This window comes from Nonomuraea sp. NPDC048882, from assembly GCF_040649755.1.
Classification (GTDB): domain Bacteria; phylum Actinomycetota; class Actinomycetes; order Streptosporangiales; family Streptosporangiaceae; genus Nonomuraea; species Nonomuraea maheshkhaliensis.
The window spans coordinates 113,091-343,776 of record NZ_JBEZGB010000006.1 but is presented as its reverse complement, the minus strand read 5'-3'; the positions used below and the strand labels follow the sequence as shown (position 1 = coordinate 343,776).

At 71.5% G+C, this 230,686-nt stretch carries 195 protein-coding genes, 1 other RNA gene and 1 pseudogene (2 of these 197 only partly in view); 121 read left to right on the top strand and 76 right to left on the bottom strand.

Annotated features, from left to right (window positions below; all coding sequences use genetic code 11):
* The 6 genes from AB0C27_RS23405 to AB0C27_RS23380 all read left to right on the top strand — a co-directional run.
* On the top strand, positions 1-68 hold the end of the coding sequence (locus AB0C27_RS23405) for a CDP-alcohol phosphatidyltransferase family protein (RefSeq protein WP_357847274.1). It extends 1,390 nt beyond the left edge of the window; the window shows 68 of its 1,458 coding nt (coding positions 1,391-1,458); its start codon lies off the left edge, out of view; its stop codon occupies positions 66-68.
* Complete coding sequence (locus tag AB0C27_RS23400; protein WP_357847271.1) at positions 65-688, top strand: DUF5941 domain-containing protein; 624 nt, start codon at positions 65-67, stop codon at positions 686-688. The genes AB0C27_RS23405 and AB0C27_RS23400 overlap by 4 nt, the downstream gene beginning before the upstream one ends.
* A 121-nt stretch (positions 689-809) precedes the next feature.
* Positions 810-1,544 carry a phosphocholine cytidylyltransferase family protein gene (locus AB0C27_RS23395; RefSeq protein ID WP_357847268.1) on the top strand — a complete coding sequence of 245 codons (735 nt, stop codon included), beginning with the start codon at positions 810-812 and terminating at the stop codon, positions 1,542-1,544.
* A gap of 28 nt (positions 1,545-1,572) precedes the next feature.
* Positions 1,573-2,613, top strand: coding sequence for an iron-containing alcohol dehydrogenase family protein (locus AB0C27_RS23390; RefSeq protein WP_357847876.1), 1,041 nt, complete (start codon positions 1,573-1,575; stop codon positions 2,611-2,613).
* Positions 2,591-3,358, top strand: coding sequence for a CDP-alcohol phosphatidyltransferase family protein (locus AB0C27_RS23385; protein WP_357847265.1), 768 nt, complete (start codon positions 2,591-2,593; stop codon positions 3,356-3,358). Before AB0C27_RS23390 ends, AB0C27_RS23385 begins: the two co-directional genes overlap by 23 nt.
* Positions 3,359-3,541: 183 nt before the next feature.
* Entirely contained in the window at positions 3,542-4,426 is an 885-nt protein-coding gene (locus AB0C27_RS23380) for a glycosyltransferase (RefSeq protein WP_346102448.1), read from the top strand.
* Between the two features lie 18 nt (positions 4,427-4,444).
* Here the strand turns inward: AB0C27_RS23380 and AB0C27_RS23375 are convergent, their stop codons facing one another.
* The 5 genes from AB0C27_RS23375 to AB0C27_RS23355 form a co-directional block, all read right to left on the bottom strand.
* The gene (locus AB0C27_RS23375) at positions 4,445-5,122 is read right to left on the bottom strand and encodes an acetoacetate decarboxylase family protein (protein WP_357847262.1); all 678 of its coding nucleotides are present in this window, start codon (positions 5,120-5,122) and stop codon (positions 4,445-4,447) included.
* 124 nt (positions 5,123-5,246) lie between these two features.
* A complete protein-coding gene (locus AB0C27_RS23370) occupies positions 5,247-6,209 on the bottom strand; it encodes a glycosyltransferase (RefSeq protein ID WP_357847259.1) in 963 nt (320 codons plus the stop codon).
* A gap of 56 nt (positions 6,210-6,265) precedes the next feature.
* The gene (locus AB0C27_RS23365) at positions 6,266-7,543 is read right to left on the bottom strand and encodes an acyltransferase family protein (protein ID WP_357847256.1); all 1,278 of its coding nucleotides are present in this window, start codon (positions 7,541-7,543) and stop codon (positions 6,266-6,268) included.
* A gap of 176 nt (positions 7,544-7,719) precedes the next feature.
* Positions 7,720-9,375 (bottom strand): LCP family protein, encoded by a 1,656-nt coding sequence (locus AB0C27_RS23360; protein ID WP_357847253.1) that lies wholly within the window; start codon positions 9,373-9,375, stop codon positions 7,720-7,722.
* A gap of 218 nt (positions 9,376-9,593) precedes the next feature.
* Positions 9,594-11,048 (bottom strand): hypothetical protein, encoded by a 1,455-nt coding sequence (locus AB0C27_RS23355; protein WP_357847250.1) that lies wholly within the window; start codon positions 11,046-11,048, stop codon positions 9,594-9,596.
* A 282-nt stretch (positions 11,049-11,330) separates the two neighbouring features.
* On the opposite strand from AB0C27_RS23355, the gene AB0C27_RS23350 reads away from it, so the two are divergent.
* From AB0C27_RS23350 to AB0C27_RS23340, 3 genes are all read left to right on the top strand, one after another.
* Complete coding sequence (locus AB0C27_RS23350) at positions 11,331-13,442, top strand: glycosyltransferase family 39 protein (protein WP_357847247.1); 2,112 nt, start codon at positions 11,331-11,333, stop codon at positions 13,440-13,442.
* A gap of 95 nt (positions 13,443-13,537) precedes the next feature.
* Entirely contained in the window at positions 13,538-14,467 is a 930-nt protein-coding gene (locus tag AB0C27_RS23345; RefSeq protein WP_357847244.1) for a glycosyltransferase family 2 protein, read from the top strand.
* A 2-nt stretch (positions 14,468-14,469) separates the two neighbouring features.
* Entirely contained in the window at positions 14,470-15,531 is a 1,062-nt protein-coding gene (locus AB0C27_RS23340) for a glycosyltransferase family 4 protein (RefSeq protein WP_357847241.1), read from the top strand.
* On the opposite strand, the gene AB0C27_RS23335 is transcribed toward AB0C27_RS23340, so the two are convergent.
* Genes AB0C27_RS23335 through AB0C27_RS23325 form a run of 3 tightly spaced genes read right to left on the bottom strand, consistent with a single transcriptional unit; the run spans position 15,432 to position 18,566 of the window.
* Entirely contained in the window at positions 15,432-16,391 is a 960-nt protein-coding gene (locus tag AB0C27_RS23335) for a lysylphosphatidylglycerol synthase transmembrane domain-containing protein (protein WP_357847238.1), read from the bottom strand. The two genes, AB0C27_RS23340 and AB0C27_RS23335, sit on opposite strands and share 100 nt — an antisense overlap.
* Before the next feature lie 9 nt (positions 16,392-16,400).
* Complete coding sequence (locus AB0C27_RS23330) at positions 16,401-17,477, bottom strand: hypothetical protein (RefSeq protein ID WP_357847235.1); 1,077 nt, start codon at positions 17,475-17,477, stop codon at positions 16,401-16,403.
* A gap of 6 nt (positions 17,478-17,483) precedes the next feature.
* Complete coding sequence (locus tag AB0C27_RS23325) at positions 17,484-18,566, bottom strand: SPFH domain-containing protein (RefSeq protein ID WP_357847231.1); 1,083 nt, start codon at positions 18,564-18,566, stop codon at positions 17,484-17,486.
* Between the two features lie 103 nt (positions 18,567-18,669).
* On the opposite strand from AB0C27_RS23325, the gene AB0C27_RS23320 reads away from it, so the two are divergent.
* The 7 genes from AB0C27_RS23320 to AB0C27_RS23290 all read left to right on the top strand — a co-directional run bounded on the left by AB0C27_RS23320 (position 18,670) and on the right by AB0C27_RS23290 (position 28,167).
* A complete protein-coding gene (locus AB0C27_RS23320; protein ID WP_357847228.1) occupies positions 18,670-19,497 on the top strand; it encodes a class I SAM-dependent methyltransferase in 828 nt (275 codons plus the stop codon).
* On the top strand, positions 19,494-20,405 hold the full coding sequence (locus AB0C27_RS23315; RefSeq protein WP_357847224.1) for a lysylphosphatidylglycerol synthase domain-containing protein: 912 nt from the start codon (positions 19,494-19,496) through the stop codon (positions 20,403-20,405). Before AB0C27_RS23320 ends, AB0C27_RS23315 begins: the two co-directional genes overlap by 4 nt.
* 93 nt (positions 20,406-20,498) lie before the next feature.
* Positions 20,499-21,614, top strand: a complete 1,116-nt coding sequence (locus AB0C27_RS23310) for a glycosyltransferase family 1 protein (protein ID WP_357847221.1) — start codon at positions 20,499-20,501, stop codon at positions 21,612-21,614.
* Between the two features lie 20 nt (positions 21,615-21,634).
* Entirely contained in the window at positions 21,635-22,726 is a 1,092-nt protein-coding gene (locus AB0C27_RS23305; RefSeq protein ID WP_357847218.1) for an NDP-sugar synthase, read from the top strand.
* Positions 22,727-22,832: 106 nt separating this feature from the next.
* Positions 22,833-23,726, top strand: a complete 894-nt coding sequence (locus AB0C27_RS23300) for a DNA-3-methyladenine glycosylase 2 family protein (protein WP_357847875.1) — start codon at positions 22,833-22,835, stop codon at positions 23,724-23,726.
* Between the two features lie 63 nt (positions 23,727-23,789).
* A complete protein-coding gene (locus AB0C27_RS23295; RefSeq protein WP_357847215.1) occupies positions 23,790-26,336 on the top strand; it encodes a bifunctional FO biosynthesis protein CofGH in 2,547 nt (848 codons plus the stop codon).
* Between the two features lie 82 nt (positions 26,337-26,418).
* The gene (locus AB0C27_RS23290) at positions 26,419-28,167 is read left to right on the top strand and encodes a substrate-binding and VWA domain-containing protein (protein ID WP_357847212.1); all 1,749 of its coding nucleotides are present in this window, start codon (positions 26,419-26,421) and stop codon (positions 28,165-28,167) included.
* A 71-nt stretch (positions 28,168-28,238) separates the two neighbouring features.
* Here AB0C27_RS23290 and AB0C27_RS23285 read toward each other — a convergent pair whose 3' ends face one another.
* The 3 genes from AB0C27_RS23285 to cofD form a co-directional block, all read right to left on the bottom strand.
* Positions 28,239-28,976: a lytic polysaccharide monooxygenase gene (locus tag AB0C27_RS23285; protein WP_357847209.1), complete on the bottom strand. Its 738-nt coding sequence runs from the start codon at positions 28,974-28,976 to the stop codon at positions 28,239-28,241.
* A gap of 155 nt (positions 28,977-29,131) precedes the next feature.
* Positions 29,132-30,670, bottom strand: coding sequence for a coenzyme F420-0:L-glutamate ligase (locus tag AB0C27_RS23280; RefSeq protein WP_357847206.1), 1,539 nt, complete (start codon positions 30,668-30,670; stop codon positions 29,132-29,134).
* Positions 30,667-31,605: a 2-phospho-L-lactate transferase gene (gene cofD, locus AB0C27_RS23275; RefSeq protein WP_357847203.1), complete on the bottom strand. Its 939-nt coding sequence runs from the start codon at positions 31,603-31,605 to the stop codon at positions 30,667-30,669. Before cofD ends, AB0C27_RS23280 begins: the two co-directional genes overlap by 4 nt.
* Positions 31,606-31,787: 182 nt before the next feature.
* Here cofD and AB0C27_RS23270 point away from each other — a divergent pair, with 182 nt between their 5' ends.
* The 4 genes from AB0C27_RS23270 to AB0C27_RS23255 all read left to right on the top strand — a co-directional run bounded on the left by AB0C27_RS23270 (position 31,788) and on the right by AB0C27_RS23255 (position 39,036).
* Positions 31,788-33,974: a hypothetical protein gene (locus AB0C27_RS23270; protein ID WP_357847200.1), complete on the top strand. Its 2,187-nt coding sequence runs from the start codon at positions 31,788-31,790 to the stop codon at positions 33,972-33,974.
* Between the two features lie 318 nt (positions 33,975-34,292).
* On the top strand, positions 34,293-34,553 hold the full coding sequence (locus AB0C27_RS23265) for a WhiB family transcriptional regulator (protein WP_020546325.1): 261 nt from the start codon (positions 34,293-34,295) through the stop codon (positions 34,551-34,553).
* 191 nt (positions 34,554-34,744) lie between these two features.
* The gene (locus AB0C27_RS23260; protein WP_357847197.1) at positions 34,745-37,678 is read left to right on the top strand and encodes a glycosyltransferase family 2 protein; all 2,934 of its coding nucleotides are present in this window, start codon (positions 34,745-34,747) and stop codon (positions 37,676-37,678) included.
* Positions 37,679-37,731: 53 nt separating this feature from the next.
* The gene (locus AB0C27_RS23255; protein ID WP_357847194.1) at positions 37,732-39,036 is read left to right on the top strand and encodes a DUF5719 family protein; all 1,305 of its coding nucleotides are present in this window, start codon (positions 37,732-37,734) and stop codon (positions 39,034-39,036) included.
* A gap of 86 nt (positions 39,037-39,122) precedes the next feature.
* On the opposite strand, the gene AB0C27_RS23250 is transcribed toward AB0C27_RS23255, so the two are convergent.
* Positions 39,123-39,572: a metallopeptidase family protein gene (locus AB0C27_RS23250; protein ID WP_346102633.1), complete on the bottom strand. Its 450-nt coding sequence runs from the start codon at positions 39,570-39,572 to the stop codon at positions 39,123-39,125.
* Positions 39,573-39,840: 268 nt separating this feature from the next.
* Between AB0C27_RS23250 and AB0C27_RS23245 the strand changes: the two genes are divergently transcribed.
* From AB0C27_RS23245 to AB0C27_RS23225, 5 genes are read left to right on the top strand one after another with little or no spacing between them, the layout of a single operon-like run.
* A complete protein-coding gene (locus AB0C27_RS23245) occupies positions 39,841-40,209 on the top strand; it encodes a DUF3499 domain-containing protein (protein WP_357847191.1) in 369 nt (122 codons plus the stop codon).
* Positions 40,210-40,252: 43 nt separating this feature from the next.
* A complete protein-coding gene (locus AB0C27_RS23240; RefSeq protein ID WP_357847188.1) occupies positions 40,253-41,602 on the top strand; it encodes a phosphomannomutase/phosphoglucomutase in 1,350 nt (449 codons plus the stop codon).
* Positions 41,599-41,766 (top strand): Trm112 family protein, encoded by a 168-nt coding sequence (locus AB0C27_RS23235; protein WP_106236648.1) that lies wholly within the window; start codon positions 41,599-41,601, stop codon positions 41,764-41,766. The genes AB0C27_RS23240 and AB0C27_RS23235 overlap by 4 nt, the downstream gene beginning before the upstream one ends.
* Positions 41,763-42,869 carry an SIS domain-containing protein gene (locus AB0C27_RS23230; RefSeq protein WP_357847183.1) on the top strand — a complete coding sequence of 369 codons (1,107 nt, stop codon included), beginning with the start codon at positions 41,763-41,765 and terminating at the stop codon, positions 42,867-42,869. Before AB0C27_RS23235 ends, AB0C27_RS23230 begins: the two co-directional genes overlap by 4 nt.
* A 49-nt stretch (positions 42,870-42,918) precedes the next feature.
* A complete protein-coding gene (locus AB0C27_RS23225) occupies positions 42,919-43,857 on the top strand; it encodes a cation diffusion facilitator family transporter (RefSeq protein ID WP_357847180.1) in 939 nt (312 codons plus the stop codon).
* A gap of 88 nt (positions 43,858-43,945) precedes the next feature.
* On the opposite strand, the gene AB0C27_RS23220 is transcribed toward AB0C27_RS23225, so the two are convergent.
* Positions 43,946-44,278, bottom strand: a complete 333-nt coding sequence (locus AB0C27_RS23220; protein ID WP_106236653.1) for a MerR family DNA-binding transcriptional regulator — start codon at positions 44,276-44,278, stop codon at positions 43,946-43,948.
* 115 nt (positions 44,279-44,393) lie between these two features.
* Between AB0C27_RS23220 and ahcY the strand changes: the two genes are divergently transcribed.
* Positions 44,394-45,821, top strand: a complete 1,428-nt coding sequence (ahcY, locus tag AB0C27_RS23215; RefSeq protein WP_357847177.1) for an adenosylhomocysteinase — start codon at positions 44,394-44,396, stop codon at positions 45,819-45,821.
* A 187-nt stretch (positions 45,822-46,008) separates the two neighbouring features.
* Entirely contained in the window at positions 46,009-47,244 is a 1,236-nt protein-coding gene (locus AB0C27_RS23210; protein ID WP_357847174.1) for an adenosylhomocysteinase, read from the top strand.
* 86 nt (positions 47,245-47,330) lie between these two features.
* Here AB0C27_RS23210 and AB0C27_RS23205 read toward each other — a convergent pair whose 3' ends face one another.
* A complete protein-coding gene (locus AB0C27_RS23205; protein ID WP_357847171.1) occupies positions 47,331-47,756 on the bottom strand; it encodes a peptidase inhibitor family I36 protein in 426 nt (141 codons plus the stop codon).
* A gap of 154 nt (positions 47,757-47,910) precedes the next feature.
* Complete coding sequence (locus tag AB0C27_RS23200; RefSeq protein ID WP_357847168.1) at positions 47,911-48,546, bottom strand: DUF305 domain-containing protein; 636 nt, start codon at positions 48,544-48,546, stop codon at positions 47,911-47,913.
* A 165-nt stretch (positions 48,547-48,711) separates the two neighbouring features.
* Here AB0C27_RS23200 and AB0C27_RS23195 point away from each other — a divergent pair, with 165 nt between their 5' ends.
* Positions 48,712-50,145 (top strand): hypothetical protein, encoded by a 1,434-nt coding sequence (locus tag AB0C27_RS23195; RefSeq protein ID WP_357847165.1) that lies wholly within the window; start codon positions 48,712-48,714, stop codon positions 50,143-50,145.
* Between the two features lie 94 nt (positions 50,146-50,239).
* Positions 50,240-51,640 carry a hypothetical protein gene (locus AB0C27_RS23190; protein WP_357847162.1) on the top strand — a complete coding sequence of 467 codons (1,401 nt, stop codon included), beginning with the start codon at positions 50,240-50,242 and terminating at the stop codon, positions 51,638-51,640.
* A gap of 30 nt (positions 51,641-51,670) precedes the next feature.
* Here the strand turns inward: AB0C27_RS23190 and AB0C27_RS23185 are convergent, their stop codons facing one another.
* A complete protein-coding gene (locus AB0C27_RS23185; protein ID WP_357847159.1) occupies positions 51,671-52,657 on the bottom strand; it encodes an RDD family protein in 987 nt (328 codons plus the stop codon).
* 51 nt (positions 52,658-52,708) lie between these two features.
* Between AB0C27_RS23185 and AB0C27_RS23180 the strand changes: the two genes are divergently transcribed.
* Positions 52,709-53,704 (top strand): stage II sporulation protein M, encoded by a 996-nt coding sequence (locus AB0C27_RS23180; RefSeq protein WP_357847156.1) that lies wholly within the window; start codon positions 52,709-52,711, stop codon positions 53,702-53,704.
* A 7-nt stretch (positions 53,705-53,711) separates the two neighbouring features.
* On the opposite strand, the gene AB0C27_RS23175 is transcribed toward AB0C27_RS23180, so the two are convergent.
* The 5 genes from AB0C27_RS23175 to AB0C27_RS23155 all read right to left on the bottom strand — a co-directional run bounded on the left by AB0C27_RS23175 (position 53,712) and on the right by AB0C27_RS23155 (position 59,486).
* Positions 53,712-55,082, bottom strand: coding sequence for a DUF58 domain-containing protein (locus AB0C27_RS23175; protein ID WP_357847153.1), 1,371 nt, complete (start codon positions 55,080-55,082; stop codon positions 53,712-53,714).
* Positions 55,083-55,170: 88 nt separating this feature from the next.
* Positions 55,171-56,151 carry a MoxR family ATPase gene (locus AB0C27_RS23170; protein WP_357847150.1) on the bottom strand — a complete coding sequence of 327 codons (981 nt, stop codon included), beginning with the start codon at positions 56,149-56,151 and terminating at the stop codon, positions 55,171-55,173.
* Positions 56,141-57,388 (bottom strand): DUF4350 domain-containing protein, encoded by a 1,248-nt coding sequence (locus AB0C27_RS23165; protein ID WP_357847147.1) that lies wholly within the window; start codon positions 57,386-57,388, stop codon positions 56,141-56,143. Before AB0C27_RS23165 ends, AB0C27_RS23170 begins: the two co-directional genes overlap by 11 nt.
* The gene (locus AB0C27_RS23160; protein ID WP_357847144.1) at positions 57,385-58,134 is read right to left on the bottom strand and encodes a DUF4129 domain-containing protein; all 750 of its coding nucleotides are present in this window, start codon (positions 58,132-58,134) and stop codon (positions 57,385-57,387) included. The genes AB0C27_RS23165 and AB0C27_RS23160 overlap by 4 nt, the downstream gene beginning before the upstream one ends.
* Positions 58,131-59,486, bottom strand: coding sequence for a glycerophosphoryl diester phosphodiesterase membrane domain-containing protein (locus AB0C27_RS23155; RefSeq protein ID WP_357847141.1), 1,356 nt, complete (start codon positions 59,484-59,486; stop codon positions 58,131-58,133). The genes AB0C27_RS23160 and AB0C27_RS23155 overlap by 4 nt, the downstream gene beginning before the upstream one ends.
* Before the next feature lie 269 nt (positions 59,487-59,755).
* Between AB0C27_RS23155 and mtrA the strand changes: the two genes are divergently transcribed.
* From mtrA to AB0C27_RS23125, 6 genes are all read left to right on the top strand, one after another.
* Positions 59,756-60,433 (top strand): MtrAB system response regulator MtrA, encoded by a 678-nt coding sequence (gene mtrA, locus AB0C27_RS23150; protein ID WP_106236674.1) that lies wholly within the window; start codon positions 59,756-59,758, stop codon positions 60,431-60,433.
* A gap of 18 nt (positions 60,434-60,451) precedes the next feature.
* A complete protein-coding gene (gene mtrB, locus AB0C27_RS23145) occupies positions 60,452-62,230 on the top strand; it encodes an MtrAB system histidine kinase MtrB (protein ID WP_357847136.1) in 1,779 nt (592 codons plus the stop codon).
* Entirely contained in the window at positions 62,217-63,950 is a 1,734-nt protein-coding gene (locus tag AB0C27_RS23140) for an LpqB family beta-propeller domain-containing protein (RefSeq protein ID WP_357847133.1), read from the top strand. The genes mtrB and AB0C27_RS23140 overlap by 14 nt, the downstream gene beginning before the upstream one ends.
* A gap of 62 nt (positions 63,951-64,012) precedes the next feature.
* Positions 64,013-64,732 (top strand): phosphoribosyltransferase family protein, encoded by a 720-nt coding sequence (locus tag AB0C27_RS23135; protein WP_357847129.1) that lies wholly within the window; start codon positions 64,013-64,015, stop codon positions 64,730-64,732.
* Between the two features lie 603 nt (positions 64,733-65,335).
* A complete protein-coding gene (raiA, locus tag AB0C27_RS23130; RefSeq protein ID WP_357847126.1) occupies positions 65,336-66,004 on the top strand; it encodes a ribosome-associated translation inhibitor RaiA in 669 nt (222 codons plus the stop codon).
* 204 nt (positions 66,005-66,208) lie between these two features.
* A complete protein-coding gene (locus AB0C27_RS23125) occupies positions 66,209-66,907 on the top strand; it encodes a response regulator transcription factor (protein ID WP_357847123.1) in 699 nt (232 codons plus the stop codon).
* Between the two features lie 763 nt (positions 66,908-67,670).
* On the opposite strand, the gene AB0C27_RS23120 is transcribed toward AB0C27_RS23125, so the two are convergent.
* Both AB0C27_RS23120 and AB0C27_RS23115 read right to left on the bottom strand, forming a co-directional pair.
* Positions 67,671-69,038, bottom strand: coding sequence for a crosslink repair DNA glycosylase YcaQ family protein (locus AB0C27_RS23120; RefSeq protein ID WP_357847120.1), 1,368 nt, complete (start codon positions 69,036-69,038; stop codon positions 67,671-67,673).
* 851 nt (positions 69,039-69,889) lie between these two features.
* Positions 69,890-70,150, bottom strand: a complete 261-nt coding sequence (locus AB0C27_RS23115) for an HGxxPAAW family protein (RefSeq protein ID WP_346102535.1) — start codon at positions 70,148-70,150, stop codon at positions 69,890-69,892.
* Between the two features lie 223 nt (positions 70,151-70,373).
* Between AB0C27_RS23115 and secA the strand changes: the two genes are divergently transcribed.
* Positions 70,374-73,163, top strand: coding sequence for a preprotein translocase subunit SecA (secA, locus tag AB0C27_RS23110; RefSeq protein ID WP_357847116.1), 2,790 nt, complete (start codon positions 70,374-70,376; stop codon positions 73,161-73,163).
* A gap of 121 nt (positions 73,164-73,284) precedes the next feature.
* Here secA and AB0C27_RS23105 read toward each other — a convergent pair whose 3' ends face one another.
* The 4 genes from AB0C27_RS23105 to AB0C27_RS23090 form a co-directional block, all read right to left on the bottom strand.
* Positions 73,285-73,713, bottom strand: coding sequence for an Rv3235 family protein (locus AB0C27_RS23105; RefSeq protein WP_346102539.1), 429 nt, complete (start codon positions 73,711-73,713; stop codon positions 73,285-73,287).
* Positions 73,714-73,935: 222 nt separating this feature from the next.
* Complete coding sequence (locus AB0C27_RS23100; protein WP_357847111.1) at positions 73,936-75,258, bottom strand: PTS transporter subunit EIIC; 1,323 nt, start codon at positions 75,256-75,258, stop codon at positions 73,936-73,938.
* Positions 75,259-75,449: 191 nt separating this feature from the next.
* Positions 75,450-76,766, bottom strand: a complete 1,317-nt coding sequence (locus tag AB0C27_RS23095; RefSeq protein WP_357847108.1) for a PTS transporter subunit EIIC — start codon at positions 76,764-76,766, stop codon at positions 75,450-75,452.
* Positions 76,767-76,900: 134 nt separating this feature from the next.
* Complete coding sequence (locus AB0C27_RS23090) at positions 76,901-77,641, bottom strand: GntR family transcriptional regulator (protein ID WP_106236687.1); 741 nt, start codon at positions 77,639-77,641, stop codon at positions 76,901-76,903.
* Between the two features lie 123 nt (positions 77,642-77,764).
* Here AB0C27_RS23090 and AB0C27_RS23085 point away from each other — a divergent pair, with 123 nt between their 5' ends.
* The 6 genes from AB0C27_RS23085 (at position 77,765) to nagZ (ending at position 83,075) form a co-directional block, all read left to right on the top strand.
* Positions 77,765-78,799 carry an SIS domain-containing protein gene (locus AB0C27_RS23085; protein WP_357847104.1) on the top strand — a complete coding sequence of 345 codons (1,035 nt, stop codon included), beginning with the start codon at positions 77,765-77,767 and terminating at the stop codon, positions 78,797-78,799.
* Between the two features lie 38 nt (positions 78,800-78,837).
* Positions 78,838-79,074, top strand: coding sequence for a PTS glucose/sucrose transporter subunit IIB (locus tag AB0C27_RS23080; protein ID WP_326630334.1), 237 nt, complete (start codon positions 78,838-78,840; stop codon positions 79,072-79,074).
* Positions 79,075-79,085: 11 nt separating this feature from the next.
* On the top strand, positions 79,086-79,532 hold the full coding sequence (locus AB0C27_RS23075) for a PTS glucose transporter subunit IIA (RefSeq protein WP_106236692.1): 447 nt from the start codon (positions 79,086-79,088) through the stop codon (positions 79,530-79,532).
* 193 nt (positions 79,533-79,725) lie between these two features.
* Positions 79,726-79,986 (top strand): HPr family phosphocarrier protein, encoded by a 261-nt coding sequence (locus AB0C27_RS23070; RefSeq protein WP_357847100.1) that lies wholly within the window; start codon positions 79,726-79,728, stop codon positions 79,984-79,986.
* Entirely contained in the window at positions 79,983-81,662 is a 1,680-nt protein-coding gene (gene ptsP, locus AB0C27_RS23065) for a phosphoenolpyruvate--protein phosphotransferase (RefSeq protein ID WP_357847097.1), read from the top strand. The genes AB0C27_RS23070 and ptsP overlap by 4 nt, the downstream gene beginning before the upstream one ends.
* A 108-nt stretch (positions 81,663-81,770) precedes the next feature.
* Positions 81,771-83,075 (top strand): beta-N-acetylhexosaminidase, encoded by a 1,305-nt coding sequence (gene nagZ / locus AB0C27_RS23060; protein WP_357847094.1) that lies wholly within the window; start codon positions 81,771-81,773, stop codon positions 83,073-83,075.
* A gap of 113 nt (positions 83,076-83,188) precedes the next feature.
* Here nagZ and AB0C27_RS23055 read toward each other — a convergent pair whose 3' ends face one another.
* Positions 83,189-83,983, bottom strand: a complete 795-nt coding sequence (locus AB0C27_RS23055) for a F0F1 ATP synthase subunit A (protein WP_357847091.1) — start codon at positions 83,981-83,983, stop codon at positions 83,189-83,191.
* A 142-nt stretch (positions 83,984-84,125) separates the two neighbouring features.
* On the opposite strand from AB0C27_RS23055, the gene AB0C27_RS23050 reads away from it, so the two are divergent.
* The 5 genes from AB0C27_RS23050 to AB0C27_RS23030 all read left to right on the top strand — a co-directional run bounded on the left by AB0C27_RS23050 (position 84,126) and on the right by AB0C27_RS23030 (position 87,453).
* Positions 84,126-84,782 (top strand): HAD family phosphatase, encoded by a 657-nt coding sequence (locus AB0C27_RS23050; RefSeq protein ID WP_357847088.1) that lies wholly within the window; start codon positions 84,126-84,128, stop codon positions 84,780-84,782.
* An 85-nt stretch (positions 84,783-84,867) separates the two neighbouring features.
* Positions 84,868-85,377, top strand: coding sequence for a hypothetical protein (locus tag AB0C27_RS23045; protein ID WP_357847085.1), 510 nt, complete (start codon positions 84,868-84,870; stop codon positions 85,375-85,377).
* Between the two features lie 136 nt (positions 85,378-85,513).
* Positions 85,514-85,921, top strand: a complete 408-nt coding sequence (locus AB0C27_RS23040) for a DUF2690 domain-containing protein (RefSeq protein WP_357847082.1) — start codon at positions 85,514-85,516, stop codon at positions 85,919-85,921.
* Positions 85,922-86,028: 107 nt separating this feature from the next.
* Positions 86,029-86,655, top strand: a complete 627-nt coding sequence (locus AB0C27_RS23035; protein ID WP_357847079.1) for an HAD hydrolase-like protein — start codon at positions 86,029-86,031, stop codon at positions 86,653-86,655.
* A 90-nt stretch (positions 86,656-86,745) separates the two neighbouring features.
* Complete coding sequence (locus tag AB0C27_RS23030; protein WP_357847076.1) at positions 86,746-87,453, top strand: haloacid dehalogenase-like hydrolase; 708 nt, start codon at positions 86,746-86,748, stop codon at positions 87,451-87,453.
* A gap of 67 nt (positions 87,454-87,520) precedes the next feature.
* Here the strand turns inward: AB0C27_RS23030 and AB0C27_RS23025 are convergent, their stop codons facing one another.
* A complete protein-coding gene (locus AB0C27_RS23025; protein ID WP_357847073.1) occupies positions 87,521-89,131 on the bottom strand; it encodes a penicillin-binding transpeptidase domain-containing protein in 1,611 nt (536 codons plus the stop codon).
* An 87-nt stretch (positions 89,132-89,218) separates the two neighbouring features.
* Between AB0C27_RS23025 and AB0C27_RS23020 the strand changes: the two genes are divergently transcribed.
* From AB0C27_RS23020 to AB0C27_RS23010, 3 genes are read left to right on the top strand one after another with little or no spacing between them, the layout of a single operon-like run.
* Complete coding sequence (locus tag AB0C27_RS23020) at positions 89,219-90,136, top strand: LysR substrate-binding domain-containing protein (protein ID WP_346102567.1); 918 nt, start codon at positions 89,219-89,221, stop codon at positions 90,134-90,136.
* Positions 90,133-90,990, top strand: coding sequence for a serine hydrolase (locus AB0C27_RS23015; protein WP_357847070.1), 858 nt, complete (start codon positions 90,133-90,135; stop codon positions 90,988-90,990). Before AB0C27_RS23020 ends, AB0C27_RS23015 begins: the two co-directional genes overlap by 4 nt.
* Before the next feature lie 58 nt (positions 90,991-91,048).
* Positions 91,049-93,010, top strand: coding sequence for an acetoacetate--CoA ligase (locus AB0C27_RS23010; RefSeq protein WP_357847068.1), 1,962 nt, complete (start codon positions 91,049-91,051; stop codon positions 93,008-93,010).
* A gap of 58 nt (positions 93,011-93,068) precedes the next feature.
* Here AB0C27_RS23010 and AB0C27_RS23005 read toward each other — a convergent pair whose 3' ends face one another.
* On the bottom strand, positions 93,069-94,733 hold the full coding sequence (locus AB0C27_RS23005) for a zinc-binding dehydrogenase (RefSeq protein ID WP_357847066.1): 1,665 nt from the start codon (positions 94,731-94,733) through the stop codon (positions 93,069-93,071).
* 124 nt (positions 94,734-94,857) lie between these two features.
* Here AB0C27_RS23005 and AB0C27_RS23000 point away from each other — a divergent pair, with 124 nt between their 5' ends.
* Together AB0C27_RS23000 and AB0C27_RS22995 are read left to right on the top strand one after the other, a co-directional pair.
* A complete protein-coding gene (locus AB0C27_RS23000) occupies positions 94,858-95,796 on the top strand; it encodes an AraC family transcriptional regulator (RefSeq protein ID WP_357847064.1) in 939 nt (312 codons plus the stop codon).
* 761 nt (positions 95,797-96,557) lie between these two features.
* Positions 96,558-97,241, top strand: a complete 684-nt coding sequence (locus tag AB0C27_RS22995; RefSeq protein WP_357847062.1) for a L,D-transpeptidase family protein — start codon at positions 96,558-96,560, stop codon at positions 97,239-97,241.
* On the opposite strand, the gene AB0C27_RS22990 is transcribed toward AB0C27_RS22995, so the two are convergent.
* The 5 genes from AB0C27_RS22990 to AB0C27_RS22970 form a co-directional block, all read right to left on the bottom strand.
* The gene (locus AB0C27_RS22990; RefSeq protein WP_357847060.1) at positions 97,234-97,959 is read right to left on the bottom strand and encodes a hypothetical protein; all 726 of its coding nucleotides are present in this window, start codon (positions 97,957-97,959) and stop codon (positions 97,234-97,236) included. The genes AB0C27_RS22995 and AB0C27_RS22990 overlap by 8 nt on opposite strands.
* Before the next feature lie 110 nt (positions 97,960-98,069).
* Positions 98,070-99,698 carry an NADH-ubiquinone oxidoreductase-F iron-sulfur binding region domain-containing protein gene (locus AB0C27_RS22985; RefSeq protein WP_357847058.1) on the bottom strand — a complete coding sequence of 543 codons (1,629 nt, stop codon included), beginning with the start codon at positions 99,696-99,698 and terminating at the stop codon, positions 98,070-98,072.
* 34 nt (positions 99,699-99,732) lie between these two features.
* Positions 99,733-100,569, bottom strand: a complete 837-nt coding sequence (locus AB0C27_RS22980) for a ferric reductase-like transmembrane domain-containing protein (RefSeq protein ID WP_357847056.1) — start codon at positions 100,567-100,569, stop codon at positions 99,733-99,735.
* Positions 100,570-100,641: 72 nt separating this feature from the next.
* Positions 100,642-102,204 carry a DUF1996 domain-containing protein gene (locus AB0C27_RS22975; RefSeq protein WP_357847054.1) on the bottom strand — a complete coding sequence of 521 codons (1,563 nt, stop codon included), beginning with the start codon at positions 102,202-102,204 and terminating at the stop codon, positions 100,642-100,644.
* On the bottom strand, positions 102,201-102,845 hold the full coding sequence (locus AB0C27_RS22970; protein ID WP_357847052.1) for a DUF4142 domain-containing protein: 645 nt from the start codon (positions 102,843-102,845) through the stop codon (positions 102,201-102,203). The genes AB0C27_RS22975 and AB0C27_RS22970 overlap by 4 nt, the downstream gene beginning before the upstream one ends.
* A 108-nt stretch (positions 102,846-102,953) precedes the next feature.
* Here AB0C27_RS22970 and AB0C27_RS22965 point away from each other — a divergent pair, with 108 nt between their 5' ends.
* The 4 genes from AB0C27_RS22965 to AB0C27_RS22950 all read left to right on the top strand — a co-directional run bounded on the left by AB0C27_RS22965 (position 102,954) and on the right by AB0C27_RS22950 (position 108,986).
* Positions 102,954-103,508: a sigma-70 family RNA polymerase sigma factor gene (locus AB0C27_RS22965; protein WP_245955696.1), complete on the top strand. Its 555-nt coding sequence runs from the start codon at positions 102,954-102,956 to the stop codon at positions 103,506-103,508.
* Complete coding sequence (locus tag AB0C27_RS22960; RefSeq protein WP_326630293.1) at positions 103,508-103,708, top strand: zf-HC2 domain-containing protein; 201 nt, start codon at positions 103,508-103,510, stop codon at positions 103,706-103,708. Before AB0C27_RS22965 ends, AB0C27_RS22960 begins: the two co-directional genes overlap by 1 nt.
* A gap of 83 nt (positions 103,709-103,791) precedes the next feature.
* The gene (locus AB0C27_RS22955; protein WP_357847050.1) at positions 103,792-104,073 is read left to right on the top strand and encodes a hypothetical protein; all 282 of its coding nucleotides are present in this window, start codon (positions 103,792-103,794) and stop codon (positions 104,071-104,073) included.
* Positions 104,074-104,111: 38 nt separating this feature from the next.
* Positions 104,112-108,986 carry an NAD-glutamate dehydrogenase gene (locus tag AB0C27_RS22950; RefSeq protein ID WP_357847048.1) on the top strand — a complete coding sequence of 1,625 codons (4,875 nt, stop codon included), beginning with the start codon at positions 104,112-104,114 and terminating at the stop codon, positions 108,984-108,986.
* A gap of 255 nt (positions 108,987-109,241) precedes the next feature.
* Here AB0C27_RS22950 and AB0C27_RS22945 read toward each other — a convergent pair whose 3' ends face one another.
* Positions 109,242-110,261 (bottom strand): hypothetical protein, encoded by a 1,020-nt coding sequence (locus AB0C27_RS22945; RefSeq protein ID WP_357847045.1) that lies wholly within the window; start codon positions 110,259-110,261, stop codon positions 109,242-109,244.
* 47 nt (positions 110,262-110,308) lie between these two features.
* Between AB0C27_RS22945 and prfB the strand changes: the two genes are divergently transcribed.
* Positions 110,309-111,424, top strand: a complete 1,116-nt coding sequence (gene prfB, locus AB0C27_RS22940) for a peptide chain release factor 2 (protein WP_357847043.1) — start codon at positions 110,309-110,311, stop codon at positions 111,422-111,424.
* On the opposite strand, the gene AB0C27_RS22935 is transcribed toward prfB, so the two are convergent.
* The gene (locus tag AB0C27_RS22935) at positions 111,410-111,601 is read right to left on the bottom strand and encodes a hypothetical protein (RefSeq protein WP_357847041.1); all 192 of its coding nucleotides are present in this window, start codon (positions 111,599-111,601) and stop codon (positions 111,410-111,412) included. The genes prfB and AB0C27_RS22935 overlap by 15 nt on opposite strands.
* 201 nt (positions 111,602-111,802) lie before the next feature.
* On the opposite strand from AB0C27_RS22935, the gene ftsE reads away from it, so the two are divergent.
* From ftsE to AB0C27_RS22860, 15 genes and pseudogenes are all read left to right on the top strand, one after another.
* Entirely contained in the window at positions 111,803-112,492 is a 690-nt protein-coding gene (gene ftsE / locus AB0C27_RS22930; protein WP_091079803.1) for a cell division ATP-binding protein FtsE, read from the top strand.
* 20 nt (positions 112,493-112,512) lie between these two features.
* Positions 112,513-113,421 carry a permease-like cell division protein FtsX gene (gene ftsX, locus AB0C27_RS22925; protein ID WP_357847039.1) on the top strand — a complete coding sequence of 303 codons (909 nt, stop codon included), beginning with the start codon at positions 112,513-112,515 and terminating at the stop codon, positions 113,419-113,421.
* 47 nt (positions 113,422-113,468) lie between these two features.
* Positions 113,469-113,936 carry an SsrA-binding protein SmpB gene (gene smpB, locus AB0C27_RS22920; RefSeq protein ID WP_106236735.1) on the top strand — a complete coding sequence of 156 codons (468 nt, stop codon included), beginning with the start codon at positions 113,469-113,471 and terminating at the stop codon, positions 113,934-113,936.
* Between the two features lie 19 nt (positions 113,937-113,955).
* The gene (locus tag AB0C27_RS22915) at positions 113,956-115,812 is read left to right on the top strand and encodes a penicillin-binding transpeptidase domain-containing protein (RefSeq protein ID WP_357847036.1); all 1,857 of its coding nucleotides are present in this window, start codon (positions 113,956-113,958) and stop codon (positions 115,810-115,812) included.
* Positions 115,813-116,111: 299 nt separating this feature from the next.
* Positions 116,112-116,495: a transfer-messenger RNA gene (ssrA, locus tag AB0C27_RS22910) on the top strand.
* Positions 116,496-116,692: 197 nt separating this feature from the next.
* Positions 116,693-116,920 (top strand): thioviridamide family RiPP peptide, encoded by a 228-nt coding sequence (gene tvaA / locus AB0C27_RS22905; RefSeq protein ID WP_357847034.1) that lies wholly within the window; start codon positions 116,693-116,695, stop codon positions 116,918-116,920.
* A 132-nt stretch (positions 116,921-117,052) separates the two neighbouring features.
* Complete coding sequence (locus AB0C27_RS22900) at positions 117,053-118,018, top strand: phosphotransferase (protein ID WP_357847032.1); 966 nt, start codon at positions 117,053-117,055, stop codon at positions 118,016-118,018.
* Positions 118,015-119,049, top strand: coding sequence for a T3SS effector HopA1 family protein (locus tag AB0C27_RS22895; protein WP_357847030.1), 1,035 nt, complete (start codon positions 118,015-118,017; stop codon positions 119,047-119,049). Before AB0C27_RS22900 ends, AB0C27_RS22895 begins: the two co-directional genes overlap by 4 nt.
* Positions 119,050-119,054: 5 nt before the next feature.
* On the top strand, positions 119,055-120,062 hold the full coding sequence (locus AB0C27_RS22890; protein ID WP_357847873.1) for a phosphotransferase: 1,008 nt from the start codon (positions 119,055-119,057) through the stop codon (positions 120,060-120,062).
* Complete coding sequence (locus AB0C27_RS22885) at positions 120,059-120,859, top strand: flavoprotein (protein ID WP_357847028.1); 801 nt, start codon at positions 120,059-120,061, stop codon at positions 120,857-120,859. Before AB0C27_RS22890 ends, AB0C27_RS22885 begins: the two co-directional genes overlap by 4 nt.
* Positions 120,856-122,088, top strand: coding sequence for a 50S ribosomal protein L11 methyltransferase (locus AB0C27_RS22880; protein ID WP_357847026.1), 1,233 nt, complete (start codon positions 120,856-120,858; stop codon positions 122,086-122,088). The genes AB0C27_RS22885 and AB0C27_RS22880 overlap by 4 nt, the downstream gene beginning before the upstream one ends.
* Positions 122,088-123,437 (top strand): YcaO-like family protein, encoded by a 1,350-nt coding sequence (locus tag AB0C27_RS22875; RefSeq protein ID WP_357847024.1) that lies wholly within the window; start codon positions 122,088-122,090, stop codon positions 123,435-123,437. The genes AB0C27_RS22880 and AB0C27_RS22875 overlap by 1 nt, the downstream gene beginning before the upstream one ends.
* A gap of 71 nt (positions 123,438-123,508) precedes the next feature.
* Complete coding sequence (locus AB0C27_RS22870; protein WP_357847022.1) at positions 123,509-124,156, top strand: TfuA-like protein; 648 nt, start codon at positions 123,509-123,511, stop codon at positions 124,154-124,156.
* Positions 124,153-125,016: a phytanoyl-CoA dioxygenase family protein gene (locus AB0C27_RS22865; protein WP_357847020.1), complete on the top strand. Its 864-nt coding sequence runs from the start codon at positions 124,153-124,155 to the stop codon at positions 125,014-125,016. Before AB0C27_RS22870 ends, AB0C27_RS22865 begins: the two co-directional genes overlap by 4 nt.
* Before the next feature lie 80 nt (positions 125,017-125,096).
* Positions 125,097-125,744 (top strand): annotated as a pseudogene (locus tag AB0C27_RS22860) (C1 family peptidase); the annotation flags it as partial.
* Positions 125,745-125,909: 165 nt separating this feature from the next.
* Here the strand turns inward: AB0C27_RS22860 and AB0C27_RS22855 are convergent.
* Entirely contained in the window at positions 125,910-126,839 is a 930-nt protein-coding gene (locus tag AB0C27_RS22855) for an AfsR/SARP family transcriptional regulator (protein ID WP_357847018.1), read from the bottom strand.
* 284 nt (positions 126,840-127,123) lie between these two features.
* Between AB0C27_RS22855 and AB0C27_RS22850 the strand changes: the two genes are divergently transcribed.
* Together AB0C27_RS22850 and AB0C27_RS22845 are read left to right on the top strand one after the other, a co-directional pair.
* A complete protein-coding gene (locus tag AB0C27_RS22850; RefSeq protein WP_357847015.1) occupies positions 127,124-128,020 on the top strand; it encodes a hypothetical protein in 897 nt (298 codons plus the stop codon).
* The gene (locus AB0C27_RS22845) at positions 128,017-128,631 is read left to right on the top strand and encodes a hypothetical protein (protein ID WP_357847013.1); all 615 of its coding nucleotides are present in this window, start codon (positions 128,017-128,019) and stop codon (positions 128,629-128,631) included. Before AB0C27_RS22850 ends, AB0C27_RS22845 begins: the two co-directional genes overlap by 4 nt.
* Before the next feature lie 41 nt (positions 128,632-128,672).
* On the opposite strand, the gene AB0C27_RS22840 is transcribed toward AB0C27_RS22845, so the two are convergent.
* A complete protein-coding gene (locus AB0C27_RS22840; protein ID WP_357847011.1) occupies positions 128,673-129,083 on the bottom strand; it encodes a hypothetical protein in 411 nt (136 codons plus the stop codon).
* A 99-nt stretch (positions 129,084-129,182) separates the two neighbouring features.
* Between AB0C27_RS22840 and AB0C27_RS22835 the strand changes: the two genes are divergently transcribed.
* The 5 genes from AB0C27_RS22835 to AB0C27_RS22815 all read left to right on the top strand — a co-directional run bounded on the left by AB0C27_RS22835 (position 129,183) and on the right by AB0C27_RS22815 (position 136,477).
* Positions 129,183-130,151 (top strand): GlxA family transcriptional regulator, encoded by a 969-nt coding sequence (locus tag AB0C27_RS22835; RefSeq protein ID WP_357847009.1) that lies wholly within the window; start codon positions 129,183-129,185, stop codon positions 130,149-130,151.
* 39 nt (positions 130,152-130,190) lie between these two features.
* Entirely contained in the window at positions 130,191-132,137 is a 1,947-nt protein-coding gene (locus AB0C27_RS22830) for a serine/threonine-protein kinase (protein WP_357847007.1), read from the top strand.
* Positions 132,134-135,268 carry a BTAD domain-containing putative transcriptional regulator gene (locus AB0C27_RS22825; protein WP_357847005.1) on the top strand — a complete coding sequence of 1,045 codons (3,135 nt, stop codon included), beginning with the start codon at positions 132,134-132,136 and terminating at the stop codon, positions 135,266-135,268. The genes AB0C27_RS22830 and AB0C27_RS22825 overlap by 4 nt, the downstream gene beginning before the upstream one ends.
* 74 nt (positions 135,269-135,342) lie before the next feature.
* Positions 135,343-135,951 carry a hypothetical protein gene (locus AB0C27_RS22820; RefSeq protein ID WP_357847003.1) on the top strand — a complete coding sequence of 203 codons (609 nt, stop codon included), beginning with the start codon at positions 135,343-135,345 and terminating at the stop codon, positions 135,949-135,951.
* A complete protein-coding gene (locus AB0C27_RS22815) occupies positions 135,935-136,477 on the top strand; it encodes an OmpA family protein (protein WP_357847001.1) in 543 nt (180 codons plus the stop codon). The genes AB0C27_RS22820 and AB0C27_RS22815 overlap by 17 nt, the downstream gene beginning before the upstream one ends.
* Positions 136,478-136,520: 43 nt before the next feature.
* On the opposite strand, the gene AB0C27_RS22810 is transcribed toward AB0C27_RS22815, so the two are convergent.
* The 3 genes from AB0C27_RS22810 to AB0C27_RS22800 form a co-directional block, all read right to left on the bottom strand.
* Positions 136,521-137,594, bottom strand: a complete 1,074-nt coding sequence (locus tag AB0C27_RS22810) for a trypsin-like peptidase domain-containing protein (RefSeq protein WP_357846999.1) — start codon at positions 137,592-137,594, stop codon at positions 136,521-136,523.
* 18 nt (positions 137,595-137,612) lie between these two features.
* The gene (locus AB0C27_RS22805) at positions 137,613-139,043 is read right to left on the bottom strand and encodes an AMP-binding protein (RefSeq protein ID WP_357846997.1); all 1,431 of its coding nucleotides are present in this window, start codon (positions 139,041-139,043) and stop codon (positions 137,613-137,615) included.
* A 109-nt stretch (positions 139,044-139,152) separates the two neighbouring features.
* Positions 139,153-139,509: a hypothetical protein gene (locus AB0C27_RS22800; RefSeq protein ID WP_357846995.1), complete on the bottom strand. Its 357-nt coding sequence runs from the start codon at positions 139,507-139,509 to the stop codon at positions 139,153-139,155.
* A 253-nt stretch (positions 139,510-139,762) separates the two neighbouring features.
* On the opposite strand from AB0C27_RS22800, the gene AB0C27_RS22795 reads away from it, so the two are divergent.
* Positions 139,763-140,629 carry a hypothetical protein gene (locus tag AB0C27_RS22795; RefSeq protein ID WP_357846993.1) on the top strand — a complete coding sequence of 289 codons (867 nt, stop codon included), beginning with the start codon at positions 139,763-139,765 and terminating at the stop codon, positions 140,627-140,629.
* 74 nt (positions 140,630-140,703) lie between these two features.
* Entirely contained in the window at positions 140,704-142,941 is a 2,238-nt protein-coding gene (locus AB0C27_RS22790; RefSeq protein ID WP_357846991.1) for an acyl-CoA dehydrogenase, read from the top strand.
* 49 nt (positions 142,942-142,990) lie between these two features.
* Here AB0C27_RS22790 and AB0C27_RS22785 read toward each other — a convergent pair whose 3' ends face one another.
* Complete coding sequence (locus tag AB0C27_RS22785) at positions 142,991-144,883, bottom strand: hypothetical protein (protein ID WP_357846989.1); 1,893 nt, start codon at positions 144,881-144,883, stop codon at positions 142,991-142,993.
* Positions 144,884-144,992: 109 nt separating this feature from the next.
* Here AB0C27_RS22785 and AB0C27_RS22780 point away from each other — a divergent pair, with 109 nt between their 5' ends.
* The 5 genes from AB0C27_RS22780 to AB0C27_RS22760 all read left to right on the top strand — a co-directional run bounded on the left by AB0C27_RS22780 (position 144,993) and on the right by AB0C27_RS22760 (position 153,099).
* Positions 144,993-146,684: a hypothetical protein gene (locus AB0C27_RS22780; protein ID WP_357846987.1), complete on the top strand. Its 1,692-nt coding sequence runs from the start codon at positions 144,993-144,995 to the stop codon at positions 146,682-146,684.
* 127 nt (positions 146,685-146,811) lie between these two features.
* Positions 146,812-146,946: a hypothetical protein gene (locus tag AB0C27_RS22775; RefSeq protein ID WP_281262581.1), complete on the top strand. Its 135-nt coding sequence runs from the start codon at positions 146,812-146,814 to the stop codon at positions 146,944-146,946.
* Positions 146,947-146,957: 11 nt separating this feature from the next.
* Complete coding sequence (locus AB0C27_RS22770; protein ID WP_357846984.1) at positions 146,958-147,761, top strand: glycosyltransferase; 804 nt, start codon at positions 146,958-146,960, stop codon at positions 147,759-147,761.
* Complete coding sequence (locus AB0C27_RS22765) at positions 147,758-148,969, top strand: glycosyltransferase family 4 protein (protein ID WP_357846982.1); 1,212 nt, start codon at positions 147,758-147,760, stop codon at positions 148,967-148,969. Before AB0C27_RS22770 ends, AB0C27_RS22765 begins: the two co-directional genes overlap by 4 nt.
* Positions 148,966-153,099, top strand: a complete 4,134-nt coding sequence (locus AB0C27_RS22760; protein ID WP_357846980.1) for an alpha-(1->3)-arabinofuranosyltransferase family protein — start codon at positions 148,966-148,968, stop codon at positions 153,097-153,099. Before AB0C27_RS22765 ends, AB0C27_RS22760 begins: the two co-directional genes overlap by 4 nt.
* Here AB0C27_RS22760 and AB0C27_RS22755 read toward each other — a convergent pair.
* Entirely contained in the window at positions 153,026-154,171 is a 1,146-nt protein-coding gene (locus AB0C27_RS22755) for an acyltransferase (protein WP_357846978.1), read from the bottom strand. The two genes, AB0C27_RS22760 and AB0C27_RS22755, sit on opposite strands and share 74 nt — an antisense overlap.
* Before the next feature lie 167 nt (positions 154,172-154,338).
* Between AB0C27_RS22755 and AB0C27_RS22750 the strand changes: the two genes are divergently transcribed.
* Together AB0C27_RS22750 and AB0C27_RS22745 are read left to right on the top strand one after the other, a co-directional pair.
* Positions 154,339-155,262, top strand: a complete 924-nt coding sequence (locus AB0C27_RS22750) for a DUF3068 domain-containing protein (RefSeq protein ID WP_357846976.1) — start codon at positions 154,339-154,341, stop codon at positions 155,260-155,262.
* A gap of 162 nt (positions 155,263-155,424) precedes the next feature.
* Positions 155,425-156,531 (top strand): nitronate monooxygenase family protein, encoded by a 1,107-nt coding sequence (locus AB0C27_RS22745; protein WP_357846974.1) that lies wholly within the window; start codon positions 155,425-155,427, stop codon positions 156,529-156,531.
* Between the two features lie 9 nt (positions 156,532-156,540).
* Here the strand turns inward: AB0C27_RS22745 and AB0C27_RS22740 are convergent, their stop codons facing one another.
* A complete protein-coding gene (locus tag AB0C27_RS22740; protein ID WP_357846972.1) occupies positions 156,541-157,350 on the bottom strand; it encodes a crotonase/enoyl-CoA hydratase family protein in 810 nt (269 codons plus the stop codon).
* 228 nt (positions 157,351-157,578) lie between these two features.
* Here AB0C27_RS22740 and AB0C27_RS22735 point away from each other — a divergent pair, with 228 nt between their 5' ends.
* From AB0C27_RS22735 to AB0C27_RS22715, 5 genes are read left to right on the top strand one after another with little or no spacing between them, the layout of a single operon-like run.
* Positions 157,579-159,126, top strand: a complete 1,548-nt coding sequence (locus AB0C27_RS22735; protein WP_357846970.1) for an acyl-CoA synthetase — start codon at positions 157,579-157,581, stop codon at positions 159,124-159,126.
* On the top strand, positions 159,116-160,015 hold the full coding sequence (locus AB0C27_RS22730; protein ID WP_357846968.1) for an OB-fold domain-containing protein: 900 nt from the start codon (positions 159,116-159,118) through the stop codon (positions 160,013-160,015). The genes AB0C27_RS22735 and AB0C27_RS22730 overlap by 11 nt, the downstream gene beginning before the upstream one ends.
* Positions 160,012-161,031, top strand: coding sequence for a thiolase domain-containing protein (locus AB0C27_RS22725; RefSeq protein ID WP_357846966.1), 1,020 nt, complete (start codon positions 160,012-160,014; stop codon positions 161,029-161,031). The genes AB0C27_RS22730 and AB0C27_RS22725 overlap by 4 nt, the downstream gene beginning before the upstream one ends.
* Positions 161,032-161,033: 2 nt before the next feature.
* Positions 161,034-162,182 (top strand): thiolase domain-containing protein, encoded by a 1,149-nt coding sequence (locus tag AB0C27_RS22720; protein WP_357847871.1) that lies wholly within the window; start codon positions 161,034-161,036, stop codon positions 162,180-162,182.
* Positions 162,182-163,792 (top strand): acyl-CoA synthetase, encoded by a 1,611-nt coding sequence (locus AB0C27_RS22715; protein ID WP_357846964.1) that lies wholly within the window; start codon positions 162,182-162,184, stop codon positions 163,790-163,792. The genes AB0C27_RS22720 and AB0C27_RS22715 overlap by 1 nt, the downstream gene beginning before the upstream one ends.
* A gap of 135 nt (positions 163,793-163,927) precedes the next feature.
* Here AB0C27_RS22715 and AB0C27_RS22710 read toward each other — a convergent pair whose 3' ends face one another.
* From AB0C27_RS22710 to AB0C27_RS22700, 3 genes are all read right to left on the bottom strand, one after another.
* Entirely contained in the window at positions 163,928-170,881 is a 6,954-nt protein-coding gene (locus AB0C27_RS22710) for a hypothetical protein (RefSeq protein WP_357846962.1), read from the bottom strand.
* A gap of 108 nt (positions 170,882-170,989) precedes the next feature.
* Positions 170,990-171,616: a LysE family translocator gene (locus tag AB0C27_RS22705; protein WP_357846960.1), complete on the bottom strand. Its 627-nt coding sequence runs from the start codon at positions 171,614-171,616 to the stop codon at positions 170,990-170,992.
* Between the two features lie 21 nt (positions 171,617-171,637).
* A complete protein-coding gene (locus tag AB0C27_RS22700) occupies positions 171,638-172,498 on the bottom strand; it encodes a LysR family transcriptional regulator (RefSeq protein ID WP_357846958.1) in 861 nt (286 codons plus the stop codon).
* A gap of 110 nt (positions 172,499-172,608) precedes the next feature.
* Here AB0C27_RS22700 and AB0C27_RS22695 point away from each other — a divergent pair, with 110 nt between their 5' ends.
* The 3 genes from AB0C27_RS22695 to AB0C27_RS22685 all read left to right on the top strand — a co-directional run bounded on the left by AB0C27_RS22695 (position 172,609) and on the right by AB0C27_RS22685 (position 174,185).
* Complete coding sequence (locus tag AB0C27_RS22695) at positions 172,609-173,136, top strand: cysteine dioxygenase family protein (protein ID WP_357846956.1); 528 nt, start codon at positions 172,609-172,611, stop codon at positions 173,134-173,136.
* A 197-nt stretch (positions 173,137-173,333) separates the two neighbouring features.
* On the top strand, positions 173,334-173,921 hold the full coding sequence (locus AB0C27_RS22690; protein WP_357846954.1) for a helix-turn-helix domain-containing protein: 588 nt from the start codon (positions 173,334-173,336) through the stop codon (positions 173,919-173,921).
* A 57-nt stretch (positions 173,922-173,978) separates the two neighbouring features.
* Positions 173,979-174,185 carry a hypothetical protein gene (locus AB0C27_RS22685; protein WP_357846952.1) on the top strand — a complete coding sequence of 69 codons (207 nt, stop codon included), beginning with the start codon at positions 173,979-173,981 and terminating at the stop codon, positions 174,183-174,185.
* 23 nt (positions 174,186-174,208) lie between these two features.
* Here AB0C27_RS22685 and AB0C27_RS22680 read toward each other — a convergent pair whose 3' ends face one another.
* Complete coding sequence (locus AB0C27_RS22680) at positions 174,209-174,616, bottom strand: ester cyclase (protein WP_357846950.1); 408 nt, start codon at positions 174,614-174,616, stop codon at positions 174,209-174,211.
* Between the two features lie 90 nt (positions 174,617-174,706).
* On the opposite strand from AB0C27_RS22680, the gene AB0C27_RS22675 reads away from it, so the two are divergent.
* On the top strand, positions 174,707-175,234 hold the full coding sequence (locus tag AB0C27_RS22675; protein WP_357846948.1) for a helix-turn-helix domain-containing protein: 528 nt from the start codon (positions 174,707-174,709) through the stop codon (positions 175,232-175,234).
* Between the two features lie 61 nt (positions 175,235-175,295).
* Here AB0C27_RS22675 and AB0C27_RS22670 read toward each other — a convergent pair whose 3' ends face one another.
* Together AB0C27_RS22670 and AB0C27_RS22665 are read right to left on the bottom strand one after the other, a co-directional pair.
* A complete protein-coding gene (locus AB0C27_RS22670) occupies positions 175,296-175,979 on the bottom strand; it encodes an NAD(P)H-binding protein (protein WP_357846945.1) in 684 nt (227 codons plus the stop codon).
* A gap of 380 nt (positions 175,980-176,359) precedes the next feature.
* Complete coding sequence (locus AB0C27_RS22665; RefSeq protein WP_357846943.1) at positions 176,360-177,715, bottom strand: dipeptidase; 1,356 nt, start codon at positions 177,713-177,715, stop codon at positions 176,360-176,362.
* 272 nt (positions 177,716-177,987) lie between these two features.
* Here AB0C27_RS22665 and AB0C27_RS22660 point away from each other — a divergent pair, with 272 nt between their 5' ends.
* Together AB0C27_RS22660 and ald are read left to right on the top strand one after the other, a co-directional pair.
* Positions 177,988-179,370, top strand: coding sequence for an aspartate aminotransferase family protein (locus AB0C27_RS22660; RefSeq protein WP_346110478.1), 1,383 nt, complete (start codon positions 177,988-177,990; stop codon positions 179,368-179,370).
* 88 nt (positions 179,371-179,458) lie between these two features.
* Complete coding sequence (gene ald / locus AB0C27_RS22655; RefSeq protein ID WP_357846941.1) at positions 179,459-180,568, top strand: alanine dehydrogenase; 1,110 nt, start codon at positions 179,459-179,461, stop codon at positions 180,566-180,568.
* Between the two features lie 67 nt (positions 180,569-180,635).
* Here the strand turns inward: ald and AB0C27_RS22650 are convergent, their stop codons facing one another.
* The 8 genes from AB0C27_RS22650 to AB0C27_RS22615 form a co-directional block, all read right to left on the bottom strand.
* Positions 180,636-182,021 (bottom strand): tetratricopeptide repeat protein, encoded by a 1,386-nt coding sequence (locus AB0C27_RS22650; protein WP_357846939.1) that lies wholly within the window; start codon positions 182,019-182,021, stop codon positions 180,636-180,638.
* A 53-nt stretch (positions 182,022-182,074) separates the two neighbouring features.
* Positions 182,075-182,962, bottom strand: a complete 888-nt coding sequence (locus AB0C27_RS22645; RefSeq protein WP_357847869.1) for a sulfite exporter TauE/SafE family protein — start codon at positions 182,960-182,962, stop codon at positions 182,075-182,077.
* A 20-nt stretch (positions 182,963-182,982) separates the two neighbouring features.
* On the bottom strand, positions 182,983-183,183 hold the full coding sequence (locus AB0C27_RS22640; RefSeq protein WP_346110475.1) for a hypothetical protein: 201 nt from the start codon (positions 183,181-183,183) through the stop codon (positions 182,983-182,985).
* A gap of 162 nt (positions 183,184-183,345) precedes the next feature.
* Positions 183,346-183,639 carry an SHOCT domain-containing protein gene (locus tag AB0C27_RS22635; protein WP_357846937.1) on the bottom strand — a complete coding sequence of 98 codons (294 nt, stop codon included), beginning with the start codon at positions 183,637-183,639 and terminating at the stop codon, positions 183,346-183,348.
* A 206-nt stretch (positions 183,640-183,845) separates the two neighbouring features.
* Positions 183,846-184,217 (bottom strand): VOC family protein, encoded by a 372-nt coding sequence (locus AB0C27_RS22630; RefSeq protein ID WP_357846935.1) that lies wholly within the window; start codon positions 184,215-184,217, stop codon positions 183,846-183,848.
* Positions 184,201-184,965 carry a class I SAM-dependent methyltransferase gene (locus tag AB0C27_RS22625; RefSeq protein ID WP_357846933.1) on the bottom strand — a complete coding sequence of 255 codons (765 nt, stop codon included), beginning with the start codon at positions 184,963-184,965 and terminating at the stop codon, positions 184,201-184,203. The genes AB0C27_RS22630 and AB0C27_RS22625 overlap by 17 nt, the downstream gene beginning before the upstream one ends.
* 46 nt (positions 184,966-185,011) lie before the next feature.
* Positions 185,012-185,467, bottom strand: coding sequence for a Clp protease N-terminal domain-containing protein (locus AB0C27_RS22620; RefSeq protein ID WP_357846931.1), 456 nt, complete (start codon positions 185,465-185,467; stop codon positions 185,012-185,014).
* A 10-nt stretch (positions 185,468-185,477) separates the two neighbouring features.
* Positions 185,478-185,681 (bottom strand): hypothetical protein, encoded by a 204-nt coding sequence (locus AB0C27_RS22615; protein ID WP_181307187.1) that lies wholly within the window; start codon positions 185,679-185,681, stop codon positions 185,478-185,480.
* 51 nt (positions 185,682-185,732) lie between these two features.
* On the opposite strand from AB0C27_RS22615, the gene AB0C27_RS22610 reads away from it, so the two are divergent.
* Positions 185,733-187,208 carry an FAD-dependent monooxygenase gene (locus AB0C27_RS22610; protein WP_357846929.1) on the top strand — a complete coding sequence of 492 codons (1,476 nt, stop codon included), beginning with the start codon at positions 185,733-185,735 and terminating at the stop codon, positions 187,206-187,208.
* A gap of 106 nt (positions 187,209-187,314) precedes the next feature.
* Here the strand turns inward: AB0C27_RS22610 and AB0C27_RS22605 are convergent, their stop codons facing one another.
* Both AB0C27_RS22605 and AB0C27_RS22600 read right to left on the bottom strand, forming a co-directional pair.
* Positions 187,315-187,962, bottom strand: a complete 648-nt coding sequence (locus AB0C27_RS22605; protein WP_357846927.1) for a response regulator transcription factor — start codon at positions 187,960-187,962, stop codon at positions 187,315-187,317.
* Positions 187,959-189,071, bottom strand: coding sequence for a sensor histidine kinase (locus AB0C27_RS22600; RefSeq protein ID WP_357846925.1), 1,113 nt, complete (start codon positions 189,069-189,071; stop codon positions 187,959-187,961). Before AB0C27_RS22600 ends, AB0C27_RS22605 begins: the two co-directional genes overlap by 4 nt.
* Positions 189,072-189,166: 95 nt before the next feature.
* Between AB0C27_RS22600 and AB0C27_RS22595 the strand changes: the two genes are divergently transcribed.
* Positions 189,167-190,912: a gamma-glutamyltransferase family protein gene (locus AB0C27_RS22595; RefSeq protein ID WP_357846923.1), complete on the top strand. Its 1,746-nt coding sequence runs from the start codon at positions 189,167-189,169 to the stop codon at positions 190,910-190,912.
* Here AB0C27_RS22595 and AB0C27_RS22590 read toward each other — a convergent pair.
* Positions 190,902-192,356, bottom strand: a complete 1,455-nt coding sequence (locus AB0C27_RS22590) for an NAD(P)/FAD-dependent oxidoreductase (RefSeq protein WP_357846921.1) — start codon at positions 192,354-192,356, stop codon at positions 190,902-190,904. The genes AB0C27_RS22595 and AB0C27_RS22590 overlap by 11 nt on opposite strands.
* 174 nt (positions 192,357-192,530) lie before the next feature.
* A complete protein-coding gene (locus tag AB0C27_RS22585) occupies positions 192,531-192,704 on the bottom strand; it encodes a hypothetical protein (protein WP_346110465.1) in 174 nt (57 codons plus the stop codon).
* Positions 192,705-192,809: 105 nt separating this feature from the next.
* Here AB0C27_RS22585 and AB0C27_RS22580 point away from each other — a divergent pair, with 105 nt between their 5' ends.
* A complete protein-coding gene (locus AB0C27_RS22580; RefSeq protein WP_357846918.1) occupies positions 192,810-193,595 on the top strand; it encodes an SURF1 family protein in 786 nt (261 codons plus the stop codon).
* Positions 193,596-193,597: 2 nt separating this feature from the next.
* Complete coding sequence (locus AB0C27_RS22575; RefSeq protein WP_357846917.1) at positions 193,598-193,909, top strand: DUF3817 domain-containing protein; 312 nt, start codon at positions 193,598-193,600, stop codon at positions 193,907-193,909.
* A 35-nt stretch (positions 193,910-193,944) separates the two neighbouring features.
* On the opposite strand, the gene AB0C27_RS22570 is transcribed toward AB0C27_RS22575, so the two are convergent.
* From AB0C27_RS22570 to AB0C27_RS22560, 3 genes are all read right to left on the bottom strand, one after another.
* Positions 193,945-194,136 (bottom strand): hypothetical protein, encoded by a 192-nt coding sequence (locus tag AB0C27_RS22570; RefSeq protein WP_346110462.1) that lies wholly within the window; start codon positions 194,134-194,136, stop codon positions 193,945-193,947.
* Positions 194,137-194,259: 123 nt separating this feature from the next.
* A complete protein-coding gene (locus tag AB0C27_RS22565) occupies positions 194,260-195,351 on the bottom strand; it encodes a protein kinase (RefSeq protein ID WP_357846914.1) in 1,092 nt (363 codons plus the stop codon).
* Between the two features lie 52 nt (positions 195,352-195,403).
* Positions 195,404-196,258 carry an arylamine N-acetyltransferase gene (locus tag AB0C27_RS22560; protein ID WP_357846912.1) on the bottom strand — a complete coding sequence of 285 codons (855 nt, stop codon included), beginning with the start codon at positions 196,256-196,258 and terminating at the stop codon, positions 195,404-195,406.
* Positions 196,259-196,331: 73 nt separating this feature from the next.
* Here AB0C27_RS22560 and AB0C27_RS22555 point away from each other — a divergent pair, with 73 nt between their 5' ends.
* From AB0C27_RS22555 to AB0C27_RS22530, 6 genes are read left to right on the top strand one after another with little or no spacing between them, the layout of a single operon-like run.
* Complete coding sequence (locus AB0C27_RS22555) at positions 196,332-197,015, top strand: response regulator transcription factor (protein WP_357846910.1); 684 nt, start codon at positions 196,332-196,334, stop codon at positions 197,013-197,015.
* Positions 197,012-200,257: a DUF4153 domain-containing protein gene (locus tag AB0C27_RS22550; RefSeq protein ID WP_357846908.1), complete on the top strand. Its 3,246-nt coding sequence runs from the start codon at positions 197,012-197,014 to the stop codon at positions 200,255-200,257. The genes AB0C27_RS22555 and AB0C27_RS22550 overlap by 4 nt, the downstream gene beginning before the upstream one ends.
* A gap of 8 nt (positions 200,258-200,265) precedes the next feature.
* Positions 200,266-201,876, top strand: a complete 1,611-nt coding sequence (locus tag AB0C27_RS22545) for an amidohydrolase family protein (protein ID WP_357846906.1) — start codon at positions 200,266-200,268, stop codon at positions 201,874-201,876.
* 46 nt (positions 201,877-201,922) lie between these two features.
* Positions 201,923-202,999 (top strand): alanine racemase, encoded by a 1,077-nt coding sequence (locus AB0C27_RS22540; protein WP_346114331.1) that lies wholly within the window; start codon positions 201,923-201,925, stop codon positions 202,997-202,999.
* Positions 203,000-203,008: 9 nt separating this feature from the next.
* On the top strand, positions 203,009-203,389 hold the full coding sequence (locus AB0C27_RS22535) for a Rid family detoxifying hydrolase (RefSeq protein WP_106236840.1): 381 nt from the start codon (positions 203,009-203,011) through the stop codon (positions 203,387-203,389).
* A gap of 9 nt (positions 203,390-203,398) precedes the next feature.
* On the top strand, positions 203,399-204,595 hold the full coding sequence (locus tag AB0C27_RS22530) for a hypothetical protein (RefSeq protein WP_357846904.1): 1,197 nt from the start codon (positions 203,399-203,401) through the stop codon (positions 204,593-204,595).
* A gap of 90 nt (positions 204,596-204,685) precedes the next feature.
* Here AB0C27_RS22530 and AB0C27_RS22525 read toward each other — a convergent pair whose 3' ends face one another.
* Together AB0C27_RS22525 and AB0C27_RS22520 are read right to left on the bottom strand one after the other, a co-directional pair.
* The gene (locus tag AB0C27_RS22525) at positions 204,686-205,234 is read right to left on the bottom strand and encodes a TetR/AcrR family transcriptional regulator (RefSeq protein WP_357846902.1); all 549 of its coding nucleotides are present in this window, start codon (positions 205,232-205,234) and stop codon (positions 204,686-204,688) included.
* A gap of 5 nt (positions 205,235-205,239) precedes the next feature.
* Positions 205,240-205,854 (bottom strand): LysE family translocator, encoded by a 615-nt coding sequence (locus AB0C27_RS22520; RefSeq protein ID WP_357846900.1) that lies wholly within the window; start codon positions 205,852-205,854, stop codon positions 205,240-205,242.
* Between the two features lie 102 nt (positions 205,855-205,956).
* Between AB0C27_RS22520 and AB0C27_RS22515 the strand changes: the two genes are divergently transcribed.
* On the top strand, positions 205,957-208,710 hold the full coding sequence (locus tag AB0C27_RS22515) for an AAA family ATPase (RefSeq protein WP_357846898.1): 2,754 nt from the start codon (positions 205,957-205,959) through the stop codon (positions 208,708-208,710).
* Positions 208,711-209,101: 391 nt separating this feature from the next.
* Here the strand turns inward: AB0C27_RS22515 and AB0C27_RS22510 are convergent, their stop codons facing one another.
* Both AB0C27_RS22510 and AB0C27_RS22505 read right to left on the bottom strand, forming a co-directional pair.
* Entirely contained in the window at positions 209,102-209,848 is a 747-nt protein-coding gene (locus tag AB0C27_RS22510; protein WP_357846896.1) for an ABC transporter substrate-binding protein, read from the bottom strand.
* 130 nt (positions 209,849-209,978) lie between these two features.
* Positions 209,979-210,851 (bottom strand): hypothetical protein, encoded by an 873-nt coding sequence (locus AB0C27_RS22505; protein ID WP_357846894.1) that lies wholly within the window; start codon positions 210,849-210,851, stop codon positions 209,979-209,981.
* 882 nt (positions 210,852-211,733) lie between these two features.
* On the opposite strand from AB0C27_RS22505, the gene AB0C27_RS22500 reads away from it, so the two are divergent.
* A complete protein-coding gene (locus AB0C27_RS22500; protein WP_357846892.1) occupies positions 211,734-212,885 on the top strand; it encodes a DUF418 domain-containing protein in 1,152 nt (383 codons plus the stop codon).
* Between the two features lie 390 nt (positions 212,886-213,275).
* Here the strand turns inward: AB0C27_RS22500 and AB0C27_RS22495 are convergent, their stop codons facing one another.
* Positions 213,276-214,172, bottom strand: a complete 897-nt coding sequence (locus tag AB0C27_RS22495; RefSeq protein ID WP_357846890.1) for an alpha/beta hydrolase — start codon at positions 214,170-214,172, stop codon at positions 213,276-213,278.
* A 348-nt stretch (positions 214,173-214,520) separates the two neighbouring features.
* On the opposite strand from AB0C27_RS22495, the gene AB0C27_RS22490 reads away from it, so the two are divergent.
* Positions 214,521-215,498 (top strand): threo-3-hydroxy-L-aspartate ammonia-lyase, encoded by a 978-nt coding sequence (locus AB0C27_RS22490; RefSeq protein ID WP_357846888.1) that lies wholly within the window; start codon positions 214,521-214,523, stop codon positions 215,496-215,498.
* A 224-nt stretch (positions 215,499-215,722) separates the two neighbouring features.
* Positions 215,723-216,985 (top strand): MFS transporter, encoded by a 1,263-nt coding sequence (locus tag AB0C27_RS22485; protein WP_357846886.1) that lies wholly within the window; start codon positions 215,723-215,725, stop codon positions 216,983-216,985.
* Here the strand turns inward: AB0C27_RS22485 and AB0C27_RS22480 are convergent.
* On the bottom strand, positions 216,980-219,328 hold the full coding sequence (locus AB0C27_RS22480) for a LuxR C-terminal-related transcriptional regulator (RefSeq protein ID WP_357846884.1): 2,349 nt from the start codon (positions 219,326-219,328) through the stop codon (positions 216,980-216,982). The two genes, AB0C27_RS22485 and AB0C27_RS22480, sit on opposite strands and share 6 nt — an antisense overlap.
* 100 nt (positions 219,329-219,428) lie before the next feature.
* Between AB0C27_RS22480 and AB0C27_RS22475 the strand changes: the two genes are divergently transcribed.
* From AB0C27_RS22475 to AB0C27_RS22450, 6 genes are all read left to right on the top strand, one after another.
* Complete coding sequence (locus AB0C27_RS22475) at positions 219,429-220,406, top strand: NAD(P)-dependent alcohol dehydrogenase (RefSeq protein WP_357846882.1); 978 nt, start codon at positions 219,429-219,431, stop codon at positions 220,404-220,406.
* Between the two features lie 73 nt (positions 220,407-220,479).
* Positions 220,480-220,926: a MarR family transcriptional regulator gene (locus AB0C27_RS22470; RefSeq protein ID WP_357846880.1), complete on the top strand. Its 447-nt coding sequence runs from the start codon at positions 220,480-220,482 to the stop codon at positions 220,924-220,926.
* Positions 220,923-222,329: an MFS transporter gene (locus AB0C27_RS22465; protein WP_357846878.1), complete on the top strand. Its 1,407-nt coding sequence runs from the start codon at positions 220,923-220,925 to the stop codon at positions 222,327-222,329. The genes AB0C27_RS22470 and AB0C27_RS22465 overlap by 4 nt, the downstream gene beginning before the upstream one ends.
* Positions 222,330-222,446: 117 nt before the next feature.
* Positions 222,447-223,220, top strand: coding sequence for a carotenoid biosynthesis protein (locus AB0C27_RS22460; RefSeq protein ID WP_357846876.1), 774 nt, complete (start codon positions 222,447-222,449; stop codon positions 223,218-223,220).
* Positions 223,208-224,695 (top strand): phytoene desaturase family protein, encoded by a 1,488-nt coding sequence (gene crtI / locus AB0C27_RS22455; protein ID WP_357846874.1) that lies wholly within the window; start codon positions 223,208-223,210, stop codon positions 224,693-224,695. The genes AB0C27_RS22460 and crtI (AB0C27_RS22455) overlap by 13 nt, the downstream gene beginning before the upstream one ends.
* Before the next feature lie 119 nt (positions 224,696-224,814).
* Complete coding sequence (locus tag AB0C27_RS22450; RefSeq protein WP_357846872.1) at positions 224,815-225,882, top strand: glycosyltransferase family 2 protein; 1,068 nt, start codon at positions 224,815-224,817, stop codon at positions 225,880-225,882.
* Here the strand turns inward: AB0C27_RS22450 and AB0C27_RS22445 are convergent.
* On the bottom strand, positions 225,842-226,414 hold the full coding sequence (locus AB0C27_RS22445; protein WP_357846870.1) for a glycerol-3-phosphate acyltransferase: 573 nt from the start codon (positions 226,412-226,414) through the stop codon (positions 225,842-225,844). The two genes, AB0C27_RS22450 and AB0C27_RS22445, sit on opposite strands and share 41 nt — an antisense overlap.
* Here AB0C27_RS22445 and AB0C27_RS22440 point away from each other — a divergent pair.
* On the top strand, positions 226,404-227,267 hold the full coding sequence (locus AB0C27_RS22440; protein WP_357846868.1) for a spheroidene monooxygenase: 864 nt from the start codon (positions 226,404-226,406) through the stop codon (positions 227,265-227,267). The genes AB0C27_RS22445 and AB0C27_RS22440 overlap by 11 nt on opposite strands.
* 8 nt (positions 227,268-227,275) lie before the next feature.
* Here the strand turns inward: AB0C27_RS22440 and AB0C27_RS22435 are convergent, their stop codons facing one another.
* From AB0C27_RS22435 to crtI (AB0C27_RS22425), 3 genes are all read right to left on the bottom strand, one after another.
* On the bottom strand, positions 227,276-228,214 hold the full coding sequence (locus tag AB0C27_RS22435; protein WP_357846866.1) for a phosphate acyltransferase PlsX: 939 nt from the start codon (positions 228,212-228,214) through the stop codon (positions 227,276-227,278).
* 98 nt (positions 228,215-228,312) lie between these two features.
* Positions 228,313-229,212, bottom strand: coding sequence for a phytoene/squalene synthase family protein (locus AB0C27_RS22430; RefSeq protein ID WP_357846864.1), 900 nt, complete (start codon positions 229,210-229,212; stop codon positions 228,313-228,315).
* Positions 229,213-229,273: 61 nt separating this feature from the next.
* Positions 229,274-230,686: the 3' portion of a phytoene desaturase family protein gene (crtI, locus tag AB0C27_RS22425; RefSeq protein WP_357846862.1), read on the bottom strand. The gene runs 30 nt beyond the window's last position; 1,413 of the gene's 1,443 nt are visible here — the last part of the coding sequence; its start codon lies beyond the right edge, outside the window; it ends in the stop codon at positions 229,274-229,276.

The following is a 230,686-nucleotide window of genomic DNA, read 5'->3' as shown; positions in this document are numbered from 1 at the left end:
TGCTCTGCTGGGGCGGCGTCGCGGCCCTCTATCAGCTCGCCGGACGGATCGCGAGGTCGGCACGATGACGACGGTTCACCTGACCCCCGTACCCAACAGCGCCGTCGTCGCCTACCGCGACGACGGGCCGCTCTCGCGCGCCATGGGCCTGCTCGTGGCCGGGCAGCTCCCGCCGCTCCCTCCGGTCATCGCCGGCACGTTCGTCACGGGCATGCTGCTGCTGATCGGCGTGGCCGGCTCCGACGGGCTGGCCGTCTTCGCGCCCGCCGTGACGCTGCTGCTGGCCGGGCCGGGCAGCACCCACCCGCACGACGGCCGCTTCGACTGGCTCGTGCCGCCGATCCTGCGCCTCGTCGAGTACGCCTTCATCGCCGCGGTCGGCTTCGCCCACCGGCTGAACCCCGTACTGATCTTCCTTCTGCTCGGCGCGCTCGCCTTCCACCATTACGATCTGGTCTACCGGCTGCGCCAGCGCGTCTACCCGCCGCCGTGGCTGGCCGCCCTCGGGCTCGGCTGGGACGGGCGGATGATGGTGGTCTCGCTGACCGCCCTGTCAGGGTGGCTGACCGGCGGCTATGTGGTGCTCGCGGTCTATCTGTGGGCCCTGTTCGGCTGGGAGAGCCTGACCTGCTGGCTCGCCGCCCCGGTGTCCGGGGCCGAAACGGCCGATACGGGAACGCAAGACTAACGCCGGATTACCCGCACGGGGTCCAAAGACGAATACTCTTTGGGCCTATGGTGGGACGCTCGCGGACGTCCGCGTAACGCTCCGCGAATCCGAACAGACCTGCTCGACTGAGGAGTGCACGTTGCTGGGAATGGTTCTGGCCGCTGGAGCCGGACGACGCCTGCGGCCGTACACCGACACGCTGCCCAAGGCGCTCGTGCCGGTCGACGGCGAAACCACGATCATGGACATCTCGCTGCGCAATCTCGCCGAGGTGGGCCTGCGGGAGGTCGTGGTCGTCGTCGGTTACGCGGCCCAGGCCGTACACGAGCGTAAGGACGCCCTGGAGGAGCGGCACGGCGTCAAGCTCACCCTCGTGCACAACGACAAGGCCGAGGAGTGGAACAACGCCTACTCCCTGTGGTGCGCCCGCGACTACTTCGCCCAGGGCGTGCTCCTGGTCAACGGCGACACCGTGCACCCGGTCTCGGTCGAGAAGACGCTGCTGTCGGCCCCCGAGACGAGCGACGTCCTGCTCGCCGTCGACGACGTCAAGAAGCTGGCCGACGAGGAGATGAAGGTGACGCTCTCGCCCGAGGGCTCGCTGCGCCGCATCACCAAGCTGATGGACCCGGCCGAGGCCTACGGCGAGTACATCGGGGCCACCCTGATCAGGCCCGGCGCGGCCGACCGGCTGGCCGACGCGCTCAAGACCACGTTCGAGCGCGACCCCCAGCTCTACTACGAGGACGGCTACCAGGAGATGGTCGACCGCGGCGAGACCATCAACGCCGCGCCCATCGGCGAGGTCGACTGGGTCGAGGTGGACAACCACGACGACCTGGCCAAGGCCCGCACCATAGCCGTTCGCTACTGAGGGAGCGCGCATGCCGCTTCTCGCGAGGATGTTGCCGGCGCCGCTGACGATGGACGTCAGGCGGGGCGCGGTGGCTGAGCTCGGCGCGCTGCTCGCCGACAGCCGCGTGGCCACCTCCGGCCGGGTGGCCGTGGCCGTCGGCCGCGGCCAGGGCGACCACATCGAGAGCCTGATCGCGCCCACGCTGGGCGAGGCCGAGGTGTTCCGGGTGGCCGACGGGTCGGTCGACGCGGCCGTCTCGCTCGGCGCCGACCTGCGCAAGGGCGCCTACGAGGTCGTGGTGGGCGTCGGCGGTGGCAAGACGATCGACGCCACCAAATACGCCGCGTCGCTGGCCGGCATCCCGATGGTGGCCGTGGCCACCAACCTGTCCCACGACGGCATCTGCTCGCCCACGGCCTCCCTGATCTACGAGGGCGGCAAGGGCACGTTCGGCGTGCCGATGCCGCTGGCCATCCTGGTCGACCTCGACTTCGTGCACAACGCGCCCCAGGCGCTGGTGCGCGCGGGCGTGGGCGACGTGGTCAGCAACCTGTCGGCCATCGAGGACTGGCAGCTCGGCAACGTCGAGCGCGGCGAGCCCATCGACGGGCTGGCCTGCTCGATGTCGCGCACCGCCGCCGAGGCGCTCATCGGGCGCACCGACTCCATCGAGTCCGACGCGTTCCTGACCGTGCTGGCCGAATCGCTGATCCTGTCCGGCATGTCGATGGTCGTGGCCGGCTCGTCCCGGCCCGCGAGCGGCGGAGACCATGAGATCCTTCATGCTGTGGATCAGCTCTTTCCCGGCACCTCCAACCACGGCGAGCTCGCCGGGATCGGTGCCGCCTTCTGCTTCTTCCTCAGGGAGGACGACGCCCGCGTCAAGCAGGTCGTCGGCTGCCTGCGCAAGCACGAGCTGCCCGTCGTCCCCGGTGACATCGGGCTGAGCGCCGAGCAGTTCGCCGAGGTCGTGGCGCTGGCCCCGGCCACCCGTCCCGGCCGTTACACGATCCTGGAGCACCTGCGCATGCAGGACTCCGAGATCCGCGATCGGGTGGGGGACTATGTCCGGGCCTTCGGTAGCTGAGCTCCGGCAGGTGGCGCAGCCTCCCGGCCACCTGGAGCGCAGGAACGGCGAACACTGGGCCGGCGTCCTCTACATGCGCCGCCTGTCCATCTACGTGACCTGGATGATGACCAAGACCTCGGTCACGCCCAACCAGCTCACCTGGATCATGACGGTCGCGGGCGTGGCGGCCGGGTTCGTGCTGGCGCTGCCGGGGCTGTGGGCGGCCGTGCTCGCCGCCCTGCTGATCCAGGTCTACCTGCTGCTCGACTGCTCGGACGGCGAGCTGGCCCGCTGGACGGGCAAGACCTCGTTGGCCGGCGTCTACCTCGACCGGGTCGGCGCCTACTTCGCCGAGGCGGCCGTGCTGGCCGGGCTGGGCTGGCGCGCCTCCGAGGTGCTGCCCGACTGGTACACCGTGTTCGGCTTCGCCGCCGCGCTCGGCGCCATCCTGATCAAGGCGGAGAGCGACCTGGTGGAGGTGGCCAGAGCCAAGGGCGGGCTGGGCGCCGCGACCGAGGCGGCGGCGGTGCAGTTCAGGTCGGGGCTGCTGGGGCTGGGCCGGCGGGTGCTGGCGGCGACGCGGTTCCACCGCATCATGCAGCCCATCGAGCTGTCCCTGCTCGCGCTGGCGACCGCGGTCATCGACGTGTTCGCGGGGAATCTCACCGCCACCCGCGTGCTCGTCGTGGCCTGCCTGCTGGCCGCGGCGGTGCAGACCGTCCTGCATCTGATCAGCATCATGGCATCGAGAAGACTTGCTTGATCTCTGTCGGAACCGGAGGCGCCCCTCGTCCGTCGTATTGATCGGACGTCCGCCGTTCGGTGGGGGTTCACTGCCGGTTCCGATACGCTTAGCTTCACCATCCAGACCATGCAAACCCAGCAGACTCGGTGATCATGAAAGAATGCTCCGCTCGTGCTCTCAACGCGTCAGGACGATGATTCGTTGAAGATCTCGTGCGTCATCCTCACCATGGGCAACCGGGTCGCGGAGCTGAACCGGGCGGTCGAGTCCGCGCTCAACCAGGTCGACGGCGACGTCGAAGTGGTGATCGTGGGCAACGGCGCCGACGTGCCCGCGGTGTCGGCGACGCCACCCGAGGGGTCGGCCGCGGTCGTGAAAACGATCCGGCTCGACCAGAACACGGGCATTCCCGCCGGCCGTAACCGCGGTGTGGAGGAGTGCTCGGGAGACGTCGTGCTCTTTCTCGACGACGACGGCTGGTACGCCAGCCAGAAGGTCGTCGCGCACGTGCGCGACCGTTTCGCCACCGAGCCCGACCTGGCGGTGATCTCCTTCCGGATCATGGATCCTGACGGCGGCATCGGCCAGCGCCGCCACGTCCCGCGGCTGCGTTCGGGCGACCCGCAGCGCTCCTCGCCGGTGACCACCTTCCTGGGCGGCGCGTCGGCGATCAGACGTTCGGCCTTCCTCCAGGTGGGCGGTCTTCCCGAGCGGTTCTTCTACGCTCACGAGGAGACCGACCTGGCCTGGCGGCTGCTGGGCGAGGGCTACCGGATCGAGTACGACGCCGAGACGGTGATGTACCACCCCCAGGTGCCCCCGACCCGACACGCCGAGTTCCACCGGCTCAACGCGCGCAACCGGGTCTGGCTGGCCCGGCGCAACCTGCCGTGGCCGCTGGCGCTGCTCTACCTGACCAACTGGGTCGTGCTGACCGTCATCCGCGAGCGCGGCGCCTCCGCGGCGCTCAAGGCGTGGTTCGCCGGCTTCTTCGAGGGCCTGCGCACGCCCGCCGGCGAGCGCCGGCCGATGGCGTGGCGGACCGCGTGGCGCATGGTCAAGCTCGGCCGCCCGCCGATCGTCTGAGCCCCGCCGCCCGCGGGGTCAGGTCGTGGTCGCGTCCTCGAACGCCATCGAGGCGTGGGTCACGGTGGTGCTGAACATCGCCCGCTTGGGCAGCCCCAGCTCGCTCAGCTCCTTGGCGATGGGGTGGTTGCCCAGGCGGATCAGCGCGCCGCCGGGGCGGATCTTCGCGCCGCGGGCGCGTACGGACCAGGGGACGCGCCGGGTGACGCCGTCGCGGTGCGTGTAGGCGTCGAGCGGCGCCATGGCGCCGCCGGCCGGCACGGGCAGGCCCGGCTTGACCAGCATGTCGAGCACGAGCCGGCCGTCCTTGCGCAGAATGCACCTCTTGTACGGCGAGGCCAGCCGCAACTCGATGTCGGCCAGCTCCTTGGGAAAGCCCCACAACGTCCGCCCGGCCTCGAGCGTGAACCGCTGGTCCACCGGCAGCCAGTGCACGAAGATCCCGGCCTGGCGCAGGTCCCGGAGCCCCGTGGGGCCCGACCGCCCGGGCGGTCGGACCAGGAAGGCCATGCCGAACTCGTGGTAGGCGTCGAGATCACCGTCGCGGTAGTCCACGAACACGAGCACGCAGACGGCCTTGCCGGGCAGGACCTCGGCCACGTCTAGGCCGGAGTACGCGATCACCGCCCTGGCGGCGTCGGCACGCACCGGGTAGAAGGCGCTGCACACCTCGGCGTCCCTCACCCGCACAGGCATGCCCACCGTCCGGCCTTGGATCAGATGCGATGCCATGGACCCAGTACATCAACCGGCGGCCCGTGTGGCCATTCCCGGCCCGGTGTCGTCCAGGTGCGATGTCCGTGGACCGCGGAGGCAGTGGTCACACGGCGAGGGCGTGCGTCGGGATCCCGGCCCAGGACTCGGCGCGGCGGACGAAGGCGGCGGCGTGGTCCGGCCAGTGGTGGCGCAGCCGCGCCCGCGCGTGCCCCAGCGTGCCCAGCTCGGCCCGGCGCGCCGGGTCCTCCTTCAGGTCCAGTACGGCGTTCAGCACCGCGTCCACGTTCAGCGGCACCACCAGCCCGCAGCCGGCCTCCTCGACCAGAGAGGCGCCCTGCGGGGTGGTGATCACGGGCAGCCCCCGGCCCATGTAGTCCATGATCTTGGTGGGCAGCGCCCTGACCGTGTCGTCGGCCAGGGACAGACCGGCCAGCGCGCCCTCGGCCATGCGCAGGGCGTGGCGGTTGGGCACGTACCCGAACCAGTCGAGCAGCCCGACCCGCTGCGCGTCCCGCAGCAGCGGCCGCACCTCGCGGGCCGCACCGCCGATCAGGTCCAGCCTGATGCCGTGCGGGATCAGCCGCTCGGCCAGCCCGATCAACTCGGTCACGCCGCGTTCCGTGGACAGGCGGCCGAGGTGGACGACCCTGGTGTCACCCGGTGGCGGCGGGCTCGCGGCCACCAGGGTCGCCTCGGGGACCTCGGCGGGCGTGATCAGCCGGTGCCGCCGCCCGGCGCGGGCCAGCTGCCTGGGGGTGACCTGCTCGCGAACGTCCCAGACGACCGGAGGACGGCGGTGGGGCAGCGCGCGCAGAAGCCGGTGGTCGTGCACGAGCAGCAGGTCCGCGTCTCGCACGCCGCGTCTGAGCGCGCTGCGGGCGCGGCCGTAGGAAGCCTGGCGCGGCACGTCCACCGCGGTCAGCCCCATGGCGGGGGTCACGTTGAAATAGCTGAAAGGAGCGACGTAGGTCACCTCGTGGCCCGCGTCGAGCAGCGCCCTGATCTGCCGGTGCATGATCCGGGCGTCCTCGGGATGATGGACGGTGGTGGCGACACATGCGCGCATGTGTCGATGCTCCGCGCCTCCCAGGTCGGAGGCGTTAATGCGGAAGGAACGGTCGCTTAACTTCGGGAGGGACGGCGATAGAGCCAGACCAGCCGGGGCTCAAGCACCCACTTGAAGACCGTACGGGTCTCCGGCAGGCACAGGATGATGGCCAGCGCGAAGCAGCTTGTGCTGATCGCCAGCACGCCCAGCGGCCCGTGCAGCCACGGGAGCTCCAGCCAGCCCATCTCCTTGGCGATCAGCACCGGGATGCCGTGGAGCAGGTAGCAGTAGAGCGTGCGGGTGCCGAGGTCGGTGTACCAGGTCTCGCGCCTGGGCACCAGCGCCAGCACGGCGAAGCACATGGCCAGCGCGCACACGAGCAGCCCGATGCGCACCCCGAGGCCCATGTACCAGGACAGGTCGAGGTCCTGGTAGCTGTTCTTGTAGTAGAACGGGCTGAGCTTGGCCATGGGCGCGATGTAGATCGCCACCCCCGCCGCGCAGAGCACGGTGACGACCGAGACGATCTTGATCCAGCGGCGGTTGAGCAGCTCGAAGTGCTCGGGCTGCAGGACCAGGCCGATGACGAAGAACGGCAGCAGGCCGAAGAAGCGGTCCATGCTGAAGTCGCCGGAGATCTGGGAGAACCCGGCGAACAGGTAGATCGCGATGGCCACCGGCACCGGGTATTTCATCCGCTTCCACACCGGGGTGGACAGGCGCCAGAACAGCAGCGCCAGCAGATACCAGTTGAGCCACGCCGGGTCGATGATGGTCAGGCTCCACTTCTGCCCGAGGGAGAAGCGCAGCGCCGCGTAGCCGACCTCGACGATCACGTAGGGGACGAGGAACGTGTCGACCAGTTTGTTGGTCTTCGCGTTGGAGTTCCAGAAGTTGCGCGACAGATAACCGCTGATCACCACGAACAGCGGCATGTGGAAGACGTAGATGAAGATGTAGAGCGCCCTGGCCGAGTCGGCGGCCAGGGTCGGCACCAGCGAGTGGCCGATCGGCACCAGCGCGATCAGGATGAACTTGACGTTGTCGAGGAACGGATCGCGCTTGCGCGGCTTCGGCTGCTCGGGCTGGGGACGCGGCTCCGGCCGCTCCTGACGCTTCGCGCCGGACTCCGCGGCCTGGACCTGGGCGGGGGCCTGGGTGGGGGCTTTCGCCTGCACCGGGGGCACCGCCGCCTGCGGCGCGGTGCGCTCGCCCGGGGCGACTCCGTGGGGGTCGGTGGCCTCGCTCCAGAAGGTCTCCTCGGGAAGCGGCCACCGGGCCCCCGTGTCTGCGGGGCCCTCCTCTGGGCTCCGCGGGGGCGTGACCGGTCGGGAGGATCTGGTCTCAGACACTAGGGGAGTCGCTCAGCTTCGCTCGGGTCCGGGGAACACGACGGCAACACGACCAGGAACACCCTTGCGGCTCCGTGTCGCGCTGCGTCGCCGACCCGAAACAGACTATCCCGCACTCGTGGGTCCTGTCTCACGCAGCGGCCCAGATCGTCCCGTTACACAGGGAACTTTGAGGCTCAGGTGCAGACGTTCTTCTGCTCGGAGGCGGTGATGGTGCTGTTGTTGACGCTGTCGGGCAGCTTGGTCACCTTGACCGACTCGAAGTCCTCGCCGACCACCAGCTGGATCACCGGGGTGCCCTTCTTCGGGCCGGCTCCCGCCGTGGTGGCGGGGTTCGCGGTGGTGTACGGCTGCGCGTTGGTCGCCGCCACCTTGCCCGAGGCGGCCTGAGGCTTGGGCAGCACCGATGCGCCCAGCGCGACGGCGTGGTCGGCCGCCGTCTCGATCGTCTTGGCGTAGTGGATCTCACTCTTCGGCAGGCTCACGCCGCCCGGCGCCTCGAAGTTGCCCAGTCCGACGACGTTGAAGCCCTGCTTGGCCAGTTCGTCGGCGACCTCGCGGGCCTTGCCCACGGTCTTGGTGCCGTTGAGCACCTGGACCTTCACCTGCTCGGGCTTGATCGCGACCTTGGGCTTGGCGCTCGCGGTGGCGGTCGGCGCGGGGACGGGCTCGGTGTCGGTCTTGATCGAGGTGAACAGCTCGGTGGCGTCCGGCTCCTTCCAGACCACCCGGTTCGGATCGTCGGGGGCGGGACCCCAGGGCACCGTGGTGAACTTGACGCCGCCGGCGGTCATCTCCTTGGCGCTCATCGCGATCTGGATGAGCTGCTCGGTGTCGTTGGCCAGCTCGGGGTCCATGGTGACCGAGCCGGCCGCCGCCGCGATGAAGTCTCTGAGCCGGCCCACGTCGGTGAGCAGGTCGCTGCTGGTCGCCTTGGCCACGACCTTGCTCAGGAAGATCTGCTGCCGCTTGATGCGCTGGATGTCGCTGCCGTCGCCGTATTTGCGCAGGCGTACGTAGCCCAGCGCCTTCTCGCCGTTGAGCAGGCTCTTGCCGGCCGGCAGCACCAGTTTGGAGGCCCTGTCGTTGACGCCCGACTTCAGGCAGATCTCTATGCCGCCGAGCGCGTCCACGATGTTCTTGAAGCCGCTGAAGTCGACCTCGACGAAGTGGTTGACCCGGATGCCGGTCAGCGTCTCGATGGTGGAGATCGTGCAGGCGATGCCGCCCGAGTTGTACGCCGAGTTGATCATGTCCCGGCGCGGCGCCATCTCCTGCTTGGTGGCCTCGTTCTTGCACCTGGGGATCTGTACCAGGGAGTCGCGCGGGAAGCTGATCAGCCGCGCCTTGTCCCGGCCGGGGGAGATGTGCATGAGGATGATCGTGTCGGTGCGCTTGCCGCCGGCGTCGGCCGTGCGGGCCAGCTGCTGGCCGTAGCGCGCGTTGCCCTTGCCCGCCCGGGTGTCGGAGCCGACGAGCAGCACGTTGAGCGCGCCCGTGTCGGGAGGGCGGGGGTTGATGATGTCTTCCTTGACGCTCTTCTCGTTGATGTTGCCGAAGGCGTCGCGGTAGAGGGTGTACGCCGTCAGCGTGCCCGCGACCATCACCGAGGTCAGGCCGATGCTGACCCAGGCCAGCACGCGCATCTTGGTCTGGCCGTTGCCCGAGCCGCCCGAGCGGTGCCCGTGTGAGGGCCGCGGGTCCGGCGGCGGCGGGGGTGGCGGCGCGGCGGCGGCCGCCCGGCGGGCCATCCGGCTGCCCGGCTGCGTCGGCGCACCTCGGCGATCGTGCACGGGATCGACTACCGGCGGCACGCCTCTGTAGTCACTCATACGCCCCCTAGCCTCACTCCTTGCGCCGCCGGCTTGGTCGCTCCGCGCCACGAGACTAGGTCACGTACGGCGTGCCACGTGCCCGATCGTGCGGAACGGCCCGTGACCCGGGTGTGATGTTTCCGCGGCACAGCATACTCAGAGCCGGACATTGGGTGGAATATCATCGCCAAACTCTTTCCTGCCACCGATCCGTCCTCGGTCGTCAGGCTCGGTGGTCAGGCCCGAGGCTTCGACTTGATGCTCAGGGCGGCCGCCAGGCAGGCCAGGGGCACGGCCGGCAGCACGTACCGGTAGTCGAACTCGGCCGCCGCGGCCGGAGTGACCAGCAGCACCACGGCCACCGACCAGGACACCGCCCAGGCGGGCGGCCCCGCCGGCTTCGCGCCGGGACGCCTGCTCCGGCGCCGGCGGACGATCGCCGCGACCGGCGACACCAGCAGGATCCCCAGGAGCACCGGGCCGGGCAGCCGCACCAGACTCTGGTAGGCCCGCAGCCATCCGGCGTAGGGCTCGACGATCTCCGTACCGATCGCACCCTGCTCGTAGAGCTTGGCATACTCGGCGCCGACCTGCGCGGGATAGCGCCCTGGCGGTCCGGGAGGGGTCACCGGGAACTGGTAGTAGGCGTAGATCTCGGGATCGGGGTAGACCGGGCGATCCCAGGTGAACGTGCGGCCCAGCTCGGTCAGCACCGAGGCGGCGTAGTCGAGCGGCTGGCTGGTGATCGCCAGCGTCGCGAACCTGGCCGCCAGGTCGTCGTTCTCCTTCGTGAACGTGATGCCCGGCCGCAGGACGAGCGGGGAGTCCTTGGCCCAGATGTACTCCTGCGACGGGGGCCGCCGCTCCGGCGGGCGCGGGTCGCACAGGACCGCCAGGTCGGGCGGGGGGTCCATCTTGGCGCAGTCGGCGAAGGACATCGCGCGCGCGTACAGGAAGACGCCGTTCGCGCCGATCAGGCCGGTTCGCTGATAGGTGGCGTGGAACCAGGCGCCGTACGCGATGATCGGCACCAGCGCGGCGGCCAGCAGCACGGCGGCCGGCCTGAACCGCCGGCGCAGCACGAACCAGGCGGCCACCACCACGATGAGCGGCTGGCCGACGGTCCTGGTGAGCGTGGCGGCGGCCAGCAGCAGCCCGATCGCCACCACGGTGGCGGTCGTCGGGGCGGCCATCCGGGCGGGCCACCGTGTCGTGCACAGCGCCACGGCGGTGACGACCAGGAACATGAACAGCGTGTCGGAGACGAGCAGGTGCTCCAGCTCGATCTGGTACGCGTCCAGCAGCACCGGCACGGTCGCCAGTGTCCTGGCCCAGCGCGGGGCCCTGCGTGCCGCCCGGTAGATCAGCACGGCGGCGGCCAGGCCGAGCAGGTGCTGCACCACCGTGACGGCGGCGAAGGCGTGCAGCGGCTCAAGGAGCTTGAGGAACATCGAGTAGCCGGCCGGGCGCACCAGGTCGGGGCGGGGTCTGAAGACCGTGACGACGTAGGTGTAGGTGTCGGGGAACCACAGGGCGGGCCGGTAGCCCAGCATGGCCAGCGCGCGCAGGGCGGCGCCGAGGGCGAGCACCGCCAGGAACCAGCCGTGCCGCCGCGCCCAGGGCTTCGGGTCGCGCGGCAGGCGGTGGCCGCGGCCGGTCTTCGCGGGCTCGGCGTCACGAGCCTCCGACATCACCCGCACGTTCCTCCCGCTCCTCCGGCGCGTCGCCTGACCACAGGGCCACGTGGCCCGCTGACCGCGTCGCCGCACAGCTCGCCGGCCGCGTCGCCGCATGACCTCGCGAACCGCCGGCCGCGTGGTCCGTACGCTACCCGGGATCGGGGTGGACTCGTGCCGCCTGAGCGGCCCGTGCGGCGGGCGCGCACGGTTCCACCTGGGGGTTCGCGGGGTGGGGGCAAGATCGGCGGGTGCCGTGCGCACGGGGTGTGCCGGGTTGGATACGCTCGCTCAGCCATGGAAGTCGATCGACCCGGCCGGGTGCTCGCCACGCTGTCCGTACTGCCCGCACTGGCCGTGGCGGGCTGGCTGCTCGCGGGCCTGCCGCTGCTGCTGCTCGGCCGGTTCACGCCGCCGCTCGCCGCGCTGCTCGGCGTGCCCGCGGCGGCGCTGCTGTGCTGGGCGGGCACACGAGGGCTCGGCCGCCGCGCGGAAGCGCGCGGGCCGGGCGGCGCGAACGACGGGGACACATCGCGGCCGGGTGGCGCGAAGGGCGGGGACGCGTCGCGGCCGGGTGGTGCCACGGCCGGGGAGGCCGGGTCGGCGGCCACCTGGTGGCAGGTGGGCGGGGTCGCGGCGGTGGCCGTGGCGTCCGGGGCGTTCAACGCGATCATGCACAGCGAGCAGCTCGCCGTCAGGCGCGACCCGGCCACCTACGCCCAGTACGCCGCCTGGATCGCCGGCCACGGCTCCCTGCCCATCCCCACCCAGGCCGAGGCGTTCGGCGGCCCCGACCCGGAGTTGATCTTCAAAAGCGTCGGCTTGTACGCCGAGAACGGCGCCGTGGTGCCGCAGTTCATGCCGGGCCCGCCGCTGCTGTTCGCGATCGGGAACTGGCTCGGGACGCCGTTCCTGATCCCGGCCGTGCTGGGCGCGCTGGCCGTGCTGACGCTGGCCGGGGTGGTGGCACGGCTGTCGGGAGCGCGCTGGGCGGTGCTCGCGGCGCTCTCGTTCGCCGTGAGCCTGCCGATCCTCTACACCTCTCGCACCACGTTCAGCGAGATCCCGTCGCTGATCCTGCTGTTCGGCGGACTGGCGCTGACCTACGACGCGCTCGCCCGCCCGGCCTGGTGGAAGGGGTTGCCGGCCGGGCTGGTGTTCGGGCTGGCGGTGCTGGTCAGGGTGGACGGGCTGCGCGACGTGCTGCCGGTGCTGGCGTTCGCGGGGCTGCTGATCGCGATGCGGCGGCGCGGCAGGCCGCAGGGGGCGGTGGGGCCTGCGCTGCTGGCGGGGCTGATCGCCGGGGCCGGGATCGGGATGCTGGCGGCGTACGTACTGGCTCGTCCTTATCTTTCCTACCTGTCCGGGTCGGTGCGGCCGCTGCTGCTCATCTGCGCGGGCGTGCTCGTGCTGATCACGGCCGGCACGGCCGCCGCGCCGGCGCTGGCCAGGATCCGGCTGCCGTCGTGGGCGCCGCCGGCGGGCGCGGGGCTGGTGCTGCTGCTGATGGCGCTCCTGTACGCCCGCCCCTGGTTTCAGACCGTGACCCGGGCGCCGGCCAACCCCGACGACGTGCGCACGTTCGAGATGATCCAGCAGATCCAGCGCGCGAACGGCATGCCGCTCGACGGCACCCGCCTGTACTTCGAGAACTCCCTGCACTGGGTCATCTGGTACCTCGGCGCCCCCGTCGTCCTGCTGGCCACGCTCGGCGCCGCGCTCCTCGTGCGCAAGCTGCTGCGCGACGGCGCGCCGTTCGAGTGGCTGCTGCCGCTCGCGATCGTGGGCTGGACGACCGTCACGACGCTGCTGCGCCCCGAGATCACCCCCGACCATCCGTGGGCCGCGCGCCGCCTGGTCCCGATCGTCATCCCCGGGCTGATCCTGCTGGCCACGTACGGGCTGGCCCGGCTGCACGTCCTGGCGGACCGGCATGGGCCGCTGGTGCGCAAGTGGGGGGCGGTGCTGACTGTGGCGCTCGTGCTCGTGCCGCCGGCCGTGACCTCGATCGGCACCGCGTTCACCCCGGTCGAGCGGGGCGAGGCGGCGGCGGTCGAGGCGATGTGCGCGCGGATCCCGCGCGACGCCTCCGTGCTGATCGTGGAGCGGGTCACCGCCGACCGGTTCACCCAGGTCGTCCGCGGCATGTGCGGCCTGCCCGCGGCGCAGGTGTCCAGGCCGGACCAGGGCCAGACCGCGCCGCCCGAGCAGGTGCGCAGGCTGGCCGGGCGGGTGCGGGCGGCGGGGCGCGTGCCGGTCGTGCTCGGGGCCGAGCAGGGCCAGGTCTCCCCGTACGGGACCGCCACGCAGATCCTCGGCTTGGTCACCCGCCAGGACGAACGCTCACTCGTGGACGCCCCGAACGCCACGTGGTCCCTGCGGATGAACGTGTGGATGGCCGTCGCCTGATCGTATGGTCCAGACTGGAAGCTGTCCCGAATCAGGAGCTCCCGGTAGGCCGATGTGGACTCGCCTTTCGGCTGGGCAGAGTAACCTCGACCCCCGTGAGCACGCTTGAGACCCCCAAGAGTGGAATTGCCGTGGAAGAAGCGCCGTACGTCACGATCGTCCTGCCCTGCTACAACGAGCAGGATCACGTCATCGACGAGGTGGAGCGCATCACCAAGGCGATGGACTCGAGCGGCTACACCTACGAGCTGGTCGCCGTGGACGACTGCTCGACCGACGACACGCTGGCCAAGCTGAAGCAGGCCGCGCCCGACTACCCCCACCTGCGCATCCGCGCCTTCCACCGCAACGGCGGCGCCGGCACCGTGCGGCGCATCGGCTCGCAGGAGGCCAAGGGCGAGATCGTCGTCTGGACCGACGCCGACATGTCCTACGCCAACGAGCGCATCCCCGAGCTGGTGCAGATCCTGGAGAAGGACGCCGCCATCGACATGGTCGTCGGGGCGCGCACCAGCGAGGAGGGCTCGCACAAGCTGCTGCGCGTGCCCGCCAAGTTCGTGATCCGCAAGGTGGCGGAGATGCTGGCCGGGCAGAAGATCCCCGACCTCAACTCCGGGCTGCGCGCCTTCCGCAAGTCGGTGGCCAAGCCCTACCTGCGGCTGCTGCCGCCCGGGTTCTCCTGCGTCACCACGATCACGCTGTCGTTCCTGTCGAACCAGCACGACGTCTACTACCTGCCGACCGAATACGCCAAGCGGGCCGGCAAGTCGAAGTTCAGCTTCGTCTCCGACGCCTACCGCTACATCCTCCAGGTGCTGCGGATGATCATGTACTTCAACCCGCTCAAGGTGCTCATGCCGCCGGCGTTGTGGCTGGTGGGCATCGGGTTCGTGAAGGGCGTCTGGGACATGGTCCAGCACCCGTTCTACTTCCCGGCCAACACCGTGATGATCTTCCTGTCGGGCATGCTCATCGGGTCCGTGGCGCTGCTGGCCGACCTGATCGTGCGCTCGCGGGGAGAGTGACGTTGCGGATCGCGATCGTCGGCCCGACATATCCGTACAAGGGGGGCGGGGCGCAGCACACGACCGAGCTGGCGCACCGCCTCGCCGCACTGGGCCACGACGTGGTGATCGAGTCGTGGCGGGCGCAATACCCGTCCTTCCTCTATCCGGGGCAGCAGACGATCTCCGCGCCCGAGGGCACACCGTACGAGAAGACCGCGCGCCGGCTCGACTGGCGGCGGCCCGACGGCTGGGTGGCGGCCGGGCGGCGGCTGCGCTCGGCCGACCTGCTGGTGCTGGCGGTGCTGAGCCCGGTGCAGGTGCCCGCGTACCTGGGCATTCTCCTCGGGATCGGGCGCAGGACCAGGACGATCGCGCTCTGCCACAACGTGCTGCCGCACGAGCGCAAGCCGTACGACCGGCCGCTGATGACGGCCCTGCTCAAGCGGGTCGACGCCGTGCTGACCCACTCCGAGCAGCAGGCGGCACTGGCCAGAGGGCTCACCGGAAGTCCGGTCGAGGTGGCCGCGCTGCCGCCGCACCTTCCTTCCACGACCGGTGAGCGGTCGGCCGAGGTGCACCGGCGGCTGCTCTTCTTCGGCATCGTGCGGCCGTACAAGGGGCTCGACCTGCTGCTGCGGGCGCTGCCCGAGGGGATAGGGCTGACCGTCGCGGGCGAGTTCTGGGGCGGGCTCGACGAGACGAAGGCGCTGATCGCCGAGCTGGGCCTGGGCGAGCGGGTGGAGCTGCGGCCCGGCTACGTGGCGGCCGGCGACGTGCCGAAGCTGTTCGCCGCGGCCGACGCGCTCGTGCTGCCCTACCGCAACGCCACGGCCAGCCAGAACGTCTGGCTCGCGCACGAGCACGGCGTGCCGGTGATCGCCACCCGGGTGGGGGCGCTGGCCGACCACGTCACCGACGGCGTCGACGGGCTGCTGGTCGAGCCGGGCGACGTGGACGCGCTGCGCGCGGCCATCGAGCGGTTCTACGCCTCAGGCGAGCCCGAGAGGTTGCGGTCGGGGGTCAAGGCGGTCGATCCCGAGCCGTTCTGGTCGGCGTACGCCGGGGCGCTGCTCGGCGCCTGACGGCCCAGCAGGAACGCGATGCCCGCGGCCGCCGCGTCGGCCAGCGTGAACGCCAGCCGCGACACGATCGCCACCGCCAGCGCGGCCGGCGTGCCGATGACCGGGCCGAGCACGAGCACCAGCGCGCCCTCCCTGACCCCGACGCCGGCCGGGACCACGACCGTGAGGATGCCGGTCGCCCAGGCGAACGCGTACGCGCCGGTCGCGACGAGGTAGAGGTCGGTGCTGCCCGCGACCAGCCAGATGTGCACGCCGTAGACGAACCAGCCGAGGGCCGTCCACGCCACCGCGACCACCACCGTGCGGCCCGGCAGCACGCTCTCCAGCGGCTCCTTCCGCGCGACGCGCAACGCCAGGTTGAGGCCCCAGGTGAGCACCTTCGGATGCAGGCACACGATGATCGCCGGCACGAGCAGCACCAGGTACCAGGCTTCGCGCACCGCCTCCAGCCGGCCCAGCGTGGCCGCGGCGATCGAGATCGCCACCCCCAGGTTGATCACCAGGCCGAGCGAGATCGTGGCGAACGTGCGCCGCGGCGGGCTCCCGTGGTCGCGGCCGAGGTCCATCATCGCCGCGTACGCCCACACCGCCCCCGGGATGTACTTCCCGAGCTGCCCCACGAACATGATCCGCCCGGCGATCCGCACCGGCACCCGCGTGCCGAGCCCCGCCAGGATCTCCCGCCAGGCCAGCAGCATGAAGAACTGGCCGAGCAGCACCGCCGCGAAGGCCCCGAGCACCGCCCACGGCGACATCGCGGCCAGGGCCGTGGTCGTGTCGTCCCAGTTGGCGGCCAGCCCGTAGCCGAGGAAACCCAGCGCGACCAGGGCGAGCACGATGCGCAGCAGGCGGCGGAGCATTGGCTCAGGTTACGCGTGGTTCACCAGGTATAGCCAGACGGCCACGGCGACGATCAGCACGACGGCGGCCACGGCCATCGAGATCTTGACCACGCTGTACGGCCGGTCGCCCTGCACCTCCCCGTTCGCCCCGTTGATCAGCACCTGGTACGTCTTGCCGGCGAACAGGTAGTTGCCCGCCCACACCGGCAGCAGCACCAGCTTGAACGTGACGCCGGAGTAGGTCGTGCGCACCGACGACACCTGCTGCACGTCCCCGCCGATGTCGCGGCGGCAGTCGGCGTGGATGACCTCGGCCATGAGCTGCTTGGCCTGCTCGAAGCCGGTCTGCGGCTCGTAGTCGTAGCGCAGAGTGTGGTGCCCGGCGAGATAGGCGGGGTCGTAGGGGAGCGCGTACCCCAGCGGCCAGGGCTGCAGCGCGGTCAGCCGCTCGGGCGGGACCCGGCCGGTCGCCACGGTCAGCACGTCGTCGAACCCGCGCGCCACCCGGCCCGCCGCCGGACGCCAGCGGGTGCGCCGCTGCCGGCGGGTGCGCCGGTTGCCGTTCGAGTCGGTGTAGCTGGAGCTCACGTAGTAGTGCTCGCCACGCCTGCCGGTGTAGTCGGAGACCGTCTGGGTGTCGAACGTCCAGTGCGGCAAGTACGTGCTCTTCATCGTCTCCGCCTCGCTGACCTTCTTGAGGCGGCTCGGGGCGAACCAGCGGCTCTTGACCCAGACGCGCAGTGCGTTCCGCGCGCCTGCCCGGTCCAGAGCGAACGGGAGCACCGCCTCGGGGGCGATCTGGTCGTCGTGCACCGGATCGGCCACCAGATTGGTGCCGCAGAACTGGCAGGCCCGCGACAGCGCGTCGCTGTCCGTACGGGCGCCGCAGCCCGGGCAGCTGTACTGGTGCCTGGCCAGGGAACGGACGCGCGGCTTGGCCATGAAGGCGTCGAAGGAGAACTCGCGTACCGGCCTGGCGGGCGAGGCGATGCGCTGCTCGGCGCCGCAGTACGGGCAGCGCAGGACGGCGGTGCCGGGAGCGAACGCCACGCTCGCGCCGCAGCCCTGGCAGGGGCGGGCGGGGGTCTGGGCGGGTGAGGTCATGGTGGATCAGGAGGGTGGGAGCGGGGGCGGGGTGTCGTGCAGGAGGGCGGCGAGTTCGGGCACGTCGCGGGCCGGAACCCACTGGGACATCCCGGTCTTCCACACCAGGCTCTCCGGCGTGAGCCCGTTGCCGGGCAGCTCCGCCGCGCCGAACGGCCCTCGTTGTGCACCGTTCACCCCGATGAACCAGCGTACGTTCCCGGGCAACGGTGGCGGCCCGTCAGAAGGCTGGGACGGCTGGGTTTTCTGGGGGGCCAGGGACTCGGCCATCTGCCGGCCGGCGGCGATGCCCATGCCCAGCCCCATGCCCTCCGCCGCCCCGCCCGCGTTCTCCAGCGCGTTCGCCGCCTGGAACCTCGCGTAGTCGCCCAGATCGCCCACGATCTCCATCTGCGACCGCTTGTCCAGCGCCCGCTCCACCTCCTCGGGCAGCGAGATGTTCTCGATCGTGAACGTGGGGACGGCCAGCCCCACGCCGGCCAGGTCGGCGGTCAGCGCCGTCGCCAGCCGCCGTCCCATCTCGTGCTGGTCGGCGGCCAGGTCGAGCAGGGGCACGCCGGCGCTCGCGAGGGCGGGCGCGAGCCGGCCCACGACGAGCTGGCGCAGGTAGCCCTCCACCTCCTCGGTACGGAACTGCGGATCGGTCCCCGCCAGCTCGCGCAACAGCGCCGGGGCGTCGGTCACCCTGGCCGCGTACGAGCCGAACGCCCGCAGCCGCACCGGCCCGAACTCGGGGTCGCGCACGATGACCGGGTTCTGCGTCCCCCACTTGAAGTCGGCGAACTGGCGGGTGCTGACGAAGTACACCTCGGCCTTGAACGGCGAGTGGAAGCCGTGTTTCCAGCCCTTGAGCGTGGACAGGACCGGCAGGTTCCGCGTCTCCAGCGTGTAGGTCCCCGGCGCGAACGCGTCCGCGATCCGGCCCTCGTTGACGAAGACGGCGGTCTGCGACTCGCGCACGATCAGCCGGGCGCCCATCTTGATCTCGTTGTCGTGGCGCGGAAAACGCCAGACGAGGGTGTCGCGGGTGTCGTCGAGCCACTCGACGATGTCGATGAATTCGCCGCGGATCTTGTCGAACAGCGCCACTTCGCCCCCGTCCGTGCTGGTTTCGCCGGTCGGCCACCGTACCAAAGGCGTTTGACGTCGGAGTGGCGTCGAGGTCGGGTGGAGGTCGGTACGGTGGGGAACCGTGGTGAAGCAACGGGTCGCGCAGCTCGAATACTCAGAGTTCCAGTCCGCCATGCTCGACGAGGCGAAGCGCAGGCGGAAGGCGGCGAAGATCATCGCGGTGCTGGAACACTTCCACGGGCCGCTCAGCGGGCTGACCGTGGGCGACGTGGGCTGCTCCGCCGGGTTCATCGCCGACGAGCTGGCGGGCGCGGGGGCCGGCCACACCCTGGGCATCGACATCGACGTGCCGGGGCTGCGCAAGGCGGCCGACCGGTTCGGTGAGCGGGTGGCGTTCGTCTGCGGCGACGGCACGGCGCTGCCGTTCCCCGACGGCTCGATCGACGTGCTGGTGTTCAACCACATCTACGAGCACGTGGTCGACCCCGACGCCGTGGTGGCCGAGATGCACCGGGTGCTGTCCGACGACGGGGCGCTCTACCTGGGTCTCGGCAACCGGCTCGGGATCATGGAGCCCCACTACAAGCTGCCGTTCCTGTCCTACCTGCCGCCCGGCCTGGCCGACCGCTACGTGCGCGCCTTCGGGCGGGCCGACCACTACTACGAGCGGTTCAGGACGCGGCGCGGGCTGCGCAGGATGCTGCGGGCCTTCCACGTGTGGGACTACACGTTCCCGGTGCTCGCCACGCCCACGCAGTTCGCCGGGGGAGAGCTGTTTCCCGGGATGCCGGGGAAGGTGGTCAAGGCGGTGCTGTCGCGGGCCCCGCGCGGGGTGCTCAAACTGCTGCTGCCGGTGGTGCCGACGTACCTGTGGGTGGCGACAAAGACGCCGCGCCGGCCGGTGGGCGCGACGCTGCCGCAGCCGCCCGAACTGGTCCGCCCGCTGTGAGCGTCGAAGAAGACACGACGGTGGAGCCCGTGCCGCGCCGCCGGTCCATGGGTCGCCGGCTGGTCAGATACGGCTTTCTGGCGGTCGCGCTCGGCTTCGGCACGTGGGCGGTGGCCCGGCAGTGGGACGACGTGGTGGCCGGGTTCTCCCGGCTGACCCCGGCCGCGCTGGCGGGCGCGCTGGTGGCGGTGGTCGCCGCGCTGCTCGGGGCCATGCTCACCTGGCGCACCCTGCTGGCCGACCTGGGCTCGCCGCTGCCTCCCAGGCCCGCGGCCAAGGTGTTCTTCGTCGGCCAGCTCGGCAAATACATCCCGGGCACGATCTGGCCCGTGCTCGCCCAGATGGAGATGGGCCGCGACCTCGGCGTGCCCCGCGCGCGCAGCGCGGCGGCGTTCTTCCTGATGATGCCCATCCAGCTGGCCACCGGCCTGCTGGTCACGCTGGTCACGCTCGGCTGGGACCGCTACGGCTGGCTGCTGCTGTTCATCCCGCTGCTGCTGGTCCTGCTCGAACCCAAGGTGATCAACGCCGTCATCGGGTACGCCCTGCGCCGGCTCAAGCGCGAGCCCCTCGAACGGCCGCTGACCAGGCGCGGCATGCTCACGGCGCTGGGCTGGGCGTTGACCGGCTGGATCGCCTACGGTGTGCACCTCTACTTCGTCGCCCCCCAGGGCGGCCTCGTCTTCGCGATCGGAGCCTTCGCCCTGTCGTGGTGCCTGGGCATCCTGACCTTCGTGATCCCGGCGGGGGCGGGGGTCAGGGAGCTGGCCATGGTGGCGATCCTGGCGCCCCACCTCGATCAGGGCGCCGCCATCGCGGTGGCGCTTTCGTCAAGGATCGTCATCATCGTGGGGGATCTGATCTGTGCCGGACTGGCGGGAATCGCGGCGCGTCGCGACTCGGTGTGATTTGGCCCACGATTTAGGGGAGGCTGGTCATAAGGTGAACTTCAGAGGGGGACGACCAGTCCCACGTTGATCTTGAGGGGAGAAGATCTTCGTATGCCTCGAGTGCTCGTCGACGCGGTAGCGGTCCCCGCGGACCGCGGCGCGTTGATCAGATACGTTGACGGGCTGGTGGCCGCGCTCGACCGGGCCGGCGCCGACATCGCGGTGGTCTGCCAGCGGGCCGAAGCGGAACGCTACAGACGCCTCGCACCTTCGGCCCAGGTGATCCCCGGGCCGGTCTCGATCACCAACAGAGCCGCCAGGCTGGCCTGGGAGCAGAGCGGACTGCCCCTTCTCGCCCGCCAGGCCGGCGCCGACGTGATCCACGCCCCCTACTACTCCATTCCGCTCAGCGCGGGCCTGCCGACCGTCGTGACGGTGCACGACACGACGTGGTTCACCGAGCCCGACCAGCTCAGCCCGCGCGCCTCGTTCTTCCGCTCGGCCACCCGCACCGCCGTCCGCCACGCCAGGCGGGTGATCGTGCCGTCCAAGGCGACGAGGGACGAGCTCATCCGGGTACTGTCCGCCGACCCCACCCGCATCGACGTCGCCTACCACGGCGTCGACCTGACCCAGTTCCACCCGCCGACGGGCGAGGAGATCCGCAGGTCCGCCATGAGGTGCGGGCTGCACGACCAGCCGTACGTGGCCTTCCTCGGCGCCCTCGACCCGCGCAAGAACGTGCCCAACCTCATCAGGGGCTTCGCCGCCGCCGTCAAGCGGCTGGACGAGCCGCCGGCGCTGGTGCTCGGCGGAGGCGTGCACGAGGACGACGTGGACGCCGCCTGCCGGGAGGTGGAGGCCACCGTCAGGGTGATCAGGCCGGGCTACCTGCGCGCGCCCGACCTGCCCGGGTTCCTCGGCGGGGCGCTCGTGGTCGCCTTCCCCTCGCGTGGCGAGGGGTTCGGGCTGCCGGTCCTTGAGGCCATGGCCTGCGGCGCGCCGGTCCTGACGACACACCGCAGCTCGCTGCCCGAGGTGGGCGGCGACGCGGTCGCCTACACCGAGCCGGACGCCGACAGCATCGCCACGGCGCTCGGCGAGTTGCTGGCATCTCCCCAGCGCAGGCACCAGTTGCGGGAGGCGGGCCTGGCCCGATCCCGCGAATTCACCTGGGACGCCAGCGCCGAGGCGCATCTCAGCTCCTACCAACGCGCGATCGAATAGTTCGGTAACCTCACGGAGTGATGGAGAGCTCTTTGCCAGACCTCGAGGCGATCCTCCTGGTCGGGGGGCAGGGCACGCGCCTGCGTCCGCTGACACTGGGCACGCCGAAGCCGCTGCTGCCCACCGCCGGGGTGCCGTTCCTGGCGCACCAACTCGCCCGGGCGCGATCTTTCGGCGTACGCCGGATCGTGTTCGCGACGTCGTACAAGGCGGCCATGTTCGAGCCCGCCTTCGGCGACGGGGCGGCGTTCGGGCTCTCGCTGGAATACATGACGGAAGAGACGCCGCTGGGCACGGGCGGAGCCATCCGCAACGCCGGCGAGGCGCTCGACGCGGGCCCCGACGACCCCGTCCTCATCCTCAACGGCGACATCCTCTCCGGTCACGACATCGGCGCGCAGGTGCGCCTGCACCGTGACAGGCAGGCCGCTGTAACGCTCCATTTGACAGAGGTCGACGATCCCTCTCGCTTCGGCTGCGTGCCGACCGACGAGGCGGGGCGGGTGACGGCGTTCCTGGAGAAGACGCCCAACCCGGTGACCAACCGGATCAACGCCGGCTGCTACGTCTTCACCCGCTCGGTGATCGACTCGATCCCGCGCGACGAGGTCGTGTCGGTCGAGCGCGAGACGTTTCCCGGGCTGATCGAGTCGGATCAGCTCATCATGGGCTACGCCGACCGCACCTACTGGCTCGACGTCGGCACGCCGAGCGCCTACGTGCAGGGTTCGCGTGACCTGGTGCTGGGCCGGCTGGCCTCGCCCGCGCTGCCCGGCCCGACCGGCGAATACCTGGCGCTCGACGGCGCCAGGATCTCGCCCGAGGCCAAGATCCAGGACGGCACGGCGGTCGGCGCGCGCGTGGTCGTCGAGGCGGGGGCGACGGTGGCCGGGTCGGTGCTCAGCGACGACTGCGTCGTGGAGACCGGGGCCCGGGTGACCGACTCCGTCGTGGGGCAGCGGGCGCGCATCTGCGCGGGCACGGTGGTGCGCGACGCGGTGATCGGCGACGACGCCGTCGTGGGGCCCGGCAACGAGCTGCAGCACGGCGTACGCGTCTGGCCGGGCATCGAGCTGCCCGAGCGGGCCCTGCGTTACTCCAGCGACGTCTGACCCCCTTGTCTCGGCCGCGGCCCTGCTTGTGCTTGGGGCGCAGGCTGTTCGCCGCGCGCTGAGCCCGGCCTGAGCAGGTGAGGGGCAGGGGCAGACTGGTGGGGTGATGGAGCGCAGGTGGGTGCCCGCGGGGCCGCTGGACGTGGGGCTGACGCTGATGCCCCACCGGCGTGGCGGCGGCGACCCCACCTGGCGCCGTGAGAGCGGTGGCGTCGTGTGGCGCACCTCCAGGACCCCCGACGGCCCCTGCACGCTCAGGGTGAGCGTCAAGGCCGGGTGCGTGCACGGGCAGGCGTGGGGGCCGGGCGCGGTCTGGGCTCTGGAGACCCTGCCGGCGCTGCTGGGCGCCGATGACGACGTCGCCGGGTTCAGCGTCGAGCACGACGTGCTGGCCGAGGCGGTCAGGAGGAATCCTGGGCTGCGGATCGGGCGTACGGGGCGGGTGATGGAGGCCCTCGTGCCGGCGGTGCTGGAGCAGAAGGTCGTCGGGCGGGAGGCGTGGCGGGCCTGGCGGTGGCTGCTCGGCCGCTACGGCGAGCCTGCTCCCGGGCCCGCGCCCGAGGGCATGCGGGTCGTGCCGGAGAGCGACGTGTGGCGGCAGATCCCGAGCTGGCACTGGCACCAGGCGGGCGCCGAGGCCGTACGCGCCAGGACCATCGCGGGCGCCGCCTGGCACGCCGCCAAGCTGGAGGCCGCCGCCACCAGCGAGGAACTCGACAGGCTGCTGCGCGCGCTGCCCGGGATCGGGGTGTGGACCTCGGCCGAGGTGCGCCAGCGCGCCTTCGGCGACCCCGACGCCGTCAGCGTCGGTGACTTCCATCTGGCCAAGCTGGTCGGTTACGCCCTGACCGGGGAGAAGACCGATGATTCCGGGATGATGCGGCTGCTTGAGCCGTACACCGGGCATCGGCACCGCGCCACGGTCCTGGTCTGGCTCAGCGGCGTGCGCCCGCCGGCGCGGGGGCCCCGGATGCCGGTCCGCGACTACCGCGCGTTCTGAGCCCGGTGTGGTGAGCCGACCCTGGGTGCGTACGGCGAACTCAGGCGGACGTACTGTGCCTCTATGAGTTCTGACTCCGCGCTCCGCCGCGCCCTCGCCCGCGCCAGGGACGGCAAGACCCTCGACGTCACCGAGGCGACCGTCCTCCTGCACGCCCGGGACGAGCACCTCGATACGCTTCTCGACCACGCCTCCCGCGTGCGCGACGCCGGGCTGCGTGCCGCCGGGCGCGAGGGGGTCATCACCTACAGCAGGAAGGTGTTCATCCCGTTGACCCGGCTCTGCCGGGACCGTTGTGGATACTGCACTTTTGCCACGGCTCCGCACAAGCTGCCCGCGCCGTTCCTGAGCCCGGACGAGGTGCTGGAGATCGCCCGCCAGGGGGCGGCGATGGGGTGCAAGGAGGCGCTGTTCACGCTGGGGGACCGGCCGGAGGACCGCTGGCACCAGGCGAGGGAGTGGCTCGACGCGCACGGCTATGACGACACGTTGTCCTATGTGCGCGCGATGGCGATCAGGGTGCTGGAGGAGACCGGGCTGCTGCCGCACCTCAACCCGGGGGTGCTGAGCTGGCGGGACCTGCAGCGGCTCAAGCCGGTCGCGCCGTCGATGGGGATGATGCTGGAGACGACGTCGCGGCGGCTGTTCGAGGAGAAGGGGCAGGCCCACTACGGCTCGCCGGACAAGGATCCCGCCGTGCGGCTGCGCGTGCTGGAGGACGCGGGACGGACGAACGTGCCGTTCACCACCGGGATCCTCATCGGCATCGGCGAGACCGTCGAGGACCGGGCCGAGTCGATCTTCGCGATCCGGCGGGTGGCCAGGGAGTACGGCGGCATCCAGGAAGTCATCGTGCAGAACTTCCGCGCCAAGCCCGACACCGCCATGCGCGGCCTGCCGGACGCCGACCTCCAGGAGCTGGCCGCCACGATCGCCGTCGCGCGGCTGGTCCTAGGCCCCCGCGTACGGCTGCAGGCGCCGCCCAACCTGGTGGACTCCGAGTACGAGCTGATGATCAGAGCCGGGATCGACGACTGGGGCGGCGTGTCCCCGCTCACCCCCGACCACGTCAACCCGGAACGGCCGTGGCCGCAGATCGACGACCTCGCGGATCGTACGGCCGGCGCCGGCTTCCAGCTCCGCGAGCGTTTGACGATCTATCCGGAATACGTGCAGGCGGGGGAGCCCTGGCTCGACCCCCGCCTGTTCGCCCACGTCGCCGCGCTCGCCGACCCGGCCACCGGGCTGGCCCGCGAGGACGCCGTGCTCGAAGGCCGGCCCTGGCAGGAGCCCGACGGCGGATTCACCGCGTCCGGCCGGGTCGATCTGCACGTCGAGGTCGACACCACCGGCCGCACCGCCGACCGCAGGGACGACTTCGACCACGTCTACGGCGACTGGGACGCCCTCCGCGACCGCCTCCCCTCGCCCGCCGCCGCGTTCTCTGGTGAGGTGCGGCAGGCGCTGGCCAGGGCCGCCGCCGATCCCGCCGGGCTGACGGACGCGGAGGCCGTGGCGCTGCTGAGCGCCGACGGCGAGGAGCTGGACGAGCTGGCCGCCATCGCCGACGCCCTGCGCGCGGAGGCGGCCGGCGACGCGGTCACCTACGTCGTCAACCGGAACATCAACTTCACCAACGTCTGCTACACCGGCTGCCGCTTCTGCGCCTTCGCCCAGCGCAGGACCGACGCCGACGCCTACACGCTCAGCCTCGACCAGGTCGCCGACCGCGCGGAGGAGGCGTGGGCGGCCGGCGCCACCGAGGTGTGCATGCAGGGCGGCATCCACCCCGACCTGCCCGGCACCGCGTACTTCGAGATCGCCAAGGCGGTCAAGGCCAGGACGCCCGGCATGCACGTGCACGCGTTCTCCCCGATGGAGGTGATCAACGGAGCGAGCCGGACGAACCTGTCCATCCGCGACTGGCTGGAGGCCGCCAAGGAGGCCGGCGTGGACTCCCTGCCGGGGACGGCGGCCGAGATCCTCGACGACGACGTGCGCTGGGTGCTGACCAAGGGCAAGCTGCCCGCCAAGGAGTGGGTCGAGGTCATCACCACCGCGCACCAGGTCGGCCTGCCCACCACCGCCACCATGATGTACGGGCACGTCGACAACCACCTGCACTGGGTCAGGCACATCAAGCTCATCAGGCGGCTGCAGGAGCAGACCGGCGGGTTCTCGGAGTTCGTGCTGCTGCCGTTCGTGCACACCAGCGCCCCCATCTACCTGGCGGGCGTGGCCAGGCCGGGCCCGACCGCGCGGGAGAACCGGGCCGTGCACGCGCTGGCCAGGATCCTGCTGCACGGCGCGATCGGGAACATCCAGTGCTCCTGGGTCAAGCTCCAGGACGACCTGTGCCGCCAGGTGCTCACGGGCGGCGTCAACGATCTCGGCGGCACCCTGATGGAGGAGACGATCAGCCGGATGGCGGGGTCGGAGAACGGCTCGTACAAGACGATCAGCGAGCTGCGCGAGATGGTCGCGGTCACCGGCAGGCCGGCCAGGCAGCGCACCACCGAGTACGGCGTCCCGAGCGAGGAGCGGCTGGCGGCCTCGGCGGCCAGCGACGGCGTCTGCCAGAGCGTCAGAAGGGTGCTCCCGCTGGCCTAGTTGTAACATGTTCTAACAAGCACTTGCGTCCGCCCAGTGAGTCGCTGGGAGAATCGTCACTCCCCTGGGAGAGAGGTTCACCGTGCGGTTGGGTCGACACCGCGCCGCGCTGCCCCCCGAGCAGCGGCGGAGGAAGGCACTCCAGCGCGGCATCCTGGCCGGGCTGTCCGCCGTGGCCATCGTCGCGGCCGGCCTGGTCGTGATCTTCGGCAGCGGCGGCGTGCTGTGCACCACACGAGAGCCTGTTCTGGTCGACGTGGCCGCAGCGGTGGACGTGGCTCCTGCCGTGATGGAGGCGGCGAGCCGGTTCAACGGGACGAAGACGGCCGTGGGTGGCCGGTGCGTGCTGGTCCAGGTGACCGAGCAGCCGCCGGCCACCGTCCTGCGCACGCTGATCGGCGACCGGGCCGGCGTGCTGAGCGAGCGGCCCGACGGCTGGATCGCCGACTCCTCCGCCTGGATCAGGCTGGCCCGCCAGCAGGGCGCGAGCGCGCTGCCCGCGGGGGAGAGCGTGGTGGCCACCTCGCCGCTGGTGTTCGCCACCCGGTCGTCGCTGGCCCAGCGCTTCTCCGTGGGGCGGACCGAGATGAACTGGCGGATGGTCTTCCCCTCGACCGTGCGCGGGCGGCTGACGCCCAACGCGGACGAACCGGACGTCGTACGCGTGCCCGACCCGTCGCTGGCCGGGGCCGGCATCGCGACCGTGGCCGCCGCGCGGGACGTCGTCGGGAAGGGGCCCGAGGCGGACAAGGCGCTGACCGCGTTCGTTCGGTGGGCGCAGGCGGGCTCGGCGCCCGACTACCGCAGCATGCTGGCCGCGGTGGACGACCGTACGTTCTGGCAGCGCCCGGTCGTGATCGTGCCCGAGCAGTCCGTGTGGCAGCACAACCTGCGGCCCTCCGCCGATCCGGTCGTGGCCCTGCATCCGCGCGAGGGCACGATCAACCTCGACTATCCGTACGTCGTCACCGCCACCGATCCCTCCGTCGCCGAGGCGTCGAGCGTCTTCGCGGGCTGGCTGAAGGGCGCGCAGGCGCAGGAGATCGTGCGCAGGGCGGGGTTCAGGTCGGGCGACGGCGCCCAAGGGCCGATCTCGCCCGGCCCGCAGATCCCCACGGAGGCGCCCAGGACCAGGGCCTCGGTGTCGCCGCAGGACATCGACGACGCGCTGCTGGCCTGGAGCAGGCTGGCCCCGCCGACCAACATCCTCGTGCTGGCCGACACCTCCAAGCACATGGCCGAGCCGTTGAACGGCACCACGCGGGTCAGCGTGGCGCTGGCGGCGGCCAAGATCGGGTTGCAGCTCTTCCCCGCTTCCACGCACATGGGTCTGTGGGAGTTCGCCGACAAGGTCGGGCGCATCAAGGGGTATCAGGAACGCGTGGCCCTCGGCCCGATCAGCGAGCCCGACAGCGGGCAGGTCATCCGCAAGAGCCGCCTGGACGAGCTGACCAGCACGATCGCCGCCCATCCCAAGCTCGCCAGCTCCCTGTACGACGCCATCCACAGCGGCTTTCGCGAGGTCAGCGAGGAGTACCGGGAGGAGATGAACAACGCGCTCCTGGTGATCACGGCCGGCCGGGACGACGGCAAGGGCGTGAACCTGCGCCAGTTGCTCGACCAGTTGCGGCGTGAGTGGAACCCGGACAAGCCCGTACAGATCATCGTCATCGCGTTCGGCAAGGACGTGGACCGGGCGGCCCTGTCGCAGATCACGGCCGCCACGAACGGCTCACTGCACGAGGCCCAGGAGCCCGGCGAGATCATCGACGTGTTCCTCGCCGCCCTGGCCCGCCGCCTCTGCCATCCGACCTGCAAACCCACCACCTGACCGCCCGCCCCAGGGAGAACGTGGACCGGCCGCCCAGGGGAGTCCTGGGCGGCCGGGCCGGGTCGGAGTGACTACACGCGCTGCCAGAGCGCCGGCACGTTCGGCGGCTCCCAGCCGGCGAGGGCGGTGTGCGCCTGGACGCACCGGTAGCTGACGCCGTTGTAGGTCACGGTGCTACCGACGCTGTACGCGGTGCCCGCCCGCCAGGTGCCGGAAGGCGTCGTCGGGGGAGGCGTCGGCGTCGGCGTCGGGGTGGGAGTGGGCGTCGGCGGGGGCGTCGGGGTGGGGTTGCCGCCACCGCCGCCGAAGTTCAGGTCGATGCAGGAGTAGAAGGCGTTGGTGGTGTCGGAGATGTTCCAGATGGCGAGCACCTTCTGCCGGCCCGAGTAGCCGGAGAAGTTGACCGGGTGCGAGACCGTCGCCGGCGGCTGCTGGTTGTTGCCGGAGAAGCTGGCCACCCTGGTGTTGCCGATGTAGTACTCGAAGTTCGAGGTGGCGTGCCTGGCGGTGAACGTCCAGGTGAAGGTCACGGTGCTGCCCACCGACGCGGCGGGCCACGGCTTGCTCTCGTCGCTGAGCTGGGCGAACTGGCCGAGGTTGGCGTGGCAGTTGCGCAGGCCCTTGGGGCCTTCCACGCTCTGCGGCTCGTAGACGATGTTGCCGCAGCCGGAGACCTTGCCCTGGTGGCAGTTGGCCTGGCGACTGGGCGGCGTGAGCACGTACCCGTGCGCGAACGCGGGCGTGGTGTTGAACACCGTGGTGGCGACCGCGATCACCGCCACGGCGAGTACTGAGAGAGTCCTTCGCATGAAGTGGCTCCTTTACATGGGGGGTGACCCCTAATGTAAAGGAAACTTTCCTAACGGTAAACTCGACTTGACCGCTGTCCGGACCGCCGTCAACGCGTCAGGACGAAGCCGTCACCGCGTGACGGATGAAGCCGTCACGTGTGCGGAAGAAGTCGTCATCGCGTCAGGATGAAGTCGCCGGGATCGCGCGGCGCCCGGTCGCGCGGCGGCGCGGCGGCGTGCCCGACGGCCACGCAGCCCATCGGGTCCCACGACTCGGGCAGGTCGAGCACCTCGCGCACCACGGGCCGGCAGAACATCGTGGACGACACCCACGCCGAGCCCAGCCCCTCGACGGCGAGCTGCACCAGGAAGTTCTCCACCCCGGCGCCGGTCGCCACGATGAACATCTCCCGCTCGGAGGCGTTGCGCCGCTCGTCCCTGTAGGTGTGGGACCCCTCCATCACCAGGCACGGCACCACCAGATAGGGCGCGTTACGCAGCACGTCGCCCCGTCTGACCCGCTTGGCGATCGACTGCTCGGTGAACCCGTCGCCGCGCAGGTCGGCGATCCACGCCTCGCGCATCGCGTCGAGCAGCTTCGTCCGCGTCTGCGGCGACTCCAGCAGCACGAACCGCCACGGCGTCGTGTGGTGCGGCGCCGGCGCCGCGATGCCCGCCGCGACCGCCCTGCGCACCGCCTCGGGATCGACGGGCCGGTCGGAGAACTCCCTGATCGTACGGCGGGCGAACACCACGTCACGCGACCCGAACCGGAACAGATCATCGTCGGCCGGCCGCACCAGCGGCCTGACCCCGGGACCGTCGTCCTCGGTCACCAGGTGGGACAGCCCGCGCACGATCGCCACCGGGACCCCGGCGAGCTTGCCCTTGACCAGCTCGGCGGCGCTCGCGATCTCGTCGGCCAGGGCTGTGACCGTGGCGCTGAGCTGGTTGCCGTAGGTGTCGGAGGTGCCGCGGTAGTCGTCGAGCGGGCGGAGGCCGGCCACCCCGATGGCCACGTCGGTGAGCCCGTTACGCCACGGCCGTCCGAACGTGTCGGACACGATCACCCCGACCCGCACCCCACCGCGCCCGCCATCGTGCCCGCCATCGTGCCCACCGTCGCGCCCGCTGTCGTGGTTGCCGTCGCGTCCATCGTCGCGCCCGTCGCCGGGCTCGCTGTCGCTCCCGCCGTCGCGCCCGCTGAGCCCTGCCCTGATGCGGCGGGCCGAGGCGTCGGAGTCTTCGGGCAGGAGCAGGACGGTGCCGGGCTCAGTGTTGGAGGCGTCGACGCCGGCGGCGGCCATGACGAAGCCGTGGCGGGTCTGGGAGATGACGGTGTCGCCGCGCCTGGCGACCACCCGCTCGGTCTCCTCCTCGATCGCCCGGGTGCGGTCGGGCGCGTGGCGCACCCGGCCCTCGGCCTTGCTCACGATCTTGGAGGTGATCACCACGATGTCGCCGTCACGCAGCCCGGCTCCGGCCAGCAGCGCCGCCACGTCGTCACCCGGCCGGACCTCGCCGATCCCGGTCACCGCGATCACCTCGACCCGCTCGGGCACCACCGAGCCGTCGTGCGGCGGGGCGGCGGGGCCGCCCTGCGGCAGGGACACGGCAGGAGCATCGTGCGGCGGGGTCGAGGCAGGGTCGCCCTGCGGCCGGGTCGCGGCAGGGGTGGCGGGCGTCGGGGCGCCGGGTGAAGGGGTGGTCATCGGGCGAGCTCCAGAGCGAGGTCGAGGGCGGTGCGGGCGATGGCGGCGGTGGCCTCGGCGTCGTGCATGAGGATCGGCCTGGCGACCACCCGCACGCCGTCGAGCGCGACCCCGGCGTCCTCCTCGGCCACCAGCCAGCCGTCGATCAGCTCGGAGCCGTACAGATCGAGCACCGCCTGCGCGGTCGTCTCGACCCCGATGGCGGTCAGGCAGGCGTCGGCCATGCCCCTGACCGGCGCGCCGCCGATGATCGGCGAGACGCCGACGACGGTCTTGGGCAGCAGCGCCTCGCGGATGCCGGGAATCTGGAGGATCGTGCCGATGCTGACCACCGGGTTGGACGGCGGCAGGACGACCACGTCGGCCTGCTCGATGGCCTCAAGGACCCCCGGGGCCGGCTTCGCGGTGTCGGCCCCCACCAGCGCGAACGACTGCGCGGGAACGGAGGCGCGCAGTCGCACCCACCACTCCTGGAAGTGGATCGCGCGCTTGCCGCGCTCGTCCTCGATCACGACGTGGGTCTCGCAGCGGTCGTCGCTCATCGGCAGCAGCCGCACGCCCGGCTGCCAGCGCGCGCAGAGCGCCTGCGTGATCTGCGAGAGCGGGTAGCCCGCCTCCAGCATCTGCGAGCGCACGATGTGGGTGGCGAAGTCGCGGTCGCCCAGCCCGAACCACTGCGGCTCGACGCCGTACGCGGCCAGTTCCTCCTTGACGACGTGGGACTCCTTGGCCCGGCCCCAGCCCTGCTCCTCGTCGATGCCGTTGCCCAGGGTGTACATCACGGTGTCGAGGTCGGGGCAGACCCGCAGGCCGAACAGGGTGATGTCGTCACCCGTGTTGCCGATGACAGTGATCGAGGAGTCAGGCGCGGTGGCGCGCAGGCCGCGCAGGAAGCGGGCGCCGCCGATGCCGCCGGCGAGTGACACGATGTGCATGCGCCCCAGTCTTTCACCGGGCTCCGACAACCCTTCCGGGGGACCGGTTTTCGCCTTTTTGTCGGCGGCGTACGTCCTGGTACTGCATGAATTGAGATGGAAGAGGTTGCTGGGACTCCCGGCAGGTGGGTCGGTGATGTGGCAAACTCCCTTCGGGCTAAAGGGTCCCGATGGGGGTAGTTGTGAGCAAACTTGACGTCGCTCGGCTGAAGGAGCCGGCCGCCTGGATCATGCTCGTCACCGGGTTGATGCAGGTCGTGCTGGCGATCGGCCACATCCTGATCGGGTCGACCGCGTCGTCGTCGTTCATGGAACGCGCGGCGGGGAACTTTTCGAGCGTGACCAGCCCGGTCGTGACGGCGCTGCTGCTCGGCGCCGTGCTGCTGGTGACGAAGGTGGGCGAGCCGTCGGCCAAGGCCAAGCCGATCACGTACGGCGCCGCCGCCGGACTGTTGCTGGCCTCGGTGTTCGGCATGCTCGCGCTGCTGCTCGGCCTGTTCTCCGGCCTCGGCGCCCGCTCCACCATCGAGTACGTGCTCCTCGGCGTGCCCACGCTCGCTCTGACCGCCATCGCGCTGGTCTACCTGCTGCCGCAGGTGATGCCTGAGCGGCCGGCGGCCCAGGTCTACCACGGCCAGTTCGGCGCTCAGCCCGGCTTCTTCGCCGGCCAGCCCCAGCAGTTCGGCCAGGGCGAGCAGCCCCAGCCCGGTTACGGCCAGCCCGGCTACCCGCAGCAGCCCCCCTCGGGCCAGCAGCCCTTCGGCCAGGACCAGCCCGGCCAGCCCGGCTACGGCCAGGACCAGGCGGCGGGCGGCTTCGCCCAGCAGCCCGGTCAGCAGGGCTTCGGCCAGGAGCAGGGTCCAGGCCAGCAGGGTCCAGGCCAGCAGGGTCCAGGCGGTCCTGGTCAGCAGGGCCCCGGCGGTCAGCCCGGTTTCGGCGGCCCGCAGGACCAGCAGCAGGCCCCGTACGGCCAGCAGCCCATGTCGGGCCAGCAGCCCGGTCAGCCCGGCTTCGGTCAGGACCAGGCCGCCGCTCTCGGCGGTCCCCAGGACCAGCAGGCCCCTTACGGTCAGCAGCCGATGTCCGGGCAGCAGGGGTTCGGCGAGCAGGGCCCCGGCCAGCAGGGTCCCGGTCAGCCCGGTTTCGGCGGTCCCCAGGACCAGCAGCAGGCCCCGTACGGCCAGCAGCCCATGTCGGGCCAGCAGCCCGGCTACGGCCAGCAGCCGCCGTCCACCCCCGGCTACGCGCAGCAGCCCCCCTCCACCCCCGGCTACGCGCCCCAGCCGCTCTCAGCCCCCGCGTACGACCAGCAGCAGCCGTCCGCCCCCGGATACGACCAGACGCCCGGCGGATACGGCCAGCAGCCCCCCTCGACGCCCGGCTACGGCCAGCAGCCCCCGAGCTTCGGCGGGCAGCCCGAGCCGCAGACCAACCCGCAGCAGCCATACCCGCAGATCAGGGGCGCGCTGCCGGCCGCGCCCTCCGACCAGCAGCAGCCCGAGCCGTCCTTCCCGCCGCAGGGTTTCGGCCAGGGTTACGCCTCCGTCGACACGTCCCCGGCGGGCCAGGACTACAGCACGCCGCCGGCCGGGGAGTACACCCCCGCCCCGTACGTGCCCGCCGATAGCCAGCCGAACATCTACGGCCAGCCGAGCCCGAACCCGTACGCGCCCGCCGCGAACGACCAGGCCAATTCCTTCGCCCCGCCCGCCGACCAGCAGCAGGCGAACCCGTACGCGCCTCCGTCCGACAACGCGTACACGCCGGGCGAGACCGCCCCCAACACCTCGTTCCCGCCGGCCGAGCCGCAGCAGCAGTCGTACTTCGGCCAGAGCGCGTTCGACCACCAGCAGCAGCAGCAACAGCAGGGCGGCCAGCCGTTCACCGGCTACTCGGGCGCCGAGTTCGCCACCCCGTCCGCCTACCAGGAGCCCGACCCGCCGGTCGACCCGCGCTCGCAGCAGCTTCTCGACGCCTACCACCAGGCGGAGACGTACCAGTCGAACGCCGGCCAGCCGAATGCGGGCCAGCCGAACGCGGGCACCCAGCCGGAGCTGCGCGTGCCCGACTACGGCCAGGGCGGCGGCCAGTACGGCGGCGACCCGTTCGGCCACCCGCAGCAGGAGCTCCTGCGACAGGTCCAGGAGCAGAACGGCGGGTACGAGCCCCAGCAGGGCCAGTACCGGCCCACCCACCAGGCTCCGCAGGCCGCCGCCGCCCAGCCGGGATGGCCGGACCAGGGCGAGTCCACGATGCGGCTCGACCCGGCGGCGTTCGGCGGCAACGCCTTCGGCGGCGACCAGCGCCGCCCCGGTGACGACCCGATCGACCCGACGGCCATATACACCCCCAACGAACCCCGCAGGTAACGGACCGGCAATGGACGGCTAGAGAGAAGGTGGGCCATGGGCGGGCGTGTTTCCCGCCCTGGTACGGTTCCGACCGCAGACAGCGTTGAACGAGCCAGGCCGACGCCATGCGTGCGAGGCGCCGGCCGGGTGCGAACATCACATGCCGAGCACACCGGGGCGAGATCTGGTCTTTCCCCGGATAGCTGCATGCCGCTTGACGTCACGCACGGCACGCGCGTGTAATTACAACCATGTTGTTACGCCTTCCTGTGGGTGGGTAATAAGGAAGGCGTCCATGGGGGGCTCCATTGCGGGCGGGCGGCAGGGAGGTGTGCAGTGACCGATCCGGTCATCGCACAGGATCAGCTTGACGCTGAAGAACTCGGCTGGCAGGAGCGCGCGTTGTGCGCGCAGACTGATCCGGAGGCGTTCTTCCCGGAGAAAGGCGGCTCCACCCGAGAGGCCAAGAAGGTCTGCCGATCGTGTGAGGTCCGTGCCGAGTGCCTGGAATACGCACTCGAGCACGATGAGCGGTTCGGCATCTGGGGTGGGTTGTCCGAGCGGGAGCGCAGACGGATCAAGCGTCAGGCCGTTTAGGCCGAATGAGAGATCCGGTGCGGGCCGCCGCTGCGGCGTGGGTCGCGGACGGCAGTCCGACCTGCGGTTTCTTATCGTTATATAGGGGGGAAGGGGTCACGCGGTCCGCCGTGTGACCCTTTTCGCATCTCCTGACAGCCGCGCACCTGTATGGTGGGGCCGCTGATCATCCCCCCAGGAGTCACCCACCCATGGCACGTCCCTACGTCACCGTGATCGTCGTCGCCCATGACGGCGCGCGCTGGCTCGGGGAGACGCTGCGCGCCCTGATCAACCAGAGCCGCAGACCGGACCGCGTGGCCGGCGTCGACAACAGCAGCAGGGACGGTTCGGCCGACCTGCTGGCCCAGACGCTCGGGCGCGGCAACCTGATCTCCCTGCCCCGCTCCACCGGTTTCGGCGAGTCGGTTGCCACGGCGCTGGAGAAACTTCCGTCCGCCGGACGGGACGAATGGATCTGGCTGCTGCACGACGACTGCGCCCCCGACAGGCGCGCGCTGGAGCTGCTGCTCACCGCGGCCGAGCAGGATCCCAAGGCCGCCGTGCTCGGCCCGAAGTTACGCGACTGGCTCGACCGCAGGCGGCTGCTGGAGATCGGCGTCACCGTGGGCCGTACGGGACGCAGGGACACGGGGCTGGAGCCGCACGAGTTCGACCAGGGGCAGCACGACGGCACCCGCGAGGTGCTGTCGGTGTCCACGGCGGGGATGCTGATCAGGCGCGACGTGTGGGAGAAGGCCGGCGGCCTCGACCCGTTCTTCCCGATCTTCCGTGACGACCTCGACCTGTGCTGGCGGGTGCGCAACGCCGGGCACAAGGTGCTGATCGTGACGTCCGCGGTGGCCTGGCACGCCGAGGCGGCGGCCCGCAGGCGCCGGCGCATCACGGTCAGCGGCGACCATCCGCGCCGCCTCGACCGGCGCAACGCGATCTTCGTGGTCATGGCGAACCTGCCGTTCCGCGCGATGTTGTGGGCGCTGCTGCGGAACGTGATCAGTTCCATCGTGCGCACGGTGCTGTTCATCGTGAGCAAACAGCCGGCGAACGCGCTGGACGAAGTCGTGGCCATCTGCTCGATCCTCGTGCATCCGTTCCGGCTGCTGCGGGCGCGCCGGGCCCGCCGTCACGGCCGCAAGAGGGGATATATACGCATAAAGCGGCTTATGACCCCTCGGGGTGCGGCCTACCGGCGCCTCACCGACATGGTGCAGAGCTTCCTGGCCGGCGAGGCGCCCGTCGACTCCGCCGGCCGGCATCACCACTCCACAGCCCACCCAACCGGCGCCTCGGGCGAGGAGCAGGACGTCGTCCCGCCGCCCGACACCGGCGCCTTCCAGCGCTTCATCGGCCGGCCCGGCGTCATCCTCATGTTCGCGCTGACCGTCGTCTCACTGATCGCCGAACGCTCGCTCCTCGGCGGCGAACGGCTCGGCGGCGGCGCCCTCGTGCCGGTGACCGGCGGCGCGAGCGACCTGTGGGCCTTCTACACCGAGGGCTACCACGACGTCGGGTTCGGCTCCACCGCCTGGGCGCCGCCGTACGTGGCCGTGCTGGCCGCCCTGTCCACGCTCGCGCTCGGCAAGACCTGGGTGGCCGTGTCGGTGCTGCTGCTGGGCTCGGTGCCGCTGGCCGGGGTCACGGCGTACCTGGCCACGCGGCACATCGTCCCCGCGGTGCCGGCCCGGGCCTGGGCGGCGGGGACGTACGCGCTGCTGCCCGTCGGCACCGGGGCCATCGCGGCGGGGCGGGTGGGGACGGCGGTGGTGTTCGTCCTCGTCCCCGTGTACGCCTGGCTCTGCGCCCGGCTGCTGTCCGCCGAGCCGCGACCGGCCAGGCGGGCCGCGTGGGGTCTTGGCCTGCTGCTGGCCGTGGGGACGGCGTTCGTGCCCCTCGTCTACCCGCTCTTCGCGGTCCTCGGCGTGCTCGGCGCGGTGGCCTTCGGCGGCGTCCGCGGCCGGTCGCGTTCCGCCGGCCGGGATGACGCGCCGGGCGGCGCGCGAGGTGGTGTGCAGGGCGGCGCGCGAGGTGATGCGCAGGGTGGCGTGCGGAGTGACCTGCGAGACGGTGTGCGGGGCGGGGTCGCCGGGTCGATGGGCATCGCGCTCGCCGTGCCGCCGCTGCTCCTGCTGCCCTGGCTCATGGACCTGCTGGGCGAACCCTGGCGACTGCTCCTTGAGGCAGGCTTGCACGATCCGGCCCTGGTGGACCCGTCGTTGCCCACCGCGTCCCTGCTGGCGATCAGCCCGGGCGGGCCGGGGTTGCCGCCGTTCTGGGTGAGCGCGGGGCTGGTGGCGGCGGCGCTGGCCGCGCTGCTCATGCGCCGCCAGCGCACGATCGTCGCCGTCGGCTGGGGCATCGCGCTCTACGGCGTGCTGGCGGGCGTCCTGGTCAGCCGGATCACCGTCGAAGGCGCGCGGGCCTGGCCAGGGGTGCCGCTGGCGTTCGCGGGCGCGGGGCTGGTGGTGCTGGTCGGGTTGACCGCCCACCGGCTGACCGAGCTGCGCGCGGGTGGCGGGCTGCGGCGGCTGGGGGCGACGGCGGTGGTGGCGGTGGCGTTCAGCACGCCGCTGCTGGCCGCCGGGTACTGGATGGCCGGTGGCGTACGGGGGCCGCTGCTCGGCGACGCGCCCGACGTGATGCCGGCGCTGGCCGCCGCCCGTACCACGCAGGGGGAACGGACCCTGGTGATCAAGGGCTCCGCGTTCACGGTGCTGCACGGGCGCATCCCGCTGATCGGCGAGGCGGAGCTGCCGGCCGACCCCCAGGCCCGCGCCCGGGTGGGCGCGGCGGCGGAAGGGCTGGTCGGGGGCCGCGGCGGCGACGCGGCCACGCTGGCTCAGCAGGGCATCGGCATGGTGGCGCTGGCGCCTCCGGTCTCCTTCGAGCTGGCCAGGACCCTCGACTCGCAGCCGTCGTTGCAGCGCCTGAGCCTGTCGGAGTCGGGCGGCCTGTGGCGGCTGGCGGAGCCGGTCACCCGCGTGCCCGCCCAGCCGGTGAGCGTCATGCACGTGCCGCTGCTGTGGGCGCAGGGGGCGTTCCTGCTGGTGGTGCTGCTGATGGCGGCACCAGGCCGGCAGCGACAGGAGACGGCGGAGCCCGCCGGCGTGGCACTGGCGGGCGCCTGATGCCGGGCAAACGTGGCACAGGCGGGCGTGTGCGGGCGGGCGGAGGTGGCGCGATGAGGGCCTTCGTGGAGCACAGGGTCGGGCTGCTGGTGCTGGTCGTCGTGTCTTTGACCGCCCTGTACGGCGTCGCGTACGTCACCACCCCCGCCCCGATCCCGCCCCCGCCCTCGGCCCCGAGGAAGGTGTCCGTGGAGTCGGTCACCGCGGTCTGCCCGGGGGCGAAGGGCGAGCGGACCGGCGTCTACCTGCCGGGAACGGTGAACGGCGAGACCATGGAGGACGCGAAGCCGTTCGTGACCAAGGGCCCCGCCGGTCTTGAGGCCGGCTACCTCACCCGCGTCACGAAGGGCGCGGGCCGCGGCCTGGCGGGCGTCCGCTGCACGGAGCCGTCCGCCGCCACCTGGCTGGTCGGGCCGGGCCCCGCGAACGCCGACGTACGCCTGCACCTCACGAACGCCGACAAGGCCCCCGCGCTGGCGGACGTGCAGGTCTACGCGGCGGAGGGCCCGATCTCGGGTGACGCGGGCGTCGGGCTGGAGATCGCGCCGGGCGAGCACAGGGAGATCGACCTCAAGACGCTGGCCCCGTCCGCCGACATCATGGCCCTGAGCGTCACCACCGTCTTCGGCCGCGTGGCCGTGGCCGCCAGGACCACGCTGGAGACGGGCGGCGTGGACTGGCTCCCACCTGCGGCGCCGCCGGCCACGCGCGTGGTCGTGCCCGGCATCCCCGGGGGCGGCGGCCTGCGCCGCCTGCTCGTCGCCGCGCCCGGCGAAGAGGACGCGACCGTGCAGGTCAGGGCGGTGAGCGAGGACGCCGAGTTCGCGATGCGCGGCAAGGAGTCGCTGGACGTGCCGGCCGGCGGCGTGGTCGCCCTCGACGTCACCACCGGCATCGCCGGCAGCGCGTCCGCCCTCGTCCTGACCTCGTCCGCGCCGGTCGTGGCCGGGCTGATGATCACCGGCACGGGCGCGCGTTCGGACGTCGCCTTCACGGCGGGGACGCCGTCCCTGGAACTGGGCAGCGCTGTGGCCCGCAACGGCGCCGGCTCGGAACTCCTCCTCACCGCCGTCAGCGGCCCCGGCTCGGTGCGGGTCCAGGTGGTGCAGGGGGAGGGGGCGGAGCAGGCGCCGTTCGACGTGGAGGTGGCGGCGGGACGGACGTGGGCGGTGAAGCTCAAGGCCAAGGGGGACTTCGCGGTCGTGGTCACGCCGGTGTCGGGGGAGGTCTACGGCGGGCGGGTGGTGCGCGAACGCCTGAAGTCGGGCGTCCTGCTGACGGCGCAGCCGCTGGCTCCCGCACGAATGTGGACGATGCTCCGACCGCTGACGGACACCCCCCGCGTGGTGCTCCCCTGAGCACAGGGACTCAGGCGGGACACGCCCCGCGCGCCGCCGTCCTGAGCGCCGGCCCTCGGCGGGCCGCTCCCTTGAGCACCGGGCGTTCAGCGGCGGTCGTCGTAGCCCGGGTCGACCGTCTCGGGGGCCAGGCCCAGCAGCGTGGCGACCTGTTCCACCACCGTGTCGTGGACCATCGCCCCCAGCGTGTCACGATCACGCGCCCTGGCCTCCAGCGGCCGCCGGTAGATCACGACGGACGCGGGCGACTGCCCGGCCGCGGCGTCGGCCCGGCCGAACGGGATCGGGTCGGAGCCGAGCCGGGGCCCGTCGCCCAGCTCGCTCAGCGGCGGCACCTCCTCCACCGCGAACTCCACCGCCGCGAGCTGTTTCTCCCAGCGCGGCCTGAGCCGGTCGACCGCGTCGAGCACCAGGTCGTCGAAGCGTTCGCTGCGCGACTTCGCGATGGGGACATGGGAGGGAGCGAGCGGGCCGCGCAGGCCGCGACCATGGCGATCGCGCCGTCTGGGCCCGCGCTTCTGAGTCACGTCAGCCAGTGTACGGGGCGCGTCCCCCGCGCACCGGGAGCACGTACGGGTTACGCCCGGGCGGCTCCGATGCGGGTTCTTGGCCAAGGAAGGGGAGGCAGGAGAGGTTGCTCATGAGGGGAGGTGGGGAAGCCGGGGAGGGAAGTGCGGGGGAAGGGGCGTTTTCTTCGGGGCATGTGGGTGGAAAACCTGCGACAGGTGTCCGAATTGTGGCGACACGCTCGTTAAGAGCGCTCAGGTAGTGGCGCCTCGCACTCTTACCAGATACGGTCCCTCCGTGAGCCCCGTCCGCCGCTGTTCCCGCACCGCCTGCAGCCAGCCTGCCGTCTTCACGCTCACGTACGTGTACGCCGACTCGACCGCTGTTCTGGGCCCCCTGGCGACGTACGCGGAGCCACATTGTTATGACCTGTGCGCCGAACATGCCGAGCGGCTGACCGCTCCCCGCGGCTGGGAGGTGGTACGGCTGCCGACGGACGGCGCCTCGCCCAGTTCCGACGACCTCGAAGCGCTGGCCAACGCGGTCAGGGAGGCCGCGCGGCCGACGCCGTCAAGCGGCGGTGAGCCGGTCGGTCAGGGCGTCGAGGTCGGCCGTCGCGGGCACCTGCGCGTTCTGAGATCGGCCCAGCAGCACCGTGACCGGTAGGCTCCCTGTGTAAGGCGGAACCGACCTAGGGCGGAGCTGGAGAGTGGGCGACCTCGCCAAGATCTTCAAAGCGTACGACGTTCGCGGAGTGGTGCCCGACGAGCTGGACGAGCCGGCCGCCGAGGCCGTGGGCGCGGCGTTCGTCGAGGTGACGGGTGCCGGATCGATCGTGGTCGCGCACGACATGCGCGAGTCGTCACCCCCGCTGGCCGAGGCGTTCATCCGCGGCGCCCGTTCGCGTGGCGCCGACGTCGTGCACGCCGGGCTGGGCTCGACCGACCTGCTCTACTACGCCAGCGGCAGCCTCGGGCTGCCCGGCGTGATGTTCACCGCCAGCCACAACCCGGCCCGCTACAACGGCATGAAGATGTGCCGGTCGGGCGCGGTGCCGATCGGCGGCGACACGGGCCTGGCCGAGATCCGCGACCGGGCGGCCGAGCTGGTCGGGGCCACGTTCGCGCCGGGCGGCTCGGTGATCGGCAAAGACCTGCTGACGGGCTACGCCGACCATCTGCGCACGCTGGTCGACCTGCGCGGCATCAGGCCGCTGAAGGTCGTCGTCGACGCGGGCAACGGCATGGGCGGCCACACCGTGCCGGCGGTGTTCGACGGGCTGCCGATCGAGCTGACCCCGCTCTACTTCGAGCTCGACGGGAGCTTCCCCAACCACGAGGCCAATCCGCTGGAGCCGCAGAACCTGGTGGATCTGCAGCGCGCGGTGGTCGAGCAGGGCGCCGACCTGGGGCTGGCCTTCGACGGCGACGCCGACCGGTGCTGGGTGATCGACGAGCGCGGCGAGTCGGTCTCGCCCTCGGTGATCACGGCGCTGGTGGCGGCGCGCGAGCTGGCCAAGCATCCAGGGGCGACGATCATTCACAATCTGATCACGTCGCTCGGCGTGCCGGAGATCGTGCGCGAGCACGGCGGCGTCCCGGTGCGCACGCGGGTCGGACACTCGTTCATCAAGGCCGAGATGGCGCGCACCGGCGCCGTCTTCGGCGGCGAGCACTCCGCCCACTACTACTTCAGGGATTTCTGGTACGCCGACTCCGGCCTGCTGGCCGCGATGCACGTGCTGGCCGCGCTGGGCGAGCAGGACAGCCCGCTGTCGGAGGTGGTCGGGGCCTACTCGCGCTACCACGCCTCGGGCGAGGTCAACAGCGCGGTGTCCGACCAGGCGGAGGCGCTGAGGCGGGTGCGTGAGGAGTTCGCGGGGCGCGGGGAGTTCGACGAGCTCGACGGGCTGACCGTGACCGGCTCCGGCTGGTGGTTCAACCTGCGCGCCTCCAACACCGAGCCGCTGCTCAGGCTCAACGCCGAGGCGGCCGACGAGACGAAGATGACGGCGATCAGGGACGAGGTCCTCGCCATTGTGGGAAAGGTGTCAGAGTGAAGATCGACGACTGGCTGCTGGAGATCCTGGCCTGCCCGGCGTGCAAGGCGCCGCTGCGTGCCGAGACCGAGGCGGAAGAGCTGGCCTGCACCGGATGCGGGCTGATCTACCCGGTCAGGGATGACATCCCGGTTCTGCTCGTCGACGAGGCCAGGAAGCCGTGACCTGGGAGCCGGAGCGGCTCGACGACCAGCGTCATCTCAGCGAGGGCGATCCCTCGGGCATGCTGCCGGCGGTGGCCGGCGCGGCGGCCCACGTACGCACCGGCTATCGCAGCGCCGTCGAGGCCCGCGTCGACCGCCTGGCCGGCCAGGGGCGTCCCCGCGCCATCGTGGTCGCGGGCATGGGCGGCTCCGGCATCGCCGGCGACATGCTGGCGGCGGTGGCGGGCAACGGCGCCCCGCTGCCGATCGTGACCCTGCGCTCCTACCAGCTCCCCGGCTGGGTGGGCGCGACCGACCTGGTCATCGCCGTCTCCGGCTCGGGCGACACCGAGGAGACGCTGTCCGTCGCCACCCAGGCCGTGCGGCGCGGCTGCACGCTGCTCGGCGTGGGCGCTCCGGGTTCGCCGCTTGAGGCCATCGCCACCCAGGCGTCGGCCGTCTACGTCCCGGTGCCGGTCAGCGGCCAGTCCAGGGCCAACCTGTGGCTGCTGGCCGTGCCGCTGATCGTGGCCGCGGCCGAGCTGCGGCTGGTGACGGCGGAGCCCGAGCTGTTCGAACGGGTGGCCGCGGCGCTTGAGGACATGGCGAACCGGTGCCGGCCGGCCAGCGAGTCGTTCATCAACCCGGGCAAGTCGCTGGCCATGGACCTGGCCGAGTCCGTACCGATGATCTGGGGCTCGTCGCCGTCCGCGGCCGTCGCGGCGCACCGGCTGGCCGGCCAGCTCCACGCGAACGCGAAATATCCCGCGATGCACGGCGAGCTGCCCGAGGCCGGCCATCTCCAGGTCGCGGCCCTCGACGGGCCGGTGGCCGAGCGCGACATCTTCGCCGACGTCTCCGGGCGCACGCTGCGGCTGGTGATCCTGCGCGACGTCGAGGAGCATCCCCAGGTGACGCGGCGGCGCGAGGCGTCGCTCAGGCTGGCGCGCGAGCGCGGGGTGCCGGTCACCGAGCTCGTGGCCGAGGGCGTGCACCCGCTGGAGCGGATGGCCACGCTCATCGGGCTCGGTGATTACGCCAGCACCTACCTGGCACTGGGTTATGCCATCGATCCCACCGCTGTGTCGGCGATCACTGAACTCAAGGCCCGAATTTCGCAATAGGATCCCCTATCAGGCCTTTGTAGTTGATCTTTATGAGTGGAGCAGATCGGTGAGCGCGAGCGGCGGAACCAAAGCGATCATTGCGGCATTGTCCGCGAACTTGGCCATCGCCGTGGCCAAGTTCGTGGCCGCGTTCTTCACCGGATCCTCCTCGATGCTGGCGGAGGGCATCCACTCGGTCGCCGACTCGGGCAACCAGGTGTTGCTGCTGGTCGGCGGTAAGAGAGCGGCCAGGGCCAGCACCAAGGAGCATCCGTTCGGATACGGGCGCGAGCGTTACTTCTACGCCTTCGTGGTGGCCGTCGTGCTGTTCACGATCGGCGCCGCGTTCTCGATTTACGAGGGCGTGCACAAGCTCTCCGATCCGCACCCGGTGGACGCGCCGCTCTGGGCGTTCGGCGTGCTGATCTTCGCGATCATCGCCGAGGCGTTCTCGTTCCGTACGGCGATCAAGGAATCGAACGCCGTGCGCGGCAAGCAGTCCTGGGTCGCCTTCATCCGCCGCTCCAAGTCGCCCGAACTGCCCGTCATCGTGCTCGAAGACCTGGGCGCGCTGCTCGGCCTGGTCTTCGCCCTGTTCGGCGTGACGATGGCGGTCGTCACCGGCGACGGGCGCTGGGACGGCGTCGGCACCCTGATGATCGGCGTGCTGCTGGCCGTGATCGCGATCGTGCTGGCCGTCGAGATGAAGTCGCTGCTCGTCGGCGAGGGCGCCGCGCCGGAGATGGAGACCCGCATCCGCGCCGCCCTGGAGGGCGCGCCCGAGGTGGCGCGGGTCATCCACATGCGCACGCTGCATCTGGGGCCCGAAGAGCTGCTGGTGGCGGCGAAGATCGCGGTCGAGCACAACGACACGGCGGCGGAGGTCGCCCACGGCATCGACGAGGCGGAGCGCCGCATCAGGGACGCCGTGCCGATCGCCCGCGTGATCTACCTGGAGCCCGACCTCGACCGTCAGAGCTCCAGCAACGCCTCCACCTCCGCCTGACCTCATCCGAAGCCTGAGCCCATCTGAAGAGCCTCGGCCTGATCGGGCCGAGGCTCCTGGCGGGTCCGCACCCCGCCTCGCGGCCTGCTCAGCGGTGGCGGAGCAGGCGCAGGGCCTTCTCCTTCTCGAAGTCCAGCGCCCTGCGCGGCACCTGGATGCGCCCGATGCGCACCCCCAGGTCGCGTACGGCCGCCGCCACCGCCGGGTCGCTCAGCACCCGCAGCGCGAACGCCAGCTCGGCCGGCGAGACGTCGAACCGCTTCTCCAGCTCCACTCCCTGGGCCACGGCGGACAGCTCGTCCGGCCCGAACCGGCGATGGGCCCCTTGCTCCCGCACCGGCGGCAACAGGCCGAGAGCCTCCCGGTATCGGAGCATTCGGGGGGACATGCCGAGTCGCTTGGCCGCTTCCGTGATGCGCATTCTTACATTCTTACGTCAGATTCCGGCCGCCGGGGGTGCGACCGCGTACGAGGGCCGCCTAAACTCGTCGGCGACAACATCAGTGACTAACATCAGTGACGCGAGGGGAAACCCGATGGACTTCAAGGTCGCCGACCTTTCACTTGCCGACTTCGGCCGCAAGGAGATCCGGCTCGCCGAGCACGAGATGCCCGGCCTCATGGCGGTCCGCAAGGAATACGCGGCCTCCCAGCCCCTCCGCGGCGCGAAGATCATGGGCTCCCTGCACATGACCATCCAGACCGCCGTCCTCATCGAGACGCTGGTGGCGCTCGGCGCCGAGGTGCGCTGGGTGAGCTGCAACATCTTCTCCACCCAGGACCACGCCGCCGCCGCCGTCGTCGTCGGCCCCGACGGCACCGCCGACGACCCGAAGGGCGTGCCCGTCTTCGCCTGGAAGGGCGAGACGCTGGAGGAGTACTGGTGGTGCACCGAGCAGGCGCTGACCTGGCCTGACGGCGACGCCCCCAACATGATCCTCGACGACGGCGGCGACGCCACGCTGCTGGTGCACAAGGGCGCCGAGTACGAGAAGGCCGGCGCCGTGCCGCCCGCGACCGCCGACGACCCGGAGGAGTGGCACGTCATCATCGACCTGCTCACCCGCACGGTCGGCGCCGACAAGCGGTGGACCAGGATCGCCGAGAGCATCAAGGGCGTCACCGAGGAGACCACGACCGGCGTGCACCGTCTCTACGAGATGCACAAGAACGGCCAGCTCCTCTTCCCGGCGATCAACGTCAACGACTCGGTCACCAAGTCGAAGTTCGACAACAAGTACGGCTGCCGCCACTCCGTCATCGACGGCCTCAACCGCGCCACCGACGTGCTGATCGGCGGCAAGGTGGCCGTGGTCTGCGGTTACGGCGATGTCGGCAAGGGCTGCGCCGACGCGCTGCGCGGCCAGGGCGCCCGCGTCATCGTCACCGAGATCGACCCGATCTGCGCGCTCCAGGCGGCCATGGACGGCTTCCAGGTGACCACGCTGGAGGAGGTCGTCGGCATCGCCGACATCTTCGTCACCGCCACCGGCAACTTCAACATCATCACCGCCGCGCACATGGCGCAGATGAAGCACCAGGCGATCGTCTCCAACATCGGCCACTTCGACAACGAGATCGACATGGCCGGCCTGGCCAAGCTGCCCGGCATCGTCAGGAACACGATCAAGCCGCAGGTCGACGAGTGGGTCTTCGCCGACGGCCACTCGATCATCGTGCTGGCCGAGGGCCGCCTGATGAACCTGGGCTGCGCGACCGGCCACCCCAGCTTCGTCATGTCCAACTCGTTCACCAACCAGGTGATCGCCCAGATCGAGCTGTTCACGAAGACGGCCGAATACCCGCTCGGCGTCTACACGCTGCCCAAGCACCTGGACGAGAAGGTGGCCCGCCTGCACCTCGACGCCCTGGGCGTCAAGCTCACCGAGCTGACCAAGGAGCAGGCCTCCTACATCGGCGTCCACATCGAGGGCCCCTACAAGTCCGACCACTACCGGTACTAGATCTTCCTCAGAGATAGCTCCGGGAGATCGTCTCTCGGAGCTATCCGTTTTTTCATCTTTTACGGCGGGCCAGGTTACCCGCACGCGCCGACGCCACCTCCGTCCGTCATGGCCGGTCGTGAAGGCTCACGGGCCGGGCGCCGTGACGACGCGTAATCTTGGCCGTGTTCTTCGGTGGGGGCTGGCCATGGATCTCAGTGCGAGCGGTGAGCGGCAGATCTCCTGGGCTGCCCGGTCGATGCCGGTGTTGACCGCGATCGGTGAGCGGTTCTCCCTCGAACGCCCGCTTGACGGGCTGAGGATAGCCGCGTGCCTGCACGTGACCGCGGAGACGGCCGTGCTGATGGGGGCACTGAAGGCGGGAGGCGCGCAGATCGCGCTGGCCGCGTCCAACCCGCTGTCCACGCAGGACGACGTCGCCGAGGCGTTGCGGAGCTACGGGATCGCGGTGCACGCGCGGGCCGGGGTGGATCGGGCGGCCTACTACCGGCACATCCACCAGGCGCTCGACCTCGCGCCCGACCTCGTGCTCGACGACGGGTGCGACCTGGTCAACATCCTGCACACCGAGCGCACCGACCTGCTCGAAGGCGTGAGCGGCGGCTGCGAGGAGACCACGACCGGGATCATCCGGCTGCGGCAGATGGCCGCCGAGGACGCGCTGCGCTTCCCCGTGGTGGCCGTCAACGACACCCGCACCAAGCGCATGTTCGACAACCGCTACGGCACCGGCCAGTCCACGCTCGACGGCATCATGCGGGCCACCAACACCATGCTGGCGGGCCGAACCGTGGTGGTGGCCGGGTTCGGCTTCTGCGGGCGGGGGGTGGCCGAGCGGGCGAAGGGCTTCGGCGCCCGGGTGATCGTGACCGAGATCGACGCGGTCAAGGCGCTCGACGCCACCCTGCAAGGCTACGAAGTGCGGCCGATGGCGCAGGCCGCGCTGATCGGCGACCTGTTCGTCACCGTGACGGGCAACCGCGACGTGATCAGGGCCGAGCACCTGGCCGCGATGAAGGACGGCGCGATCCTGGCCAACGCGGGGCACTTCGACGTGGAGATCGACGTGCGGGCGCTGGACGAGCTGGCCTCCGAGGTGCACCGGGGCGTGCGCCCCAACACCGACGAATACGTCATGCCCGACGGCCGCCGCCTCTTGCTGCTGGCCGAGGGCCGCCTGGTCAACCTCACCGCCGCCGAGGGGCATCCGGCGGCCGTCATGGACATGTCGTTCTCCGCCCAGGCCCTGGCCGTGGCCTGGCTGGCCGGTGAGCGGGCCGGGCTCGCGCCGGGGGTGTACGACGTGCCGGAGGAGATCGACCATGAGGTGGCCAGGCTCAAGCTGGCCGCGGCCGGCATCGGCATCGACGTGCTCAACCCTGAGCAGGAGGACTACCTGCATTCGTGGCGCGTCGGCTCGTGAACGCGGGCGCCGGCCCTCTCCCGAGCCGGCCTGCCGTTGACGCCGGCGTCCGCGGCAGGGGGCTGCCGCGGACGCCGCGCCCGGCCCTACCAGACGACCCGGTCGACGGTGTCGTTCAGCAGGACCGGCTCCTCCAGGTGCTGGCCGGGGAACAGCGGGCGGGTGCGGCCGCTCTGCTCGTCGATCAGCACAGCGACGCCTGCCGTGCGGTTCACCCAGGACGAGACGTTGTCGGCGGCGGTGGGGCCGCCGTGCCCGGGCATGGGCAGCCAGCGCAGGTCGATGGCGTAGCCGGCGCCGATCCCGTACGCCGGGCCGGAGAAGCCGTAGTCGCGGTAGAGGCACAGCGTGCCGGGCGGACACGGCTCGCCGTCGCCGAGCTGGATCACGCCCGGAGGCAGCGGCGCGGCGGCGGCGGGCGGCGCGGCGGGCAGGGCGGTGACGCCGGCGAGGGCCACGGTGGCGGCGGTGACGGTCAGGGCGCGGGCGAGTGCGGTGCTCAGGGACGGCAAGATGCCTCCTCGGGAGGGCGGTTCGATGCTGACGCCCCACACTCTCGTACACGAACAGCGACGAGATAACTACTCAGAGTGATGTATTGCCGTGGCTCTCAGGTGACGGACGACCCACCGCCATGACCTGCGGAAACGTTGTAGGCTCCGGGCTTCACGGCGCCCGCTGCAGCTCCTGCATGCGGCGGATCTCCGCCGCCTGGGTGACGCTGACGTCGCTCGCCAGTTCCTCGATCCGGATGTGCTTCCCGCCGCCCAGCACCTGCTCGGACATCTTGATCGCCCCGAGGTGGTGGTTGATCATGAGCTGCAGGAACATCTGGTCGAAGTCCTGGCCCGTGGCCGCCTTGAGCGCCTCCATCTGCTCCGGCGTGGCCATTCCCGGCATGCCCTCGTGCGCCGCGTGATGCTCGGGCACCTTCTGCTCCTGCTCCCGCAGCCACGAGGTCATGAACTGGATCTCCGGGCCCTGCGCGGCCTTGATGCGGTCGGCCAGGCTCTTGAGCTTCGCGGACTCGGCGCGGCTGGGGGCCAGTAGGGCCATGTCCATGGCCTGCCGGTGGTGCACGATCATGTCCTGGACGTACGTGATGTCCGCCGCGTTGGGCGTCTCGGAGGGTACGGCGGTGGCGGCCTCGCTCGGGGAGAGCGTTCTGGCCTGCTCGCCCGGACGGCCCGGCGCGATCACGGGGGCGGTCGAGCCGGCCCGTGGAGCCTGGGGCGCCGTACTGGAGGTGCAGCCGGTGAGGACGACGAGCAGGCTCGCGAACACGATGAGCGCAGCGCGCACCCAACCTCCTGACTGACTCGGTTCAGAATGCGCACTCTAGGTGATAAGCCCGCCGAAGAAAAGAGGGCGAACCGTGACAAAAATTGACACGTTGGACGCTGGTCACGGAAGCGAAGAAAGGTGAGGATTGCCTAGATTTATGCTCCCTTTATCGGAGGTTCCCGCGTGTTCACCCCCCGCAGGGCTCTCATCCTGCTCGCGGCGCTCGTCGCGATGTCCGGCGTCATCGCGCCGGCGCAGGCTGCGGACATCCCGGCTCCCGGCGAGATCGTCATGAGCCCGAACATCAAGCACGTCACCAATGTGCCCAAACCCGAGGCTCTGGCCGACATCCACACGGACATGGCCTTCCAGGGCGACTACGCCTACGTGGGCAACTACTACGGCTTCTCGATCTACGACATCAGGAACCCCAAGCGAACGTCCCTGGTCAGCTCGGTGGTCTGCCCCGGCGGCCAGATGGACGTGTCGGTGTACGGCAACCTGCTGTTCGGGTCCGTCGACTCCTCGCGCAACAACGACTCGTGCAGCAGCACTGGGCAGAGCGCCACGATCAAGGAATCGTGGGAGGGCATCCGCATCTTCGACGTCTCGAACAAGGCCAACCCGACGTACGTCAAGGCGGTCGAGACGAACTGCGGCTCGCACACGCACACGCTCGTGCCCGACCGCAGGCGGCAGAACGTCTACATCTACATCTCCTCCTACAGCCCGAGCGCCACGTACCCGGACTGCCAGCCGCCGCACGACCTCATCACCATCGTGAAGGTCCCGCTGCGCAACCCGGCGGCGGCCTCGGTCATCGCCACGCCGAACCTCTTCCCCGACGGCGGCTTCCCCGGCGTGCCGGGCCAGTACCCCGACGGCAAGTCGGCCACCACAGGCTGCCACGACATCACGGCCTACCCGGAGAAGGGCATCGCCGCGGGCGCCTGCATGGGTGAGGGCGTGCTGCTCGACATCCGCAACCCCGAGCAGCCCAGGGTCACCGCCACCGTCCGGGACGAGACGAACTTCGCCTTCTGGCACTCGGCGACGTTCAACAACGAAGGCACGAAGGTCATCTTCACCGACGAGCTCGGCGGCGGCACCAGGGCCACCTGCAACGAGGCCATCGGGTCCGTCAAGGGCGCGAACGCCTACTACGACCTGGTCAACGGGCAGTTCGTGTTCAAGGGCTACTTCAAGATCCCGCGGCACCAGGCCGACACCGAGAACTGCGTGGCCCACAACGGCTCGCTGATCCCGGTCAAGGGCCGCGACATCATGGTGCAGGCGTGGTACCAGGGCGGCATCTCGGTGGTCGACTTCACCGACTCCGCGCACCCGCAGGAGATCGCCTACTTCGAGCGCGGCCCCGACAACACCGCGCCGGCGCTCAGCGGCGGCTTCTGGTCCGCCTACTACTACAACGGCTACATCTACGGCTCCGACTTCAACCTCGGCCTCGATGTGCTGAAGCTCAACGACTGGCGTACGAACAAGGCCAACGGCGTCAAGATGCGCTCGCTGAACGCGCAGACGCAGGAGTCGTACCCCGAACGAGGCCACGGCCACGGTGACGGCCACGGTGACGGTCACGACGGCGGCCACCACTGACAGACCCCAGCGGCGGGGGCGCCCGGAAGGAGCCCTCGCCGCTCAGGCTTTTCCCGCCACAGTTCCCGAGTAATGCAATCAAGGAGGCTCCCGAGTGTTCCCATTTCGCCGCTCGATCGTCGTGGCGGCGGCGGCCACAGCGTTAGCGCTGGCGGGCATGCCCGCGTCGGCCGCCGACATCCCGCCCCCCGACGCCGTGGTCACCAGCCCGAACGTGACCCACGTGCTGAACATCCCCAAGCCGGCCCCGATCGCCGCCACCATCAACACCGACATCGCCTTCCAGGGCGACTACGCCTACGTCGGCAACTACGGCGGCTTCTCGATCTACGACATCAGGAACCCCAAGCGGGCCAGGGCCGTCAGCTCGGTCGTCTGCCCCGGCTCCCAGATGGACGTCAGCGTCTACGGCAACCTGCTGTTCACCGCCGTCGACTCCTCGCGCAACAACGACTCGTGCAGCAGCACCGGGCAGAGCGCCACGATCAAGGAATCGTGGGAGGGCGTCCGTATCTTCGACGTCTCCGACAAGGCGAACCCGCGCTACATCAAGTCCGTCGAGACCAACTGCGGCTCCCACACCCTGACCCTGGTGCCGGGCAAGGGCCGCGACAAGAACAAGAACGTCTACCTCTACGTCTCGTCGTACCTGCCGCAGGCGGACTTCCCCGACTGCCAGCCGCCGCACGACAAGATCTCGATCATCAAGGTGCCGCTGCGGAACCCGACCGCGGCCGCGGTTGCCTCCACCCCGATCGTCTTCCCCGACGGCGGCAACGAGACCCAGCCGGGCCTGCTGATTCCGACCACCGGCTGCCACGACATCACCGTCTACGCCGAGAAGGACATCGCGGCGGGCGCGTGCATGGGTGACGGCGTGCTGTTCGACATCCGCGACCGGCTGAACCCGAGGGTCACGGCCAGGACCACGGACCCGAACTTCGCGTTCTGGCACTCGGCCACGTTCACGAACGACGCCAGGAAGGTCGTCTTCACCGACGAGCTCGGCGGCGGCGGAGCGGCCACCTGCAACGAGGCGACGGGGCCGAACCGCGGCGCGGACGCGATCTACGAGATCGTCCGCGGCAAGCTCGTGTTCAAGAGCTACTTCAAGATCCCGCGCTACCAGGCCGACAGCGAGAACTGCGTCGCGCACAACGGCTCCCTGATCCCGGTCAAGGGCCGCGACATCATGGTTCAGGCCTGGTACATGGGCGGGCTGTCGATCTGGGACTTCACCGACGCCTCGCGGCCGAGGGAGATCGGCTACTTCGAGCGCGGTCCCCGCTCGGACGGCAGCGGCGGCGGCATCTGGTCCGCCTACTACTACAACGGTTACATCTACGGCGCCGACTTCAACGAGGGGCTCGACGTCATCAAGATCGACGACCGGCTCACCGACGGCGCCAGGCACGTTCGTACCGACAGGTTGAACGTCCAGACGCAGGAGTCGTTCCCCGGCGGTGGCCACGGTGGTGGGCACGGCGGCTGGTGAGGTGACCGCTCGTCCGCCCTCTGACCGCGCTCACTGAGGCGGTGCGAACCCGCCCGGAGTCGCCCTCGGCGGCTCCGGTGCGGGTGCGGGCGACGCCGGCTGCGGCGGGGGATACCCGGCAGGCGGCCCCTGCGGCGAAGGCGCCTGAGGCCCGTACGGCCCGGAGGGCGGCGCATACGGCCCGGAGGGCGGCGCATACGGCCCTGGCCCGTACGGCCCGGAAGGCGCGTACGGCCCTGGAGGAGGGCTCTGGGGCGGTGGGGCGGTGCCCATCCGCTGGGCGAAGCGCACCTGCTCCCTGCGCCGCCGCTCGGCGAGCACGGCGCTCAGGTACGCGTGCGGCGGCACCCCGGCGGGCGCGGACGGCGAGACGAACGCCGCCACCTGGGTCGCGATCCGCACCCCCATCTCGTGCTGGACCTGCGGCGACAGCTGGTGCCATCGCGCCAGGTACTGTCTGGCGGCCTGCGCGGCGTCGTCCGGCAACTGGGAGAGCTCCAGCGAGGTCGCCCAGTGGGCCAGGTCCGGCGGCATCGCGATGAGCTGGCCCGACTCGCGCGGCGCCCGGTCGGAGATCACGATGGTGCCGGCGAACACGTCGCCGAGCCGCTTGCCCCGCTGCGAGACCAGCGACGCGATCAGCGCGGGCGCTCCGGCCAGCAGCCAGAACTCCAGCATCCCGGCCAGCCCGCGGAACAACGCCTGACGGAAGCGCACGGGACTGCCGTCGTCGCCGACCACCCGCAGCCCGAGCGCCAGCTTGCCGAGGCTGCGCCCCCTGGACAGGGTCTCGAAGATCACCGGATAGCCGACCAGGACCAGCACCGTCAGCAGGATCATGACGGCGGCGTACATGGCGAAGTCGGTGACCCCCGCGAACGCACCTAAGATCGCGTTGATCGCGACCAGGATGACGAACTGCGTGGCCAGATCGATGATGATCGCCAGCGCGCGGGAGGGCATCTGGGCCACCCGCACCTCGACGACGACCGCGTCGCCGGTCACAACCTCTGACATATGTGGAGCCTAACGGCTCTGCCCCCGTGATTGAGCGGCCAGAATGTTCGGGTGGACATCGATGCGTTCGTCACAGCACACCGCCCCGTGTGGGATCGGCTCGACCACCTGGTCAAGAACCGGTCCTCGCTGACCGGCGACGAGGTGGACGAACTGGTCGAGCTCTACCAGCGGGTGTCCACGCATCTGTCCATCGTCCGCTCCGCCGAGCAGGACCCGATGGTGGTCGGCCGGCTGTCCGCGCTGGTGGCCAGGGCCAGGTCCGCGGTCACCGGGGCCCACACCCCGGCCTGGCGGGAGCTGGCGCGCTTCTTCACGGTGTCGTTCCCCGTGGTGGCCTACCGGGCGCGGTGGTGGTGGCTGGCCAGCGCGCTGGCCTTCCTCGCGGTCGCGTTCGCGATGGGCGCGTGGGTGGCGGCCAACCCCGACGTCCAGGCGACGATCGCCAGCCCCGACGAGATCACCCAGCTGGTCAACGAGGACTTCGCCGACTACTACTCCGAGCACCCGGCCGCCTCCTTCGCCAACCGCGTCTGGATCAACAACACCTGGGTCTCGGCCCAGATGATCATGTACTCGGTGGTGCTCGGGCTGCCGATCCCGTTCGCGCTCTACTCCAACGCCGCGAACGTCGCCGTCTCCGGCGGGCTGATGGCCTCCAGGGACAAGCTCGACATCTTCTTCGGCCTGATCCTGCCGCACGGGCTCCTGGAGCTGACCGCCGTCTTCCTGGCCGCCGCCGTGGGCCTGCGTCTCGGCTGGACGGTCATCGACCCAGGCCCCCGCAGGCGTGTCGAGGCGCTGGCGGAGAACGGCCGGGCGGTGATGAGCGTGGCGCTGGGGCTGGTCGTGGTGCTGTTCGTGTCGGGGCTGATCGAGGCGTTCGTGACCCCGTCGGGGCTGCCCACGTGGGCGCGCGTGGGCATCGGGGTGCTCGCCGAGGCGGTCTTCCTCACGTACGTGATCGTCTTCGGGCGGCGAGCGCTGCGGCAGAACGAGACCGGCGACATCGAACGCGCCCCCGACGTCGCCCCATCAGCCGGATAGGGCCGGGTCAGAGGCGGCCGGCCGCCTTGAGCGCCAGGTAGGCGTCCGCCAGCGCCGGCGCGATCTCCTCCGGCGGCGCGTCCACGACCTCCACGCCGTGCCGCCGCAGCCTGGCCGTGATCCGCCTGCGCCCGAGCTGCGCCTGCTCGGCCGCCGCCGCGTCGTACACCTCCTCGACCGACCCCCTGCGGCCCGCCATGGCCGCCACCCGCGGATCGGACACGCCGGCCACCAGCACCAGGTGCCGCGAGGACAGCTGCGCCAGCACCGGCATGAGCCCCTCGTCCATGGCCGCCGAGTTGAGGTCGGTGAGCAGCACGACCAGGCAGCGCCGCTTGGCCCGCGACAGGATGGCCGCCACCATGCCCTGCGCGTCGGCCTCGATCAGCTCCGCCTCGATCGGCGCCATCGCGTTGACCAGCATCGACAGCAGCTCGGTGCGTGACGCGCCGCTCAGCCAGGCGCGCACGGCGCGGTCGTAGGCGAGGAAGTCGACCTGGTCGCCGGCCCTGGCCGCCAGCGCGGCCAGCAGCAGCGCCGCGTCCATCGACCAGTCCAGGCGCGGCCAGCCGGGCGCGGGCCGGGAATCGGGGGGCGCGAGCAGGCCGGTGTTCGCCTCCGTCCCCGCCATGGGGACGGGCGCGTCGCCCACCCGGCCCGCCGAGGTGCGGCCGGTGTCGAGCACGATCAGCACGCGGCGGTCGCGTTCGGGGCGCCAGGTGCGCACGACGACGTCGTGGCGGCGCGCGGTGGCCCGCCAGTCGATCGAGCGCACGTCGTCGCCCACGACGTACTCGCGCAGCGAGTCGAACTCGGTGCCCTGCCCGCGCACCAGCGCCGGATGTTGCCCGTCGAGCTCGCGCAGCCTGGCCAGCCTGGACGGCAGGTGCTTGCGCGACAGGAACGGCGGCAGCACCCGTACCGTCCACGGGGCCCGGTGGCTGCCCTGGCGCGCGGCCAGGCCCAGCGGCCCGACGGAGCGCACGGTCACGGCCACGGACGAGCGGTCGCCGCGCCTGGTCGGGGTGAGCGTCACGACGATCCTGCGGCGCTCGCCGCTCAGCACGTCCAGCTCGGCCTCACGTGGCGTGGCGCCCGCCGACGGCGGCCAGGCGTCCCTGAGCAGGCCGCGTACGCGCCGCTTGCCCGGGTTCTCGACCACCAGCTCCACCGTCGCCTGGCCGCCCAGCCTGACCAGGGTCTCGCCTGAGCGGTGCAGCCGCAGCGGGCGCACGGCCCCGGCGAACGCCAGATCGACCACGATCCCCGAGGCCAGCAGCAGGCACACCCCGGCCAGCGCGGCGCCGGGACGCGGCGCGAACAGCACCACGACGATCCCGGCCAGCGCGATCAGCCCGGTACGTCCGGTCAGCGCCATCGGCCCCACCCGCCCTGTCGGCCCGCCCGCTCGGTCAGCTCGTTCGCGGGCATCAGCGGCACCAGTCCATTCGGCTCGTCCCCAGGCATCAGCGCGGGACCGGGACCGAGGCGAGGATGCCGTCGAGCAGGCCGTCGGCGGTCGCCCCCTCCAGCTCGGCCTCGGGCCGCAACTGCACCCGGTGCCGCAGCGCCGGCCTGGCCAGCGCCTTCACGTCGTCGGGCGTCACGTACGGCCGCCCGGACAGCCACGCCCACGCCCGCGCCGCGGCCAGCAGCGCCGTGGCGCCGCGCGGCGAGACGCCGAGCTGCAGCGAAGGGGAGCTCCTGGTCGCGCGGGCCACGTCCACGACGTAGCCGAGCACCTCGGGCGCCACCCGCACCTGCGCGACCGCCTCCCGCCCCGCCGCCAGGTCGGCGGCCGTGGCCACGGCCTTGACCTCCGACAGGTCGCGCGGGTCGAAGCCGAGCGCGTGCCGCTCCAGCACCGAGATCTCCTGCTCGCGCGGCGGCAGCGGCACCGTCAGCTTGACCAGGAAACGGTCGAGCTGGGCCTCGGGCAGCTGGTAGGTGCCCTCGTACTCGACCGGGTTCTGCGTCGCGCACACCATGAACGGGTTCGGCAGGAGCCTGGCCGTGCCCTCCACGCTGACCTGCCGCTCCTCCATCGCCTCCAGGAGCGCCGCCTGCGTCTTCGGCGGGGTGCGGTTGATCTCGTCGGCGAGCAGCAGGTTCGTGAACACCGGCCCCTCGCGGAACTCGAACTCCGCCGTGCGCGTGTCGTAGATCAGCGACCCCGTCACGTCGCCCGGCATCAGGTCGGGCGTGAACTGCACCCGCTTGAAGTCCAGGGACAGCGCCGCCGCCAGCGTCCGCACCATCAGCGTCTTGGCCACGCCAGGCACGCCTTCGAGCAGCACGTGCCCTCCGCACAGCAGCCCGATGACCAGCCCCGTCACCACCGCGTCCTGGCCGACCACGGCCTTGGACACCTCGGCCCGCAGCGCGCCCAGCGCCTCTCTGGCCGAGTCGCCCGAGGCCGTCACCCGGTATGCATCCTCAGAGTTCACTCAACTGCCTTTCGATGAGGTCGAGATATCCGGCCAGCGCGACGAGCCCCGCGTCGTCGGGCGGGGGCGGGCCGTAGAGCGCGGCGCCGACCTGGTGGGCGTCCTGTCCGGTACGGGCGGCGATGGCCGCGACGACCTCGTGCTGCCCGGCGTTCGACCCGAGCCCGAGCCTGGGCGCGAGCCGGTCGATCGTGCCCGCCCGCAGCGACGCGGCCGCCCGGCCCCTGGCCCGCCTGGCCCGGTAGAGCCGGCCACGGCCCTCGACGGTCTCGGCCGCCCTGACGACGACGGGCAGCTTCTCCGTCACCACGGGCCCGAGCCGCCTGCCCCGCCAGAACGCGGCGACGGCCACGGCGATGATCGCCATGTAGACGGCCCAGCGGATGCTCTCCGGCATCAGGTCTTCCATCGACTTGCCGCCCTCGCCGGGCAGGTCCACGGCGGGCGGGGTGGCCGGGCGTACCAGCCACAGGACGCTCTTGCCCGTCTGGAACAGGTTGATCGCCAGCGCCGCGTTGCCGTCCTCGGCCAGGCGCTGGTTGCTCATGAAGCTCCCGTCGGCGACCACCGTGGTGAAGCCGGCGTCGCGCTGGAAGCGGACGAGGAGATGCCCGTCCTCGACAGGGAAGCAGCCGATCGTGCCGGTGGGGCCGTTCATCGCGAGCCCTCCGATGTGCACGCTGCCGGCCGCCGCGGCGGCCGGCAGGCCGCATTCGGGCTCGCGGGAACGGGCGCGGTTGTCGCCCGGCTCGACCCGCACCCCCGGAGCCAGCACCTCCAGGTACGGCAGCGGGCCGACGACGAGGCGGTCACCCGGGATCCTGGCCAGGCGCTCCTCGTCGAAGTACGTGATGTCGGTGACGACCAGCAGCTTGTCTCCGGCGGCGGCCTTCTCCTCCGCCGCCTCCATCGAGTCGACCCGCTCGATGGGGACGCCCCGGTCGCGCAGGATCTCGGCCAGGGCCCTGGAGCCGGCCAGGGAGGTGTCGCCGGGGTCGAGCGGACGGGACTCGCCGCGGCTGGGGCTGAGCAGGACGCCGATCACGGCGATGAGCACGACCAGCACGCCGAGCAGCACGATCAGGCGGCCGGAGCGCCAGACGGAGCGGGCGGTGGGGGAGGTCGAGGAGGAGCCCCGCCCGTCCGCACCTGGCGGCGGGGCCGGCGGCGTCGGCGCGGTCGCGGGGCCGGCCGGAGGCGGTGCTCCGGCGTCGGCAGGACGCGCGAAGATGCTCATCCCGCCCCGCCCCCCGTCCCACCGGCCGCGGGCGTGGAGCCCCCGCCGGGTCCGCTTGCGGGGCTTTCGCCCGTGGAGCCTCCGCCGGACCCGCCCGCGAGGCTTTCGCCCGTGGCGTGTCCGAGCTGGGCGCCCGCTGTCGCGAGCGGGGCCGGGCGGGCCTGGCGCAGGCGGTCGTCGAGGCTCGCCATCCGCTCGTACGCCTCCCGCGTCCCCAAGACCCCGCCATACGTCACGTCGTCGAACGACCGGGCGGCCGCCGCCAGTTCCCCGGCGAAGCCGGGCAGCGACCACGCCGCCTCGTTGGCGAGTTCGTGGGCCGTGCGCCCCGGCATGCCGTCCACGATCGCCCGCTCCTCCAGGTCGCGGGCGATGGCCCTGAGCCGCTCCTGGACCGCCTCCGTCCAGGCGCCCTCGGCGGCCAGCCGCTCGGCCGCCCGCCGGTGGTCGGCCGCGTTCATCGTCCGGCCGCCGAACAGCCCGCTCGTGCCGGGCGCCCGCTGCCGGGCGGTCCTGCGCAGCCGCCAGGTGATCAGCGTCATCACCCCGAGCAGGATCGCCACGATCAGCGCCGCGGCGATGATCCCGCCCGCCGAGCCGCCCCCGCCGACCGCGTCGACGAGGTCACCGAGGAACTGCGTCACCCGCCGGTGGATCAGGTCGAACAGCGATTCGTGCTCGTAGCCGGGATCGAGGAGCTCCCGCGCGGCCCTGCCCGCGGCCTCCCCCCTGTCGACCGGGTTCACGACCCGGCGGAGTTGGACGGGTGCCAGAGCTCGTCGGCCGAGGCGTGCACCCAGCCCTGGCGCTGCTGCTCGATGGCGGCCGTCTGCAGCACGAGGTCGAACGCCTCACTGCGCATGCGCCGGTCGGCGTACAGCAGGCCGGAGACGCCGGCCTCGAACGGGTAGGTGAACATCGACCCGAGCGTGGCGCCGATCGTGATCAGCACCGCGGAGACCACGGTCGTGGCCGCCGAGCCCGCGCCGAACATGCCGAACATGGTGCCGGCCAGCGTGAACGGCACCGTCAGGATGCTCGCCACCAGGCCCACGAGCAGGGACGTGAGCAGCAGGATGCCGAAGCACCGCCAGAAGTCGCCGCTGACCAGGTGCCACGAGCGGCGCATGGCGTCGAGCGGCCCCCTGCCCTCCAGCACCACGGCGGGGGAGGCAAGGGCGAAGCGGGTCCTGAAGTACAGGTAGTAGGCGAGGTAGACGATGACGAACAGGATCGACACCAGGGCGATCCAGCCGGCGTCCGAGCTGGAGGCGTTGGCCGCGAGCGCCACGATGAGCCCGACGAAGACGATCAGCGGCACCAGCATGATGACGGCCATCAGGCCCACCACGCCGAACAACGCGGGCACCCGGCCCTTGACCAGCCGCCACGCCTCGCCGGCGGTGATGTTGCCGCCGAAGACGGCCCGGCCGAGTATGCGGGTCAGCACGCCGGTCAGCAGCGTCACCACGACGAACTGGATGGCGTACGAGATGATCGAGCCGATGTATTGCCCGGCGACGCCGTAGATGGTGGTGAGCTCGCTCTCGGCGGTGCTCACGCTGCCGGGGTCGGACAGTATGCCGCTCATGGAGTTGAGCACGAACACCTGGCCGATGGCCAGCGGCACGGCGGCGAGCAGGGCGGCCACGGCCGACAGCCCGAGCACGGCCTTGGGATTGGACCGGATCAGCTTGATCGTGCCGTCGAGGATGTCGCCGAGGCCGAGCGGGCGCAGCGGGATGATCCCCGGGCGCAGGGCCGGCGCATGGGGGCCGTAGCCGGGGGCCGGATGCGGGCCCCAGCCCTGCGGGGGCTGCTGGTGCGGCTGGTTCGGCTGGTTCGGATAGTTCGGCTGGTTCGGTTGGTTCGATTGGTTCGGTTGGGGCGGATGCGGCGGATACGGTGTCTGGGGTCCGAGCGCGTCGGGCCGCTGTTGCTGCGGCGTGTCCCCGTACGGCTGCCCGTAGGGCACCTGCTGCTGCGGCTGAGCGCTGGGCGCGGTCCACGGCGAGGCCGGCGGGGCGCTGTAGGGCGGGGGCTGTTCGGCCGACCAGCCTGATGGCGTCTCGGGCGTGGGACCGTGACCGTCTGACATATCCCAATCCTGGCACGCTGGGCGGGGCATTGGTGTCGCGGGAAGGATTCGCGATGTCATCTTGACGGCATTCACCGACGAATCCGGGCAAGGTTCGCGTCCGGGGATGGCCGAAAGTCGCTGTGTTACCGCAGACTGAGATTGCGGTCGCGGGGGCGGACCTAAAATTCGCCTTTTGCACGGCTCAGGTCACACTCATGGGCCGACCAAGGGTAACCTTCAGCGATCGTGCGGGTATGTCCCACAATGCGTAGAACGAATGAGGGGCCATGAAAGGTCGCGTGCTGGTCGTCGACGACGACGCCGCTCTCGCCGAGATGCTGGGGATCGTGCTGCGAGGGGAAGGCTTCGAGCCGTCATTTGTGTCCGACGGCGACAAGGCCCTCGACGCGTTCCGGGATACACGCCCGGACCTGGTGCTGCTCGATTTGATGCTGCCGGGGGCCGACGGCATCGACGTCGCGCGGAGGATCAGGGCGGAGTCGGGGGTTCCCATCGTCATGCTCACGGCCAAGAGCGACACGATCGACATCGTGCTCGGTCTGGAGTCGGGCGCCGACGACTACATCGTCAAGCCGTTCAAGCCGAAGGAGCTGGTGGCCAGGGTGCGGGCGCGGCTGCGCCGCACTGATGAGCCGACGCCGGAGATCCTGCAGATCGGCGACATCACCATCGACGTGGCCGGCCACTCGGTCAAGCGCGGCGAGGAGACCATCAACCTCACGCCCCTGGAGTTCGACCTGCTGGTGGCGCTGGCCCGCAAGCCGCGCCAGGTGTTCACCCGCGAGGTCCTGCTCGAACAGGTGTGGGGCTACCGCCACGCGGCCGACACGCGGCTGGTCAACGTGCACGTGCAGCGGCTCAGGGCCAAGATCGAGAAGGACCCCGAGCACCCCGAGATCGTGGTGACGGTACGCGGCGTCGGCTACAAAGCCGGCCCCGCCTAACCCTCGTAGCGCCCTGCCATGCCCCCGACCAGGAAGAAGAGAACTCGCCGACGCACACTCCGTCAGATTCTCGGAGGCGTTCGCCGGCGGGTTCGCCGTGCGGCGGGCAGGACGCGCAGCATCTGGCGGCGCTCGCTGCACCTCCAGGTGGTCACCAGCACGCTCGTGATCTCGGTGATCGTGGTCGTGGTGCTCGGGACGTTCCTGTTCCAGCAGATCAACAACTCGGTCGTACAGAGCAGCCAGCAGTCCTCCTCCGGCGAGGCGACCGCCGACCGGCTGCGCATCGCCGACGCGCTGGCCCCCGAGACCGACGATCCGGCCAAGGCGGCCGACGGCGGCGAGAAGGGGGCGGCCGACCCGCTCGACGACGTCATGGACACCATCACCGGCTCCCGCGACGACGCCTCGGAGAAGCGCTACGAGGTGCTGGTGCTCAACCTGACCAACCCCGGCAAGTCGCGGGCGTCCAACAGCGTCGAGCCCGCCAACGTGCCGGTGGGGCTCCGGCTCAGCCTGCAGCGCAACATCCGCGAGTACAAGTACGACAAGACCGTCGGGTTCATCCAGTCGATCAGGCTCGCGGGCGAGAGCCAGCCGCAGCTGCGGTTCGTGGTCGGCGGCATCGTCCACGTGCTCCCGACCGGCGAGAACTACGAGGTCTACCACTTCTTCCCGTTCAACGAGGAAGAAGAGCTGCTGACCAACGTCAGGCTCGCCATCGTCGTGGTCGGCCTGGGGCTCGTGCTGCTGCTGGCCGCCATCGCCTATCTCGTCGCCCGCCAGGTCGTCAGCCCCGTGCGGCTGGCGCGCGAGGCCGCCGAGCGGCTGGCCGCCGGCAAACTCGACGAACGACTCAAAGTACGCGGCGAGGACGACCTGGCCCGGCTGGCGAACTCGTTCAACGAAATGGCCGCCAACCTGGCGCTCAAGATCCACCAGCTTGAGGAGCTGTCGCAGGTCCAGCGGCAGTTCGTCTCCGACGTCTCGCACGAGCTGCGCACGCCGCTCACGACCGTCCGCATGGCCGCCGACCTGCTCTACGACGCCCGCGAGGACTTCGACCCCATGGCATCCCGCTCGGCCGAGCTCATGCAGGCGCAGCTGGAGCGGTTCGAGTCCATGCTGACCGACCTGCTGGAGATCAGCCGCTACGACGCGGGCGCGGCCACGCTCGACCTCGACTCCGTGGACGTCCGCGACGTGGTGCTGCGGGCGATCGGCGACTCCGAGGCGCTGGCCGAACGCCACACCACCCGCTTCGAGCTGCGGCTGCCCAACGAGCCGTGCATGGCCGAGATCGACAACCGGCGGGTCGAGCGGATCCTGCGCAACCTGCTGTTCAACGCCATCGAGCACGGCGAGGGCAGGGACGTCGTGGTTACCGTGGGGGCCGACAGGGACGCGGTGGCCGTCGCCGTACGCGACCACGGCATCGGGCTCAAGGCCGGCGAGGACACGATGGTGTTCGACCGGTTCTGGCGGGCCGACCCGTCGCGGGCCAGGACCATCGGCGGCACCGGGCTCGGCCTCGCGATCTCCCGCGAGGACGCCACCCTGCACGGCGGCTGGCTGCAGGCATGGGGGCAGCCCGGCGAGGGCTCCCAGTTCAGGCTGACCCTGCCCAGGGTCGCCGGATCCGACCTGAAGGGCTCGCCGCTGTCGCTGGTGCCGCCCGAGATCGAGATGCGCCGCACCTGGCGCACCGCCATGACGCCCGTGCTGCTGCCCGCCTCGGGAGACGGTGCCGCGTTCGATGGCGCTGGATACGACAGGGCCGGATATGACGAGGATTAGGCGGCTCGGCACGGCGGTCGCGCTCGCGGTCACGGTGGCCTGGGCGGGCTCCGGCTGCACCGTGATCCCCGTGAGCGGCCCGTACACCGTCAACGACCAGGGCGCGGGCGATCCGCTCAGCAAGCCGTTCCACCGCATGATCGCCATCAAGCCGCAGCCCAACTGGGGCATCGACGAGACCATGCGCGGCCTCCAGGCCGCCATGGCCGCCTACGCGGACGACCCGTCGATCCTGCTCAGCTACCTCACCCCCGAGGCGCGCGCCAAGTGGAGCGCCGGCGGGCCCGTGACGGTGGTCGAGGACGCGATCGACGTCGTCCCGCCGCCGCCGCGCGAGGCCACCGACCCGGTGCTCAAGGTCGTGCTCAAGGGCAAGTACGTCGCCCGCATCGACGAGGACGACACCTACACGCCCACCGGCGGGTCGTGGGAGCAGCCGTTCGACCTGGTCAAGGCGCCCCAGGGCGGTTACCTGGTCAAGAGCCTGCCGCAGGGGCTCGTGCTCACCAGGGCCGACGTGCGGCGCGCGTACCGTCCGACCACCCTCTACTACCTCAACCGCAGCCTCCAGGACCGGCTGGTCGTCGACCGGGTGCGGCTGCGGCTGAAGACGACCGAGTCGTTCGCGCAGACCGTGCTCGAACGGCTGCTCAAGCCGCCGACCGCGACCCTGAAGGACGCGGTGACCACCAGCCTCCCCGAGGGCACCAGGATCGAGTCGATCAGGTCGGGCGAGGGCGGCGAGCGCGTCGTGGTCAACCTGTCGGGCCCGCTCGACCTCAGCTCCAGAGACGCGCTCAGGGCCCAGATCAAGTACAGCCTGAACGCGAACGACGTCGCCAAGGGCCGCACGATCGAGATCCAGACGAACGGCGAGCCGTACACCACCGCCCTGCCCAACACCGACGAGAGCTGGCTGGACGACAGCGGCAAGACCGCCTACTACGTGACCAAGGGCGCGATCCACTACCTGAGCAAGGACGGCCCGGGCGGCGTCGTGGCCGGCGCGGCGGGAGAGCAGCGCGACGGCTACAGCGACTTCGCCGTCTCCAAGGAGGAGAACGGCAACTCCCTCGTCGCCGCCAGGACCTCCACCGGCATCTCGGTGGCGGCGATGGTGCCGCAGGGGCGCTGGCAGGAGGTCATCCACGGCAAGGGCGACGACTTCACCGCGCCGACCTGGCATCGTGACGGCTCCCTGTGGACCTACGACAGGAAGAACTCCGTGCTGCTGCGGTACGACCCCTCCAGCGGACGCGGGGCCGAGCCGGTCGAGGCGCCCAACCTGGCCGGGCTCGACGTCACCAGGCTGCGCATCGCCAGGGACGGCGTGCGCGTCATGGTGATGACCGGGCGCAACACCGTCCAGATCAGCGCGCTGACCGGGGAGGGACCGCAGATGAAGCTGGGCAACCTGCGCGCGCTGACCGCCACGAACGAGGCCGACAAGATCATCGACGTGGCGTGGGGGGACGAGGAGCACCTGCTCGTCCTCGTGCAGAGCCAGGCCGGGCACATCCTCACCGAGATCAACGTGGGCGACGGGGAGAGCACCGGGGTGCCGCTGACCGAGCGGCTCAGGTCGGTGGCGGCACTGGGGGACCGGGTGCTGGCGGAGACCGACAAGGGGGCCAAGCTGCTCGAACTCGGCCAGGACCGGCAGACCTGGACCCCCAAGATCGACTCCGACGCGGGCGCACCGCTGTTCCCTCTCGGCTGATTTCTGCTCCTGCGCTGTTCCTGAGGCTGGAACTGTCGGTGGCGGCGGGCATGCTGGGCCGCGTGCTCAGCGCCGTACTGGATCTCATCCTCCCCTCCTCCTGCGCCGGCTGCGGCGCCCAGGGGGCGTCGTGCTGCCCCCGCTGCTTCGACGCTCTGACCGCCGTGCCCGTCAGGCGGATGCCCGACCCGGTCCCGCCCGGGCTGCCCGACTGCTGGTCGGCGGCTCGTTATGAGGGGGCGGTGCGCCGGCTGGTGGTGGCGTACAAGGAGCGGGGCGCCGTGGTGCTGGCGGCAGTCCTGGCGCAGGCGCTGACCCACACGGTCCTGGCGGCCGTACGCGAGGGATGGCACCGACCAGATGGGAGGTGGGCGGATGGAGGGCTCGTGGTCGTGCCGGTGCCCAGCGCGCGGCGGAGCCGCAGGGGCAGGGGGCACGACCACGTGGGCAGGCTGGCCGGGCTCGTCGCCGGGCGGTTGCGGGAGGCCGGGCTGGCGACCGAGGCGTGGCGAGGGCTGCGGCAGACCGGCCGGGTGGCCGATCAGGCGGGCCTGAGCGGCCCTGAGAGGGTCGCCAACCTCGCCGGGTCACTCCAGGTCGTTCCGGCCGCGAGCGGCCCTCCAGGGGCCTTTGCGCTGCTCGTGGACGACATTGTCACGACCGGCGCCACCCTCGCCGAGGCCGCGAGGGCACTGCGGTCGTCGGGCCTGCGCGTGCCGCTGGCGGTGACCGTCGGAGCGACACGCCGAAGATCTCAAATCAATTACGGTGACGGTCGGTAAAGAAAGATCCAATTCGTGCCTCTAACCGGAAGGTGAGATGTCGCTACCCCCCGTGCTGTGGTATAGCAGCTCAGCGTATGGGAGGCCCGTGCCGATAGGGGTTGCCGATCGGTTAAACAGGGCGCCGGAAGGCGCTCTCCGGCCCGCCGAATCTCACGCTAAGTGATCTGTCGTCCGATCCTCCGGCTGACATTCGTGCTGGATACGGATAGCGTTCTGACATGGCACCCGTTCGGGTCCGTGGTTGCGCAGGGTCGGGGTTCCCGGCTCTGCTAGCCGATGCCAGCCGCAGGCAAAACGGTCCACGTAAGGCGACTCTTTGTCGACCGATCACGGTGCGGCTTAGGGGTAAGTCCTGCCTTCCCGGGGGTCCAGATGTCCCCCGCCAGAAGAGAAGGGCAGTAGTGGCAACAGAGCTGCGAGACCCTCAGCAGGCGAATGTGGGGTCGAAGACCAGGTCGGCCGGGCGGGTGCCTTCCGAGTTCCCGGTGATGCCTAGTCGGAAGAGGGTAACGGTGACAGGAAGGCAGACAGAGAACCTCGTCCGGCACGCACGTCGTCGGGCGCTCTCGCTCAGTCGTTAGACCGAAGGGGGGCTGTTGCATGGACATCATCGTCAAGGGCCGGCACACAGGAGTGAGTGACCGGTTCCGAGACCACGTGACGACCAAGCTGGCCAGGATCGAACGTCTGGACAACAAACTCATCCGAGTCGATGTGGAGGTGTCGAAGGAACGCAACCCGCGCCTTGCCGGACAGCGAGAGCGGGTCGAGCTCACCATTCACTCGCGAGGACCGGCCATTCGCGCCGAAGCCTCGGCCGACGACCGGTTCGCAGCCCTCGACCTCGCACTCGACAAGCTGGAAGGCCGCCTCAGGCGCCTGGCCGATCGGCGCAAGGTTCACCACGGCAACCACTGCCCACCCTCGGTGGCGGAGATCACCGCGACCCTTCCCGACACCGCCGACCTGGCCCAGGCCAAACAGACGACCGTCCCCAAGCAGCCCGACGCCGAGGACGACGAACTGCGGGAGAAGCGCGACCAGCTCTACGACGACATCGTCCCCATCGAGATGGACGGCGACGGGCCGCTCATCGTACGGGAGAAGTACCACCGGGCCGAGCCCATGACCATCGACCAGGCCCTCCTCGAGATGGAACTGGTCGGACACGACTTCTATCTGTTCCGTGACAAGGAGAGCGGCCAGCCGTGCGTCGTCTACAACAGACGCGGGTACAACTACGGCGTGTTGCGGCTCGTAGAGCCCTGATCGCGCGCTAAAAGATCTTCTCGACCACCCGAGAACCGCGGGTACGTGCCATCATGGCGGTTCAACGGCTCTGGCCCCCCGACGAGGAGGAGACGTGAGCGAGCTCAGTCAGGCGCAGATGAGCGAGCGAAGCGAGGGAAAGGCAGGCGCGAGGCGGATCGTCGCCAGTCGGACCGAGGTCGCGAGGCGGATCAGGGAGGCCTGGTGACCGAGTCCGGCGAGGTCCGTACGCCGGCGGGCGAGCCGATCCGCGTGTTGATCGTCGACGATCACGAGCTGATCAGGCGCAGCCTGGCGCTGGCGCTGGCCGCGGAGCCAGACATCGAGGTGGTCGGTGAGGCGAGCGACGGGCAGGAGGCGGTCGAACTGGCCGATCGCCTCATGCCTGACGTCGCCCTCATGGATGTCCGCATGCCCCGGCAGGACGGGATCGAGGCGACGAAGGGCATCAAGGCCTCGGTCCCGAGCACCCGCATCATCATGCTGACGGTCAGCGACGAGGAAGAAGACCTCTTCGAGGCCATCAAGGCGGGCGCCACCGGCTACCTGCTCAAGGACGTCCAGATCAACGACGTACCCGCCGCGGTGCGGGGCGTCCACGAGGGACAGTCGTTAATCAACCCGGCGATGGCGGCCAAGCTCATCAGCGAGTTCGCCAACATGAGCCGCAAGGAGGCCGAGCGCCCGCCCCAACTCCCCGTCCCCCGGCTGACCGAGCGGGAGATGGAGGTGCTGCGCCTCGTGGCCAAGGGGATGAACAACCGCGAGATCGCCAAGCAGTTGTTCATCTCGGAGAACACGGTGAAGAACCACGTCCGCAACATCCTCGACAAGCTGCAACTGCATTCGAGGATGGAGGCCGTGGTTTACGCGGTACGGGAACGAATGCTCGAAATCACCTGACCTGGCCGGGCTGGAAATCGCGCCACAGCCCGCCACAACAAAAGCATCCAACCGCCATCCGGCCAGAACCACTTTCCACCCCTGGCCAAGGTCGCCCCCGCCCCAACGCCGGCTGCCCCGGCCGCGATCAGGCCCCCACGTCGGCTGAGCCGACCGCGATCACGCTCCGACGCCGGCTGAGGCGACACAACCAAAGCCTCCTGGGCTGTGACGTCGGCGGGCCCGCACACGACGCGGTCCCAATGTCGGCTACCCCGGGCCGCGATCAGGCTCCGACATCGGCCGAGGCGCCACAACCAGGCTTCCAGGGCTCCAACGCCGGCGAGCCCGCACGCGACCTGGCCCCAACACCGGCCGAGCCGAAGGCGACCAGGCTTCGACGTTGACCGTCTGGGGCGCCGACCGTGAGGGGGCTCCAACAGGCCCACCCTCGTGTCGCCCGCCATACGCCGCGTTGCCCACCGCGCTCAGCCCTGGAGGGACGCCGCGCTCGCGATGGCGACCAGTCCTCGGTCCAGGCGGAGACGGACGCGCACAGGACTGGTGTAGGCCGAGACGGAGGCGAATCATCCTGCGCCGACCGTTGCGCGCCGCATCGTCCTGCGCCGCGTTGGAGCGATGAACCGTGCCCCGCTCTGCGTTCGGACCTTCACCCTCCGCTCGGCGTTCAGACGTTCGCGCCCCACGCCGCTCTCGAACGTCCTCCTCGCCTCCGCTCGGGTGTCCGGGAGCCCCGGGCGGACAGGTGAAGTCGGGGCTGGGGTCAGGGGGTTCTGGGCGAGTTGAGGGCTGAGAGCAGGTCCGGGGAGTCGGTGCGTTCGACGCGTACGGCGTCGCAGCCCACCCACTCGGCTGCTGACCACAGAGCTTCTCTTAAGGCGTCGGTCCACTTGGCGGGGGAGAGGCCGGGTTCCAGGCTGAGTTGCCTGGCCACCAGTGTGGAGCCTTCGCGGGCCGGGTCGACGCGGCCGATCAGCCGGCCCCCGGCCAGCACCGGCATCGTGAAGTAGCCGTGTACGCGCTTGTGCTTGGGCACGTACAGCTCCAGCGTGTAGTTGAAGCCGAACACCCGCTCCGTGCGGCCCCGATGCCAGATGAGCGAGTCGAACGGTGACACGAGCGTCGTACGGTGACGCCCGCGCGGCTCCGACTCCAGGGCCGCCGGGTCGGCCCAGGCGTTGGCCTGGCCCTTCTTGCCCGGCCAGCCGGCCACGGTCACGGGCACCAGGCCGGCCGCGCCGCTCAGCAGGACCTCGTCCAGGATCGCCGCGTAACGGCCCTTGAGGCGCAGGTAGTCGATGAGGTCGGTGCGGTTGGCCACGCCCAGCGAACGGCCCGCGATCGCGGCCAGGCGGACGATGCACTCCTCGTCGGACAGGTCTTCGGCCAGCAGCTCCGCCGGGACGACACGCTCGGCCAGGTCGTAGACGCGGCGCCAGCCGACCCGGCGGGTGCAGACCAGTTCGCCGATGTCGAGCAGCCACTCCAGGCCGATCTTGGAGTCGGACCAGTCCCACCACGGGCCGCCGTTCTTCGCGCCGCCCACGTCGGAGGTTGTCAGCGGGCCCGACTCGCGCACCTGGTCGAGCAGCTTCTCGACGCCGTCGGGGACCTGGTGCCAGCGCTGGCGCCTGTCACGGAACGCCTGGCGGCGGAACGCGTAGAGCGGCCAGTGCTCGATGGGCAGGATGCAGGCGGCGTGACACCAGTATTCGAAGCTCTGGGCCGGATTGTGCCAGTAGGCGCGCTCGATCTTGGGACGGCCGACCGCGCCCAGCCGCGCATAGGCGACCAGTTCGTGCGAACGGGCCAGGACCGAGATCGTGTCGAGTTGCACGGCGCCCAGCCTGCGCAGCATGGCATGCACTCCGCCCTTGCGGACGTCGGCGCCGATGAAGCCCTGCGAGCGGAGGATGATCCGGCGCGCCTCGTCAGCGGTCAGATCCGTGAGCCCACCCAGGGCAGGGGAGGCGGTCCTGCCGGTCTCGACGTTGCGACTGATCCCCCCGGTCGGGCTGGGGCTGCTGGGGTCGCTGGTCCGGCCGCTCCCACCGGTAACGCTGCTTGCGCCGCCCGCGTCGATCCCGTCGGTCCCGCCCGTTACGCTGGTCGCGCCGATCACATCGCTCATGGCTGGCCGTCCATACGGAAGTGCATGCGTGAAATCTAGCGGCGGGCACCGACAGAATCGGACCGGGTGGGTGACGGCCCACAGGGCGGTGCGGTTTTTCCGTCCGCTTCTCCGTTGGCTTGGTGGCTCGCTCAGGCCCGGCGAGGTGCGGGGTTAATCTGGCCCCCATCTGCGGGAGCTCGCCCGACGTGCGGAGATGGTGCGGCGTGTGGTGCCCCATGTGCCCCTGTGCGGGATGGCGCGGTGGGCAGGGGCTTGTTCAGCGCGCGGGATGGCGCGGTGGGTAGGGACTCGTTCAGCGCGCGGGATGGGACGGTGTGGCGGAAGCGCGCGAAATGGCACGGTTTGCGGGAGCTGTCCAAATGCGTGGGGACAGCCCGAGGGGGCCGGCCCTATGTGCGGTGGTGGCGGCCTGATGTGTGCGGGGGTAGCCCGATGCGCCGGAGACTCCCCAAATGCGGTGCAGTGGTGGCGGTGATGTGCGCGGGGCGGCTCGATGTGTGTTGGAGAGTCGTCCCATGCGCCGTGATGGCCCGCTTCGCGGGGGCTCGCCCATTTCGGGGTGATGGCCCGATGGGCGGAAATGGGCGCCATGCGTGGATCGCGGTGGGCTGATACCCATGCGGGGCTGATCCCTGTGCGTGGGCTGACCCCGTGCGTTGGACGTGCACTGTGGGGCCGACCCCGGGTATCCGCCCACCCCCGCATGTGGGGCTGGTCTCCATGCTTGGACCTGGTCCCCAGTGCGCCGCCCCCACACGTGGGGCTTCCTAGAGCGTGGTGGCGGGCGGCCCGAAGGAGGGGCGCCCGCCGGGGCCGGTGGCTGGAGCGGGTCTGGGTGGCGGTGGGGGTCAGCGGTGGTCTTCGGCGCGCATGCCCACCCGCGGCGCGTCGATCACGACATCGGTGAAGATGTCGAAGACCAGGGCGAGGATTCCGCCGACGACGAACACGCCGGCGCCGATCCAGACGAGTGTCCAGTTGGCCGCCGTCAGCCCGAAGCCGGCGACGACCGTTCCCACCAGCATCACCGTCACCGCGAGCCACGAAGAGGCCCGCCCGCCGTGGCTGCCGAGATGCTCCGTCTGCTCCGACTTCTTCCCCTCAACCATGACTAATCCTTCCTTTGCCGGTTATCGCGCTATTGGTGCGAGCCGGCTCTCAACCGGCATACCCTCTGCCTTGAGTCATTCTCCCAGACCCGTTCCGCGCCCTCGCCGTCACGGTGGCTGTGTCTGGTTGCAGAACCGCCTACGATGGCAAGCGGGGAAGTTTGTCTCGGCCTCTCCTCCTGGCGGCGCCGCCGGGGTAGACCTGCGAGGAGCTTTACATAAAGTGGCAGCCATTCTCGACAAGATCCTACGTGCCGGCGAAGGCAAGATCCTGCGCAAGCTCAAGCGGATCGCAGACCAGGTCAACTCCATCGAGGACGACTTCACGAGCCTGTCCGACGCGGAGTTGCGTGCGCTGACGGACGAATTCAAACAGCGCCATGCTGACGGCGAATCTCTCGACGATCTGCTTCCCGAAGCGTTCGCGACCGTGCGCGAGGCGGCCCGCCGCGTGCTCGGCCAGCGGCCTTACGACGTGCAGATCATGGGTGGCGCAAATCTGCACATGGGCAACATCTCCGAGATGAAGACGGGTGAGGGCAAGACCCTGACCTGTACGCTCCCGTCCTATCTCAACGCCATCTCCGGCAAGGGCGTCCACGTCATCACGGTCAACGACTACCTGGCCAAGCGTGACGCCGAGACCATGGGCCGCATCCACCGCTTCCTCGGCCTCGAGGTCGGCTGCATCATCTCCGGCCAGCAGCCCGAGGAGCGGCGCAAGCAGTATCAGGCCGACATCACCTACGGCACCAACAACGAGTTCGGCTTCGACTACCTGCGCGACAACATGGCCTGGTCGCTCGACGAGTGCGTGCAGCGGGGCCACAACTACGCGATCGTCGACGAGGTCGACTCGATCCTGATCGACGAGGCCCGCACCCCGCTGATCATCTCCGGCCCCGGCGAGCAGTCGGGCAAGTGGTACACCGAGTTCGCCAAGATCGTCCCCCGTCTGCGCAGGGGCATCGAGGCGAAGAACCCGGGCGAGGAGAGCACCGGCGACTACATCGTCGACGAGAAGAAGCGCACGGTCGGCATCCTCGAGTCCGGCGTGGAGAAGGTCGAGGACTGGCTCGGCATCGACAACCTCTACAAGCCCGAGCACACCCACCTGGTCGGCTTCCTGAACAACGCGCTCAAGGCCAAGGAGCTGTTCAAGAAGGACAAGGACTACATCGTCGCCGACGGCGAGGTCCTGATCGTCGACGAGTTCACCGGCCGCATCCTGCACGGCCGGCGCTACAACGAGGGCATGCACCAGGCCATCGAGGCCAAAGAGGGCGTGAAGATCAAGGACGAGAACCAGACTCTCGCCACGGTCACCCTGCAGAACTACTTCCGCCTCTACGGGAAGCTGGCCGGCATGACCGGCACCGCGGCCACGGAGGCCAACGAGTTCCACCAGACCTACAAGCTCGGCGTGGTGCCCATCCCGACCAACCGGCCGATGGTCCGCAAGGACCAGGCTGACGTGGTCTACAAGACCGAGGACGCCAAGTTCAACGCCGTCGTCGAGGACATCAAGGAGCGCTACGAGGCCGGGCAGCCGGTCCTCGTCGGCACCACCTCCGTCGAGAAGTCCGAGCGGCTGTCCAAGGCGCTCAAGCGGCGCGGCGTGCAGCACGAGGTGCTCAACGCGAAGAACCACGCGCGTGAGGCGTCGATCATCGCCGAGGCGGGCCGCAAGGGCGCCGTCACCGTGGCCACCAACATGGCCGGTCGAGGCACCGACATCATGCTGGGCGGCAACTCCGAGTTCCGCGCCGACCTGGAGCTGCGCCAGCGCGGCCTTGACCCGGTCGACACGCCGGAGGAGTACGAGAAGGCCTACCCCGAGGCGCTGGAGAAGGCCAGGGCGGCCGTCAAGGCCGAGCACGACGAGGTCACCAAGCTCGGCGGCCTCTACGTCCTCGGCACCGAGCGGCACGAGTCGCGCCGCATCGACAACCAGCTGCGCGGACGTTCCGGCCGCCAGGGCGACCCCGGCGAGTCGCGCTTCTACCTCTCGCTCGGCGACGACCTGATGCGCCTGTTCAACTCGGCCAGGGTCGAGATGATCATGACCAGGCTGCAGATCCCCGACGACCAGCCGATCGAGTCCGGCATCGTCTCCAAGGCCATCGCCTCCGCCCAGCACCAGGTCGAGCAGCAGAACTTCGAGATCCGCAAGGACGTTCTGAAGTACGACGAGGTCATGGACCGCCAGCGCAAGGTCATCTATGCCGAGCGCCACCGCGTGCTCGAAGGCGCCGACCTGCACGAGCAGGTGCGCGGCTTCGTCGGCGAGGTGATCGAGGGCTACGTCCAGGGCGCCACAGCCGACGGCTTCGCCGAGGAGTGGGACCTCGAGAAGCTGTGGAAGGCGTTCGCCGAGCTCTACCCGATCTCCATCCGGATCGACGACGTCGTTGAGGAGGCCGGCGGCCGCGAGGAGCTCACCGCCGAGCTGCTCGTCGACAAGATCAAGGCCGACGCTCTGGCCGCCTACGACCGGCGCGAGGAGGAGTTCGGCGCGGAGACCATGCGCGACCTGGAGCGCCGGGTGATCCTCTCCGTGCTCGACCGCAAGTGGCGCGAGCACCTTTACGAGATGGACTACCTGCGCGAGGGCATCGGCATGCGGGCCTACGCGCAGAAGGACCCGAAGATCGAGTACGCCCGCGAGGGCTTCGAGATGTTCGCCGCGATGCTTGAGGGCATCAAGGAGGACTCCGTCGGGTTCCTGTTCAACCTTGAGGTCGAGGTGCAGGAAAACCCGATCGTCGAGGAAGAGGACGCGGTGCTGGCGGAGACCCGCTCGATCATCGCGCGCGGGCTGCGCGGGCCGGACCGGCCCGCCGAGCTCGAATACTCGGCGCCCGGTGAGCAGGGCGACGTCGAGCACGTCAAGGTCCGCACCACGCAGGCCGAGCGGGCGGCGTACGGCAACGTGGAGCGCAACGCTCCCTGCCCGTGCGGTTCCGGCAAGAAGTACAAGCGCTGCCACGGCGACCCGAAGAACGCCGCCTGACGCCTGGCGAGTCCACCTTCGGTCCGGGGTTTCGGAGACCCTCGCTTTCCGTGCGGGAAGCGGGGGTCTCCGCGTTTCTCGGTGTTCCTCCGGGTTCTTCCGAGGTTCTCCGCCGCTGAGGTCAGGCTGTTTCGAAGTCGGTGCACAGCCATTGCAGTCCTCTTCGTTCCAGGCGTACGGCGAGTACGTGGTTCCGGTCGCCGCAATGGACCAGGGCGCACATTTCAATGGCACCCTCGCGGGGCTCCTTCATGTGCACGCCACCGACGAAAGGCGGCCGCCCGGCCCTGAGCATCCGGCCCGCTCGCGTCAGCTCCCGGTACGCGCGGTCGGTGAGCCGGTCGGCCACCGTCTCCGGCGCGCGGCGGCCGGTGAGGACCTCGGCCAGGGCCTGGGCCAGGTGGCGCAGCTTGCGTTCGTCGGGCAGGGCGCCCGGCGGGCCCCACACGATGGGGTGCGTGCTGAGGGCCAGCGCGCCGTGGGTCAGCGCACGGCCGCGCTCTTCGTCGTAGGGCGGCTCGGGGGCGGGGGTGACGCCGATGCCGGGCATGGGGAACCTCCGAATGCTCGATAGGAGTGAAAGAAAGAATCGTTATAAGGAGTTTTCGGCCCGGCTCAGGAATACAGACCGCACCAACTTCCGCTTTCGGCGCCCGTGTTCGTCCATATTCGGCGGGGGTGATTTCGTGGAGTTGGAGTCCTCGTGGTGAGGGGTGCGGGAGAGTTTCGGGCGTGATCCGGTGCTTTGCGGGCGACCCAAAATGGGCCAGATCTAAGCCCGCGGGTCCTGGATCTGCGGGGTGTCGGTCTGCGGGGTGTCGTCCTCGGGCTCGCGGCCGGGGGTGGGCAGGTTGAGCAGGCGGATCAGGAGGGTGAAGAGGGCGTAGTAGATCACCAGGTACGCCAGCCCGAACCCGATGATCAGCCCCAGCCCGTGCGTGTTGGACTTGCCGGCGTTCAGCAGCAGGTCGATGGCGCCGCCCGAGAACGTGAACCCGAGCCGCGCGTCCAACTCGGCCATCAGCGCCATGGACAGCCCGGTCAGCAGGGCGTGGACGGCGAAGAGCACCGGAGCGACGAAGATGAACGCGAACTCCAGCGGCTCGGTGATGCCCGTGACGAAGGCCGTCAGCCCGGCAGAGAGCATGATGCCCCCGACCGCGCGGCGGCGCGGAGCCGGGGCGGCCCGCCAGATGGCCAGCGCGGCTCCCAGCAGGCCGAACATCATCACGGGGAAGAAGCCGGTCATGAAGACGCCCGCGCCCTGCTCTCCGGCGAAATAGCAGTTGAGGTCGCCCGCCGCGTCCCGGGTCGCGCCGTTCACGCCGGCGTGGCAGACCGGGAGGGTGAACCAGACGATGGTGTTGAGCACGTGGTGCAGGCCGACGGGGATGAGCAGGCGGTTGGCCACGCCGTAGATGCCGGTGCCCGCTGTGCCGTGGGCCGAGAGCCAGTCGCCGACCCGGGTCAGCCAGTCGCCGATCGGCGGCCAGAGCAGGCCGAAGGCGACGCCCAGCAGCAGGGCGGCGACGGCGGTGATGATGGGGACCGAGCGGCGCCCGCCGAAGAAAGCCAGCCAGGACGGCAGCTTGATGCGGTGGAAGCGCTGCCACAGCAGGGCGGCGACCAGGCCGACGAGGATGCCGCCGAGGACGCCGGTGGGGTTCTGGGCGCCCAGGTCGAGGGCGGGGGTGCCGTTCCTGAGGAGGACGGTGACCTTGTCGTGGACGGCGCCTGGACCGGACTCGAAGAACATGGTTCTGGTCACGCGGTCGAAGACGAGATAGCCGACCAGGGCGGCGAGCGCGGTGGAGCCGTCGGCCTTACGGGCGAAGCCGATCGCCACGCCCACGGCGAACAGCAGCGCGAGATGGTCGAAGAGGGCGCCGCCGGCGGCGGCCATGACCCCGGCCACGGGCAGCAGCCAGGGCAGGGCGCCGCCCAGGCCGTCCTGGCCGAGCAGGTCGTCCTGACCGAACCGGAAGAGCAGGCCGGCCGCGGGGAGCACCGCGATGGGCATCATCAGGGAACGCCCGATCCGCTGCAGCACCGCGAGCGCGGATGACGCCCAGGACGGGAGCTTGATCGTGCTCACCCGGCCCGCCGCCGCGCCGGCGAGGACGGGAGCACAGCGCCGTGGGACGTCCGGAGCGGGAGCGCAGCGCCGTGGGACATCCGGGGACAGAGCATGGTCGTGCTCACCCCCACGCGCGTGCGTCGATCCGTTCGGGTCGCGGGGGTTGAACGGTTACTACCCGGAAGTGGATCTCCAGGAAACGCGCGGGGTCAGGTTTCGCCGGAGTCGAGGTCGGGTTCGGGCTCGCGGCCCGGCGTCATGATGTCGAGCCTGCGGATCAGGAACGTGAACACGACGTAGTACACGACGCCGTAGATCACCCCCAGGATGAGGATGCCCGCCAGGTTCTGGGTGTTGGACTTGCCGGCGTTCAGGAGCAGGTCCAGCAGCCCGGCGGAGAAGCCGAAGCCGAGCTGGCCGCCGATGAGCGTGGTCAGGGCCATCGCCAGGCCGGTGAGGATCGCGTGGACGACCAGCAGCAGCGGCGCGACGAAGATGAAGGCGAACTCGATCGGCTCGGTGATCCCCGTGACGAACGACGCCAGCGCCGCCGACAGCATGATGCCGCCCACCGTGGCCCGCCGGTGCTTGGGCGCCGCCCGCCACATGGCCAGGGCCGCGGCCGGCAGCGCGAACATCATGACCGGGAAGAATCCGGCCATGAACTGGCCCGAGGTCGGGTCGCCGCCGAAGTAGCAGTTCCAGTCGCCGCCCAGCACCCGGCCGTTCACCTCGCACTGCGGCACCACGTACCAGACCACGGAGTTGACGAAGTGGTGCAGGCCGAGGGGGATGAGCAGGCGGTTGACCAGGCCGTAGATGCCGGTGCCGATCGGGCCGATGGCCGCCAGGGCCTCGCCGGCGTGGCGGATCCACTCGCCGATCACCGGCCAGAGCCAGCCGAAGCCCACGCCGATGAGCAGCGCCACGATGGAGGTGATGATGGGCACGAAGCGCCGGCCGCCGAAGAACGCCAGCCAGGACGGCAGCTTGATGCGGTGGAAACGCTGCCACAGCAGGGCGGCGACCAGGCCGATGACGATGCCGCCGAGGACCTTGGTGGGGTTCTGCATCCCGTAGTTGATGATCTCCTTGACGCCCTGGGGCTGGGCCTCTCTGAGCAGGACGGTGTCCCTGATGTCGGAGCCGAAGAACATCACCTTCGTCACCCGGTCGAAGACCAGGTAGCCGACCACGGCGGCGAGCGCGGTGGACCCGTCGGCCTTGCGGGCGAAGCCGATCGCCACGCCGACGGCGAACAGCAGCGGCAGGTTCTCAAAGAGGGCCGCCCCTGCCGCCTCCAGCACCTCGGCCACCTGGTTCATCCAGGACAGCCCGGCCACGTCCGCGAGGCCGCCCGGCGCGGCGCCGTTGGAGCCGAGCATGTCGGGCTGGCCGAAGCGCTGCAGCAGGGCGGAGGCGGGCAGGGCGGCGATGGGCAGCATGAGGGAGCGGCCCAGCCGCTGGAGCACGGACATCACGCGAGCGAACGGCGAAGGCCGGGCGGCGGCGCTGGTCTCGTTCACCGGGCGTTCCTCCGAGGCGTGTTGGAGCCGGTCTCGGGGCCGGAGCTCAAGGGGGAAGGAAGGCTGACTCCAGGGGGTGCCCGGAGGGCCGGCTCCAGGAGCGGCGGGGTGGGGTCGCCTCAGGAGCCGGAGCGTCAGCCTCGTCGTGAAGGCATCTCCAGCATGGTACGCAGCTGGTAGCGGTCCGCGCGGTACGTGGACACCCCCAGCTCCGCGCACATGCCGCCGGAGAACGACCGGCGCTGCAGCAGCAGCACGGCCCCGCCGCGGGGAAGTTTGAGCAGGTCGGCGTCGCTCGGGTCGGCGATGCCGCCGTCGATGGTGAGCTCGCCCGCGTCCATGACGAGCCCGTACCTGCTCTCCAGCAGCTCGTACAGCGATCTGTCGGAAAGATTGTGCTCGGCCAGGTCGGGGGCGAGTTTGACCGGGATGTGGGCCCGTTCGATGGACAGCGGCTCGCCGTCGGCGGTGCGGAGCCGTTCGATGAAGTGGACCTCCTCGCCCGGCTGGATGCCCAGCTCCTTGGCCAGGTGGGCGCTGGCGCGCACGACGCGGCGGTCGAGGTCGCGCGAGCCCGGGATCATGCCTCTGGCCCGCATGTCGTCGGTGAACGACGTGAGCTGCAGGGCCAGCTCGATCTTCGGCCGGGCGACGAACGTCCCCTTGCCGGGCACGCGGTGCAGGCGTCCCTCGGACACGAGGTGGTCGACGGCCTGTCGTACGGTCATCCTGGACAGGCCGAAGCGCTGGCACAGCTCGCGCTCGGACGGAATGGCCGCGCCGATGCTGAGCTCGTCACTGTCGATGAGGTCCAGCAGGATCTCGCGAAGCTGGAAGTACTTGGGCACCGGGCTGTCCGGATCGATGTGCGCCACGGATCCTCCCCTCGTCACTACCTGGGCAATGGGCTATGGTTCGTACTGGTCTAGTCCGGACTAGACCACATGTCGCGAAAGACGGTCAAGTCAGATCCGTAATGAGTTGAGGGATAGCCCGAGATGACCACGAAGATGCGCAGCGAGATCGCCGAGCAGCCGACCGCGCTGCGGGCCACACTGGACTCCCTGCTTCCCAAGATCGACGAGATCAGCGGCATCGGCGAGCGTACCCGCCAGCTGCTGTTCATCGCCCGCGGTACGTCGGACAACGCCGCCGTGTACGGGCGCTACCTGGTGGAATCGCACGCCGGCCGCCTGTCGGCGCTGGCCGCGCCGTCGATCGCGACCACGTACAAGCGCAAGCTCGACCTGGACGGGGTGCTGGCGGTCGCGATCTCGCAGTCCGGGCGGACCGAGGAGATCGTCGAGACGCTGGCCTGGGCCAAGGAGTGCGGGGCCGGCACCGTCGCGGTGACCAACGGGGGCGAGGACAGCCCGCTGGCCCGCGCGGCCGACGTCGCGCTGTGCACGGTGGCGGGCGAGGAGAAGGCCGTCCCGGCGACGAAGACGTACACGACGGCTTTGGCGGCGCTGGCCGTGCTGGCCATCGGCCTGGGCGCGGACGTGGACGTGGACGAGCTGCAGCGGGTGCCCGAGGCGGTCGAGAAGCTGATCGCCGAGCCCGGCGACCTGGAGGCCGTGGTCGAGGGGCTGCTCGACAAGCCGGGCGTGGTCGTCTCGGGGCGCGGGCTGGCGTTCTCGACCGCGCTGGAGACCGCGCTGAAGCTCAAGGAGGCCTGCTACCTGCACGCCATGGGCCTGTCGTACGCCGACCTGCTGCACGGCCCGATCGCCGTCGTGGACGCCGACACGCCCGCGCTGCTGGTGGCGGCCGAGAACAGCCCGACGCTGCAGGGCACCGTGGCGCTGGCCGAGCGGGTGGTGGCGGCCGGCGCGGCGGCGTACACGATCGGCGGCGGCACCGCGCTCGCCCAGGCGGGCACGGCCGCGCTGAACGGCCCCGACCTGCCCGAGTGGCTGGCCCCCATGGGCCTGATCGTGCCCGGCCAGCTGCTCACCGAGGCCCTGGCGCGCCGGCTCGGCATCGACCCCGACGCGCCGCGCGGGTTGAACAAGGTCACCCAGACCGACTGATCTAGCCTGGTCGGAGTGTCAATCCGAGGGAGGGCCTGATGGCGGCCGACGCGAACGCGATCATCGCCGCGCTGGGCGGCGCCGACAACATCATCGAGATAGAGCCCTGCATCACCCGCCTGCGTACGGAGGTGCACGACGCGTCCAAGATCGACCAGGCGGCACTCAGGGCGGCCGGCGTGCATGGCGTGATGGCCACGGGGAACGTGGTCCAGGTCGTCGTCGGGCCGGAGGCGGACACGATCGCCAGCGACATCGAGGACATCATCGGCTAAAGGGCGAGACCATGACGACTGTTCTCGCCCCGGTTGAGGGGGCAGCTGTGGGTTTGGCCGCCGTGCCCGATCCGGTCTTCTCGGCGGGCATGGTCGGTCCGGGAACGGCGATCGATCCGTTGCGGGGGCCTGGCCAGGCCGTGGCCCCCATAGCGGGAAAAATCATGAAACTGCATCCGCACGCGTACGTCATCGTGGGGGACGACGGCCGGGGCGTGCTGGTGCATCTGGGCATCGACACGGTTCAGCTCAAAGGGGAGGGGTTCCGGCTGCTGGCCGCCGAGGGTGACCGGGTCGGCGCCGGGCAGCCGGTGGTGGCCTGGGACCCCGCCGCCATCGAGGCCGGCGGGCGTTCGCCCGTCTGCCCGATCGTCGCGCTCGACGCGCTCTCCGGAGCCCTGACCGGGTTCGCGGAGGGCGCGGTGCACGTGGGCGACGAGCTGTTCCGGTGGGAATAGGGGAACGTCCTCATCAGCTTGGACGCGGCGCCGGTCGCGCGAGCAAGGACGCCGGTCGCGGGCAAGTACGCGAAGGGTTACCGGCAGGACCCGCCACAATAGGCAGTACCGCCAGGTTTCGCCCCGGACCGGGCGGCAGCGGCAGACGGAGGTCCGGCTGGTCTGGACCGGTAGCGAAGGAGGAACGACGACAATGGGTGAACGCAAGGTCACCGTGGCGGCGGAAGTGGGGCTGCACGCCCGTCCCGCGGCGACGTTCGTCCAGCGGGCGAAGCTGGCCCCGATGGACATCACGGTGACGAAGTCCCACGGCGGCGACGCGGTCAACGGCAAGAGCATCCTCGCGATCATGGCCCTGGACGTCAGGCAGGGCGAGACCGTGGTGATCTCCGCCGACGGCGAGGGCTCGGAGGAGATCCTCGACGAGCTGGCCGCGATAGCCAGTACGCCATGAACCTGCGGGGGGTGGGGGTCAGCCCGGGAATCGGGCACGGCCCCTCTTATGTGCTCACCGTCTCCGTGCCCGAACCCCCCGAGGGCGCAACGTACACCGGTGAGGCGGAGCAGGAGAAGGAGCGCGCGATGGCCGCGCTCACCCAGGTCGCGGGCGAGCTGGAGGCCCGCGGCAACCAGGCGGGCGGCAAGGCCGAGGAGATCCTCAAGGCCCAGGCGCTGATGGCAGAGGACCCCGGCGTGGTCGTGAAGGTGCGATCGCTGATCGACCGCGGCCTGGCCGCCCCCAGGGCGGTCTTCGAGGCGTTCTCGAAATATCGGGACGTGCTCGCGGGGTCCGGCGGCTACCTGGGCGAGCGGGCCGCCGACCTGGGCGACATCAGGGACCGGGTGATCGCGCTGCTCTACGGACAGGCCATGCCGGGGCTGCCGCTGGCGCCCGAGCGGCCGTACGTGCTGGTCGCCAGGGATCTGGCCCCGGCCGACACGGCGCTGCTGTCCAGGGACGACGTGGTCGCGTTCGTCACGGAGGAGGGCGGCCCCACCAGTCACACCGCGATCATGGCCAGGGCGATCGGCGTGCCCGCCGTCGTGGCCTGCCCGGGCGCGACCGGCATCCCGGCGGGCGTCGAGGTGATGGTGGACGGCACCTCCGGCGAGGTGCGGGTCGCGCCCGCCGAGTCCGACGTGGCCGACGCGGTCGGCGCCGCGACGGCCCGGCGGGCCGCGCTGGCTTCTTGGAACGGTCCAGGAACGACCTCCGACGGTCATCAGGTGCCGCTGCTGGCGAACGTGGGCGGCCCGGCCGAGCTGGACGCCGCCGTGGCCGCGGGAGCCGAGGGCATCGGGCTGTTCAGGACCGAGTTCCTCTACCTCGACCGCTCCGACCCGCCGTCCGAGGAGGAGCAGCGGCGGGCCTACCGGGCGGCGCTGGAGGCGTTCCCCCGGGAGAAGGTGGTCGTGCGCACGCTCGACGTCGGCGCGGACAAGCCGCTGGCCTTTTTGCCCGCGCCCGCGGAGCCGAACCCGGCGCTGGGTGAGCGCGGGCTGCGCAGGTTCATGAAGTCGCCGGGGATGATGGACGTGCAGCTCGCCGCGCTGGCCGCGGCGGCGGCCGAGGCCGGCGGCGCGGGGCTGCGGGTGATGGCGCCGATGGTGGCCACCGCCGAGGAGGCCACCTGGTTCTCCAGGGAGTGCGCCGACCACGGGCTCTCGGACGTCGGCGTCATGATCGAGGTCCCGGCCGCCGCGCTGCGGGCCGCGGACCTGATCGCCATGGTCGACTTCGTCTCGATCGGGACCAACGACCTGAGCCAGTACGCCTTCGCCGCCGACCGCCGGCTCGGGGCCGTCAGCGCGCTGCTTGACCCCTGGCAGCCGGGGCTGCTCGACCTGGTGGCCATGACCGCCGACGCCGCAACGCGGGCGGGCAAGCCGTGCGGGGTCTGCGGGGAGTCGGCCGCCGATCCGGCGCTGGCCTGCGTGCTCGTCGGGCTGGGGGTCTCGTCGTTGTCGATGGCGCCGTCCGCGCTGGCCGGCGTACGTGCTGGGCTGGCCGCGCACTCGCTGGAGCAGTGCCGTGCGGCGGCGCGGGCGGCGCGGGCGCAACCGTCGGCGTCGGACGCGCGCGCGGCGGCCCTGGTCCACCTGCCGGGCCTCGCCGGTCTGGGGCTGTAGCCCGGACGCCCGGGCGGCGACGCACTCGGACGGTTGCGGGACCCGGACGGCTGCGGACCCGGGCGGCTGCGGACCCGGGCGGGTCGTCGGATGGATACCTTTGGAGGCATGCTTCGACGGATCGGTACGACAGGGCTCCTGGTGATCGCGCTCACTGCGTGCGGCGGTGGCGGCGGTTCCGCGGGGGCGGATCCGACCGGAGGCAAGGCAGCGCCGCCCGCCCGGATGGCGCAGAGCACGCCGCCGGCGACCCCGGCCCAGCGCACGCCCGCGGCGCCGAGTCCGGCCCAGCGCGCCCTGTCGGGGATGAGCGTCGAGGAGAAGGTCGGCCAGCTCTTCATGCCGGTCCTGTACGGCACCACGGCCGACACGGTCTCCGGCGAGAACCAGGCCCGCTACGCCGCCGGCACCCCGGCCAAGGTGGTCGCGAAATACCACCTGGGCGGGGTGATCCTCTTCCCGCAGAACGTGAAGAGCGTCGGCCAGGTCGTCGGCCTCACCAACGGCCTGCAGCGCGGCGCCAAGAAGGTCCCGCTGCTGATCGGCACCGACCAGGAGAACGGCCTGGTGTCCAGGATGTCCGCGCTCATGACGGACTTCCCCGGCGCCTCCCAGATCGGCGCGACCAAGGACACCGGCCTGGCGCGGGCCGTGGCCAAGGCGACAGGGGAGGAGCTGCGCGCGCTCGGCGTCAACCTCGACTTCGCCCCGGTCGCCGACGTGAACATCAACCCGCGCAACCCCGTCATCGGCCGCCGCGCCTACGGTGACGACCCGCAGCGGGTGGCCAAGATGGTGAGCGCGGCGGTCAAGGGCTTCGCCGACGCGAAGATCGCGGCGACCGCCAAACACTTCCCCGGCCACGGTGACACCTCCGTCGACAGCCACACCGGGCTGCCGGTGATCAAGCACACGAAGGCGGAGTGGGAGCGGATCGACGCGCCGCCGTTCAAGGCCGCCATCGCGGCGGGCGTGGACACCGTGATGAGCGCCCACATCGTCTTTCCCAAGCTGGACCCGTCCGGCGACCCGGCGACGCTGTCCAAGCCGATCCTGACCGGCCTGCTGCGGGAGAAGCTCGGCTTCAAGGGCGTGATCTCCACCGACGCGCTCAACATGGCGGGGGCGCGCAAGAAGTACGACGACGGGGAGATCGCGGTGCGGGCCGTGCTGGCCGGGGCCGACCTGCTGCTCATGCCGAACGATCTGCCGAAGGCGTACAAGGCGGTGCTGGCGGCGGTGAAGTCGGGGCGGATCTCGCGCGAGCGCCTCGACCAGTCGGTCACCAGGCTGCTGACGCTCAAGCAGAACAGGGGACTGCTGGCCGGGGCGCCGGTGGCGTCGGCGGAGCGGGCGGCCGGCGTGCTCCGCTCGGCCGCCCACCGCAAGCTGGCCGCCCGCGCCGGAGGCTAGCCGTAGCGACCCGACGCGGCGCGGCGCGCCTGCTCACGGTGGCGGCGGCGTTCGAGGTGACGTCCGAGGTGACGTCCGTAGGCGGCGTTCGTAGGCGGCGTTCGAGGCAGGCGTCAGTGCGAGCCGTGCAGCCCGCTGGCGATGAACATGCCGGCGAGCATGGCGAACAGGAACGCCTGCAGGAACTGGACGAGCAGCTCGAAGGCCGTCATCACGATCGCCATCAGCACACCGAGGACGCCGAGCCCCGCGCCGAGCGGGGTGAGCCGTTCGAACAGGAACCAGAAGCCCACCGAGCTGAAGAAGGCCACGATGATGTGGCCGGCGAACATGTTCGCGAACAGCCGGATGAAGTGGGTGAACAGCGAGGTGAGGAACACCTCGGCGAGGATCATCGGCGCGTAGAGCCCGTACGCCCAGCCGGGCAGCCCCGGCAGGTGCACGATGCCGCGCAGGTAGCCGCGCACGCCGTGGTGGCGGACGCCGAGGTAGAGCTTGATGCCGTACACGCTGATCGCCAGCACCGCGGGGAAGGCGATGTGGGCGGCCACGGGGAACTGGACGAGCGGGACGACGCCCATCAGGTTCCAGCCGAGCACCGTGAGGAAGACCGTCAGGAGCAGGCCCATCCAGCGGTCGGCGTCCTTGCCCAGGCTGGGCCGGGCGATCTGGTCACGGACGAAGACGTAGGCGTACTCGCCGAGGCTCTGCCAGCCGCGCGGCACGATCTTCGGCTTGGCGAACGCGGCCCAGCACACGGCCATGACGATGACCGAGCTGAGCAGGGCGATCAGGACGGGTTTGGTGAACCACTCGGGGCCTCCGGGAATGATCGGCGCGAACTGGAAGAGGTCGAGCCCGGGGGCGGTCCACTGGTCAGGGGAGGTGATCAGGATCGTCGTCCGCACGGCGGTCCCTTCTGGTGAGCGATGAACGCTGGAGGGTCACCCTAACCGGACAAATAGGACGTCCTTTTTATGGGGTTAAATCCGGAATACAATGGCGTACCCGGCGGTATGACTCGTTTCCGCGACGCTCTACCCTAGAACGATGGTTACCGGTGTGCTCATCGACTGGGGCGGAGTGCTGACCACCAGCCTCTCCGACTCCATCGCGCGCTGGATCGTGGCGGACAGGATCGACCGCGACCACTACTACGCCGTGATGCGCGAGCTGATCGACCACGCCTACAAGGGCGGCGACGGCGAGAACGTCGTGCACGCGCTCGAACGCGGCGAGCTCGACGCGTCCTCCTTCGAGCGCGACCTGGCCGCCCGCCTGGTGACCCTCGACGGCGTGCCGCCGGTGGCCGAGGGGCTGCTGGAGCGGATGTTCGCCGGCTTCGAACGGGTGGACGCCATGCACGACATGCTGCGCGACGTCCGCAGGAACGGCGTCAGGACCTGCCTGCTGTCCAATTCCTGGTCGCACACCTACCCCAGGGACGACTGGGACGAGCTCTTCGACGAGATCGTGATCTCCGGCGAGGTCGGCATGCGCAAGCCGGAGGAACGCATCTTCCGTCACGCGCTGAGCCGGATCGGGCTGGCCGGCGAGGAGTGCGTGTTCATCGACGACATCGAGGCCAACATCGTCGCCGCCCGCGCGCTGGGCATCAACGGCATCCATCACCGCGACGCGGACACGACCATCGCGGAGCTGGAGGGCGTCCTGCGTCTCACCCTGCGCGAAAGAGACCGGAAGTAGTCCCGTCCGCACGCTCGTGACCAGGCGCAATGAGTAAGGTTGCGATCTGGTGAGGCAGCTTCCCCGTGGTTTGGAAAGGTTCTTCATGCGCGTCTATCTGCCGTGCACTCTCGTGGCCCTGGCCGCGGCGGTCGAGGCGGGAGAGCTCGGCCCGGCCCCGCTGACCGGCTACGCGGTGACCCCCGCGCTGACCGAGTGGTACGCCTCGGGCGACACCGAGGAGCTCGAATACGTCGCGCTCACCGAGGCGGCCCGCGCCTCCCTGCGGATGCTGGCCGCCGACCGGGCCGACGGCGTCGCGGCCCCGCCCAAGCGGGTGGTGGTCGCGGCCGAGGTGCCCGACCGCGCCGCCGGCGCCGGCGCCGACCTGGAGGAGCGGGCGAGGGTACGCCTCGCCGAGCCGATCCCGCTGGCCAAGGTGGCCGCGGTGCACATCGACGACGACTATGCCGCGGCCGACATCGAGGCCGCCATCGCCGCCCTGCCCGCCGCCGACGCGGGCGACGACGACGCGCGCTTCACCGTGGACGGTGCCGAGGCCCACGAGCTGATGTGGTACGCGACCCAGGAGATTCCCGACCTGCTGCGTTCGTAACGGTGAGGTCACGCCGGGCGAGCTTCCTGACCACGCCGCGTCAAGCCTCGCTAAGGTCCGGACGGGAAGATTGTTTTCTGGTCAAAGGAGTCGGTTCCACGTGTTGCGTCGATTTGCGGTGATTGCTGTAGGAGCGGTGACGTTGCTGGCAGGTTCGCCCGCGCACGCTCAGTCCGCGAAGCCGTACGACCACAAGGACCCCTACAAGAGCGGCTGCGGCAACGCCGCGCGGGTGGTCAAGTCGGCCAAGATCACCAGTCGGGTGAACGGGGAGGTCGGGACGATCAAGCTCATGTGGTCGGGCCGCTGCAAGACCAACTGGATCGAGGTCAAGACCGGCACCAGCATGACCGGCACGATCCACGTGTACACCAAGGACGGGCGCCACGACGCGTTCCGGTTCAACCGCGGCAACGCCGGCCGCCACTGGGGCAACATGCTCTGGGCGAACAACATGTGCGCCTGGGGCAGCGTCTCCGTCCAGTGGAACGGCGGTCGCGGCGGCCAGAACGGCTCCGGCACCACCCCCAAGGCCTGCAAGTAGGCACCGGCCGGGGGCGGCGGCCGGAAGGTCCGCGGCCCCCGGGCCGCATGGTCCGCGGCCCCCCGGTTCACCGGAATGTCATAGCCGCCGTCTACGCTTGGCGGGAAATGACGAAACACATCATCTGGGATTGGAACGGCACCCTTTTCCACGACATCGACGCCGTGGTCGGTGCCACCAACGAGGTCTTCAAGCCGTACGCACTGCCCCCGCTGACCGCCGACGGATTCCGCGCGGTCTACACCCGCCCCATCTGGCTCGCCTACGAGCGCATGCTCGGCAGGCCCCTCGACGAGGGCGAATGGGAGCTGCTCGACACCGGGTTCCACGACCACTACTTCCGGCTGGCCGACGTCTGCGGCCTGGCCGTGGGCGCCGAGACGGCGCTGGCCGGATGGACGGGCACCCAGTCGCTCTGCTCGATGGCACCCCACGCCCACCTGGTGCCCAAGGTCGACTCGTTCGGCATCACCCGGCACTTCACCAGGGTCGACGGCCTCACCGGCGCCACCGGCGGCGAGAAGGCCGCCCACATGACCGCCCACATCGCGGCCATCGGCGTCGACCCGGCGGAGATCCTGGTGATCGGCGACAGCGTGGACGACGGGCTCGCCGCCCAGCACGTCGGCGCGCGGGCGGTGCTCTACACCGGCGGCATGACGCCGAGGGCAGAGCTGGAGCGCATGGGGCTGCCGGTGGTCGACACCCTGGCCGAGGCCATGGATTATGCCTGATCGTGGTTGAATTCCTGAGGCAGGAGCCCTGAGGACGGCGTCGGCCGTACCCTTGCAGGGATTACTCAGGAGGCAGCCATCAACCGCCTTGTGCTGTGGAACGTCGACCTGACCCTCGTCGACGTGGCCATCGTGACCAGGGACGCCTACGCCGAGGCGTTCCGATTCGTGACCGGGCGCCCGCTGGTCAAGCTCGTCCCCCCGCTGGGCAGGCCCGACTCCGAGATCGTCTTCGAGACGCTCGCCGTCAACGGCGTCGTGGCCGAGGACGGTCATCTGCCCCAGTTCCTGGCCGCCCTGGCCACCGCGTTCGCCGACCGGCGCGGGCGGCTGGCCAAGGAGGGGCGGATGATGCCGGGGGCCAAGGACGCGCTGAAGTCCGTCTCGCGGCTCGACGGCGTGGTCCAGACCGTGCTGACCGGCACGATCAAGAGCAACGCCGTGCACAAGCTGAAGGCGTTCGGGCTCGACAAGCACATCGACTTCGAGCTCGGCGGCTACGGCGAGGAGGTCTATCCCAAGGCGACGCTGCTGCAGGTCGCGCAGTCGCGGGCCAAGCAGCGCTACGGCACGCCGTTCACGCCGGCCAACACCGTGGTGATCGGCGACTCCACGCGTGACGTGCAGGCCGCCAAGATCGGCGGGGCGGCGATGATCGGGGTCGCCTCCGGGCGGTCGATGGCGGCCGAGTTGCGTGAGGCGGGGGCCGACGTGGTGCTGCCCGACCTGTCCAACGCCTCCGAGGTGGTGGCCGCGGTCGCGGGCCTGACCTCACCGCTGGACCGCAAGGCAGGCTGAACGAACGCGGTCACAGGCCGCCACAACCCGCCGCAGGCCGTCGCCAGCCGTCGCCGCCGGAAGCTGGTCAGCCGACGGCCTTGAGGAAGCGGGCCGCGATCGGGGCCGCGACGGCCGAGCCGGCCCCGCCGCCCTCCACGATGACCGAGAACGCCAGATCCCCCCGATACCCGATGAACCACGAGTGCGCGGGTGGCTCCTCGCCCGAGCCGTACTCCGCCGTCCCCGTCTTGCCCGCCGTACCGGCAGGAAAGCTCACCCCGTGCGCGGTCCCGTCGGTGACGACGGCGGGCATGAGCGCGCGCAGCGCCGTCACCACCCCCTTCTCCAGCGGGCGCGGGTTGTCGGGCTGCTGGTCGGGGATGTGCTCGGCGGTGACCAGCCGGGGCGGCACGTACGCGCCCGAGGCGATGGCGGCGGCGACCGAGGCCATGTTCAGGGGGCTCGCCAGCACCCTGCCCTGCCCGATCGCGGCCGAGGCCAGGTCGGTGTCGTCCTTGGGGTCGGGGAACTCGGCCCGCACGGCCGGCACCCCCGGCGTGATCGCGGAGCCGAAGCCGAAGCTCCTGGCCACCTCGGCCAGCCGTCCGCCGTTCAGCCGGGCCACGCTCATCTCCCCGAATGTGGTGTTGCAGGAGTGCGCGAACGCGTTCTGGAACGACAGCGTGCCGAAGTCCTCGAAGCCCGCGTTGTGGAACGGGAAGCCGCCGATGTTCTTCTCGGCCGGGCACGACACCCGCCGATCCGGCCGCACACCGTCGGCCACCAGCGCTGAGGCCGTCACGACCTTGAACGTCGAGCCCGGCGGATACTTGCCGAGCAGCGCCCGGTTGAACCCGCCCGGCGCGTTGACCACGGCCAGGATCTCCCCGGTCGAGGCCCGCAGCGCCACCAGGGAGACCGGTTTGTCCACGCCCTTGACCGCCTGGGCCCCCGCCCGGTGCACCTTCAGGTCGATGGTGGTCTGGATCGGCCGGTAGCCGCCAGGCTCGACGACGTTCTTGACCAGCCGGTCGCCCTGGTAGAGGGCGATCCCGTAGCGGATCGGCGACTCGAAGCGGTCGGGGAAGGTCTGTTTCATGCCCTCGACGAGCTGCTGCACCGAGCCGGGGGCGTCCGCGCCGCCGACGTCGGTGCCGTCGGCGGCCAGCACCCGTACGGGATCGGCCCGCCGCGTCGTCACCCGCAGCGAGAGGCCCTTCTTCAGCAGCGGGTGGAGCGCGGCGGGCGTCCAGGCCACTTTCCACGTGCCGCCGCGCTCGACCAGCCGCAGCTCGCCGTCGTAGTCCCAGTCGAGCGGCCCGGCCAGCTTCGCGTGGAAGGAGACCTTCCCGTCGGGGGAGCTCTCGCTGGCGAAGACCCCCGTCGGGCGGGGACGCGTGAAGCTCGCCCGGGTGAGCTTGAGGTCGGCGCGGAAGCGGCGGTGCCGGCTCTCGAAGTCGGCCGGCGGGTCCGCGACGAGCTCGCGCATCGCCGCGTAGTCTTGGTCGGCCCAGGCGGCGAGGTAACGGTCGGCCGTCTGCTCGGGCGTGCCCTCCGTACGCAGCGCCCAGACCACGCCGCCGGCCGCGAGCAGCGGGATCAGCACCCCCGCCACGATCCACGGCCATCTCCTGCGGCGCCGCACCGGCCGTTCCGGCCGCAGGTGGGCGTAGTTTGTCCCCGTTTGTGGTGCCATGACGCAGAGGACATCAGAGATGCGACATAGGTGTCCAATACTGATATGAGGGTCACATAGATATAAAGCTGGATATAGTGGCTGGTCATGGACCTGGTCCGGCACCTTCGCTACTTCATCGCGGTGGCGGAGGAACTCCACTTCGGCAACGCGGCCATCCGGCTCGGCATGGCCCAGCCGCCGCTCAGCCAGCGCGTCAAACGCCTGGAGGAGGAGCTCGGCGTCCGGCTCTTCGACCGCTCGGCCCGCCAGGTCCGGCTCACCGAGGCGGGCCGGCTGCTGCTCGGCGAGGCCCGCGAGATCGTCTCCAGGGTGGAGCGGCTGCACGAGCTGGCCCGGCAGGGCGAGGGCGCCGTGCTCAAGGTGGGCGTGCCGCCCGACCTGGCCGCCACCGTGCTCGCCGCCCTGGTCGCGGGTTTCCGCGAGACCAGCCCCGACGTACGCCTCGCGCCCGCCGAGATCTGGACCGCCGACCAGGTGACCGCCCTGGCCGAGGGCACGATCGACGTCGGCCTCGTCCGCCACCCGGTAAGCGCGCCGGGGCTGCGCTTCGGGCAACTCCTGGTGCAGGCCCATGGCGTGCTGCTGGCCGCGACCGACCCCCTTGCCGGCGTCGGCGAGGTGCACCTGGCCGACCTGGCGGGGCGCGAGCTGCTGATGCCGCCCAAGGAGGGCGAGCCCGGCTGGCACGCCGAGGTCCTGGCGGAGTGCCGCCGCCAGGGGTTCGTCCCCCAGCAGGTGCACGAGGGCGCCGGGCTCGGGCTGGTGCTGGCGGGGGCGGCGGTGGCGTTCGGGCCGCGGATGGAGCTGCCGGGGCTGGCCTGGCGGCCGCTGCTAGGCTCGCCGATCGCGAGCCGGGTCTCCACCGCCTGGCGCGCGGTGACGGCCGCGACCGCCGACTTCTCGGCCATGGCCGTACGGACGTTGAAGGAGAGCGCCGGGATGACGGACGAGGGCGCCGCGACCGCGCGGCGGGTCAGCCGCAGGCCGGGGATGCTGGCATGAGCGCGCCCGACTTCGAGAGCCTGTTCCGCACGGCCGGCGTCACCGGCTGGCTGCACGCGGCCGACATCGACACCGGGCGCGAGATCGGGCTCGGCTCCGACGATCCGCTGCCCATGGCCTCGATGTTCAAGGTGCCGCTGCTGGTGGCGCTGTGCAGGCAGGCCGACGCCGGCCTGCTCGACCCGGCCGAACGGGTCACGGTGCCGCCGTCCGGCCGCTCGCCCGGGCCGACAGGCATCTCGGCGATGCTCGACGAGGTGACGATCTCGCTGCGCGACCTGGCGTACCTGATGATCGCGGTGAGCGACAACACCTCGGCCGACACGCTGCTCGCGCGGGTCGGACACGACGCGATCAACGCCATGCTGGACTCGTTCGGGCTGGACGCGACGCGCGTCGTGCAGGGCGCGGGGGAGAGCGTCGACAGCCTGGGCCGGGACACCGGCCACGGGTGGCCGTTCGTGGATCCCGACGACATAGAGCGGCTGAGCGCGCTGGATCCGGCCCGGTCCAACCGCAGCTCCCCACGGGAGATGACCCGGCTGTTCGGCATGATCTGGCGGGACGAGGCCGCCTCCGCCGCCTCGTGCGCCTGGATGCGGGCCGTGCTCAACGGCCAGGTGTGGCCGCACCGCCTGGCCTCGGGATTCCCGTACGACGACGTGGCCGTCAGCGGCAAGACCGGCACCTTGCCGACCCTGCGCTGCGAGTCGGGCGTCGTCGACTACCCCGACGGCGGCCGGTACGCCGTGTCCGTCTTCACCCGCTCGTTCAGCACCGCGCTCAACCAGCCGCGCGCCGACGCGGTGATCGGAACCTCGGCGCGTATGGCGGTGGACCACCTACGGAGGTAGCAAGTTATGGGGAAAGGCGGGTATGACATTCCCCTGAACGGGCGACAGGATGGGACACATGGTTGCTGAGGGCGAGCTGCTGTGGGAACCGGGCGAAGAGATCGTGGCGTCGGCGAAGCTGACCCGCTACCTGCGGTGGCTGGGCCGGTCCGGCGACTACGAGGACGCCTGGCGCTGGTCGGTCGAGCATCCCGCCGAGTTCTGGACGTCGATCTGGGACTACTTCGACGTGATCGGCGACCGGGGTGACGGGCCCGTGCTGTCGGGCGAGATGCCGAACGTCACCTGGTTCGCCGGCGGCTCGATCAATTACGCGGAAAACGCGCTGCGCCGTACGGAGGGCACCGCGCTGGTGTTCGTCTCCGAGGACGGCGGCCGGCAGAAGCTGACCTGGGCCGAGCTGCGCGAGGAGGTCGCCCGCGTCAGGAAAGGGCTGGTCCGGCTCGGCGTGGGCCGGGGCGACCGGGTGGCCGCCTACCTGCCCAACATCCCGCAGGCCCTGATCGCCTGCCTGGCCACGGCCTCGCTCGGCGCGATCTGGTCGGCCGGCTCGCCGGACTTCGGCGTGCCGAGCATCGTCGACCGGTTCAAGCAGATCGAGCCCAAGGTGCTCATCGCCGTCGACGGCTACCACTACAACGGCAAGAGCTACGACCGCTCCGCCGCCGTCAACGAGATCGCCGCCGCGCTGCCCACGCTCCGCGCGACCGTCTGGATCCCCTACCTGGCGGCGGCCGACGAGGGCCAGGCGCCGCAGCAGGCCGAACCGAGCCCCGGGCACACCGAGGAGCTGCCGCACGGCGAGGTGATCGGCTGGGAGGGCCTGCGGGCCGAGGAGGGGCCGCTGGAGTTCGAACGCGTGCCGTTCGACCATCCGCTGTGGATCCTCTACTCCAGCGGCACCACCGGGCTGCCCAAGCCGATCGTGCACGGGCACGGCGGCGTGGTGCTGGAGCACCTCAAGTCGCTCGCCTTCCACCAGGACCTGGGCGAGGGCGACGTGTTCTTCTGGTACACCACCACGGGCTGGATGATGTGGAACTACCTCATCGGCGGCCTGCTGGTGGGGGCCACGCCCGTGCTCTACGACGGCTCGGCCACCTTCCCCTCGCCGGCCGCGCTGTGGCGGATCGCCGACTCGGAGGATGTGACGTACTTCGGGGTCGGGGCGCCGTACATCATGGCCTCGCTGAAGGCCGGCATCCATCCCCAGGGCCTCGAACGGCTGCGCGGGGTCGGCTCGACCGGCTCGCCGCTGCCGCCCGAGGGGTTCGCCTGGCTCGCCGCCGAGCTGCCCGGCACGCCGCTCGGCTCGTTCTCCGGTGGCACCGACGTGTGCACGGGGTTCGTCGGGGCCACCATGCTCCATCCGATTCGTGCGGGCATCATCCCGTGCCGGTCGCTGGGGGCGCGGGTGGAGTCGTACGATCCGGCGGGCAAGCCGGTCGTCGGCGAGGTGGGCGAGCTGGTGATCACTCAGCCGATGCCGTCGATGCCGGTGAAGTTCTGGAACGACCCCGGCGGCGAGCGCTACACCGAGAGCTACTTCGACGTCTATCCCGGCGTGTGGCGGCACGGCGACTGGATCAAGATCAACGAGGACGGCAGCTGCGTCATCTACGGCCGCTCCGACTCCACGCTCAACCGGGGCGGGGTCCGGATGGGCACCAGCGAGTTCTACCGCGTCGTGGAGCGGTTCGAGGAGATCGCCGACAGCCTCGTCATCGACACCGGCCAGCTCGGGCAGGAGGGGCGCCTGCTGCTGTACGTGACCCTCGCCGAGGGGGCCGAGCTCGGCGAGCCGCTGCAGCGGGCGATCTGTGACGCCCTGCGGACGGAGCTGTCGCCGCGCCACGTGCCCAACGAGATCCATGTCGTGCCGGGGATTCCGCGTACGTTGTCGGGCAAGAAGCTTGAGGTGCCCGTACGCAAGATCCTGCTGGGGACGCCGGTCGAGCAGGCGGCCAACCCGGACGCCATGGCCAACCCCGAGGTGCTGCGCCACTTCGTCAGGGAATGACCTGGCTGTACGGGTCGTCCGCCTCGTACGCCAGGGGACGAGGACGACCTTGCCTCCGTCAGAGGACGAGGATGACCTTGCCTCGCAAATCGCCCGCCTCGGCCCTGCGGTGGACGCGGGCCAGCTCGGAGAGCGGGTGCGTCTCCGCGACCTCGACCGTCAGCTCGCCCGCGTCGATCAGCTCGGCGAGGCGGGTGAGCTGAGCGGGCTCGGCGCGCATCACGAAGTGGGCGCCGCCCTCGATCGGGGTCGCGATCGAGACCGTGACGCGGGCGAGCCCGGCCAGCACCGCCGCCGCTTCGTCGGCGAGCGGGACCAGGTTCAGCAGGACATCCATGTCGCGGGGGAGCGGGGCCGTGGTGTAGTCGATCACCTCGTCGGCGCCGAGCCGGCGCACCGCTTCGGTGCTGCGCGGGCTGGCCGTGGCCGTGACGTGGGCGCCGGTCAGTTCGGCGAGCTGGACGGCGAACAGGCCGACGCCGCCGCCCGCGCCGTTGACCAGCACGCGCGTCCCGGGAGTGACGCGGGCGTGCTCGTGGACCGCCTGCCAGGCGGTGAGCCCGGCCACCGGCACGGCCGCGGCGTCGGCGAGCGGAAGCCTGCGCGGCGCCCTGACGAGGGCCTCCGCCGGGGCCACCGCGTACCCGGCCGCCGCGCCGCCGGTCATCCCGAAGACCCGGTCGCCAGGGGCCAGGCCGGTGACGCCCGCCCCGATCTTCGCCACCGTGCCGGAGATGTCCCAGCCGAGCGTGTGCGGCGGCTCCACCCGGAACACCTCCGGCAGCAGCCCGGAACGCAGGCCGATCTCCGACGGGTTGAACGAGGTGGCGGCCACCTCCAGGAGCACTTCTCCAGGCCCGGGCTCGGGCGTGCGCACGGTGTCGAGGCGGATCACCGAGGCGTCCCCGAAGCCGTGCATGCGGGCCGCCGGCATGGTGGGGGTGGGAACGGGCACGCGGAAGTCCTCCACGTGCTCCTCCACCCACTGCCGGAACGACGTCGCCGGCCTTTCCGTGACCTCCTCGACCACCGAGGTAACCGGCACCGGCCGGTGCGCCGGCTCCGCCTGTGCCCGCAGCACCTCATCCACCGCCTCAGGCGGCAGGCCGTCGGCCTCCAGGGTCGCGCGGGCCTGCTCGGGTGGGACCTCCACCCAGCGTGCCGGGATGCCGGTGACCTCGGAGATGACTCGCACCTGGTCGGCCTGGGAGATCGTCTCGGGGCCCGTCAGGTCGTAGGCGGCGCCGTGGTGGCCCTCGTCCAGCAGCGCCCTTACGGCCACGGCGGCGATGTCCCGCTCGTGCACGGGTGGCATGGCCGCCGCCCCGTACGCGCCGCGTACCGCCCCGGCCCTGATCCGCCTGGCCCAGCGCAGCGTGTTGGCCGCGAAGGCGTGCGGGCGCAGGAACGTCCACTCATCGGCTGTCTCCGCGATCAGCCGTTCGATCTCGCGCTCGTGCTCCCGGCGCGCGGCGGAGGACAGGTAGACCACGCGCCCGGTCCGCCGGGTGATGGCCTCGATCACCGCCCGCGCGCCCTCGGCCGTGGCGAACGGCCACACCAGCAGGACCGCGCTCACCCCGTCCAGCGGCAGCGTGCCGGGGTCGCGCAGGTCGCCCGTGGCGCCGCTCACCGCCACCACGTCGGCTCCGGCCTGCCGCAACAGTGCCACCGCGGACCGCCCCACCGTGCCGGTCGCCCCGGTGACCAGAATCCGTCCCATCACGCTCTCCTCCCGATCGCCTGAAACCTGCGTCGCCTGAAACCGTAGGAGGATGGGATGAGATGTCCAATGTGTTCTCGTCTCGCTGTCATACGCGAGCGTCTTGACGATTAGAGTTCTCGGCATGGACGTGCTGAGCGACGTGATCACCATCATGCGGACCGGGCGGCCCCGCTCGGCCCGCGTCGAGTGGCGCGCCCCCTGGGGGCAGCGCTTCCCCTCGGCCTCCGGATCCGCCGGGTTCCAGGTGGTGCTGCAAGGGTCGTGCTGGCTGCTGCCGCCGGACGAGCCGCCCGTCGCGCTGTCCGCGGGAGACGTGGTCTTCTTCCCCCACGGCCACGGCTACGCCATGGCCGACCACCCGTCCACGCCGGTGACCGAGCCCGCGTGCGACCCTTCGGACGAGGACGGCCTGTTCGCCTCCGCGTCGGCCGGCGGGCAGGGCGCGAGCACGGTGCTGCTGTGCGGCGGCTACCGGCACGACCCCGACCGGGCCCATCCGCTGCTGCGCGACCTGCCCGAGCTGATCCACCTGCCCGCGGGGCCGGGGCTCAACTCCGAGGTACGCGCCGCCGTCCAGTTGCTGGGGGCCGAGATCCACCAGCCGAAGCTGGGCGCGGACACCGTCGTGTCGTCCCTGCTCGACATGCTGCTGCTCTACATCCTGCGCGCCTGGTTCACCGATCCGCACGGCGCCTGCCAGGTCGACGGCTGGGCGGCGGCGCTGGCCGATCCGGGCGTCAGCGCCGCGCTCGACGCCATCCACCGCGATCCGGCCCATCCGTGGACGGTGGCCGAGCTGGGGGCGCGGGCGGGGCTGTCGCGGGCGGCCTTCGCGCGCCGGTTCGCCGCGCTGGTGGGGCAGCCGCCGCTGGCGTACCTCACCTGGTGGCGGCTGGCCAGCGCCGGGCGGCTGCTGCGGGAGACGGACGCGCCGCTGAGCGAGATCGCCCGCCAGGTGGGGTACGGGTCGGAGTTCGCCTTCGCCAACGCGTTCAAGCGGGACTACGGCGTCGCGCCCGGACGGTACCGTCGCACGGTTTTGGAGTGCGTCCAGGAGTAAGGGGGTGGTTTCGCGGTATCGCTGCCTATTTTTCCACTAAAGGCCGATTTAGCGGGATCGGCTTATTAGCCGGGACTTTTGCTTGACAAAGCCCATGAATTCTCGGTGGTGGGGGTAGGCGTTGATTTATGAGGATAAAGCTTCAAAGAATAGCCGCTCTAGGACTCGGAACCGTGGTCGCCTGCGGACTCCCGGCAGTCGCTGAGGCAGTCACAAGCCGGCCGGAGTCGAGCCGGCTGGGTCCGGGCCGGCCGGAGTCGAGTCGGCCTGAGGCGGACCGGCCAGGGGCTCGCCGGGCGGAGACGGGTCGGCCGTGGGCAGGCCGGATGGACACCGGCAGGCAGGGCGTGAGGCGTGCGGACACGGGCCGGGCGGGCGAGGGCCGGATGGACTTCGGCAGGCAGGGCGCGAGGCGTGCGGAGACGGGTCGGGCGGGCGCGGACCGTACGGACGCGCGGAGGTCGAAGACCAGGTGGCTGGACGCGGGCCGGCCGGACTCCAGATGGGCGGAGCAGGACAGACCGGGCACGGGCCGGGCGGTGGCGTCGCGGGCGGACGCCAGGTGGGCGGAACCGAGGCGAACGGACACGAGGCGGGCGGACCCCAGGGGGACGGACACGAGGGGAGCGGACGCCAGGAGGGTGGACACGCTGTGGACGGATCTGGCGCAGACGGATCCGGCGGAGACGGGCCCGACCTGGGCGGACACAGCGCGGACGGACACGACGCGGGCTGATACCGCGCGAACGGACACGGCGCGCGTGGACACCGGGCGCACGAGCACAGGGCGGACGGGCACGGGGCAGGCGGGGAGCGGGTCCACGGGGGCGGTCGAGGGGACGCTGCTGCGGCCGGGTGCCCGTGGTGAGGCCGTCAGGCTGTTGCAGCGGCGGCTGCACGCCGGCCACTACTACTACGGCAAGATCAACGGCGTCTACGACGAGCAGACCAAGTTCGCGGTCTGGGCGCTGCAGAAGAACCGCAGGATGGCGCCCAAGGGCGAGGTCGATCGCCAGGTCTGGAAGGCGCTCGACAAGCCCGCCCGCCACCGCCCGCTGGTCCCGAACGGCCCCCCGGACCGGGTGGAGATCAACCTGCGCGAGCAGTTCCTCACCGTCTACCGCGACCGCAGGCCGGTGCTGTTCTCGCACATCTCCACGGGCGCCGAGGTGCGCTACTGCGAGGGCGGGCGCTGCGGGAACGCGATCACGCCGGTTGGCGACTTCCGCGTGCAGAGCCGCGCGCCGGGCTGGACCACCGGGCGGCTGGGGTCGATGTTCAACTCGCTCTACTTCACGGGGGGCATCGCCATGCACGGCTCGTCGCAGGTGCCGCTGCGCCCGGCCTCCCACGGCTGCGTGCGCCTGCCGATCGAGACGTCCAAGCGCCTGTACGAAATCGTGAAAATCGGCGAGCCCGTGTACGTCCGCGGCAAGATCATGTGAGCCCGGTGATAAGCATTTCGCCGAATATCCGGATTCGCCGTGATATCGCCAGCATGCGGATAACCCGGGAAATATCGGGACGTGCTGCCCGGCGATATTCACCAGGCCGGGCGCGCGCCGAAAAGGGACGACGGCCGCGCCGAACGCCATCCGCCCCCGCACCGTCCGCTGATCCGCGGCGGCGAGAGGGCGGATGACTCGCTACATCGGCTTGCCGGTGCCGTTCAGCCAGCGGCCGTAGAGAACGCTGGTGGTTGTGCAGCGCCCCGCGAAGCAGACGGCGCTCACCTTGATCGACCGGTGCGCGTAACGCGTGGTTGAAGCTGCGGATGACGCGTCCGGACCGGCAGGCGTCGTACATCTTGACGCTGCGTACACCGTTCTGGTTGTAGATGACCGTCCTGCTGGTCGAGGACGTCTCGGTCTTCTTGTGCCGCTTGACGCTGTGCTTCTCCGGCTTCTGGTAGCTCCTCGTCCCGACGTACCTCCTCCACACGCCACCGCATTGCCCCAAGGCGTCCTGCCACCCGAGGTAAGGCTTGGCGGTGTCGGAAGCGGCGGCCGGCATCCCGCCGGCTCCGGCTGCCATCCCCGAAGCGAGCATCGCCGTCGCCATGAACCTTGTGAGCCACTGCGCATGAATCGTCTCCATTTCCGGAGTCGTCGCATCCTGTGGAACCCGGCTGCCTGCCACGGTGCCGTAGGGCGGAATACGCACGGCACATCTCCGCTACATGCGAGAACCCGACGGTCGCAGCACCTCCCCGATGGCCATCGAGGAGAGGCCCGTGCGATCCGCCGGGTTCGTCACATTTGCGCTACGTCAGGTCAGGCCGTTCCTCCGACGCCGGAGATCCGGGGGATGCCCACGCGCGTGAGCCTGGGCACGCTCTCTCCCGCCTTCTTCAGCACGCCGTCCTTGACCAGCCGCAGTTGCTTGCCGGGGGCGGGCTTCGGCGGGCCGCCGTGGTCGCCGCCGGTCTGGGCCAGCCGCAGGGCCAGCGCGGGGCACATGTCGACGGCCCTGCGCGCCTCCTTGGCCATGAATCCGGGGATCTTGTTGAACGACGGGAAACCGTAGTCGTCCAGCTCCACGAACTCGGGCAGCAGGTGCGCGCACAGCCCGTGCCCCGCACAGCGGGACCAGTCGACCTCCAGCCGGTACTCCGGCTCGGGCTCGCGCTCGGGCATCGGCAGCACCCCGCGTACGGGGCGGCCGCAGGAGCCCTGCTCCAGGTGCTGGGTGATCTCGACCTCGAACGAGTCCAGCGCGGACAGCACGAACTTGGCCGTGCCGTCCGGGTGGAAGCAGGCCCCGCGCCGCTCGACGCCGCGGACGCAGCGCCGTACGGCGTCCACCGAGCCGGTGCCCTCGACCAGGGCGTACATGGCCCTGGCGATGTCGGGCAGGCCGAGCCGGCACGGCCCGCACTGGCCCGCGGACTCGGCCGCGAGGTAGGCGGCGACCCGGGCGGCCTCGCCCAGGGCGCAGGTGGCCTCGCCGAGCGGGACGATGATCCCGGCCCCGAGCGTGGCGCCGGCCTGCTTCATGCCCTCGCGGGAGAGCACGGCCGTTTCGACGACGTCGGCCGACAGCCACGCGCCGTGGTAGCCGCCGATGAGGACGCCGTCGCCGATGTCGGCCTCGCAGAGGCCGAGCACGTCCGCGAGGTAGGTCCCGGTCGGCGCCTCGATGACGGCGCCGTTGGCCGCGCCGCCGCTGACGGTGAGCAGGATGGTGCCGGGCTCCTTCGCGGTGCCCACCTCGGCGTACTTCTCCGGCCCGTACTCGGCCAGCAGCGCGAACTGCGCGTACGTCTCGGTGTTGGACAGCAGTGTGGGGAGCCCGTCCACGCCGCTGGTCGCGGCCCGCTTCTTGCGGCCGGGAGGAATGCCCTCCTCGCCGTTCACGGCCTTGACCAGCGCGCCGCCCTCGCCGGAGATGAACCGTTCCTTGATCCCGACCACGCGGATCGGGACCCGGCTCTCGGCTCCGCCGGAGACGTTGGCGGCGCGGCGCTCGGCCACGGCGGCGGCCACGGACGCCTCGGCGACCTCGCCGCCGGCCGTGGCCACGACCACCTCGCGGGCGCCCAGCGCCTCGGCCGCCAGCACCGCGCCGTCCAGCACGAGGTGCGGGTTGCGGGTGAGCAGCATGGCGTCCTTGGAACTGGCCGGCTCGCCTTCGGCGCCGTTGACCAGCACCACGCACTCGCCGCCGGGGCCGGTCGCGTCGGCCACGGCACGCAACTTGCGGGCGAAGGGGAAGGCCGCTCCCCCTCGCCCGCGCATGTCCACCTCGTTGGCGTACGAGATGAGCTCGCCCAGCTCCCTGGGCTCGACGAGCCCGTGGAGCGTGCGGTGGGCGGGCAGGTCGAGCCGTCGGCAGTGGTCCAGCCCGGCGGTGAGCCGGGCCGGACCCATGCGTAAGACCCGTGGCACTCTGGCCGGAATCACAGTCGCTCCTTGGGATGCGCGAGCAGGACGGTGGTCATCCTGCCTCCCGATATCTGCGCCGGGCCTCTGCGAGGCTCACGGGTGCGGCGGCCGCTCTCGGTCCCGTCGCCGCCGCGCCGGCGGCGACAGGAGCCTTCATCGGACGTTCTGACGGGACGCCCATGGCGGCGGCCGCGGTCACCGGGGGCGCTTCGACCTTCTCGGGTACGATCGGCGGCCGTCGCAGCGAGGCCAGCACGCGGACGATCAGCGCACCGCCGACCGCCGCCATGCTGGCCACGTACGACCAGGCCACCCAGCCGGCCGGCGGACGGCCGGCCGTCAGGCCATGCATGATCCCGACGGGCCAGGCCAGGTAGGCGGCCGAGTGGAGGATCCGCCACATCCATGGCCTGCTCCGTGTCGCGAACCGCCCCCTGAGCATTCCCGTCACCACGGCCACGACCATCAGGTCGAAGGCCAGGGTGCCGAACCCCACGTAGATGCCCGCGACCGGCACGACCGCTGCCCCCGGCGGCACGTGACCCAGGCTGATCATGAGCGTGATGTGGGTGATCAGGTACGCCAGGCCGATCAGCGCGGTGGCCCGGTGCGCGAGCTGTGCCCTGACCCGGTTGGCCGGGGACAGGAACACGCGTTCGGTGGTGAGCAGGCCGAGCGCGACAGTCGCGGTCAGCAGCACCAGGGCGAACACGCCCGCGTAGAACTCGAGGAAGCCGACCCCCTGGCCCAGCATCCCGATCCCGCGCTCCGTCCTGGTCAGCGCGAACGCCGACAGGAGGAGCGCCATGATCAGGGCGCTCGCCCCCAGCCGGACACTCCTGGTGTCCAGCTTGGTGGGGGCGTGCCGGGGGCTACGTCTGTGGAGCATGTATTTCCCTCCAGGGTCGAGTGAGGGTGCGACTCGGAAGGCTGCGCCGCCCTTGCGGGCGGAGGGTTCAGGTCAGCAACGGCGCCCCCGGTTGATGCACGAGACGACGGTCTGCATCAACCGGTCAGGCATGACGTTGGCGAAGTCAGCGTGGTCCGTGACCGGGTTGTGCTTCTGTTCCGGGAAGGCGTCCACGGCGTACGACGCCCCCTGGGGCACGGTGTACCCGAGGGTCATGCGCAGTCGCGGAATCGCCCTGGTGCCCTGCGGGCATGCTCCGTTCTGGCCGGGGAAGACCACGTGGGTTCGATGGTTCGCACTGTCGGTGTTCTGACCGTCCCAGCAGCTGGGGAAGTCCAGAATACGGAGCACTTGGCTGCCGCGCGGGCAAAGCGTGTATTTGTCCGGACTTATGCGGTTTTGGAATCCCGAGCAGCTCCAGCCGGCGCGGGCGTTGGCCGTGCCGTTCGTGGCCGCCTTGGCGTCACCGGTGATGATCCGGATGAACCTCGGCATCGCGACCACGCGGGAGGTGGCGTTGCCGCCGAACTCCAGGCTCACGAAGCGCGGACGGAGCACGGTGCCGACGTTGCCATCGGGGTCGTTGGAGTTCGCGTCGGACTTGCGGTCCCTGAGCACCGGCCAGAAGTACGTGGACTTGTCGCCCTGCCGGCAGGTCGTACCCGCCGCCGCCAGGCTCTCGTCGGTGGAGAACGCGTCCGTCGACAGGTTGCCCACGTAGTCGTGCAGGTGGTGCGCGCCGTTGCTCACACCGGGAGCGACGATGAAGTTGTCGGGGTTGTTGTGCCCGTTACGGTTCGTGCCGCACTGCGAGGTGAACGTGCCGCGGGAGCCGTTACGGCCGGGCCGCGCGTCGAGGCGCACCGGCGCCACCTGGCGGATGTTCACGAAGTCCTCGGGGAACGGGCCGAGGTCGGCGCACTCCGCCTCCTCGTCGTTGCCGCCGGTCGCGGTCGGGGAGGCCGAGGGGGAAGCGCTCGGGTCCGCGTCGCCCCCGTCATCGGGGTTCTGGGTCTGGCTGGGGCTCGGGCTGGGGGAGTTGGTGGGCCGGCCGCCGTTGCCGCCACCGCGACGGCGGGACTGGACGGTGGGGTTGTCCTCCGGCGCGGTCTGGGAGGCGTCAGCGCCCTGATCCTGGTCCTGCCCCTGGTCCTGGTCCTGGCCCTGATCCTGGTTCTGGCCCTGGTCCTGGGCGTCGGGGTCCTGAGCCGGGTCGAGGGCGATGCCGCCGCCCTGAGGGGCCTGCTGATCGCCCTGCTGGTCCACCTGCTGGTCACCGTTCTGGCCGGTGCCCTGCTGGTCGCCGGTGCCCTGCTGGTCCGGCTGCTGCTGGTCCTGCTGCCCCTGCTGGTCCTGGTCCTGCTGCCCCTGCTGGTCCTGCTGGTCCTGGTCCTGCTGTCCTTGCTGGTCCTGATCCTGGTTCCGGTTCCGCTGGCCCCGCTGGTCGCGGTTCGGCTGCTGCGACTGGCTCGCCTGAGGTGACTGCTCGGCGGGGTCGCAGTGGTCGGCGAACGCCGGGCCGCTGCTCACGCCGATGACGGCCGCCGATACCAGGCCGCCTGCCGCCATGGCCAGAGCGGATGCGGCCGCGGCCATGCGTCTGGATCTCCTCATGTGTGTCTCCTCTTTTCAACCGCCATTGCGACGGGTGGAGCGGGTGCGGGAGTCGGGGGTTCGGGCAACTGGTTGTGATCCACCAGGCCGGTCGACTCCAGGTACGCCATATGGCGCATCACGTAGTTGATGCCTTCCTGGGCGAATTTCCGGATGTCGGAGTTGCGCGTTCCGGCTCGTACGCTTGCCACGACGGTGAAGACCTTGCCGTGTGCTGCACGCAACAGGTTCACGAAGTCCTTGTCGAAGGCCGGTCCGCTCTCGGCGGCCATCTGGGCCATCCAGCGTTGCTGGTCGGGATTGGGCTCGTCCGGCAGTGCCACGCCCAGCTTCTTGGCGGTCTGGCGGGTGATCAGATCGAGGTCCATGTGCTCGTTCATGATCAACTTGCCGACTTCCTTCACGCGCTGGGACTCGGCGCGCGTCTGGGCGTACTCGCCGGCGGGCATCTCCCATAGCCCTGCCTGACGGACTTTGATCAGCAGATCGCGGTCGGCAGCTGTGAGCGGTCCTGACGACGTCTGTGACCATTGGGCGGCCGCGGGATCGATCGATGGTGGCATGACCAGCACGATCGTCACGGCGGCGGCTACGACGAAGCCGCCGAGCATGAACAACTCGCCGCGCAAAAGCCTGTGCATGGTCGGAGGTACGCGCCTGTACCGGTCCTGGTTCACGTATGGCCGGAGATAGTTAGAAATGACTGGAGTTATCGGAGTGGCTACCGCTTGGATAACGAAGGTGTAAAGATGTGCCCCGTGCTAGGTCACCTCGACGGCAGGTTCGAGAGTGCGGATGCCGAGGCGGAGCATCGCATCGCGGTGCTTTACCAGGAGTTCGGCGGCCCTCTGCTGCGACACGTCCGCAAATCCACAGGTAACGACCTTCAGTGGGCCGAAGACGTTGTGCAGGAGACGCTCGTCCGAGCCTGGCGGAACTCGGCAAGACTGCAATGGGAACCGAGCCTCATATGGGCATGGCTGCTTACCGTGGCCCGCCGCATAGTCATTGATGGGCGTCGGCGTAAGAGCGTCCGGCCGCAGGAGGTCGAGCCGCCCGAAGTCGACATGATGTCGGTCCCGGACGGATCGGAGCGAGCGCTGTCGGCGATGGTCGTCGCGGACGCTCTCCGATCGCTGTCCGAAGAACACCGCCAAGTCATTGAGCACACCTATCTCCGAGACCGTACGATAAGTGAGGCGGCGGAGATTCTGGGGATCCCGCCGGGCACGGTGAAGTCCCGGCTCTACTACGGGATCCGGGCTCTCCGCGAGCTGCTGCGGGACAAGGGGGTAGCCGGCTGATGCATGACGGGGTGGCCGCTTACGTCCTCGGTGTCCTCGACGATGAGGAGCACGAGGCCTTCGAACGCCACCTCGACACGTGCGAGCGCTGCCAGGCGGAGCTGGTCGAGCTCGTCGAGCTGCCGGACCAGCTCGACGAGCTCAAGAACTCCCCCTCCTCGACCTCAGGCGACGACCCCCCGATGTCGATGTCACATTGACGTTTATGTCCTTTTCGGGTGGTATCGGTACGGCGAGGCGTTGCGCCCGGCCCACGCGGCCGGGCGGTCCGGGGAGGTGTTCGGTGGGCATCGAAGGCGATGCGCCCGTTCCCCCGCGTCGGCAGTGCGGTGAGGAAGGCGGCCGGCTGTCGTACAGCGGCCGTCTTCGTGTGCCCCAGCTCCTCGCCCAGCAGCGCCGCGAGCTCTCCGAGCCCGCGCTGTGGGATGCTTGCCCGACCGCCCTCACCCAGCGTGGCCTGCCGGTCTGCGACGACCGGATCGTGGCCGCGCCGCCGGCCGTGGCGAGAGACCGCGGGTCTCACGACGACTTCCCGCTGCTGTGGGAACCAAGGGCCTGGCTATGAACAGCCATGGCGAACCCTCACAAAGGAGTGAGAGCGAAATGCCGCTCGACGAGGCCAAGGACGAGCTGCTCCAGAGAGCCGCCGAGAGTTGCGCGGTGGGCAGCGAGCATGTGAGCGCCGAGGAGGCTCTGTCCTTCCTCCGGTTCTACTACCGGCATGTCGCGCCGGAGGACCTGCTCGACCGCAACCCCGTTGACGTGTACGGCCCCGCGATGTCCCAGCGCCAGTTGGCCGAGGTCCGCCCCCAGGGCCGGGCCGTGGTGCGGGCCTACACCCCCACACTCGACGAGCACGGCTGGGACCCAGGCCGCTCCGTGGTGGAGGTGGTCACCGACGACATGCCGTTCCTGGTGGACTCGGTGACGATGGAGCTCGACCGGCACGACCTGGGCACCTATCTGGTGGTCCATCCGCAGATGCGGGTGCGCCGCGACATGACCGGGCGGATGCTCGGCCGCGGCCAGGAGGACGTCACCGGCCAGATGCTGGTCGAGTCGTGGATCCACATCGAGATCGACCGTCAGTCCGACCCCGAGGTGCTCAAGCGGGTCGAGGGCGATCTACAGCGGGTGCTCACCGACGTGCGCCACGCGGTCGAGGACTTCAGGAAGATGCGGGCGCTGGCGGTGCAGACGGCCGAGGACCTGAGCATGAACCCGCCGCCGCTTGAGCCCGCGGAGGTGGAGGACAGCCTCGACCTGCTGCGCTGGCTCGCCGACGGGCACTTCACGTTCCTCGGCTACCGCGAGTACCGCCTGGAGCACACCGACGAGGGCGAGACGCTGCGGGCGCTGCCAGGGGCGGCGCTGGGGATCCTGCGCGACGACAAGGTGGGTTCCGAGAGCTTCGCGGCGCTGCCCGCCGAGGTGCGGGCCAAGGCGCGCGAGAAGCAGCTCCTGATCATCACCAAGGCCAACTCCAGGGCCACCGTCCACCGCGCCACCTACCTCGACTACATCGGGGTCAAGCTGTTCTCCCCCGACGGCGAGGTGATCGGCGAGCGGCGCTTTCTCGGCCTGTTCACCCACGTGGCCTACAGCGAGTCGATCTCCAGGATCCCCGTGCTGCGGCGCAAGCTGGGCGACGTGCTCGACGCGGCCGGGCTGCCCGCCGACAGCCACGACGGCAAGGACCTGATCGAGATCCTGGAGACGTTCCCGCGCGACGAGCTGTTCCAGACCTCGGTCGACCAGCTCCTGCCGATCGCGATGGGCGTGCTGCGGCTGCGCGAGCGCAAGCAGGTCAAGCTGTTCCTGCGCCGCGACGACTACGGCCGCTACATCTCCTGCCTCATCTACCTGCCGCGCGACCGCTACACCACCAAGGTCCGGCTGAAGATGGAGGAGGTGCTGCTCAAGGCGCTGGGCGGCAAGTCGCTCGACTACAGCGCGATGATCGGCGAGTCCGTGCTGGCCCGGCTGCACGTGGTCGTGCGCGGCGAGCGCGGCACCCCGCTGCCGAGGCCGAGCGTGGACGTGGAGGAGCTGGAGGCGCGCCTGGCCGGCCTCACCCGCTCCTGGGAGGACGACCTGGCCGCGGCGCTGGGGGAGATGGCCTCCGAGGAGGAGGCCCCCGCGCTCATCAAGCGGTACGCCTCCGCCTTCCCCGAGGGGTACAAGGCCGACTTTCCGCCCAAGGTGGCCGTGGTCGACCTCAGGCGGCTCGAACACCTCGTCGAGCAGGGCGACGGCGAACGGGTCGAGATCAACCTCTATGAGCCGTACGACGCCACCGAGGGCGAGCGGCGGCTCAAGGTCTACAAGGTCGGCTCGCCGATCTCGCTGTCGAAGGCGCTGCCGCTGATCCAGCGGCTCGGCGTGGAGGTCGTGGACGAGCGGCCCTACGAGATCGACCGCGACAACGACCCGCGCACCAAGAACGCCTGGATCTACGACTTCGGGCTGCGCTACATCCCCTCGGAAGAGGTCGACAGGAACGACTTCAAGCGCCTCTTCCAGGACGGGCTCACCGCGCTGTGGCACGGGCGGGTGCAGGCCGACGACTTCAACGCGCTGATCCTGGCCGCCGGGCTGACCTGGGAGCAGGTCGAGATCCTGCGGGCCTACGCGAAATACCTGCGCCAGGCCGGGAGCACGTTCTCGCAGCCGTACATGGAGCAGGTGCTCAGGGACAACGTGCGGCTGGCGCGGCTGCTCGTGCAGCTGTTCGAGGCCAAGCTGGATCCGCGGCGGGGCGAGGACGTGCGGGTGGAGCTGGTGGACGCCCTGCACGAGGAGATCCTCGGGGCGCTGGACGCGGTGGCCTCGCTGGACGAGGACCGCATTCTGCGGGCGTACCTGGAGATGATTCAGGCGACATTGCGCACCAATTACTTCCAAACAGTGGATGGCAGTCGCAAACCGTACATATCGCTCAAACTCGACCCCGGGGCCATTAGCGTGCTGCCGCTGCCGCGGCCGAAGTACGAGATTTTCGTCTACTCGCCGCGCGTCGAAGGCGTGCATCTGCGTTTCGGGAAAGTCGCCCGCGGCGGGTTGCGGTGGTCGGACCGGATGGAGGATTTCCGGACGGAGATTCTCGGCCTGGTCAAAGCACAGATGGTGAAAAATACCGTTATTGTGCCGACTGGGTCCAAGGGCGGCTTTGTTGTGAAGCATCCGCCAAAGTCTGGTTCGCGGGAAGAGCTGCTCGCCGAGGGCGTGGCCTGCTACCGCATGTTCATCTCCGGCCTGCTCGACGTCACCGACAACCTGGTGGACGGCAAGGTCGTGCCCCCGCCCGACGTGGTCAGGCACGACGGCGACGACACCTACCTCGTGGTCGCCGCCGACAAGGGCACCGCCACCTTCTCCGACATCGCCAACAGCGTGGCCAAGGAGTACGGCTTCTGGCTCGGCGACGCCTTCGCCTCCGGCGGCTCGATCGGCTACGACCACAAGGCCATGGGCATCACCGCCCGCGGCGCCTGGGAGTCGGTCAAGTACCACTTCCGCACCATGGGCGTCGACGTGCAGAGCACCGACTTCACCGTGGCCGGCGTCGGCGACATGTCGGGCGACGTGTTCGGCAACGGCATGCTGCTGTCGCGGCACATCCGGCTGGTGGCCGCGTTCGACCACCGGCACATCTTCGTCGACCCGTCCCCCGACGCCGAACGCACCTACGCCGAGCGGCAGCGGCTCTTCGAGCTGCCGCGCAGCTCGTGGGAGGACTACGACGCCAAGCTGATCTCGGCCGGCGGCGGCGTCTTCCCGCGCACCGCCAAGTCCATCCCCATCACGCCCCAGATGCGCGAGGCGCTCGGCATCCCGGCCGGCGTCACCTCGATGGCGCCCAACGACCTGATCAGCGCCATCCTCAAGGCCCCGGTCGACCTGCTGTGGAACGGCGGCATCGGCACCTACGTCAAGTCGGGCGCCGAGTCCAACGCCGACGTCGGCGACAAGGCCAACGACGCGCTCCGGGTCAACGCCTCCGACCTGCGCTGCAAGGTCATCGGCGAGGGCGGCAACCTGGGCTTCACCCAGCTCGCCCGGATCGAGTTCGCGCTCAACGGCGGGCTGGTCAACACCGACTTCATCGACAACAGCGCCGGCGTCGACACCTCCGACCACGAGGTGAACATCAAGATCCTGCTCGACCAGGTCGTCCGCGACGGCGAGCTGACCGACAAGCAGCGCAACCAGGTCTTCACCTCGATGACCGACGAGGTCGCCGACCTCGTGCTGCGCGACAACTACGCGCAGAACGTGGTCCTGGCCGCCTCCCGCTCCCAGGCCGTCGAGATGCTCCACATCCACGCCCGCTACCTGCGCAAGCTGGAGCGCGACGGGCTGGTCAACCGGGAGCTAGAGTTCCTGCCGTCCGACAAGACCCTCGCCGAGCGACGGCAGGCCAGGCTCGGGCTGACCGCGCCCGAGTTCGCCGTGCTGCTGGCCTACACCAAGCTGGTGGCCGACGCCGAGCTGCTGAACTCCGACCTGCCCGACGACCCCTACCTGGCGTCGTGGCTGGTGTCGTACTTCCCGTCGGCGCTGCGCGAGCGGTTCCGCACGTACATGGACGAGCACCCGCTGCGCCGCGAGATCATCACCACCTGCGTGGTGAACGAGCTGGTCAACGCGGCGGGCACCACGTTCACGTTCCGCTTCGGCGAGGAGACCGGCGCATCGACCCCGGACATCGTGCGGGCCTACCTGGTCGCCAGGGAGGTCTTCGACCTGCCCAGCTTCTACCGGGCCGTGGAGTCGCTGGACAACGAGGTCGACACCGCCACCCAGATCGCCATGCTGCTGGAGGCGCGCAAGCTGGCCGAGCGCGGCGCCCGCTGGCTCCTGGTCAACCGGCGGCCCCCGCTCGACCTGGCCGGGTCGGTCAGCTTCTTCATGAAGGGCTTCAACGGGCTGCTCTCCCACATCCCGAAGCTGCTGACCGGGCCCGACCTCGCGGCCTACGAGGACCGCCGCGACTCGTTCGTGGCCCGCGGCGTGCCGTTGGAGCTGGCCGAGCGGGTCGCGGGGATGGTGCCCGCGTACTCGACGCTCGACCTGGTCGAGATCTCGTCGCTGACGGGGCGGCCGGTCAGCGAGGCGGCCGAGGTCTACTTCGACCTGGCCGACCGGCTGCAGCTGGCCCGGCTGCGCGAACGGATCATCTCGCTGCCCCGCGACAACCGGTGGAACTCGATCGCCCGCTCGGCGCTGCGCGACGACCTGTACGCCGCGCACGCCTCGCTGACCCGGGACGTGCTGGCCCACAGCAAGCCGGGGCTGCCGCCTGAGGAGCGGCTGGCACGGTGGTCGGACGCCAACTCGGCGGCGGTGTCCCGCGCCCGCCAGACGCTGTCGGAGATCTGGGAAAGCGACAACTTCGACCTGGCCACCCTCTCCGTCGCCCTGCGTGCCATCCGCACGCTGGTGGCCGCGAGCAACCTCCCCCACACAGAAGCCTGACGCTCAGGGCCGGGGCAGCACGCACGCTGCCCCGGCCGGCTTCAGGTCTGTCTCGCCAGGCGCCGGTGCCGGCTCGGACGTGGTGCCGCGGCGCTCCATGGGGCCGTCAGGCGGCGAACGACCACGGAACGGGGCCGACAGTGCGCTCCGTTACGGCGGTGCGCCACAGACCGGTCAGAGGGCGTTTCCCTGGACAGGCGCCAGCCCATGACGGCGGGTGGCCGGCCACGGCAGCGCGTAAAGGATGAAAGGGTTTTACTGGCCGACGGCGCCAGTCAGGCCGCCGTCGTGAGCTATCACAGCCGCGGCGGCAGGAGCGGTGAGCGGCGGGACCACCGTCGCGTACTGGTGGACCTCGGTGAGCTTGAGGCTGAGCCTGACCGTGCCGCCGGTGAGCCAGCGGCTGGCCTCCTCCGGCACCGGGATCTTGTAGGACTTGTCGACCATGTTCTTCGTCGTGCTCGTGCGCGACAGCGAGTACTGGATCAGCGCCCCGCCGTTCTCCGTCCGCAGCCCGTAGACCGGGTAGTTGTCGGCGCTGAAGATCGAGTCGTAGCTCAGCTCGTTGAACTTGGCGTCGCCGCGCAGCGTGGCGATCTGCTCGGCCACCTCGGTCGTGTAGGGCCCGGGGGCGAGCAGCCCCGCCGTGACGCCCGACTTGCCCGTCTCGGCCACGCTGGCGTGCACAGGACCCATGAACTGCGGGCTGATCGTCACCGACTTGTCGTCGGCCGCCACCGCCGTGGCGTAGCCGTCGGCGTCGAGCGCCACCGGCGGCAGCTCCTGGCCGGGCAGCAGCCGCGCGGCCGAGCTCAGCTGCCAGTCGTCGCCCGACCTGGCGAACGTCACCAGCGTGGGCTGGTCGTCGCGGGTGACCAGCGCGCTGAACCAGGGCGCCCGCTCCTCCGGCGGGAACCGGGGGACCAGCAGCGTCGGCGAGCCCCACCGGTAGCGCGGCGGCGCGTAGTCGGTGGTGGAGTAGGCGGCCACGGTGAGCGCGGCCTGGCCGCCGACCGTGAGGTCCTTCGCCTGCTGCAGCCGGCCCCGCAGCTCGCTGCGCACCCGCAGCAGGTCGTCGGCGGCGATGAACTCGGCGAACGCCTCAGCCGCCTCCTCGCGGGTGACGCCCGGCTCCGGCGCCGAAGGCGAGGGCCGGGCCGAGCTGGACCCGGCCGCCTTGGTCGGGGCGGGCGGGGCGCCACCGCTGCAGGCGGTCACCCCGGCGAGCAGGCCGGCGGCGAGCGCCAGCATCTTCCGCCGACCGTAAGCACGCACCTCGCCATGTTATTCGGGCCCGCGAGGGTCGCGTACCCTTGGGAGACGTGGCAGGCATCGATCCGGCAGAAGAGATCAACGAGCTCGCGGGCACGCTCCGCAGCATCCAGGACGTGCTCGACCTCGACGCGATGCGCAAGCAGATCGCTGAGCTGGAGCAGCAGGTTGCCGCGCCCGACCTGTGGGACGACCCCGACCAGGCCCAGAAGGTGACGAGCAAGCTCTCCCACCTCCAGGGCGAGCTCAACCGAGTCGAGGGCGTGGCGCGCCGGCTCGACGACCTGACGGTCCTCTACGAGCTCGCGGCCGAGGAGGCTGACGACGACACGCGTGCCGAGGCCGACAAGGAGCTCGAGACGCTGAAGTCCGACATCGGCGCCCTTGAGGTGCGCACCCTCCTGTCGGGCGAATACGACGCCCGCGAGGCGCTCGTCACCATCAACTCCCAGGCCGGCGGCGTCGACGCGGCCGACTGGGCGGAGATGTTGCTGCGCATGTATCTGCGTTACGCCGAGCGCAAGGGCTACGCCACCGAGGTCTACGACACCTCCTACGCGGAGGAGGCCGGCATCAAGTCGGCCACGTTCACGATCAAGGCCCCCTACGCTTACGGCACGCTGCGCGGCGAGCACGGCACCCACCGGCTGGTCCGCATCAGCCCGTTCGACAACCAGGGCCGGCGCCAGACCTCGTTCGCCGGGGTCGACATCGTGCCGGTGGTCGAGCAGACCGACCACATCGACATCAACGAGGACGAGATCCGCGTCGACGTCTACCGCTCCAGCGGCCCCGGCGGCCAGGGCGTCAACACCACCGACTCGGCCGTGCGCATCACGCACCTGCCGTCCGGCATCGTCGTCTCCTGCCAGAACGAGCGCTCCCAGCTGCAAAACCGCGCCACTGCGATGAACGTGCTGCAGGCCAAGCTGCTGGAGCGCAAGCGGCAGGAGGAGGCGGAGAAGATGTCGGAGCTGCGCGGCGCCACCACCACGTCGTGGGGCACGCAGATCCGCAACTACGTGCTGCACCCCTACCAGATCGTGAAGGACCTGCGTACGGGCACCGAGGCCGGCAACCCCTCAGCCGTGCTCGACGGCGACCTCGACGAGTTCATCGAGTCGGAGATCCGCTGGATGCGGCGTCAGGAGTCAGGCACCGACTAGGTGCTCGGCCACCAGGCTCAGCAGCAGCAGGACCAGCAGCAGCCCGACGACGAGAGCGGGTGACAGCCCGGCGAAGCCGTGGTTGTGCAGCCGCTCCCTGTTGGCGCGGCACAGGGGGCAGCGGCCCTCGATCACGGGGTGGGCGCACTGCGCGCATACGAGGTGTTGGCAACTCATGTCAGCCCCAAGTCTAGCCGCACAATCGTTTTGTTTCCGTTATGGACGTTCCATGCCAGTCTTCCCCCTAGACTGTCGTCTGGCCAATCGGAACGTCGATCATCAGTAAAGAGACGCCCCCGATCGGCCGGTGGCGGGAAGTGGGCATGTGCCACCCTCGCTTCCGTCCTGACCCCTAGACTGGCATGCCGTGATGCTCTCGTGATCCATTTCGATAATGTCACCAAGGTCTACGCGAACCAGAACCGGCCCGCTCTCGACCACGTCTCCGTCGACGTGGACAAGGGCGAGTTCGTGTTCCTCGTCGGTCCCTCGGGATCAGGCAAGTCCACGTTCCTGCGCCTGATCCTCAAGGAGGAGCGGCCCAACTCCGGGGCGATCCACGTCGCCGGCAAGGATCTGGCCCGCCTGTCCAACTTCAAGGTGCCGCACCTGCGCCGCCGCATCGGCTGCGTGTTCCAGGACTTCAGGCTGCTCCCGAACAAGAACGTCTACGAGAATGTGGCGTTCGCCCTCGAGGTCATCGGTAAGCCCCGGCGGTTCATCCGCAAGGTGGTGCCCGAGGTCATCGAGCTGGTCGGCCTGGAAGGCAAGGCCCACCGCATGCCCGACGAGCTGTCCGGCGGCGAGCAGCAGCGCGTCGCCATGGCCCGCGCGTTCGTCAACCGGCCGATGATCCTGCTGGCCGACGAGCCCACGGGCAACATCGACCCCGCGACGAGCATCGGCATCATGAAGGTGCTCGACCGCATCAACAGGACTGGCACCACGGTCGTCATGGCCACGCACGACGCGGCCATCGTCGACTCCATGCGTAAGCGTGTCGTGGAGCTGGAGGACGGCAAGATCGTCCGTGACCAGTCGCGTGGCGTGTACGGCCAGGCGTACTGACAGGGAGCTGCAGACAAGACATGCGGGCGAATTTCATCTTCTCCGAGGTCTGGATCGGCCTCCGTCGCAACCTGACCATGACGATCGCGGTGATCATCACCGTGGCGGTCGGCATGGCGATGCTCGGCGTCGGCCTGATGATCAACAGTCAGGTCGGGCTGATGAAGAACTTCTGGGACGACAAGGTCGAAGTGTCGGTCTTCCTGTGTAAAAAGGGAACGGCCATGCCGGCCTGCAACGGCAAGGCGATCACGCCCGCGCAGACCAAGGCGCTCGAAGCGCACATCAAGGGCACCCAGGGTGTTAAGCAGGTGTTCTTCGAGAACGAGACGACCGCGTACGAGAATTTCAAGCAGTCGTTCTCGTCCAACAAGGCCCTCGTGGACGCCACCAAGGTGGAGGACCTGCCCCAGTCGTTCCGCATCGCGCTCAAGGATCCGGACAACTACGAGTCCGTCATCCAGGCGGTCACCGGTCAGCCCGGCGTCGCCCAGGTGATGGACCAGAAACAGCTGATCGCCCCGTTCTTCAGCATGCTCGACAAACTGGCCTTCGCCGCGCTCACCGTGGCGATCATCCTGGTGCTGGCGGCGGCGTTGCTGATCGGCAACACGGTCCGGCTGTCGGCGTTCAACCGGCGCAGAGAAACCGGCATCATGCGGCTGGTCGGCGCCTCCAACCTCTACATCCAGCTGCCGTTCGTCATGGAAGGCGTCATCGCCGGCCTGGTGGGCGGCGTGTTCGCGGCGGTCATCCTGATCGTGGCGAAGGTGTTCCTGTTCGACCAGATCGTCGGCTTCTTCGGCGGCGCCACGGCCCTGCTGGGCTGGAACGACGTGGCCCAGACGATCACGATCACCATGATCATCGGTGTCGTGATCTGTATCCTGGCCTCGTTCGTGACGCTGCGGCGCTACCTGAGGGTGTAGCCGTGCACATGGGTCGTCCCCGCCCCGGTCGCCGGTAAAGTCGAACCATGCCACGTGAGACCGGGCGGAAGGTCATCGCCCAGAACAAACGTGCTCGGCACGACTACCACGTCGAGGACACTTTCGAGGCGGGTCTCGTGCTCCAGGGCACCGAGGTGAAGTCGCTCCGCGAGGGTCGCGCCTCGCTCGTCGACGGCTACGCCAGCATCGACGGGAACGAAGCGTGGCTGCTCAACGTGCACATCCCCGAATATTCGCAAGGTACGTGGACCAACCACGCGGCGCGCCGCAAGCGCAAGCTGCTGCTGCACCGCAAGGAGATCGAGAAGCTCGCCGCCAAGACGAAGGAGGGCGGGCTGACGATCGTGCCGCTGGTCCTCTACTTCAAGGACGGCCGGGCCAAGGTCGAGATCGGCATCGCCCGGGGCAAGAAAGACTGGGACAAGCGGCAGGCGCTGGCGGAGCAGCAGGCCAAGCGGGAGATGGCCCGGGCCCTGCGCGGCCGCAACCGATGAGACGGCGGCACCGCAACCGATGAGACGCGCCCGCCGCACCCTGGCCGCGACCGTCACCCTGGCGGTCGCGAGCACCACGCTGACCGGCTGCTTCGAGGAGCCATCGCCGCACGACGCGGTGCGTGACTTCCTCGTGGGCTGGCAGACCGAGGACTACGAACTGGCCGCCGGCCGCACCGACGGCGATCCGGCGACCGTGCGCAAGGCGCTGGCCGACACCAAGCTGGAGCTCGACGCGGCCTCGTTCCGCTTCAAGATCACCAGCCTGGGCGTAGAGGGCGAGGAGTCCAAGGCCAACTTCCACGCCGAGGTCGACCTGGGCGAGAACAACCCCCTGTGGGAATACGACGGGGTGCTGCCGCTGCACCTGGTCGACGGGATGTGGCGGGTGCGCTGGTCGCCGTCCGTGCTGCATCCGCAGCTCAAGCAGGGCCAGCGCTTCGCGGTCGACACCGAGCCCAACGCGCGCATGCCGGTCGTCGACAAGGCCGGCGACCCGCTGCAGAGCGACACCGTCCTCTACGTCGCCGGCGTCTACCCGGCCAAGCTGGGCGACCGGGCAGAAGAGGTCGTCGCGCGGCTGTCCGAGGTCACCGGCTACGCCCAGGACCGGCTGCTCAGCCGGGTCAGGTCGTCGCCGCCCGAGAAGTTCGTGCAACTGGTGACGTTCGGGCGCTCGCGCTACCAGTCGATGCAGCCGAAGCTCGACGCCATCGCCGGGATCGAGGTCCAGCCGCAGGACCAGCCGGTCAACCCCGATCCGCCCCGGCAGATCGTGGGCAGCGTGAGCGCGCTCACCCCCGAGACCGAGCAGAAGCTGGGAGGCCCGCAGCGGGCCGGCGACTCGGTCGGCAAGAGCGGGCTGCAGCAGGCCTACCAGGACTACCTGACCGGCTCGACCGAGACCAAGGTCGTCATCCTCGACCTCAAGACCGGCAAGGAGGTCGCCCAGCTCAAGGAGTGGCCCGGCCGCCAGAACGTCTCGGTGAAGACCACGATCGACCGGGCCGCGCAGCGGGCGGCCGAACAGGCGGTGGCCGACACCGAGACGAGCGCGCTGGTCGCGGTGCAGCGCAACACGGGCGAGATCCTCGCGGTCGGCACCAAGGGCCTGCACCAGGAGCGCGATGCGCTGGCGGGCAAGTTCCCGGCCGGCACGGCGTTCTCCATCGTGGCCGCCGACGCGCTGTTCAAGGCCGGCGTCAGCCCCAAGCAGCGGCTGGCCTGCCCGCAGGAGCGCACGGTGGGCGGGGCCAAGTTCGTGCACGTCGGCCAGACCACGGGGGTCACGACGTCGGCCACGTTCCAGGAACACTTCGCCAAGGGCTGCGTGACCGCGCTGGCCTCCCTGGCCCGCCGCGTCTCGGCCGGCGACCTCGACCGCAGCGCTCAGGGCTTCGGCATCGGGCAGCCGTGGCGGCTGCCGCTGAAGTCGTTCAGCGGGGCCCGTCCCGCGCTGTCCAGCGACGCCGACAAGGCCAAGGCCATCGCGGGCCAGAACGTCCAGGTGAGCCCGCTCAGCATGGCCCTGGTGGCGGCCACGGTCGCCTCGGGCACCTGGCGGCCGCCCGTGCTGGTGACCGAGCCCAAGACGGCCGACCCGGCAGCCGAGCCGGCGCCGGCCACCCAGCCCGCGCCGATCCCGATGGACCCGAAGGTCCGCGCGACGCTGACGGCGATGATGCGGGCCGGCGCCGCCGGCACCCCCGCCCAGGCGGGCAAGGGCAAGGTCTACGGGGTCACGGCGTCCGCCGGCGACCAGCAGACCTGGTTCGTCGGCTGGCAGGGCGACGTGGCCCTCGCGGTGCTGGCGAAGAACTACAACGCCGGGGCCGTCGCGGGCAGCTTCTTCGCGGGCCTCGGCAGCTCTTCGTGAATTAGTCGCTACGCGGAGCAACCATTCGCGGGCCCGGTTGCGTCTTACCTGATGACTGGGCCCGCTCGGGGGGTTGCGGTCCCAGTCGCCGTGATGAGACAGGACTTCATCTCGGGGGAAGTCCTGCCGTCCGGACCGGCTCGACCCTGCCGGTCGGCCCCCGGGAGCGTGTGCCTCTGCGCCGCGCTCCCGGGGGTTTCGCCGTTCGGAATTAAGTTGGCGTTGAGGGCGTTGTCCGCTGTAGATTCATGTTGCTCGTCGTTGGGGCTCCGGTCCCAGGGCGTGTTGACAACTGCACAGGGGGTGACTGGCTTCGACTTTGGCCTTGCAAGCCAGGTGAAGCGGGCCGAGGACTGCGGACATAACCTCGTTAATCCTGTGACCGCAAACAACAAGTGCCAATTCCAAGAGCACTGTGGCTGCCAGGGACTCCCTGGCGCTCGCTGCCTAAGTAGCGAAACCACTGTCAGCCCGGGAGTGCCTTCGGCCCGGTGTCTGGCATCGTTAGAAGGCTCAACCGTTCGACCCGGCCACGGGGAAGATCGGGAAATCTAACAGTGGCTGAGCCCGTCGGCGACTCGCCTGCGTGATCGCCGGGGCTGAGAAAAGCACAGCAGGCTGCGCCCGGAGAATCCCTGACTTGGGGTTGAAGGACGCGGGTTCGATTCCCGCCACCTCCACCATCACAGACCGTCTCTTACCTGCGGAAACATCGCAGGAAAGGGGCGGTTTCGTGTTTGTTGGGGCACGCACCTGTCGGAACAGGACCTCCTCACGAGGGTGATTCTCGCGCCCATGCGTTCGGCATGCGCTCCGTCCCCAGACTGGAGCCGTTCACCGTTCCTCCCGCTTCCAGCGGACGCCGAACCATGGAGAGGCCATGACAGCGATCGTGCCCGAGCACAATCTCGACGAGATCGTCGCCCAGATCCGCGCCGAGGAGTCGGCCGCGGACTTCGACACGTCCGAAGCCGCGTTCAGCGAGCTGGCCGGGGTGTCCCCGGAGGACCTGCAGCAGTTCCTGGAGGAGAAGGTCGGGCTGTCGCCCGACGAGGGCATCCAGGGCAGCTTCACCGGCATCATCGTCACCGCCGGGGTGCACTGCTAGATGGTCCCGCAGTCAGGGGCTGACGAGCTCCTGCGCGCCCGGACGCTGGGTTTTCACATCCCGCGTCCGGGTCGGCGTAGCGCGCCCCGCCAGACGCAGCAGTTCGACCACCGCGGCGCGGAGCTTGCCCCGGTGTTCACGGCGCTGGGCATCGATCCGGATCGGGTGGTCCGGGTCAGCCGGCGCGTCTCGCGGCGGCTCGTGCTGATGGTCGAACTCGCCGACGGAAGCGCCCAGCTCCTGAAATGGCCGGACACTGACACCGAGCACGACCACGACTACGAGTACGTGATGCTGAGCCTGATCGACCGGCTCGATCTGCCGGCCAGGACCCGGGCCGCGCTGCCGCGCCTGCTCGCCGCCGACCCCCGGAGCGGGACCATCGCCCTGGACGTGATGCGGGACTGCGTACGCCTGAGCGACGTGATCAGGGACACCCACGTGGTGGACACCGCGTACCTGGTCCATCTGGCCGCGGCGATGGCGGGGCTGCACCGCACGCCGATCGGGGAGGCGTACGCCGAGTACCCCGACTGGCTGCTGCGTCCGCCGGTGCCGAAGTCGACGATCCCCACGCCGCACGAGTTCGCCCATGGCTGCGGCATCGACTTCGACGCGTACCTGCGCACGATGCAGGAGCTCGGGCAGGACTTCCTGGAGATTCACGCCGGCTGGCGGCCGGACAGCCTGATCCACTTCGACCTGCGTGACGACAACGTCCTGCTGGCCCGGGACCCGGGGGCGTCCGCGCCCGTCCGCGTCATCGACTGGGAGGCCGCCGGATTCGGCGACCCGTGCTTCGACCTCGGCACCGTGGTGGGCCAGTTCCTCGCCGCTGCTCTGCGCCGCCACGGTGACCCGGACGGACCCCGCGCGGCGCGGCACAACATCCGCGCCTTCCTGCGCGCCTACCGGCGGCTCGCCGAGCAGGAGCACGCGCACGAGGAGCGGATCTTCCGGTACGCGGGCATCCTCCTGCTGGTCCAGGCGGTGAGCCGGTTGCAGCTCCTGGGCGCCCTCGGCCGGATCGGCTACCTCTGCCTGCTGTACGGCAAGCAGCTCATCCGAAATCCCGCCCCGGAGGCCATCCTGCGATGACGGACGAGCCGGACAACCCCTATCTCCGCCTTTTTCGTGAGATCGCGGAGGAAGTGGTGATCAAGGACGCCTTCACCTTCACCCACCCGCGGTTCGGAATCTTGGAGCCGCCACGCGACATGGCCGCAGGGGACGGTCATCCGGTGGTCACCTACCTGGCGAAGCTCATCTATCTGTCGTACTACGCGGGGGACGACGCGGCCGCGCGGATCCTCATGGACGGCGGCAAGGCCGTCGCCACCATCCCCGACTACGAGGACTACGCCTTCAGCGAGCAGTTGCACGGCCACAACGCCGGACGCGGGCATTTCACCCCCGGCTGGCGGATCACCGGGTACGACGAGCAGGGCTTCCTGGTGCACGCGGACGGCATCACGCTTCGCGCCACCCCGCAGGAGCTGGTCGCGACCGGACCGGACGGCGAGCTGACGGTGGGCGCGCCGGTGTCGGTGCGGTTCCCGCCGAGCATGCGGTACGCCCTGCTCGGCTGGTACCTGGCCATCGGCGATCAGGGTGTCGCCGAACGCGAGGACGGGCTGGTCCGCGTCTACTTCAGCCTGGACGGGCACTCCGGCGCCCCCGTCCTGATGAAGGCGGTCACCTCGACGCTCAACACGCTGGAGATCCCTTTCCAGTTCAAGATGGCCAACCACCCGGCCGCCTACGCCCGGCGCGACGCCGGAGTGCTCTTCCTGAGCTCGGAGGCGTGGTCGCGGCACCGGACGACCCTGCTGGAGATGTGCGCGCAGGCGCGCGCCGTCCTGCGCGACGACTATCCGAGGCTGGCGCTGCCGCTGGCGTTCGGGGTCTCCTTCGCCGTCGAGCCCCAGGTGCCCGGACGCCTGCTGAGCTTCGGCGAACACCGCTGCCTGCTCGTCGCCGAGGCGCTGGTCGAGGCGCACGAGCGGGGGGTGGGTGACGCGGCCGGCCGGCTGGCCGCCATCCGCGACCGCTACGAGCGCGAGGGGCTGAGTGTGGAGACGCCGTACGCCGAGCCGGTGCCGGTGTCGGTGTCGGTGCCGGTGCCGTGAGCGGGATGACCGACGCGGCCGGCCGGACGGCCGGTCGCGCGGAAAGCGGGACAACCGACGCCGTCGGCCGGACGGCCGGGCCCGCGGAAAGCGGCACCGGCCGCACGGCCGTCGGAGGTCTCGTGCGCAGCGGCACCGGCCGCACGCCCCCGGCCGTCGGAGGTCTCGTGCGGAGCATGGACGGGCCGTTCGTGCTCCGGGTCTGCGTGCGCACCCCGTCCGGTTACCGCTGGGCGGAACAGGACAAGCAGCGCAACCCGCGCTACCTGGACGCGCGCGGGCTCGGCGCGCTGCGCGCCGTGCTGCCCCAGGACGCCGCCGTGCTCGCCGCCGTCCCCACGCTCTCCGCCTCCGGCCTGGCCACGTGGCCCACGTTGCCCACCCCCGCGCTGCTCTGCGACCGGGCGTACGGCGCCGGGCGCGGCGACCTCGAACGCGTCTGCCGGGCACTGGGCGGCTTTCTCGCCCTGCTGCACGCCGCGCCGCCGGCCGACCTGCCGCGCCGGTCCGCCCCGGCCTGGCTGCCCGAGGGATCGCAGGCGGCCAGGGAGGTCGAGGCCGTACGGCGTCGGCTGAAGGGCGGACGGCTCGCCCGCGCCGCGGCGGGCGTCACCCCGTTCAGCGGTGACCCCGTGGTCGTGCACGGCCGGTTCTCGACAGGCGTGTGCGCCGACACCGACCGGCCGGCGGTGCTCGGCTGGCGGGAGGCGGGGCTCGGCGACCCCCTGCGTGATCTGGCCTTCTTCCTGGCCGAGCTGGTCGAAGCGGCCGCGCTCGTCGAGCTGGCGGACGATCCGGCGGCGGTGGCGTTCCTCGACGGGTACGGCGCGGTGCCCGATGCCGATCGGCTGGTGGGTCTCGTCGCCGATCGGTTGCTGGAGCACTGCGCCCAGAGCACGCTGTGGCGGCCCGCGGGTCAGGCCGCCGGGGGTGGCCCGGACGGTGGGCTGGACGTGGCGCTGCCGCGGCTGGAGGCGTACTGGCGGCGGTTCGCGACGGCGGTGACGGCGTGACCCGGCCTTCGACCGAGCCCGAGCCCCAGGCCGACCCTGAGCCCCAGCCCCAGCCCCAGCGCCAGCCCCAACCCGAGCCCGAGCCCGAGCCCCAGGCCGACCCTGAGCCCCAGCCCCAGCCCCAGCGCCAGCCCCAACCCGAGCCCGAGGCCGAGCCCGAGGCCGACGCTGAGCCCCAGCCCCGACCGGAGCCAGAGGCAGACGCCGAGGCTGGGAGCCGCCTCGACCTGAGCGGGGTGCGGCTGCTGGTCTGCGTGTCCGGCTCGGTCGCGGCGCTGGCGGTGCCGCACATCCTGCTCTGGCTGACGGGCCGGCTCGGGCTGGGACGGATCAGGGTGTTGCTGACGCCGATGGCGCTGCGGCTGGTCACCAAGGACTCGTTCCGGCGGGTCGTCGGCTGCGAGGTGATGTGCGACTGGGACGACCTCCCCCTGGAGGATCGCTCCCACGTGTCCGTCGCCCGGTGGGCGCAGGTGGCCCTGGTGCTGCCGGCCACCGCCGACCTGGTCGGCAAGCTCGCCCACGGCATCGCGGACGACCTCGTCAGCTCCACGCTCATGGCCGTGTCGTGCCCCACCGTCGTCGTGCCCTCCACCAGCGAGACGACCTGGAACAAACCGGTCATGCGGCGCAACATCGCGCAACTCAGAGCCGACGGCCTCGAAGTGGTGGAGCCGCGGACGGGCCACTCGCTCGCCACCGACGCGGACGAGAAGGGGTCGATGGGCGACTACCTGCCGCCGCTGATCGCCGCTCTGGCCGCCGCCGCAAGCAGTGAGAACAGGAGGAAGCTTTGACCCTGACGCCCGACGTGACGCTGCGTCGTGTCCCCGAACTGCTCGTCGAGGTGGAGAGCTCCCATCGGGTGCGGGTCCACCACGACCGGCGGATCTGGGAGTTCGGCCCGCACGCGCTGTCTCTCCTCGACGTGTTCTACGAGCCCGTGACCGTCGCCGAGGCCCTCCGGCGGCTTCGGCCGCGGCTCAAGGGCAGGCGCGCCGTCGACGAGCTGCTCACGACGCTCACCACCATGGCCGGGGCCGGACTGCTCACCCCCGACCCGGCCGAGGGCCACTCGGAGCTGATGTTCCCCATCGGCGGGTACGGACAGACGTACCTGGACATCACGATGCTCGACGACCCGGTCCGCAAGACACAGTTCCTCAAGGCCATCGACGAGGTGGTCGGCCCGGACGACGTGGTCCTCGACCTCGGCACCGGCTGCGGCGTCCTGGCCGTCGCGGCGGCCCGCGCCGGCGCCAGGCACGTGTACGCGGTCGAGCCCGCGCGCACCGGCGACATCGCCGCCCGCGTGGTCGAGCGCAACGGCTTCGCCGACCGGGTCACGATCGTGCGCGGCTGGTCCACCACCACCGAACTGCCCGAGAAGGCGACCGTCCTGACCACCGACATCATCGGCAACGACGGCCTGGACATGGTCATCTGGGAGAACCTCCAGGACGCGCGGCGGCGCCTGCTCACCGACGACGCCCGCCTGATCCCCGGCTCGCTGCGCGCCAAGATCTACCTCGCCCACATGCCGGACGGCTTCCGCTCCCGGCACCGGATCCTGCCCGCGCACATCGTGCGCTGGCAGCGCCGCTACGGCATCGACTTCTCGCCGATGCTGGAGGGCAACCTCTCCCGTTCCGCGGGCTTCTACGAACGCCCCGAGCACGTGCGGGAGTGGGAGCCGCTCTCGGAGCCCGTGCCCCTGTTCACGGTCGACCTGCACCAGGACGTACGGCACTTCGAGAACGAGGTGAGCGTGCCCGTCACCAGGGCGGGCCTGTTCAACACCGCGCTCGTCTACTTCGAGGCGCAACTCGGTCCCACCACCGTGCTCTCCACAGCTCCCTGGGACGGCGGCGAGAAGAGCCACTGGTACTGCGCCGGCTGGGCCTTCCCCGAGGAGCGCAAGGTCGCGCCCGGCGACCTGATCACGCTGAGCTACCGGTACGAGGGCGACGGCCGGGCGCGGGTCGAACTCGTCCAGCCAGAACTCGTCCCGACAGAGGGGGAATGATGAAGCTTCGTACCCACGTGCCCAAGGTCGACGGCCATGGCGTGCACCGGGAGATCACCGCCGAAGAGACCTGGTCGCGCGTGGAGCCGCATCTCCTGCGGGCGGGCGTCACCCGGGTCGCCGACATCACCTGGCTGGACCGGATCGGCATCCCCGTCTACAACGCGATCTCCCCGCGCTCCAACGACATCATCTCCGTCTACAACGGCAAGGGCATGACCCCGTTGCAGGCCAAGACCTCGGCCGTGATGGAGGCCATGGAGCGCTTCTCCGCGTGGCTGCCCCGCATGCCCGCCGTCATCGCCTCGTACCGGGAACTGCGCGCCGAGGGGCGGAGCGTGATGCACCCCGCCGAGTACCTGCTGGAACTGGCCCCGCACTACTCCGACGACCTGCCCTTCTCCTGGGCGGAGGGCCACGACCTGCTCTCCGGCGAACCGGTCCTGGTTCCCCAGGACGCGGCCGGCTACGTGGCCAAGTACCACGAGGCGCCCTGCTACCGCATCACCACCACCAATGGGCTCGCCTCCGGCAACAGCCTGGAGGAAGCGGTGTGCCACGCGCTGTGCGAGGTGATCGAGCGTGACGCCATCACCATCTCCGAGTTGCTGAGCACGAAGCTCGGCCGGGTGCTGGAGGGTGACGACCGCGCGGAGCACACGTCCGCGATCACCGGCTGGCTCAAGGAGCAGCACCCGCACGTGGACATCGACACGCTGCCGCCGCGAGCCAAGGAGCTGGTCGCCCGCGTCCGCGAGGCACGGCTGGAGATGCGGGTCGTCCAGCTGACCAACGACATCGGCGTGCCGACCTTCGCGGCGGCGACCACCGAGGCGCTGACGGCCGCTTCGGCGCACAACCACGCCGGCTTCGGCACCCACCCTGACGCCGAGGTCGCGATCGTGCGGGCGATCAGCGAGTGCGCCCAGGGACGCGCGGTGGACATCCAGGCCATGCGGGAGGACATCTCGCTGCCGGGCACGAAGGTGCCCAAGCACATGCTGCACGTACACCGGTCGGCGACCGTGGACGCGAACGGCTGGCTCTGGAAGCCGGCGAACAAGATCCTCGACGCCCGGGAGATCCCCTCCTTCCGGCACGGGGACGTGATGGACGACGTGCGCTTCATGCTCGACCGCCTCCGGGCGATCGGGATGACCCGGGCCATCGTGGTCGATCTGTCCCCGCCGCAGATCCCGGTCTCCGTGGTCCGGCTGCTGGTGCCCGGGCTGGAGTCCTGGGGCGTCGATCACAGCAGGCTCGGCCGCCGGGCCGCCACCGCGTGGAACCGTTCCGTCCGTACGGCCGCCGAGCTCGACCGCCGCCTGTCCCTCGCCGAGGCGGGCTGACCGCCATGACCCCCACGACCCCCACGACCCCCACGACCGCCATGACCCCTATGACCGCAGAAAGGAATGCCATGCGCGCAGCGGTCTTTCTCGGGCCGAGCCTGAGCCCGGCCCTCGCGTCGAAGGAGCTCGACGCGGAGTACCTGCCGCCGATCCAGCGCGGCGACATCGACGCCCTGCTGAGCCGGCCTGAGCCGCCCGAGGTGATCGGCATCGTGGACGGCCGGTTCCTGTCGTCGCTGTCGATCTCGCCGAAGGAGGTTCTCTCCGCCGTCGACCAGGGCGTACGCGTCTATGGATCGTCCAGCATGGGCGCTCTGCGCGCCGTGGAGTGCGCTCCCTGGGGCATGATCGGCGTCGGCAGGATCTACGAGGCGTACGCGTCCGGGGCCGTGGACGCGGACGACGAGGTGGCGATCGTCTACGACGAGGAGACCGGGACGGCCGTGTCCGATCCCATGATCAATCTTCGGTTCGCCGTCGAAGCGGCGGTGGAACGCGGGCTGGTCACGGCCGGGACGGGAGCGGTCTTCGTCGACGCGGCCAAGCAGCTGTACTTCCCCGACCGCACCGCGCGCAACGTGTTGCGGGTCGTCGAGCCCGCTCTGCCCGCCGGCGAGCACGAGGCGCTCACCCGGTTCTTCGCCACCGAGGCGCCCGACACCAAGGCCGACGACGCCCGGCTGCTGCTCGGCGCGATCAGGGAGTACCTGGGATGAGCGACCGTCCCGCGACGCGGCACGACCGGCTCGCCCGCTTTCGTGCCGACGGATTCCTCTTCCCCGTCGACCTGCTGGAGCGTGAGGAGGCGCGGGAGTACGCCACCGCGCTGCGGACCTATCGCGAGATCACCCGGCGGGCCGGCGGGCTGCTGCGGCAGCGCTGGAACTATCCCAAGATCCACCTGCTCACGCGATGGGCCGACGCGCTGGTGCACCACGAGGCGGCGGTGGATCTCGCCGAGAGCCTGATCGGCCCCGATCTCCTGGTGTGGTCCACCAACATCTTTGAGCGGCCCGAGCACAGCCCTGCCCGCCTGGCCTGGCACCAGGACGCCCCGTACTACGGATGGGAGGGCTTCGAGGGCCGCGCGATCCGGGTCTGGATCGCTCTCACCCCCACGAGCAGGGCGAACGGCACGATGGTGTACTGCCGCGGATCGCACGCGGGCGGGCTGGTGCCGCACGGCTTCACCGGCTCCTCCGTGAACGATCTCCTCCAGGGCGAGCGGGCCGACTACGAGATCGCGCGGGAGGACGTGCTCAGCGTGGACCTCGAACCCGGGCAGTGCGCCGTGCACACCCCCGCGACCGTCCACAGCTCGGGACCCAGCACGGGCGAGACGGAGCGGCTCTGCTTCGCCGTCGACTACATCGACCCCGCCGTGCGGCCCGTCCATGGCGCCGACAGCGCCCTGCTGGTGCGTGGCGAGGACCGTCACGGGTACTACCTTCCCGAGCAGCGCCCTGCCGCGGACTTCGCCCCTGAGGCGCTGCGCGGCTTTCGCGCCGCGGTGAGGATGCGGGACGCCCGGCTGGTCGCGGTCATGCGCGAAGCTCACGCCGGGCGGGCCGGGTGACCGGCTGGCAGGTCGTGGTCAAGGGCGGCTTCCGCACTACCGGGACAGGGCTCGCGCCTCCGTGGGCGGCGCGCGACCTGATGAGGCTGCCACCCGCGACGGATCCCGTCGAGCGGTGGTTCCCCGCCGTCATCGACCAGGGGGAACGCCCGTTGTGCACCTCCGCGGTGGTCACCGCCATGGCCTCCTACTACGCCAGACGGGCCGAGGGACGGGAGTTCGAGCCTTCGGTGCTCTTCAACTACCGCCTCTCCCGTGGGCTCGGCGGGGATCCCGACCGCGACGGCTCGCACATCCTCTTCAGCCTCGCCGCCTGGGCGCGCTACGGCTTGGCTGACGAGGCGAGCTGGCCGTTGGACCCGAGCCGGGTCAACGAGGACCCGCCCGAGGAGGCGTACCCGCCGAGCGCGCCGCGGCTGCAGTTCCGGCGGCTCGCCGCTGACGCGGGGGACGCCGGCGCGGGTGGCGCGGGTCGGCGGGAAAGGCTCATCACACTGCTGAAGGAGCCGCTCGCGGTGGGCGTTCCCGTCGTCTTCGAGGTCACGCTGCATCTCTCGACGACCAGGTCGTTCGCCGACGGGATCTTTCCGGTCCCGCGCGCCGGGGAGGCGCTCCTCGGTGCGCACGTGGTGCTGCTCGTCGGCTATGACGACGACCGGCCATGCGGGCCCGGGCTCACCGGCGCGTTCCGGGTGCGCAACAGCTGGGGGCGGGGGTGGGGCGACGACGGCTACGGGTGGCTGCCGTACGCGTTCGTCCGTCAAAGGCCGGTCCGCGACAGCTGGCTGGCGATCGAGCCGGGCTGGACGGCCGCGCCTCCCGGCGTATCGGCCGATGATCGGGTACCGGCGTCGAGCGGGTCGGTTCCCCTGTCGCCGGCGGGTCACAACCGGTCAGCGCACCGTGAGAGAGTCCCGCTTCGGCCAGATGACGCTCCGCGCGCCGGCGTCGTCGCGGTCCAGGACGGCGCGGTGCAGCCGGTTCAGCTCCTCGCTCGGCTCCACCCCCAGCTCCTTGGCCAGGATGTCACGCAGCTCACGGTAGGTGCGCAGGGCCTTCTCGACGTCCCCGGAGCGGTGGAAGGCGTAGATCAGCTGCGCCCAGGCGCCCTCCCGGTAGGGGTGGTCGGCCAGTAGGGCCCTCAGCTCGAGAATGACGAGCCGGTGCTCCCCACGCTGCAGCCGGACCGCGATCAGGTCCTCGTGCGTGATCAACCGCAGGTCGTTGAACGCGTCGAGCTGGGCGAGCAGCCGGCCGGATCCGGCGATGTCGCAACCGCCGGCCGGGCCGTGCCAGAGCTCCAGGGCCATCTTCAGCAGGTGGATGGCTGACTCGGGGTTGTCGTCGCGCCACATGGTCTGCGCGCGGGCGATCAGCCGGAGGAAGACGTCGGCGTCCAGCTCCATCTCCCCGACGCGCAGGAGGTACGCGCCGCCTCCGCCCTGTTCGCCGCTCCCTTTCCGCGACTCCAGCCGGATCCGCGACGGGTCTGCCGCGTTGAGGCAACGACGCAGGCGGGAAGCGTACGTGCGCAGGTTGGAACGGTATCCGGCCGGCGGCTCGTCCCAGAGCAGCCCGGCCAGCGTGGTGTGGGCCACGAACCTGTTGGGCCGCAGCAGCAGGGCGGCCAGCAGACCGCGTACCCGATGCTCGGAAAGCTGTTCTTCTGCCGTCTTCCGCGCGGCTTCCCCCTGGGTCAGCACGCCGACGGGGCCCAGGATCGTGAAGATCACGGTGTGACCCACGCGGGCGTCGCGGGCCGGCGCGGAGATCCGATCGATGAAGCCTTCGTCGTCAGGAGACACCTCTGTCTTTGTCGGCATTCCCGTTGCTCCGGCCGGGATCGCGACGGATGCGCGATGCGCCCCCACACCGGTGTTCCTGCGAGAATATGGTCGCCCACCCGGGCGCACTATCCGAAGAACGTCCGTGCGCGTTCGCTTGCCGGACACCTTGTGGTGCCGAGGGGTGTGGCGGCTGGGGGACAATAGGTCACAGAACTGCCACTCCGTAACCAAATATTGCTGTACGTGTGCTTAGGTGTTCCCCTGACAAGTCGTGTGCGGAGTGGGGTTGAAGGGTGTCAAGGTACGACTGGCGTCACTCGGTGTTCGCACCGGTGGTGGGCCTGCTGGTGTCCGCCGTCCTGATGGTGGCGGGAGCGGTCGAAGCGCTGCTGGAGTTCGTGGGCGCCACCACGGCCCCGGCGGCGGCGGAGCTCGTGGTCACACTCGTCATCGCGGTGTTCCTGATCACGGTGCTCAGGATCGCGAGGGCCGTACCGGACATCCGGCGGGAGGATGAGGCGACCGAGCGGGCCAGGACCAACATCGGGTCGGTGAAGCCGAACGAGGACACGCTGGTGGCCCGGCGGCTCAAGCTCTTCAAGGAGGCGGCCGAGGCCGGGAACGACTGCGAGTCCGTGCTGAGCGCCCGCTCGGCGCTGGACGAGAGCGAGATGACCAACAAGCATCATCTCGATCACGCGCTCATCTGGGCCCTGCCGGTGTTCGGGTTCATCGGCACCGCGCTGACCATGGCCGCGATGGTGAGCTCGTTCTCCAACGCTCTCGACAGCCGCGGCGACCCCGGCGTGCTGATCACCGCGCTCAAGCAGCACGTGCTGCCCGAGCTGGCGTCGGCGTTCGGCGTCACCATGATCGCGCTGTTCCTGAGCGTGCTCGCGTTCGGGTCGATGGCTCTGGTCGAGCGGGCCGAGCGGGCCGCGGTGATGGAGGCCGACGAGGTCTTCCTGATCTACATCGCGCGCCTGCCCGCCAAGCAGACCGGTCCCGCGCTGCAGGGGCTGACGCGCGAGCTGTCCCACATCCAGGGGCTCGCCCGCGAGATGGGCAACATGCAGGGGCTCACCCAGGAGCTGGCGCTGTCCAGGGGCGGCACCGAGGAACTGATCAAGGGCATGGACGCGCTGCGTACGGCGGTCGAGCGGCTGAGCGCCGCCGAGACCCGGCCGCAGAAGTACACGCTGGTGAGGGAACCGTGAGGAGGCGGCCGCCCAGGGCGTTCGCGCCGCCGCTCGACCTGCGCTTCATCGATCTGTTCATGGCCATCGTGCTCGCGCTGTCGTTCGTGGCGATCATGCTCACCGTGGTGGCCCGCATGCTGCCCACGGAGAACGCCACGCCGCCCGCCCGCGATCAGAAGACCGTGGCGCAGCTCGAACGGGAGCTCGACGCCGCCGTCCAGGCCCAGCGTCAGGCCGAGACCGAGCTGCGCACCACGCGCGAGCAGATCGCCGAGCAGAACGCCTTCGCCCTGCCGTGGTGGCTGATCGGGTTCTGCGCCCTGCTCGGCGTGCTGACCGTGTTCATGAACTGGCGGGTCCGGCTGTGGAACAACGGCAACCTGCCCCGGCTGCGCAGCTGGCTGCTGGTCACCCTGGTGGTGGCGGTGGTCACGGTGGTGATCAGGTCGCTGAGCGACGGCCAGGGGTATCTGCTGCTCGCCGAGATCCCCTGGTGGGCGGCCGACATCCTGTGTCTCGGGCTGATGCTGGTCGCGCACGTGCTGATCTCCGACATCCGGGACCGGCACGCCGTGCTGGGCGCCATCAGGAAGCGGACGACACGCGAGCCGGTGCCCGAGCGTCGCTGAGGTGCGTACTCGGCGGGGGACCGGCGGGGAGCCGGCGGTGCTCAGTGGGCGCAGCCGGCGTACTCGTCGAGGCGGCGCAGCATCGCCACCAGCATGAGCGGGAACATCACCACGTGCGAGACGGTCATGAGGACGCCGCCGTCGATGATCCCCAGCCACAGCATGGGGAAGAGCGGCACGATCGGCGCGAACATGATCCCGCACATCTCCAGCGTCGGCGCCCAGCCGTGCCCGCGCCACCGCATCCACGCGGCCATGCCCACGGACATGTCGAACGCCATCGCGAGGTACCAGAGCTCCGGCTGCTCGACGTGGGAGACGCCGAGGCCGACGGCGGACCTGAGCATGCCGAGCGCGAACATCCCGACGAACATCGCGATGATCATCTCGACGTAGTGGAGGGCGAATCTGCCCCAGCGGCGGCCTGACTTGGGGGTGGTCGTCGTCGTCATGCTCCGACTGTGGCCGGAGCACGCCGGGGAGGCCAAGGAAGGAGGCTGAGGAGGTCCGGAAACTTGGGATCCACGTCCTTCGGACCTACAGTCGGGGTCATGGAGCCGAGACGGGTCGTGGTGGTGGCGTACGAGGCGGCGGAGTTACTGGAGGTCGCCTCCGTCAGCACGACGCTGGAGAGCGCCAACTGGCACGGCGCCCAGCCCTACTACGAATACCGCGTGGCGACCCCCGGCGGCCACCCCGTCACCACCGCGACGGCGCTGACCCTGCACGCCCAGCTCGCCCTCGAACGCGTCACAGGGCCGCTCGACACGCTCGTGGTGGCGGGCGGGATCGGCCACGAGGACGCCGCCGCCAACCCGCTGATCGTCGGTCACGTGCGCCGGCTGGCCCGCGAGAGCCGGCGTGTGGCCTCCGTCTGCACGGGTTCGTTCGTCCTGGCCGCGGCCGGCCTGCTCGACGGGCGGCGCACCACCACCCACTGGGACCAGGCGCAGCGGATGGCCGCCAGCTACCCCGACGTGATCGTCGACCCCGACCCGATCTTCATCAGGGACGGCAACGTCGCCACCTCGGCCGGCATCACCGCCGCGCTCGATCTCACCCTGGCCTTCATCGAGGAGGACAACGGCACCGAACTGGCCAGGACCGTCGCCCGCAACCTGGTCACCTACCTGCAGCGGCCCGGCAACCAGGCGCAGATGAGCATGTTCGTCGACGCGCCGTCCCCGGCCAACAGCCTGGTCAAGCGGACCATCGACTACATCTCCGCGCACCTGCGCGACGACCTCACCACCCCCGCGCTGGCGGCCGAGGCGGGCGTCAGCGAGCGGCACCTGACCCGGCTGTTCCTCAAGCACCTCGGGCTGACGCCGGGCCGCTACGTCAGGCAGGCCCGTACCGAGGCCGCCGCCCATCTGCTGGCCTCCACATCGCTGCCGATGGCGGCGGTGGCGGTGCGCTGCGGGTTCGGCACGGCGGAGACGCTGCGGCAGGCGTTCATCGACCGGTACGGCATCCCGCCCTCCCGCTACCGCCTGGCCCAGGCACCCGCAGTCGGATGATTCCGGCTCATCACCTCGAATCTGGCTAATGTGTCTGCGATGAACGGAGACCGGGTCATAGGCGGGTACGCGCTGCGGCGCCTGCTCGGCCAGGGCGGCATGGGCGAGGTGCACCTCGCCGCCACGCCCACCGGTGGCCTGGCCGCGGTCAAGCTCATCCACCCGGCGCTGGCCCGCGACCCGGCGTTCAGGCGGCGCTTCGAACGGGAGGTGGCGGCGGCCCGGCGGGTGGCCAGATTCTGCACCGCGCCGGTGCTCGACGCCGGGATCGACGGGGACGTCGCCTACCTGGTCACCGAGTACGTCAAGGGTCCCGACCTGGCCCAGGCCGTCCGCGACCAGGGGCCCCTGTCGGGCGGCAACCTGGAGGCGCTGGCCGTCGGCATCGCGACCGCGCTGAGCGCCATCCACGGGGCCGGGGTGATCCACCGCGACCTCAAGCCCTCCAACGTGCTGCTCTCGCCGCTCGGCCCCCGGGTGATCGACTTCGGCATCGCGCAGATCGTCGACCAGGCCAGCCTGGCCAGCCAGGCCATCCTCGGGACGCCCGCGTTCATGGCGCCCGAGCAGGTGCGCGGCGACCCGCTCACCCCCGCCGCCGACGTGTTCGCGTGGGGCGGGGTGATCGCGTACGCCGGGACCGGGCGGCTGCCGTTCGGGGGCGGGGCGCCTGGGGAGGTGCTGTACCGGATCGCGCACGCCCAGCCGCGACTGGACGGGCTGGACGACGGCATCCGGGGGGTGGTGGAACGCACCCTGGCCAAGGACGCGCGGGTGCGGCCTACGGCGCAGCAGCTGCTGGGGCAGCTGGTGGGAGGGACGCGGCTGGCGGCGGCGACGGAGGTGGTGGAACGCACGTGGACGGAGTCGATCACATCCGACGTCCGTCCCCCAGCCGCCCCGGGACCGTCTGGGGCTGGGAGTGCTCATGTCGGCCCGCGACCGCCCGCCGACCCGCGAGCGGCCGCGGCTGGTGCGTCCGGGACCGCCGGGTCGGGGCCTGCTGAGGGCGGGACCGCTGTGCTTGGCGCGGGGGCCGGGCGGCTTGGTGGTGCTGAGGGTGGCGGGGCGGATGTCGGTCGTGGGGATGTGGGCGAGGCGCCGGGGCGGAGGCGGTGGTTGCCGTGGGCCGTCGGGGCGGGTGCGCTGCTGGTCACCGCCGTCGTCGTCGCCGTGAACATTCCGGGCCTCACCCAGCAGACCTGGCCGTACGAGGCGGGCTTCGAGTCCTGGGACACCGGCGCGTCCGAGGGCGGTGACGCTCGCCTGGACGGCTCCGGCTACCGGCTCACCGTCAAGCCGGGCTGGCGCCTGTGGAAGTCGGCGCCCGTGCGCGAGCCGGCGAAGGGGGTGATCGTCAGCGCGAAGGCCACCCTGGAGCAGGGCACGGGTGAGTACGGCGTGTGGTGCCACGGCGCGGCCGGCTCGGGCGATCGCTACGAGTTCGGGGTGAGCGGCGAGGGCAAGGTCACGATCGTCAAGCGCCGTTCCGGTGCCGAGGCCAAGGTCCTTTACGGCCCCACGAACACGCCGAAGACGGCCACCAACCGGGTCGTCGCGGAGTGCGGCCGGAGCGGGGGCAAGGTGACGCTGCGGATGTGGCTGAACGAGACCCTGGTCGGCGAGGCATCCGACACCGACGACCCCCACGGCTCCGGCGAGACAGGCGTCTACGCGGCCCCATCGGCCCAACAGCCCACCACCCCCGGCTCAGGCATCCAGGGCAGCCCACATCCCGGCGGCACGAAGTCTGTCGGTCCGCGGTTCGTTGACACCGGATCCGGCGGTACGGGGTTCGGCGTCGTGCGGTCTGGTGGTGCTGCGTTCGGTGGTGTGAGGTCCGGGGGGATCGGGTTCGGTGGTGCGGAGTCCGCTGCCGTGCGGTCGGGTGTCGTGCGGGCCGGTGGGGCCGGGGTGGGGGTCGGTGTTGAGGCCATACAGGTGCGGTTCGAGTCCTTCGCCGTCAGACCGGTGACCGGCACGTGAGGTCGCAGGTGCGGTTCGGGGTGCTGGGGCCGTTGCGGATCGACGGGGGTCAGGCTCCGGGCCCCGCCAAGCATCGGACGCTGCTGGCCGCGTTGTTGCTGTCGGCGCGGGAGCAGGTGCCGGTTGATCGGCTGATGTCCGTGGTCTGGGACGACCGGCCGCCGGCGTCGGCGGAGTCGGTGTTACGGGTGTACGTGAGCGCCCTGCGCAAGGTCGTGGACGGGATCCGTACCGTGCCGGGCGGTTACCTGCTCGACGTGGAGCGGGACGACGTGGACTGTCACCGGTTCGAGCGCATGGTCGGCGAGGCCAGGCGGGCGCGGGCCGAGGGCCGGGTGGCGCAGGCGGCCGGTGGGTTCGGGGCGGCGCTGGGGCTGTGGCGGGGGCAGGCGCTGGCGGACGTGGAGTCGTCGGTGCTGCGCCGGACGTACGGCGTACCGCTGGAGGAGTTGCGTCTGACCGCTCTGGAGGAGCGGGTGGAGCTGGACCTGCGGCTGGGCCGGGGCGCCGAGGTGGTCGGCGAGTTGCGGGCGCTGGTCGGGGCGCATCCGCTGCGTGAGCGTGCCTGGGTACGCCTCATTGAGGCGCTGCACCAGGCCGGGCGCAGGTCTGAGGCGCTCTCCGCCTACCAGGACGCGCGCCGGACGCTGGTGGAGGAGCTGGGGCTGGAGCCCGGCGCCGAGCTGGTCGCCGCCCATCAGCGCGTGCTGAACGACGCCCTGGACGCGGGCACGGGCCTGCCCCGCCCAGGAGAAGGTCCTGCCCTGGGTGGCGGTCCTGGGGTGGAGCAGGGGCCCTGGGGTGGCGATTCCGGTGTGGGGAGGGGCCGGTGGGGCGGAGATCTCCGTGGCGCGGGGCAGCCGGGCGGTGACCTTGGTGGCGTGGAGCCCAGGGGTGGTTCGGGTGCGGGGCGGGGGCCGCGAGGGGTGGGGCGGGAGGTGGTGGTCAATGAGTTGCCGCCGGATATATCCGACTTCGCCGGGCGGGAGCCGGTGCTCGGGTGGATCGCGGCGATGGCGGGGGAGCAGGCCGCCGCACCCGTGCACCTGGTCCTGCACGGCCCGCCCGGCTGCGGGAAGTCCGCCGTCGCCGTGCACGCCGCCACCGCGCTCGACCTCCCCGACGGCCGCCTCTACGCCTCGCTCGGCGCCAGGCCGTCCAGTGCCGTGCTGGAAGACCTGCTGCGCTCACTCGGCTGCCCCGACGGCGCGGTGCCGCCCGCCCTCGACGATCGGGTACGGCTCTACCGCAGCACGACGGCCCGCAGGCGGCTGCTCGTGCTGCTGGACGACGCCGCCGACGAGGCCCAGGTGCGGCCGCTGCTGCCCACGGGGCCGGGCAGTCTCACCCTGGTGACCAGCCGGTCGCCGCTGGCCGGGCTGGAGGCGGCGCGGGCGTACGAGCTGGGCCTGCTCGACGAGGACGAGGCCGTGGCGATGCTCGCGGGCGTGGCCGGGCACGAGCGGGTCGGCGCGGAGCCCGAGGCGGCGCTGCGCATCGTCCGGCTCTGCGGCCACCTGCCCCTGGCCCTGCGCATCGCCGGGTCCCGGCTGGCCAGGCGGCCCGGGTGGACGCTCGACCACCTGGCGGGGCGGCTCGGGGACGAGCGGCGCAGGCTCGACGAGCTCAGCGCCGGAGACCTGGCCGTACGGGGCAGCCTCGCGCTCGGCTACCGCGGCCTGCCGGATCAGGAGCGGCGGCTGCTGCGCAGGCTGGGCGCGCTGTCCGCTCCCGACTTCGCGCCCTGGGTGTTCGGGGCGGACCTTGAGCCGCTGGCGGAGGCCGGGCTGCTGCAGTCGCGCGGGCTGGACGAGGCCGGTCAGGAGCGGTTCGGCTGGCACGACCTGACCCGCCTCTACGCCGCCGAACGCCTGTCCGAGGAGGACGGCGGCCCGGCCGGCGTGCTCGCCGCCGTGGCCGGTGAGATCCTCGAACGCGCCCGTCAGGCCAGAGCCTCCCTCCTCCCGGCCGAACCCGGCACCGGCCGCACCGAGGTCCACCCGCCCGGTTCCTCCACGGTCTTCTTCGAAGAGGCGAGTCTGGCGACGGGGTGGTTGCGGCAGGAGGCGCGGTGGCTGAGCGCCGAGCGCCGGTTCCTGGCCGCCTGCGTCGGCGACTTCTACCGAGCCGGTCTGTACGAGGCCGCGTGGCGGCTGGCCTTCTACCTGACCCCGCTGTTCGAGCTGGGCGCCCACCACGACGACTGGCACGCGACGACGGCCACCGGGCTGGACGCGGCCAGGGCGGCGGGCCACCGCCACGGCGAGGCCCTGCTGCTGCGCGGCCTGGCGGACCTGCACCGGGCGGAGGGCCGTACGGACGCGGCCGCCGCCGCGCTCCGGGCGGCCCAGCCGCTGGTGGAGGGCCTGGAACTGGCCAGGATCACGCTCCGCCTCGGCTTGGTGCAGGCACAGGCGGCCGACCCCCAAGGCAGGCCCGGAGGCGGGCGCGAGGGCGGGTCCGGAGGCGGATCCGAAAGGGGGTCCGGAGGCGCGGCCGAAGGTGGGCTCGCCGACGTGGGCGAACAGCGGCGTGCGGGCCGGGTCAGGGAGGCTGAGCGGGCGTTCGTACGGGCGCTGCGGGTCTTCGAGGAGGCCGGTGATCGGCGCGGGCGGGCGGACACCCTGCGCGCGTTGGGCGCCCTGCGCCAGGACGAGGACGCGCTGCGCCGGAGCCTGGCCGCCTACCAGGAGCTGGGCGACCCGAGAGGCGAGGCCGAGGCGCTGCTGGATCTGGCCAGACTGCAGCTGGCCGCCGGCCGGCCCGACGTGGCCCGCGACTGTGTCGAGCGGCGGCTGAGCGTCAATCGCCGCCTCGGCGACCGGCTGCCGGAGGCGGTGGCGCTGCTCGTTCTGGCCGAGATCGAGGCGGCGCGCGGCGACGGGCGGGCCGCGACGGAGGCGGCGCGGTCGGCGGTGGAGACGTTCACCGCGTACGGCGACCGCAGGAACGCCGCCAGAGCCCTGCTGGCCCTCGCCCGAGCCGAGCTGCAGGCAGGCGAGCCAGATGCCGCTGTTGTGACACTTACCCGCACTATGGGAGAGTTTGCCGCTATCGGTGACGAGCAGGGCAGAGCCGAGGCGGAACGCCTCGCACAGGAAGCCCGCAGGCGGCCTGATCAGCATATTTAGCGGACTATGCGGATCCTGAAGGTCGCCTCTCTAGGGTGAGAGTCACATCCCAAATCCACGAAGGTGACCACATCATGCGAAAGACGATCGCACTGGCTTTCGCGGCCGCCGCACTGGCCGGTTGCGGCGTGATCCCGGGCCAGCAGGGCGCGGGCGGCGAGGAGAGGCAGCCGGAAACCGCTCCGGCCGCCGCGTCCGAGCAGAGTGCCGCCCCCGAGCAGGACGCCGCGACGGAGACGACACCCGCGCAGAGCGCACCGCCCCAGGACACCAAGGTGATCGCCACCCGCGAGGTCAGCACCGGCGCGAGCGGCACGCACGGCAAGGCCCGGGTGGACATCACCGCGCTCACCCGCCAGGGCAGGACCGTCAGCCTCAACTGGACGGTCACCGGCCTCGACGGCAAGGTCAACGTGCACAACGGCCTGGGCGGCGGCGGGCTCGACTTCACCGTCTCCGGCGTCTCCCTGATCGACCCGGTCAACGCCAAGCGCTACCGCGTGGCCCGCAACGGCACCGGCGAAGGCGCGGAGTGCGTCTGCTCGGGGACGCAGGGCCAGTTCCTGGAGCCGGAGGAGTCGTCCACGCTGTACGCGGTGTTCGCCGCCCCGCCCGCGGACGTCACCAAGGTCAACATCGAGATGCCGATGATCGGCGTGTTCACCGATGTTCCGATCTCTTAGCGTCGCGCTGGCGCTCCTGCTGTCCCCGACGCCGCCGCCCAGCCCGCCCCCGGACGCCACCGGGGCCGTCGAGGACCTCGTGTTCCCCATCGAGGACATCGTCGGCGAGGTCGAGTCGATGGACGGCACCGAGAGCGAGACCAAGCAGGGCCGGCAGGTACGGGTGGCCGTGACCAGCGACGTGCTGTTCGCGCTGGACAAGTGGCAGCTCACCGGCAAGGCCAGGCAGCGGCTGGCGAAGGTGGCCGAGAAGGTCGAGGCCGAGGGCGCCGGCGGAGTGGTCACGATCGAGGGGCACACCGACGACCAGGGGACCGACGCCTACAACCGCACGTTGTCCGAGCGGCGGGCGCAGTCCGTGCGGCAGGCCATGAGCGGGCAGCTGACGAACGCGGGCGTGACGCTGGAGTCGCGCGGGTTCGGCGAGAGCCGCCCTAAGCTGCCCAACCTGATCGGGGGCAAGCCCGTCGAGAAGAACCGGGCCAAGAACCGGCGCGTCGAGATCGTCTTCACCGCCAAGCAATGACCACTCGGAGGCGGATCACCCGGCCGTAGTCGCCCGCCGTACGTCAGCCCTGCAGCCGGCCCAGCCGTACGTTGACCGTCTCCTTGGCCCCGTCCGCCCGGATCAGCCCGACCCGGGCCTGATCGCCCGGCTTGAGCGTGGTGATGGTCTCGGCCAGGGCCGCCATCGTCGGCGTCTCCTTGCCGTTGATCGAGACGATCACGTCACCGGCGCGGATCCCGGCCCGCTCGGCGCCGCCGCCCCGTTCGACCGAGGCCACCCCGACGCCGCTCGGCTGCCCGTCCGAGCCGATCACCGTGCTGCCGCGGATGCCGAGCGCGGCCCGGTGGCTGTCGGTGACCTTGCCCTTCTCGACGATCTGGCGGGCGATGTCGGTGGCGGTGTTGCTCGGGATCGCGAAGCCGATCCCGGGCGCGGCCCCGCCGCCCAGGTCGGGGTCCGTGGCCGCGAGTGTCGGGATGCCGATCACGTGGCCCGACAGGTCCACGAGGGCGCCGCCGCTGTTGCCGGGGTTGATCGCGGCCGAGGTCTGGATGGCCCCGGCGATGGTGGCGCCGGGCGAGCCGGGGTTCTGCGGCTCGGTGACCGTACGGCCGAGCGCGGAGACGATGCCGTTCGTCACGCTGCCCGACAAGCCCAGCGGGTTGCCCATCGCCAGCACGATCTGCCCCACCCGAAGTTTCGACGAGTCGCCGAACCTGGCCGGCTTCAGCCCGTCGGGCCGGTCCACCTTGATCACCGCGAGGTCCCCGGCGGGGAACGACTTCACCAGCCTGGCCGGCCGGGGCGCGCCGCCGGTGGCGATGGTGACGTTCATCTGTGTGGCCTGCCCGACCACGTGGGCGTTCGTGATGATGTGTCCCTGGGCGTCGAACACGATGCCCGAGCCGAGCCCGACCTTCGTGTTGATCTGCACGATGGACGGCAGCGCCTCCGCGATGACCCGCTCGTACGCCGCCTCCAGGGTCTGCGGCGACGCGGACGCCGTCGGAGATGCCGAAGGCGTCGCGGAGGTGGGGGCCGCGGTCGGCGAGGCCGTTCGCGTGGTCGAGGGGGGAGGGCCGCAACCGGTCAGCAGTACGGCGGCGGCGACCAGTCCGGCGGCGATCTCCCTCATGGCAGCTCACTGCCCAGCTCAGCTGGAAAGATACGTTTCCCGGACGTTCCGTCTGCTCAGCTTGCCGGTCGGCGTACGGGGCAGCGTCTCCCGGTACTCGATCAGCCGCGGGTGCTTCAACCTGGCCAGCCGGGGCGCACAGTGCCGCAGCAGCTCGGCCGTGAGCTCCTCGCCGCCGCGGACCCCGGCCGTCGGCTGGACGAGCGCCACCACCTTGTGCCCCCACTCGGGGTCCGGCACGCCGATCACGGCCACGTCGGCCACCGAGGGGTGTTCGAGCAGCGCCGCCTCGATCTCGGCCGGGTAGATGTTGACCCCGCCGGAGATGATCAGGTCGGTCCGCCGGTCCAGCAGGAACAGGTAGCCGTCGTCGTCGACGTAGCCGATGTCGCCCGGCGTGTAGTCCCGCCCGCGCATGGCCGAGGCCGTCTTGTCCGGGTCGCCGTGGTACTCGAAGCGGTTGATCCCGCCGATGTAGACCAGTCCGGGCTGTCCTGGGGCCGCCTCCTCGCCGTCGTCGCCGACGATCGTGAACGACATGCCGTCCAGCGCCCTGCCGACCGTCCCCGGCCGCTCCAGCCACTCCTGGGAGGACACCATGGTCGCCACGGCCGCCTCCGTGGAGCCGTAGTACTCCCACACCACGGGCCCCAGCCAGTCGATCATCGCCTGCTTGGTGGCCGGCGGGCAGGGCGCGGCGCCGTGGTAGAGGTGGGTGAGGGACGACAGGTCGTACGACTCCCGGTCCGGCACCGCCAGCATCCGGTGGAACATCGTCGGCACCATGAACGCGTTCGTCACCCGATGCCGCTGGATCAGCTCCAGCGCGGCGGCCGCCTCGAACCGCTCGGGCGCCACGATCGAGTGCCCGAACTGCAGCGCCATCATGGCCTGTCCGTACGGCGCCGAGTGGTAGAGCTGCGAGCACACCAGGTGCACGCCGCCCATCGGCAGCCCGAAGTGCCGCCAGCTCTTGCGCATCAGGATCGGGTACAGCTCCTCCGGCGTCAGGTCCAGCAGCCGCCGCCGTACCCCCTTGGGCCGGCCGGTGGTGCCGGAGGTGTAGAGCATCATCGATCCGGCCCGCCGGTGGCCGGGCGGGGTGCTGGGCCGGCCCTCGACGAGCTCGGCGACCGTGAGGGCGTCCGGCGCGATCACCACCTGGGCGCCGCAGTCGGCGACGATGTAGTCGATCTCCTCGGCTGTGAAGTGCCAGTTGACGGGTACGAGATAGACGCCGATCTGGTACGTCGCCAGCATCATGGTCAGGGCGTCGGCCCCGTTCTTCAACACGGTCACGACGCTGTCGCCGGGGCGGACTCCGCGCGAGGTCAGGCCGCCCGCGGCCTGGTTGACCCGGTCGAGCAGCGCTCCGTAGGTCATGCCCGCGTCGCCGAGGAGGGCAGGGCGTTCCGGGTCTTCGGCCGCGATCTCGTAGAAACCCCTCATGTTCGCAGACCTTACAGAATTAGATTCTGCAGGGGGAATAGAGGAATTATCCCGCTCCGTGGTGACGTAATCTCAAGGCCATGGCGGACGACGGCGAGCGCAGACGAACCTACGATTCACCCACCACCCCGTTCCGCAAGATCGTCGTGCCCGAGGAGCAGCAGGCCGAGCAGACGATCAGGATCTCCCGGCCGCCGGCGGCCGGCGCGTCCGCCCCGGTGAAGCCGCAGACCCCGCCCCAGAGCCCGCCGTCCGCGCCGTCCACCCCCGACCAGACCGCTCCGAAGCAGTCAGGCCCGAAGCAGTCAGGCCCCAAGCCGGCCACCCCGAAACCGGCCGCTCCCAAGCCCGCGGCTCCCAAGCCCGCGGCTCCCAAGCCGGTCGCTCCGAAGCAGTCGGGTCCGAAGCCGGCGCCCCCGAAGCAGTCCGGCCCGAACCCCACCGCGCCGTCCAAGCCGACACCCACCCCGGCTCCGCCGCGCCAGGGCCCGCCGCCGTCCTCGGGCCCGAGCCCGGCACAAGCGCCGAGCCGAGCGCCGGGCCCGTCTCAAGGACCAGGACCCGCGCAAGGCCCGGGTCAAGGACCAGGCCAGGGGCCAGGACCGGGTCAGGGGCCGTCGCAAGGGCCGGGTGCGGCGCAGGGGCCAGGGCCGGGGCAAGGCACCAGTCCCATGCAAGGGCCTGGTCCGATGCAGGGGCCGGGGCCGATGGGGCCGGGGATGCAGCCGCGGCAGGTGTTCGGGCAGCAGCAGGCGCACCAGCACCCGGTGCCGACCATCCCGCCCGTCCCCCCGCTCCCCGCCGCACCTCCGGCGCGCCGTCTCGGTGACATCCCGATCAGGGCCGTCTACCTGCTCGGCGCCATCCTCGCCACGGTCCTGGCCGTGCTCCTGGTGTTCGTCGTGTTCTCCGGCGACGTGCCCGCCAACCAGCAGGCGGGCGAGCAGGTGGTCTCGGTGGCGCCGGTGCCCAGCGCGTCGGTCTCGGCGACGCCGTCGGCCACCGCCAGTGCCAGCGCCAGCCCGACCGTGAGCCCGGTCGTGCTGCCGCCGGTGCCGGCCAGCAAGACGCTGGACACGCTCTCGGGGACGGCGTCCCTGGTCAGCGGCGTCATCACCGACAAGACCGTGGGCATCACCTACCCGAGGCTGGCCGCGCCGTGGAAGGCCAAGTCGTTCCCGCCGTTCTCGATCGCGCAGCGGATCGGCAAGGTGGCGGTCCCGCACACGGTGATCGCCTCGGCGATGTATCCGGGCGACTCGCCGGAGAAGAAGCCCTCGTCGAACGCCGACTACCGCAAGCTCGCCACCGAGGCGGTCCGCTGGGCGATCCGCACCCAGTACCCGAAGGGCGCGCAGCTCGACGAGTGGACCGCGTCGCAGAAGCTCCCGGTCGGCAAGGGCTGGACGCTCGGCTACAAGGTCGATTACACCTTCAACGGCAAGAAGCAGGAGGCGCAGGCCGTGGTGACGGTGATCGAGGTGGGCAAGACCAAGCCCGCCATGCTGCTGGCCTCGATCCCCGACTCGAACAAGAAGTACTGGCGCGACCTGAACACGCTCGTCCAGCAAGTTCGCCCGCTGTGACAGGCTGACACGCCAGAAGCATCCTCTAGAATATGGTTCTGGGTAGACTCCCGGACCTGGCTGGAGGATGAGCAATGGCTATCGGGTTGAGCGAGGAGCACGAGGCGCTCCGCGAGTCGGTGCGCGGCTGGGCCGAGCGGAACATCCCCGCGGAGCTGCTGCGCGCCGGGGCCGGCGGACGCCCCGCGTTCTGGCCTGGCCTGGCCGAGCAGGGGCTGCTCGGCCTGCACGTGCCCGAGGAGCACGGCGGCTCCGGCTACGGGCTGCTGGAGGCGGCCGTGGCGATCGAGGCGCTGGCCGAGCGGGTGGCGCCGGGCCCGTACGTGCCGACCGTGCTGGCCAGTGCCGTGATCAACGCCTCCAAGCGTCCCGAGCACCTGGAGTCGTTCGCCGACGGCACGCTGACCGGCGCCGTCGCGCTGAGCGGCGCGCTGCGCGGCACCCGCCGCGAGGACGGCTCCCTGGTCGTCTCCGGCACGGCGGAGCCCGTGCTGGGCGGCTCCCTGGCCGACTCGCTCGTCCTGCCCGTGGCCACGGCCGACGGCGAGGAGTGGGTGCTGATCGACGCCTCCGCCGCCACCGTCACCGAGCTGCCCTCGCTCGATCTGACCAGGCCGGTCGCCAAGGTGGAGCTGACCGACGTGGTCGTCCCCGCCGAGGGCATCCTGGGCGGCGTCGGCAGCGCCGACGTGCGCAACCTGGCCGCGATCCTGCTCGGCGCCGAGGCGGCGGGCCTGGCCTCGTGGTGCGTCGCCGCCGCCGCCGACTACGCCAAGGTACGCGTGCAGTTCGGCCGCCCGATCGGCCAGTTCCAGGGCATCAAGCACAAGCTCTCCCGCATGCTCGTCGCGCTGGAGCAGGCCCGCGCCACGGTGTGGGACGCCACCCGCGCCGCCGAGCGGCGGGCCGGGGCCGAGCGGGCCGCGGAGGGCGGCGACAGCGCGGCCGTCAGCGCGGACAAGGAGCTGGAGTTCGCCGCCGCCGTGGCCGGGGTGATGGCCCCCGACGCGGCCGTGCAGTGCGCGAAGGACGCCATCCAGACCTTCGGCGGCATCGGCTACACCTTCGAGCACGACGTGCACCTCTACTACCGCCGCGCGCTCACCCTGCGCGCGCTGCTCGGCTCGTCGGCCGAGTGGGCGTCGGCCGTGACCGCGCTGTCCCTCCAGGGCGTCTCCCGCGAGATGGAGATCGACCTGCCCGAGGACGCCGAGGAGCTGCGCGAGTCGATCCGCGCCGAGATCGCCCGCATCGCCGAGCTGGAGGGCAAGGAGCAGAAGCGGGCCCTGGCCGACGCCGGGTTCGTCATGCCGCACCTGCCCAGGCCGTGGGGCCGCGACGCCACGCCCCTGGAGCAGGTGCTGATCGCCCAGGAGCTCAAGGCGGCGAAGGTACGCCTGCCCGCGATGATCATCGGCGCCTGGGTGGTGCCGTCGATCGCCGCGTACGGCACGCGGGACCAGCAGGAGCGCTTCCTGCCCAGGACGCTCAGCGGTGAGATCATCTGGTGTCAGCTGTTCTCCGAGCCCGGCGCCGGCTCCGACCTGGCCTCGCTGCAGATGAAGGCGGAGCGGGTCGAGGGCGGCTGGAAGCTCAACGGCCAGAAGATCTGGACCTCCGTCGCCCACGTGGCCGAATGGGGCATCTGCATCGCCCGCAACTCCAGCGAGGGCTCCAAGCACGAGGGCATCACGTACTTCCTGGTCGACATGAAGGCCCCCGGCGTCACCGTCAGGCCGCTGACCGAGATGACCGGCGAGAACCTGTTCAACGAGGTCTTCCTCGACGACGTCTTCGTGCCGGACGACCTGGTCGTGGGCGAGGTCGGCGAGGGCTGGAAGGTCGCCCGCAACACGCTGTCCAACGAGCGCGTCTCGCTGTCGTCCGGCTCGGGCGGCACCGGCTCGTCGGTCCCCGACCTGCTCGGCCTGGTCGGCCGTCTGGGGCGGGAGCTGACGCCGGTCGAGGCGCAGCGGGTGGCCGAAGTGGTCTGCGAGGGCCACTCGATCAACGCGCTGTCGCTGCGGGTGACGCTCAAGCAGCTCGCGGGGGCGGAGCCGGGCGCGGACGCCTCCGTACGCAAGCTGCTGTCCACCTCCCACGCCCAGCACGTCTCGGAGACCGCGGTGGAGCTGCTCGGCCCCGCCGCGGTGGTCGCCGCGGACATGAAGCTCGGCGACGCCGGCTACTGGAACCGGGCGGTGCTCGCGACCAGGGCGATGACCATCTACGGCGGCACCACGGAGGTGCAGCTCAACATCATCGGCGAGCGCATGCTGGGCCTGCCCAGGGACCCGGAGCCGGGCAAGTAACCGCTGCCCGCGACGGCCCCGGGCGAGCAGTGCCTTGGACCGGCCGCGGTCATCCCCCCACCGGCCGCGGGGGGATGGCCGTGGCGTCCTCGTCGGGGATCGGGGTGCCGATCCTGATCTCGCCGATACAGGCGCCGGGGCCGCCGGTCGTGCGCAGGGCCAGCTCGGCGCCCTCTCCGGCGATCCTGACGAACGTCCTGCCCAGGTCCTTGCCGGCCGCCGTCTGGGCGACGCCGAGGCCGAGGCGTACCGACAGGGTGGTCTCGGCCGCGTTCAGGTAGGAGATCTGCGCGGTGTACTCGCCCCCGGGCAGCCGCGTGGGCAGGCGGAAGCGGACCTCTTGCGCGCCGACCGGCACGCACGCCGGCTCTTGCGGGATCGTCAGGCCCTTGATGGTCACCGGTCGCAGGCGGCCGTGCGGGTCGAACGTCATCGGGCTCCGCAGGGGGCCGGAGAGGCTGTTCGTCCAGGTCACCGGCCATGGATCGGGTACGCCGAGGAGCTTGGAGTGGCGGGCGTACTCGTGGAAGAAGGCCGCGGCGGCGACGCCGGGCGGGACGTACGTGTCGAGCACGACCGTGCCCTCCGGCACCCGCGCGAGCGCCTGCTTGGCGGTCTCCACGTAAGCGCGTACGGGGGCGCCGAGCGGGCGGTCGGCGTAGGCGGCCACCGACCAGATTGAGCCCGCCGCGAACGTGGCCGCCAGCGGCACCCAGGCCCACCTGAGCCACGCCGACCTGAGCCACGTCCACCTGAGCCACCTGAGCCGACCGTGCGGGCGCAGCCACTGGTCTTCCTCGCCGGACAGCGGGATGAAGGCGAGCCCGATCATGATGGCGACGACGGTGGCGGTGGCGGCCAGGTAACGCAGCTCGTGACCGAGCACCCCTGGCCCGAGCACCTCGATCCGGCCCAGCAGCACCGGCACCACGTCGGCCGCCAGGAAGTAACCGAGCAGCACCAGCCACGCCGCCCAGGCCCGCCGCCGATGACGGACGGACACCGCCATCGCCACGGCCGCGACGGCGAGCCCGGCCCAGACCAGCGGCCCAGGGGCGGCGGCCATGGCGTAGTCGTCGCCGACCGGCTGCCACGCCCACGGCCCGCCGAGCGCCGACGGCACCAGCGCCCGCGAGCCCAGCAGCCAGGCGAACTCGCCGGCCACCTCCAGGGACGGCAGCGTCGGGGTCTGGGTCGCCTGGTTGATCTGGACGGAGCCGTACAGGCCGGTGAAGAAGATCCACGAGTACGCCGCCAGGACCGCCGCGTAGGCCGCCCAGGCCCGCCACAGCCGCCACAGGCCCCGCCACGACGGCGTCAGCCAGCCGGCCGTGACCGCCAGCGCCAGCACCGGGATGAACGCGGCCTTGACGAAGAACGCCAGGCCGAACACCGTCCACGCGCACGCCGCCACCAGGTGCCGCGCTCGCCCGTCGCGCGCGTACAGGACGTGGGACGCCAGCGCCATCGGCAGCGCCAGTTGCAGCGGCAGCGTCTCCAGCACCGCCGCCCACCACGACAGCGACGGCACCGTCATGGGCGTGAGCAGGTAGAAGCCGAGCGGCACCAGGATCGCCGGCCGCGCCCCGAACAGCACCACGAGCAGCCGCAGCAGCGCCAGGCTCGCCCCGGCCTGCAACGTCATCGTCATCGTGTGCGCCAGCACCTCGTCGTAGCCGCCGAGCCTGGCCATCGCCCACGAGATGCCGAACCCGCCGGGCAGCAGGTGGCCCACGTCGACCCACATCAGGTAGTCCCAGGTGAAGCCGCTCTCCTGGCCCCTGATGAGGTAGTGGAAGTCGTCCTGGCGGAAGTAGGTCCGCCTGACCAGCTCGAACTTCCACACGAGCTGCGCCACGACCATCGCCAGCCCGGCCGCCAGCACGGCGTCGGCTCCGCGCGGCCGGTGGGTCACCTCTGGTGCCGCCTCCGCCGTCGTCATCGCCCCGTCCTCCCCGGCGCAGCGTAGTCACGTCGAGGTCGTCGGTGGAATGGTCGTGTCCCGGTTGTGATGCCCGGTTGTGATGTCCCGGTTGTGATGTCATAGCGCAATGCCGCGTACCGTCCGGGCCGGGCCCGCCTCCGCCCTCCTCGGGCTGGCCCTGGGCTGCCTGGCGCTCGGGCCCGCCCTGGGCTGGGGGTTCACGCTGCTGCAGGACATGGTGTTCGTGCCGGGGCCGGAGTTCTCTGCGTTCACCTTCGGGATGGCGGGCGGGGCGGCGCGGGTCGTGCCGAGCGACGCCGTGGTGACCGCGCTGGCGCAGGTACTGCCGGCCGAGCTGGTGCAGAAGGCGATCCTGCTGGCCGTCTTCGTGCTGGGGTGCTCGGGGGCGGCGCTGCTGCTGCCGTCGGGGTCGCTGGGGCCGCGGCTGGTGGCGGGGGCGTTCTACGTGTGGAACCCGTACGTGGCCGAGCGGCTGCTGATCGGGCAGTGGGCGCTGCTGCTCGGGTACGCGGGGCTGCCCTGGGTGGTGCGGGCCGTGTGGTCGGGGCGGCGGGTGGCCCTGGCGATGCTGCCCGCGGCGGTGGGCGGGTTCGCGGCGATGACGGTCACGGCGATCACGTCGGTGCCGGTCGCCTTGTCGCGCTGGAAGGCCGGGCCGCGTGATCAGGCCGGGCCGCGTGATCAGGGGGAGCCCCGTGACCAGGCCGAGTCGCGGGTGAAGGGCGAGTCGCGCTGGTGGGGCGTGGTGCGGGTGGCCGGGGTGCTGGCGCTGTTCAGCCTGCCGTGGCTGGTGCCGACCGCGCTCAGGCCGCACGGCATCGAGGGCGATCCGGTGGGGATCGACGCCTTCGCCGCGCGGGCGGACACGCCCTTCGGCACTGTGGGCAGCCTGCTGTCGCTGGGCGGGATCTGGAACAGGTACGCGGTCCCGCCCGGCTACGAGAGCGTGGCGGGGGCCGTGGCCAGGCTGGTGCTGACGCTGGCCGGGGTCGTCGCCTTCCTGCGGTCGCGGGCGCCGTACCGGACGGGGCTGACTGTGGCCGCGGGGGCCGGGCTGGCGGTGGCGTGTGCGGGGGTGAGCGAGCCGGGCCGGGAGGCGTTCAAGTGGCTCGTGGAGGTGTGGGGCGGGTTCGCGGTGTTCCGCGACGCGCAGCAGTTCGTCGCGCCGCTGGCCCTGGTCGCGGCGCTCGGGCTGGGCGCGCTGGCAGAGTCGGTGACGGGGTCGGCGACGGGGTCGGCGACGGGGGCAGTGGCGGGGCCGGCGGCCGGGCCGGTGGCCGGGTCGGTGGTGGGGCGGCGGGCGTGGACGGTCGCGTTGGTGCTGGTGCCGCTGGCCGTGCTGCCGACGATGGCGTGGGGGTCGCTGGGGCAGCTCGGCAGCGTGTCCTATCCGGCGAGCTGGACGGCCGCGCGGGAGATCATCAGGCGTGATCCCGTGCCGGGGGACGTGCTGGTGCTGCCGTTCGAGTCGTACCGGCAGTTCCCGTGGAACGGGGGCCGGGCGGTGCTGGATCCGGCCCAGCGCTTCTTCGCGGTGCCGGGCCGGCGGGTGGTCTCCAGCGACGCCGTACGGGTCGGCGGGCTGGTCGTCAGGAGCGAGGATCCCCGCGCCCGCGAGGTAGAACGCGTACTAGAAGGATCCTCGCCGGACCTGGCGGCGGCCGGATTCCGCTACGTCATTGTGGACGCGGGGACACTTGAGGAGCGGCGCCGGTTCGGTCTCTGGCTACGGAGCGCGAGGGTTCTGGTCGATACCCGTGACCTGGGGTTGTACAGATTCGAACGGGTTGGTCGCTGAGTCTTACTCCGGATCGGACCCTGATCAGGCTCTTTGTTAATATTTCCGCTAGCTACTTCCGAGTAGCAAGAATTGGTTCTAAGTTGAGGGACGCCCGCACCGCTTGCCCGCTTGAGGAGGAACCCCGGTGATCAAGATCCTCTTAGCGGCGATGATCGGCATCGCCGTCGCGGCACTCGTGGCGACGGTCACCACCGTCACCTTCACCGGCGCCACCGCAACGCCGGTCAACCAGCCGCTCTACAACTACGGCGACCGGTAACCCGAGCCGAGATGCCGCCCTCTCCGCAAGGGGACGAGCGGACGAGTCGACCACCACTGCTTGAGATCGTCATTCCCGCCTACAACGAGGAAGGGCGACTACCCGGGGGGCTCCTGCAGCTGTGCGCGAAGCTTGCCCGCATGCCGTTCCCCAGCTCCGTCATCGTCGTGGACAACGACAGCACCGACCGCACGGCCGAGATCGTCGAGACCTGGCCGAGCGGTACCGTTCCCGTCCGGCTGATCCGGTGCGCGACCCCGGGCAAGGGCGCCGCCGTACGCGCCGGGCTGCTCGGCACGAGCGCGCCCTTCGTCGGCTTCCTCGACGCCGACATGGCCACCGACCTCGGCGCCGTCGATGTGGCGCTCGGGCTGCTGCTGTCGGGTGAACGGGTCGTGATCGGATCGAGGGGACACGACGGCTCACTCGTGGAGAACCGGCACAGCAAGGTCCGCGAGCTGGGCGCCTTCGGTTTCCGCGCGCTGGCCGGCGTGCTCGTGCACGGCGTGAGCGACACCCAGTGCGGCTTCAAGTTCTTCGACGGCGTGCTCGCCCGCGACATCGCCGCCGAGCTGCGCACGCCGGGGTTCGCCTTCGACGTCGAACTGCTCGCACGCTGCCGCCGGCAGGGCGCGGCCGTGATGGAGATCCCCGTGTGCTGGCGGGACATGCCGGGCTCGCGCTTCTCCCCGGCCCGGCACACGTTCGGCATCGTGCTGGAGCTCGGCCGGATCTGGCTGCGGCTGCGCGCCCGGCCACGGCCCGCCGCGCGCCCGGCGTGGGAGCCGCCGCTCGACCCCGTCGGATATCCGTGAAGATCGCGGTTGTCAACTGGCGTGACCCCTGGCATCCGCAGGCGGGCGGTGCGGAGACGTTCGCCTGGGAGCTGGCCCGCCGCTTCGCGCGGGCCGGGCACCCGGTGTGCTTCGTCACCGCGCGGGCGCCGGGACAGAGCCGGAGCGAGAGCGTGGAAGGGGTGCGTTTCGTCCGCATGGGCGGGGTCTTCACCGTCTATCCGCTGGTGCTGGGCTGGTTGCTGCTGCGCCTGGGGCGCTTCGACGCGGTGCTCGACTGCCAGAACGGGATCCCGTTCTTCACCCCGTGGGTGGTGCGGCGGCGTACCAGGGTGCTGTGCGTCGTGCACCACGTGCACGACCGGCAGTTCGGGGTGCACATGCCGGGGTGGCTGGCGGCGGTCGGGCGCTTCCTTGAGGGGCCGGTGTCGCGGTGGAGCTACCGGCGGCACGAGAGCGTGGCCGTCTCGCCGTCCACGGTGCTGGCCATGCGCGAGCGGCTCGGGTGGACGGGTCCCGTGCACATCGTCCCGAACGGGGTCAGCGTCCCCGAGCCCGGGGAGCCCGGGGAGCCCGGGGAGCCCGGGGAGCCCGATGCGCCCGGCGAGCCCGTGAAGAGCGGGGTTCCGAGGCTTGTCTGCCTCGGGCGGCTGGTCGCGCACAAGCGCGTTCATCTGCTGCTCGACGCGGTGCCGGAGCTGCGTAAGCGCTGGCCCGGCCTGGTCGTGGACGTCATCGGCAGGGGGCCGGAGGAGGCGGCGCTGCGGGAGCGGCTGCCCGAGGGAGTGACCCTGCACGGGTACCTGCCGGAGGAGGACAAGGCGCGCCTCGTCGCGCGGGCGTGGTTGCACGTCAGCGCTTCGCAGGGGGAGGGCTGGGGGCTGAGCGTGCTGGAGGCGGCCGCGCTCGGCGTGCCCACCGTGGCGTTCGACGTGGATGGGCTGCGGGACGCCGTACGGCACGGTGAGACGGGTTGGCTCCTGCCCGAGGGGACGGACCTGGCCAAGGGCATTGGCGCGGCACTCGACGAGCTGGACCACACTTATACCGTGAAATGTCGGGAATGGGCGGGCCGCTTCTCCTGGGACCGCAGCGCGGAACGCCTCATCGCGCTCATGCACGGCCGTGACCCCGGCCCCGCCCCCGGCCTCGATCCCGCTCCGGACGTCAGGCCCGGTCCGGGCCTCGCCGCCGCCCCCGACTCCGGCCCCGGCGGGGAGGTGCGGTGAGCGAGCCGACGGCCGCGCGGCGGGTCATGAGCCTGCTCCCCACCGACAAACTCGTCGCCGGACGCCGCACGGGCGCCGGCCGGCCGGTCGGCGAGCCCGCCAGGCGCCGCCTCTGGCTGCTGCTGAGCTGCTTCGGCTTCGCCCTGATGGCCTTCACCACCAAGCCGGGCCACCTCATCTCCGACACCAAGATGGACCTGGCGCTCAACCCGGTCGGCTGGCTGGAGCGCGCCGCCCACCTGTGGGACATCCAGCACTTCGGCCAGCTGCAGAACCAGGTGGCCGGCTACGTCTTCCCGATGGGCCCGTTCTTCGCTCTGGGCGACCTGGCCGGAGTCGAGCCGTGGGTGACGCAGCGGCTCTGGCTGACGCTGCTCATGTGCGTCGCCTTCCTCGGAGTGGAGCGGCTGTCGCGGCAGCTCGGCATCGGCACGCCGGGCACGCGGATCGCGGGGGCGCTGGCGTACGCGCTGGCCCCGCGCACGCTGTCCATCCTCGGCGAGATCTCCATCGAGTGGCTGCCCGCCGCGATGCTGCCGTGGATCCTCATCCCGCTGCTCACCGCGTCGGAGACGGGCCAGCGGGCGCGCGGGGCGATCAGGTCGGCGCTGGCGGTGGCGCTGTGCGGCGGCGTGAACGCGGTCGCCGTGCTGGCCGTGCTGGTCGCGCCCGTCCTGTACATCCTGACCCGGCCGCGCCCGGTGCCGCGCTGGCGGCTGCTCGCCTGGTGGTCGGGCGCGGTGGCCGTGGCCACCCTGTTCTGGTCGCTGCCCCTGCTGCTGGTGGGCCGCTACGCGTTCTCGTTCCTGCCGTACACCGAGACCTCCGAGACGACCACCGCGGTCACCTCGCTCACGAACGTGCTGCGCGGCGCCTCCGACTGGGTGCGGTACCTGCCGCTGAACGGCGTCTTCGAGCAGCCGCCCGGTTTCGCCATCGCCACCTCCGCCACGATGGTCGTGGTCACCGGCGTGCTCGCCGCGCTCGGCCTGGCCGGGCTGGCCCGCCGCGACCTGCCCGCCAAGGGGTTCGTGGTGGCGATGTTCCTGGTGGGTGTGGTCGCGCTCGTGGCGGGGCACGCGAGCGCGCTTGAGCCGGTGCTGGCCGAGCCGGTGCGCTGGCTGCTGGACGGGCCGCTCGCGCCGCTGCGCAACCTGCGCAAGTTCGACCCCCTGATCCGGCTCGCGCTCGCGTTCGGCCTGGCCCACCTGCTGGTCAGGGCCAGGATCCCGCTGCGTACGGTCGCGGTGGCGGCCGCCGCGGCGCTCGTGCTGCCCGTCTTCAACCAGGGGCTGGCCGCGCCGGGTGACTTCGAGCGGGTGCCGTCCCACTGGCAGGAGGCGGCGGACTGGCTCAACCGCAACGCCGGCGACGACGGCGTGCTGATCGTGCCGGGCGCCAAGTTCGGCGAGTACGTCTGGGGCCGCCCCATGGACGAGCCGCTGCAGGCCCTGACCACCGCGCGCTGGACCGCCAGGCAGATCACTCCGCCCGGCAGCGTGGGCCTGACCAGGCTGCTCGACGCCATCGACCAGCGCCTGGCCGCCGGGCACGGCTCGACCGGGGTGACGACCGTGCTGCGCCGGCTGGGCGTGCGTTACCTGCTCGTCAGGAACGACCTGATCAGGCAGAACCTCCAGGGCGCCTGGCCGTCCCGCGTGCACGAGGCACTGCGCGAGACGCCGGGGCTGACGAAGGTGCGCTCGTTCGGCGAGCCGGTCGGGGACAGGGAGACCGACGACGCGGTCAACCAGCTCGACGCGCCGTTCCCCGCGCTCGACCTGTACGAGGTCGCGGGCAGCAGCGACCTGGTCTCCGTGCAGGCCGCGGCCGACGCGGTGGCCGTGCGCGGCGGGCCCGACTCGCTGCTCGCGATGGGCGACCTCGGCCTGCTCGGCGACGCGCCGGTCCTGGTGAACGGCGACGCGGGCACCCGCGAGGCGCCGACCGTGGTCAGCGACGCGCTTCGGCTGCGCGAACGTTCCTTCGGCGAGATCAGGACGAACCTGTCGCCCACGCTCACGGCGGGCAGCAAGGCGGACTTCGGCGGGGTCAGGGCCCTGGACCTGCTGGAGAAGGGCTGGCTGGACGAGACGGCCGTGGCCGAGTACCACGGCATCGCCGGCATCAGCGCCTCCTCCTCGGTCGCCGACCCGTACGCGATCGCGGGGATCAGCTCGACCGGCCGCAGCCCGTGGGCGGCCATGGACGGCAACGTCCGCACCGGCTGGGAGAGCGACGGCTCGAAGCGCCCGGTGGGCGAGTGGCTGCGGGTGGACCTGCCGGGCAGCACGCGGATCCCGTACGTGAACGTGATGTTCGCCCCAGACCTGCTGCTCGGCCAGGTCGTCACCCGGGTGGCCGTGGAGAGCGAGGCGGGCAGCCTGGTCCAGGACGTGCGGCGCACCACGGAGCCGCAGCGGCTGCGGGTGCCCGACGGGCCCACGAGCTGGCTGCGGATCAAGGTGGCAGGCACGGCGTCGAAGGAGTGGAGCTACGGGCAGCGGGTCGGCGTCGTCGAGCTGTCGATCCCCGGCGTCTCCGCTGGCCGCTCGATCCGGCTGCCCGGCCAGGGCGGCGACGCGTACGTGATGGACCGGGGGCTGGACGAGCGGCCCGCGTGCATGCGCAACGCGTACCGGTGGGTCTGCAACGAGGTGGTGCTGGCCAAGCAGGGCGAGGAGACCGGGTTCGACCGGACTTTCCGCGCGGAGTCCGCCTCGGCGGCGAACGTGCGGGGAACGGCCGTGCTGAGGGATGCGAAGCTGGTCGACCGGTTCACCCGGGTCCGTGCTGACCTGACCACCGTGACCGGCTCGTCCCAGCTGAGCGAGGACGCGGTGGTGTCGCCCAGATCCGCCTTCGACGCGGACGGGAGCACCACCTGGATCCCCGCCGCCGGCGACACCGAGCCCACGCTCACCATCGCCTGGAAGGGCAGGCGCACGATCTCCCGGATCCAGATCGGCCGTCCTGGCGGCGACAAGCAGCCCATGGACGTGATCGTGAGCGGTGACGGCGGCGCGGTGCGCGGCGGGCGGGTGGACGAGCGGAACGTGCTCACGTTCAAGCCCATGAGGACCTCGAAGATCAAGCTGCGCTTCACCCCGTTCTCGCAGCGGCTGCAGGTGACGGAGCTGGTGGTGCCCGGCGTCGATCCGGTGGGCCGGCCCGCGGACATCCCGCTCAGGCTGGACTGCGGGCTCGGGCCGAACATCGAGGTGAACGGGCGCAGCGTGGCCACCAGGGTCGTCGGCACCCACGCCGACCTGCTCGAACAGCGGCCGGTGCGGATCATCGGCTGCTCGAGGGCCAGGCTCGCCGCCGGTGACAACCGGGTGCGGGTGGCCGGCTGGGATCCGTACGCGATCGACTCGCTGGTGGTCGGCTCACTGGCGGACGAGCCACGCGGCGTGGAGGGCGCGGCGGTGCAGAGCACCTGGACCGCCGCGGAGCGCGAGGTCAAGGTGAGCGCGCCCAAGGACGCCTTCCTGGTCGTCAACGAGAACTACAACGCCGGCTGGCGCGCCCAGATCAGCGGCAAGACCCTCAAACCGGTGCGGATCGACGGCTGGAAGCAGGGCTGGGAGCTGCCGGCCGGCACGTCGGGGACGGCCAGGCTCGAATACCTGCCCGACCGGGCCTACCGGCTCGCGCTCCTGCTCGGCCTGGCCGGGATCGCGCTGCTCGCGCTGGCCGCGCTCGTGCTGCGAGGGCCCCGGCCCGAGCACGTACGCGAGACCGCCCCGGCGTCGGCCGCGCGGCTGGCCAGGCCGCGGGCCCCGTACGTGATCCTGCTGGCGCTGGCCTTCGGCGGCTGGGTGGCGAACTGGCCCGGCATGATCGCGGTGCTCGCGGCCGTCCTGGTGACCCTGCTGCTGCGCGCCCGCAGGCTGCCCGCCCACTGGGCGGCGGCCGGCGTCTTCGGCGCCGCCACGGTCTCGCTGGCGGCGGCGTTGGTGCTGCGCGAGTACGGGATCGACGTGGCCTATCTCATGGACGGGGTGCCGCAACTGGCGGCCTGCGCGGCCGTGGGCGTGCTGTTCGGGCAGCTCGTCACGGAGCCGGCGCGGCCGGCAGTGGAGCAGGAGCGGCCGGCGGCCGAGCAGGTGCTGACCGGTGTCGGCTGAGCTTGAGCGCGCTCACCTCGACGAGGTGATAGCTGCCGACGCTCAGCAGCATCGTGACCACGAACGACACCACCGCCACGCTGGCGAAGTCGCCCTGGAACGGCTGCGCGCCCATGATCTTGAGCTGCAGCGTGATCACGGGGGCGTGCCACAGGAAGAAGCTGTAGGAGATGCGGCCCAGGTAGGCGCAGACGGGGTTGCCGAGCACGCGGTCGCGCAGGGAACCGGGCGTGGACGCCAGCGCGAAGGGCGCCACCACGAGCACCGCCACGGCCGCCTCCAGGCTGATCCGCCAGAGCGACTGCGACAGGGTTGGCAGCGTGAGCGTGCGCGGCCCGGCCAGCCCGGTGCTGAGCAGCGCGTACAGCAGGGCGGCCAGCACGAGCAGTTGCGGCGCGAGCGAGTCGATCACCCGGCTGTGCCCGATCCACACCGACAGCACCGCCATGGCCATGCCGCAGGCGAAGAAGACCAGATGGTACGGCAGCAGCAGGGCGAGCTGCGGCTGCCCGAGCTCCCTGGCCGCGACCACGGCGGCGACCGAGATCACCGGCAGCACGGAGATGCCCGCCAGCAGCCGCACCGGCCGGTTCCCGCCGCGCGCCCACCGGTGCAGCACCCAGGCCAGCACCGGCAGCAGCACGTAGAAGGACATCTCGATGGGCAGCGTCCACATCTGGTAGAGCCCGTCGGGCACCGGGTCGCCCGGGAAGAAGTTCTGCAGCAGCAGCATCCACTTGAGCCAGCCCGTCCAGTCGAACGAGCTCCACGCCCACAGCGCCAGCCCGGTCACGAGCCAGTAGACCGGCATGACGCGCAGCACCCGGCGCCACAGGTAACGCAGCGGACCCGGGCGTGGCGTATCCTCGATCACCGCGCGCGCCCACGGGCGGTAGAGGAGCAGGCCGGACAGGAGGAAGAAGATCGGTACGGCGATGCCGAGACGGCTCATCATCCAGGGGAACATGCCCTCGCGGTACATGACCCCGGTGTTGCTCCCGACGTGCAGCAGCCAGACGCCGAGCGCGGCGAACGCGCGGATGCCGTCGAGCGCGGCGTCCCTGCTCCTCATCGCTGCTCCCACTTTCTCGCCTTCCGAGCCGAAACCACGATAGAACTTGTTTCTATCGATTTGGTTGCGGTGGTAGGGGCGCCGGTGACGGACATCACCCCCTGTCATACTTTGTTGCTCGACGATCGCACCAGACGACAACGTGTTCTACTAAGGCGGAGGCCTCGATGGGTCGTATCTCAACGCTCGTCCTCATCGGGTTCGGGGCTTTCTTCATCGCGCTGGCGCCACTGCTGAAATTCTGGGCGGCCGGCCAGATCATCTCGGCCCCGGCCGACCAGTTCGGCATCTCGCGACTGGAGGCCAAAGGCGCTCAGTACTTCTCGCTGCAGGACCTCAAGGTGCTGACCGGCGACCTCGACATCATCGTCACCACCCGCGGCGACGTGAAGGAGGCCACCAGCGACCGGGTGGTCTGGGACGAGGCCATGGTGGTCAACGACGTCACCAACAAGCGGCCGCAGATCGACATCTCCGAGCGGCGCAGCGCCTTCGACCGTTACACGGGCGCGGGCGTGAACTGCTGCGGCACCAGCGTGGAGAAGGCGCCGGTGACGATCGAGGGACAGGTCTACAAGTTCCCGTTCGACGTGGAGAAGAAGACGTACAAGGTGTTCAACGCCACGGCGGGCAAGGCGTTCGACGCCACGTTCGTGCGCGAGGACAACGTCAACGGCCTGCCCGTCTACGTCTTCGAGCAGTCCGTGCCGCCGACCAAGACCGAGACCCGCACCGCCCCCGCCAACGTGCTCGGCATGACAGGCACGACCGGTGACGTGCAGGTGGACCGCTGGTACGACGGCAAGACCACGTACTGGATCGAGCCGGTCACCGGCTCGCCCGTGCGCCAGGAGGTGCAGCGGCACGAGGTGCTGAAGACGCAGGACGGCGTCGAGCGCTCGGCGGCCTTCATCGCCACCGCGAAGATGACCGACAAGACCGTGGAAGGGCTGGTCAAGGACGCGCAGGAGGGCAAGAGCACCATCAACCTGCTGCGCAACACCATCCCGCTGGTCCTGCTCGTCGTGGGCGTCTTCCTGGTCCTCGCGGGGGTCGTCGTGGGCCGCCGCCGCCCGGCCGCCGCCGAGTGACGTCCGCGCATATTCCAAGGGCCCGTGCGAACGGGCCCTTTTTCTTTTGCCGGAAAGCAAACTAGAACAAGTTATAACGCAAGGTTACCCGCGAGTACCAGACGAGAAGTTCTAGTCTAGAACGCGTTGCAGTTTGCTGGTTTCCAGACGTATGGTCGGGCCATGCGGACACGTGTCACGGACATGTTCGGAATCGCACTCCCGATCTTCGCGTTCAGCCACTGCAGGGACGTGGTCGCCGCGGTGAGCCGGGCGGGCGGCATGGGTGTGCTCGGAGCGCTCTACTTCACGCCGGAGGAGCTCGAACAGGAGCTCAAGTGGATCGACGACCACGTGGACGGCCGGCCGTACGGGGTGGACGTGGTCATGCCGGCCTCGTACGAGGGCGCCGACTTCGCCCCCGAGGAACTGGTCGGCCGGCTGCGCTCGATGATCCCCGACGGCCACCGCGCCTTCGTCGAGGACCTCCTGGCCAAGCACGGCGTCCCACCGCTGTCGGCCGACGCCGAGGCCGGCCGGGTGCTGCTCGGCTGGACGGACGCCACCGCCCGCCCCCAGGTGGAGGTGGCCCTGCGCCATCCCATCGCGCTCCTCGCCAACGCCCTCGGCCCGCCGCCCGCCGACGTGGTGGACCTCGCGCACGCCCACGGCGTCAAGGTCGCCGCGCTCGCCTCGACCCCCCGCCACGCGCTCAAGCAGGTGGAGGTGGGGGTGGACGTGGTCGTCGCCCAGGGCACGGAGGCCGGTGGCCACACCGGCGAGATCTCCACCATGGTCCTCATCCCGCAGGTCGTGGACGCCGTGGACGTGCCCGTCCTGGCGGCGGGCGGCATCGGCAACGGCCGCCAGATGGCCGCCGGGATGGCGCTCGGGGCCGACGGGGTCTGGACCGGCTCCCTGTGGCTCACGGTCGAGGAGGCCGACACCCCGGAGATGGCCAAACGCCGCATCCTGGCCGCCACCTCCCGCGACACCGTCCGCTCCCGCAGCTGGACCGGCAAGCCGGCCCGCCTGCTCAAGAACGAGTGGACGCAGGCGTGGGAGTCGGAGGATTCGCCCGGCACGCTGCCGATGCCGCTGCAGTTCATGCTGGTCTCCGACGCCCTGCGCCGCATCGGCCGCTCCGACGCCACCGAACTGGCCACCTTCCCCGCCGGCCAGATCATCGGCGTGATGAACCAGGTCCGGCCGGCCAAGGACGTGGTGTACGACCTGCTGGAGGAGTACGGCGAGACCTTGGCCCGCCTCGACCGCCTCACCAACGACTGACCCCCGACCTCAGTGGCCGCGGTAGGTGGCCGGGCGCTTTTCGCGGAAGGCTCTCGTGCCTTCCTTGGCGTCCTCCGAGCCGATCACCGGCCAGCCCAGCTCGTCCGACACCTTCAGGGCCTCCGGCTCCGGCATGCCCAGCGTGTCCCGGTACGTGCGCAGGATCGCCTGGACCGCCAGCGGGCCCGAGGACGCCACGTTCTCGGCCAGTTCGCGGGCCGCCGTGAGCGCCTGGCCGTCCGGGACCACGCGGTTGACCAGGCCCATCGACAGCGCCTCCGCCGCCGTGATCGGGCGGCCGGTGAGCAGGAGGTCCATGGCGTGGCAGTACGGGATCTGCCGGGGCAGCCGGACGGCGCTGCCGCCCATGGGGAACAGTGCGCGCTTGGCCTCGAACAGGCCCAGGGTGGCCGACTCGGCCACGATCCGCAGGTCCGTGCCCACCAGCAGCTCCGTGCCTCCGGCGACCGCGTAGCCCTCGACCGCGCAGATGATCGGCTTGGTCGGCAGGTCCTCGCGCAGCAGGCCCTTCCAGTGGAAGTTGGCGATCTGCGCGGCCCTGGCCTGCACCTCCGGGTCCGCCGACGGCTGGCCCATGGCCTTGAGGTCGGCGCCGGCGCAGAACGTGCCCTCCGCCCCGGTCAGGATCGCGACCCTGATCCCCGGCTCCTCCGACGCGTACGCCCACGCCGAGGCCAGCCCGATCAGCATGTCCGAGGAGAGGGCGTTGCGGGCCTCCGGCCGGTTCATGGTGACGGTCAGGACGTGGCCGTCACGCTCGATCCGGCAGTGGGGGGTGCTGATCGGCAGGAGCTCCACGGATGCCTCCGAAGTGACTTAATCAAGCGCTTGCTACGGACTTTGGCCCAGGATACGCTCCCACCAGCAAACGAGAACAGGTTCCTGTTTTGCTCGCGCGACGACGCGAGGGAGCGCCGTCGTCTGAAGGAGCGGCGAGAGCGGAGCGACCAGAGCGGGGGAAGACGGCGGCATCAAGGGCGACCGAGCCGGCTTCACGGAGTGAAGCCATGAGCAGAGGAGAGACAGATGGGCACGCTCGGTTTCTGGAGGCTCGCGCAGGCGGATCCCGAGTGGATCGCGGCGGTGGACCCCGACGGTACGCAGCACCGCGCGGGCGACCTCCTGGCCCGCTCCAACCGCCTCGTCCACGGGCTGCGTGAGCTAGGGCTCCAGCCCGGCGACGGCGTCTGCGGCCTGATGCCGAACGGCGCCGACGGGCTCGTCCTGTACCTCGCCGCGCTCCAGGCCGGCTGGTACTACACACCGGTCAACTGGCACCTGACCGGGCCCGAGATCGCGTACATCGTCTCCGACAGCGAGGCCAAGGCGTTCTTCGTACATCCGCGCTTCCTGGGCGAGGGCGTCAGAGGCGCCGAGGCCATCGAGCCCGAGCGCCGCTTCCTCATCGGAAACGCTTCAGACGGCTTCCGGGACGCGAGCGAGCTCACCGAGGGGCAGCCCGACACCGCCCCCGCCGACCGCACCGCCGGCGCCACCATGCACTACACCTCCGGCACCACGGGCAAGCCCAAAGGCGTCAGACGGCCACTCAGCGGCATGGACCCGGACGAGTCAGCCGAGCTCATGACGTTCCTCCTCAGCCTGTTCGGCATCACCCCCGGCCGCCCGAACGCCCACCTGGTGACCTCGCCGAGCTACCACACGGCGGTGACCCAGTTCGGCGGCACGGCCCTGCACATGGGCCACACCCTCGTCTACATGGACAGATGGGACGCCGAGGAGATGCTGGCGCTGTGCGAGCGGCACCGCGTCACCAACTCGCACCTGGTCCCCACCCACTTCAAGCGGCTGCTCGCGCTGCCGGAGCAGACCAGGGCGAAGTACGACCTCTCCTCGCTTTCCTGGATGATCCACGCTGCCGCCCCCTGTCCCGTCCCGGTCAAGTGGGCGATGCTCGAATGGTGGGGCGACTGCGTGTACGAGTACTACGCGGCCACCGAGGGCGGCGGCACCCTGGCCACGCCCGAGGGCTGGAAGGCGCATCCGGGCACGGTCGGCTCGGCCTGGCCGATCAGCGAGCTGCTCATCGCGGACGACGAGGGCGAACCCGTGCCCACCGGGACGCCAGGGACGATCTACATGAAGATGATGGGCACCACGTTCGAGTACAAGGGCGACCCCGCCAAGACCGCCGCGAGCCGGCTCAAGGACTACTTCACCGTCGGCGACATCGGCTACCTGGACGAGGACGGCTTCCTCTACCTGTGCGACCGCAAGGCCGACATGATCATCTCCGGCGGGGCGAACATCTACCCGGCCGAGATCGAGAACGAGCTGATGATCCACCCCAAGGTGGCCGACGTGGCCGTGTTCGGCATCCCCGACGAGGAGTGGGGCGAGCAGATCAAGGCCGTCGTCGAGCCGGCCCAGAACGCGGAGCCGGGCCCCGAGCTGGCGGCCGAACTGCTGGCCTCCCTGGAGGGCCGCCTGGCCAGGATGAAGTGGCCCAAGAGCATCGACTTCATCGCCGAGATGCCCCGCGAACCCAACGGCAAGCTGCTGAAACGCAAACTCCGAGCCCCGTACTGGGAGGGACACGACCGTGCCATCTGATCCCCTCGTCGCTCAGCACGTCCTGGAGTTCCCCGGCGGCTACACGCGGACGACGGGGCCGGTGATCGGCCGGTTCCTGACCGAATTACGCGCTCGCCGCATCGTGGGGGTCAGGACGGCGGAGGGCCGGGTGCTCGTCCCGCCCCTGGAGTACGACCCCGAGACCGGCGAGCCGGTCACCGGCGAGTACACCGAGGTCGGCCCGGCCGGCACGGTGAAGACGTGGGCCTGGGTGGAGGAGCCGCTGGACGGCCACCCCCTCGATCGCCCCTTCGCCTGGGCGCTGATCGAGCTGGACGGCGCGGATACCGCGCTGCTGCACGCCGTGGCCGCCGACAACCCCAAGGCGATGGCGGCGGGCATGCGGGTCTGGCCGGTCTGGAGCGACCGGCCCACCGGCCACATCACCGACATCTCCCACTTCGCCCCCGAGGTCACGAAGATCGTGTCGAACGTCCGCGCCGAGTACCGCCTCCAGGCCGGCGGCGCGCTGCGGACCTTCCTGGAGGGCGTCGAGCGCGGCGTCTTCCTGGCCGGCCGGTGCGAACGGTGCGCGAAGGTGTACGTGCCTTACCGGCTCAACTGCCCCGAATGTGGTCAAAGCCTTGGGGACACATTCGAGGTGCCCGATACCGGGACGATCACCACGTTCGCCATCAACAACCTGCCCGATCCCCGGGCCCCCGAGGTGCCGTTCGTCTCGGCGTACATTCTGCTCGACACCACCGACATCCCCATGATCGCCCTCATCGGCGACGTTCCCGCACACGAGGTGCGCCAGGGCATGCGGGTCAAGGCGGTCTGGGTGCCCGAGAGCGAGCGCACGGCGTCCATGGCGAACATCCGCTGGTTCGCCCCCACCGGCGAGCCCGACGTGGAGCTGTCATGAGAGATGTGGCGATCGTCGCGTTCGCCCAGACGCGGCACACCGATCACGACACCGGCCTGACCGAGCCCGAGCTGATCGCGCCCGTGATCGCCGAGATCAAGGAGCGCACCGGACTCAAGCGGTTCGGCTTCACCTGCTCGGGCAGCTGCGACTACCTCGCAGGCGCCCCGTTCTCGTTCGTCTCGGCCCTCGACGCGCTGGCCGCCTGGCCGCCGATCTCCGAGAGCCACGTCGAGATGGACGGCGCCTGGGCCCTGTACGAGGCGTGGGTGCGGCTCCAGCACGGCGACATCGATTCGGCCCTCGTCTACGGGTTCGGCAAGTCGTCGCTCGGCGACCTGCGCACGATCATGACGTTGCAGCTGGACCCGTACTATCTGGCTCCGCTCGGCCTCGACCAGCTCTCCTACGCCGCGCTCCAGGCGAACGCCGTCGGCGCGGACCGTACGGAGCTCGACGAGATCGTCCGGCGCAGCCGGGCCGACGGCAGGGGCAACCCGTACGCGCTCGATCTGCCCGAACCCGACGGCGAGGACTTCGCCGTGCAACCGCTCAAGAAGACGGACGTGCCGCCCATCACGGACGGCGCCGCCGCGATCGTGCTGGCCACCGGCGACCTGGCCACCCGGATCTGCTCCAACCCCGCCTACATCAGGGGCATCGCCCACCGCACCGAACCCCACTACCTGGGCCTGCGCGACCTGTCGGCATCGGCGTCGGCCGCCGACGCCGGGCGAGCCGCCGGAGTCGGCAAGGCCCCCGTCGAGGTGGCCGAGCTGCACGCCCAGTTCCCGCACGAGGAGGTCATCCTGCGGCGGGCGCTCGAACTCGGCGGCGGCACCCTGATCAACCCGTCGGGCGGGCCGCTGGCCGCCAACCCCGTCATGGCCACGGGGCTCATCCGCATCGGCGAGGCCGCCCGGCACATCCACGACGGCCGGGCTCGCCGCACGGTCGCCCACGCCGCGAGCGGCCCCTGCCTGCAGCAGAACCTCGTGACCGTCCTGGAGGCATGACCATGGGAAACCGGTGCGCGGTCATCGGCGTCGGGCAGACGCACTACACGACCAAGCGCAGGGACGTCTCGATCGCCGGCCTGGTCCGCGAGGCCGCGCTGCGGGCGCTGGAGGACGCCGGGCTGACGTTCAAGGACATCGACGCCGTGGTCATCGGCAAGGCGCCCGACCTGTTCGAGGGCGTGATGATGCCGGAGGCGTACCTGGCGGACGCGCTCGGCGCGGCGGGCAAGCCCATGATGCGCGTGCACACGGCGGGCAGCGTCGGCGGCTCGACCGCGCTGGTCGGCGCCTCGCTCATCCAGGGCGGCGTGCACGAGCGGGTGCTGGTGGTGGCGTTCGAGAAGCAGTCGGAGTCCAACGCCACCTGGGCGCTGTCCACGCACCTGCCGTTCAGCGCCTCGCTGGTGGTGGGCGCGGGCGGCTACTTCGCCCCGCACATCCGCGAGTACATGCGCAGATCCGGAGCACCCGGGCACATCGGGACGCTCGTCGCGGTCAAGGACCGGCTGAACGCGTTGAAGAACCCGTACGCGCACCTGCGGATCCCGGGCATCGACCAGAAGATGGTCGAATCCACCCCCATGCTCTGGGAGCCCATCCGCTATCTGGAGACCTGCCCGTCCAGCGACGGCGCCTGCGCGATGGTGCTGTCGTCCGAGTCGGCGGTCACCGGCACCCCCGCCTGGGTGCACGGGACGGCCATGCGCTCCGAGCCGATCTTCCGCGCGAGCCGCGACACGGTCAGCCCGCAGGCCGGCAAGGACTGCGCCGCCGACGTCTACCAGCAGGCCGGGATCGCCGACCCGCGCCGGCAGATCGACGTGGCCGAGGTGTATGTGCCGTTCTCCTGGTACGAGCCGATGTGGCTGGAGAACCTGGGGTTCGCGGCAGAGGGGGAGGGATGGAAGCTCACCGAGTCGGGCGCCACGGCACTCGACGGTGACATCCCGTGGAACGCCTCGGGCGGGGTGCTGTCCAGCAACCCCATCGGGGCGTCGGGGCTGATCAGGTTCGCCGAGGCCGCGCTCCAGGTGCGCGGGATGGCGGGCGAGCACCAGGTGGACGGCGCCCGTACGGCGCTCGGCCACGCCTACGGCGGGGGAGCCCAGTTCTTCGCGATGTGGATCGTCGGACGGGAGAGACCCTGATGGAGTTCAACCACGCTGACCTGTTCGAAGGGCTCGCGGACACGATCGGGGACAGGACGGCCATCGTCTGCGGCCAGGAGCGGCGCACGTACGCCGAACTGGAGGCGGAGGCGAACCGGCTCGCCCACTACCTCATGGACCTCGGCGTCCAGCCGGGCCAGCACGTCGGCCTGCATCTCTACAACGGCGTCGAGTACGTCGCCGGCATGCTCGCCGCCCTCAAGATCAGAGCCGTGCCGATCAACGTCAACTACCGCTACGTCGAGGCCGAGCTGCTCTACCTCTACCGCGACGCCGACCTGCGGGCGCTGATCTACGACGTGGAGTTCGAGCCGAGGGTGGCCGCCGTGGCCGGCCAGGCGCCGCTGCTGGAGCACCTGATCTCGGTCGGCGGGCCCCCGTCGAGCGGCTCGTCGATCAGTTCGGCGATCGGCTCGGCGGTGCCGTACGGCACGGCGCTCGAACGCGGCAGGCCGGAACGCGGCTTCCCCGTCCGGTCGGGCCAGGACGTCTACATCATCTACACCGGCGGCACCACCGGCATGCCCAAGGGCGCGATGTGGCACGTCGAGGACCTGTTCATGGGCTTCGGCGGCGGCAACCCGTACGGCGAGCCGCGCACCACCCCGCAGGAGGTCGTCGACGAGGCCGTCAAGGCCACCCCCATGGTCATGATGGCGGTGCCGCCGCTCATGCACGGGGCCGCGCAGATGACCACGTTCATCTCCTGGTGGATGGGCTCGACCACCGTCTTCGTGCGCAAGTTCGAGGCCGCCGAGGTGTGGCGGACGGTCGAGCGGGAGCGCGTGTCCACCATGAACATCACCGGCGACGCCATGGCCAGACCCCTCACCGAGGCGCTGGAGGGCGGCGAATACGACCTCTCCTCCCTGTTCGTGATCAGCTCGACCGGCGCGATCCTGACCGGCGCGGTCCGCGACCGCCTCCAGGAGCTGCTCCCGAACGTGATGATCCTCGACAGCTTCGGCTCCACCGAGTCCGGCTACACCGCCTCCGGCGTGGCCGGCTCCTCACCGGAGAAGGGCCTGCGCTACAAGCCGAACGCCGTCGTCACCCTGGCCGTCCTCGACGAGAAGAACCGGCCGGTCGAGCCCGGCTCCGGCCAGATGGGCACCGTGGCCAGGTCGGGGCGGGTGGCCTTCGGCTACTACAACGACCCCGAGAAAACCGCGCGCACGTTCGTCACCGACGAGGACGGCACCCGCTGGCTGCTCACCGGCGACCTGGCCACCGTGGACGCCGACGGCACCGTGAACGTCTTCGGCCGGGGCTCGCAGTGCATCAACACCGGCGGCGAGAAGGTCTTCCCCGAGGAGATCGAGGCGGTGCTCAAAGGGCACCCTGGCGTGTTCGACGCGGTGGTGACCGGGGTGCCGGACGAGCGGTGGGGCACCAAGGTGGCCGCCGTGATCGAGCCGCGGCCTGGGGTTGAGGTGACGGCCGCGGAGCTGGACGCGCATTGCCGGGGGTTGTTGTCGGGGTACAAGGTGCCGCGGACGTACGCGTTCGTGGGGGAGATGGTACGGTCACCGGCCGGCAAGGCCGACTACCGCTGGGCCAGGGAAACCGTCGAGAACGCCGGCGGCTGAGGGGCCTTCCGCGTCGGGCCCGGGGCCGCGTTGGCCCCGGGCCTTGGGGGCGCGTCGGGCCGGGCGGAGGTCAGGCCAGCCCAGCCCAGCCCAGCCCAGGCCAGATCAGGCCAGGCCAGATCAGGCCAGGCCAGATCAGGCCAGGCGACGCAGCTCGGCCTCAACCGCCTTCACTTCCGCGCCCTTTCCCGCCTTCTCCAGCAGCTTCAACCGGCCGAGCAGCACGTCCCGCAGCAGGTCGCTCTCGGCCCCGGACAGTTCGCGGAGCAGGTCGGCCGAGACGCGCAGGGCGGCGTCGGCGGCGTCGTCCCGGCCCAGCTCCTGCTGGCAGAAGCCGAGCCGGGCGTGCGCCACGGCCCTGGTCAGCTCGTCCCGCGTCACCTGTGTGGTGCGATGGAAGACCAGCCCGGCCTCCAGCGCCCGCTCCGCCTCCATGAGCGCGTCGCCCAGCATGAGCATCGCCCGGGACAGCAGCCCGCCCTGCATCGGGTTGCCCGGCGAGAACCGTTCCAGCGCCGCCACCGCCTCCCGCAACGGCTGGATCGCCTCGGCCGCCAGCTCCCGCATCCGCAGCGCCCCGGCCAGCGTGAGGCAGGCGCCCGCCCTGCTCGTGTGCACGGCCTGCGCGTCCATGCCCGTGGTCAGCAGCTCGTCGTAGATCGCGATCGCCTCACGCGCCCTCGCCTCGGCCTCGACACCGTCGTCCAACCGCAGCAGGGGCAGCAGCTCTGAGCTCTGCGCCAGGGAGTCCGCCAGGACCGCCCGGTACGTCAGGTCGTCGGGCGACCGCCTGGCCACCGGAATCAGCTCCTCCACCAGGGCGTTGGCCTGCTCCAGCGCACCCAGCATCATGTGACACCTGGCCAGCCGCTGGGTCGCCAGCACCCGCTTCACCGTGCCCGCTTCGTGACCGTTCACGGCAATCTGCGCGTACTCGGCCGCGTCCTGGGGCCGCCCGGACGCGAGAAGATCGTCGGCGATCAGCCCGGCAGTCTCGGCCGCCGCCAGCGGCTCAGGCAGCCCGCTGAACAGGCGTAACGCCTCCACGAGATGCGCCATCGCCTCCTGCTCCCGCCCGAACGCCCGCAGCACCCGCCCCCGAACTTGAACAGCCTGCGCCCGCACCCGCACCAGCTCCACCCCCGCCACGGCAGGCAGCCCCACCCCCGCCGTCCCGCCCCGTCCCAGCTCGGCCCCATCCAGCTCGGCTCGGTCCAGCTCGGCCAGTGACCAGGCGATCGCCTCAAGGGCGGCCTGCGGGCGATCCAGCGCGGCCAGGGTCGAGCCGAGCTGCGCGTAGGTGACGGCGGCCACGGCCGGATCGTCCAGCTCGTCGCAGAGGTCAGCGGCACGCTCACAGTGGGCCAGCGCTTCCACACCACGGCCCTGTTCGAGCAGCCCGGCCGCGTAGTGGTTCAGCGCCATGGCCAGCGTACGGTCCTGGCGCGCGCCGAGAAGATCGATCGCCTGCTCGACCACGGCCGGCCCGACCCGATCACCCCGCCTGCCCCCAGCCCCACCCCGCTCCCGCGCCGCCACGGTGACAAGCGCCGCCAGCGCCGACCCAAGCGACTCCCGATGGGCGCCGGAGACGATGGCAAGCCCCCGGTGGACCCGTACAGCCAGCTCATGGAGGTGAACGGCGGTCGCAACGTCCCCAGCCCGCTCCGCAGCCGCCGCAAACGCACCCAGACACCGACCGAACCTCGCATGCACCCCCAGCCCACCACCCACCAACCCCCCGTGCCCTACTGGCACGGACGCCGCCGCAGGCCCTTCGTGCTCCGCCGTCTTGGGCGCCGTCACTGGTCCTTCGTGCTCCGTCGGCGTGGACGCCGTCACCGGCCCTTTGCGCTTTGCCGCCCTGGACGGCATCAGCGGTACCTCACGCTCCAGCGCCTCGGTGAATCCCGTCAGCGGCCCCACCAGCCCGGAGGCCGCCTCTTCGCCCGCGTCCGCGAACCAGGAGAGCCGGTCGATAACCGCGTCGATCACCTCGATCCCGGGAAGCGGACGTACCCCGAGCATCTGGGCGTACAGGCCGGTGGCCGCAGCCGGCCCCGCCTCCTCCACTCGCAACTCCGCCAGCCGGAGCAGCGCGTGCACATGCACCCCGGACAGATCACCAGGAACAGGCCCGAGCCGCGCCATCGCCGACGTCCCTGCCGTCAGCCGTTCCCTGGCCGCGTCGCTCTCGTGCAGCTCGGCCAGACAAAGGCCGGCCAGCTCCCAGCACGTGGCGGCGAGCAACTGCTCACGCTCGTCCTGCTCCTCCGGCGAGGACGGCAGGAGACCGAGCGCCCGCGTGATCGACTGGAGCGCGGCTTCGGCCTTCTGACCGGGATCCGTATCACGCCTGTTCCAGCAGATCTCCGCCTGGAGCCGCAACGCCCCCGCCAGCAGGAGCGGCGCCCGCAACTCCTCCGCCACCAGCGCCGAACACAGCCGCACCAGCCGATCCGCCGCCCTCTCCGCCTCCACCGTCCCCACCGCAGCGACCTCCGCGTTCGGTGGGCAGGTGGTGCGCGACAGGGCGGTCGTCTCAAGGATCATCAGCTCGGCCAGCTCAGTACGGAACTCGGCGCTCGTCGCGGCGTGTGGCCCGTACGACTCGATGGCGGTCCGCAGATACGGGAGAGCCTCCTCGGCGTGTCCGAGCCCCACGAGCGAGCGGCCGAGCGCGGCTGCCACCATGCCCACGGCGATGGCGTGCGGCCCGTCGGGCGCGGCATGCTGTTGGAGCAGTTCGGCCGCCCGGGTCGCCAACGTGAACCCGTCCGCCGGCCGCCCCGCGTCCGCCCAGGCCCGCGCAAGCATGGCCAGCGCCGACAGCTGCGCATGAACCTGCTCGACCCCGGCCGTACCGTCAATCTCGCCCTGTGATCTGAGCCGCTGTTCGGCCTTGCTCACGGCCTCCTCCGGCCGGTCGAGGAACACCGTCAGCAGCCACGGCAGTCCGATGCCCGGCGGACTCGGCGGACCCGAAAGGTCTGGCACACCCGACGGACCTGTCAGACCGGACGGGCCTGACGGACTCGATAGGCCTGGCAGACCCGGCGGGCCTGGCCGGCCCGATGGACCTGGCGAGGCCGATGAGCATGGCGGGCCGGGCTCCGGCCTCCTCCGTATCCTGGCCCGTACCTCGGCGTGATGGCGGGCGTAGCCGGCGTCCTCGGCGCTCAGCAGCTCATACCGCTCGGCGGCGAGCTCCAACTGCGCCAGGCCATCGGTCGTGCGGCCCAGCTCGTCCAGGCAGAGGCCCAGCAGCCACGTGCCCCTGACCCGGGTGGCCGGATCCGGCTCGGACGGCAGTGCCATGGCCTCCTGCAACGGCCCCAGCGCCTCCTCAGGGCGGTCATCGACCAGCAGCAGTTCGCTGAGATCGAGCAGTTGCCCGGCCAGGGCGGGGCGGTGCTCATCCGGTTCGAGGGTGACGAGGGCCCGTAGGTTGCGTACGGCCTCCGCGGCGTACCTGACGGCGGCGTCCAGATCGTCCAGCCGGGCGTGCAGCCTGGACAGGACGGAGGCGGCGAACGCCAGCAGGACCCGCAGCCCAGGCTCCTCGGCCGCCAGCGTCCGCAGCCGCCCGACCGCCTCGGTGGCCGGTCGGAGGGCGTCGGCCGGTCTGCCGTGTGCCTCCAGCCAGGTGGCGATCAGGTGCAGCCGGTGGGCCACGTCCCTGCTGGTGGGGGCGACGCTTCTGACAGCGGAGGTGACGGCGACGGCGATGCAGGCGGCCAGCTCGGGCAGCGCGGCGGCGGTGCCGATCCCCTCGAAGGGGGTCAGCGGCTCGGGGGCTTGGAGGGACGGAGCCACCGGCACCCGCCCTGCCATCGTCCGGGACGGGGGCGTGAACGCCTTGAACCCACCCCCGACGGCCCCTGCCTCTCCAACGGATCCACGGATGGTCGCCTTTGAGGGTGGGGTGGGCATAGGTGCTGATGGGTGCGGGTCTGGGGCGGATATGCCTCCGGTTGGCTGCGCGGCTGGGCCGGGCCTGCCTGCGAGCGGCAGCCCATCTAGGCCGGGCTCACCTGCGGGAGGCTGCTGGGTTGGAGCGGGCGCGCCTACGAGAGGCGGCTCGGCTGAGCCGGGCGTGTCTGTGGGCGGCTGGCGGGCCGGAGGATCGTCTGCCGTGGGGGAGTCGGCTGGTGGCAGGACCGACAGGATGCTCGTCACGTTCGCCGCGAAGCCCGCGTCACCGCCCGCCGCCTCGAACGCCGCCACCGCCTCCCCCAGCCGTCCGACCCCCAGCAGCGCGCACGCGACGTTGTAGTGAGCCCGCGCGGCCTGTTCCAGGTAGCGGGGGTCGTCCTCGGCCAGGATGCGGAAGCGGGCCGCCGCCTCCTGCGTCGGCTTGAGCGCGCCGTCGGCCTCACCGCCGAGCAGCAGGCACGATCCCAGCCCGAACGCCGCCTCCGCCCGCCCGGCCGCCTCCTCGTACGGGGGAGCGCCCGCGTACACCTCGACCGCCTCCGCCACCGCGACGACCGCCTCACCGACCCGCCCCACGGCCGCCAGCGCGGCCGACAGCTTCGTCAGTGCCTTGGCCAGCGCGATCCGTTCGCCGCTCGCCCGCCGGTGCCGCACGCTCAGCTCGGCCAGCGTCACCTCAAGCGCCCGCAGCCCCGGCCCGGTGGCGGCAGGCGAGTCCGGTCGCGCGGTGTCCGGCGTCCGTCGCGGGGGCGGCAGTGCGGCCACGGACGCGGCGAGCCGCTGGTCGGTGGCGAACAGCAGGAGCGCGGCGTTCAGCATGTCGCCGAGCCGGGCGGCAGGGTTCGCCTCCGCCTGGGCGACCAGAGGGCCGAGCCGGTCGGCGATCAGGGCCCACAGCGCCGCCCGCACTCGTTCCCGGCCGGCGCACGATCGCAGGACGTCCAGCATCCGTACGAGCTGCTCGACCGTCCGGCCCTCATGGTCGTGTACGGCGAGCACCAGCGCGTCCAGGCCCTCCGTCGTGGCGAGGAGTTGCTCGGCGAGGAGGTCGGGCCCGAGCGGAGTCAGCCGCGGGTCCCGGCGCGAGACGGGGGTAGGTGGGGGAGGGGGGAAGAGGCGGCCCAGCCAGCCGGCGGCGTTCGAGGCGGCGCTGCCGTGCAGGCCGAACGCGCCGCCGAGTGCGCGGGTGCTGATCCCCGGCACCGTTGTCAGCAGGCCGGGCAGTTCTGCGGGGGTGGGTGCGGTGAGCGTGAGGACCGCTACGGCTCGGCGTGCCGTCACGTCGGCCAGACGTTCCTGCCCGTCCGGCCAGACCCGCGCCCACTGATCACACTCCCGAATCAGAAACCGCCCCAGCGATCCGCTCCCGCCCGGGTCGGTTCGCCCGCCTGTGCTGATTCGTCCACCGGTACCGATATGTCCGCCTGCGTCGGTGGGCCAGCCTGTGTTGGTGGTTCGTCCGCTTGTGTCGGTGCGTCCGTCCACGTCGGGGTGCTCGTTCGTGCTGGTACGTGCGCTTCCATCGGTGTATTCGTCGGTCACCTGGCCTGTGCCCGTTCTGCCGTCCCCGTCGCTGTCGCACAGGCGGAGTAGGGCGGCCAGGTGGACGTGGAGGGGGAGGCCGTACTCGGGGTCGTCGAGGCGTGGCGGGCTGGGGAGTGCGGCGCGGCTCGGTGCGAACGCCTTCATGGCGGCGAGTGCGTGTTCGGTCCGTTCCTGCAGCGTGAGGGGGCGGCTGTTGAGGCGCACGGTCGTGGTGTTGAGCCGCCGCAGCCACCCTCCGGCCGCCGTGTCGAGCCGCCGCCACCAGTCCGCCTCGCCGGGCTCGCGGACCAGCAGCAGGAGGCGTACGCGAGGGTTGTGTCCGTGCTTGGCCAGCCGCCGGATCAGCTCGCCCACCAGCGGTGCCGACGGCTCGGGACGGTCGACGACGATCAGGGTCGGCCGCAGCGCCTCAAGCGAGGTGCTCCGACTGGCCAGGGGATCCTTCATCGTGTCCCGGCCGGCCAGGGGGCCTGCCAACGCGTCCAGGGGCAGGAAACCCGCGTCCCAGCCCTCGCTTTCCAGCTCCACGCACAGCTCGCCCGCCAGCCGGGTCTTCCCCATGCCGCCGCGCCCGCTCACCACCGCGATCGACAGCGAGCCCGGTTCGTCGGTGGCCCACGTCCGTAGCTCGGTCAGCTCTTCGCGTCGGCCCAGGAACGGGACCACCGCGTGCCGCGCCATCAACAACGTCCAGTCGGGGCAGTCCGGCGGCAGCTTCTCGCGGGCGGGTGTCATCAGAGCGGGCAAGGGGACGGCATGGTCGCTCCCCGCTAGCGTCTCCAGCGCGCCGGGAGACACGCCCGCCAGCTCTCGAAACCGCTCGTCGCCCAGTAACGCGGTCACGGGAACGACGTCCAGCCGTCCCTCGGCGTGTCCGGCCGTCGTCGGGGTGACCACTCCGATGAGCTGCCCGGCGGGCTCGGCGACCACGACGGTCCCGCACATTCCCCGCCAGAGCGCCTCCGGCACCTCTTCGTCCCCGGCGCTCGCTCCTCTGGCGGCGCCCCCGATTGTTCGTTCGGGCCCGGGACTCGTCCCGCCGGCTGCCTCCGCACTCCCCATCGGTCCCGCCGAGGCAGGGGGCAGAACGCTGAACGTGAGGGTTTTCGAGACCGCGCCCGTGGGTGGGGAAACCAGGCCGGACAGCGTCTCGGCTATGCGGAGGCCGCCCCGCCGAACCTCCTGGGCGAACCCCCTGGCGACACAGCGCAGGGGAGTGGAGTCGCCCGCGAGCCGGGCCCAGCGGTTGTGCTCGATGCCCGGCAGGTCGGCCCACACCGGTTCGGCGGTCCTGAGCAGCACCGCGTCCGCGCTGCCGCGTCCGCGCCACACCGGCTCGGCCTCCGTCCAGCGCGCCGACCCGGGCAGGCGTACGTGACACGAGGCCCGGCCACTTCCCCCTTGCCCTTCGCCGTCTCCTGTCGGCAGCACAGCCGACCGATCGCCGTCATACGCCGACCGCCCAGAGGCGGGCACCAGGCGGGCGGAGGTCAGTACGAGGTCGGGGCCGATCACATAGCCGGAGCCGGTCACGCCGACGAGGTCGTCATGACCGGAGAAGACCTCGACGACCCGTTCGAGTCCGAGGCGGTGCGGTGGCGTGTCCATGGGTCCGCCTATGAGCTACGTCTTAGCCACGTCCCGGCGTGCCGTCTTTCTGGTCAGTGCCTGATCCCATCTCACTATCGCACTATGGCCAGGAAATTTCCCGGCTTGTCACGCCTTCTCGGTTGTGAGCCACGCGGCCAGCCCGAGGTACACGATCCCGCTCCCGACATCCAGCCGCCGACGTGCGCGTACGGACTGACGGACCCGGCCGGCCAGGGCCGAGGCGAGCATCGCGTACGTGCCGTCGGAGGCCATCCCGAGCAGGATCCACACCGCGCCGAGCAGGAGGATCTGCGGCCCGATCGGCCCCACCTCCGGGTGGACGAACTGCGGCAGGAACGCGAGGAAGAAGATGGCGGTCTTGGGGTTGAGCACGTTGACCACGAACCCCTCCCAGAACAGCCGCCGCTTCGACTGGACCTTGAGCTCGATAGTCTCGCCGCCGTCGCCCCCGCGCATCAGCTTGCGTACGCCGAGCCAGAGCAGGTAGGCCACGCCCGCGTACTTGACCACGGTGAACGCCGTGGCCGAGGCCGAGATCAGGGCGCTGATGCCCAGCGCCGCCGCGGCCACGTGGACGAGGGAGCCGGTGTGCACGCCGAGTACGGAGATCAGGCCGGCGGAACGGCCTTGGGAGACGCTCCTGGTGACGATGTAGAGAACCGCGGGCCCGGGCACGATGAGCAGCCCGAGCGTGGCCGCGCAGAAGACGGCGAGCGTCGTGATTTCCGGCATGAGGACATCCTAAATACGGCGTCAAAAGCTTTCTGTAAGTGCTGAGAGGAGCGCTTCGACGGCGGGTGGGTGGGGTGGCTCGCCGTAGACGGCGGCGTACACGTGCCTGGTCGAGCCGGGCACCCGAGCGACCTCCACCTCGGGATGGCGGTGCGCGGTGAGCGCGAGCCCCGGCAGCATGGTCAGCCCCAGCCCGGCCGCCACCAGCGCCTGCACGGCCACGATGTCGTCGCTGGTGAACGAGATGTGCGGCTCGAACCCCGCCTTGTCGCAGATGTCGAGCAAATGGCTGCGGCACCGGTCGCACCCGGCGATCCAGGACGACTCGGCGTGGTCGGCGAGGTCGCCGGGCGGTGCGCTGGACACCAGGTAGCTGGGGTCGTCGAGGAGGTGGATCATGTGGATGCCCTTGTCCTCGGGGGCGGTGTCGTCGTAACGGAACATCACCGCCACGTCCACCCGCCCGGCCCGCAGCAGCCGCAGCGCCTCCGGCGGCTCGGTCTCGGTGAGCTGCAGGCGCAGCCCGGGGTGCGCGCCGGCCAGCAGCCGGGCCGCCTTCGGGATGAAGGTGCCCAGCGCCGAGGGGAACGCGGCCAGCCGCACCCGCCCCGAACGCAGCCCCACGTGCGCGGCCAGCTCCTCGGCGGTGGCGTCGAGCCGACCGATGATCTCCGCGGCCCGCTCGGCCAGCAGCCGGCCCGCCTCGGTGAGCCTGATGCCGCGCCCGGCGCGCTGGACGAGCTTGGCACCGGTCTCGGCCTCCAGCCTGGCCAGGTGGTGGCTGACCGAGGGCTGGGAGTAGTGCAGCTCCTTGGCCGCCGCGGTCAGCGAGCCCTTGCGGGCGACCGCGACGAGGACACGCAGGCGTACGACGTCGAGCATCCATCAATCATATCTATTGATCAGCCAGAAAACTTCTGTTGGACCTATCGTTCGGAAGGGAGGAGCGTAGGGAGAGAAGGAAGAACCGCTGGAGCTCCCGGGAGAAAGCCATGAACCTGGCCGCCACGACCGTCCGACCCGGACTGGACGTCCTGGTGAACGGCGTGTCCCGCATCGCCGCCCGCCGGCTCGGCCGCCACGAGAGCGCGCTGGCCGTGGCCGCGTTCCTGCGCGAGCACCTGCCCGCCCTCGACATCCTCACGCCGCAGGAGCGCGCGGGCTCACCCGACGGGTACGTCTCCCACGTGCTGCACGCCGAGGAGGACTTCTCGATCGCGGCCGTCGTCTGGCGGCCGGGCCAGGACACGGTGGTCCACGACCACGTGTCGTGGTGCACGTTCGGCATCCTCAGCGGGATCGAGCACGAGACCCTCTACCGGGACATGGGCGATCACCTCGTGGAGATCGGCCGGGCCGACAACCGGCCGGGGGAGGTCAGCGGGTTCGCCCCGCCCGGGGACATCCACAAGGTGTGCAACACGAGTGACGAGGTGGGTGTGTCGCTGCACATCTACGGCGCGAACGTGGCCCGGCTCGGCAGCAGCATCCGCCGCGTCTACGACCTCCCGGTCAGGTAGCCGCCCCGTCGCGGCCTCCCCGTTGAGCAACCGCTCCGACACGGTCACCTCGTCGGGTCGCCACCCTACGCCACCTGCTCCGCCCTGACCTGGACTGCCCTAACGTGTCCATCCCTCGCCAGGACGTCTCCGTACGGCCCCGCGCAGATGCGAAATTTTATTTGCGCAAATTTATTTTCGCTTCTAGGGTGGGTGTCATGGCGCCCACCGAGAAGACCCACCGCGTCAAGGACCTCGACACGCTCAAGGCCCTCGGCCATCCGCTGCGCATCCAGCTCTACCGCGCGCTCTCCGTCGCGGGCACGGCCACCGCCTCGCAGCTCGCCGACCAGGTCGACGAGGCCGTGTCGCTGGTCAGCTACCACCTGCGCAAGCTGGCCGCCCACGGCATCATCGAGGAGACGGAGGGGCGCAGCGGGGATGCCAGGGAGCGCTGGTGGCAGTCGGTGTCCACCGTCATCACCACCAAGGACGAGGACTTCGACGCGCCTGAGCGTGCCGCCGTCCACACCGCCGTCTCGCGGGTCTACGCGCGCCAGCGGGGTGAGCTCTACGAGCGCTACCTCGACGAGAAGCAGGCCTGGCCCGCCGACTGGCGTAGCGCGGCCTTCGCCTCCGAATACCTGCTCCGGCTCACGCCCGCTGAGCTGGAGCGGCTGCATGAGGAGCTCGACGAGGTCGTGCTGCGGTGGCGCCGGCATGGGAACGCGGCTCGCGAGGCGGGCGACACGCAGGGGCGGGAGAACGTGGCCGTGCAGGCGCACGGCTTCCCGTTCCGTACGTAGGGCTCACCCGTCCGTGGTCGGACGCGCTCACCCGAACGTTGTGGAGGAGGGGTAGGGATGTATCCGGACTTGTATCTGTATGTCGAACGGGCGAGAGGCCGGGAACTGCGGGCGGAGGCCGAGCGCCACCGCCAAGGCCGGCGCCATGCGGAGGGTCGTGCTGAGGGGCGTGGCTCGCTGGTCCGCGGGTTGGAGACACGCCTGGGCTGGGTGCTGGTGGAGGCGGGGCTGCGGCTGGTGCATCGCCGCGCCGTCGACTACTGATCCCGCCGCCCACATGCGGGCTGTCAGGTGTCGAGGCCGAGCTGGTGGCGTCTGGCCGCCGCGTCCATGACGGCCCAGTGCTCGACGATCCGGCCGTCCCGTACGCGGATCATGTCCAGCCCACGCACCTCGTACCGCCGGCCGGAGGCGGTGTGGGTGCCCCGGCTGAGGTAGACGTTGGACGACAGCTCATCGTCCGAGACGTTCCGCTCGACCGTGACCGAAAGGTCGTGGAAGCCCGTCTCTCCCGACCTCATCAGCTCCCACTTCTCCCGCCACGCCCCCAGCCCGTGGTGGTCTCCGGCGGTTCCGCCCCGGTGGTCGATCACGTCGGGGTCGATGAGGGCGAGCGCCTCGTCCATCCGTCCGGTGGCGAGCACCTGGGGGTAGAGCTCGACTATCCGGCGATGCACCTCTCCTGCGGTCGTCATTCTGATGTGCTCCTGAATTAAGTGGGGAACTCCCCGTTTCGGGGTCGCCGCTACACTAACCGGGGAAGTCCCCACTTAGCAAGGAGAACGATGCCACGTCCTCTGCGGGCGGACGCGCAGCGCAACCGCGACCTGCTGCTCGCCGCGGCCGCTCACGTGTTCGCCGAGCGCGGCGCCGACGCGCCGATGGACGAGGTCGCCCGCCGCGCCGGGGTTGGGAACGCCACGATGTACCGACATTTCCCGACCCGTTCTGACCTGCTGGCCGCCGTCTACGCCGACGAGGTGGAACAGCTCCGGGCGAGCGCGGAGTCACTGCGGGCGGCCGGGCCTCCGGGGGAGGCGCTGCACACGTGGCTGCGGCTGTTCATGGACCACCTGACCACCAAGCGCGATCTGGCCCTGGCCGCGACGGACGACACGGCCCTGCACGCCGCCTGGCACCGCACCATGATCGAGGCCGCTTCGATGCTGCTGGAGGAGGCCAGGCAGGCCGGTCTCGTACGAGCCGATCTTGACGTACGCGACCTGCTCACGCTCGTCAGAGGCATCACCCTGACCGCCACGGACCGCGCACAGGCCGAACGGCTGCTGGCGCTCGTGGACTGGAGCGCCTGATCAGACGCAGCCCCTGACCAGGCGTTCGTGGGCCATGCGCCTGATCGTGCCCCCGCGTCGATCACCGGGTGAAGGCCGCGCGATGGTCGTGCGCCCAGGTCAGGAAGGCGCGTGGCGGGCGTCCCAGCGCCTGCTCCACGTCCTCCGTGAGCCGAGCGTTACCGCCCTCCGCCACCAGCCTGGCGCCGTCGACCGCGATCTCCGCGAAGTCCGAGCCGAGCCCGGCCCCGAGCAACTGCTCGCGGTACGCCTCCAACGGCACCTCGACCGTCCCCAGCGCCCGTCCCCCGACCGTCTCTTCCAGCACCTTCACCATGTCGGGAACGCTGATCAGCTCGGGCCCGGTCAGCGTGAGCACGCCCCGCACGCTCTCCTCCGACGACGTCAGCGCCCGTACCGCGGCCTCGGCCACGTCCAGCGGATCGATGACGCCCTGCCTGCCGTCCCCGCTCATGTTGGGGACCGGCTCGCCCGCCAGGATCCGCGGCGCCCAGCTCAGCGCGTTGGACGCGAAGCTGGACGGCCGCAGCGCCGCCCACTCCAGGTCGCTCGCCCGCAGCGCCTCCTCGCCCGGCAGATGCCAGTCGCCGACCCTGGCGCCCGCCCGCTCACCGGTGCCGATGGCCGACACCTTCACCGCCTTCCGCACCCCGGCGGACCGGGCCGCCGCCAGCATCGCCTCGTCGTGCCGGACGACCCAGGGTCCCGGCGCGCTGAGCAGGAAGACACTCCCGACGTCGCGCACGGCGCCGCCCGGCCCCTGCTCGGAGTGCCGGTGAACGAGCTGGTCGACCGGGTGATCGATTTGGAGGAGCTGTGGGACGGCCCGACGGGCGCGCTGACAGGTGTGCTGGTGGAGGCCGGCGGCGATCCCCGGCGCGTTCTCGCCCGGCTCGGAGCGGCGCTGGCCGGGCGGATCGAGCGCCGGTCCGCCGTGGAGGAGACAGGGGTGGGCCCAGGTGGCAGTGGCGAGCGGCTACTACGACCAGTCGCACATGGCGGCCGAGTTCCGCCGCCTGATGGGCGTCACCCCGGCGGCCTTCTTCGCCGGCCGCCTCCCCGCCCCGCACGCCTGCTGAAGCGCCGCACGCACGCCGCACGAACACCAAGCCCGAGTCGCCGGAGCTACACCCCCAGGGCCGAGGGCAGGCTCAGCTCGTTCAGGAAGAGCGCCTCGGTGGTGGCCACCCTGCGCAACTCCTCCAGATCGACCCGCTCGTTGGGCGCGTGGATGGCCGCCTCCTCGTCCTCCGCGCCGAACAGCAGGATCTCCGCCGCGGGGAACTGCTTGAGCAGCGTGCTGACCAGCGGAATCGACCCGCCCGCGCCCACGTCACGCGGCGGACGGCCGAAGGCGCGCTCCATGGCCCGGTTGAGCGCCGCGCGGGCCGTGCCGCCCGAGTCGGCCTGGAAGCCCGAGCCGACCGTGAAGTCGCCGAACGACACCTGCACGCCCCAGGGCGCCACCTGCCGCAGGAACTCCACGACCGCGTTCACCGTGGTCTTCGGGTCGCCGGCCGGAGGCACGCGCACGGTCACCCGTGCCCTGGCGGCGGGCTGGACGGCGTTGATCGCCCCCGACACCGACGGCACGTCGAGGCCCGTGACGGTGATCGCGTACGACGACCAGAGCCGGTCGGCCAGCGAGCCGGAGCCCACCAGCGACACCCCGTCCACGACCCCGGCCGTCTTCCTGAACTCCTCCTCCGACGGCCCCTGGCCGAGGAAGGAGCCGCGCGGCAGGCCGGGCACCCGGATGTCGCCGTTGTCGTCGTGCAGCGAGGTGAGCATGCGCATCAGCGCCGCCAGCGCGTCGGGCGCCGCGCCGCCGAAGGAGCCGCTGTGGACGGCCTCCCGCAGCGTGCGGACCTCGACGGTGAACGCGGCCATGCCGCGCAGCGACGTCGTGACCGCCGGGTCGCCCACGCGCGGGTTGCCGGTGTCGGCCACCACGATGGCGTCGGCCCGCAGCAGGTCGGGGTTGCGCTCGACGAACGCCTCCAGCCGGTCGCCGGCGTATTCCTCCTGGCCCTCGATGATGACCTTGATGCCCACGGGGAAGCGCCCCTGGAAGGCACGCAGCGCCGTGACGTGGGAGATCACGCCCGACTTGTCGTCGGCGCAGCCCCGCCCGTACAGGCGGCCGTCGATCAGCGTCGGCTCGAATGGCGGCGTACGCCATGCGGCCGGGTCCCCCGCCGGCTGCACGTCGTAGTGCGCGTAGAGCAGGACGGTGGGCATGCCGGGAGGCGCCGGAGCCTCGCCGAAGACGGCGGGAAAGCTGCCGTCGACGGGCACCTGCTGCACGCGCGGCAGCCCGGTGGAGCGCAACAGCTCCTCCGTCATGGCGGCGGCGGCGAAGACGGGCTCCTCCGGATGACCGGGAAAGGCCACGGACGGTATGGCGGCGAACCGTCTCAGCTCGTCGATGGCCTGTGGCATCGCGGCGGAGACGGCGCTCTCGATCTGGTCAGGAGTCACGGAGGGTCCCCCGGGGGTCGTTCTCAACAGTGCATGGCTGTTCACACGAGTTAACAGCAGTTTGTCTCATTGGATCACAACGGGTCCTGCGCTGCGGAGACAGGGCCGGGACGCGTGTGACCATGCGGGCCAATGTACCTGCGGATTTCGTTGCCGTTACAAAGGGGTTCTGCGGATCTCGATTTTCTTGCATAGTGCTGCGACCGATTCGCTTGGCAAGGTGCACGTGAGCAGGCAGACTGTGGGAAGTTCAGACACGAGGGAAGATAACCATGACGCTGCCGGAACACGACGTCCTCAAGGCCGCGCAGGACAACCTGTGGTTGCACTTCACCAGGCACAGCGCCTACGACACCGCCGAGATCCCGACGATCGTGCGGGGCGAGGGATCCTACGTCTACGACATCCACGGCAAGCGCTACCTCGACGGTCTGGCGGGGCTCTTCGTGGTCCAGGTGGGCCACGGCCGCCAGGAGCTGGCCGAGGCCGCCGCCAAGCAGGCCCAGGAGCTGGCGTTCTTCCCGCTGTGGTCTTACGCCCACCCCAAGGCGGCCGAGCTGGCGCAGCGCCTGGCCTCCTACACCCCGGGCGAGCTGAACCGCGTCTTCTTCACCACCGGCGGCGGCGAGGCGGTCGAGACCGCCTGGAAGCTGGCCAAGCAGTACTACAAGCTCGTCGGCAAGCCGCTCAAGCACAAGGTCATCAGCCGCCAGATCGCCTACCACGGCACCCCGCAGGGCGCGCTGTCGATCACCGGCATCCCGGCGTTCAAGCAGATGTTCGAGCCGCTGGTGCCCGGATCCGTCCGGGTCCCCAACACCAACCACTACCGCGCCGACGAGATCACCGGCGTCAAGGGCATGACGCCCGAGGAGTACGGCATCTGGGCCGCCGACCGCGTGGCCCGCGCGATCGAGATGGAGGGCCCCGACACGGTGGCCGCCGTCTTCGCCGAGCCCGTGCAGAACGCCGGCGGCTGCTTCCCGCCCCCTGACGGCTACTTCCAGCGCCTGCGCGAGATCTGCGACGAGTACGACGTCCTGCTCGTCTCCGACGAGGTCATCTGCGCCTTCGGCCGGCTGGGCACCATGTTCGGCGGCCAGAAGTTCGACTACGTCCCCGACATCATCACCTGCGCCAAGGGCCTGACCAGCGGCTACTCGCCCATCGGCGCCATGATCGCGCACGAGCGGCTGTTCGAGCCGTTCAAGGACGGCGACACCATGTTCGCCCACGGCTACACCTTCGGCGGCCACCCCGTCTCCTCGGCCGTGGCGCTGGCCAACCTCGACATCTTCGAGCGCGAAGACCTGCTCGGCCACGTGACCAAGAACGAGCCGGTCTTCCGCCAGACCCTCGACGACCTGCGCGACCTGCCGATCGTCGGCGACGTGCGCGGCGCCGGCTACTTCTGGGGCATCGAGCTGGTCAAGGACAAGGCCACGAAGGAGACCTTCGACGCCGCCGAGTCCGAGCGGCTGCTGCGCGGGTTCCTGTCCAAGGCGCTGTTCGACGCGGGCCTGTACTGCCGCGCCGACGACCGCGGCGACCCCGTCATCCAGCTCGCCCCGCCGCTGATCGCGGGCCAGAAGGAGTTCGACGAGATCGGCTCGATACTGCGCGGCGTGCTCTCGGAAGCGTGGGCGCGACTGTGACACCCCGTATTTCGGCCCTCAATCCGGCCCTCAATCCGGCCCTCAGCCCGGCACGAGGGAGTGCCGGTTCCCGAAAGGATCCACCGCAATGAAGATCGGCGTTCCAGCCGAGGTCAAGAACCACGAGTATCGTGTCGCCGCCACCCCGGCGGGCGTGCACGAGCTGGTGCGCAACGGGCACGACGTCACCGTTCAGCGGGGCGCGGGCCTGGGCTCGCAGATCACGGACGAGGAATACCTGGCCGCCGGCGCCAAGATCCTCGACAGTGCCGACGCCGTGTGGGCGCAGGCCGACATGGTGCTCAAGGTGAAGGAGCCCATCGCCGAGGAGTACCACCGGCTGCGCGAGGGGCTGGTGCTGTTCACGTACCTGCACCTGGCCGCCTCTCGTCCCTGCACGGACGCGCTGCTGGAGGCCAAGACCACCGCCATCGCGTACGAGACCGTGCAGGTCGGCCACTCGCTGCCGCTGCTGGCCCCGATGTCGGAGGTCGCCGGCCGGCTGGCGCCGCAGGTGGGCGCGTACAACCTGATGCGCTTCAACGGCGGCAGGGGCATCCTGCCCGGCGGCGTTCCCGGCGTGGCGCCGGCGAAGGTGGTCGTGATCGGCGGCGGCGTCTCCGGGCTGAACGCCGCGCAGATCGCCGTCGGCATGGGCGCCGAGGTGACCGTCCTCGACACCAACATCGACCGCCTGCGCTTCATCGACGCCGTCTACCAGGGGCGGCTCAAGACGCTGGTCTCCACCTCGTACGCGATCGAGCAGGAGGTCCTCCAAGCCGACCTGGTCATCGGCGCGGTGCTCATCCCCGGCGCGAAGGCCCCGACGCTGGTCTCCAACGACCTGGTCGCGCGGATGAAGCCGGGCTCCGTGCTCGTGGACATCGCCATCGACCAGGGCGGCTGCTTCGAGGACTCGCGCCCGACCACGCACGCCGACCCGACGTACAAGGTGCACGAGTCGGTCTTCTACTGCGTGGCCAACATGCCGGGCTCGGTGGCCAACACCTCCACGTACGCGCTGACCAACGCCACCCTGCCGTACGCGGTCAAGCTGGCCGACCTGGGCTGGCGTGCCGCGCTGAAGGCGGACGCGGGGCTCGCGGGCGGGCTCAACACGCACGACGGGAAGCTCACCAACGAGCCGGTCGCGCAGGCGCTCGGGCTGCCGTACACGCCGGTCGCCGAGTTCGTGTGACGCCTGGGCCTGCCCGTCTCCGGTGCAGGCCCGGCCGTCACCTGCCGTTCAGTGCCGGTCCAGGCGTCTAGTGCAGGCCCAGCCGGCGGCGCAGGTCGCGGGCGGTGGTCAGGACGTGTTGCAGCTCGCCGGGGCTCGGCCACGGCGCGCTGCCCGGTCGCACCAGCGTGCCGCGTACGGACGCCAGGTGCTCGACCGCGCTCTCGTGCACCCCGCTCCGCTCGGCCAGCCACGCCAGCACGTCGGACAGGTCGTGCAGCGGCCTGGTCACGATGTCCCAGGTGCTGAGTACCTCGGCGAGCTCCGCCGCGACCAGCGGGACGCCGCCCCCTCGGGCGGTGGCGGCCGCGGCCAGCTCCGCCCTGGCGGTCAGCTCCGGTTCGGCCGGACGGTCCCAGGAGGGCGGCGGCGGGTCCGACAGCCACTCCTGCGCCTCGCCGTGCTCACCGGCCACCGTCAGCAGCCCGCCCAGCTCGACCGCGGCCCCGTGGTGCCCCGCCCGGGCCGCCTGCCGGAACCAGTGCCGGCCGCCCGCCAGGTCGCCGAACTCGGCGATGAGCAGCAGGCCGTAGTTGAAGGCCGCCTCGGCGTCCCCGCCGGCCGCCGCGCGGCCGAACCAGTGGCTGGCCGCCGCCGTGTCGCCCAGCTCCACGCAGACGAACCCGGCCATCCGCTGGTCCTCCGCCCGCCCCGCTCCGGCCGCCTGCTCGAACCAGCCCCGCGCGGTACGCAGGTCGCCCCGCGTCAGCGCGATCCCGCCGAGCCGCGAGGCCGCGCCCGGATGCTCGCTCCTGGCCGCCAGCCGGTAGTACGCCTCGGCCCCCTCGGGGTCGCGGCAGGCGTGCAGGTAGAGGCCCAGGCAGTAGGCCGACTCGGCGTGCCCGCCCCTGGCCGCGCACTCCCACCAGTGCACGGTCTCGGCCTCCTCGCCCGCGCAGTAGGCCAGGAAGCCCAGGTCGTGGGCGGAGGCCGCGTCGCCGTCGATGGCCGCCCTGCGGTGCCACTCGCGGGCCAGGCCCAGCTCGCCCGTCTCCTCGCACATCAGCGCCAGCCTGCGGGCGGCCGTCCTTGAGCCGGCCTCGGCCGCGCTCTCGTACCAGACCCTGGCCGCACCGGCGTCGCCGCGCTGCTCCAGCAGGAGCGTGGCCAGGTTCGTCGCGGCCTCGGCGTCGCCGGTGCTGGCCGCGGCCTCGTACCAGGTGACGGCGTCCTCCAGGCTGCCGTGCATCTCGTGCCAGATGCCCAGGTTGTAGGCGCTGTCGACGCTGCCGCCCGCGGCGGCCCGCTCCCACCACAGCCGGGCGGCCACGCGGTCGCCGTGCTGGGCGTAGAGCCGGCCGAGCCGGTGCGCCGCCTGCGCGTCGCCGGCCTGCGCCGCGGCCAGCAGCTCGGGTTCGTCTCCCGCGCGCGGCGCCGGTACGGCCGGCACCGCCGCCTCTCCTTGCCAGGACATGGCGACAGCGTGGCACGTGATCGCCCGATCGCGAACCGTAATCGCCGAAGGCGCTAGGAGAAGTTGATGAAGCCCGTGTACATCCCCATTCCGCATACGTACCGCAGCAGGCCGGGTGGCTGGGGCGGCAGTCGTACGGTGGCGGGGACGGCGACGTCGCGCCCGCCGATCACGACGGTGCCGGTGCAGCCGCGGTCGAGCAGCTTGAAGACCACGTCGACGGGCTCGCCCGCCCGCGCCTCCACCATGGCCGGACGGTAGCCCTCCCGCGTGGCCCACACGGTCACCGACCGCACGGCGCCCGGTCCCCCCGTGGTGATGGAGGGAGTGGGGACGGCGGCGGTGGCCGCCCAGCCGCCCAGGCTGATCCCGCTTCCGGCCGTCCAGAGGCCGGCGGCGAGTGCCACGACCCCGGCCAGCCGCGCCAGCCGGGTCCGCGAGACGCGCCGCAACACGTAGCCGAGCAGCGCGAACGCCGGCGCGGTGCCGGCCACGAACCCCGCCATGGCCGCCGCCCCGGCCAGCGGTGAGCCGCTGGAGACGGCCAGCATCTCCACGCTGAGCGTCACCCCGCAGGGCACCAGGACGGTGGCCGCACCCAGCAGGGGCGCCTTGTAGCGGCGGGACGGAGCCGCCGGTTCCGGTGCGGCGCAGGCGCCGTGGCCGCGCCGCAGCAGCCTGACGGCGAAGCCGGCGACCGTGACGCCCGCCGCGACGAGCAGCGCCGCCCGGGCCTGGGGCGGCAGGCTGACGGCCGAGCCGAGCAGCCCGAGCAGCGCCCCCGCCAGCGTGTACGAGACCAGCCGCCCCGCCAGGAACCAGCCCACCAGCGCCCGGTCCCGCCCATGACGGCCGTCGGCCAGCCCCATGAGGAGCCCGCCCTGCGTGGCGGTGCACGTGGCCGCGCCGGCGACGAGGCCGGCGACGACCCCGCCCGCCAGCAGTGTGACGGCCTGGCCGCTCAGTGGACGAGCGCCAGGCTGTCCAGAGCCCCGCTCTTGGCGGCCTCCACGATGGAGCCGAACTGGTCGTGGCTCATTTCAACGCGCTGACCGAAGTCGTCCACGATGATCACCTGGCGCTCGCCGGGCGCCGTGGCGTCGACGAACAGCTCCGGGCAACCGCAGCTGCATTGGCCGCAGAACTTGGTGATGGACCGCATCTGTCGTCCCCACTTCTTCCTTGAAGCCCTCACCCGGAACGTAACGCGGCCTCATAAGTACGACCAGTGACAGTTGTCGCACTCAAGGTGACGTTTATGCCGCACCGCCATCAGCGTCAGGCGGCGCCGTCCTCAGCGTTTCGCGGCACCGCGCCCTCAGCGTCAGGCGGCGCCGCCCCTCAGCACGGACATCTTCTCGAAGTACTCGTCGTCGCTCATCTCGCCACGGGCGTACCGTTCGGCCAGGATCTGCTCGGCCGACGCGGTGGGAGCGCCGGTCGGCCCGCCCGGGGTGTGTACGGCGGGTCCGCGGCGCGGCCCCCACCAGCCCTTGCGCCACCCCGTGACGGCCAGCGCGATGACGGCGATCCAGAACAGGCCCCAGACTGCCGGGAAGATCGGCGAGAAGCCGACGCCGGGACCCCAGTGCGGAACCAGCAGGGCGATCGTGTTCATGTCTCCTCCTCCTTGACGTGTACCTCAAGGGTCCGCCGGAAGGAGGCGCAGCGAATCGCACCACGGGCGCTGTCGCGGCTGCGCCCATGGGAGTGTTCGGCGGAGCCGCGCGTACGACGGCGGCGGTAGCGGGGCGGCGTGGCTCCTCGTCCTCAGGACGGGGGTGGCCTCATGCCGGAGGAGCGGGACAACTCAGGCCCCGCAGATCAGGCCACGCAGAACTCGTTGCCCTCGGGGTCGGCCAGGACGACCCAGTCGTCGTGGGTCTCCAGCAGCACGGCCCCGAGCCCGATCAGCCGGTCGAGCTCCGCGTCCACGTCGTCGGCGCGCAGGTCGAGGTGGAGCCGGTTCTTGACGATCTTGCGTTCGGGCACCCGCTGGAACCACAGCCGCGGCGACCCGCCCTCGACCAGCACGGTCGGGTCGTCCTCAGGGTCGTCGATGCCCTCACTGCGCAGCCGCTCCAGCTCCGCCTCGTCGTACGGCGCCACCGCGTAGCCGTCGAGCGCCTCGGCCCAGAACCGGGCCAGCGAGGCGGGATGCCGGCAGTCGACCACCACGTCATGCAGCCTGGCCATCGGGCCTCCTCGCCTCGATGAGGAACCGGGCGGAGTGGGCCACGAACGGCCCTTCCGCCTCGATCAGCTCGTGCAGCTCGCGCAGCCGATCGGCGTAGCGCTCGACCGAGAACCCGGGCACGGTCCAGATCACCTTCCGCAGGAAGTAGATCACCGCCCCGATGTCGCGGAACTCCATCCGCAGCCGCTCGTAGCGCAGGTCGACGACCTCAAGGCCGGCGGACTCGGCCTCGATCACGGCGTCGTCGGGCTGCCGCTGGCCCGCGCCCTGGGGCCCGAGGAAGTATTCGTACAGCTCGGCCACGCTGCGCGGCCCGACCTGCTGGGACAGGTAGGTGCCGCCGGGCTCCAGCACGCGGGCGATCTCCTCCCACCAGGTCTTCACCGGATGACGGCTGGTCACCAGGTCGAAGGTGCCGGCGGCGAACGGCAGGCGGGCGTCCTCGTCGCTCGCGACCACCCAGGCGCCGCGCGGGCGCAGCCGGGAGGCGGCCAGCTTGAGGTTGGGCGGCCAGCCCTCGGTGGCCACGGTCACCGGCGGCAGGGAGGGCAGCCCGGCCAGGATCTCGCCGCCGCCGGTCTGGACGTCGAGCGCGGCCCTGGCCCCCGCCATGCGCTCGCCGATCAGCCGGGCGTAGCCCCAGGAGGGACGCTCCTCGCTGGCCCGCCCGTCGAGCCAGGAGAAGTCCCAGCCGTCCACGGATACGCTGTCGGCCTCCTGGACGAGGTCCTCGTACGTGCGCCGCATCCCTCGACCCTCTCAACGGCCGGGCCCGCCGATCAACCAAATTTCGTCAAGCGATACGGCTGCGTACGGCCGCCCGGTCGATCCCGAGCTGGTCGATGAGCTGCGCGGCCGGGTCGGGCCGCTTCTGCTCCAGCAGCCCGAGCACCAGGTGGCGCGGCGCCTGCGCGTCTCTCGTCTTCATCGTGGTGGCCCTGATGGCCTCGTTGAGCACGGCGCGGGCGCTCGACGTGAGCGCGGTGCCGGGGACGCGCGGATGTTTGCGCGGCCGCTCGGGCAGATCGCCCACCTCCAGGCCGAGCATGCGCAGCGAGGCCCGGTCGAGCTCGACGAGCGCCGCGCGGCCGGCGGCCAGGTCGACGCCCAGCGCGCGGGCGGACTCCTCGTGATGGAGCAGGCCGAGCAGCAGGTGCTCGGTGCCCATCCGGCGGTCGCCGCGCTGCTCGGCCTCCTTCAGCGCGCCCTTGATGATCACCGACACGGGGCTTTTCTCTTTGCCGAACATCGTCATCCCCTCACTTGCCGTATTTGGCGTGCACCGACTGCCGTGACATGCCGAGCGCGTCGCCGATCTGCTCCCAGGTCCAGCCCTGCTCCCTGGCCACGGCCACGGAGACGGCCTCGACCTGCTCGGCCAGCCGGTGCAGCGCGCCGACCGCCCGCAGGCCCATCGCCGGGTCGTTGGCCCTGATCCGCTCGGACAGCTCTGTTACGTCCACGCTTGTCAGGCTAGCTTGACAGCCTGGATGTGTCAATCTAGCCTGACAGGCATGGAAGATGTGCTGATCGTGGGGGCGGGACCCGTCGGGCTGATGCTCGCGTGCGAGCTGAGCCTGGCCGGAGCCCGCCCGATCGTGCTGGAGAAGAGGGCCGAGGCGAGCGAGCTGCCCAAGGCCAACGGGCTCGGCGGGCAGATCGTCGAGTTACTCGACCACAGAGGGCTGCTCGATCGCTTCAGCGCGGGCAGCCCGTTCTCGGGCCGGGCCCCCGGATTCCCGTTCGGGGCGGTGCCGCTGCGGTTCGACGGGATCGACGACATCCCGCTGCGGCTGCTGCTGATCCAGCAGCCCCGGCTGGAGCGGCTGCTGGCCGACCGGGCGCGGGAGCTCGGCGTCGAGATCAGGAGAGGCTGCGAGGTACGCGACCTCGCCCAGGACGAGGAGGGGGTGACGCTCGGCGCCGGGGACGGGCCGATCAGGGCCCGGTACGTGGTCGGCTGCGACGGGGCGCGCAGCGTCGTCCGCGAGCGGGCCGGGATCGGCTTCCCCGGCACCACCGAGGCGGAAGGGCTGCTGTTCGGCCACTTCAAGGCCGACATCAAGGTCTTCGAGTCGCTGGAGGGCGAAGGGCTCGAACCGGGCTGGAACCGCCGGCCGAACGGGCGCGTGCTGCTTACCTCGCTGCAGGACGGCGTGCTCATCGCCGGCGTACGGGCGCCTGGCGGGCACACCGATGAGGAGGTCAGCCTGGCGGACTTTCGCGCGGCCGTCCGCGACGTGCTGGGCGTGGACGTGCCGCTGGGCGAGCCCATCTGGATGTCGAGCACGGTCGCGCAGGGGCGGCTGGCCGAGCGGTACCGGGCCGGGCGGGTGTTCCTGGCGGGGGACGCCGCCCACCTGTTCCCGGCGGGCGGTTCGGCGCTCAACGTCGGCATGACGGACGCGGTCAACCTCGGCTGGAAGCTGGCCGCCGTGCTGCGCGGGCGGGTGCGGGAGTCGTTGCTGGACACGTACGAGGTGGAGCGCAGGGCGCTCGGCGAGCGCACGCTCATGCACAGCCGGGCACAGTCCGCGATCGACCGGGTCGAGGGCGAGGACGGCGAGGCGCTGCGCGAGCTGCTCGGCGAGGTGTTCGCTTTCGCCGAGCCCGCCCGCCACCTCGCCACGCTGCTGCACGACTCGGGCGTCCGGTACGGATCGCCAGGCGCGTCGAACGACGGCGGGCGCGGCGGGTCGAAGGACGGCGGGGAGGTCGTCGGGCGGTTCGTGCCCGATCTGGCGCTGGAGGGAGGCGCCCGGGTGGCCGAGCTGATGCACGCCGCCCGTCCCGTGCTGCTCGACCTGGGCGGCGGCGCCGGCTCGGAGGCGCTGCTGGGCGATGACTGGATCGACGTGGTCAGGGCCCGCTGCGACGACCCGCCCGCCGACACGCTGCTGATCCGCCCCGACGGCTACGTGGCCTGGGCGGGGGCGGACGGCATCGAGGAGGCCGCCCGCGACTGGTTCGGCCTCGCCACGCTCCCATAGCGGCCCCGTCCGGCCGACAGCCCCCGCCCGGCCGTCCGGCCCTGCCCGGCCGTCCGGCCCTGCTCGGCCGCCAGGTGGTGGCCCGCCACCCCACGATTCCCGGCGGTCACAGCCAGCCGGGTTTGACCAGGCCCGACTCGTAGGCGATGACGACGAGCTGGGCCCGGTCGCGGGCGTGCAGTTTCATCATGGCCCGGCTCACGTGCGTCTTCGCCGTGGCCGGCGACATGAACAGCTTGGCCGCGATCTCGTCGTTCGTCATCCCGGTGCCGACCAGGGCCAGCACCTCGCGCTCGCGTTCGGTGAGCTGGTCGAGGCCGTCGGCGGCGACCGGCTCCTTGGCGCGGGAGGCGTACTCGGCGATCAGCCGGCGGGTCACGCTGGGCGACAGCAGCGCCTCGCCGGCCGCCACCACCCGCACCGCCTGGATCAGCTCCGCCGGCTCGGTGTCCTTGACCAGGAAACCGCTGGCGCCGCCGCGCAGCGCCTCGAAGACGTACTCGTCCAGCTCGAACGTGGTCAAAATGATGATGTGCGGCCCCGGCGGCATCTGCCGGGTGGCGGTCAGGCCGTCGGTGCCCGGCATGCGGATGTCCATGAGCACGACGTCAGGATGGTGCTCGCCCGCCAGCCGGACGGCCTCCGCGCCGTCGGAGGCCTCGGCCACCACGGTCATGTCCGGCTGGGCGTCGAGCAGCGCCTTGAACCCGGCCCGGACCAGCGCCTGGTCGTCCGCCAGCAGAACGTTGATCATGAGGTCTCCTCGTCGGGTAGTGGCAGCCGGGCCTCGACCTGGAAGCCGCCGCCGGAAGGCCCGGCGACCAGCGTGCCGCCAAGCGCGGAGGCCCGCTCGCGCATGCCGGGGATGCCGTTGCCGCTGCCGGCCTCGGCCAGGACGGCGGGGGTGGTGGCGCCCGTGTCGGAGACCTGGACGACCAGCTCGCGCTCGCCGTACTCCAGGCGCACGCCGACCTCGGAGCCGGGCGCGTAGCGAGCGGCGTTGGTGAGCGACTCCTGCACGATCCGGTACGCCGCCCGTTCCACCTGCGGCGGCAGCGGCCGGGAGCCCACACGTTTGAGCGACACCCGGAGCCCGGAACGCTCGATCAGCTCGTCGAGCCGGTCGAGGCCGGCGGTCGGGGAGCGCGGGGCGCCTTCGCGCAGCACGTTCAGCACCGAGCGCATCTCGCCGAGCACCTCCTTGGAGGCCGTCTTGATCGTGGCCAGCGCGGTCCTGGCCTGCTCGGGGTTGGCGTCGATGAGGTGGAGCGCGGTGGAGGCCTGCACGTGGATGAGCGAGATGTTGTGCGCGAGTACGTCGTGCAGCTCTTGGGCCATGGTCAGGCGTTCCTCGCTGGCCTGCCGCCTGGCCTCCTCCTCGGCGATCCGCTCCTGCTCCATGCGCCGCTCGCGGACGATCCTGACCAGCTCGCCCACCACCATCAGCAGCATGATCGCGGTCAGGACCCACACGCTGTGGAAGAGGTCGGGGCGGCCCACCAGCCAGGCGTAGGACAGGAACGACAGCAACGTCATCAGCGCCATGAACCAGGCCATCCACCGCTTGCCCCGCGTGACCAGCAGGAACAGCAGGACCGCAGGGCTGATGAAGCTGGGGCCGTAGGCGTACCCGCCGATCAGGAACAGGTCGCACGCGGCGAGCGCGGCGGCGGTGGTGAGCAGCGGGAAGCGGCGGTGCACGAGCAGCGCGATCGGGCCGACCAGCAGCAGGAGGTGCGGGTACGGGCCTTCGAGCGGCTCACGGAACGTGCGCTGCCCCCAGCTGGCGCCCCTGCCGATCACCATCTGGGCGACCGCCACGATCAGGGCGAGATAAGGATCGAAACCGTACTTCCTGCGCACCTCACCCACGCTAGATCACCCCTCCGACCAGCGCATCACCCCTACGTCTGAGGGGGCCCTACCACTATGGGGGTATGTGGTCCAAGGTGAGAATCATGCGCCGTGTGCTCATTCCCGCAGCAGCAGTCCTCATCTCGCTCGTGCCCGCGCAGGTCGCGCTGGCCGGGCCGCCCCATCATCAGCCGCCGCCCCAGAAGGTCCCGGTGGCCGAGGGGTACGGCGGAGCGGTCGCCACCGTCGACCTCGACGCCAGCAAGGCCGCCATCTCCGTGCTCAGGAAGGGCGGCAACGCCATGGACGCCGCCGTCGCCGCCGGCGCGGTGCTCGGCGTCACGGAGCCGTACTCGTCGGGCCTGGCCGGTGGCGGCTTCATGGTCTACTACGACGCCAGGCAGCGGAAGGTCTTCACCATCGACGGCCGCGAGACCGCGCCGCGCGCCATGACCGCCACCACGCTGGAGGGCATCCCGTTCGACGAGGGCGTGACCAGCGGCCTGTCGGCGGGCGTGCCTGGCACGGTCGCGAACTGGGACCTGGGCCTGCGCCGGTTCGGGACGATGTCCCTCAAACAGGCGCTCCAGCCGGCCATCGAGGTGGCTTCCAAGGGCTTCGTGGTCGACCAGACCTTCCACGACCAGACCGCCGCCAACGCCGACCGGTTCAAGGACATCACCTCCACGGCCAAGCTGTACCTGCCGAACGGGGCCCCGCCGCCGGTCGGGTCGGTCTTCAGGAACCCGGAGCTGGCGGCCACGTACCGCGAGCTCGGCAAGCGCGGCCCCGAATGGTTGTACGGCGGCCGGCTCGGTCAGGAGATCGTGGCCACGGTCAAGAAGCCGCCGGTCACCCCGGGCAGCACCCGTAATGTGCGCCCTGGCCTGATGGAGCTGTCCGACCTGCGCGCCTACCGGGCGCTGTTCCGCGAGCCGACCAAGATCTCCTACAAGGGCATGGACGTGTACGGCATGGCCCCGCCCTCCTCGGGCGGCTCCACGGTGAGCGAGGCGCTCAACATCCTGGAGGCCCTGCCGCAGGTCGGTCTGCACGAATACCTGGAGGCGTCCCGCCTGGCCTTCGCCGACCGCGGCAAGTACGTCGGCGACATCCCCGGCGTGCCGCTCAAGGAGTTGCTGTCCGACGGCTTCGCCAAGGAGCGGGCCTGCCTGGTCGGCGACACGGCCATGGCCCACCCGGCCGCGGCGGGCAACCCCGACGGCCGCTACGAGGGCTGCGACCGGCCGACCGGCGAGGCGGCCCCGCCCGCGCAGGAGGGCCCGGAGACCACCCACCTGGTGGTCGCCGACCGCTGGGGCAACGTGATCGCCTACAACCTGACCATCGAGTCCACCGGCGGCAACGGCATCGTGGTGCCGGGGCGCGGGGTGCTGCTCAACAACGAGCTGACCGACTTCACCTTCGGCCCGGCGCCCGGCGACCCGAACCTGCCGGCGCCCGGCAAGCGCCCGCGCTCGTCGATGGCCCCGACGCTGGTCTTCCAGCACGGCAGGCCGGTGCTGGCGGCCGGCTCGCCCGGCGGCTCCACCATCATCACGACCGTGCTGCAGATCCTGGTCAACCGGTACGAGCTCGGGATGAACCTGCCGGAAGCGCTGGCCGCGCCGCGCGCCACGCAGCGCAACACCGCGCAGACGCAGGCCGAGCCGGCGTTCCTGGCCGCGCACCAGGCGGAGCTGGAGGCCAAGGGGCACACGTTCGCGCCCAACCCGGAGATCGGCGCGGCCACCGCGCTGGAGTTCCTGAGCCGGGACCGGATCCAGGCCGTGGCCGAGCCGTCCAGGCGCGGCGGCGGCAGCGCCCTGGTGGTCTCGCCTAGAAGATGAGTTCGTAGGCGCCGGGCTTCACCCTCCGCGTACGCGCCCAGTACTCGAAGGTGAAGCCCGGCCAGAGCGTCCGGTTCACGCCGTGCTCGTCCAGGTACCAGGACCGGCAGCCGCCCGCGCTCCAGACCAGGGGGTCGAGCCGGGCCCGCAGCCGGTCGTTGTAGCGGCGCTGCGCCTGCGGCCGCACGTCCAGGGCTCTGGCCCCGGTGCGGGAGAGCAGGCGCAGGCACTCGATGACGTACCTGACCTGAGACTCGATCATGAACACGACCGAGGTGTGCCCGAGGCCGGTGTTGGGGCCGAGCAGGAAGAACAGGTTGGGGAAGCCGGCGGCCGTGATGCCGTGGTAGGCCTCCACGCCGCCCTTCCACGCGTCCTGGACGCTCAGCCCGTCCCTGCCGGTGATGTGCCGGTCGGTGAGCGCGTCCACCACCTTGAAGCCGGTGCCATAGACGATCGCGTCGGCCTCGTGCTCCACCCCGGCGGCGTCCACGATCGAACGCGGCCGGATCTCGGTGATCGCGTCGGTGACCAGCGAGACGTTCGGCCTGGTCAGGGCCGGATAGTAGTCGCTGGAGACGAGGATGCGCTTGCAGCCGATCACGTAGTCGGGGGTGAGGGCGCGGCGCAGGACGGGGTCGGGCACCTGGGCTTCGAGGTGACGCAGGGCGAGGCGTTCGTGGCCCTTCATCAGGCGCGGGTCCACGGCGAAGCCCAGCGCCCTGCTCTCCAGGGCCCAGTAGATGCCGCCGCGCAGGGTTCTGGCCGCGCCGGGCAGGCGCAGGAGGCGGCGGGCGGCGGGGGAGAAGGCGAAGTCGGGTTTGGGGTGGATCCAGGGCGGCGTGCGCTGGAAGACGGTCAGGTGGCGGGCATCGGGGGCCAGCTGGGGGACGAACTGGACGGCGGAGGCGCCGGTGCCGACGACGGCGACGCGTTTGCCGGTCAGGTCGGCGGAGTGGTCCCATTCGGCGGAGTGGAAGGCGGGGCCGGTGAAGGACTCGCGCCCCACAATTTCCGGAAATTTCGGGATATGGAGGGCGCCTATCCCCGAGACGACCGCGTTGGTGCGCAGGACCTCGCCGTCCTGCGTGGTGACCGTCCAGCCGCGCCGGCCGTCGTCGTACTCCAGCGCGACGACGTCCTTGCCGAAGCGGAGGTGCGGGGTGATGCCGTACTTGGCCGCGCAGGCGCGCAGGTAGTCCTGGATCTCCTCGCGCGGCGCGAACATCCGCGACCAGTCCGGATTCAGCTCGTACGAGTACGAGTACATGTGCGACGGCACATCGCACGCGCAGCCGGGATAGGTGTTGTCCCGCCACGTGCCGCCCAGCTCGGCGGCCTTCTCCAGGATGACGAAGTCGTGGTAGCCGGCCTCCTTGAGCTTGACGGCCATGCAGATGCCGGCGAAGCCGGAGCCGACGATCACCAGTCCTGGCTCGCCCACGGGCCCTCCTGAAGGTCGGCGCTTATCGGACGTCTCTTATTGGACGCTGAATCCAATGTAAGAAGCGCCGCCCGTCCCGGTCCAGAGTGATACCCGTCACGATCTGAACCCCGCCACGCCCGGGAACGACGAAAACCCGCCACGGCCTCCGCGGCGGGTGATGCTGTCGGCTGACTACTGGAGCAGCAGGAAGGCGGCTACGCCGACGATCACGACCGCGACGACGACCGCGATGATGGGGATGAGGGGCGACTTCTTGGGCTTGGCAACGGCCTCCTGCTCGCGCGCGTTCGCGAACGCGCGGAAGGCCTGAGTGTTGCCCGCCGGGTCAATATGCTGGTCAGACATGGGCAGCAGCCTAGCGTGATCGCCTGTTCCGTTTGTGCCTTTTGGTGTGATCCGTAGGCATGGCCTGATTGGCAGACCGCCCCACCCGGCGGATACGTTGAAGGCATGCTGAGGACCCTGCTCTCACCCCGCATCCTGGGGCTGCACCTGCTCACGATCGGGGTCCTCATCGCCTTCATCCTGCTCGGGCGCTGGCAGCTCGGAGTCTTCCAAGATTCGGGAAAGCCTCAGGCGGCCACCGATCCTGCGCCTGTCACGGTCGCCACCCTCGCCGGTGTCGGCACCCAGATGACCGGCGAGGCGGTCGGCCGCCAGGTCACCGCGCAGGGCGTCTACGAGGCCGATCGTCAGCTCCTGGTCGCCGACCGCAAGCCCGATGCCGACGCCCCCGGCGGCAACATCTCGCGCGATGAGGGCTACTGGGTACTCACGCCGCTGCGGCTCGACGACGGCACGCTCGTGCCCGTGGTACGCGGCTGGACGGCCAAGGCCGACGACCCCGCCGTGGCCGCCGTGCCGCAGGGAAAGGTCGCGGTGACCGGACGGCTGCGGCCGCAGCAGGGCACCGACAGCGTGCAGCGGCGCGCCGAGGGCCTGCCCGCCGGCCAGGTGCAGACCGTGTCCACGGGCGAGCTGGTCAACCTGTGGAGCGGGCAGCGGGTGCGCACCGGCTATGTCGTGGCGCAGCCGGCCTCCGGCTCGCTGACGCAGGTCCAGGCGAGCCCGCCGGTGGTCGGAGGCACGTTCACCTGGCGTAATCTGGCTTATGCCGCCAACTGGTGGATCTTCGCTGGATTCGCCGTCTTCATGTGGTTCCACTTCGTCCGCGACGCCGTACGCGCGGATCGGGACCGCGGCAAGTCGTCCCCTGAGATGGTTCTGGAAGGTTAACGGTGGAATCGGCTCTGAAGCCCTTCCGGGCACTCGCGTACGTGGTCGGCGTCATGCTGCTCGTGCTCTGCGTCGGCATGGTGCTGCGCTACGGCTTCGACCAGCCGGCCATGTCGAAGATCATCGCCCCGATCCACGGCGGGCTCTACATGATCTACCTGGTCACGGTGATGAATCTGGGCATGAAGGCACGCTGGTCGTGGCCGTACATGCTCGGTGTCATGCTCGGCGGCACGGTGCCGTTCCTGTCCTTCTACGTGGAGCGAAGGGTGACCCAGCGCGTGCAGACGACGCTGGCCGCGGCGGAGGCCTGACCGCATGCGCCTGTCGGGCCCCCGCCGCCGGAGCCTCAGCGGCCGATGCCGCGCCTGCGGGCCCGCTTGAGCCGCTCGCGCTGCGACGGATCGAGCATCAGGTAGCCGACCACAGGGGCGGCGACCAGGCCGAGGACGACCAGCAAGGTGACCCAACCGGGCAAGAAGAACAGCGAGAACAAGAACGCGACGCCCGCGCCGATGGCGTACTTCTGAACTGGCGACATCCCCAACTTCCTCCGAACGCGGAGCGCGCGCCCCGCCTCTCCCACATTCTGCGTCCTCTGTCCAACGTGTGAACCCGTCGCTGAGGTTCCGTTCGCGATGTATCGCAATTGTTGTGCCGGAGGTCAAGCACTTCCCGCGGCGATTCTGAGCAGGTCGCGGCGGAGTTCGTCCAGTGTGGGACGTTCCAACGGGTTGCCCGACAGGAGCCGGAACAGCACGGGAGCCAGCGGGCCAGCCCGCCGCAGCGGCGCGCCCGGCGCGGGTGCGGCGCCCTCGACGGCGGTGAAGAGGGTGGCCCCGAGCGACCACAGATCGGCGGCCTGGGTGGCGGCGCGCTCGGGAGCCGTGTACGCCGGGAGCGTTCCCGGCCCCGGCAGCGGCGTCAGCCGGGCCCGGCCCCAGACGTCGATGAGCACGTTCCCCGGCTGCACCCCGCCGTGGAAGCCGCCCCAGTCGGCGAGCCGGTCGAGCACGGCCAGCCCGATCGCGGCCACCTGGTCGGGCGGCAGCGGGCCCGACGCCCTGACCACCGCGTCCAGCGGCCGGTCCACCGCCAGCCGCTCCAGCGTCTCGCGCACCACCTCCGCCGGCGGCGGCCCCGAGCTCCCCGACGAGCCTTTCGACGGCCGGAGCATCGCCCTGACCAGCGACCTGAACGGGTCGGCCGCCTCGGTGGGCGCCTGGCCGGGCGGGCGGCCCTCGACCGCGAAGTGCAGCGTGGCCGCCAGCGACCACAGGTCCGCGGAGGGCAGCATGCTGAGGCTGGGAAAGCCGAACCCGGTGAGCACCGCCCGGCCGGTCGTGGTGAGCAGCACGTTGCCGGGATCGACCCGGCCGTGCACGATCCCCGCCGCGTGCGCCGCGGTCAGCGCCGACAGGACGCAGACGCCGATCCTGGCCGCCTGCGGGACGGGCAGCGGACGCCGCGAGCGGACGGTCTGCTCCAGCGACGCCCCCGAGACGAACTCCATCACCAGCCACGGCTCGCCGTCCTCGACCAGCACGTCGAGCACCCGCACGACGAAGGCGTGCCGCAGCGCGGTCGCCCTGCGCGCCTCGTGCAGCGCGGCCTCGCGCAGCTCAGGGGGCACCCGCAGGCGCCTGACCGCGACGTCGCGGTGTTCCGTCTCGTCGAAGGCCAGCCGTACGGATCCCGCCCCCAAGGGATTCAACAGCCGGTAGCGACCGTTCAGCTTCCTGGTCTCATCAGCCATTCCGAGTCGCACGATAGCGCCGCGACCGCCTCATGACCATGGGCCTGAGCCGTCAATCCGAACCGCTCTTCAACCAGCTCTCGTGGGCCGCGCGCACCTTGCGCCAGAGCTCGTCCTTCTCCTCGGCGCTCACGTCGTCCAGCGGCAGCAGGAACACGTCCGCCAGCGCCGCGTAGTAGTCGCGCGACGTGCACAGCGTCACCGACTGCGTGCCGTTCCCGAGGCGCTTGAGCCGCAGCCCGCGCAGGACGTCCACCCCGTAGGCGTCGCGCCGCTGCACCGTGGCCACGCGCACGAAACCCGAGGCCGGCGACGTGGTCAGGTGGCGGTGCATGTCCGCGAACGCCGACATCCGCGCCGGTTCGAGGGTGAAGTCCATGCCCTCGAACGAGCCGCCCGGGTCGTGGTCGAGCCGCCAGCCGCCGGGCGCCACCTCCGACGGGCGCAGCACGTACCGGAACGGGCCCTGCCGATAGCCGCCCGCGACCAGCGGCAGCGGCTCGTGCAGGGCGTCGCCGAGCCCCACGTCCACCAGCCACGCGCCGCCAGGGTTGGCCTCCGACGGCAGCCCGCGCACGGTGAGCACCAGGTGGTTGCCGGTGACGCCGGGCTCGCCGCCCCGGTTCTGCACGCCGCCCACGTGCCGGGTCACCTCGTAGCCGAGGGCCGCGAGCAGCTCGGAGAACGCGCCGTTGAGGTGGTAGCAGTAGCCGCCCCTGCCGCGCAGGATGCGCTCGGCCGACTCCAGCGGATCGACGGTCGTGGCCCGGCCGAGCCAGATCTCCAGCGCTTCGTAGGAGACCTTTTCGATGTGGGCGGCGTGCAGGGCGCGCAGCCCCTCCGCGCTCGCGGGAGCGCCGAGCAGCGCGGGCAGGCCGAGACGGCGGAGGTATCCGGCGGTGTTCACGCCGCCAAGTCTGCACGGATTGTGCACGAATCGGGGAGTGTCGTCTGCACAGGGCGCTCGTAGTCTTTCGTACGTGGCAGAGCAGCGACGCATTCTCGTGGTCGAGGACGACGTGACCATCGCGCTCGCCGTACGGAACAGGCTGGCCGCCGAGGGCTTCGACGTCAGGGTGGCCGGCGACGGGCAGGACGCCCTTGTTCAGTACGGCAGCGCGGAACCGGATCTGGTGATCCTCGACCGGCTGTTGCCCGGCATGGACGGGCTGGAGGTGTGCCGCAGGATGCAGGCCGCCAAGCCCGTGCCCGTGCTCATGCTGACCGCGCTGGGGGAGGAGACCGACGTGCTCGTCGGGCTCGGGGTAGGGGCCGACGACTACTTGACCAAGCCGTTCAGCATGCGTGAGCTGGTAGCCAGGATTCACGCGCTGCTGCGCCGGGTCGAGCGCGCGGCCCAGCTCGCGGCCGAGGACACCGTGATCAGGGTGGGCGAGGTGGAGATCGACACCGCCGCGCGCCGCGTCTTCGTGCGCGGTGCGGAGGCCCAGCTCACCAGGACCGAGTTCGACCTGCTGCGCCGCCTGGCCGAACGCCCCGGGCAGGTCTTCGAGCGCGATCGGCTGCTGTCCGACGTGTGGGGCTTCTCCGAGGCCGCGGCGACCAGGACCGTCGACAGCCACGTGCGGGCGCTGCGCCGCAAGCTCGGCTCCGACGTCGTGCGCACGGTGCACGGCGTCGGCTACGCCCTGGTCCGGCGATGAACCCACTCGACTTCCTCGGCCGGATCAAGGTCAAGCTCGGCATCGTGATCGTGCTGGCCGTCGGGACCGCGTTCGTGGTGAACGAGGTCGGCATCCAGTCGGGGCTCTCCCGCGAGACGCGCATCGCGGTCGCGGTCGTCCTGGCGCTGATCATGGTGCAGGTGCTGGCCATGGGCATGACCAAGCCGCTGCGCCAGATGGCCAGCGCCGCCCAGACCATCGCCAAGGGCAGCTACACCCTGCGCGTGAACTCCACCTCCCGCGACGAGGTCGGCGAGCTGGCCAGGGCGTTCAACGCGATGGCGGCCGACCTCGGCGAGGTCGACCGGCAGCGGCGCGAGCTCGTCGCCAACGTCAGCCACGAGCTGCGCACCCCCATCACCGGGCTGCGCGCCGTGCTGGAGAACGTGGTGGACGGCGTCTCCGCGCCCGACCCCGTCACCATGCGCACCGCGCTCGCCCAGACCGAGCGGCTCGGCCGGCTCGTCGCCCAGTTGCTCGACCTGTCGCGGCTGGACTCCGGCACCCGCCCGATCGAGGCCGAGGCCGTCGAGCTGGCGCCGCTGATCGAGCAGGCGGTGCGTGAGGCGTCGCTGGCGCGCGAGGACGTCGTGATCCGCTCGTCCGTGCCGGCCGACCTGGTCGTGCGGGCCGACCCCGACCTGCTCGCCCAGGTGCTGGCGAACCTGCTCGACAACGCGGTACGGCACAGCCCGCCCTCGGGCGAGGTGGTCATCCGCGCCGCGGCGTCGGGGGCCTCGGTGCGGATGGAGGTCGCCGACCAGGGGCCCGGCATTCCGGCGTCGGCCAGGGCACGCGTGTTCGAACGCTTCTCCCGGCTGGACGCCGGGCGGGCGGCCGACTCCGGCGGGGCCGGGCTGGGGCTGGCCATCGTGAAGGAGATCGTCGAGCTGCACGGGGGATCCATTCGCATCGAGGACTGTGCGGGCTGCCGGATGGTCGTCGATCTACCAGGGAGGACGACGATGGCTGAGGCGCCATTAGAGGGTGGACGCGACACGGGGGACGTGGAACGGCCACTGCCCGCCGGTGCGGGGGAGGCGGCGGGGGCCGCCGCACCCGACCCGGCCGGGCAACCGGTTGACGCGGTGCCCGCGTCCAGCGGGCCGGCGAGTCCGGTCCTGACGGCGGGTGAGCCTGAACCCGCCGGGGCCGGTGCGTCGCCGGACGGTGTGTCCGGTGAGAAGGTCCCGGCGACCGGCGCCGCGTCCCTTGTGGGCGCGGGCCCGGATGTGGGCGCGGGTGTGGGTGCGGGTGTGGGTGCGGAGATCGCGATGGCGGCCGGCCGGAGTGGCGCGGCGGTCGTGCGGGCCGAGGTTCCGGGTGGTGGTGGCCCTGCCGGGGCCGGTCCGGCCGGGGGCAACGCCTGGCCGATCGCGCCGGGCGGGGGAGGGATGCCGCCTGTGGGGATCCCGGGTTATCCGCCGCCGCGCGAGCCGTTCGCCGGTGGTCTGGGGCGGATGGTCGGTGGTGGCGCCGTCGGGTTGCTGGTCGGGCTGCTGGTCGGCATGTTCGCCGCCGTCCTGGCCAGCGTGGCCGTGGGGGACGGGGCGGCGCTGGTGACGCTCATCGGCTGCACCACGCTCATAGGAGCCCTCGGCGCCTCTCTGGGAGCGGGGTCCGGAAGGAGGGCGATGGAGGCGTACCGGGCGAGCCAGGCCGGCCTGCACACCGGTACTCCGGCCGGCACCCCCGTTGGGGCTTCGGGAGGGGAGCCGTCCCGGGGGCAGATGGGGCCGCCGCCGGCCTACGTGCCGCCGCCGCTCTTCCCCAGGCCCGAGGTGCCCGATCCGCCGCGCTGGCTGCTGCCGGCCGCCGCCGGAGCCGGCGTGTTCGCCGCGGTGGCGCTGCCGGAGGCGCAGGTCGGGCTGGGCAGCGTGCTGGTCGCGATGGTGGTGGGCGGCGCGGCGCTGCCCGCGATGAGGCAGCGGATGACGCCGTGGACGCTGGCGTTCGGGCTGACCGCGTACTGGCTGATCTCGATGGCGGCGGTGCGGGACGCCGACTGGCTGGTGGCCATCCTGCTCGTGGCGGGGGCCGGGCTGGGCGCGCTCGCGGTGTCCGGAGCGGGCGCCGGCTGGGTGGGCGTGATCAGGGGCGGGATGTCGGTGCTGCTGGCGTTCGGCCCGGTGCCGTGGTTCCTGGCCGGGCCGCTCAAGCGGCTGACGGCGCGGCGGCGCGTCATGCCCATGGTGATCGCGCTGAGCATCACGGCGGTGCTGCTGCTGGTGTTCGGGCTGCTGTTCGCCTCGGCGGACGCGATCTTCGCCTCGTACGTGGAGCGGCTGACCACCACCCCGGCCTGGGCGGATTCGCTTCCGGGACGGATCTTCCTGTTCGTGCTGTTCGCGGCGCTGCTGGCCGCCGTGGTCCTGGTCGCGCTGCGGCCGGTCGTGGACCCGGTGGGGCCGGGGACGAGGTTCAGGGTGAGCCGGAGCATCTGGGCGGTGCCGCTCACGGCGGTGAATATGCTGTTCGCCTCGTTCGTGGCGGTGCAGATCACGGCGCTGTTCGGCGGTGACACGCTGGTGCTGAAGACGGCGGGCCTGACCTACGCCGAGTACGCCAGGCAGGGGTTCTTCCAGCTCGTGGTGGTCAGCGTGTTCGTGCTGGGCATCGTGGCGGTGGCCGCGGGGCTGCTCAGGGTCGAGCGGGCCGAGCGCTGGCTGCTGGCGGTGCTGCTCGGCGTGCTCTGCGGGCTCACCATGGTGGTGCTGGCCTCGGCCCTGCACCGGATGAACCTCTACACCGACGCCTACGGCCTGTCGCGGCTGCGGCTGTCCGTGGAGGCCACCGTGTGGTGGCTGGGCGCGCTGTTCGCCCTGGTGCTGCTGGCGGGCGCGGCCCGGCTCACCGGCCGTCAGTCCGGCTGGCTGCCCAGGACGATCGTGCTGGTCACCGGGCTGGGGCTGGTGGCGTTCTCGATGGTCAACCCCGATCTGCGGGTCGCGGAGTCGCAGGTGCAGGTGCGCGGCGTGACCAAGATGGACTCCGACTACCTCGGCGATCTCGGCGCGGAGGCCGTGCCGGCTCTGGACCGGCTGCCGGAGCCGCAGCGCAGTTGCGTGCTGGCGGACGTGATCGCGACCAACCGGCTGAACCGGCCCGACCCGTGGAACGGCTGGAACCTGGCCCGTTCCAGGGCCCGCGACCTGCTGGCCGAGCGGCCCGTGGTGAACGGCGTGGGATGCGCTCCGGCGTACTTGCCCCGCTCTGATTGAATCTTGGGGTGAGCTTCGACGTAGTCATCAGCGGCGGGCGGGTGCTCGACGGGTCGGGCGCCCCGCCGTACCGGGCGGATGTGGCGATCGAGGGGGATCGGGTCGCGGCGGTCGGCAGGCTCGACGGCGCGACGGCGGGCAGCGTGATCGACGCGACGGGGCGGCTCGTCGCGCCCGGGTTCGTCGACTGCCACTCCCATGGTGACGCGGTCGTGTTCGACCCCGGCGTGCAGCTGGCCGCGTTGCGGCAGGGGGTGACGACGTTCGTGATGGGGCAGGACGGGCTGTCGTACGCGCCGGGCTCCGCCGAGACCGTCGCCTACGTCTCCCGCTACTTCGCCGCCGTCAACGGCGAGCTGAAGCGCGACGGCGGACGTGACGGCGGGCCGGAGCGTGACGGCGGGCCGGGGAGTGCGGCCGGTGGCGGGCCGGTGTCCGACCTCGGTGAGGGGCCGCTCAGCGTGGGCGAGCTGCTCGACGGCTACGACCGCGCCGTGGCGCTCAACACCGCCTACCTGCTGCCCCACGGCACCATCCGCTACGACGTCATGGGCCCGTCGCCCGACCCTGCCTCGCCCGCCGACCTGGCCGGCATGCTGCGTCACGTCGAGCGGGGGCTGTCGGAGGGCGCGGCCGGGCTGTCGAGCGGGCTCGAATACCTGCCGGGCGGCTACGCCACCGCCGAGGAGCTGGCCGCCCTGTGCGCCCCGCTCGGCGGGCTCCCGTACGTCACCCACATGCGCGCCTACGGCGATCGGGCCGGGGTCGGCATGGCCGAGGTCGTGGACATCGCCGGCCGCTCGGGCGCCGCCGTGCACGTCTCGCACCTGCACGGGCCCGCCGACGTGCTGATGCCGCTGGTCGAGGAGGCGCTCGGCAAGGGCGTCGACCTCACCTTCGACACCTACCCCTACCTGCGCGGCAACACGATCCTGGCCATGATCGTGCTGCCGCCGTCCGTGCCGGGGGCCGAGCCCGGCCGGGCCGTGGAGATGATCGGCTCCGGCGCGCTCGACGACTGGTGGCCGACGCTGGCCTCGACCTGGCCCCGGCTGACCGTCTCCCACGCGCCCGGCCTGGAGTGGGCCGAGGGGCTGACCATCACCGAGGCGGCCGGGCGGGCGGGGACGGATCCGGCCGCGTTCTGCCGTCGGCTCCTGACGGAGACGAACCTGGAGGCCGGCGTGGTCTCGGCCAGGCCCGACGAGGGCCCGCTGGGCGAGGAGTCCGTACGCAGGATGTTGCGCCACCCGTCCCATACCGGCGGCTCCGACGCCATCTACGTAGGCGGCCATCCGCATCCGCGCGGGTTCGGGGCGTTCGCCAGGTTCCTCGGCCGGCACGTCAGGGAGCTGGGCGACTGGACGTGGGAGCAGGCCGTGACGCACCTTTCGTCCCATCCGGCCCGGCGTTTCGGGCTGACCGACCGGGGGCTGCTGCGCCGCGGGTTCGCCGCCGACGTGGTGGTGTTCGACCCGGATGTGGTCGGCGACCTGGCCACGTACCAGGAGCCGCGCACGCTCGCGGAAGGCGTGGACGACGTGCTCGTCTCCGGGGTGCGCGTGCTGGCCGGAGGCGAGCTCACCGGGGCCACCCCCGGGCGGGCGCTCCGGCCCTGAGCGCCCGGGCGGTCGGATAGGGTCGGACGCGGACGAAGGGGGTGTTGTGCCGGCGAACCTCGGCCAGTCGGTCTTCGACGGCGGGCTCGAATTTCCCGCCATGCTGGTCCACAGGGGCGCGCTGGCGCACAACGTGGCCACGATGGCGGCGTTCGCCCGCGATCACGGCATGGAGCTGGCGCCCCACGCCAAGACGCACATGTCGCCCGAGATCGCCGCGATGCAGCTCGCCGCGGGAGCCTGGGGGCTCACCGTGGCGACGCCCCGGCAGGCCCAGACGGTCAGGGGGTTCGGGGTCCGGCGGATCATGGTGGCCAACCAGGTGGTCGATCCCGCGGGGCTCACCTGGGCCGCCCACGAGCTGGAGCGCGATCCCGAGTTCGAGTTCCTGAGCTTCGCCGACTCGACGGCCGGGGTCGACATCCTGGCGGGTCACGCCGGGCCGCGGCCGTTCCGGGTGCTGGTCGAGCTGGGCCACGAGGGCGGCAGAGCCGGGTGCAGGTCGGTCAAGGAGCTGCTGGAGCTGGCCGCCCACGTGCAGGTGACGCCCGGCGTCGAGCTGGCCGGGGTCGCCGGATACGAGGGCGGGCTCAAGTCCTCCGACGAGGTCCGCGACTATCTGGGCTCGCTGCAGGAGGCCGTCGAGCACCTGCGCGTCAGAAACCCCATCCTCACCGTGGGCGGCAGCCAGTGGTTCGACGTGATCGGCCGCGAGCTCGTCGCCACCCAGGCCAGGATCCTGCTGCGCAGCGGCGCCTACGTCACCCACGACGACGGCTTCTACCGGGAGCGCACGCCGTTCAACCGGATCGAGGGCGAGCTGCGCCCGGCGCTGGAGGTGTGGGCGCATGTGCTGTCCACCCCCGAGCCGGGGCTGGCCATCGTGGGTATGGGCAAGCGGGACGCGCCCTACGACGAGGGCCTGCCGATCCCGCGCCGCGGCGGGGTCACGATCGTGAAGATGCAGGACCAGCACACCGTGGTCCGCGCCACCGGGCTCAAGCCCGGTGACCTGCTGGCCTTCGGCATCTCCCATCCGTGCACGGCCTTCGACAAGTGGCGGCTGCTGCCGCTGGTGGACCGGGACTACCGTGTCGTAGGCACGATTAGCACCAAGTTCTAGGGAGATTTCGTGAAAAAGGAGCTCAGGACCACCGAAGGCGCCGCCCCGGTCGGCGCCTACTCGCAGGGTCTCGTGGTGGGCGACTTCGTCTACACCTCCGGCATGGGGCCGCTCGACCCCAAGACCGGCGAGGTCGTGGGCACCGACGTCGCCACCCAGACGCACCAGGTCATGCGCAACCTCGGCGCCATCCTCGCCGCGCACGGCCTCGGCTTCGACGACGTCGTCAAGTCCACCGTGCACCTGCAGCACCTCAAGCGCGACTTCGCCGCGTACAACGAGGTCTACAAGTCGTACTTCAACCAGCCCTACCCGGTCCGCACGACCGTGGGGTCCGAGCTGATGGACATCCTCGTGGAGATCGACTTCGTCGCGCACAAGAGCGCTTAAGGTCGTGGTGTGGACAGTTCGGTGTACGTCTTCGTCGAGGACCTGCGCGGCGAGGGCGTCGAGCGGGTGCTCGACAGGATCAGCGCGTACGGCGTGCGCGGCATCACCGTCGGCGCCGTGCACCACGCCTCCCGCGACGTCACCCCCCACGGGCTGTCCAGGCTGACCCTGCGCCACGACGGGGCCCACTTCGTCCCGCCGCCCGAGCTGTTCGACGGGCTCAGGCTGACCCCCGTGCCCGGCCACCTCGACGCGTTCGACGGGCTGCGCGAGGCGTGCGCGAAACGGTCCATGAAGCTCCACGGGTGGACGGTCTTCCTGCGCAACGCCACGCTCGGCGAGCGCCACCCCGATGTGACCGTACGCGACTGCTTCGGCGACCGCGGCTCGCTCACCGACCTGTGCCCCGCCCACCCCGACGTGCGCGAATACGCCGTCGCGCTGGCCAGGGCGGTGGCCAGGCTCGGCGTCGACAGCGTGGTGGCCGAGTCGCTGCACTTCAGGCCGCTCAAGCCGCAGCGCTCGTTCGTGCCGCTGGGGCCGATGGACGCCTACCTGTTCGGGCTCTGCTTCTGCGACTACTGCATGCGCCGGGCCACCGACCTGGGCGTCAACGCCGAAGTGGCCCGCGACGAGTGCGCCAGGATCGTCGGCGGCGTCTTCGACGGCGACCCGCCGGCCCAGGGTGAGGTGACCAGGGCGGCGCTGACCGCGTACGCGGGGCCCGACGTCGTCGCCTACGCCCGCGCCCGCTCCGAGACCGTCACCACGCTGGTGTCCGAGGTGGCCTCCGCGGTGGCCGACGAGGGCTCGAAACTGGTCTTCATCGACTCGACGGGCGCGGTCAAGGGCTACACCGACGGGCTGCCCACGCCGGGACTGGCCGCCCATGACGCCTGGCAGCTCGGGGTCGACCTGGTGGCGCTCGGCGACCTCGTGCCGGCGTTCGGGGTGCTGGCGTACGCGCGTGACGCGGCGCGGGTGGCCGACGACGTGGGCGCCTACCTGCGGTCTGTGGGCAAGGACCGGGAGGTGCGGGCCGTGCTGCGGCCGGGCTACCCCGACAGCGACTCCGCCGACCGGCTGGTGGCCAAGGCCCGGGGGGCCAAGGCGGCCGGGGCGCTGGCCGTGGACTTCTACGCGTACGGGCTGGCGCCGCATCCTGTGCTCGACCGCATCCCGGCGGCGCTGTCGGAGTCACTCTGACCGGCGGCGCTTCCTGACCGGCGATGCTTCCTGGCCCGCGGCGCTTCCTGACGTGCGGCGCTTCCTGGCCCGCCCGTGGCCGAACGGCGCTCAGCCGGCGCGGACGCCGTCCAGGACCGCCGTGACCGCCTCGGCGGCGAAGTCGTCGCTCACGTTCAGGTCCCTGAAGACCGCCCGCATCCACACAGCTCCGGCCAGCAGATCGACGATCAGCATCGGGTCGGCCGACTCCTTCAGCTCACCCCTGACCGCCGCCCGTTCGAAGATCTCCCGCTCCCTGGCGAACCTGTCGGCGAAGAAGCGGCGCCCGTCCAGCTCCGGATGGCGTACGGCGGCGGCGAGCGCGGCCACCGCGATGTCGGCGGCGGGCCGCTCGGTCAGCAGCCGTCTGATGCCCTCCACCAGCGCGACCAGGTCGCCGCGCAGGCTGCCGGTGTCGGGCGCCGCGAAGCCCAGCACGTCGGACTCCACCAGCGCGGCGCCCAGCAGCGCGGCCTTCGACGGCCACCAGCGGTAGATCGTGGTCTTGTTGACGCCGGAGCGCTCGGCGACCCCCTCGACGGTCAGGCCGTCGTAGCCCTTCTCGGCCACCAGCCGCAACGTCGCGTCGAAGATCTCCTGCTGCTTCCTGGGCGCCATGGGGCTCATTTTCTCCCGGCGAACGCGGTGGCCACGCCCAGGGCCAGGTAGACGACGCCGCTGACGTACCGGAGCGTTCTGGCCGCCCGGTCGAGGCGGCGGCCGAGCGCGCCGGCGGCGACGGCGTACACGAGGTCGGAGATCAGCCCGAGGAGCAGCAGCGTGAGGCCGAACACAGCCATCTGCAGCGCGGGAGAACCCGCGCCTGGGTCCACGAAATGGGGCAGGAACGCCACGAAGAACAGCGCCACCTTGGGGTTGAGCACGTTGACCAGCATGCCTTCGAGGAACACCTTGCGCAGCGGCTGCGGCTCCGGCCGTCCGGCGCGGGCGTCCTTGCCGGTGAACGATCGGACGCCCAGGTAGACGAGGTACGCGACGCCGGCCCACTTGATGACCGCGAAGAGCGTGGCCGATTGAGAGATCACGTACGACAGGCCCGCGGCGGCGGCCGCGATGTGCACGAGCGTGCCGGCCTCCACGCCGAGCGCGCTGGCCAGGCCCGCCGCCCGGCCCTGGGCGAGCCCTCTGGCGGTGATGTAGAGGTGATTGGGGCCGGGGATGAGCACCAGGGCGATGGAGGCCGTCACGAAGAGGGCGAAAGTCGCGGGAGGTATCACGAACGGCAGCGTAGGACGGCGTTGGTCCTCCGGTCAGGGCCAATCCCGTCCCGGATGACTGGACCAATCAGTTGTCGGTGCGACATGGCATAGTTTCATGGCGTGAACGGTCTTCTCGTCGGGCGCTCCTCTGAGCTGGCCGGACTCGTGCGGGTGCTCGAGTCCGCCGCCGACGGCGTGGCCGGGGTGGCGCTCGTCGGCGGAGACGCCGGCATCGGCAAGACCCGGCTGGTCACCGAGCTGACCGTCCGGGCCAAGGAGCGCGGCTTCAACGTGCTGGTCGGCCAGTGCGCCGAGCTCGGCGACTCGCTGCCCTACCTGCCGCTGGCCGACGCGCTGCGCGGGGCCGAGCCCGCCGTGCGCGCCGCCGCCACCGCCCATCCCCTGCTCGGCCAGTTGCTGCCGGGCACCGAGAGCCCGCCTTCGGCCGGGCTCACCCAGCAGCGGCTGTTCGGCTCGCTGCTCGGGCTGCTCGCCGAGCTCCAGCCCGTGCTGTTCGTGATCGAGGACCTCCACTGGGCCGACCGCTCCACCCGCGACCTGCTGGTCTTCCTCAGCCGCATGGTGCAGAGCGAGCGGGTCTGCGTCGCCGGCACCTACCGCACCGACGACCTGCACCGCCGCCATCCGCTCAGATCGGTGCTGGCCGAGCTGAAGCGCCTGCCCACGGTGATGAACGTGGAGCTGGGGCCGCTGGGCACCGGCGAGATGTCCGACTATGTCGCCACTTTGGGCGAGGTCGACGCCCAGGGGCTCGGTCTCATCGTCACCCGCGCCGACGGCAACCCGTTCTATGCCGAGGAGCTGTTCGCGGCCATGGCCGAGGGCGACGCCCTGCCCGACGGGCTGGCCAGCCTGCTGATGTCCAGGGTCGAGGTGCTCTCCGAGGCGGGGCAGCGGGTACTGCGCGCCGCCGCCGTGGCCGGGCGCCGGGTCGAGGACGAGCTGCTGCGCGAGGTGTCGGGGCTGCCGCTGGCCGAGTTCGAGGAGGCGGTGCGCGAGATCGTCTCGCGCGGCCTGCTCAGGGTCCAGGGCCACGGCTACGCCTTCCGCCACGCGCTGCTGCAGGAGGCCGTCTACACCGACCTGCTGCCGGGCGAGCGCACCCGGCTCCATACCGCGTTCGCCCGCCTGCTCACCTCGCCGGCCGAGCTGGCCCACCACTATCTCGCCGGCCACGACCTCGCCGGGGCGCTGCGGGCCTCCATAGAGGCGGGGCGGGTGGCCGAGCGGATCGGAGCGCCCGCCGAGGCCCACAGCCACTACGACCGGGCGCTGAGCCTGTGGGAGCGGGTCGACGACGCCGAACGGCTGGCCGGGGAGAGCCGGGCCGGGCTGGCCTTCCGCAGCGCGGTCATGGCCGCCGACAGCGGCGACAACCACCGGGCCGTCGTCCGGTTGCGCGCGCTGCCGCCGACGTCCGAGGTGTGCGAGCGGCTGGCCTACTACCTCTACGAGACCAATGACCAGGACGCCGCGATCGCCGCGGCCGAGCGGGCCGTCGCGAGCGCGGAGGACCAGGTCGCGCTCGCCCGCGCGCTGGCCACACACGCCCGCACCCTGCTGTGGTCGCCGCGGCACCAGGAGGTCGAGCCGCTGGCCGAGCGGGCGCTGGAGACCGCCCGCGCGGCCGGGGCCAGAGACGCCGAGGTGGGCGCGCTGGTGTCGCTGGCCAGCTTCGTCGAGCTCCGCGGCGACCTCGACCGGGCTCACGCGCTGCTCCAGGCGGCCTCCACCGGGCGCACCGGCGACCTGGCGATGGACCTGCGGGCCCGTTTCAACCACGCCCGCATCCACTACGAGCAGGGGCTGCTCGCCCGCGCCGCCGAGGTGGCCGACGACGGCATCCGGATGGCGTTCGAGACCGGGCTCAAATGGAGCACCTACGGCACCGACCTGCGTTTCCTGCGCTTCCTCATCCACTACGCGGCCGGCGAGTGGGACCAGGCCGAGTCGATGGCCGCCGGCTTCGGCGCGCGGGTCGGCACCGTGCCGGAGGCGATCCTGTCGTCGTTCGCGCTGTTCGTCGAGGTCGGGCGCGACCTGCCGGCGGTCGAGGGGCGGCTCGCCCTGCTGCGGCCCTTCTGGTCCGACCCGCTGGCCGCCTACATGTCCAGAGCGCTGGCAGCCGAGCACGCGCTGTGGCACGGCGACCCGGCGACGGCGCTCGACCACGTGCGCGCGGTCCTGGCGGTGATCGACCCCGACGACGTGGGCGCGCTGCGGCCGATCGCCATCGGGTTGTGGGCGCTGGCCGAGCTGGGCACCACCGAGGGCGCCGACGACCTGCGTGCCCACGCCCACGCCACCCTCAAGGCCGGGCCCGCCGGCGAGGGCGGCTACATGGGGCTCGAGGGGCGGGCCTGGGAGCTGCAGGTGGAGGCCGAGTGGCAGCGCGTGCACGGGCGGCTCGACGTGGCGCTGTGGCGGCGGGTGGTGGAGACGTTCGACGTCGCGTTCGTCTACGAGGCGGCGCGGGCCAGGTGGCGCCTGGCCGAGGCACTGCTGGCGGCCGGCGACCGGGAGTCCGCGCAGGCGGAGTGGGAGTCGGCCAGGGAGACGGCGGGCAAGCTGCGGGCGGTGCCGCTGGAGAACGCCCTGCTGGAGTTCGGCCGCCGGGCCCGGTTCGGCGGCGCCGGTTCCGTCGACGGCGCGGGTGACGCCGGGTTGACCGCGCGGGAGGTCGAGGTGCTGCGGCTGGTGGCCGAGGGGCTGACCAACCGGGAGATCGCGCAGCGGCTGTTCATCGCGCAGAAGACGGTGAGCGTGCACGTGTCCAACATCCTGGGCAAACTCACGGTCTCCACCCGCACCCAGGCCGCGGCGACAGCCCGGCAACGAGGCCTGCTGGACTGACCGCGCCCGGTCGCGGGTGGCGGCTCGTGAGGGTGACCGCGCCCGGTAGCGGGTGACTGACGCGACCCTGCACCCCCACACCGACCTGCCCCCACACCGACCTGCCCCCACACCGACCTTCACCCACACCCTCACCGACCCGCACCCACACACCGACCGCCACGGCGGGGGGCGGCAGCGTCCGGTCGCCGGTGGCCGCGCACAGTGGCAGGTGGTGCCTGGCGGAGGTTGCCACGCCCGGTGGAGGCTGGCGGGGGTGGGTGGCCGGGCCCGGTCGCGGGTGGCCGACGCGACCCTGCGCACCTTCACCGGCCCGCACCTTCACCGACCCACACCCTCATCGACCGCCACGGCAGGGGCAGCCGCGTCCAGTCGCGGGTCGGGGGGTTGGTCAGGAGCCGGGGGCCGGCGCGATGAGCGAAGTGACGTCGAACTTCTGCTTCAGGTAGCCGAATTCGAGCATGAGGTCCGCCACTCGCTGCACCTTCGCCGGATCGACGGCGGTGGCGAAGCCGCCGAGTTTCATCGTGGCGGCTGTGGCGCGGTCGATCTTGGTGTACTTCTCCAGGGCGGGAGCCACCTCGGCCGGGTTCGACAGGGCCAGCTCGGCGGCCTTGCGCAGGGCCCGCTGGAAGGCCGCGACGACCTTCGGGTTCTGCGCGGTGAAGGTCTCCGTGGTGAGATAGCCGGCGATCGGGAAGTCGGCCAGCGGCCCGGCGAACGGCTCGGCCAGCGCGACCGCCCCCGACTGACCGGCCGCCGCCTGGCTGAACGGCGCGGGCAGGAACGCCACCTCCACCTGACCGCTGTCGAGCGCCCCGGCCATCTCGGGGAAGGGCCGTTCAATGAACTTGACGTCCTGCGGCGCGAGCCCGACGGGCTTGAGCAGGGCGCTCATGGTGAGGGTGGCGATGTTGTTCAGCGTGTTGACGCCGATGGTGTGCCCTTTGAGCTGGGACACCGGTGTCCGTGCCTGTTCGGGGGTGAGCGGGCGGGTGGGCAGGACGAGCTTCACCGTCTCCTCCAGCTCCTCGATTGCGTCGTGCGGGTGTCCAGGCAGGACACGGCGACGATCTCCCCGCCCGCCTGGCACGCCGAGCGCGCTCACGACCGCGCTCACGACCGCGCCCGACCGCATGCGTGTCCCCATGCCCCGGTGGCGGTGAGCGCCAGGTGTGGTGGCGGTGAGGCCCGGGGGTCTCCGTGCCGTGGTGATGGGCGCGGGGGAACGTGGAGGCGGGATGGCTGTGTGGGGTGCCGGGCAGGGCTCAGCTGGTGATCGTTTTGTCGCGCAGGAGGAAGTAGCTGGCCTGGTCGGTTTGCAGGTAGGCGTGGAAGTTCGGGGCCAGGGAGCGGGCCGATCTGTCGGCGGTGACGATCGTGACGACCACGTAGTTCTTGGACGCCCCCGAGAGGATCTTGCCGTACGAGTAGTTGGTGAGGGTCGCGTTCTGGCGCCACCTGACCGCGTTCGACGTGAGCTTGGCCAGGCGGGTGGCGGCGGTCTTGGCGGCCTGCTCGCTCGGGAACGACATCAGGAGCTGCACCGCCTTGATGTGGCCGCTGTAGGCGGAGTAGGCGAGCTGGACGGCGCTCTCGCACTTGTTCCTGGTCAGTACGCTGCCCTCGCCGTCCACCGGGGCGCACGAGGGGTAGGTCCAGCCGCCGACCTTGTCGGCCCGGAACTTGACGCCGCCCAGGGCGAAGTTCCAGTCCTTGAACTCGCTGTGGGTGAGCGGCGAGCCGGGCTGCACCTGCGTCGAGGCGGACGCGGAGCTGGTCGGCTTGCTGCTGGGCGTGGTCGTGGGGTCGGGGGTCGTGGGGTCCGGGGTCGCGGACGCGGGCGGGTCCGTCGGCTCGGGGCGCTGCGACGGTGGAGAGGTGGCGGGGTCGTCGCTGGGCAGGGCTACGGGGATGGTGGGGCCGGGCGCGTTCAGGTAGAGGAACGCGCCCACCGCGCCGCCGCCGAGCAGGATCACGGCCAGGCCGATGGCCAGCCCGATGATCAGGCCGCTGTTGCCCTTCCGGGTCGCCGGTACGGGCGCATAGCCCGGCGGCTGCTGGAACGGCCCACCGCCCGGCTGGCCGGCGTACGGCGGGTTGCCGTAGCCCTGCTGAGCGGGCGCGGTCTGACCCGGCAAAGGGGCGTAGGCCGGCTGGGTGGCGGCGGCATGGGGCGACGGTGAACCGTATCCGGGCTGATTGGTGGCGATTTGGGCTGGGGAGGGGCCGTATCCGTGCTGGGTGGCAGCGGTCTGTCCTGGGTGCGGGTCCCAGCCGGATTGCTGGGTGGCGGCGGTTTGTCTTGGCTGCGGGTCCCAGGCGGGTTGTGGCGTGGTGGTTTGGCCTGGTTGCGGGTCCCAGCCAGTTGGTTGTGGGGTGGTGGGCTGGCTCGGCGGTGGGCCCCAGTGGTGTCCCGAGGTGGTCGGTGAGGGACTGTAGCCGGGGGCGGCGGACCCTCTCGGTGGTGTGGTGTAGTCGGGTTGAGGGTGGGACGGGCCGTTACCGGACTGAGCGGCAGGTGGCCAGCCTTGGCTCGGGTCCTGCTGGGACAGGTAGGCCGGGTGCTGCGGAGGACCCCAGACCGGCGGTTGCGGCGTGCCGTGGCCCGGGTGCTGTGCGGTGCCGTAACCCGCGTGCTGCGGGGTGTCATAGTCCGGATTCTGGGCGGTGCCGTAGGCCGGATTCTGCGGGGCACCGTCCGGGTGCTGCGGGGCGCCGTAGGTCGGATTCTGCGGGGTGCCATAAGCCGGGTGCTGCGGGGCCGGGGGCTGGGGTGGGTCGTACCCTTGCGGCGCAGCCTGGCCCTGTGCGCCGTCCCAGGGTTCTGGCTGGTACGGCTGGGGTTGGGGTGGCTGCGGAGGGTATGCCATCCCACCATTGTGGGGCAGGCTATTACCTTCTGCCTCAAGTACCCCACCAATTGTCATAGTGGGTCAGCGTGCCGGTGGGAATGCTTTGGTCGACTCGGCGGAGACCAAGGTCTGATGTCGCGGCATGCGCGCCGATCGTAGCTTCGGCCCATGACGGAACTACGCACGCCTCCCGGCACCCGGATCCACGAGGTGGACGCCGTGCGGGGATTCGCCCTGGCCGGCATCCTGGTCGCGAACATCGGCTTCCTCGCCGACCCCGGCTACGCCGTGGCGGACGGCCGCATGCCCATCCCGGACGGCCCCGTCGCCCTGGCCATCACGGCTTTCGTGCTGACGAAGTTCTACATCATCTTCTCGTTCCTGTTCGGCTACTCGTTCACGCTGCAAATGCGCTCGGCGGAACGGGCGGGCGCGAGTGTGAAGGCCAGGACCCTGCGCAGGTGCCTGGGGCTGTTCGTGATCGGGGTGCTGCACGGGATCCTGCTGTGGATCGGCGACATCCTCACCCTGTACGCCGTGCTCGGACTGGCCCTGCTCGCCATGCGTAACCTCAGGCCGAGGACGGCCGTCGTCACCGGCTCCGCCATCGTCGGCGTGATCACCCTGCTGCTCGGGGCGCTGGCCTGGCTGTCCACGCTCGACCCGACGGCCGGCCAGGCCCCGGCGGCCGACCCGGCGCTGGCGGCCAGGACGCTGAGTCTGGCCACCGGTGGGCCGCTCGACTTCGTGACCCTGCAACTGGAGCTCTATCCGCCCATCGTGGCGATGGTCTGGCTGTTCCAGGGGCCGATGGCGCTGGCCATGTTCCTGTTCGGGCTGGCGGCGGGCAAGCGCGGGCTGCTGGAGGACACCGAGCGGTGGGCGCGGGTGCTGCCCAGGATCCAGTGGGCCGGGTTCGGGATCGGCGTGCCCGGCGGGATCCTGCTCGCGTGGACGTCCGGCGGCGCGGGCCCGTGGGAGCTGGCCGGCACCGCTCTCAACACCGTCACCTCGATCCTGCTGGCCGCCGCCTACGTGGCCACGCTGCTGCGGGTGATCAGGCGCTTCCCCGCCGCCGGGCGCGCGCTGGCCCCCGCCGGCCGGGTGGCGGCCTCCAACTACGTGGGCCAGTCGGTGCTGGCGTGCCTGATCTTCACCGGGTACGGGCTGGGGCTGGCGGGCAGACTGTCGCCGCTCGCCGTGATGGGTGTGGCCGCGCTGATCTACACGCTGCTGCTGTGGCTGAGCGCGATGTGGCTGCGTTCGCACCGCTATGGACCGATCGAGTACGTGCTCCGCCGCGTAACGAACTGGGCCTGATCGGTGCCCGCCGGAATTTGATCCGGAACTTTGCGGCGAACCGGTATTTCTCCCTATACGCCCGCTCTCTACGAGTGCAGCATCCTTTGGCAGGAGGTCGGACAGGTAGCCGTGCCGGCGGCCTGTGGCGCAGCACGAGGGCCTGCGCGACAGGCCGATCTCCGGCACAGAGCAACAGCGCCGACCGACTGCCGAGGACGGATCAGTTGGGCAGGCCCGTGCCGCGGGTCACCATGATCCCCGCCGAGCAGAGCGCGGTCTTGCTGCGGGACGGCGCTTTGCTCGGCGGGCATTTCCACCCCGCGGCTCAGGTCCGGGCGCCGGTTGTCTCCGGTCCGGGGTAAGAGGGAAGAGCCGTCTTCGTGGTGCCGTCTGCGGGCTGGCGGGTGGTCAGCAGGTCTCGACGCGGTGGACGAGGCGGGCGATGTGGGCGGCGGTGTCGGACCACAACTGCCTGGGCAGGTCGTGCCCCATGCCGTCGATGATCACCAGCTCCGCCCCGGGGATCGCCGCCGCCGTCGCCTTGCCGCCGCTGACGTCGCACATCGCGTCCTCGGCACCGTGCAGCACCAGCGTCGGTACGCCGACCGTACGGAGCCGGGCGGTCCGATCGCCCGACGCGAGCACCGCGACGGCCTGGCGCAGCATCCCGACGGGATCGTAGGACCGGTCGTACGCCATCCCGGCGCGCTCACGCACCTCGGCCTCGTCGGTGGGGAAGCCGGGCGAGCCTATGACGCGGAACGCCGCGACCCAGCTCTCGATCACGGCCTCGCGCCCCTCCGGCGGCGGCCCCGCCAGCGCGGCCAGCGCCTCGGGCGTGGGCCCGCCCACCCCGGGTGCACCGGTGCTGGACATGATCGAGGTCAGTGAACGGATGCGGGCGGGATGCTCGATCGCCACCGTCTGGGCGATCATCCCGCCCAGCGAGGCGCCGACGAGGTGGGCGCTGTCCAGCCTCAGCACGTCGAGCAGCCCGACCGTGTCGCCCGCCATGTCGGACAGCGTGTAGGAGGCCGAGGACAGGTCGCCGGCCATCACGGCCGGCAGGTCGGGCGGCGGCGCGTCGTGGAAGTGGGTGGACAGGCCGGCGTCGCGGTTGTCGAAGCGGATGACGTGGTGGCCGAGGCCCGCCAGCTCGGCGCAGAAGTCCTCATGCCAGTGGATGAGCTGACCACCGGCGCCCATGATCAGCAGGACGGGCGGGGCCTGGGGGTCGCCGAAGCGTTCGTAGGTCATCTCGATCCTGGACGGACCGACATTCTTCGCCTTTTCCTCGCTCATCATCGTTGTGTCTCCCGATTTCGACGGGCGGAAGGACGGATGACAAACGCTATCGCCACTCGGCTGGATTTCCGAACGAATATTTTCCTGGTGCTTAATTAATAGTAATTGGCGAAATGTGGTGAAGGCTGCTGACCGTACCGCTCAGGACGCTGTCGCGGGGCCCGAGGTCCAGGGGCTGATGCCCGGTGGATCCGCGTGCCGTATCCCCGGAGGACGGGGCCTGCCGCGCCATTTCGCCGATAGCTGAGGAGCGGGTACGCCTCCCTGTTGCCGGAATTTCTCCACCGATGCCGGAAATAGTGGTGATATAGGGATGTCTTCGGTGATCAACTGGGAGGTACAGAGAACATGCCGAACGCGCTGCCGGTCACCCTCGGTGACGTCCACGACGCCGCCGCCCGGCTCAAGGGCGTCGCCCACCGGACCCCCGTCCTGCGCTCCCGTACGCTCGACGCCCTGGTGGGAGCCGAGGTCTTCCTCAAGTGCGAGAACCTGCAGCGCATCGGGGCGTTCAAGTTCCGCGGGGCCTACAACGCCGTCTCCCGCCTGACCCCGGCCCAGCTTGAGCAGGGCGTGGCCACGTACTCGTCCGGCAACCACGCCCAGGCCGTCGCCCTGGCCGCGCGTGAGCTGGGGAGCACGGCGGTGATCGTCATGCCCGAGGACGCCCCGCGTTCCAAGAGGGAGGCCACCGCCGGTTACGGCGCGGAGATCGTCACCTACGACCGCTACAGCGGGGATCGGGTCGCCATCGGCGAGGCGCTGGCCGCCGAGCGCGGGCTCACCCTGATCCCCCCGTACGAGCACCCGCACGTCATCGCCGGCCAGGGCACCGCGGCCCTGGAGCTGATCGAGGAGGTCGGCGAGCTGGACGCGCTGCTCGTGCCGATCGGCGGCGGCGGCCTGATCGCGGGAAGCGCCACGGCGGCCAAGGGGGTGCTGCCCCGGATCCGGGTGATCGGCGTGGAGCCGGAGGCCGGTGACGACACCAAGCGGTCGCTGAGCGCGGGCCGGCGGGTGTCCATCCCCATCCCGCGCACGATCGCCGACGGCCAGGCCAGCGAGATCCCGGGCGAGCTGACGTTCTCGATCAACCGGCACCTGGTGGACGACGTCGCCCTCGTGAGCGAGGACGACATCCGCGCGGCCATGCGGATGGCGTTCGAACGCATGAAGATCGTCATGGAGCCCAGCGGCGCCACCCCGCTGGCCGCGTTGCTGGCGGGGCGGGCCGGGAACCTGCCGCGCAGGGTCGGGCTCATCGTCTCCGGCGGCAACATCGACACCCGCCGCTTCGCCGAACTGTGCGCCACCCCGGCCGGCTGATCGTCCCACCGATGATCGGCTGAGGCCCGGCCGCCGGTCCGGCTCCATGTCCGGTTGCTCGTCTGGCTGCCTGTGCGGGCGCCGGTCCGGTTGCCGGTCCGGTTGCTGGTCCGGTTGCTCGTCTGGTCTCCCGTTCGGCCTCCTGTGCGGTCGCCGGTCGGGTTGCTCGTGCGGTCTCCCGTTCGGCTGATCGACTTGTTCGTGGTTGCGGCAGAATGGGCCGGATGTCCTCTCTTCGCCCGGCGTCCGGCCGGGACTTCCGGCGGCTCTGGGCGGGGACGGCCGTCAGCCAGCTCGGGTCGGCGGTGGGCATGGTGGCCCTGCCTGTGGTGGCCGTCACCGTCGTCGGGGCGTCGGCGTTCGAGGTGGCGCTGCTGGCCGCGTTCACCGCCGTCACGACCGCGCTGCTGGCCTTCCCGCTCGGCGCCCACGTCGAGTTCAGGCGCAAGCGGCCGATCATGATCGTGACGGACGTGGTCAGGTTCGCCGCGATCGCGAGCGTTCCCGTCGCGGCGGTCGTGGACGTGCTGACCTTCGCCCAGCTGTGCGTGATCGCCGTCGTGAACGCCTCGTGCCAGATCGCGTTCACCGCCGCCTCCCAGGCGCACCTCAAGGCGCTGGTCACGGGGCCGGGCCTGGTCGAGGCCAACAGCCGGCTGGAGTCGACGCGCTGGCTCAGCGTCTCGGCGGGGCCCTCTGCGGGCGGCGCGTTGATCGGGCTGTTCGGCGCGGCCGGGTCGCTGGTGATCGACGCGGTGTCGTTCCTGGTCAGCGCGTCGGTGATCAGGGCGTTGCGCACGCCGGAGCCGGCCCCGCCCGTACGGGAGCGGCGCGCGTCGCGGCGGGAGGAGCTGTTCGCGGGCTGGCGCTTCGCCTGGCGGCATCCGGCCCTGCGGCCGATGCTGGTCAGCTGGGTGACCTTCGCCGGGGCCAGCTCGATGGGGGCGTCGGTGTCGGCCGTCTTCTACCTGCGCGACCTGGGGTTCGAGCCTTGGCAGTACGGGCTGATCATGGGTGTGCCGTCGCTGGGCGGCTTCATCGGCGCACGGGCGGCGGCTCGGCTGGTGGCCAGGCTGGGTGACGTGCGGGCCCTGTGGTGGGCGAGCATGGTGCGCGGGCCCTGGTACTTCCTCATCCCGGCCGCCGTGCCCGGTGTGCCAGGGCTGCTGATGTGCGGCTTCGGGTTCGGAATGGTGCTGTTGTTCGCCGGCGCGGCCAACTCCACCATGACGAGCTACCGGCAGCGGCAGACTCCCGACGAGCTGATGGCCAGGGTGGCGGCGCTGTGGTCGTTCGCGACGACGGTGACGCAGCCGCTGTTCATCCTGCTCGGCGGCCTCGTGGCGACGTGGGCGGGCACCCGGTCGGCGCTGTACGCGGCGGCCGCGGTGATGTGCGCGGCGGCGTTGCTGCTGCCACGCACGCCATCGAGCCCGAGACCGAGCACGCCACCGGGCGCAGCGCCGGGCACGCGGCGGGATTCATGATCGTGCGGTGGCCGTCCATGCGGCTATCTGCGCTCGCGAGTTGAACCCCAGTTTGTTCATGATCGCGCGTACGTGGCTGTCCACGGTGTGCTCGGAGATGAACAGCCGCGCCCCGATCTGCTTGTTGCTGAGCCCTTCCGCGACCAGCCGGGCTACCTCGGACTCCCGCCGGCCGAGTGGCGGCGCGCCCTCATCCGACGGTTCCTGGGCGGCGCCGGGAGCGGGCTCCCCGAGTGCCAGCGCGACCGCGGCGTCCCTGTCCAGCGCCGCCCCGGTCGCGAACTCCTCGTCGAACCCGGGCTCCCCGAGCGCCGCCTGCGCCGACCTCCCCGCCTCGACCAGCAGTGGGGCGAGGTAGGGCAGGACGTCGGCGCCGGTCCCCGCACGCACGGTCTCCGCCGCCCCCAGCAGCCGTGCGGCCGGTCGTGCCCGTCCCGTGCCGGCGGCGTGGCAGGCCAGGGCGTAGAGCAGGGCGTACTGTCCGACCCGGTCGTCGATCCGGTACGCCACCCGCAGCCCCTCCGCCAGCAGTGGCCCGGCCTCGTCGAGCGCGCCCGCGATGAGCCTGGTCGCGCCCAGGTTGAGCAGCATCATGCCGAGGCTGTAGAGGTCGCCGGTCTCGCGGCCGAGGCGGACGCCCTCCTCCGCCGCCGATCCGGCCGTCGCGAGGTCGCCGCCGAGCAGACCGGTGAGTGCGCGCGACTGCAGGTACATGAGCAGGGCGGTGTGATCGCCGAGCCCTTCGGTGGCGGCCTGTGCCCGCTCGCCCAGCCGCGCCGCCGCCGGCCGGTCCCCGGCCATGGCCGCCGCCATCGACGTCAGCGACAACGACTGCGCCAGCACGGACCGCATCCCGGCCGCCCCGCCCGCCCTGTCCGCCCCGGCCGTGGTCCCCGCTGCGTCCACGGCCCTGTCCAGCGCCGGTCGCGCCGTGGCCGGGTCGGACTGCAGTACAGCCAGAAAGCCACGCATGTACCAGGCCAGCGCCAGCTCCTGAGGCCCCAAGCCCGACTCCCGCGCACCGCCGCCCCCGTACGCGAGCAGTTCATCCAACCACCGCACACCTTCGCCGAGCCCGCGCGTCATCCAGTAGTACCCCAGGGAGTACACCAGCAGGACCCCGACCCGCAGGTCCCCCCGCGTCACGCAGTCGCGCAGCACGTGCCGTACGTTGTCGATCTCCAGGTCCATCCACGCGAGCCACTCGCCGAGCCGCTGCCGCACCCGCGGCGCCGACTCCAGGCAGCGCCCGATGTAGTGATCGTTGCGGCGCCGGGCCAGGAACTCCTCCTCGCCCGCCGCACGCAACTTGAGCACGGCGTACTCGCGCATCGTCTCGTGCAGCCGGTAACAGGCGAGCCCCCCGGCGTCCTCCTTGATCACCAGGGACTTGTCCACGAGCGAGGCCATCAGGTCCAGCGTGCCCGCCGCGGATACGTCCCTGTACGCGCAGATCGCCGTGACGTCCTCCAGCGTGAACCGGCCGGCGAACGCGCACAGTCGCCGCAGCAGCGCCCGCTCGCCCGCCGCCAGCAGGTCGTGGCTCCAGTCGACGGTGGTGCGCAGCGTCTGATGGCGGGGCAGCGCGGCCCGGCTGCCCCCGGTGAGCAGCCCGAACCGGTCGTCGAGGCGTTCGAGGATCTGCTCGGCGGACAGCACCCGCGTCCTGACGGCGGCCAGCTCGATCGCCAGCGGCAGGCCGTCGAGGCGGCGGCACAGGTCGGCCACGGCGGCCTGGTTCGCCGGGGTCAGCTCGAACGTGCCAGAGCCGGCCGCGGCCCGCTCGGCGAACAGGCTGACCGCCTCGTTCCGCCGCAGCTCCGCGAGCGGCGCGCGGGCGGGCGGCGGCAGGTCGAGCGGCGGTACGGGCACCACGTGCTCGCCCGGCACCGACAGCGGCTCCCTGCTGGTGGCGATCACCCGTACGCCGGGGGCCGCCCGCATGACCTCCGCCACCAGTGGGGCGACGGCTCCGAGCAGGTGCTCGCAGTTGTCCACCACCAGCAGCAGCCGCTTGTCCCGCAGGTACGACAGCAGCAGCGCCACCGGCTCGGCCGCGGTCTGGGTGCGCAGGTCCAGGGCCGCCGTCACGGCGTCGCCGACGAGCCCGGGATCGCCGACCTCGGCCAGCTCGACCAGCCACGCCCCGCCGGGGAACCCGCGCCCGAGATCGCCCGCCATCCGCAGCGCCAGCCGCGTCTTGCCGACCCCGCCGGGACCGACCAGGCTGACCAGCCGGGACTCCGAGAGCTTGCGCCTGATCACCGCGAGCTCACGGCGTCGGCCCACGAAACTGGTCGCCTCGGCGGGCAGGTTGCCCGTACGGCGCGGCGGTCTGGCCATGGTGGCTCGGACACTACTACCGCCCCGGGCCCGGCCGGAGCCTCGCAATCACGAATTCACGTGATTTATCCAGCCAAGGGCGGCGTCTCACGCTGATCGTATGAAGGCGATTCGTTACCACGCTTACGGCTCACCCAACGTGCTGCGGCTGGAGGACGCGGACATGCCCGCCGTCGGGGACGACGACGTGCTGATCCGCGTCCGCGCCGCCTCGGTGAACCCGCTGGACTGGCACGCCATGAGAGGCGCGCCGTACGTGGCCCGGCTGGACATGGGCCTGCGCCGTCCCAAGCGCAGCGGGCTGGGCGCGGACCTGGCGGGCACCGTCGAGGCCGTGGGCAGGAAGGTCACCCGGTTCGTGCCGGGCGACGACGTGTACGGCGGCTGCGCGATGGACCTGACCCCGGGCAGGACGGGCTTCGCCGAGTACGCCGCGCTGCGCCAGGACGGCTGGCTGGCCAGGAAGCCGGCCGGGCTGACGTTCGAGCAGGCCGCGGCCGTGCCGGTGGCCGGCGTCTACGCCTTGCAGGCGCTGCGCGACAAGGGCGGCCTCAAGGCCGGGCAGCGGGTGCTCGTGAACGGGGCGGCGGGCGGCGTGGGGACGTTCGCGGTGCAGTTCGCCAAGGCGCTGGGCGCGGCCGAGGTGACCGGGGTGTGCAGCACGCGGAACGTCGAACTGGTCCGCTCGCTCGGCGCCGACCGCGTGATCGACTACACCGAGCGGGACTACACCCGTACGGGCGGGCGGTATGACGTGCTGCTCGACCTCGTGGCCAACCACGGCCTGCTCGCCAACCGGCGCGTGCTGGCGGACACCGGCGTCCTCGTCGCGGGCGCGCCGGCCAAGGGCCAGTGGATCGGCCCGCTGCTCGGGGTCGCCAAGGTCATGCTGCTGCCCCGGGCGACGTTCTTCCTGGCGGAGGCGAGCCCGGACGATCTGGACGTCATGACGGGGCTGATCGAGTCGGGCCGGGTCACGCCGGTGATCGACCGGACGTTCTCGCTGGACGAGGCGGCCGAGGCGGTCCGCTATCTCGAACGGGGGCACGCCAGGGGCAAGGTCGTGATCACCGTGTGAACGTGACCGAATAGACAGCCCAGGCTGTTCAGTCTGGATTGCACAGTCCAGGCTGTCGTTCTAGCGTGGATCTGTGAACGAGGTGCAGGAGGTCTCCGAGCAGGCCGCGCACGCGGCGGCCGAGGTGTGGGTGGTCCTCAGCCGGCTGCGCCGCCGGCTCCAGGCACTGGAGGGGGAGGGCGGCAGCTCGCCCGCGCAGGCGTCGGTGCTGGCCCGGCTCAGCAAGCAGGGCCCGGCCTCGGCCAGCGAACTGGCCGCCGCCGAGCGGGTCAGGCCGCAGTCGATGGCGAAGATCGTGGCCGCGCTGGAGCAGGCGGGGCTGGTCGAACGTCATCCCGATCCGGAGGACGGGCGGCGCCAGCTCGTCACACTGACCGAGGCGGGGCGTACGCGGCGGCAGGGCGACCGTCAGGCGCGCGAGGCGTGGCTGGCCAGGACCCTGCACGAGCGGGGCGACGAGGAGCAGTTGGCCGCGGTGATCACGGCGATGGCGCTCCTCGACGAGGTCGCGCACTCGTGACGGACTGCCGGGGCGTCGCCGGGCGGGTGCGGCGCGGGCGGCCGCCCGATGCGGGCGGGTTCGACCGGAAGCTGGTCGCGCCCATGATCCTCGGCTCCATTCTCAACCCGGTCAACTCCTCCATGCTGGCGGTGGCGCTGATCCCCATCGGCGCCGCCTTCGGGGCGCCGCCGTCCGAGACGGCGTGGCTGGTGACCGCCCTCTACCTGGCCACGGCGGTCGCGCAGCCGGTCATCGGCCGGCTCGTCGACGCGTACGGCCCGCGCCCGCTCTACCTGACGGGCACCGCGCTGGTGGGCCTGGCCGGCCTGATGGCCGTGTTCGCCCCGGGCCTCGGCCTGCTGATCGCCTCCCGGGTGCTGCTCGGCATCGGCACCTCGGCGGCCTATCCGGCGTCCATGTACCTGCTGCGCAGCGAGGCCGAGCGCACCGGCCTGCGCAACCCGAGCGGCATCCTGGCCGCCCTGTCCGTCTCCAACCAGGTCATCTCGGTGATCGGCCCCACGCTCGGCGGCCTGCTGATCGGCCTCGGCGGCTGGCACCTGATCTTCACCATCAACGTCCCGCTGTCGGCCGCCTGCCTGGTCCTGGGCGGGATGCGGCTGCCGCGCCGCGCCGACCTGCGCCTCACGCCCGGTCAGCGGATCGACGTCGTGGGCATCGTGCTGTTCGCCGGCACGATCGTGGCGTTCATGCTGTTCCTGATGGAGCCGGGCCTCGACCACGCCTACCTGCCCGCCGTCGCCCTCGTGACCGGCGCCGGCTTCGCGTGGTGGGAGCTGCGGCAGCGGGAGCCGTTCATCGACCTGCGGGTGCTGCGCGGCAACGCGCCGCTGCTGGCCACGTACGCCCGCCAGCTACTGGCCTTCACCACCATCTACGCCTTCCTGTACGGCTTCACCCAGTGGCTGGAGGAGAGCCGCTCGCTGAGCCCGTCGCAGGCGGGGCTGATCCTGCTGCCCATGTCGGGAGCGGCCATCGTGGCCACGGTCCTGGTCGGGCGGCGGCCTCGGGTGCGCGGCAAGCTCGTCGCCGGCGCGCTCATCCAGATCGCGGGCTGCGTCGGGCTGCTGCTGCTCGACGTGTCCGTCCCCGTCTGGGTCCCGGTGGTCATCGCCACCGCCGTCGGCATCCCGCAGGGGCTGATCGGCCTGGCCAACCAGAACGCCCTCTACGCCCAGTCCGACCCGGCGCGCATGGGCTCGTCGGCCGGGCTGCTGCGTACGTTCGCCTACCTCGGCGCGCTCCTCGCCTCGGCGGCCAACGCCGCCTTCTACCGGCACGGCGCCAGCACCGGCGGGCTGCACGACCTCGGCCTGCTCCTGCTGGTCGTCTCGGCGCTGCTGCTCACGACCACCGTCGCGGACCGCTCCCTGCGCCGCGTCGGCCGCGACCGCCCCTGACGGACGCCACCCGCACGGACGCCGGCGGGGACCCGGAATCTTGCCCCGATGCGCGGACGGCCGTGGGGCTCGCTTGGGACGTCACCGGGAACCCTTCACCGCGGCGGAATCCCGGGGGTGGCGTTGGAACAGGCGAGTGAACAGGTCAGGTCCGTGGACGCCGGGCCGGTGCGCGTGCTCGGCGTGGTGTTCCTGCTGGCCATGACGGCCTGCCAGGTGATGTCGGGGCTGGACGCGAGGCCCGAGCGGTTCACCGGGGCGATCGTGGCGCTGCTCGCGGCCGGCGCGCTCGCCTTCGCCGCCACCGTCTGGGGGCCGGTCAGGGCGGCGGGCGCGTTCGGCGGCGCGGTGCTGACCGGGTACGCGGCCGAGGTCGCCGGGGTGCTGACCGGGTTCCCGTTCGGCGACTACGCCTACGGCGACGTCCTGTGGCCGCAGGCCGGCGGGGTGCCGGTGGCGGTGGCGGTGGCGTGGGGCGGCATGGGGCTGGCCGCGTACGCGGTGGCCGCCGCCGTGGCGCCCGTACCGGGCTGGCGGCGCGTCGCGGTGGGGGCGGGCGCGCTGACCGCGTGGGACCTGTTCCTCGATCCGCAGATGGTGCGGATGGGGTTGTGGACGTGGGCGCAGGACGGGCCGTACCGGGGCGTGCCGCTGAGCAACTACGCGGGCTGGCTGCTGGTGTCGGCGCTGGTCATGCTGGTCGTGCAGCGCTTCGCCGGCGACCGGGAGCCGGGATACGGGCTGCTCGCCCTCTACACGGTCATGGCGGTCATGGAGACGGTCGGCTTCCTGGCGGTGTTCCAGCCGCCCGATCCGCTGGTCGCCGCCGCCGGAGGCATCACGATGGGCGCGTTCGCCGCGCCCGCCTGGAGGCGGCTGTGGCAGCGGTGACGGTGATCGGCGGCGGCGTCGGCGGCATGACGAGCGCGCTGCTGCTGGCCAGACAGGGCCACGACGTGCGGCTGTACGAACGATCGCCCAGACTGGGCGGGAAGCTGGCCGAGCACCACCGAGACGGCTTCACCTTCTCGCTCGGCCCCTCGCTGCTGACCATGCCCGAGCTGTTCAGGGAGCTGGGGCTGCGCCGCGAGCTGATCGAACCCGAGCCGCTGTGCCGCTACCGGTTCGCCGACGGCACGGTGCTGGACGCCCGGCGCGACCTGGCCGAGATGGCCGCCGCGGTGGACCGGCTGGCCCCCGGCGAGGGGGCCGCCTGGCACGCCTTCCACGACTGGGCCCACGGCTGCCTGCGCGCGGCCGGCCGGACCGCCTTCGCCGGCCCCCTGCTCGGCCCGCCCGGCCGGGCCCGGCTCTCGGACCTGCTGGCCGTGGCGCCCGCCCGTACCCTCGACGGGCTGGCCCGCCGCTTCTTCCGCGACCCGCGCCTGCGCCAGTACGTCGGCCGCTACGCCACCTACGCCGGCTCCGACCCGTACCGGGCGCCGGCCGCGCTCGGCTGCGTCCCGGCCCTGGAGCACGGGCAGGGCGTCTGGTACGCGCCGGGCGGCCTGCCCCGGCTGGCCGAGGACCTGACGCTGCTGCTGAAGGCGGCGGGCGTGCAGCTCCATCTGTCCACCCCGATCGCCGCCGTCACCTGCGAAGGCTCCCGCGTCACCGGCGTCCGGCCGGCGGGCGGGCGCGCCGTGCCCTGCGACATCGTGGTGGCCAACACCGACGCCGCCGCCCTGTACGGCCACCTCCTGCCCGACCGGCGGCGGCTGCGCAGAATCGCCCGGCTCGGCCCTTCGTCGTCGGCGTTCCTGCTGATGGCCGGGGTCGAGGGCAGGACGCCCGGCCTGGCGCACCATTCCGTGCTGTTCTCCGGCGACTACGAGCGCGAGTTCGCCGACCTCTTCGAGCACCGCCGGCCGCCCGGCGACCCGACGATCTACCTTGGCTGCTCGGCCGTGGACGACGCCACACAGGCGCCCGAAGGGGCCGAGAACTGGACGATGCTGGTCAACGTGCCGGCCCGCGACCCGGTGCGGTGGCCGATGGGGGTGGCGGCGTACCGGGATCTGGTGCTGGAACGGCTGGCCGAGCGCGGGCACGACCTGTCGGGACGGCTGCGCTTCGTGGACGTCCTCACCCCCGCCGACCTGCGCGACCGCTACGGCGCCTGGGGCGGCGCGATCTACGGCAGCGCCTACCGGGGCAGGCTCTCGTCGTTCCTGCGCCCGGGAAACAGGGGGCCTCGACACGGGTTGTACGTGGTGGGCGGCTCGGCCCATCCGGGCGGCGGCCTGCCGATGGTGGTGTTGGGCGCCCGCATCGTCAGCCGCCTCATCGCCCGCGACTTCCCGCCCACCACCTCTGACCGGGACCCGTCGCGGAACCTGTGTGACACCGTGCGGGGTGGCCGGTGAGGGTGCTCAGCGTGGCTCAGGCCGTGGCCGGTGCTGTCGTGGTCGCTCGGCTGGCGCGCGGGCGACGGAGACTGCCGCCGCTCCGGGCGTGTCCGCCGGCCGGTGTCGAGGTGTCCGTGGTGATCCCGGCTCGTGACGAGGCCGCCAGGATCGGGCCGTGCCTGCGGGCCGTGCTGGCCGATCCCGGGGTCAGCGAGGTGATCGTGGTCGACGACGGCTCCCGCGACGGTACGGCGGACGTGGCGGCGCGGCTCGGAGCCAAGGTCGTCACGTCGGCGCCGCTGCCGCCCGGATGGATCGGCAAGCAGTGGGCCCTGCGCCAGGGCGTGGCGGCCGCGCGCGGCGCGGTGGTGGTCACGCTCGACGCCGACACCAGACCCGAGCCGGGCCTGTTCTGGGCGCTGACGCGGGCCCTGGACCGGTACGACCTGGTGAGCGCAGGCCCCCGCTTCCGCTGCGACAGCCGCTTCGAACGTGCCCTGCACGCCTCCATGCTGGCCGGCCTGGTCTACCGGTTCGGCCCGATCGGCCCGCCGACCGCGCCCCCGCCGCACCGGACGATCGCGAACGGCCAGTGCCTGGCCTTCCCGCGGGCGCGGATGGTGGAGGCGGACGGGTTCGCGCGGGTGCGCGACCGGATGACCGATGACGTCGCGCTGGCCCGTCACCTGGCCGGGCAGGGCTGGAAGGTGGGCTTCCTGGACGCGGCGGACCTGCTGGAGGTCGACATGCACGACTCGGCGGGCGAGCTGTGGCGCGAGTGGGGCCGCTCGCTGTCGCTGGGCGACGTGACCGGGCCTGGCCGGCAGGCGGCCGACCTGGCCGTGATCTGGCTGACGGGAGCCCTGCCGGTGCTGCGGCTGACGTCCGGGCGGCTGTCCGGGCTGGACCTGGCGCTGCTGGCCGTGCGGCTGCTGGTGGCCGGCGCGCTGCGCGGCAGCTACCGGGGGCCGGGGGCCGAGCTGCTGCTGTCACCGCTCCTCGATCCCGCGGTCGCCGCCCGCCTGACCCACGCCACCCTCCGTCCCGCACGGACCTGGCGCGGCCGCACGTACCCCCGATCCGGCCCTGCCGGGTTGCCTGGGGATCGTACGGACTCGCGTTCCTGTCCTGCCGGGTCGCCTGGGGATCGTATGGACGCTCAGGTCAGTGGTGGCGGGTGGCCAGGCCGAAGCGGAGCCCGATGAGGCACATCAGCCCGCCGGTGGCCGCGACCAGTCCGGCGGGCGCGAACGGCCACTGCAGCACGGGGATGGCGAACACCGCCACCCGGGCCCCCACCGCGAACGAGCGAGTCGCCAGCGCCGTCACCACCAGCGCCGCCACCGCCAGCCCGAACGCGGGCGGGCAGATGACGGCGATCCCGCCGGCGAACGTGAGCACCGACCGACCGCCCCTGAACCCGGCGAACACCGGCCAGGCGTGGCCGGCCATCGCCGCCGCCACCGCCAGGTACACCGGTGCCGCGCTCGCACCCGAGACCGTGCCGGACGAGGAGGTGTGCGCGCCGCTGACCAGCAGCGCCAGCAGGGCGGCCAGCGTGCCCTTGAGCATGTCGCCGGCGAACACCGGCATCGCCGCCCGCCGGCCGAGCCGCTCCTTGACGTTCCAGTACCCGGGGTTGCGATCTCCCACGTCCCGAGGATCGACGCCGTGGACGCGGCCCACCAGCACCGCGACCGGCACCGACCCGAGCAGGTAGCCGGCGATGACCGCCACCGCCCACTCAAGCGCCGATCCGGCTCCCGCCTCAACCATCGCGTCGTTCCACCTCGTCCGGTACGACACCGCGAGCGCGATGCGCCACATGGCCTTCGACCGGCCGCTGCTGCGTGACTGCGGCGGGCTGCTGTTCTGGCGGCTGCTGGGCACGGGCAGGGGACGCTCGATGTCGCTCGGGGCCGACCTGCGCCGCTGGGCGCTGTTCGCGGTCTGGCGCTCGGCCGGCGACCTGGAGGCGTTCCTGCGCTCGTCCCCGATCGCGGCCCGCTGGCGGGCCGAGGCGTCGGAGACCTGGCAGGTACGGCTCGCACCGCTGTCCTCGCGCGGCACCTGGACGAGCCGAAACCCCTTCGCGGACCCGCCCGGCACCCAGGCGGGCCCGTCCGGCGACTCGCGTGGTGCCCAGTTGGGCGCGTTGGGTGACTCGCGTGGCACCCCGGTGGGCCCGTTCGGCGGCTCGGGCGGCGGTGCGGTGGCCGCACGGGGCGGGCCGGTGGCGGTGCTCACCAGGGCGTCGATCCGGGTGCGCCGGCTGGTCGCGTTCTACCGGTCGGTGCCGCCGGTGGACGAACTGCTGCGGCGGCAGGACGGGTGCCTGGCCTCGATCGGGATGGGGGAGTGGCCGCTGGCCCGGCAGGCCACGTTCTCGTTGTGGCGCGACCAGGACGCGATGCGCGGGTTCGCCTACCGGGGGGCGGCGCACCGGCGGGTCGTGGAGCGCGTACGCTCCCACGACTGGTACGCCGAAGAGCTGTTCGCCCGCTTCATCCCGTACGCGAGCGAAGGCACCTGGAACGGCACCAATCCCCTGCGCACGCCGCCGCACCACGGCACCGGCCCCTCGTGCTGAGCCGGTGCTCATGGTGTCATCGTCTCGATGCCGGGTGCTGCTCCGGACAGGGTGTGCGCCACCACGCAGGCCCTGGCGATGGTGGCCGCGCGGGACGAGCCGTGTGCGACGACGACCGTGCCGCGCAGCCCGAGCAGGGCCGCGCCGCCGTGGGCCTCCGGGTCGTAGCGGCGGGCCACCCCGGCGAGCCGCTCGGGCGCGGCGACGCCCTCGCGGGCGACCATCGCGAGCACCGTACGCACGCATCCCTCGACGTTCTTGAGCACCACGTTCCCGGTGAAGCCGTCGGTGACGATCACGTCCATCCGGCCGGACAGCACGTCGTGCCCCTCGACGTTGCCCGCGAAGCGCAGCGGCAGGGCGGCCAGCAGTTCCTCGGCCTGGCAGGTGAGCCGGTTGCCCTTGCCCGGCTCGGACCCGATGGACAGCAACCCCACGGCCGGGTCGGACCGGCCGAGCACGGAACGCGCGTACCCGGCGCCCAGCCGGCCGAACTGCGCCATCATGGCGGGGCTGGGGTCGGCCGTCGCACCCGCGTCCACCAGCACCGTCGCGCCGCCCCGCAGCGACGGCAGCGCCACCGCCAGCGCGGGCCGCAGCACGCCGGCGGCCCGGCCGATGCCGCGTACGGCACAGGTGACCACCGCGCCGGTGGACCCGGCGGACACGAACGAGCCGCCCACGCCCTGGCGTACCAGGTCACAGCCCACCGCGAGACTGGACCCGGCCAGCGCGGCCGTGGCGGCGCCCCGTTCGGACATCGGCACGGCGTGCAGGGCGTGCACCACGGCGATCTCGCCCTCCGCGCCGTGCCGCCACAACTCCCTGCTCAGCTGCGGCTCAGCGCCGACCAGGATGACCGGCACCCCGTGCGCCCGCCGCGCCTCGACCGCGCCCGCCACCGCCTCGGCCGGCCCGTGGTCACCGCCCATCGCGTCCAGCACCACGGGCCCGGCGGACCCGCCGCCGGAGCTCCCGGCCGGACCCCCGGCGGAACTCCAGGCCGAACTTCCCCCCATATCCCCGGTGGACCTCCGGGCCGCGCTCACGAGAGTTCCACCCGGACCTGGCGCTCGGCCCGGGCCGCTGCGGTGGCGGTCAGCAGGTGGCGGGTGAAGATGGCGGCTCTGCGGTGGTGCGGCAGCCGTACCCGGGTGGCCAGGACCTCGAAGCCGCGGCGCTCGATCTCGGTGAGGATGCCGCCGTACAGCTCAAGGGCGGCGCTCACGCACGGCCGAGAGGAGGCGACGAGCAGTTCGACGCCCTCGGCGGCGGCGCGGTAGTGGGCGTGGGCGCGCTCGGCCTCGAAGGCGAGCAGGTCCCGCAGGGCCCGCCCGGTACGCCGCGCGCCCAGGTGCTCCGGCTCGACGCCGAACTTGGCCAGGTCCTCCAGCGGCAGGTAGATCCGGCCCCTGGCATGGTCCTCGGCCACGTCGCGCAGGAAGTTGGTGAGCTGGAAGGCCAGGCCGAGCTGCCGAGCGGGCTCGCGGGCCCGCTCCTCGCACCCGGGCACCGGCTCCAGCAGCGGCAGCGTCATCGTGCCGATGGCGGCGGCGGAGCCGGCCATGTAGCCGAGCAGGTCGTCGTACGTGGCGTACCGGGTGACCGACAGGTCGGCGCGCATCGAGGTCAGGAACGAGCGCACGTCGTCGCGGTCGACGCCGAACGAGCGCACGGTGTGCAGGAACGCCGGCAGCACCGGATCGCGGACCTCGGCTCCCGACAGCCCGGCCTCGACCCCGGCCCACAGGCGGTCGAGCGCGCTGGTCCGGTCGCCGGTCATGGTGAAGGAGTCGACGATCTCGTCGGCGTAGCGGGCGAAACCGTACAGGGCGTGCACATGACGCCGCTTCCAGCCGGGCAGCAGCCGGGTGGCCAGGTAGTAGGAGCGGCCGTAGCGGGCGTGCAGCCGCCGGCAGCGTTCGTAGCCGGAGGTCAGCGTCATCAAAGCCCCCAAAGCGCCGGCTCGGTGGTACACGTTCTGAGCGTCGGTTCGGTGGTGCGCGTCATGAGGGTTCCCCGAGGATGCGTTCCGCGGCCAGGCGGCCGGAGATCAGCACCGGCGGCACGCCCACGCCCGGCGCGGTGAACATGCCGGCGAAGTGCAGGCCGGGAACGCGCCGGGCGACGCCGGACGGCCGCAGCCACGCCGTCTGGGTGAAGCGGTGGTCCAGCGCGAACGGCGTCCCGGCGCTGTGGCCGCGCGCCGCCCACGCGGGCGGGTCCAGCACCAGCCTGGGCGCGCCCGACAGATCGCCGTAACCGAGCTCGGCAAGGCGGGCGAGCAGCCGTTCCTCCAGCTCGGGACGCAGGCGGCCCCAGTCGGCGGCGCGCAGGTTGGGCGCCGGCTCCAGGACGCTGAGCGTGGCGGGCCCGCCGGTGTCCGGGCAGGTGACCAGCAGGCTCGGGTCGGGCTGCGGCCGGCCCCGCTCCAGTGCGGCGAACGTCTCCCGCCAGGTCCGGCCGAAGTGCACGGTGTGGTGGGCCTGGCCGGGCGGGTCACGGTCGAGGCCGAGGTGGAGCACCAGGCAGGAGGGGGAGTGGCGGGGACGGCGCAGCCGCCAGTCGTCGGCCCGGCCGGGCAGCAGCCGCCGCGCCGCCAGCCGGTCGCAGGCCACCACCACGTGGGCGGCCGGCAGCCGTTCGCCGTCCTCCAGCAGGACGCCGGTGACGCCGTCGCCGTCGGCCTCGACCCGGTGGGCGCGCGCGCCGTACCGGATGGCCGCACCCAGCTTCTCCAGCAGCGCCGCCATCGCGACCGGAACGGCGTGCATGCCGCCGTGCTCGGGGAAGTACACGCCGCCGACGGTGTCCATGTGCGCGACGACGGCGTAGATGCCGAGCGCGCGATGCGGCGACAGCCCCACGTACAGGGACTGGAAGGTGTGCGCCCTGATCAGCCGGGGGTCGGTCAGGTGGCGCGCGGCCAGGCGGTCGAGCCGGCGGAAGCCGCCCAGCGCGGCCAGCCGCAGCAGCGCCGCCGGCCTGGCCAGGGCGCGCAGCCTGGTCATGTCGGCGTCGATGAACGCCGGCCACTCCACCGCGAACAGCTCGTCGAGCAGCCGCCGGTAACGCTCGTAGCGGGCCGCTTCGGCGGGCCCGCACAGCGCGCGGACCTGCTCGGTCATCTCCGCGCGCCCGGCCCGCACGTCCAGCCGCGAGCCGTCGTGGAAGATCAGCCGGTACGAGGGATCGAGGCGGCGCAGCGGCACCCAGTCCCGCAGCTCCTCCCCGGCCGCGCCGAAGACGTCGGCGAGCACGCCGGGCATCGTCAGCACGGACGGGCCGACGTCGAACCGGTACGCCCCGGCGCGCCCGGTGCCGCAGCAGCCGCCGGGCTCTCGCCCGGCCTCGACCACCACCACCTCGCGCCCGGCGGCGGCCAGGCGGACGGCCGCCGCCAGTCCGCCCAGGCCCGC

What these genes read in the sequence shown, in the direction of transcription:
- AB0C27_RS23400 (WP_357847271.1), top strand. Translation starts at nt 65, where the DNA reads ATGACGACGGTTCACCTGACCCCCGTACCCAACAGCGCCGTCGTCGCC.
- AB0C27_RS23390 (WP_357847876.1), top strand. Translation starts at nt 1,573, where the DNA reads ATGTTGCCGGCGCCGCTGACGATGGACGTCAGGCGGGGCGCGGTGGCT.
- AB0C27_RS23385 (WP_357847265.1), top strand. Translation starts at nt 2,591, where the DNA reads ATGTCCGGGCCTTCGGTAGCTGAGCTCCGGCAGGTGGCGCAGCCTCCC.
- AB0C27_RS23375 (WP_357847262.1), bottom strand. Translation starts at nt 5,122, where the DNA reads ATGCCTGTGCGGGTGAGGGACGCCGAGGTGTGCAGCGCCTTCTACCCG.
- AB0C27_RS23370 (WP_357847259.1), bottom strand. Translation starts at nt 6,209, where the DNA reads ATGCGCGCATGTGTCGCCACCACCGTCCATCATCCCGAGGACGCCCGG.
- AB0C27_RS23360 (WP_357847253.1), bottom strand. Translation starts at nt 9,375, where the DNA reads ATGAGTGACTACAGAGGCGTGCCGCCGGTAGTCGATCCCGTGCACGAT.
- AB0C27_RS23355 (WP_357847250.1), bottom strand. Translation starts at nt 11,048, where the DNA reads ATGTCGGAGGCTCGTGACGCCGAGCCCGCGAAGACCGGCCGCGGCCAC.
- AB0C27_RS23350 (WP_357847247.1), top strand. Translation starts at nt 11,331, where the DNA reads ATGGAAGTCGATCGACCCGGCCGGGTGCTCGCCACGCTGTCCGTACTG.
- AB0C27_RS23335 (WP_357847238.1), bottom strand. Translation starts at nt 16,391, where the DNA reads ATGCTCCGCCGCCTGCTGCGCATCGTGCTCGCCCTGGTCGCGCTGGGT.
- AB0C27_RS23330 (WP_357847235.1), bottom strand. Translation starts at nt 17,477, where the DNA reads ATGACCTCACCCGCCCAGACCCCCGCCCGCCCCTGCCAGGGCTGCGGC.
- AB0C27_RS23310 (WP_357847221.1), top strand. Translation starts at nt 20,499, where the DNA reads ATGCCTCGAGTGCTCGTCGACGCGGTAGCGGTCCCCGCGGACCGCGGC.
- AB0C27_RS23305 (WP_357847218.1), top strand. Translation starts at nt 21,635, where the DNA reads ATGGAGAGCTCTTTGCCAGACCTCGAGGCGATCCTCCTGGTCGGGGGG.
- AB0C27_RS23300 (WP_357847875.1), top strand. Translation starts at nt 22,833, where the DNA reads ATGGAGCGCAGGTGGGTGCCCGCGGGGCCGCTGGACGTGGGGCTGACG.
- AB0C27_RS23295 (WP_357847215.1), top strand. Translation starts at nt 23,790, where the DNA reads ATGAGTTCTGACTCCGCGCTCCGCCGCGCCCTCGCCCGCGCCAGGGAC.
- AB0C27_RS23285 (WP_357847209.1), bottom strand. Translation starts at nt 28,976, where the DNA reads ATGCGAAGGACTCTCTCAGTACTCGCCGTGGCGGTGATCGCGGTCGCC.
- AB0C27_RS23280 (WP_357847206.1), bottom strand. Translation starts at nt 30,670, where the DNA reads ATGACCACCCCTTCACCCGGCGCCCCGACGCCCGCCACCCCTGCCGCG.
- cofD (WP_357847203.1), bottom strand. Translation starts at nt 31,605, where the DNA reads ATGCACATCGTGTCACTCGCCGGCGGCATCGGCGGCGCCCGCTTCCTG.
- AB0C27_RS23260 (WP_357847197.1), top strand. Translation starts at nt 34,745, where the DNA reads ATGGCACGTCCCTACGTCACCGTGATCGTCGTCGCCCATGACGGCGCG.
- AB0C27_RS23255 (WP_357847194.1), top strand. Translation starts at nt 37,732, where the DNA reads ATGAGGGCCTTCGTGGAGCACAGGGTCGGGCTGCTGGTGCTGGTCGTC.
- AB0C27_RS23220 (WP_106236653.1), bottom strand. Translation starts at nt 44,278, where the DNA reads ATGCGCATCACGGAAGCGGCCAAGCGACTCGGCATGTCCCCCCGAATG.
- ahcY (WP_357847177.1), top strand. Translation starts at nt 44,394, where the DNA reads ATGGACTTCAAGGTCGCCGACCTTTCACTTGCCGACTTCGGCCGCAAG.
- AB0C27_RS23210 (WP_357847174.1), top strand. Translation starts at nt 46,009, where the DNA reads ATGGATCTCAGTGCGAGCGGTGAGCGGCAGATCTCCTGGGCTGCCCGG.
- AB0C27_RS23185 (WP_357847159.1), bottom strand. Translation starts at nt 52,657, where the DNA reads ATGTCAGAGGTTGTGACCGGCGACGCGGTCGTCGTCGAGGTGCGGGTG.
- AB0C27_RS23175 (WP_357847153.1), bottom strand. Translation starts at nt 55,082, where the DNA reads ATGGCGCTGACCGGACGTACCGGGCTGATCGCGCTGGCCGGGATCGTC.
- AB0C27_RS23165 (WP_357847147.1), bottom strand. Translation starts at nt 57,388, where the DNA reads ATGAGCATCTTCGCGCGTCCTGCCGACGCCGGAGCACCGCCTCCGGCC.
- AB0C27_RS23155 (WP_357847141.1), bottom strand. Translation starts at nt 59,486, where the DNA reads ATGTCAGACGGTCACGGTCCCACGCCCGAGACGCCATCAGGCTGGTCG.
- mtrA (WP_106236674.1), top strand. Translation starts at nt 59,756, where the DNA reads ATGAAAGGTCGCGTGCTGGTCGTCGACGACGACGCCGCTCTCGCCGAG.
- mtrB (WP_357847136.1), top strand. Translation starts at nt 60,452, where the DNA reads ATGCCCCCGACCAGGAAGAAGAGAACTCGCCGACGCACACTCCGTCAG.
- AB0C27_RS23140 (WP_357847133.1), top strand. Translation starts at nt 62,217, where the DNA reads ATGACGAGGATTAGGCGGCTCGGCACGGCGGTCGCGCTCGCGGTCACG.
- raiA (WP_357847126.1), top strand. Translation starts at nt 65,336, where the DNA reads ATGGACATCATCGTCAAGGGCCGGCACACAGGAGTGAGTGACCGGTTC.
- AB0C27_RS23120 (WP_357847120.1), bottom strand. Translation starts at nt 69,038, where the DNA reads ATGAGCGATGTGATCGGCGCGACCAGCGTAACGGGCGGGACCGACGGG.
- AB0C27_RS23115 (WP_346102535.1), bottom strand. Translation starts at nt 70,150, where the DNA reads ATGGTTGAGGGGAAGAAGTCGGAGCAGACGGAGCATCTCGGCAGCCAC.
- AB0C27_RS23105 (WP_346102539.1), bottom strand. Translation starts at nt 73,713, where the DNA reads ATGCCCGGCATCGGCGTCACCCCCGCCCCCGAGCCGCCCTACGACGAA.
- AB0C27_RS23085 (WP_357847104.1), top strand. Translation starts at nt 77,765, where the DNA reads ATGACCACGAAGATGCGCAGCGAGATCGCCGAGCAGCCGACCGCGCTG.
- AB0C27_RS23080 (WP_326630334.1), top strand. Translation starts at nt 78,838, where the DNA reads ATGGCGGCCGACGCGAACGCGATCATCGCCGCGCTGGGCGGCGCCGAC.
- AB0C27_RS23075 (WP_106236692.1), top strand. Translation starts at nt 79,086, where the DNA reads ATGACGACTGTTCTCGCCCCGGTTGAGGGGGCAGCTGTGGGTTTGGCC.
- AB0C27_RS23070 (WP_357847100.1), top strand. Translation starts at nt 79,726, where the DNA reads ATGGGTGAACGCAAGGTCACCGTGGCGGCGGAAGTGGGGCTGCACGCC.
- ptsP (WP_357847097.1), top strand. Translation starts at nt 79,983, where the DNA reads ATGAACCTGCGGGGGGTGGGGGTCAGCCCGGGAATCGGGCACGGCCCC.
- nagZ (WP_357847094.1), top strand. Translation starts at nt 81,771, where the DNA reads ATGCTTCGACGGATCGGTACGACAGGGCTCCTGGTGATCGCGCTCACT.
- AB0C27_RS23050 (WP_357847088.1), top strand. Translation starts at nt 84,126, where the DNA reads ATGGTTACCGGTGTGCTCATCGACTGGGGCGGAGTGCTGACCACCAGC.
- AB0C27_RS23045 (WP_357847085.1), top strand. Translation starts at nt 84,868, where the DNA reads ATGCGCGTCTATCTGCCGTGCACTCTCGTGGCCCTGGCCGCGGCGGTC.
- AB0C27_RS23035 (WP_357847079.1), top strand. Translation starts at nt 86,029, where the DNA reads ATGACGAAACACATCATCTGGGATTGGAACGGCACCCTTTTCCACGAC.
- AB0C27_RS23025 (WP_357847073.1), bottom strand. Translation starts at nt 89,131, where the DNA reads ATGGCACCACAAACGGGGACAAACTACGCCCACCTGCGGCCGGAACGG.
- AB0C27_RS23020 (WP_346102567.1), top strand. Translation starts at nt 89,219, where the DNA reads ATGGACCTGGTCCGGCACCTTCGCTACTTCATCGCGGTGGCGGAGGAA.
- AB0C27_RS23015 (WP_357847070.1), top strand. Translation starts at nt 90,133, where the DNA reads ATGAGCGCGCCCGACTTCGAGAGCCTGTTCCGCACGGCCGGCGTCACC.
- AB0C27_RS23010 (WP_357847068.1), top strand. Translation starts at nt 91,049, where the DNA reads ATGGTTGCTGAGGGCGAGCTGCTGTGGGAACCGGGCGAAGAGATCGTG.
- AB0C27_RS23005 (WP_357847066.1), bottom strand. Translation starts at nt 94,733, where the DNA reads ATGGGACGGATTCTGGTCACCGGGGCGACCGGCACGGTGGGGCGGTCC.
- AB0C27_RS23000 (WP_357847064.1), top strand. Translation starts at nt 94,858, where the DNA reads ATGGACGTGCTGAGCGACGTGATCACCATCATGCGGACCGGGCGGCCC.
- AB0C27_RS22980 (WP_357847056.1), bottom strand. Translation starts at nt 100,569, where the DNA reads ATGCTCCACAGACGTAGCCCCCGGCACGCCCCCACCAAGCTGGACACC.
- AB0C27_RS22975 (WP_357847054.1), bottom strand. Translation starts at nt 102,204, where the DNA reads ATGAGGAGATCCAGACGCATGGCCGCGGCCGCATCCGCTCTGGCCATG.
- AB0C27_RS22970 (WP_357847052.1), bottom strand. Translation starts at nt 102,845, where the DNA reads ATGCACAGGCTTTTGCGCGGCGAGTTGTTCATGCTCGGCGGCTTCGTC.
- AB0C27_RS22965 (WP_245955696.1), top strand. Translation starts at nt 102,954, where the DNA reads ATGTGCCCCGTGCTAGGTCACCTCGACGGCAGGTTCGAGAGTGCGGAT.
- AB0C27_RS22960 (WP_326630293.1), top strand. Translation starts at nt 103,508, where the DNA reads ATGCATGACGGGGTGGCCGCTTACGTCCTCGGTGTCCTCGACGATGAG.
- AB0C27_RS22950 (WP_357847048.1), top strand. Translation starts at nt 104,112, where the DNA reads ATGCCGCTCGACGAGGCCAAGGACGAGCTGCTCCAGAGAGCCGCCGAG.
- AB0C27_RS22935 (WP_357847041.1), bottom strand. Translation starts at nt 111,601, where the DNA reads ATGAGTTGCCAACACCTCGTATGCGCGCAGTGCGCCCACCCCGTGATC.
- ftsX (WP_357847039.1), top strand. Translation starts at nt 112,513, where the DNA reads ATGCGGGCGAATTTCATCTTCTCCGAGGTCTGGATCGGCCTCCGTCGC.
- smpB (WP_106236735.1), top strand. Translation starts at nt 113,469, where the DNA reads ATGCCACGTGAGACCGGGCGGAAGGTCATCGCCCAGAACAAACGTGCT.
- AB0C27_RS22915 (WP_357847036.1), top strand. Translation starts at nt 113,956, where the DNA reads ATGAGACGCGCCCGCCGCACCCTGGCCGCGACCGTCACCCTGGCGGTC.
- tvaA (WP_357847034.1), top strand. Translation starts at nt 116,693, where the DNA reads ATGACAGCGATCGTGCCCGAGCACAATCTCGACGAGATCGTCGCCCAG.
- AB0C27_RS22895 (WP_357847030.1), top strand. Translation starts at nt 118,015, where the DNA reads ATGACGGACGAGCCGGACAACCCCTATCTCCGCCTTTTTCGTGAGATC.
- AB0C27_RS22890 (WP_357847873.1), top strand. Translation starts at nt 119,055, where the DNA reads ATGACCGACGCGGCCGGCCGGACGGCCGGTCGCGCGGAAAGCGGGACA.
- AB0C27_RS22875 (WP_357847024.1), top strand. Translation starts at nt 122,088, where the DNA reads ATGAAGCTTCGTACCCACGTGCCCAAGGTCGACGGCCATGGCGTGCAC.
- AB0C27_RS22870 (WP_357847022.1), top strand. Translation starts at nt 123,509, where the DNA reads ATGCGCGCAGCGGTCTTTCTCGGGCCGAGCCTGAGCCCGGCCCTCGCG.
- AB0C27_RS22865 (WP_357847020.1), top strand. Translation starts at nt 124,153, where the DNA reads ATGAGCGACCGTCCCGCGACGCGGCACGACCGGCTCGCCCGCTTTCGT.
- AB0C27_RS22855 (WP_357847018.1), bottom strand. Translation starts at nt 126,839, where the DNA reads ATGCCGACAAAGACAGAGGTGTCTCCTGACGACGAAGGCTTCATCGAT.
- AB0C27_RS22840 (WP_357847011.1), bottom strand. Translation starts at nt 129,083, where the DNA reads ATGACGACGACGACCACCCCCAAGTCAGGCCGCCGCTGGGGCAGATTC.
- AB0C27_RS22835 (WP_357847009.1), top strand. Translation starts at nt 129,183, where the DNA reads ATGGAGCCGAGACGGGTCGTGGTGGTGGCGTACGAGGCGGCGGAGTTA.
- AB0C27_RS22830 (WP_357847007.1), top strand. Translation starts at nt 130,191, where the DNA reads ATGAACGGAGACCGGGTCATAGGCGGGTACGCGCTGCGGCGCCTGCTC.
- AB0C27_RS22820 (WP_357847003.1), top strand. Translation starts at nt 135,343, where the DNA reads ATGCGAAAGACGATCGCACTGGCTTTCGCGGCCGCCGCACTGGCCGGT.
- AB0C27_RS22815 (WP_357847001.1), top strand. Translation starts at nt 135,935, where the DNA reads ATGTTCCGATCTCTTAGCGTCGCGCTGGCGCTCCTGCTGTCCCCGACG.
- AB0C27_RS22810 (WP_357846999.1), bottom strand. Translation starts at nt 137,594, where the DNA reads ATGAGGGAGATCGCCGCCGGACTGGTCGCCGCCGCCGTACTGCTGACC.
- AB0C27_RS22805 (WP_357846997.1), bottom strand. Translation starts at nt 139,043, where the DNA reads ATGAGGGGTTTCTACGAGATCGCGGCCGAAGACCCGGAACGCCCTGCC.
- AB0C27_RS22795 (WP_357846993.1), top strand. Translation starts at nt 139,763, where the DNA reads ATGCAGCCGCGGCAGGTGTTCGGGCAGCAGCAGGCGCACCAGCACCCG.
- AB0C27_RS22790 (WP_357846991.1), top strand. Translation starts at nt 140,704, where the DNA reads ATGGCTATCGGGTTGAGCGAGGAGCACGAGGCGCTCCGCGAGTCGGTG.
- AB0C27_RS22785 (WP_357846989.1), bottom strand. Translation starts at nt 144,883, where the DNA reads ATGACGACGGCGGAGGCGGCACCAGAGGTGACCCACCGGCCGCGCGGA.
- AB0C27_RS22780 (WP_357846987.1), top strand. Translation starts at nt 144,993, where the DNA reads ATGCCGCGTACCGTCCGGGCCGGGCCCGCCTCCGCCCTCCTCGGGCTG.
- AB0C27_RS22770 (WP_357846984.1), top strand. Translation starts at nt 146,958, where the DNA reads ATGCCGCCCTCTCCGCAAGGGGACGAGCGGACGAGTCGACCACCACTG.
- AB0C27_RS22755 (WP_357846978.1), bottom strand. Translation starts at nt 154,171, where the DNA reads ATGAGGAGCAGGGACGCCGCGCTCGACGGCATCCGCGCGTTCGCCGCG.
- AB0C27_RS22750 (WP_357846976.1), top strand. Translation starts at nt 154,339, where the DNA reads ATGGGTCGTATCTCAACGCTCGTCCTCATCGGGTTCGGGGCTTTCTTC.
- AB0C27_RS22745 (WP_357846974.1), top strand. Translation starts at nt 155,425, where the DNA reads ATGCGGACACGTGTCACGGACATGTTCGGAATCGCACTCCCGATCTTC.
- AB0C27_RS22735 (WP_357846970.1), top strand. Translation starts at nt 157,579, where the DNA reads ATGGGCACGCTCGGTTTCTGGAGGCTCGCGCAGGCGGATCCCGAGTGG.
- AB0C27_RS22725 (WP_357846966.1), top strand. Translation starts at nt 160,012, where the DNA reads ATGAGAGATGTGGCGATCGTCGCGTTCGCCCAGACGCGGCACACCGAT.
- AB0C27_RS22720 (WP_357847871.1), top strand. Translation starts at nt 161,034, where the DNA reads ATGGGAAACCGGTGCGCGGTCATCGGCGTCGGGCAGACGCACTACACG.
- AB0C27_RS22715 (WP_357846964.1), top strand. Translation starts at nt 162,182, where the DNA reads ATGGAGTTCAACCACGCTGACCTGTTCGAAGGGCTCGCGGACACGATC.
- AB0C27_RS22710 (WP_357846962.1), bottom strand. Translation starts at nt 170,881, where the DNA reads ATGGACACGCCACCGCACCGCCTCGGACTCGAACGGGTCGTCGAGGTC.
- AB0C27_RS22705 (WP_357846960.1), bottom strand. Translation starts at nt 171,616, where the DNA reads ATGCCGGAAATCACGACGCTCGCCGTCTTCTGCGCGGCCACGCTCGGG.
- AB0C27_RS22700 (WP_357846958.1), bottom strand. Translation starts at nt 172,498, where the DNA reads ATGCTCGACGTCGTACGCCTGCGTGTCCTCGTCGCGGTCGCCCGCAAG.
- AB0C27_RS22695 (WP_357846956.1), top strand. Translation starts at nt 172,609, where the DNA reads ATGAACCTGGCCGCCACGACCGTCCGACCCGGACTGGACGTCCTGGTG.
- AB0C27_RS22690 (WP_357846954.1), top strand. Translation starts at nt 173,334, where the DNA reads ATGGCGCCCACCGAGAAGACCCACCGCGTCAAGGACCTCGACACGCTC.
- AB0C27_RS22685 (WP_357846952.1), top strand. Translation starts at nt 173,979, where the DNA reads ATGTATCCGGACTTGTATCTGTATGTCGAACGGGCGAGAGGCCGGGAA.
- AB0C27_RS22680 (WP_357846950.1), bottom strand. Translation starts at nt 174,616, where the DNA reads ATGACGACCGCAGGAGAGGTGCATCGCCGGATAGTCGAGCTCTACCCC.
- AB0C27_RS22675 (WP_357846948.1), top strand. Translation starts at nt 174,707, where the DNA reads ATGCCACGTCCTCTGCGGGCGGACGCGCAGCGCAACCGCGACCTGCTG.
- AB0C27_RS22660 (WP_346110478.1), top strand. Translation starts at nt 177,988, where the DNA reads ATGACGCTGCCGGAACACGACGTCCTCAAGGCCGCGCAGGACAACCTG.
- ald (WP_357846941.1), top strand. Translation starts at nt 179,459, where the DNA reads ATGAAGATCGGCGTTCCAGCCGAGGTCAAGAACCACGAGTATCGTGTC.
- AB0C27_RS22650 (WP_357846939.1), bottom strand. Translation starts at nt 182,021, where the DNA reads ATGTCCTGGCAAGGAGAGGCGGCGGTGCCGGCCGTACCGGCGCCGCGC.
- AB0C27_RS22640 (WP_346110475.1), bottom strand. Translation starts at nt 183,183, where the DNA reads ATGCGGTCCATCACCAAGTTCTGCGGCCAATGCAGCTGCGGTTGCCCG.
- AB0C27_RS22635 (WP_357846937.1), bottom strand. Translation starts at nt 183,639, where the DNA reads ATGAACACGATCGCCCTGCTGGTTCCGCACTGGGGTCCCGGCGTCGGC.
- AB0C27_RS22630 (WP_357846935.1), bottom strand. Translation starts at nt 184,217, where the DNA reads ATGGCCAGGCTGCATGACGTGGTGGTCGACTGCCGGCATCCCGCCTCG.
- AB0C27_RS22625 (WP_357846933.1), bottom strand. Translation starts at nt 184,965, where the DNA reads ATGCGGCGCACGTACGAGGACCTCGTCCAGGAGGCCGACAGCGTATCC.
- AB0C27_RS22620 (WP_357846931.1), bottom strand. Translation starts at nt 185,467, where the DNA reads ATGTTCGGCAAAGAGAAAAGCCCCGTGTCGGTGATCATCAAGGGCGCG.
- AB0C27_RS22610 (WP_357846929.1), top strand. Translation starts at nt 185,733, where the DNA reads ATGGAAGATGTGCTGATCGTGGGGGCGGGACCCGTCGGGCTGATGCTC.
- AB0C27_RS22605 (WP_357846927.1), bottom strand. Translation starts at nt 187,962, where the DNA reads ATGATCAACGTTCTGCTGGCGGACGACCAGGCGCTGGTCCGGGCCGGG.
- AB0C27_RS22595 (WP_357846923.1), top strand. Translation starts at nt 189,167, where the DNA reads ATGCGCCGTGTGCTCATTCCCGCAGCAGCAGTCCTCATCTCGCTCGTG.
- AB0C27_RS22585 (WP_346110465.1), bottom strand. Translation starts at nt 192,704, where the DNA reads ATGTCTGACCAGCATATTGACCCGGCGGGCAACACTCAGGCCTTCCGC.
- AB0C27_RS22580 (WP_357846918.1), top strand. Translation starts at nt 192,810, where the DNA reads ATGCTGAGGACCCTGCTCTCACCCCGCATCCTGGGGCTGCACCTGCTC.
- AB0C27_RS22570 (WP_346110462.1), bottom strand. Translation starts at nt 194,136, where the DNA reads ATGTCGCCAGTTCAGAAGTACGCCATCGGCGCGGGCGTCGCGTTCTTG.
- AB0C27_RS22565 (WP_357846914.1), bottom strand. Translation starts at nt 195,351, where the DNA reads ATGGCTGATGAGACCAGGAAGCTGAACGGTCGCTACCGGCTGTTGAAT.
- AB0C27_RS22550 (WP_357846908.1), top strand. Translation starts at nt 197,012, where the DNA reads ATGAACCCACTCGACTTCCTCGGCCGGATCAAGGTCAAGCTCGGCATC.
- AB0C27_RS22525 (WP_357846902.1), bottom strand. Translation starts at nt 205,234, where the DNA reads ATGGCGCCCAGGAAGCAGCAGGAGATCTTCGACGCGACGTTGCGGCTG.
- AB0C27_RS22510 (WP_357846896.1), bottom strand. Translation starts at nt 209,848, where the DNA reads ATGCGGTCGGGCGCGGTCGTGAGCGCGGTCGTGAGCGCGCTCGGCGTG.
- AB0C27_RS22500 (WP_357846892.1), top strand. Translation starts at nt 211,734, where the DNA reads ATGACGGAACTACGCACGCCTCCCGGCACCCGGATCCACGAGGTGGAC.
- AB0C27_RS22495 (WP_357846890.1), bottom strand. Translation starts at nt 214,172, where the DNA reads ATGATGAGCGAGGAAAAGGCGAAGAATGTCGGTCCGTCCAGGATCGAG.
- AB0C27_RS22490 (WP_357846888.1), top strand. Translation starts at nt 214,521, where the DNA reads ATGCCGAACGCGCTGCCGGTCACCCTCGGTGACGTCCACGACGCCGCC.
- AB0C27_RS22485 (WP_357846886.1), top strand. Translation starts at nt 215,723, where the DNA reads ATGTCCTCTCTTCGCCCGGCGTCCGGCCGGGACTTCCGGCGGCTCTGG.
- AB0C27_RS22480 (WP_357846884.1), bottom strand. Translation starts at nt 219,328, where the DNA reads ATGGCCAGACCGCCGCGCCGTACGGGCAACCTGCCCGCCGAGGCGACC.
- AB0C27_RS22475 (WP_357846882.1), top strand. Translation starts at nt 219,429, where the DNA reads ATGAAGGCGATTCGTTACCACGCTTACGGCTCACCCAACGTGCTGCGG.
- AB0C27_RS22440 (WP_357846868.1), top strand. Translation starts at nt 226,404, where the DNA reads ATGACCGCCACCGCCCACTCAAGCGCCGATCCGGCTCCCGCCTCAACC.
- AB0C27_RS22430 (WP_357846864.1), bottom strand. Translation starts at nt 229,212, where the DNA reads ATGACGCTGACCTCCGGCTACGAACGCTGCCGGCGGCTGCACGCCCGC.